The sequence below is a fragment of the Sphingobium xenophagum genome, from assembly GCF_002288285.1.
GTDB classification, from domain to species: Bacteria; Pseudomonadota; Alphaproteobacteria; order Sphingomonadales; family Sphingomonadaceae; genus Sphingobium; species Sphingobium xenophagum.
The window spans coordinates 2625655-2851161 of sequence record NZ_CP022745.1; the positions used below are offsets into that span (position 1 = coordinate 2625655).

226 protein-coding genes, 6 tRNA genes, 1 other RNA gene and 3 pseudogenes (2 of these 236 cut by a window edge) are annotated in these 225507 nt (G+C 62.9%); 144 read left to right on the top strand and 92 right to left on the bottom strand.

Annotated elements, in window-relative coordinates:
- A protein-coding gene (gene dnaE / locus CJD35_RS12785; protein WP_017184473.1) for a DNA polymerase III subunit alpha crosses the window boundary here: on the top strand, window positions 1–3503 show its 3' portion. It extends 31 nt beyond the left edge of the window; only the last 3503 of its 3534 coding nucleotides appear in the window; its start codon lies beyond the left edge, outside the window; the stop codon is at window positions 3501–3503.
- A gap of 3 nt (window positions 3504–3506) precedes the next feature.
- On the opposite strand, the gene CJD35_RS12790 is transcribed toward dnaE, so the two are convergent.
- From CJD35_RS12790 to CJD35_RS12805, 4 genes are all read right to left on the bottom strand, one after another.
- Window positions 3507–4568: a PA0069 family radical SAM protein gene (locus CJD35_RS12790; RefSeq protein ID WP_017184472.1), complete on the bottom strand. Its 1062-nt coding sequence runs from the start codon at window positions 4566–4568 to the stop codon at window positions 3507–3509.
- Between the two features lie 87 nt (window positions 4569–4655).
- Complete coding sequence (gene moaB, locus CJD35_RS12795; RefSeq protein ID WP_017184471.1) at window positions 4656–5183, bottom strand: molybdenum cofactor biosynthesis protein B; 528 nt, start codon at window positions 5181–5183, stop codon at window positions 4656–4658.
- Entirely contained in the window at window positions 5183–6976 is a 1794-nt protein-coding gene (locus tag CJD35_RS12800; protein ID WP_017184470.1) for a lytic transglycosylase domain-containing protein, read from the bottom strand. The genes moaB and CJD35_RS12800 overlap by 1 nt, the downstream gene beginning before the upstream one ends.
- Window positions 6973–7704, bottom strand: a complete 732-nt coding sequence (locus CJD35_RS12805; RefSeq protein ID WP_026002638.1) for a uracil-DNA glycosylase family protein — start codon at window positions 7702–7704, stop codon at window positions 6973–6975. The genes CJD35_RS12800 and CJD35_RS12805 overlap by 4 nt, the downstream gene beginning before the upstream one ends.
- A gap of 129 nt (window positions 7705–7833) precedes the next feature.
- On the opposite strand from CJD35_RS12805, the gene CJD35_RS12810 reads away from it, so the two are divergent.
- Genes CJD35_RS12810 through CJD35_RS12840 form a run of 7 tightly spaced genes read left to right on the top strand, consistent with a single transcriptional unit; the run spans window position 7834 to window position 15652 of the window.
- Window positions 7834–9486, top strand: a complete 1653-nt coding sequence (locus CJD35_RS12810) for an electron transfer flavoprotein-ubiquinone oxidoreductase (RefSeq protein WP_017184468.1) — start codon at window positions 7834–7836, stop codon at window positions 9484–9486.
- Between the two features lie 19 nt (window positions 9487–9505).
- A complete protein-coding gene (locus CJD35_RS12815) occupies window positions 9506–11125 on the top strand; it encodes a tetratricopeptide repeat protein (protein WP_017184467.1) in 1620 nt (539 codons plus the stop codon).
- Window positions 11112–11987, top strand: a complete 876-nt coding sequence (locus CJD35_RS12820) for a 4-(cytidine 5'-diphospho)-2-C-methyl-D-erythritol kinase (protein WP_017184466.1) — start codon at window positions 11112–11114, stop codon at window positions 11985–11987. Before CJD35_RS12815 ends, CJD35_RS12820 begins: the two co-directional genes overlap by 14 nt.
- The gene (locus CJD35_RS12825) at window positions 11984–12700 is read left to right on the top strand and encodes an N-formylglutamate amidohydrolase (protein WP_017184465.1); all 717 of its coding nucleotides are present in this window, start codon (window positions 11984–11986) and stop codon (window positions 12698–12700) included. Before CJD35_RS12820 ends, CJD35_RS12825 begins: the two co-directional genes overlap by 4 nt.
- Window positions 12697–13068, top strand: coding sequence for a hypothetical protein (locus tag CJD35_RS12830; protein ID WP_017184464.1), 372 nt, complete (start codon window positions 12697–12699; stop codon window positions 13066–13068). The genes CJD35_RS12825 and CJD35_RS12830 overlap by 4 nt, the downstream gene beginning before the upstream one ends.
- Window positions 13065–14450, top strand: a complete 1386-nt coding sequence (locus CJD35_RS12835; RefSeq protein WP_017184463.1) for a bifunctional ADP-dependent NAD(P)H-hydrate dehydratase/NAD(P)H-hydrate epimerase — start codon at window positions 13065–13067, stop codon at window positions 14448–14450. Before CJD35_RS12830 ends, CJD35_RS12835 begins: the two co-directional genes overlap by 4 nt.
- Window positions 14447–15652: a class I SAM-dependent RNA methyltransferase gene (locus CJD35_RS12840; protein ID WP_017184462.1), complete on the top strand. Its 1206-nt coding sequence runs from the start codon at window positions 14447–14449 to the stop codon at window positions 15650–15652. Before CJD35_RS12835 ends, CJD35_RS12840 begins: the two co-directional genes overlap by 4 nt.
- A gap of 68 nt (window positions 15653–15720) precedes the next feature.
- Here the strand turns inward: CJD35_RS12840 and CJD35_RS12845 are convergent, their stop codons facing one another.
- The 3 genes from CJD35_RS12845 to CJD35_RS12855 form a co-directional block, all read right to left on the bottom strand.
- Window positions 15721–16911: a type III PLP-dependent enzyme gene (locus CJD35_RS12845; protein WP_017184461.1), complete on the bottom strand. Its 1191-nt coding sequence runs from the start codon at window positions 16909–16911 to the stop codon at window positions 15721–15723.
- Window positions 16912–17061: 150 nt separating this feature from the next.
- Window positions 17062–18234, bottom strand: a complete 1173-nt coding sequence (locus tag CJD35_RS12850; protein WP_017184460.1) for a carboxynorspermidine decarboxylase — start codon at window positions 18232–18234, stop codon at window positions 17062–17064.
- A gap of 98 nt (window positions 18235–18332) precedes the next feature.
- Entirely contained in the window at window positions 18333–19538 is a 1206-nt protein-coding gene (locus CJD35_RS12855) for a saccharopine dehydrogenase family protein (RefSeq protein WP_017184459.1), read from the bottom strand.
- 202 nt (window positions 19539–19740) lie between these two features.
- Between CJD35_RS12855 and CJD35_RS12860 the strand changes: the two genes are divergently transcribed.
- The gene (locus CJD35_RS12860) at window positions 19741–20304 is read left to right on the top strand and encodes a fasciclin domain-containing protein (RefSeq protein WP_026002637.1); all 564 of its coding nucleotides are present in this window, start codon (window positions 19741–19743) and stop codon (window positions 20302–20304) included.
- A gap of 74 nt (window positions 20305–20378) precedes the next feature.
- On the opposite strand, the gene CJD35_RS12865 is transcribed toward CJD35_RS12860, so the two are convergent.
- Both CJD35_RS12865 and CJD35_RS12870 read right to left on the bottom strand, forming a co-directional pair.
- On the bottom strand, window positions 20379–21962 hold the full coding sequence (locus tag CJD35_RS12865) for a cisplatin damage response ATP-dependent DNA ligase (RefSeq protein WP_017184456.1): 1584 nt from the start codon (window positions 21960–21962) through the stop codon (window positions 20379–20381).
- Between the two features lie 94 nt (window positions 21963–22056).
- Window positions 22057–23052 carry a ligase-associated DNA damage response exonuclease gene (locus CJD35_RS12870; protein ID WP_017184455.1) on the bottom strand — a complete coding sequence of 332 codons (996 nt, stop codon included), beginning with the start codon at window positions 23050–23052 and terminating at the stop codon, window positions 22057–22059.
- 134 nt (window positions 23053–23186) lie between these two features.
- On the opposite strand from CJD35_RS12870, the gene CJD35_RS12875 reads away from it, so the two are divergent.
- Together CJD35_RS12875 and CJD35_RS12880 are read left to right on the top strand one after the other, a co-directional pair.
- Window positions 23187–24416 carry a BtaA family protein gene (locus CJD35_RS12875; RefSeq protein WP_017184454.1) on the top strand — a complete coding sequence of 410 codons (1230 nt, stop codon included), beginning with the start codon at window positions 23187–23189 and terminating at the stop codon, window positions 24414–24416.
- Window positions 24416–25060: a class I SAM-dependent methyltransferase gene (locus tag CJD35_RS12880; protein ID WP_086485950.1), complete on the top strand. Its 645-nt coding sequence runs from the start codon at window positions 24416–24418 to the stop codon at window positions 25058–25060. The genes CJD35_RS12875 and CJD35_RS12880 overlap by 1 nt, the downstream gene beginning before the upstream one ends.
- A 31-nt stretch (window positions 25061–25091) precedes the next feature.
- On the opposite strand, the gene hemA is transcribed toward CJD35_RS12880, so the two are convergent.
- The 3 genes from hemA to CJD35_RS12895 form a co-directional block, all read right to left on the bottom strand.
- Window positions 25092–26318 (bottom strand): 5-aminolevulinate synthase, encoded by a 1227-nt coding sequence (hemA, locus tag CJD35_RS12885; RefSeq protein WP_017184452.1) that lies wholly within the window; start codon window positions 26316–26318, stop codon window positions 25092–25094.
- 143 nt (window positions 26319–26461) lie between these two features.
- Complete coding sequence (gene murI, locus CJD35_RS12890; RefSeq protein WP_017184451.1) at window positions 26462–27265, bottom strand: glutamate racemase; 804 nt, start codon at window positions 27263–27265, stop codon at window positions 26462–26464.
- Between the two features lie 51 nt (window positions 27266–27316).
- Window positions 27317–27766, bottom strand: coding sequence for a hypothetical protein (locus tag CJD35_RS12895; RefSeq protein WP_017184450.1), 450 nt, complete (start codon window positions 27764–27766; stop codon window positions 27317–27319).
- Between the two features lie 154 nt (window positions 27767–27920).
- Here CJD35_RS12895 and plsY point away from each other — a divergent pair, with 154 nt between their 5' ends.
- From plsY to topA, 3 genes and pseudogenes are all read left to right on the top strand, one after another.
- Window positions 27921–28520 (top strand): glycerol-3-phosphate 1-O-acyltransferase PlsY, encoded by a 600-nt coding sequence (gene plsY, locus CJD35_RS12900; protein ID WP_026002636.1) that lies wholly within the window; start codon window positions 27921–27923, stop codon window positions 28518–28520.
- Window positions 28517–29604, top strand: a pseudogene (dprA, locus tag CJD35_RS12905) (DNA-processing protein DprA). Before plsY ends, dprA begins: the two are co-directional and overlap by 4 nt.
- Window positions 29605–29805: 201 nt before the next feature.
- Window positions 29806–32379 carry a type I DNA topoisomerase gene (gene topA / locus CJD35_RS12910; RefSeq protein ID WP_017184447.1) on the top strand — a complete coding sequence of 858 codons (2574 nt, stop codon included), beginning with the start codon at window positions 29806–29808 and terminating at the stop codon, window positions 32377–32379.
- 3 nt (window positions 32380–32382) lie between these two features.
- Here the strand turns inward: topA and CJD35_RS12915 are convergent, their stop codons facing one another.
- The 4 genes from CJD35_RS12915 to lepB form a co-directional block, all read right to left on the bottom strand.
- Window positions 32383–33120 carry a GGDEF domain-containing protein gene (locus CJD35_RS12915; protein ID WP_244917188.1) on the bottom strand — a complete coding sequence of 246 codons (738 nt, stop codon included), beginning with the start codon at window positions 33118–33120 and terminating at the stop codon, window positions 32383–32385.
- 52 nt (window positions 33121–33172) lie between these two features.
- Window positions 33173–34087: a GTPase Era gene (gene era / locus CJD35_RS12920; protein ID WP_017184445.1), complete on the bottom strand. Its 915-nt coding sequence runs from the start codon at window positions 34085–34087 to the stop codon at window positions 33173–33175.
- A gap of 125 nt (window positions 34088–34212) precedes the next feature.
- Complete coding sequence (gene rnc, locus CJD35_RS12925; protein WP_017184444.1) at window positions 34213–34896, bottom strand: ribonuclease III; 684 nt, start codon at window positions 34894–34896, stop codon at window positions 34213–34215.
- A complete protein-coding gene (lepB, locus tag CJD35_RS12930; protein WP_017184443.1) occupies window positions 34893–35732 on the bottom strand; it encodes a signal peptidase I in 840 nt (279 codons plus the stop codon). Before lepB ends, rnc begins: the two co-directional genes overlap by 4 nt.
- A gap of 178 nt (window positions 35733–35910) precedes the next feature.
- Here lepB and pgi point away from each other — a divergent pair, with 178 nt between their 5' ends.
- Both pgi and gor read left to right on the top strand, forming a co-directional pair.
- Window positions 35911–37416 carry a glucose-6-phosphate isomerase gene (pgi, locus tag CJD35_RS12935; RefSeq protein ID WP_026002634.1) on the top strand — a complete coding sequence of 502 codons (1506 nt, stop codon included), beginning with the start codon at window positions 35911–35913 and terminating at the stop codon, window positions 37414–37416.
- Window positions 37417–37586: 170 nt separating this feature from the next.
- Window positions 37587–38933 carry a glutathione-disulfide reductase gene (gor, locus tag CJD35_RS12940; RefSeq protein WP_017184441.1) on the top strand — a complete coding sequence of 449 codons (1347 nt, stop codon included), beginning with the start codon at window positions 37587–37589 and terminating at the stop codon, window positions 38931–38933.
- A gap of 31 nt (window positions 38934–38964) precedes the next feature.
- Here gor and CJD35_RS12945 read toward each other — a convergent pair whose 3' ends face one another.
- Both CJD35_RS12945 and CJD35_RS12950 read right to left on the bottom strand, forming a co-directional pair.
- Window positions 38965–39681, bottom strand: a complete 717-nt coding sequence (locus CJD35_RS12945) for a 2OG-Fe dioxygenase family protein (RefSeq protein WP_026002633.1) — start codon at window positions 39679–39681, stop codon at window positions 38965–38967.
- 58 nt (window positions 39682–39739) lie between these two features.
- Entirely contained in the window at window positions 39740–41155 is a 1416-nt protein-coding gene (locus CJD35_RS12950) for a helix-turn-helix domain-containing protein (protein WP_026002632.1), read from the bottom strand.
- A gap of 155 nt (window positions 41156–41310) precedes the next feature.
- Between CJD35_RS12950 and CJD35_RS12955 the strand changes: the two genes are divergently transcribed.
- The 9 genes from CJD35_RS12955 (at window position 41311) to CJD35_RS12990 (ending at window position 52232) form a co-directional block, all read left to right on the top strand.
- Window positions 41311–42843, top strand: coding sequence for an acyl-CoA carboxylase subunit beta (locus tag CJD35_RS12955; RefSeq protein WP_017184438.1), 1533 nt, complete (start codon window positions 41311–41313; stop codon window positions 42841–42843).
- Window positions 42840–43109 (top strand): hypothetical protein, encoded by a 270-nt coding sequence (locus CJD35_RS22435; protein ID WP_167383153.1) that lies wholly within the window; start codon window positions 42840–42842, stop codon window positions 43107–43109. The genes CJD35_RS12955 and CJD35_RS22435 overlap by 4 nt, the downstream gene beginning before the upstream one ends.
- Window positions 43110–43118: 9 nt before the next feature.
- Window positions 43119–43556, top strand: coding sequence for a methylmalonyl-CoA epimerase (gene mce / locus CJD35_RS12960; RefSeq protein ID WP_017184437.1), 438 nt, complete (start codon window positions 43119–43121; stop codon window positions 43554–43556).
- Between the two features lie 185 nt (window positions 43557–43741).
- Window positions 43742–45895, top strand: a complete 2154-nt coding sequence (gene scpA / locus CJD35_RS12965) for a methylmalonyl-CoA mutase (RefSeq protein ID WP_017184436.1) — start codon at window positions 43742–43744, stop codon at window positions 45893–45895.
- A gap of 121 nt (window positions 45896–46016) precedes the next feature.
- Window positions 46017–47021: a biotin synthase BioB gene (gene bioB / locus CJD35_RS12970; RefSeq protein WP_017184435.1), complete on the top strand. Its 1005-nt coding sequence runs from the start codon at window positions 46017–46019 to the stop codon at window positions 47019–47021.
- Between the two features lie 194 nt (window positions 47022–47215).
- Complete coding sequence (locus CJD35_RS12975; protein WP_095687102.1) at window positions 47216–49216, top strand: acetyl-CoA carboxylase biotin carboxylase subunit; 2001 nt, start codon at window positions 47216–47218, stop codon at window positions 49214–49216.
- A 400-nt stretch (window positions 49217–49616) separates the two neighbouring features.
- The gene (locus CJD35_RS12980; protein WP_017184432.1) at window positions 49617–50306 is read left to right on the top strand and encodes a DUF2490 domain-containing protein; all 690 of its coding nucleotides are present in this window, start codon (window positions 49617–49619) and stop codon (window positions 50304–50306) included.
- Window positions 50307–50474: 168 nt separating this feature from the next.
- Complete coding sequence (locus tag CJD35_RS12985) at window positions 50475–52064, top strand: MFS transporter (RefSeq protein ID WP_095687103.1); 1590 nt, start codon at window positions 50475–50477, stop codon at window positions 52062–52064.
- Between the two features lie 18 nt (window positions 52065–52082).
- Window positions 52083–52232 (top strand): DUF2256 domain-containing protein, encoded by a 150-nt coding sequence (locus CJD35_RS12990; protein WP_081490961.1) that lies wholly within the window; start codon window positions 52083–52085, stop codon window positions 52230–52232.
- 60 nt (window positions 52233–52292) lie between these two features.
- Here the strand turns inward: CJD35_RS12990 and CJD35_RS12995 are convergent, their stop codons facing one another.
- Together CJD35_RS12995 and CJD35_RS13000 are read right to left on the bottom strand one after the other, a co-directional pair.
- A complete protein-coding gene (locus CJD35_RS12995; protein ID WP_017184430.1) occupies window positions 52293–53465 on the bottom strand; it encodes an acetyl-CoA C-acetyltransferase in 1173 nt (390 codons plus the stop codon).
- 49 nt (window positions 53466–53514) lie between these two features.
- Window positions 53515–54603 (bottom strand): alpha/beta hydrolase, encoded by a 1089-nt coding sequence (locus CJD35_RS13000; protein ID WP_241763692.1) that lies wholly within the window; start codon window positions 54601–54603, stop codon window positions 53515–53517.
- On the opposite strand from CJD35_RS13000, the gene phaR reads away from it, so the two are divergent.
- The 3 genes from phaR to proS all read left to right on the top strand — a co-directional run bounded on the left by phaR (window position 54602) and on the right by proS (window position 57145).
- Window positions 54602–55180: a polyhydroxyalkanoate synthesis repressor PhaR gene (gene phaR / locus CJD35_RS13005; protein ID WP_017184428.1), complete on the top strand. Its 579-nt coding sequence runs from the start codon at window positions 54602–54604 to the stop codon at window positions 55178–55180. The two genes, CJD35_RS13000 and phaR, sit on opposite strands and share 2 nt — an antisense overlap.
- A gap of 6 nt (window positions 55181–55186) precedes the next feature.
- A complete protein-coding gene (locus CJD35_RS13010; RefSeq protein ID WP_017184427.1) occupies window positions 55187–55531 on the top strand; it encodes a hypothetical protein in 345 nt (114 codons plus the stop codon).
- An 87-nt stretch (window positions 55532–55618) separates the two neighbouring features.
- A complete protein-coding gene (proS, locus tag CJD35_RS13015; protein WP_017184426.1) occupies window positions 55619–57145 on the top strand; it encodes a proline--tRNA ligase in 1527 nt (508 codons plus the stop codon).
- A gap of 225 nt (window positions 57146–57370) precedes the next feature.
- On the opposite strand, the gene hslU is transcribed toward proS, so the two are convergent.
- Window positions 57371–58672 (bottom strand): ATP-dependent protease ATPase subunit HslU, encoded by a 1302-nt coding sequence (gene hslU, locus CJD35_RS13020; protein WP_017184424.1) that lies wholly within the window; start codon window positions 58670–58672, stop codon window positions 57371–57373.
- Between the two features lie 104 nt (window positions 58673–58776).
- Window positions 58777–59343, bottom strand: a complete 567-nt coding sequence (hslV, locus tag CJD35_RS13025; RefSeq protein WP_017184423.1) for an ATP-dependent protease subunit HslV — start codon at window positions 59341–59343, stop codon at window positions 58777–58779.
- A gap of 173 nt (window positions 59344–59516) precedes the next feature.
- On the opposite strand from hslV, the gene CJD35_RS13030 reads away from it, so the two are divergent.
- Window positions 59517–59705: a hypothetical protein gene (locus CJD35_RS13030; protein ID WP_017184422.1), complete on the top strand. Its 189-nt coding sequence runs from the start codon at window positions 59517–59519 to the stop codon at window positions 59703–59705.
- A gap of 15 nt (window positions 59706–59720) precedes the next feature.
- Here the strand turns inward: CJD35_RS13030 and CJD35_RS13035 are convergent, their stop codons facing one another.
- The gene (locus CJD35_RS13035) at window positions 59721–59837 is read right to left on the bottom strand and encodes an entericidin A/B family lipoprotein (protein WP_026002628.1); all 117 of its coding nucleotides are present in this window, start codon (window positions 59835–59837) and stop codon (window positions 59721–59723) included.
- 140 nt (window positions 59838–59977) lie between these two features.
- On the opposite strand from CJD35_RS13035, the gene CJD35_RS13040 reads away from it, so the two are divergent.
- The 7 genes from CJD35_RS13040 (at window position 59978) to CJD35_RS13070 (ending at window position 68146) form a co-directional block, all read left to right on the top strand.
- Window positions 59978–60052 (top strand) — tRNA-Val (locus tag CJD35_RS13040).
- Window positions 60053–60171: 119 nt separating this feature from the next.
- Entirely contained in the window at window positions 60172–62400 is a 2229-nt protein-coding gene (locus CJD35_RS13045) for a S9 family peptidase (protein ID WP_095687213.1), read from the top strand.
- 153 nt (window positions 62401–62553) lie between these two features.
- Entirely contained in the window at window positions 62554–63579 is a 1026-nt protein-coding gene (locus CJD35_RS13050) for an aspartate-semialdehyde dehydrogenase (RefSeq protein ID WP_017184420.1), read from the top strand.
- A 7-nt stretch (window positions 63580–63586) separates the two neighbouring features.
- Complete coding sequence (locus CJD35_RS13055) at window positions 63587–64258, top strand: DUF2238 domain-containing protein (protein ID WP_017184419.1); 672 nt, start codon at window positions 63587–63589, stop codon at window positions 64256–64258.
- A gap of 10 nt (window positions 64259–64268) precedes the next feature.
- A complete protein-coding gene (locus CJD35_RS13060) occupies window positions 64269–65030 on the top strand; it encodes an alpha/beta fold hydrolase (protein ID WP_017184418.1) in 762 nt (253 codons plus the stop codon).
- Window positions 65031–65085: 55 nt separating this feature from the next.
- Window positions 65086–66963 (top strand): M2 family metallopeptidase, encoded by a 1878-nt coding sequence (locus CJD35_RS13065; RefSeq protein WP_017184417.1) that lies wholly within the window; start codon window positions 65086–65088, stop codon window positions 66961–66963.
- A gap of 31 nt (window positions 66964–66994) precedes the next feature.
- Window positions 66995–68146, top strand: coding sequence for a GGDEF domain-containing protein (locus tag CJD35_RS13070; RefSeq protein WP_095687104.1), 1152 nt, complete (start codon window positions 66995–66997; stop codon window positions 68144–68146).
- A gap of 8 nt (window positions 68147–68154) precedes the next feature.
- Here CJD35_RS13070 and CJD35_RS13075 read toward each other — a convergent pair whose 3' ends face one another.
- Window positions 68155–69609, bottom strand: coding sequence for an AMP nucleosidase (locus tag CJD35_RS13075; protein WP_017184415.1), 1455 nt, complete (start codon window positions 69607–69609; stop codon window positions 68155–68157).
- 73 nt (window positions 69610–69682) lie between these two features.
- Window positions 69683–70165, bottom strand: a complete 483-nt coding sequence (locus CJD35_RS13080) for a peroxiredoxin (RefSeq protein ID WP_026002626.1) — start codon at window positions 70163–70165, stop codon at window positions 69683–69685.
- Window positions 70166–70264: 99 nt separating this feature from the next.
- Here CJD35_RS13080 and CJD35_RS13085 point away from each other — a divergent pair, with 99 nt between their 5' ends.
- From CJD35_RS13085 to trxA, 9 genes are all read left to right on the top strand, one after another.
- Complete coding sequence (locus CJD35_RS13085) at window positions 70265–70846, top strand: YqgE/AlgH family protein (RefSeq protein ID WP_017184413.1); 582 nt, start codon at window positions 70265–70267, stop codon at window positions 70844–70846.
- A gap of 155 nt (window positions 70847–71001) precedes the next feature.
- Entirely contained in the window at window positions 71002–72420 is a 1419-nt protein-coding gene (ahcY, locus tag CJD35_RS13090) for an adenosylhomocysteinase (RefSeq protein ID WP_017184412.1), read from the top strand.
- Between the two features lie 266 nt (window positions 72421–72686).
- Window positions 72687–75032 carry a PAS domain-containing sensor histidine kinase gene (locus CJD35_RS13095; RefSeq protein ID WP_017184411.1) on the top strand — a complete coding sequence of 782 codons (2346 nt, stop codon included), beginning with the start codon at window positions 72687–72689 and terminating at the stop codon, window positions 75030–75032.
- A gap of 31 nt (window positions 75033–75063) precedes the next feature.
- Window positions 75064–75483: a tRNA (adenosine(37)-N6)-threonylcarbamoyltransferase complex ATPase subunit type 1 TsaE gene (tsaE, locus tag CJD35_RS13100; RefSeq protein WP_420876374.1), complete on the top strand. Its 420-nt coding sequence runs from the start codon at window positions 75064–75066 to the stop codon at window positions 75481–75483.
- Window positions 75480–76466, top strand: coding sequence for an aminoglycoside phosphotransferase family protein (locus CJD35_RS13105; RefSeq protein ID WP_017184409.1), 987 nt, complete (start codon window positions 75480–75482; stop codon window positions 76464–76466). The genes tsaE and CJD35_RS13105 overlap by 4 nt, the downstream gene beginning before the upstream one ends.
- Window positions 76463–77173, top strand: coding sequence for a nucleotidyltransferase family protein (locus CJD35_RS13110; protein WP_017184408.1), 711 nt, complete (start codon window positions 76463–76465; stop codon window positions 77171–77173). The genes CJD35_RS13105 and CJD35_RS13110 overlap by 4 nt, the downstream gene beginning before the upstream one ends.
- A complete protein-coding gene (addB, locus tag CJD35_RS13115; RefSeq protein WP_017184407.1) occupies window positions 77166–80135 on the top strand; it encodes a double-strand break repair protein AddB in 2970 nt (989 codons plus the stop codon). The genes CJD35_RS13110 and addB overlap by 8 nt, the downstream gene beginning before the upstream one ends.
- A complete protein-coding gene (addA, locus tag CJD35_RS13120) occupies window positions 80116–83517 on the top strand; it encodes a double-strand break repair helicase AddA (RefSeq protein ID WP_017184406.1) in 3402 nt (1133 codons plus the stop codon). Before addB ends, addA begins: the two co-directional genes overlap by 20 nt.
- A gap of 60 nt (window positions 83518–83577) precedes the next feature.
- Window positions 83578–83898 (top strand): thioredoxin TrxA, encoded by a 321-nt coding sequence (trxA, locus tag CJD35_RS13125; RefSeq protein WP_017184405.1) that lies wholly within the window; start codon window positions 83578–83580, stop codon window positions 83896–83898.
- Window positions 83899–83940: 42 nt separating this feature from the next.
- Here the strand turns inward: trxA and CJD35_RS13130 are convergent, their stop codons facing one another.
- Together CJD35_RS13130 and argJ are read right to left on the bottom strand one after the other, a co-directional pair.
- On the bottom strand, window positions 83941–84741 hold the full coding sequence (locus CJD35_RS13130; RefSeq protein ID WP_167383154.1) for an inositol monophosphatase family protein: 801 nt from the start codon (window positions 84739–84741) through the stop codon (window positions 83941–83943).
- Window positions 84738–85964 (bottom strand): bifunctional glutamate N-acetyltransferase/amino-acid acetyltransferase ArgJ, encoded by a 1227-nt coding sequence (gene argJ / locus CJD35_RS13135; protein WP_017184403.1) that lies wholly within the window; start codon window positions 85962–85964, stop codon window positions 84738–84740. The genes CJD35_RS13130 and argJ overlap by 4 nt, the downstream gene beginning before the upstream one ends.
- 160 nt (window positions 85965–86124) lie before the next feature.
- Here argJ and CJD35_RS22440 point away from each other — a divergent pair, with 160 nt between their 5' ends.
- The 3 genes from CJD35_RS22440 (at window position 86125) to CJD35_RS13145 (ending at window position 90155) form a co-directional block, all read left to right on the top strand.
- Window positions 86125–86796, top strand: a complete 672-nt coding sequence (locus tag CJD35_RS22440; RefSeq protein WP_157742315.1) for a hypothetical protein — start codon at window positions 86125–86127, stop codon at window positions 86794–86796.
- 142 nt (window positions 86797–86938) lie between these two features.
- Window positions 86939–89665, top strand: a complete 2727-nt coding sequence (gene secA, locus CJD35_RS13140) for a preprotein translocase subunit SecA (RefSeq protein WP_017184402.1) — start codon at window positions 86939–86941, stop codon at window positions 89663–89665.
- Window positions 89666–89789: 124 nt separating this feature from the next.
- A complete protein-coding gene (locus tag CJD35_RS13145) occupies window positions 89790–90155 on the top strand; it encodes a PilZ domain-containing protein (protein ID WP_017184401.1) in 366 nt (121 codons plus the stop codon).
- Window positions 90156–90208: 53 nt separating this feature from the next.
- Here the strand turns inward: CJD35_RS13145 and CJD35_RS13150 are convergent.
- Window positions 90209–90296: transfer RNA gene (locus CJD35_RS13150), tRNA-Ser, on the bottom strand.
- A 135-nt stretch (window positions 90297–90431) separates the two neighbouring features.
- Between CJD35_RS13150 and CJD35_RS13155 the strand changes: the two genes are divergently transcribed.
- The 13 genes from CJD35_RS13155 to CJD35_RS13215 all read left to right on the top strand — a co-directional run bounded on the left by CJD35_RS13155 (window position 90432) and on the right by CJD35_RS13215 (window position 102451).
- Window positions 90432–91478, top strand: a complete 1047-nt coding sequence (locus CJD35_RS13155) for a lytic murein transglycosylase (protein WP_037514318.1) — start codon at window positions 90432–90434, stop codon at window positions 91476–91478.
- Window positions 91465–92496 (top strand): septal ring lytic transglycosylase RlpA family protein, encoded by a 1032-nt coding sequence (locus CJD35_RS13160; RefSeq protein WP_026002254.1) that lies wholly within the window; start codon window positions 91465–91467, stop codon window positions 92494–92496. Before CJD35_RS13155 ends, CJD35_RS13160 begins: the two co-directional genes overlap by 14 nt.
- Window positions 92497–92543: 47 nt before the next feature.
- The gene (locus tag CJD35_RS13165; protein WP_095687105.1) at window positions 92544–93707 is read left to right on the top strand and encodes a D-alanyl-D-alanine carboxypeptidase family protein; all 1164 of its coding nucleotides are present in this window, start codon (window positions 92544–92546) and stop codon (window positions 93705–93707) included.
- Window positions 93704–94330 carry a dTMP kinase gene (gene tmk / locus CJD35_RS13170; protein WP_017182364.1) on the top strand — a complete coding sequence of 209 codons (627 nt, stop codon included), beginning with the start codon at window positions 93704–93706 and terminating at the stop codon, window positions 94328–94330. Before CJD35_RS13165 ends, tmk begins: the two co-directional genes overlap by 4 nt.
- The gene (locus tag CJD35_RS13175; protein WP_017182365.1) at window positions 94327–95298 is read left to right on the top strand and encodes an AAA family ATPase; all 972 of its coding nucleotides are present in this window, start codon (window positions 94327–94329) and stop codon (window positions 95296–95298) included. The genes tmk and CJD35_RS13175 overlap by 4 nt, the downstream gene beginning before the upstream one ends.
- Window positions 95299–95341: 43 nt before the next feature.
- Window positions 95342–96910 (top strand): methionine--tRNA ligase, encoded by a 1569-nt coding sequence (gene metG, locus CJD35_RS13180; RefSeq protein ID WP_017182366.1) that lies wholly within the window; start codon window positions 95342–95344, stop codon window positions 96908–96910.
- A gap of 4 nt (window positions 96911–96914) precedes the next feature.
- On the top strand, window positions 96915–97688 hold the full coding sequence (locus tag CJD35_RS13185; RefSeq protein WP_017182367.1) for a TatD family hydrolase: 774 nt from the start codon (window positions 96915–96917) through the stop codon (window positions 97686–97688).
- Window positions 97685–98476: an MBL fold metallo-hydrolase gene (locus CJD35_RS13190; protein WP_017182368.1), complete on the top strand. Its 792-nt coding sequence runs from the start codon at window positions 97685–97687 to the stop codon at window positions 98474–98476. The genes CJD35_RS13185 and CJD35_RS13190 overlap by 4 nt, the downstream gene beginning before the upstream one ends.
- On the top strand, window positions 98476–99099 hold the full coding sequence (locus CJD35_RS13195) for a retropepsin-like aspartic protease family protein (protein ID WP_017182369.1): 624 nt from the start codon (window positions 98476–98478) through the stop codon (window positions 99097–99099). The genes CJD35_RS13190 and CJD35_RS13195 overlap by 1 nt, the downstream gene beginning before the upstream one ends.
- Window positions 99096–100397, top strand: a complete 1302-nt coding sequence (locus tag CJD35_RS13200; protein WP_017182370.1) for an MFS transporter — start codon at window positions 99096–99098, stop codon at window positions 100395–100397. Before CJD35_RS13195 ends, CJD35_RS13200 begins: the two co-directional genes overlap by 4 nt.
- Window positions 100398–100544: 147 nt before the next feature.
- The gene (gene mazG, locus CJD35_RS13205; RefSeq protein WP_017182371.1) at window positions 100545–101324 is read left to right on the top strand and encodes a nucleoside triphosphate pyrophosphohydrolase; all 780 of its coding nucleotides are present in this window, start codon (window positions 100545–100547) and stop codon (window positions 101322–101324) included.
- Window positions 101288–101800, top strand: coding sequence for a GNAT family N-acetyltransferase (locus CJD35_RS13210; RefSeq protein ID WP_017182372.1), 513 nt, complete (start codon window positions 101288–101290; stop codon window positions 101798–101800). Before mazG ends, CJD35_RS13210 begins: the two co-directional genes overlap by 37 nt.
- 96 nt (window positions 101801–101896) lie before the next feature.
- Window positions 101897–102451 carry a tetratricopeptide repeat protein gene (locus tag CJD35_RS13215; RefSeq protein WP_017182373.1) on the top strand — a complete coding sequence of 185 codons (555 nt, stop codon included), beginning with the start codon at window positions 101897–101899 and terminating at the stop codon, window positions 102449–102451.
- 8 nt (window positions 102452–102459) lie between these two features.
- Here CJD35_RS13215 and hflX read toward each other — a convergent pair whose 3' ends face one another.
- The 8 genes from hflX to tkt all read right to left on the bottom strand — a co-directional run bounded on the left by hflX (window position 102460) and on the right by tkt (window position 113228).
- Window positions 102460–103794, bottom strand: coding sequence for a GTPase HflX (gene hflX / locus CJD35_RS13220; RefSeq protein ID WP_017182374.1), 1335 nt, complete (start codon window positions 103792–103794; stop codon window positions 102460–102462).
- 4 nt (window positions 103795–103798) lie between these two features.
- Window positions 103799–106456: an alanine--tRNA ligase gene (gene alaS / locus CJD35_RS13225; RefSeq protein WP_017182375.1), complete on the bottom strand. Its 2658-nt coding sequence runs from the start codon at window positions 106454–106456 to the stop codon at window positions 103799–103801.
- A 124-nt stretch (window positions 106457–106580) separates the two neighbouring features.
- Window positions 106581–107201, bottom strand: a complete 621-nt coding sequence (locus CJD35_RS13230) for a glutathione S-transferase family protein (RefSeq protein WP_017182376.1) — start codon at window positions 107199–107201, stop codon at window positions 106581–106583.
- A complete protein-coding gene (gene thiE, locus CJD35_RS13235) occupies window positions 107198–107914 on the bottom strand; it encodes a thiamine phosphate synthase (protein ID WP_017182377.1) in 717 nt (238 codons plus the stop codon). The genes CJD35_RS13230 and thiE overlap by 4 nt, the downstream gene beginning before the upstream one ends.
- Before the next feature lie 73 nt (window positions 107915–107987).
- On the bottom strand, window positions 107988–108893 hold the full coding sequence (locus CJD35_RS13240) for a fructose bisphosphate aldolase (protein ID WP_017182378.1): 906 nt from the start codon (window positions 108891–108893) through the stop codon (window positions 107988–107990).
- A gap of 69 nt (window positions 108894–108962) precedes the next feature.
- Entirely contained in the window at window positions 108963–110165 is a 1203-nt protein-coding gene (locus CJD35_RS13245) for a phosphoglycerate kinase (protein WP_017182379.1), read from the bottom strand.
- 58 nt (window positions 110166–110223) lie between these two features.
- The gene (gap, locus tag CJD35_RS13250) at window positions 110224–111231 is read right to left on the bottom strand and encodes a type I glyceraldehyde-3-phosphate dehydrogenase (RefSeq protein WP_026002255.1); all 1008 of its coding nucleotides are present in this window, start codon (window positions 111229–111231) and stop codon (window positions 110224–110226) included.
- A gap of 29 nt (window positions 111232–111260) precedes the next feature.
- Window positions 111261–113228 carry a transketolase gene (gene tkt / locus CJD35_RS13255; RefSeq protein ID WP_017182381.1) on the bottom strand — a complete coding sequence of 656 codons (1968 nt, stop codon included), beginning with the start codon at window positions 113226–113228 and terminating at the stop codon, window positions 111261–111263.
- Window positions 113229–113422: 194 nt separating this feature from the next.
- Here tkt and CJD35_RS13260 point away from each other — a divergent pair, with 194 nt between their 5' ends.
- The 5 genes from CJD35_RS13260 to CJD35_RS13275 all read left to right on the top strand — a co-directional run bounded on the left by CJD35_RS13260 (window position 113423) and on the right by CJD35_RS13275 (window position 115062).
- Window positions 113423–113614, top strand: a complete 192-nt coding sequence (locus CJD35_RS13260; RefSeq protein WP_026002256.1) for a hypothetical protein — start codon at window positions 113423–113425, stop codon at window positions 113612–113614.
- Complete coding sequence (locus CJD35_RS13265) at window positions 113607–113942, top strand: cell division protein ZapA (protein ID WP_017182383.1); 336 nt, start codon at window positions 113607–113609, stop codon at window positions 113940–113942. The genes CJD35_RS13260 and CJD35_RS13265 overlap by 8 nt, the downstream gene beginning before the upstream one ends.
- 11 nt (window positions 113943–113953) lie before the next feature.
- Window positions 113954–114110, top strand: a non-coding RNA gene (ssrS, locus tag CJD35_RS23660) — 6S RNA.
- A gap of 122 nt (window positions 114111–114232) precedes the next feature.
- Window positions 114233–114829: a 5-formyltetrahydrofolate cyclo-ligase gene (locus CJD35_RS13270; protein WP_017182384.1), complete on the top strand. Its 597-nt coding sequence runs from the start codon at window positions 114233–114235 to the stop codon at window positions 114827–114829.
- Window positions 114826–115062 (top strand): DUF2842 domain-containing protein, encoded by a 237-nt coding sequence (locus CJD35_RS13275; RefSeq protein WP_017182385.1) that lies wholly within the window; start codon window positions 114826–114828, stop codon window positions 115060–115062. The genes CJD35_RS13270 and CJD35_RS13275 overlap by 4 nt, the downstream gene beginning before the upstream one ends.
- Window positions 115063–115105: 43 nt before the next feature.
- On the opposite strand, the gene CJD35_RS13280 is transcribed toward CJD35_RS13275, so the two are convergent.
- From CJD35_RS13280 to CJD35_RS13290, 3 genes are all read right to left on the bottom strand, one after another.
- A tRNA-Asp gene (locus tag CJD35_RS13280) sits at window positions 115106–115182 on the bottom strand.
- 82 nt (window positions 115183–115264) lie between these two features.
- Window positions 115265–115341, bottom strand: a tRNA-Asp gene (locus CJD35_RS13285).
- A gap of 42 nt (window positions 115342–115383) precedes the next feature.
- Window positions 115384–116538, bottom strand: a complete 1155-nt coding sequence (locus CJD35_RS13290) for an AI-2E family transporter (protein WP_026002257.1) — start codon at window positions 116536–116538, stop codon at window positions 115384–115386.
- 170 nt (window positions 116539–116708) lie between these two features.
- Between CJD35_RS13290 and CJD35_RS13295 the strand changes: the two genes are divergently transcribed.
- Window positions 116709–117182, top strand: a complete 474-nt coding sequence (locus tag CJD35_RS13295) for a hypothetical protein (protein WP_017182387.1) — start codon at window positions 116709–116711, stop codon at window positions 117180–117182.
- 3 nt (window positions 117183–117185) lie between these two features.
- Here CJD35_RS13295 and CJD35_RS13300 read toward each other — a convergent pair whose 3' ends face one another.
- The 4 genes from CJD35_RS13300 to thyA form a co-directional block, all read right to left on the bottom strand.
- A complete protein-coding gene (locus tag CJD35_RS13300) occupies window positions 117186–118514 on the bottom strand; it encodes a dihydrolipoamide acetyltransferase family protein (protein WP_017182388.1) in 1329 nt (442 codons plus the stop codon).
- A 5-nt stretch (window positions 118515–118519) separates the two neighbouring features.
- A complete protein-coding gene (locus tag CJD35_RS13305) occupies window positions 118520–119524 on the bottom strand; it encodes an alpha-ketoacid dehydrogenase subunit beta (protein ID WP_017182389.1) in 1005 nt (334 codons plus the stop codon).
- 213 nt (window positions 119525–119737) lie between these two features.
- Window positions 119738–121033: a 3-methyl-2-oxobutanoate dehydrogenase (2-methylpropanoyl-transferring) subunit alpha gene (locus CJD35_RS13310; RefSeq protein WP_017182390.1), complete on the bottom strand. Its 1296-nt coding sequence runs from the start codon at window positions 121031–121033 to the stop codon at window positions 119738–119740.
- 120 nt (window positions 121034–121153) lie between these two features.
- Window positions 121154–122077 carry a thymidylate synthase gene (gene thyA, locus CJD35_RS13315; RefSeq protein WP_037514323.1) on the bottom strand — a complete coding sequence of 308 codons (924 nt, stop codon included), beginning with the start codon at window positions 122075–122077 and terminating at the stop codon, window positions 121154–121156.
- Between the two features lie 174 nt (window positions 122078–122251).
- On the opposite strand from thyA, the gene CJD35_RS13320 reads away from it, so the two are divergent.
- From CJD35_RS13320 to CJD35_RS13365, 10 genes are all read left to right on the top strand, one after another.
- Window positions 122252–122542 carry a JAB domain-containing protein gene (locus tag CJD35_RS13320; protein WP_037514321.1) on the top strand — a complete coding sequence of 97 codons (291 nt, stop codon included), beginning with the start codon at window positions 122252–122254 and terminating at the stop codon, window positions 122540–122542.
- Window positions 122543–122644: 102 nt separating this feature from the next.
- A tRNA-Pro gene (locus CJD35_RS13325) sits at window positions 122645–122721 on the top strand.
- A gap of 285 nt (window positions 122722–123006) precedes the next feature.
- The gene (locus CJD35_RS13330) at window positions 123007–124641 is read left to right on the top strand and encodes a TldD/PmbA family protein (RefSeq protein ID WP_095687106.1); all 1635 of its coding nucleotides are present in this window, start codon (window positions 123007–123009) and stop codon (window positions 124639–124641) included.
- A gap of 20 nt (window positions 124642–124661) precedes the next feature.
- The gene (locus CJD35_RS13335; protein WP_019053550.1) at window positions 124662–125996 is read left to right on the top strand and encodes a TldD/PmbA family protein; all 1335 of its coding nucleotides are present in this window, start codon (window positions 124662–124664) and stop codon (window positions 125994–125996) included.
- A 16-nt stretch (window positions 125997–126012) separates the two neighbouring features.
- On the top strand, window positions 126013–126708 hold the full coding sequence (locus CJD35_RS13340) for a DUF4159 domain-containing protein (RefSeq protein WP_043145735.1): 696 nt from the start codon (window positions 126013–126015) through the stop codon (window positions 126706–126708).
- A gap of 138 nt (window positions 126709–126846) precedes the next feature.
- Window positions 126847–127836: an AAA family ATPase gene (locus tag CJD35_RS13345; RefSeq protein ID WP_086485654.1), complete on the top strand. Its 990-nt coding sequence runs from the start codon at window positions 126847–126849 to the stop codon at window positions 127834–127836.
- Window positions 127837–127843: 7 nt separating this feature from the next.
- On the top strand, window positions 127844–128737 hold the full coding sequence (locus CJD35_RS13350; protein WP_017182212.1) for a DUF58 domain-containing protein: 894 nt from the start codon (window positions 127844–127846) through the stop codon (window positions 128735–128737).
- Window positions 128734–129882: a BatA domain-containing protein gene (locus CJD35_RS13355; RefSeq protein WP_095687107.1), complete on the top strand. Its 1149-nt coding sequence runs from the start codon at window positions 128734–128736 to the stop codon at window positions 129880–129882. The genes CJD35_RS13350 and CJD35_RS13355 overlap by 4 nt, the downstream gene beginning before the upstream one ends.
- Window positions 129879–132086, top strand: a complete 2208-nt coding sequence (locus CJD35_RS23415) for a DUF4175 family protein (protein WP_017182214.1) — start codon at window positions 129879–129881, stop codon at window positions 132084–132086. Before CJD35_RS13355 ends, CJD35_RS23415 begins: the two co-directional genes overlap by 4 nt.
- Window positions 132083–133867: a carboxypeptidase-like regulatory domain-containing protein gene (locus CJD35_RS13365; RefSeq protein ID WP_095687108.1), complete on the top strand. Its 1785-nt coding sequence runs from the start codon at window positions 132083–132085 to the stop codon at window positions 133865–133867. Before CJD35_RS23415 ends, CJD35_RS13365 begins: the two co-directional genes overlap by 4 nt.
- On the opposite strand, the gene CJD35_RS13370 is transcribed toward CJD35_RS13365, so the two are convergent.
- Window positions 133852–134301, bottom strand: coding sequence for a hypothetical protein (locus CJD35_RS13370; protein WP_017182216.1), 450 nt, complete (start codon window positions 134299–134301; stop codon window positions 133852–133854). The two genes, CJD35_RS13365 and CJD35_RS13370, sit on opposite strands and share 16 nt — an antisense overlap.
- A gap of 134 nt (window positions 134302–134435) precedes the next feature.
- On the opposite strand from CJD35_RS13370, the gene CJD35_RS13375 reads away from it, so the two are divergent.
- Window positions 134436–135107 (top strand): spermidine synthase, encoded by a 672-nt coding sequence (locus CJD35_RS13375; protein WP_026002232.1) that lies wholly within the window; start codon window positions 134436–134438, stop codon window positions 135105–135107.
- Between the two features lie 3 nt (window positions 135108–135110).
- Here the strand turns inward: CJD35_RS13375 and CJD35_RS13380 are convergent, their stop codons facing one another.
- The gene (locus tag CJD35_RS13380; RefSeq protein ID WP_017182218.1) at window positions 135111–135872 is read right to left on the bottom strand and encodes a competence/damage-inducible protein A; all 762 of its coding nucleotides are present in this window, start codon (window positions 135870–135872) and stop codon (window positions 135111–135113) included.
- A 203-nt stretch (window positions 135873–136075) separates the two neighbouring features.
- Here CJD35_RS13380 and map point away from each other — a divergent pair, with 203 nt between their 5' ends.
- The 4 genes from map (at window position 136076) to CJD35_RS13400 (ending at window position 140640) form a co-directional block, all read left to right on the top strand.
- Window positions 136076–136903 (top strand): type I methionyl aminopeptidase, encoded by an 828-nt coding sequence (map, locus tag CJD35_RS13385; RefSeq protein WP_017182219.1) that lies wholly within the window; start codon window positions 136076–136078, stop codon window positions 136901–136903.
- 247 nt (window positions 136904–137150) lie between these two features.
- Window positions 137151–137489 carry a P-II family nitrogen regulator gene (locus tag CJD35_RS13390; RefSeq protein WP_017182220.1) on the top strand — a complete coding sequence of 113 codons (339 nt, stop codon included), beginning with the start codon at window positions 137151–137153 and terminating at the stop codon, window positions 137487–137489.
- A 97-nt stretch (window positions 137490–137586) separates the two neighbouring features.
- Entirely contained in the window at window positions 137587–138999 is a 1413-nt protein-coding gene (gene glnA, locus CJD35_RS13395; RefSeq protein ID WP_017182221.1) for a type I glutamate--ammonia ligase, read from the top strand.
- Window positions 139000–139161: 162 nt separating this feature from the next.
- Complete coding sequence (locus CJD35_RS13400; protein ID WP_017182222.1) at window positions 139162–140640, top strand: DUF2142 domain-containing protein; 1479 nt, start codon at window positions 139162–139164, stop codon at window positions 140638–140640.
- Here CJD35_RS13400 and CJD35_RS13405 read toward each other — a convergent pair.
- Genes CJD35_RS13405 through CJD35_RS13420 form a run of 4 tightly spaced genes read right to left on the bottom strand, consistent with a single transcriptional unit; the run spans window position 140620 to window position 144371 of the window.
- Entirely contained in the window at window positions 140620–141252 is a 633-nt protein-coding gene (locus CJD35_RS13405; RefSeq protein ID WP_017182223.1) for a phosphatase PAP2 family protein, read from the bottom strand. The genes CJD35_RS13400 and CJD35_RS13405 overlap by 21 nt on opposite strands.
- On the bottom strand, window positions 141230–142645 hold the full coding sequence (gene lpdA / locus CJD35_RS13410; RefSeq protein ID WP_017182224.1) for a dihydrolipoyl dehydrogenase: 1416 nt from the start codon (window positions 142643–142645) through the stop codon (window positions 141230–141232). Before lpdA ends, CJD35_RS13405 begins: the two co-directional genes overlap by 23 nt.
- Window positions 142646–142668: 23 nt before the next feature.
- Window positions 142669–143070, bottom strand: coding sequence for an acyl-CoA thioesterase (locus tag CJD35_RS13415; RefSeq protein ID WP_017182225.1), 402 nt, complete (start codon window positions 143068–143070; stop codon window positions 142669–142671).
- Window positions 143070–144371: a pyruvate dehydrogenase complex dihydrolipoamide acetyltransferase gene (locus CJD35_RS13420; protein ID WP_017182226.1), complete on the bottom strand. Its 1302-nt coding sequence runs from the start codon at window positions 144369–144371 to the stop codon at window positions 143070–143072. Before CJD35_RS13420 ends, CJD35_RS13415 begins: the two co-directional genes overlap by 1 nt.
- 186 nt (window positions 144372–144557) lie before the next feature.
- On the opposite strand from CJD35_RS13420, the gene CJD35_RS13425 reads away from it, so the two are divergent.
- The gene (locus CJD35_RS13425) at window positions 144558–145013 is read left to right on the top strand and encodes a universal stress protein (protein ID WP_026002234.1); all 456 of its coding nucleotides are present in this window, start codon (window positions 144558–144560) and stop codon (window positions 145011–145013) included.
- An 83-nt stretch (window positions 145014–145096) separates the two neighbouring features.
- Here the strand turns inward: CJD35_RS13425 and rnr are convergent.
- Window positions 145097–147419, bottom strand: a pseudogene (rnr, locus tag CJD35_RS13430) (ribonuclease R).
- Between the two features lie 40 nt (window positions 147420–147459).
- Between rnr and CJD35_RS13435 the strand changes: the two are divergent.
- Window positions 147460–147891: a cupin domain-containing protein gene (locus CJD35_RS13435; RefSeq protein ID WP_095687109.1), complete on the top strand. Its 432-nt coding sequence runs from the start codon at window positions 147460–147462 to the stop codon at window positions 147889–147891.
- A gap of 25 nt (window positions 147892–147916) precedes the next feature.
- Here CJD35_RS13435 and CJD35_RS13440 read toward each other — a convergent pair whose 3' ends face one another.
- The gene (locus tag CJD35_RS13440) at window positions 147917–148570 is read right to left on the bottom strand and encodes an MOSC domain-containing protein (RefSeq protein WP_017182230.1); all 654 of its coding nucleotides are present in this window, start codon (window positions 148568–148570) and stop codon (window positions 147917–147919) included.
- Between the two features lie 58 nt (window positions 148571–148628).
- Window positions 148629–148847 (bottom strand): hypervirulence associated TUDOR domain-containing protein, encoded by a 219-nt coding sequence (locus CJD35_RS13445; protein WP_026002237.1) that lies wholly within the window; start codon window positions 148845–148847, stop codon window positions 148629–148631.
- A 126-nt stretch (window positions 148848–148973) separates the two neighbouring features.
- Here CJD35_RS13445 and CJD35_RS13450 point away from each other — a divergent pair, with 126 nt between their 5' ends.
- The 4 genes from CJD35_RS13450 to CJD35_RS13465 all read left to right on the top strand — a co-directional run bounded on the left by CJD35_RS13450 (window position 148974) and on the right by CJD35_RS13465 (window position 152460).
- Window positions 148974–150152 (top strand): glycosyltransferase family 4 protein, encoded by a 1179-nt coding sequence (locus CJD35_RS13450; protein WP_017182232.1) that lies wholly within the window; start codon window positions 148974–148976, stop codon window positions 150150–150152.
- Window positions 150153–150180: 28 nt separating this feature from the next.
- Window positions 150181–151503: a replication-associated recombination protein A gene (locus CJD35_RS13455; protein WP_017182233.1), complete on the top strand. Its 1323-nt coding sequence runs from the start codon at window positions 150181–150183 to the stop codon at window positions 151501–151503.
- Complete coding sequence (locus tag CJD35_RS13460; RefSeq protein WP_026002238.1) at window positions 151500–152357, top strand: hypothetical protein; 858 nt, start codon at window positions 151500–151502, stop codon at window positions 152355–152357. Before CJD35_RS13455 ends, CJD35_RS13460 begins: the two co-directional genes overlap by 4 nt.
- A gap of 28 nt (window positions 152358–152385) precedes the next feature.
- Window positions 152386–152460 (top strand) — tRNA-Thr (locus CJD35_RS13465).
- Window positions 152461–152516: 56 nt separating this feature from the next.
- Here the strand turns inward: CJD35_RS13465 and CJD35_RS13470 are convergent.
- The 20 genes from CJD35_RS13470 to CJD35_RS13565 form a co-directional block, all read right to left on the bottom strand.
- Window positions 152517–153326, bottom strand: coding sequence for a tyrosine-type recombinase/integrase (locus tag CJD35_RS13470; protein ID WP_244917189.1), 810 nt, complete (start codon window positions 153324–153326; stop codon window positions 152517–152519).
- Between the two features lie 17 nt (window positions 153327–153343).
- Window positions 153344–153643 carry a helix-turn-helix domain-containing protein gene (locus CJD35_RS13475; protein WP_095687110.1) on the bottom strand — a complete coding sequence of 100 codons (300 nt, stop codon included), beginning with the start codon at window positions 153641–153643 and terminating at the stop codon, window positions 153344–153346.
- On the bottom strand, window positions 153643–153966 hold the full coding sequence (locus CJD35_RS13480; RefSeq protein ID WP_095687111.1) for a hypothetical protein: 324 nt from the start codon (window positions 153964–153966) through the stop codon (window positions 153643–153645). The genes CJD35_RS13475 and CJD35_RS13480 overlap by 1 nt, the downstream gene beginning before the upstream one ends.
- Window positions 153950–154162 (bottom strand): hypothetical protein, encoded by a 213-nt coding sequence (locus CJD35_RS13485; protein ID WP_095687112.1) that lies wholly within the window; start codon window positions 154160–154162, stop codon window positions 153950–153952. Before CJD35_RS13485 ends, CJD35_RS13480 begins: the two co-directional genes overlap by 17 nt.
- The gene (locus CJD35_RS13490) at window positions 154159–154548 is read right to left on the bottom strand and encodes a hypothetical protein (protein WP_157742316.1); all 390 of its coding nucleotides are present in this window, start codon (window positions 154546–154548) and stop codon (window positions 154159–154161) included. Before CJD35_RS13490 ends, CJD35_RS13485 begins: the two co-directional genes overlap by 4 nt.
- 366 nt (window positions 154549–154914) lie before the next feature.
- Entirely contained in the window at window positions 154915–155367 is a 453-nt protein-coding gene (locus CJD35_RS22445; RefSeq protein WP_157742317.1) for a hypothetical protein, read from the bottom strand.
- A gap of 70 nt (window positions 155368–155437) precedes the next feature.
- A complete protein-coding gene (locus tag CJD35_RS13505; protein ID WP_157742318.1) occupies window positions 155438–155635 on the bottom strand; it encodes a hypothetical protein in 198 nt (65 codons plus the stop codon).
- 12 nt (window positions 155636–155647) lie between these two features.
- The gene (locus CJD35_RS13510) at window positions 155648–155857 is read right to left on the bottom strand and encodes an HTH domain-containing protein (protein ID WP_095687117.1); all 210 of its coding nucleotides are present in this window, start codon (window positions 155855–155857) and stop codon (window positions 155648–155650) included.
- Entirely contained in the window at window positions 155854–156513 is a 660-nt protein-coding gene (locus CJD35_RS13515) for a hypothetical protein (protein ID WP_095687118.1), read from the bottom strand. Before CJD35_RS13515 ends, CJD35_RS13510 begins: the two co-directional genes overlap by 4 nt.
- Window positions 156510–157190: a YqaJ viral recombinase family protein gene (locus tag CJD35_RS13520; RefSeq protein WP_095687119.1), complete on the bottom strand. Its 681-nt coding sequence runs from the start codon at window positions 157188–157190 to the stop codon at window positions 156510–156512. The genes CJD35_RS13515 and CJD35_RS13520 overlap by 4 nt, the downstream gene beginning before the upstream one ends.
- Entirely contained in the window at window positions 157187–157771 is a 585-nt protein-coding gene (locus CJD35_RS13525; protein ID WP_167383155.1) for an NUMOD4 motif-containing HNH endonuclease, read from the bottom strand. Before CJD35_RS13525 ends, CJD35_RS13520 begins: the two co-directional genes overlap by 4 nt.
- Window positions 157768–158037 carry a hypothetical protein gene (locus tag CJD35_RS13530; protein ID WP_095687121.1) on the bottom strand — a complete coding sequence of 90 codons (270 nt, stop codon included), beginning with the start codon at window positions 158035–158037 and terminating at the stop codon, window positions 157768–157770. The genes CJD35_RS13525 and CJD35_RS13530 overlap by 4 nt, the downstream gene beginning before the upstream one ends.
- A complete protein-coding gene (locus tag CJD35_RS13535; RefSeq protein WP_095687122.1) occupies window positions 158034–158429 on the bottom strand; it encodes a hypothetical protein in 396 nt (131 codons plus the stop codon). The genes CJD35_RS13530 and CJD35_RS13535 overlap by 4 nt, the downstream gene beginning before the upstream one ends.
- A gap of 1 nt (window position 158430) precedes the next feature.
- Window positions 158431–158577 carry a hypothetical protein gene (locus tag CJD35_RS22450; protein ID WP_157742319.1) on the bottom strand — a complete coding sequence of 49 codons (147 nt, stop codon included), beginning with the start codon at window positions 158575–158577 and terminating at the stop codon, window positions 158431–158433.
- Window positions 158574–159335 carry an adenine nucleotide alpha hydrolase family protein gene (locus CJD35_RS13540; RefSeq protein ID WP_095687123.1) on the bottom strand — a complete coding sequence of 254 codons (762 nt, stop codon included), beginning with the start codon at window positions 159333–159335 and terminating at the stop codon, window positions 158574–158576. The genes CJD35_RS22450 and CJD35_RS13540 overlap by 4 nt, the downstream gene beginning before the upstream one ends.
- On the bottom strand, window positions 159335–159685 hold the full coding sequence (locus CJD35_RS13545) for a hypothetical protein (protein WP_095687124.1): 351 nt from the start codon (window positions 159683–159685) through the stop codon (window positions 159335–159337). Before CJD35_RS13545 ends, CJD35_RS13540 begins: the two co-directional genes overlap by 1 nt.
- The gene (locus CJD35_RS22455; RefSeq protein WP_157742320.1) at window positions 159682–160665 is read right to left on the bottom strand and encodes a DUF7666 domain-containing protein; all 984 of its coding nucleotides are present in this window, start codon (window positions 160663–160665) and stop codon (window positions 159682–159684) included. Before CJD35_RS22455 ends, CJD35_RS13545 begins: the two co-directional genes overlap by 4 nt.
- 89 nt (window positions 160666–160754) lie before the next feature.
- Window positions 160755–160925, bottom strand: coding sequence for a hypothetical protein (locus tag CJD35_RS13555; RefSeq protein ID WP_157742321.1), 171 nt, complete (start codon window positions 160923–160925; stop codon window positions 160755–160757).
- A gap of 244 nt (window positions 160926–161169) precedes the next feature.
- Window positions 161170–161424 carry a hypothetical protein gene (locus CJD35_RS13560; protein ID WP_095687126.1) on the bottom strand — a complete coding sequence of 85 codons (255 nt, stop codon included), beginning with the start codon at window positions 161422–161424 and terminating at the stop codon, window positions 161170–161172.
- Window positions 161425–161706 carry a helix-turn-helix domain-containing protein gene (locus CJD35_RS13565; RefSeq protein WP_095687127.1) on the bottom strand — a complete coding sequence of 94 codons (282 nt, stop codon included), beginning with the start codon at window positions 161704–161706 and terminating at the stop codon, window positions 161425–161427. It abuts the gene before it with no gap.
- An 84-nt stretch (window positions 161707–161790) separates the two neighbouring features.
- Between CJD35_RS13565 and CJD35_RS13570 the strand changes: the two genes are divergently transcribed.
- The 39 genes from CJD35_RS13570 (at window position 161791) to CJD35_RS13745 (ending at window position 192680) form a co-directional block, all read left to right on the top strand.
- Window positions 161791–162006: a hypothetical protein gene (locus tag CJD35_RS13570; RefSeq protein WP_095687128.1), complete on the top strand. Its 216-nt coding sequence runs from the start codon at window positions 161791–161793 to the stop codon at window positions 162004–162006.
- Window positions 162003–162257 (top strand): ClpX C4-type zinc finger protein, encoded by a 255-nt coding sequence (locus CJD35_RS13575; protein ID WP_095687129.1) that lies wholly within the window; start codon window positions 162003–162005, stop codon window positions 162255–162257. Before CJD35_RS13570 ends, CJD35_RS13575 begins: the two co-directional genes overlap by 4 nt.
- 8 nt (window positions 162258–162265) lie before the next feature.
- Window positions 162266–162520, top strand: a complete 255-nt coding sequence (locus CJD35_RS13580; RefSeq protein WP_157742322.1) for a hypothetical protein — start codon at window positions 162266–162268, stop codon at window positions 162518–162520.
- Entirely contained in the window at window positions 162517–162927 is a 411-nt protein-coding gene (locus CJD35_RS13585; RefSeq protein ID WP_095687131.1) for a hypothetical protein, read from the top strand. Before CJD35_RS13580 ends, CJD35_RS13585 begins: the two co-directional genes overlap by 4 nt.
- An 86-nt stretch (window positions 162928–163013) precedes the next feature.
- Window positions 163014–163160, top strand: coding sequence for a hypothetical protein (locus CJD35_RS22460; protein ID WP_157742323.1), 147 nt, complete (start codon window positions 163014–163016; stop codon window positions 163158–163160).
- Window positions 163153–163581 carry a hypothetical protein gene (locus CJD35_RS13590; RefSeq protein WP_095687215.1) on the top strand — a complete coding sequence of 143 codons (429 nt, stop codon included), beginning with the start codon at window positions 163153–163155 and terminating at the stop codon, window positions 163579–163581. Before CJD35_RS22460 ends, CJD35_RS13590 begins: the two co-directional genes overlap by 8 nt.
- Complete coding sequence (locus CJD35_RS13595; protein ID WP_216628943.1) at window positions 163578–164957, top strand: DEAD/DEAH box helicase; 1380 nt, start codon at window positions 163578–163580, stop codon at window positions 164955–164957. The genes CJD35_RS13590 and CJD35_RS13595 overlap by 4 nt, the downstream gene beginning before the upstream one ends.
- Window positions 164954–165904, top strand: coding sequence for a DNA-methyltransferase (locus CJD35_RS13600; RefSeq protein ID WP_095687132.1), 951 nt, complete (start codon window positions 164954–164956; stop codon window positions 165902–165904). Before CJD35_RS13595 ends, CJD35_RS13600 begins: the two co-directional genes overlap by 4 nt.
- A complete protein-coding gene (locus CJD35_RS13605) occupies window positions 165901–166113 on the top strand; it encodes a hypothetical protein (protein WP_095687133.1) in 213 nt (70 codons plus the stop codon). Before CJD35_RS13600 ends, CJD35_RS13605 begins: the two co-directional genes overlap by 4 nt.
- On the top strand, window positions 166110–166259 hold the full coding sequence (locus CJD35_RS22465) for a hypothetical protein (RefSeq protein WP_157742324.1): 150 nt from the start codon (window positions 166110–166112) through the stop codon (window positions 166257–166259). The genes CJD35_RS13605 and CJD35_RS22465 overlap by 4 nt, the downstream gene beginning before the upstream one ends.
- Entirely contained in the window at window positions 166256–166597 is a 342-nt protein-coding gene (locus tag CJD35_RS13610; protein WP_095687134.1) for a hypothetical protein, read from the top strand. Before CJD35_RS22465 ends, CJD35_RS13610 begins: the two co-directional genes overlap by 4 nt.
- Entirely contained in the window at window positions 166597–166794 is a 198-nt protein-coding gene (locus CJD35_RS22470) for a hypothetical protein (protein ID WP_157742325.1), read from the top strand. Before CJD35_RS13610 ends, CJD35_RS22470 begins: the two co-directional genes overlap by 1 nt.
- Complete coding sequence (locus tag CJD35_RS22475; RefSeq protein ID WP_157742326.1) at window positions 166791–167156, top strand: HNH endonuclease; 366 nt, start codon at window positions 166791–166793, stop codon at window positions 167154–167156. The genes CJD35_RS22470 and CJD35_RS22475 overlap by 4 nt, the downstream gene beginning before the upstream one ends.
- Window positions 167153–167872, top strand: coding sequence for a DUF1376 domain-containing protein (locus CJD35_RS13620; RefSeq protein WP_095687136.1), 720 nt, complete (start codon window positions 167153–167155; stop codon window positions 167870–167872). Before CJD35_RS22475 ends, CJD35_RS13620 begins: the two co-directional genes overlap by 4 nt.
- 96 nt (window positions 167873–167968) lie before the next feature.
- Window positions 167969–169432 carry a toprim domain-containing protein gene (locus CJD35_RS13625; protein ID WP_095687137.1) on the top strand — a complete coding sequence of 488 codons (1464 nt, stop codon included), beginning with the start codon at window positions 167969–167971 and terminating at the stop codon, window positions 169430–169432.
- A 266-nt stretch (window positions 169433–169698) separates the two neighbouring features.
- Window positions 169699–170040: a hypothetical protein gene (locus tag CJD35_RS13630; RefSeq protein WP_095687138.1), complete on the top strand. Its 342-nt coding sequence runs from the start codon at window positions 169699–169701 to the stop codon at window positions 170038–170040.
- Window positions 170037–170300: a hypothetical protein gene (locus CJD35_RS13635; protein ID WP_095687139.1), complete on the top strand. Its 264-nt coding sequence runs from the start codon at window positions 170037–170039 to the stop codon at window positions 170298–170300. Before CJD35_RS13630 ends, CJD35_RS13635 begins: the two co-directional genes overlap by 4 nt.
- A complete protein-coding gene (locus CJD35_RS13640; RefSeq protein ID WP_095687140.1) occupies window positions 170284–171525 on the top strand; it encodes a PBSX family phage terminase large subunit in 1242 nt (413 codons plus the stop codon). Before CJD35_RS13635 ends, CJD35_RS13640 begins: the two co-directional genes overlap by 17 nt.
- Window positions 171526–171572: 47 nt before the next feature.
- Window positions 171573–173741, top strand: a complete 2169-nt coding sequence (locus tag CJD35_RS13645; RefSeq protein ID WP_095687141.1) for a portal protein — start codon at window positions 171573–171575, stop codon at window positions 173739–173741.
- A gap of 90 nt (window positions 173742–173831) precedes the next feature.
- Window positions 173832–174668 (top strand): hypothetical protein, encoded by an 837-nt coding sequence (locus CJD35_RS13650; RefSeq protein WP_095687142.1) that lies wholly within the window; start codon window positions 173832–173834, stop codon window positions 174666–174668.
- 54 nt (window positions 174669–174722) lie between these two features.
- Window positions 174723–175985: a P22 phage major capsid protein family protein gene (locus tag CJD35_RS13655; RefSeq protein ID WP_095687143.1), complete on the top strand. Its 1263-nt coding sequence runs from the start codon at window positions 174723–174725 to the stop codon at window positions 175983–175985.
- Window positions 175986–176046: 61 nt separating this feature from the next.
- Entirely contained in the window at window positions 176047–176469 is a 423-nt protein-coding gene (locus CJD35_RS13660; protein ID WP_095687144.1) for a hypothetical protein, read from the top strand.
- Window positions 176469–176687 carry a hypothetical protein gene (locus CJD35_RS13665; protein ID WP_095687145.1) on the top strand — a complete coding sequence of 73 codons (219 nt, stop codon included), beginning with the start codon at window positions 176469–176471 and terminating at the stop codon, window positions 176685–176687. Before CJD35_RS13660 ends, CJD35_RS13665 begins: the two co-directional genes overlap by 1 nt.
- Window positions 176684–177019 carry a hypothetical protein gene (locus CJD35_RS13670; RefSeq protein WP_095687146.1) on the top strand — a complete coding sequence of 112 codons (336 nt, stop codon included), beginning with the start codon at window positions 176684–176686 and terminating at the stop codon, window positions 177017–177019. Before CJD35_RS13665 ends, CJD35_RS13670 begins: the two co-directional genes overlap by 4 nt.
- 64 nt (window positions 177020–177083) lie before the next feature.
- Window positions 177084–179024 (top strand): hypothetical protein, encoded by a 1941-nt coding sequence (locus tag CJD35_RS13675; protein ID WP_095687147.1) that lies wholly within the window; start codon window positions 177084–177086, stop codon window positions 179022–179024.
- Entirely contained in the window at window positions 179021–179518 is a 498-nt protein-coding gene (locus CJD35_RS13680) for a packaged DNA stabilization gp4 family protein (RefSeq protein WP_095687148.1), read from the top strand. The genes CJD35_RS13675 and CJD35_RS13680 overlap by 4 nt, the downstream gene beginning before the upstream one ends.
- Entirely contained in the window at window positions 179515–180912 is a 1398-nt protein-coding gene (locus tag CJD35_RS13685; protein WP_157742327.1) for a packaged DNA stabilization protein, read from the top strand. Before CJD35_RS13680 ends, CJD35_RS13685 begins: the two co-directional genes overlap by 4 nt.
- Window positions 180912–181553, top strand: coding sequence for a hypothetical protein (locus tag CJD35_RS13690; protein ID WP_095687150.1), 642 nt, complete (start codon window positions 180912–180914; stop codon window positions 181551–181553). Before CJD35_RS13685 ends, CJD35_RS13690 begins: the two co-directional genes overlap by 1 nt.
- Window positions 181554–181616: 63 nt before the next feature.
- Window positions 181617–182462, top strand: coding sequence for a hypothetical protein (locus tag CJD35_RS13695; protein WP_095687151.1), 846 nt, complete (start codon window positions 181617–181619; stop codon window positions 182460–182462).
- Entirely contained in the window at window positions 182462–184201 is a 1740-nt protein-coding gene (locus tag CJD35_RS13700; protein ID WP_095687152.1) for a hypothetical protein, read from the top strand. Before CJD35_RS13695 ends, CJD35_RS13700 begins: the two co-directional genes overlap by 1 nt.
- Window positions 184201–186525, top strand: coding sequence for a hypothetical protein (locus CJD35_RS13705; protein ID WP_095687153.1), 2325 nt, complete (start codon window positions 184201–184203; stop codon window positions 186523–186525). The genes CJD35_RS13700 and CJD35_RS13705 overlap by 1 nt, the downstream gene beginning before the upstream one ends.
- A gap of 158 nt (window positions 186526–186683) precedes the next feature.
- A complete protein-coding gene (locus tag CJD35_RS13710; RefSeq protein WP_095687154.1) occupies window positions 186684–187988 on the top strand; it encodes a hypothetical protein in 1305 nt (434 codons plus the stop codon).
- Between the two features lie 155 nt (window positions 187989–188143).
- Window positions 188144–188266 carry a hypothetical protein gene (locus CJD35_RS23420; RefSeq protein WP_276327781.1) on the top strand — a complete coding sequence of 41 codons (123 nt, stop codon included), beginning with the start codon at window positions 188144–188146 and terminating at the stop codon, window positions 188264–188266.
- A gap of 682 nt (window positions 188267–188948) precedes the next feature.
- Complete coding sequence (locus tag CJD35_RS13720; RefSeq protein ID WP_095687156.1) at window positions 188949–189269, top strand: hypothetical protein; 321 nt, start codon at window positions 188949–188951, stop codon at window positions 189267–189269.
- Window positions 189269–189730 carry a glycoside hydrolase family 19 protein gene (locus CJD35_RS13725; protein ID WP_244917190.1) on the top strand — a complete coding sequence of 154 codons (462 nt, stop codon included), beginning with the start codon at window positions 189269–189271 and terminating at the stop codon, window positions 189728–189730. The genes CJD35_RS13720 and CJD35_RS13725 overlap by 1 nt, the downstream gene beginning before the upstream one ends.
- Window positions 189731–189842: 112 nt before the next feature.
- On the top strand, window positions 189843–190115 hold the full coding sequence (locus CJD35_RS13730) for a hypothetical protein (RefSeq protein ID WP_095687157.1): 273 nt from the start codon (window positions 189843–189845) through the stop codon (window positions 190113–190115).
- Window positions 190112–190621: a hypothetical protein gene (locus CJD35_RS13735; protein WP_095687158.1), complete on the top strand. Its 510-nt coding sequence runs from the start codon at window positions 190112–190114 to the stop codon at window positions 190619–190621. The genes CJD35_RS13730 and CJD35_RS13735 overlap by 4 nt, the downstream gene beginning before the upstream one ends.
- Entirely contained in the window at window positions 190618–191907 is a 1290-nt protein-coding gene (locus tag CJD35_RS13740; protein ID WP_095687159.1) for a hypothetical protein, read from the top strand. Before CJD35_RS13735 ends, CJD35_RS13740 begins: the two co-directional genes overlap by 4 nt.
- Window positions 191904–192680 (top strand): right-handed parallel beta-helix repeat-containing protein, encoded by a 777-nt coding sequence (locus CJD35_RS13745; protein WP_095687160.1) that lies wholly within the window; start codon window positions 191904–191906, stop codon window positions 192678–192680. The genes CJD35_RS13740 and CJD35_RS13745 overlap by 4 nt, the downstream gene beginning before the upstream one ends.
- A gap of 592 nt (window positions 192681–193272) precedes the next feature.
- Here CJD35_RS13745 and CJD35_RS13760 read toward each other — a convergent pair.
- The 4 genes from CJD35_RS13760 to CJD35_RS13775 form a co-directional block, all read right to left on the bottom strand.
- Entirely contained in the window at window positions 193273–193524 is a 252-nt protein-coding gene (locus CJD35_RS13760; protein ID WP_095687163.1) for a hypothetical protein, read from the bottom strand.
- Window positions 193521–193784: a hypothetical protein gene (locus CJD35_RS13765; protein WP_095687164.1), complete on the bottom strand. Its 264-nt coding sequence runs from the start codon at window positions 193782–193784 to the stop codon at window positions 193521–193523. Before CJD35_RS13765 ends, CJD35_RS13760 begins: the two co-directional genes overlap by 4 nt.
- Window positions 193781–194362: a hypothetical protein gene (locus CJD35_RS13770; protein ID WP_095687165.1), complete on the bottom strand. Its 582-nt coding sequence runs from the start codon at window positions 194360–194362 to the stop codon at window positions 193781–193783. The genes CJD35_RS13765 and CJD35_RS13770 overlap by 4 nt, the downstream gene beginning before the upstream one ends.
- Window positions 194363–194503: 141 nt before the next feature.
- Complete coding sequence (locus CJD35_RS13775; RefSeq protein ID WP_095687166.1) at window positions 194504–195370, bottom strand: GIY-YIG nuclease family protein; 867 nt, start codon at window positions 195368–195370, stop codon at window positions 194504–194506.
- A 947-nt stretch (window positions 195371–196317) separates the two neighbouring features.
- On the opposite strand from CJD35_RS13775, the gene CJD35_RS13780 reads away from it, so the two are divergent.
- Complete coding sequence (locus CJD35_RS13780; protein ID WP_017182305.1) at window positions 196318–196620, top strand: glycine zipper 2TM domain-containing protein; 303 nt, start codon at window positions 196318–196320, stop codon at window positions 196618–196620.
- Window positions 196621–196689: 69 nt separating this feature from the next.
- Here CJD35_RS13780 and CJD35_RS13785 read toward each other — a convergent pair whose 3' ends face one another.
- Both CJD35_RS13785 and CJD35_RS13790 read right to left on the bottom strand, forming a co-directional pair.
- The gene (locus CJD35_RS13785) at window positions 196690–196971 is read right to left on the bottom strand and encodes a hypothetical protein (protein WP_017182306.1); all 282 of its coding nucleotides are present in this window, start codon (window positions 196969–196971) and stop codon (window positions 196690–196692) included.
- 151 nt (window positions 196972–197122) lie between these two features.
- Entirely contained in the window at window positions 197123–197530 is a 408-nt protein-coding gene (locus tag CJD35_RS13790; protein ID WP_017182307.1) for an EVE domain-containing protein, read from the bottom strand.
- A 116-nt stretch (window positions 197531–197646) separates the two neighbouring features.
- Between CJD35_RS13790 and CJD35_RS13795 the strand changes: the two genes are divergently transcribed.
- On the top strand, window positions 197647–198594 hold the full coding sequence (locus tag CJD35_RS13795; protein WP_017182308.1) for an isopenicillin N synthase family dioxygenase: 948 nt from the start codon (window positions 197647–197649) through the stop codon (window positions 198592–198594).
- A 78-nt stretch (window positions 198595–198672) separates the two neighbouring features.
- Here the strand turns inward: CJD35_RS13795 and CJD35_RS13800 are convergent, their stop codons facing one another.
- On the bottom strand, window positions 198673–199056 hold the full coding sequence (locus CJD35_RS13800; RefSeq protein WP_017182309.1) for a dihydroneopterin aldolase: 384 nt from the start codon (window positions 199054–199056) through the stop codon (window positions 198673–198675).
- A 134-nt stretch (window positions 199057–199190) separates the two neighbouring features.
- Here CJD35_RS13800 and CJD35_RS13805 point away from each other — a divergent pair, with 134 nt between their 5' ends.
- From CJD35_RS13805 to CJD35_RS13820, 4 genes and pseudogenes are all read left to right on the top strand, one after another.
- Window positions 199191–199703, top strand: coding sequence for a GNAT family N-acetyltransferase (locus CJD35_RS13805; protein ID WP_017182310.1), 513 nt, complete (start codon window positions 199191–199193; stop codon window positions 199701–199703).
- A 167-nt stretch (window positions 199704–199870) separates the two neighbouring features.
- Window positions 199871–200313, top strand: a pseudogene (locus tag CJD35_RS13810) (DUF1285 domain-containing protein).
- Complete coding sequence (locus CJD35_RS13815; RefSeq protein ID WP_017182312.1) at window positions 200310–200909, top strand: CoA pyrophosphatase; 600 nt, start codon at window positions 200310–200312, stop codon at window positions 200907–200909. The pseudogene CJD35_RS13810 and the gene CJD35_RS13815 overlap by 4 nt, the downstream one beginning before the upstream one ends.
- Window positions 200906–202117 (top strand): CCA tRNA nucleotidyltransferase, encoded by a 1212-nt coding sequence (locus CJD35_RS13820; protein ID WP_017182313.1) that lies wholly within the window; start codon window positions 200906–200908, stop codon window positions 202115–202117. Before CJD35_RS13815 ends, CJD35_RS13820 begins: the two co-directional genes overlap by 4 nt.
- Here the strand turns inward: CJD35_RS13820 and CJD35_RS13825 are convergent.
- The 5 genes from CJD35_RS13825 to CJD35_RS13845 all read right to left on the bottom strand — a co-directional run bounded on the left by CJD35_RS13825 (window position 202081) and on the right by CJD35_RS13845 (window position 207802).
- Complete coding sequence (locus tag CJD35_RS13825; protein WP_017182314.1) at window positions 202081–203835, bottom strand: putative bifunctional diguanylate cyclase/phosphodiesterase; 1755 nt, start codon at window positions 203833–203835, stop codon at window positions 202081–202083. The genes CJD35_RS13820 and CJD35_RS13825 overlap by 37 nt on opposite strands.
- 68 nt (window positions 203836–203903) lie before the next feature.
- Window positions 203904–206231, bottom strand: a complete 2328-nt coding sequence (gene parC / locus CJD35_RS13830) for a DNA topoisomerase IV subunit A (RefSeq protein ID WP_017182315.1) — start codon at window positions 206229–206231, stop codon at window positions 203904–203906.
- 66 nt (window positions 206232–206297) lie between these two features.
- Complete coding sequence (locus tag CJD35_RS13835) at window positions 206298–206531, bottom strand: CcdB family protein (RefSeq protein WP_244917191.1); 234 nt, start codon at window positions 206529–206531, stop codon at window positions 206298–206300.
- Window positions 206532–206593: 62 nt separating this feature from the next.
- Window positions 206594–206851 carry a type II toxin-antitoxin system CcdA family antitoxin gene (locus CJD35_RS13840; protein WP_017182317.1) on the bottom strand — a complete coding sequence of 86 codons (258 nt, stop codon included), beginning with the start codon at window positions 206849–206851 and terminating at the stop codon, window positions 206594–206596.
- 24 nt (window positions 206852–206875) lie between these two features.
- Window positions 206876–207802, bottom strand: a complete 927-nt coding sequence (locus CJD35_RS13845; protein WP_017182318.1) for a LysR substrate-binding domain-containing protein — start codon at window positions 207800–207802, stop codon at window positions 206876–206878.
- Between the two features lie 117 nt (window positions 207803–207919).
- Between CJD35_RS13845 and CJD35_RS22745 the strand changes: the two genes are divergently transcribed.
- The 6 genes from CJD35_RS22745 to purC all read left to right on the top strand — a co-directional run bounded on the left by CJD35_RS22745 (window position 207920) and on the right by purC (window position 213212).
- The gene (locus CJD35_RS22745; protein ID WP_017182319.1) at window positions 207920–208078 is read left to right on the top strand and encodes a hypothetical protein; all 159 of its coding nucleotides are present in this window, start codon (window positions 207920–207922) and stop codon (window positions 208076–208078) included.
- Window positions 208079–208174: 96 nt separating this feature from the next.
- Window positions 208175–208885 carry a trehalose-phosphatase gene (gene otsB / locus CJD35_RS13855; protein WP_017182320.1) on the top strand — a complete coding sequence of 237 codons (711 nt, stop codon included), beginning with the start codon at window positions 208175–208177 and terminating at the stop codon, window positions 208883–208885.
- A gap of 148 nt (window positions 208886–209033) precedes the next feature.
- The gene (locus CJD35_RS13860; RefSeq protein ID WP_026002247.1) at window positions 209034–210758 is read left to right on the top strand and encodes a glycoside hydrolase family 15 protein; all 1725 of its coding nucleotides are present in this window, start codon (window positions 209034–209036) and stop codon (window positions 210756–210758) included.
- The gene (gene otsA / locus CJD35_RS13865) at window positions 210755–212161 is read left to right on the top strand and encodes an alpha,alpha-trehalose-phosphate synthase (UDP-forming) (protein ID WP_017182322.1); all 1407 of its coding nucleotides are present in this window, start codon (window positions 210755–210757) and stop codon (window positions 212159–212161) included. Before CJD35_RS13860 ends, otsA begins: the two co-directional genes overlap by 4 nt.
- A gap of 9 nt (window positions 212162–212170) precedes the next feature.
- Complete coding sequence (locus tag CJD35_RS23425) at window positions 212171–212302, top strand: hypothetical protein (protein WP_017182323.1); 132 nt, start codon at window positions 212171–212173, stop codon at window positions 212300–212302.
- Window positions 212303–212429: 127 nt separating this feature from the next.
- Window positions 212430–213212 (top strand): phosphoribosylaminoimidazolesuccinocarboxamide synthase, encoded by a 783-nt coding sequence (gene purC / locus CJD35_RS13870; protein WP_017182324.1) that lies wholly within the window; start codon window positions 212430–212432, stop codon window positions 213210–213212.
- Between the two features lie 97 nt (window positions 213213–213309).
- On the opposite strand, the gene CJD35_RS13875 is transcribed toward purC, so the two are convergent.
- Both CJD35_RS13875 and CJD35_RS13880 read right to left on the bottom strand, forming a co-directional pair.
- Complete coding sequence (locus tag CJD35_RS13875) at window positions 213310–214062, bottom strand: sulfite exporter TauE/SafE family protein (RefSeq protein ID WP_017182325.1); 753 nt, start codon at window positions 214060–214062, stop codon at window positions 213310–213312.
- A 48-nt stretch (window positions 214063–214110) separates the two neighbouring features.
- Window positions 214111–214260, bottom strand: a complete 150-nt coding sequence (locus CJD35_RS13880) for a hypothetical protein (RefSeq protein ID WP_167383157.1) — start codon at window positions 214258–214260, stop codon at window positions 214111–214113.
- A 162-nt stretch (window positions 214261–214422) separates the two neighbouring features.
- Here CJD35_RS13880 and purS point away from each other — a divergent pair, with 162 nt between their 5' ends.
- Both purS and purQ read left to right on the top strand, forming a co-directional pair.
- Window positions 214423–214656 carry a phosphoribosylformylglycinamidine synthase subunit PurS gene (gene purS, locus CJD35_RS13885; RefSeq protein WP_017182327.1) on the top strand — a complete coding sequence of 78 codons (234 nt, stop codon included), beginning with the start codon at window positions 214423–214425 and terminating at the stop codon, window positions 214654–214656.
- Window positions 214657–214659: 3 nt separating this feature from the next.
- On the top strand, window positions 214660–215334 hold the full coding sequence (gene purQ / locus CJD35_RS13890; protein WP_017182328.1) for a phosphoribosylformylglycinamidine synthase subunit PurQ: 675 nt from the start codon (window positions 214660–214662) through the stop codon (window positions 215332–215334).
- Window positions 215335–215385: 51 nt separating this feature from the next.
- Here purQ and CJD35_RS13895 read toward each other — a convergent pair whose 3' ends face one another.
- The 4 genes from CJD35_RS13895 to wecB form a co-directional block, all read right to left on the bottom strand.
- A complete protein-coding gene (locus tag CJD35_RS13895; RefSeq protein ID WP_026002248.1) occupies window positions 215386–217491 on the bottom strand; it encodes a GumC family protein in 2106 nt (701 codons plus the stop codon).
- Window positions 217491–218186 carry a polysaccharide biosynthesis/export family protein gene (locus CJD35_RS13900; protein ID WP_086485657.1) on the bottom strand — a complete coding sequence of 232 codons (696 nt, stop codon included), beginning with the start codon at window positions 218184–218186 and terminating at the stop codon, window positions 217491–217493. Before CJD35_RS13900 ends, CJD35_RS13895 begins: the two co-directional genes overlap by 1 nt.
- Before the next feature lie 101 nt (window positions 218187–218287).
- The gene (gene wecC, locus CJD35_RS13905; RefSeq protein ID WP_017182331.1) at window positions 218288–219583 is read right to left on the bottom strand and encodes a UDP-N-acetyl-D-mannosamine dehydrogenase; all 1296 of its coding nucleotides are present in this window, start codon (window positions 219581–219583) and stop codon (window positions 218288–218290) included.
- Between the two features lie 266 nt (window positions 219584–219849).
- Complete coding sequence (gene wecB, locus CJD35_RS13915; RefSeq protein ID WP_026002249.1) at window positions 219850–220959, bottom strand: non-hydrolyzing UDP-N-acetylglucosamine 2-epimerase; 1110 nt, start codon at window positions 220957–220959, stop codon at window positions 219850–219852.
- A 210-nt stretch (window positions 220960–221169) separates the two neighbouring features.
- Between wecB and CJD35_RS23430 the strand changes: the two genes are divergently transcribed.
- Window positions 221170–221292, top strand: a complete 123-nt coding sequence (locus CJD35_RS23430; RefSeq protein WP_017182334.1) for a hypothetical protein — start codon at window positions 221170–221172, stop codon at window positions 221290–221292.
- Window positions 221293–221295: 3 nt separating this feature from the next.
- On the opposite strand, the gene CJD35_RS13920 is transcribed toward CJD35_RS23430, so the two are convergent.
- Entirely contained in the window at window positions 221296–222156 is an 861-nt protein-coding gene (locus tag CJD35_RS13920) for an ABC transporter permease (protein ID WP_017182335.1), read from the bottom strand.
- A 115-nt stretch (window positions 222157–222271) separates the two neighbouring features.
- On the opposite strand from CJD35_RS13920, the gene CJD35_RS13925 reads away from it, so the two are divergent.
- Window positions 222272–222973 carry a GcrA family cell cycle regulator gene (locus tag CJD35_RS13925; protein ID WP_017182336.1) on the top strand — a complete coding sequence of 234 codons (702 nt, stop codon included), beginning with the start codon at window positions 222272–222274 and terminating at the stop codon, window positions 222971–222973.
- Between the two features lie 69 nt (window positions 222974–223042).
- Here the strand turns inward: CJD35_RS13925 and CJD35_RS13930 are convergent, their stop codons facing one another.
- The gene (locus CJD35_RS13930) at window positions 223043–223885 is read right to left on the bottom strand and encodes an outer membrane protein (RefSeq protein ID WP_017182337.1); all 843 of its coding nucleotides are present in this window, start codon (window positions 223883–223885) and stop codon (window positions 223043–223045) included.
- Window positions 223886–224045: 160 nt separating this feature from the next.
- Here CJD35_RS13930 and parE point away from each other — a divergent pair, with 160 nt between their 5' ends.
- On the top strand, window positions 224046–225507 hold the 5' portion of the coding sequence (gene parE / locus CJD35_RS13935; RefSeq protein WP_017182338.1) for a DNA topoisomerase IV subunit B. 515 nt of this gene lie beyond the right edge of the window; the window shows 1462 of its 1977 coding nt (coding positions 1–1462); the start codon lies at window positions 224046–224048; the stop codon falls past the right edge of the window.

Here is a 225507-nt window from a genome sequence, read left to right on the forward strand (position 1 = left end):
TATTCTCCTCCTACACCATGCTGGAAGGGGCGATCGATCCCAAGAAGATCGCCAAGCAGGCGCGGGCGCTCGGCTTCCCCGCCGCCGCCATCACGGATCGCAACGGCCTTTATGGCTCGATGGCCTTTTCCGACGCATGCAAGAGCGAGGGCGTCCAGCCGCTGATCGGCGCGATGCTGGGCGTGTTGCGGCCGGGGCGTCCCGCCAATGCGTCGCCGGTCCATGACTGGCTGGCGCTCTATGCGCAGGATGAGACGGGCTATGACAATCTGTGCGCGCTGGTCTCCATGGCGCATCTCGACCGGCCGCTGGAGGAAGTGCCGCATGTCGACCTGAACGTGCTGGAGGGGCGGACCGACGGCCTGATCGCGCTGACCGCGGGCGGCGAAGGCGCGCTGGCCCGCCTGTTTGCGGAGGATCAGCCCGAAGCCGCGCTTGCCTATGCAGAGCGGCTGGAAACACTCTTTCCCGACCGTCTCTATATCGAAATCTGTCGTCGGCTCGATCCCATAGAGGGAAAGGCGGAGCCTGACCTGCTGGATCTCGCCTATGCCCGCAACCTGCCGCTGGTAGCAACCAACCCGACCTGCTTTACCGAACCGCATTTCCATGCCGCGCACGACGTCATGCTCTGCATCGCCGACAGCGCCTATGTCGACATGCCCGACCGGCGGACCAGTTCGCCTGACGCCTGGATGAAACCGGCCGCCGAAATGCGCCGCCTGTTCGACGATCTGCCTGAAGCGCTGGCCAACACGCTGGTCATCGCCCAGCGCTGCGCCGTCGCCGCGCCCAAGCGCAAGCCGATCCTGCCGAGCCTGGCCGGTGATATCGAGGGCGAGGCGCGGATGCTGCGCGATCTGGCCAGTGCTGGCCTTGACGCCCGGCTTGCGAAGCTCGGCATCATCGACGATGCCGCACGTCAGCCCTATCTCGACCGGCTGAAGTTCGAAACCGACATCATCATCCAGATGGGCTTCCCCGGCTATTTCCTGATCGTTGCCGACTTTATCAAATGGGCCAAGGATCATGACATTCCGGTGGGGCCGGGACGTGGTTCGGGCGCAGGGTCGGTGGTTGCCTGGGCGCTGCTGATCACCGATCTTGATCCGCTGCAACTTGGCCTGCTGTTCGAACGCTTCCTGAACCCCGAACGTGTGTCGATGCCCGACTTCGACATTGATTTTTGCGAAACGCGGCGCGGTGAAGTCATCCGCTACGTCCAACAGAAATATGGCGTCGATCATGTCGCGCAGATCATCACCTTCGGAAAGCTCAAGGCCCGCGCGGTCCTCAAGGATACCGGGCGCGTTCTTCAGATGAGCTATGGTCAGGTCGACCGGCTTGCCAAGCTGGTGCCCAATCATCCGACAGACCCCTGGACGCTGGAACGTTCGCTCAACGGCGTGGCGGAGTTTCGCGCGGAATATGACAATGATGGCCAGGTCAAACGGCTGATCGACTATGCAATGAAGCTGGAGGGCTTTCCGCGCCATAGCTCCACCCATGCCGCAGGCGTGGTGATCGGCGACCGGCCGTTGCAGCAGTTGGTGCCGCTCTACCGTGATCCCCGATCCGACATGCCTGTCACCCAGTTCGACATGAAATATGTCGAAGGGGCCGGCCTTGTGAAGTTCGACTTTCTGGGCCTCAAGACCCTGTCGGTGCTGCAAAAGGCGGTGCAGTTGCTGGCGGCACGCGGCGTTACGGTGGAGCTTGATACGCTCAGCTGGGATGACAGCGCCGTTTATGATCTGCTCCAGCGGGGCGACACGGTGGGCGTGTTCCAGCTGGAATCGGAAGGGATGCGCAAGACGCTGGCCGCCGTGCGTCCTACCAATTTCGGCGACATCATCGCGCTCGTGTCGCTCTATCGGCCCGGTCCGATGGACAATATCCCCATGTTCGGGCGCCGCAAGAACGGGCAGGAGGAGATTGAATATCCCCATATCCTGCTGAAACCGATCCTCGAAGAGACCTATGGCATCTTCGTCTATCAGGAACAGGTGATGCAGGCCGCGCAGATATTGGCCGGTTACAGTCTGGGCGACGCAGACTTGCTGCGCCGCGCGATGGGCAAGAAGGTGAAGGCGGAGATGGACGCGCAGCGTTCGCGCTTCGTCGAGGGCTGCGCCGCCAGCGACATCAAGCCGGCCAAGGCGAACGAACTGTTCGATTTGATCGACAAATTCGCGGGCTATGGCTTCAACAAGTCGCACGCTGCCGCCTATGCCTTGCTCGCCTATCAGACGGCGTGGCTGAAGGCGCATTATCCGGCGGAATTTTATGCCGGGTCGATGGCGTTCGATATTCATCTGACCGACAAGCTGACCATATTCGTGGACGATATGCGGCGCATGGGGCTGACCTGTCTGCCGCCTGACATCAACCGCAGTCAGGCGGACTTTTCGGTCGAGCCGATCGCGCATGAGGGCGATGATCCGCGGCTGGGCTATGCCGTGCGCTATGCGCTGGGTGGCCTGAAGGGTGTGGGCGAGAAGGCGATGGACCAGCTGGTTGCGGAACGCGACGCTGGCGGTCCGTTCAAGAGCCTGGACGATATTGCCGATCGGATCGAACCGCGATTGCTCAACCGGCGGCAGTTGGAAAGCCTGGCGGCGGCGGGAGCGTTTGACGCGATCCATGCCGACCGGGCCGGCGTCCATGCGGCGGCGGAAACGATATTGAGCGTCGCGTCGAGCGCGGCGCAGGCGCGCGAAAGCGGGCAGGGCGGGTTGTTCGGCGATGTCGAAACGCCCCATGCCGATGTCCGCATCCCGCCGCATCAGGCCTGGTCGGTGGCTGATCGCATGGCGCAGGAGAAGGAGGCGTTCGGCTTTTATTTTTCCGCCCACCCTGTCGATCGTTTCCGCCATCTGGCCGATGCCCGCGGTGCCAAAAGCTATGGCGCGATCTGCGCCGAGCCATTGGCGGGGGAAGCGCGCGCTACTGGCGTCATGGCGGCAATGGTCGAGGATGTACGCTGGCGCGAGACCAAGCGTGGGGCGCGTTATGCCAATGCGACCTTCTCCGACAGTAGTGGGCAGTTTCAGGCCAGCTGTTTCGAGGAGGACGCCTGCAAGGCGATCGAGGAACTGGCGCGCGATGGCGATTGCGCGCTGCTATATGTCGAACTGGACCGTTTGCCGGGTGAGGAAACGCCGCGTGTAACGGTGCGCAAGATCGAGCCATTCAAGCTGATCGCCAGCGCGTCGCGCATGGAACTGGTGGTGGATACGACCGATCCGGTAGCGGTCGAGGCTCTGGCGGCGCTGATGGCGCAGAGCCGGGGTGGGCGGAGCGAATTGTTCCTGCGAACATCGGCCGGGAACGGGCAGGCTGTGCGCCTGTTTCTGGGCGATGATTTTCTGCTGGGTGCCGATCAGGTCGACGCCATGTCGGTGATCCCCAATCTGACGATCCACCGCTTCGAGCGGATGGAGCCGACCCAGGACGGCTACCGGACCCGCAACCGGCGGGCGGGAATGCGGCTGGTCGGCTGAGCATCACAGCAGCCGCATCTGCGCGCCTTCGGGCGGGCGGAACAGGTCGGTGCGCAGGGTCAGACGTTCGGCCCCCAGCCCGGCGCGCTTGCGGGCCTTGACGAAGCGGGTGCGGATGAGGTCGGCCCATACGCCTTGCCCCCGCATCCGACTGCCAAACTTGGGGTCATTGTCCCGCCCGCCCCGCAATTCGCGAATGATCGTCATGACCCGCGCCGCGCGATCGGGATAATGGGCGTCGAGCCAGGCGCGGAACAAAGGCGCGACTTCATGGGGCAGGCGAACGGGAATATAGGTGACTTCGCGCGCGCCCGCTGCGGAGACGCGGGCGACGATCGTCTCGATCTCATGATCGGTGATAGCCGGGATGATCGGCGATAGGCTGGCGTATACCGGCACGCCAGCATCCGCCAGTTGCCGGATTGCCTCCACCCGGCGCAGGGGATGGGGCGCGCGCGGTTCGAGCGTGCGGGCGATCACTGGGTCGAGCGTCGTCACCGATATGGCGACCGACACGAGCCTGTCGCGCGCCATGGCGGCGAGCAGATCGATATCGCGCAGGATGCGGTCGGACTTGGTCGTGATGAATATGGGGTGGCGGCATTCCGCCAGCAATTTCAGGATCGATCGGGTGATCCGCCAATCCTTTTCGATCGGCTGATAGGGATCGGTATTGGTGCCCAAAGCGATGGGCATGACGGTGTAATTTTTCTTCGACAGTTCGGCGCGGAGCAAGTCTGCTGCGTCCGGCTTGGCGAATAGCCGGGTTTCAAAATCCAGTCCCGGCGACAGGTCATGGTAGGCGTGGGTCGGGCGCGCGAAGCAATAGATGCATCCATGCTCACAGCCGCGATAGGCGTTGATCGACTGGTCGAAGCCAATATCGGGCGAATTGTTGCGGGTGATGATCGTGCGGGGATGTTCGACCGTGACCTGCGTTCGGGTTCGGGTGACGGGCCCGTCTATATCCTCCACCGCATCGAGCCAGTCGCCATCGGTTTCACGTTGGGGCAGGGAAAAACGCGCACTTTGCGTGTTGAATGTTGCGCCTCTTCCTTTCTCCATTCCCATGACCGAACGAGAACATAAAAGGAACAAAATGTCAATCGGAAGTTCGTAAAGCCAGCCCATACACCATATGGCAAGTCCGGGTCAGCGCTCGGTCAGGCGGGGCATCAGTTCGACAAAGTTGCAGGGGCGAAAGCGGCTGTCCAGTTGGGTTACCAATATGCCGTCCCATGCATCGCGCACCGCGCCGGTCGAACCGGGGAGCGCGAAAATATAGGTGCCGCGCGCGACGCAGGCGGTGGCGCGGGACTGGATCGTGGAGGTGCCGATCGTCTGGTAGCTGAGCCAGCGGAACAGTTCGCCAAAGCCCGGAATTTCCTTGTCCTGCACCTGGGCCAGTGCTTCGGGCGTGACATCGCGCCCGGTGACGCCGGTGCCGCCGGTGGTCAGGATGACGTCTATGTCGGGATCATCGATCCAGGCGTGAAGTCTGGCGACGATGGCGGACTTGTCGTCCCGCTCGATATAGCGGGCGGCCAAGACATGCCCCGCGCCTTCCAATCGTTCGACCAGCGTGTCGCCGGAGCGGTCGTCCGCCGCGCTGCGGGTGTCGGATATGGTCAACACGGCAATGCGGACGGGGATGAAGTCCCGGCTTTCGTCAATCGGCATCAGTCGGACCCGCCACCCATCGACGCGGCCGGACGGGTGCGGCCATCGGCATGGCTCAGGCGGACAAGTTTCACGCCCTTGGCGTTGGGGAAGGTCGGCCACATGCCCTGCGCCATCCCGGTCAGGCAATCGGCGGTACCCTTGGCCTGGATCTGGTACATCCAATAGTTGCGCATGACGATGTTCACATAGGCGCGGGTTTCATAATAGGGCAGCGATTCCATGAACAGCAATGGATCGCCCTTGTCATTGACCTGCGAGTTCCAGCGCTCCACCGGCAGCGGCCCGGCATTATAGGCGGCCATGACCTTGGGCAGCAGCCCGCCCGTCGCGCTCATGTCGCGCAATGCTTCCAGATAGCGCTGGCCAAACTCCATGTTGGTCGACGGGACGAACAGTTGCGCGGCGGAAGAAAGGCCCATGTCGCTGCCCGTGCCGGGGCGCACCTGCATGAGGCCGCGCGCGCCAGCGCTGCTGACGACGTCGGACCGGAAGCCCGATTCCTGCAATGTGTGCGCGTAGATCAGCGAGGGATCGACGCGCCAGCCGCCATCGGGGCGCCAGTCGGGCGCGGGGAAACGGGCAAAGCTGGCCGGTTGCTTGCCCGCCGGGCCATTATGGGCGAGCCACAATTGGGTCGCGGGCAGATTGAGCGCGTTGGCGAGGCGGAGCAGCGCATCATATTGGCCAGTGCCGCCAATCTTTGCCTGAAAGCGCAGCAATTCGTCGGCGCGGGCGCTATCGCCGATCGCGGCGAGCGCAATGGCCGCGCGGGCGTTGGGGCTGTCCTTCAGCGCCAGCCATTCGGCCTGACCGAAGCGGGTTGCGACCGGCGGAGCGCCCAGCGGCATCCCCAATGATTCACGCGCCAGCAGGCCGTAGAAGGTTTCATCCGACCGGGCGGCGAGCTTCAGATAGTTCGCGACCTTTTCCGCTTCGCCGCAGACCATATAGGCGCGCGATGCCCAATAGGCACCAGCCGCGCGCATGTCGTCATTGGTCGCGAAGGCGGCGACATTGGCAAAGGCCGGGGCAGCGGCGCGGCAGTCATTCTGACGCCATGCGGCAAGGCCGGCGGTCCAGTGCGCCTGCACCGTCCAGTCGCCCCCAGTGCGGGTTTCGAGCGCGCGGGCGGCCATGCGGCGGGCATTGGCATCGTCATTTTCGATATAATAGGCCCAGGCGACGCGCTGGCGCACTTCCGTCAGCCCTTCTGGCGTCAGACCCGCTTCGCCGGTGGTCAGCAGCGCTTCGGCCCCGGCCGGATCGTCGACCTTGATGAAGGACTGTATCTGGCCGGAAAGCGCGACCGCCAGTGCATCCGTCTTGGTCGACACCACATATTCGCGGCGGGGCGCGGAACCCAGCCACACCATTTTCTGCACCTGTGGCAGGGTGGGCAGGATGGTTGCGCCGCGCTTTTCGGCGAGGCGGGAAAGCTGTTCAGCCTTGGGCAGCCAGGCCGCCTTGTTGATGAGGTCGAGCAGGTCGAACAGTTCGACCCGTGGCGATCCCTTGGCCAGATAGAGTTCGGACAGGGCGAGCGGGCGGACGGCGTCCTGCGCATCGAGCGCGTTGATCAGCGTCCGGGCTTCGTTCCACTGCTGCGCCTGCAACGCTGTAAAGATGGCGCGGTAGCTGGCTTTGGCGCCATCGCCAATCTGGAGCGGGGAGGCGGGCGTGACGGCGATCGCGGGCGAGATCGGGGCAGTTTCGGCGCGGGCGGGCAGCGTTGCAGCCAGGCCCAGCGCGATCAGGGCAAGGCTGGATATTTGGGTCGCGGCACGAATCACGGGTGAACTTCCTCGATCAGGCTTTGCAGGGCGCGCCAACATTGCGCTTTCGCCGCAGGCTGGGTCAGCAGCAGGCGGGGATGAAATGTGGCGATGGCAGGCACAATGCCGCCTTCATGGTTAAAGTCGCGTAAACCATCCGGGGCCGCGGCGGCATCCGTCGGAAGCAGCGCACGGATCGTCCGATCGCCCAGCAGCAGCAGGCGGCGGGGGCGGGCGAGGGCGACATGGGCGCGCATCCGGTCGGCCACGGCGGCAAGATCGGCCGCCTCCACCATGCCGCCGGGCGGACGGGCGGTGAAGAGCGAGGCGAGATGGATGGCGGAGCGGTCCAGCCCGATGGCGCGCAGCATCGCGTCGAACAACATGCCCGCGCGATCGGCCAGCAACTGACCCGCCGCCATGTCCGCCGGATCGGGCAAATCAGTCACGACCATCAGCGGGGCGGCTTCGCCCCCCGTCGGCAAAATGGGCGCGCCGGGCCAGCGTCGTTCGGGCTGGGCCGGATCATTTGCCAGCCAATCACGGAACGAATCGAGGTTTTGGGGTTTCTGTTCAGGAGGCGCAGACGCAGGAACCGCGCGAATCGCGCCCTTCGCATCGGGCGCGGTGACGGGACGCAGCCAGTTAACCGGCGATTCGCCGACTGCGCCATCCACGCCCGCGAGCGTCCACCACGCCATATAGGCGTTAGCTGCCGCCGCTTCATCCTGCAATAAACCCCGCATCAAGAACATCTTGGGCCAGAGGTTGACGAGGGGGTCAAGATTCTTCATCGCCTTGGATGGTAAAGTGTTGGAGTAATAAGGCGACCGGATGGACGGGGTGCAGCCCGCCGGTGGCTCAATGGAGGGTTTATGAGCGAACGGGAATCGATGCCCTATGATGTGGTCATCGTCGGTGGGGGACCGGCGGGGCTGTCAGCCGCGATCCGGCTGAAGCAACTGGCCAATGACGCGGGGCAGGAACTGGGCGTATGCGTGCTGGAAAAGGGGTCGGAAATCGGCGCCCATATCCTGTCGGGCGCGGTAATCGACCCCAGGGCGCTGGACGAATTGCTGCCGCAATGGCGCGAGATGGGCTGTTCGCTTGCTGAAACGCCGGTCACCGACAATCAGCACTGGTTCCTGACCAAGACCGGCAAGATGGCGATGCCGCACATCATGACGCCGGGGTGGATGCACAACAAGGGCACCTATACCGGGTCGTTGGGCAATCTGTGCCGCTGGCTGGCGGAGCAGGCCGAGGGGCTGGGCGTCGAGATTTTCCCCGGCTTTGCCGCGGCCGAGATCCTATACCATGAGGATGGCAGCGTAAAGGGCGTGGCCACAGGCGACATGGGTGTTGACCGGGAAGGCAATCATAAGGGCGACTATCAGCCCGGTCTGGAGCTGCACGCGAAATATACCTTCTTTGCCGAAGGCGCGCGCGGGCACCTGACCAAGATATTGAAGCGGCAATTCGCGCTGGACGCGGAATGCGAGCCGCAGGTCTATGGCATCGGCATGAAGGAATTGTGGGATATTGATCCCGCCATGCATCAGCCGGGCCTGGTGATCCATTCGCAGGGCTGGCCGCTGACCGACGCCTATGGTGGTGGCTTCCTCTATCATCAGGCCAATGGCCAGGTGGCGCTGGGCTTCGTGGTCGGGCTGGGCTACCGCAACCCGCACCTCTACCCGTTCGAGGAGTTCCAGCGCTGGAAGCAGCACCCGGAAATCCGCAAATATCTGGAAGGCGGACGGCGCGTTTCCTATGGCGCGCGGGCGATCAACGAAGGCGGCTGGCAGTCGGTCCCCAAGCTCGTATTCCCCGGCGGCGCGCTGATCGGCTGTTCGGCGGGCTTTGTGAACGTGCCGCGCATCAAGGGCACGCACACAGCGATGAAATCGGGCATGCTGGCGGCCGAGGCTGCCTTTGCCGCGGTGCAGAGCCAGCGCGGCAGCGACGTTCTGACCGACTATGAGGATGTGCTGCGCTCCAGCTGGATCGCGGACGAGCTGAAGCTGGTCAAGAATGCCGAACCGCTGCTGAGCAAATTTGGCGGCACGATCGGCACGATGCTGGCGGGCATCGACATGTGGATGCGTACGCTCAAGATCGGCCTGCCCTTCACGATGAAGCATAAGCCGGACAATGAGAAAATCTGGCCCAAGGATGCCTGCGCCAAGATCGATTATCCCAAGCCCGACGGCGTGATCAGCTTCGATCGCCTGTCTTCGGTGTTCCTGAGCAACACCAATCATGAAGAGGACCAGCCGGTTCATTTGCAGCTGAAGGATCCAGCGATCCCCATCAGCTACAATCTGCCCCTTTATGACGAGCCGGCGCAGCGTTATTGTCCCGCAGGCGTATATGAAGTGGTTGGCGAGGAAGAGGGCAATCCCCGGTTCCAGATCAACGCGCAGAATTGCGTGCATTGCAAGACGTGCGACATCAAAGACCCGACCCAGAATATCAACTGGGTCGTCCCCGAAGGTGGTGGAGGACCAAACTATCCCAATATGTAAGCGCCTGATCCCGTTCCTGATGCTGACGATTCCGGTGGCTGCACCCGCCGGAGCCTCGGTTGATCCGCAAGCTGCGCTGCACGCCTATGCGCGCGCGCGGCTGGCGGACGGGGATGGGGCGATGGCGCTGGCGGTGGACAATTACCGCATGGCCCTGACGCTCGACCCGGACAGCGTGGATGTGGCGCGGCGGTCCTATGTCCAGGCGCTGGAGAGCGGCGACCGGGCGCTGGCGCTTCGGTCCGCCGCGTTGCTGGAGGAGCAGGGCGCGCTGCCGCGTGACGGCACGCTGCTGCTGATCGGCGAGGCGCTGGGGCGCAAGGATTGGGCAGGCGCGCGCGCGCTGACGGCGCGGATGGTGGAGGAAGGCAATTTCTCCTTCCTTGCCCCCATCATCACCAGCTGGATCACGCTGGGCGAGGGCCATTATGCCGCGCCGGTCGTCGCGGGTCAGGACCGTTTTGCGGCGCTGGCGCAGCGTTATATCGATGAACATCTGGCCTTGCAGACGCTGGATCGCGGCGATGTAGCGGCAGCGGTGCCCGCGATCCGGCGCGCGATCGCGCTACGCGGCGGCGAAAGCGCGGCGTTGCGCCTGACGCTGGCGGCGCAACTGGCGGCGCGCGGGGCGAAGGCGGAGGCGCTGATGCTGGTCCCGGCGGGCGAGGCGACGTTTGCGCGCGCGCGGGCGGATCTGACACGCGGCAAAGTGAAGGCGGCGGCGGTCACGCCGGTCCAGGGCTATGCGCGCTTGCTGTCGCGGCTGGCTTCCGACATCGCGTCGGACAATAGCGGCATGGCGCTGAGCGTCCGGCTTGCGCGGATCGCGACCTTTGCCGATCCGGGCGGGACGGAGGTGCAGTTGGTCGCCGCGCGTCTGCTAAGCGCGGGCGGGCTGGCGCAGGGCGGCGTGGCGGAGGCGCGCAAGATCCCGGTCGATGGCTGGTATGGCGCGCTGGGCCAGGCAGAGCTGGTCGATGCGCTGGCGGCGGCGGGCGACAGGCAGGCGGCGCTGGCACTGGCGCGATCGCTGGCTGCGGAACCGGGCGCGGGCAGCGAACGGCAGGTGCGGTTGGGTCGGTTGCTGGCCGACATGCATGATTTTGACGGTGCCGCCGCGGCGTTCCGGGCAGCGCAGGCAGACTATGGTGACGGGCAAGTGCCCTGGGCGCTGTTGCTGTTCGAGGGCAGCGCATTGGAACAGGGCGAACGCTGGGATGAAGCGCGGGTGGTGCTGGAGCGGGCCATGGCGCTGGCCCCCAACGAACCTGTGGTGCTCAATTATCTGGGCTATGCGCAGATCGAGCGGCGGCAGAATGTCGCGGAGGCTCTGGACCTTATCAAGAAAGCGAGCGCGCTGAAGCCGCAGGATGCCTCTATTGCCGATTCTCTCGGCTGGGCGCGCTATGTGACGGGCGATGTTGCTGGCGCGGTTCCGGTGCTGGAGCGGGCGGCGGCGGGCGCGCCGGCGGATGCGACGATCAACGAGCATCTGGGCGATGCGCTGTGGAGTGCCGGACGGCGGTATGAGGCGCGCTATGCCTGGTCGGCGGCCTCCCTCTTTGCGCAAGGAGACGGCGCGGAGCGGATCGCGGCCAAGGTAGAGCAGGGATTGAAGCCAGAATATGCCGCACCCTGATCTGGACGCGGGCCTGATGATCGAGACCGCCTATGCCAAGGTGAATGTCGCGCTGCACGTGCGGGCGCGGCGGGACGATGGCTATCATGCGCTGGAAAGCCTGTTCGTCTTTGCCGAGCATGGCGACCGGCTGAGCGCGGTGGCGAGTGATGACGGGGCGATCGACCTGGTCATCGACGGGCCGTTCGGCGGCGCGCTGGAGGCGGGGCCGGACAATCTGGTCATGAAGGCGGCGCGCGCGTTGCAGGCCTATCTGGGGGATCAGCGCGGCGCGGCGATCCGCCTGACCAAGATTTTGCCGGTAGCGTCGGGCATTGGCGGCGGTTCGGCGGATGCTGCGGCGACGCTGCGTCTGCTGGCGCGATTGTGGGACGTGCGTATTGAAGCTGAGGAACTGGCGGGGCTGGCGCTCGATCTGGGATCGGACGTCCCTGCCTGCGTCGCCAGCGTGACGCAGATGGTGACAGGACGCGGCGAAAGGCTGCGACCGCACCCTGTTGAGGGGCTGGACGGCATGGCGATGCTGCTCGTCAATCCGGGGGTCGGTGTATCGACGGCGCAGGTTTTCAAAGGTTGGGACCGGGTGGATCGCGGACCGCTGGATGCCACGAGCCTGGAAACATTGGTGGCGCAGGGGCGCAATGACCTGGAGGCGCCGGCGATCGCCGCTGCGCCTGTGATTGCGCAACTGCTCGGCGCGCTGGAGGGGCATGACGGGCTGGTGCTGGCGCGCATGTCCGGCTCTGGCGCGACCTGCTTTGCGCTGTTCGACAGCGATGCGGCGATGGCCGACGCGGCCATGGCGGTGCAGGCGGCGCACCGCGACTGGTGGATCATGGAAACGCGGATCAGAACGGCATGAGCGAGGCATTCACGCAGATTGACGGCGGCGGGCTGGACGTTCTGATCATCGCCGATCATGCGTCGGCGCGGGTGCCCGATGACATCGACCTGGGCATCGATCCGGCGTTGCTGGACAATCATATCGCGATCGACATCGGCGTGGCGGAGGTCAGCGCGCTGCTGGTGGCGCAACTGGGCTGTACCGCGATATTGGGCGGAGCGTCGCGACTGGTGATCGACCTCAATCGCGAACCGGACGCGCCGGGCCTGTTGCCGGTGATGAGCGACGGCCATGCCATTCCCGGCAATCGCGACGCCGATCTGGCCCAGCGGATGATGCGGTTCCACCATCCCTATCATCATCAGGTCGAACGGCAGCTGGAGAGGATGACCGCGCCGTTCATCCTGTCGCTGCACAGCTTCACGCCCCATCTGGCCAGCGATCCGGGGCAGAAGCGCCCTTGGGAGATTGGCATATTATATAATGCGGACGATCGCGCCGCGCGCATCGCAATCCCCATGCTGGAGGCGGCGGGGCTGATCGTCGGGGACCAGTTGCCCTATTCTGGCAAGCAGTTGAACGCGACGATGAACCGCCATGCGGAGGCCAATGGTATTCCCTATCTGGGGATCGAGATGCGGCAGGATATGGTGCGTGACGCGGCGGGGCAGCGGCGCTTTGCCGATTTGATCGGCCCGGTCGTGCTGGCGTGCAGGAGCGCACTGACATGAGGATTTTGATCGCCGGATGCCTGTTGCTGACGGCCTGTGGCGGCGAGCCAGGCAAGCCGGGCAATGAGGCGGGGCCGCAGCAGGAGACGGCTACGCCGGTCGATGACGGCAAGGCCGATTGTGCGATCGGCGCGGACGCTGGCTGGGCGCGCGATTGCCAGATCGAACGGACAGGCGAGATATTGACGATCCGTCATCCTGATGGCGGTTTCCGCCGCTTCCGCGTATTGGCGGACGGTCGTGGGCTGGAAGCGGCGGACGGCGCGGAGATGGCGCGGTTGCAGATCGTCGATACCGGACTGGTCGAAATCCGTATCGGCGGCGACCGCTATCGCCTGCCGGTGAAGGTCGCCGGATCGGCGCCGTGAACGCCGGAACGCCGATCCTGACCGCAGCGCAGATGCGCAGCGCGGAACAGGCTTTGTTCGGTGCTGGCGTCGATGATTATGGCCTGATGGAAGAAGCTGGCGCGGCGGCGGCGGCGATTATCTGGCGCGCGGGAGGATTGCGCGACACGCTGGTCCTGTGCGGGCCGGGCAATAATGGCGGCGACGGCTTTGTCATCGCCCGGCTGCTGCGCGCGCGGGGCGTTGCGGTACGGGTCGCCGTGCTGGGGGAAAGCGGCACGCCATCGAGCCGCCGGGCGCAGGCGGGATGGGATGGGCCGGTCGAGCAACTCGCGACCGCTGCCCCGGCCACGCAACTGGTCGACGCGCTGTTCGGCACCGGGCTGTCGCGCGGGCTTGATCCGGCCGTGGCGGCGCGGCTGTGCGACCTGAGCGCGTCGGCCAGCCACAGCTATGCCATCGACCTGCCCAGCGGCGTGGATAGCGACAGCGGCGCGCTACTTTCCGCCGTGCCGCATTTCAGCATCTGTATCGCGCTGGGGGCATTGAAGCCCGCCCACCTGATCTATCCGGCGGCGGGGCATGTCCGACGGCTGATCTGCGCCGACATCGGTATTCCGGCGTCGGACTTGGTGCATCGGCTGATGCCGCCACGCCTGGCAGCGCCTGGCCCGGACGATCATAAATATCGGCGCGGTCTGGTGACCGTCGTCGGCGGGACGATGGCCGGCGCTAGCATTCTGGCGGCGCAGGCAGCCGCGCGATCCGGCGCGGGCATGGTGCGGCGGCTGGCAGCCGATGGCCTGCGCCACGGAGCCGACGCCATCGTCACGCAGGACGCGCAGACTGTCGATGCGCTCCATGATTGGCTGGATGACGCGCGGCTTGTGGCCGTGCTGGTCGGGCCGGGCCTGGGGCGCGACGCCACGGCGCGGGCGCGGCTCGAGGCGGTGTTGACCCATGGCCATCCGCTGGTGCTGGACGCCGACGCGCTGACGCTGATCGACGTCGACCAGATACCCGATGGCGCGATCCTGACCCCGCATGAGGGCGAATTCGCGCGGCTGTTCGGCGATCTGCCGGGCAGCAAGATCGACCGGGCGCGGGCGGCGGCGGAGCGGAGCGGTGCGATCGTGATATATAAGGGCGCGGACAGCGTGATCGCCGCGCCAGACGGGCGCGTTGCGGTGGCGTCGGGTTCGTCGCACTGGCTGTCCACCGCCGGGACGGGCGACGTTCTGGCGGGGCTGGTCGCCGGGCGGCTGGCGGTAACGCGCGATGCTTTTCGCGCGGCGGGCGAGGCGGTGTGGCTGCATGGCGATGCTGCGCGACGGGTGGGCGCGGCTTTTATCGCCGATGATTTGCTTGCAGCGCTGCCAGCGGCTATCGCCGCGCGATTGTGACCGACACTGATCCAGACATCATCATCCGCATCGCTGCCAAGGGCGATGGCATCACCGCCGATGGACGCCACGCTGCGCTGACCGCACCGGGCGACCGGCTGCTGACCGATGGCACGACCATCGCCGGGCCGCATCGTGTGGAACCACCCTGCGTCCATTTCCCGACCTGTGGCGGCTGCGAATTGCAGCATGTCGATGAGCCGAGCCTGGCGGACTTTGTGACCGGGCGTGTGGTCGGCGCGCTGGCGGGGCAGGGCATTGTCGCGCAAACGGTGCTGCCGCCGCATCTTTCGCCACCCATGACGCGGCGACGCGCCTCGTTGCGCGCGGTGCGGGCGGGCAAGACGGTGACGATCGGTTTTGCCGAATCCGGCAGCCATAAGCTCATCGACCTGAGCATGTGCGCGGTGCTGGACCCGCGCCTGTTTGCGCTGCTGGCGCCGCTGCGCGGCCTGTTGCGGCTGATCCTGCCCGACAAGCGGGCGGCGCATGTCCGCATGTCGCTGATCGACCAGGGCGTCGACCTGCTGCTGGAAGGGGTGAAGGTCGAAGGGCTGGCGGCGGACGAGGGGCTGGGCGATTTTGCGCGGACGCTGGGCCTGGCGCGCCTGACGATCGATGAAGGCGATGGCCCGCAGACCCGCTGGGAACCCGAAGCGGCCACGGTGACATTCGGTGGCGTGCCGGTGGCGTTTCCGCCGTTTTCCTTCCTGCAAGCGACGCCCGATGGCGAAGCGGCGCTGGTGGGCGCGGTGCGTGAGGCCATGCCGGACACGGGCGCGGTGGCGGACCTGTTTTGTGGTCTTGGCACTTTCGCGCTGGCGCTGGGGGCTGCGCGCCCGGTCTATGCGGCGGAAGGCGCGCGGGATGTCGTGCTGGCGCTGAAACTGGCGGGGCAAAGGGCGCAGCGGCGGATGGTGGCGGACCATCGCGACCTGTTCCGCCGGCCATTGACGCCAGAAGAACTGAACCGCTTTGCCGCCGTGGTCATCGACCCGCCACGCGCGGGCGCGCGGGAGCAGGTCATGCAACTGGCCGCGTCCAGTGTGCCGGTAATCGCCTATGTGTCCTGCAATCCGGCAAGCTTTGCGCGCGATGCCGTGCATCTGGTGGGCGGCGGATACCGGCTGGATCAGGTCCGCCCGGTCGGCCAGTTCCGCTGGTCCACCCATGTCGAGATGGTGGGAATATTCCGCCGATAAAAACTGTCCCTCGCTGCGGGGGAAGCAGCGAGGGACAGGCACCCTCTCCAAAGGGGAGCTTGAGCCTTTTAGCCCAGCTTGATGACAGTCGCGCGACGGCGGGCAGGGACCGGTTCGGCGTAGAGGCTAGCCATCGGCTCGTCCGCTACTTCGACCACGGTTTCCGCCGTGAAGCCGTTGAAACCTGTACGCATGGCGCAGCCATAGGCACCCAGCATGCCGATTTCGATGTAATCGCCAGCAGCGACATCGTCAGGCAGCATGAACGGGCCGACCATATGGTCCATATCGTCGCAGGTCGGACCATAGAAGGAGAAGCCGGTCATCGCCGCGTCGCTTTCCTCGTCACGCAGCAGCGCGACCGGGAAACGCCAGCCAATATGTGCGGCATCGAACAAGGCGCCATAGGCACCGTCGTTGATGTAGAGCTCCGTACCGCGACGGCGCTCCACCCGCACGATGATCGAGCTATATTCCGCCGACAGCGCGCGGCCAGGCTCGCACCAGAGTTCCGACGAATAGCTGACCGGCAGGCTTTCAAAGCCACGGTGGATCGCGTCGAAATAATTTTCCAGCGCAACCGGCTCCATGCCCGGATAGACCGACGGGAAGCCGCCGCCGACATCGATGATGTCGACCGTGACCGCCGCATCGACGATCGCCGCGCGGACGCGCTCGATCGCGTCGCTATAGGCCTGCGGGCTCATCGCCTGGCTACCGACATGGAAGCAGATGCCAAGCGCGTCGGCGGCCTGACGGGTGGCCATCAGCAATTCGCGGGTTTCGCCGAGTTCCGCGCCGAATTTCGACGCCAGCGACAATTCGCTATGTTCCGACGACACCCGCAGGCGGACGCACAATTCCAGATCGGTCGCGCCATTGGTCGCGCGCATGATCTTTTCCAGCTCGTCGATCGTGTCGAGCGAGAAGGTGCGTACGCCATGGACGGCATAGGCTTCGGCGATGGCTTCTTCAGCCTTGACCGGATGCATGAAGCACAGCTTCGCGTCCGGCAGCGTTTCCGCGACAAGGCGCACTTCCGCGATGGAAGCGACGTCAAAGTGCGAAATACCATTGTCCCACAACGTCCGAAGCAAATCGGGCGAGGGATTGGCCTTTACGGCATAGAGCGAGCGCCCCGGAAACTTCTCGACGAAGAATCGGGCGGCGCGGGCCGCAGCCTGCGGGCGAATCAGCGTTACCGGTGCTGCCGGTGTGAGGGTGGTCGCTACCCCCAGCGCGCTAGGATGCTTGTGCAATTCAAGGGACCTCCAGTGTCGTTCGTGGGCATAAAAAGCTGCCTTGCGGTGGAAGTCCCATGGGGCAGCGGACGGTCGCTATATGCGTAGGGGGTCCCCCTGTAAAGCGTATGTGCAAATTTTGTTGCACGCGGCTCCACGAAACGTGCCTCAGGAGAGGCGAGCCTTGAAATCCGAATAGGAAAAAGCGCGAATTTCCGTGAGTTTGTCGGTGGTTGAATCCCAGAGCCAGATGGCAGGCAGGGGAACGCCATTGAACGTATTGGTCTTGACCATGGAATAATGGGCCTGATCGAGGAAGGCGATCCGCGCGCCCGGCTCTGCACCGCCGGGGACTCGATAGTCGCCGATAATGTCACCCGCCAGGCAGGATGGCCCGCCAAGGCGCGTGACGGGACCGTCCGATGGCTCGTGCAGCATGGCGGGGCGATAAGGCGCCTCGATCACGTCGGGCATGTGGCAGGTGGCGCTAATGTCGGTGATGCCGACGGCCATGCCATTATCGATGACGTCGAGGATTTCGCCCACCAGTATGCCCGCGTCGAGCGCCATGGCCTCTCCCGGTTCCAGATAGAGGGTGAGGCCGGTCTGCGCCTTGATCCGTTGCAGGAAGGCGACCAGATCGTCGCGCTGATAATCGGCGCGCGTGATATGGTGGCCTCCGCCGAAATTGAGCCATTTGAGGCTGGCGATGTGCGGCAGGATATGCGGTTCGACCGCCGCCCAGGTGCGCTCCAGCGGCGCCAGATCCTGTTCGCACAGATTATGGAAATGGATGCCGTCCACCCCGGCCAGATGATCGGGCGTCAACTGGCTGACGGGGAAGCCCAGGCGGCTGTGCGGCTGCGAAGGGTCGTATTTTGCGACTTCGCCTTCCGGGTTTTGCGGATTGATGCGCAGCCCGATGTCGAAACTGTGTCCGGCGGCGCGGGCCGCGTCGATCTGCGGCTTGAAGCGCGCAATCTGGCCGGGGCTGTTGAAGATCACATGGTCGGAAATCTTGAGGATTTCGGCCAGATCGGCAGGCTTGTAGGCGGCGCAATAGGTCGCGACCTCGCCCTGATATTCCTCGCGGCCAAGGCGCGCTTCATAGAGGCCGGACGCGCAGACGCCGTCGAGATATTCGCCCATGACGCTGCCGAGCGACCACATCGAAAACGCCTTGAGCGCGCCCAATATCTTGATGCCTGCGCGGTCGCGAACATCGGCCAGGATGGCAAGGTTGCGCCGGATCGCGGCCTCATCCACCACGAAGGCGGGCGAGGGAACGCGATACAGATCGAAATGGGCGAAGGCGGCGGGATCGCCGGCTTTGGTTTCCATGATTTCTATCCCAATGTGCTCCTGCGTAGGCAGGAGCCCAGGGCGGCAAGCACTGCGCCCCGGACTCTGGGCTCCTGCCTTCGCAGGAGCACGGCGGCTTAAAACGCCAGCGGCGCGTCCAGTTCCTTCACCTGCCAGGGCAGGCCATGCTTGTTGAGCATGTCCATGAACGGGTCGGGATCGAACTGTTCGATGTTGAACACGCCTTCGCCGCGCCATGCGCCGGTCAGCATCATGGCCGCGCCAATCATGGCGGGGACGCCGGTGGTGTAGCTGACCGCCTGATTGCCGGTTTCGGCATAGGCATCCTCATGATCGCAGATGTTGAGGACATAGACGGTTTTCTGCACGCCATCCTTGGTGCCGGTGGCAATGTCGCCGATGTTGGTCTTGCCCTTGGTCGTGGAACCCAGGCTGGACGGTTCGGGCAGCACGGCCTTGAGGAACTGGAGCGGGATGATCTCCTTGCCCTCGTAGATGACCGGATCGATCCGGGTCATGCCGACATTCTGGAGCACTTCCAGATGCTTCAAATAGGCGTCGCCAAAGGTCATCCAGAAACGGATGCGTTTGATTTCGGGATAGAATTTGGCCAGGCTTTCCAGTTCCTCATGATACATGAGGTACATATTCTTGGGGCCGACCTGATCGAAATCGAATGTCTGCTTGTGGCTGAGCGCCGGACCTTCGACCCACTGCCCGTTTTCCCAGTGACGCGACGGGGCGGTCACTTCGCGGATGTTGATTTCCGGATTGAAATTGGTGGCGAAATGCTGGCCATGGTCGCCGCCATTGCAATCGAGAATGTCGAGCGTGTCGATCGTGTCGAGCAGATGCTTCTTGATGTAGGAGGCAAATACGCTGGTGACGCCGGGGTCGAAACCGGAGCCGAGCAGCGCCATGATGCCCGCTTCCTTGAAGCGTTCCTGATAGGCCCATTGCCAGCCATATTCGAATTTCGGCGTGTCGCGCGGTTCGTAATTGGCGGTGTCGAGATAATCCACCTTGGTCGCGAGGCACGCGTCCATGATGTTGAGATCCTGATAGGGCAGGGCCAGATTGACGACCAGCCTGGGCTGTACCTTTTCGATCAGCGCGATGGTGGCGGCGACATCGTCCGCATCCACCTGCGCCACGTCGATGGTGACGCCGGTGCGGGCCAGGACCGATTCGGCGACCTTCTCACAGCTGACGATGCGGCGGCTGGCGAGCGTGATGTGCGAGAATATATCGCTGTTCATCGCCATCTTGTGCACCGCGACCGACCCGACGCCGCCCGCGCCGATGACCAGAACCTTGCTCAATCTCGTCTCCATATGCTGTGCGCGGTCACCCCGCGAAAGCGCCCATATAGGGGCTTGGGATGACAGCGCAAAGACGCAGTGCAATTGCGCTGCCTGCCCTGATGTCCTTTAGGTCATGCCTTGCACCCATTCGCTGCTCTCAAACGTATCAACCGCGCATCCCGACACCTTTGGGATGCCAGGATAGCGGAAGGATGCCCCCATGAAATTTTCACCCATGACGATCGCGCTTGCCAGCGTGATATTGACCGCCAGCGGCGGCGGGATCGCGCAGGCGCAAATGGCCAAGAACCCGATGGTCGGCGGCGCGGCGATGTATCCGACCAAGGATATTGTCGACAATGCAGTCAATTCAAAGGACCACACGACGCTGGTAGCCGCAGTGAAGGCCGCCGGTCTGGTCGACACGCTCAAGAGCGCCGGGCCGTTTACCGTGTTCGCGCCGACCAATGCCGCTTTCGCGAAGCTGCCCGCAGGCACGGTCGATACGCTGCTGAAGCCGGAGAATAAGGCGACGCTGACCGGCATACTGACCTATCATGTCGTGCCCGGCAAAATGAACGCGAAGGACATTGCGGCCAAGGCTGCGGCCAATGGCGGCAAGGCTGTGCTGACGACCGCGCAGGGCGAACCGCTGACCGTCTGGCAGAAGGGCAAGGACTGGTATGTCACCGACGCCAAGGGCGGATCGGCCAAGATCACCATCGCCGACGTCAATCAGTCGAACGGTGTCATCCACGTCATCGACACGGTTTTGATGCCTTGATCGCTGTCGAAATGATGTGATGGCCGACGGGCCGATGGCTCCACCCCCTTGCCATCGGCCCGTTTGTTTTTGGGTTAGCGCACCAGTTTCTTCAGCCCCTCCACCGTGTCCGCCTCCGCCGCTGGCTTGTCCCGCCTGATGCGGGCGATGCGGGGGAAGCGCATGGCGAGGCCGGATTTGTGGCGCTTGCTGTCATGGATGCTGTCGAAAGCGACTTCCAGCACCAGCGTCTTTTCCACTTCACGCACCGGGCCGAAGCGGGCGACCGTGTTCTGGCGGACGAAGCGGTCCAGCCATTTCAATTCCTCATCGGTGAAGCCGCTATAGGCCTTGCCCACCGGATGCAGTTCACCCTCCGGCGTCCAGCAACCGAAGGTGTAATCGGAATAGAAGGAGGAGCGTTTGCCATGGCCGCGCTGGGCGTACATCATGACGCAATCGGCGGTCAGCGGATCGCGTTTCCATTTATACCATAAAGCAGCCTTGCGCCCGGCGACATAAGGGCTGTCGCGGCGTTTGAGCATTACGCCTTCGATCGCGGCGTCGCGCGCGCCTGCCCGAATGTCGGCGAGGGCGTCGAAATCGGCAGCGTCGATGGTGGCGGACAGGTCGAACCGCGTTGCGTCGAGATGGGGCATATAGGCTTCGAGCCGGGCACGGCGCTGTTCCCAGGGCAGGGCGCGCAAATCCTCGTCGCCCTCCAGCAGCAGATCGTACAGGCGCACGAAAGCGGGATAGTCCGCCTGCATTTTGGCGCTGACGAGCTTGCGGCCAAGGCGCTGTTGCAGGGCGTTGAAGCTGGCCGCCTCGCCGCCCTGAAACTCGCCGCGCACCAGCAATTCGCCATCCAGCACGGCATGGCCGGTGAAGGCGGCGGCTATTTCGGGGAAGCTGGCGGAAATGTCGTCGCCCGCGCGGCTGTAGAGGCGCGTTTCGCTCCCCGTGCCGACGATCTGGATGCGGATACCGTCCCATTTCCACTCGGCGGCATAGTCCGCCAAGTCCACGCTGTCGGCTTCGAGCGGGTGGGCGAGCATGAAGGGGCGGAAGAAGGGCGTGCCCGCTGGGTCGGGGCGTGGCGCGCGGCCTTCGGCCCAGTCGAACAGGGCGGTGTAGGGGGGCGGCAAGGCGTGCCAGACCTGCTCGACATCATCGACGTCGAGCCCGAATGCCTGCGCGAAGCCCGTTTTGGCGAGGCGGGCGGAGATGCCGACGCGCAGGCCGCCGGTGGCGAGCTTGAGCAGGGCGAAGCGGCCTGATGCGTCGAGATGGTCCATCATCTGCGCCAGGGCGTCGGGCGCTGCGGCGCGGCTGGTGGCGTGGAGACGATCGACCACGGTAGCAAGTGTCAGCGTGCCGTCGTCCAGGTCCGGCGGTTCGCCCGGCGGCGTCGGCCAGAGCAGGGCGACGGTTTCGGCCAGATCGCCCACATAGTCGCGGCTCATTTCATACAGGACGGGATCGACACGGGCGCGGATCATTTCGCCAATGGCCGAGGATTTGACCGCCTTGAGATCGAGATTGCCGGTGAGAGCAGCCAGCGCCCAGCCGCGATCCGGGTCCGGCGCGGACCGCAGATAGGCAGCGATCAGCGCCAGCTTGCCATTGCGCGATCGGGTGTAGACGAGGGCGTCGAGCAGTTGGGAGAAGGGTCTCATTGGCCAACGTCCGTTCGGTTCGAGCTTGTCGAGAACGCGCGCGATACAGTTCTCGACAAGCTCGAACCGAACGGGTGGGGGTCGCTCAGGGCCATCACCCTTCCTCCTCCTCATCGTCCCGCCCGACCAGCGCTAGCGCCCGCGCCCTGATCTGATGGGTCATGCACCAGTGGAGCAAAGCTTCCTCCCGCCCATGGGTGATCCAGGTTTCGGTCGGGGCAACCTCGCGGATCGTGTCTGTCAGTTCGTCCCAGTCGGCATGGTCGGACAGGATCAGCGGCAGTTCGACATTCTTCTGCCGGGCACGCTGGCGCACGCGCATCCAGCCGGATGCCATGGCAGTGATCGGGTCGGGCAGGCGGCGGCTCCAGCGGTCGTTGAGGGCGGATGGCGGTGCGACGATGATCGCGCCGCGCATCTCCTTTGCCGCGACGCCAGTGGCGGGGCGCAGGTCGCCCATCTCGACACCGAGTTCGACATAGAGATTGCACATGCGTTCCATTGCCCCGTGGAGGTAGATCGGGTCGTGATGGCCGCGCGCGCGCAATTCGCAGATGACCCGTTGCGCCTTGCCCAGCGCATAGGCGCCGACCAGCACGGAGCGATCGGGGTTGGCGTGAAGGGCGGCGAGTAACCGGTCGATCTCGCTGCCGGTATCGGGATGGCGGAACACGGGCAGGCCAAAGGTCGCTTCGGTCACGAAAATGTCGCACGGCACCGGCTCGAACGGCGGGCATGTGGGGTCGGGCCGGCGCTTGTAATCGCCCGTGACGACGACCCGCTCGCCCGCATGGGTCAGGACGATCTGCGCCGATCCCAGGACATGGCCTGCGGGCACATAGCGGATGGTGACGCCGCCCAGCCGGATTTCCTCGCCATAGCCGACCGGCGTGCCCGATGCCGTGCCGTAGCGCAGGCCCATGATCGCCAGCGTTTCGCGCGTGGCCCAGACATGGCCATGGCCGCCGCGCGCATGATCGGCATGGCCGTGGGTCACCAATGCGCGCTCGCGCGGGGCGGACGGGTCGATCCACGCATCGGCAGGGCGGACATAGATGCCGGTGGGGTGGGGTTCGATCCAATGGGCCATAGATGACCAGAAGATGTGAGAGCGCCGCCGGTTCCGCAAGCTGGTAACAGGGACGTAACGCTATCGTCACGGTGCCGACGCGCAGTTGCCCTATGGGCCACGCCACGACCCGATAGCGAGGAGGCTTGAACAGCATGGCGGCACCGGCCCATAAAAAGATCACGCGCGCGGTGCATCGCCACCGGCATCTGTCCAAGCAGGGGCTGCTGGAGCGTGCCTTCACCTTCGCGTTCCGGGGGCTGGTCTATGCCCAGATCTGGGAAGATCCGGCGGTGGATATGGAGGCGCTGGCGATCACGCCCGATTGCCATGTGGTGACGATCGCGTCGGGGGGCTGCAACGTCCTGTCCTACCTGACTGCCGATCCCGCGAAGATCACGGCCGTGGACCTGAACACCGCGCATATCGCGCTCAACCGGCTGAAGCTGATGGCGGCGCGGACCTTGCCGGACCACGCCGCCTTCCACCGTTTTTTCGCGCAGGCGGACAGCCGCGAGAATATCGCGGCCTATCGGGAAATGGTCGCGCCGCATCTGGATGAAGCGACGCGGCGCTACTGGGAAGGGCGCGACCTGATCGGGCGGCGGCGGATCGGCGGCTTTGCGCGGGGCATCTACAAACATGGCCTGCTGGGGCGCTTCATCGGCGCGGCGCATCTGCTGGCGCGGTTGCATGGCGTCAATCCGCGGCGGATGCTGGACGCCACGACACTGGCGGAGCAGCGGGCGATTTTCGACGCGGAACTGGCCCCGATTTTCGACAAGGCGTTTGTGCGCTGGCTGACCAGCCAGCCCGCCTCGCTATTCGGGCTGGGCATTCCGCCCGCGCAGTTCGAGGCGCTGGCCGGGGACGACCGGATGGACGCGGTGCTCAAAGCCCGGCTGAAGAAACTGGCCTGCGACTTTGACCTGAAGGATAATTATTTCGCGGTGCAGGCCTTCGGGCGCGGCTATGCCGCCAATGACCCGGCGGGCGCGGGGCCATTGCCGCCCTATTTGCAGGCGGCCAATCATGACGCGGTGCGCACGCGGGCGGACCGGGTCGATGTGCGCCATGTCAATTTCACCGATTTCCTGCGCGATCAGCCTGCCGCTTCGGCGGATCGCTACATTTTGCTCGATGCGCAGGACTGGATGGATGACGATCAGTTGAACGCGCTGTGGGCGCAGATCACGCGGACGGCGAAGCCGGGCGCGCGGGTGCTGTTCCGCACGGCGGGCGAACCGAGCATCCTGCCCGGACGGGTTGTCGACGCGGTGATGGACCAGTGGGCGTATCAGGCGCAGGCGTCGCTTGATTACACGGCGAGCGACCGATCGGCCATTTATGGCGGGGTGCATCTCTATGTGCTGAAGGAGGCATGATGAGCGACCATGGACGGTTGATGGACGGCACCTATCGCTGGCAACGGCATATCTATGACATAACGCGCAAATATTATCTGCTGGGGCGCGACGGACTGATCGCCGACCTTGCTCCGCCTTCGGGCGGCAGCGTGCTGGAAATCGGTTGTGGCACCGGACGCAACCTGATCGCGGTTGGCAAGGCATGGCCCCATGCGCGGCTCTATGGCGTCGATATTTCGCAGGCGATGCTTGATACTGCGCAGATTTCGGTTGAGCGGGTGGGCATGGCCTGCCGCGTCAGGCTGGCACGGGGGGATGCGGTGGATTTCGATCCCCAGGCGCTGTTCGGCCGGGCGACCTTCGATCGCGTGTTCATCAGCTATGCGCTGTCGATGATCCCCGACTGGGAAGCGGCATTGCAACAGGCCGCGCTATGCGTCGCGCCGGGGGGCAGGCTGGAGGTTGTGGATTTCGGCCAGCAGGAAGGCCTGCCCGGAGCGTGGCGCGCGGTCCTGTTTGGATGGCTGGCGCGGTTCCACGTAACGCCGCGCCCGGTGCTGGGTGACGCCATCGAAGCCGTCGCCCGCAATGTCGGTGGCGAACCGAGCCTGAGGACGCTGTATCGCGGCTATGCCGTTCGCGGTGGCGTGGCGAAGGCCTGACCGCCCATTTCCAGCGAAACGGCGATGGGGTTTAAGCTGCCTTGCGTTCCAGCAACTCAAGGTCCAGCCGGTCCCAGATTTCCACCAGCGCCGCGACCAGATCGCGCATCATCGCTTCGGTGTGGGCCGGGCCGGGGGTGAAACGCAGGCGCTCTGTCCCGCGCGGGACGGTGGGATAGTTGATCGGCTGTACATAGGCGCCATATTCGGCGAGCAGAATGTCGCTGATCCGTTTGGCCTTGACCGGATCGCCCACCATCAGCGGCACGATATGGGTGACCGTGTCCATGACGGGGAGGCCCGCATCAGCCATGAACTGCTTGAGCAGGGCGGCGGACGCCTGTTGCCCGTCCCGTTCCTCGCTGGAGCCTTTCAGATGGCGCACGCTGGCCAGCACGCCCGCAACCAGCACGGGGGAGAGCGAAGTGGTGAAGATGAAGCCGGGCGCATAGCTGCGGATCACATCGACGATCATCTGGTCGGCCGCGATATAGCCGCCCATCACGCCGAACGCCTTGCCCAGCGTGCCTTCTATGATGGTCAGCCGGTCAGCTACGGCATCCCGTTCCGAAATGCCGCCACCACGCGCGCCATACATGCCCACGGCATGGACTTCGTCCAGATAGGTCAGCGCGTTGAACTCGTCGGCCAGGTCGCAGATCGCGGCGATCGGCGCGACGTCGCCGTCCATCGAATAGACGCTTTCGAACGCGATCAGCTTGGGCGCTTCGGGATCTTCGGCCGCCAGCAATTCGCGCAGATGGTCGACGTCGTTGTGGCGGAACACCCGCTTTTCGCAGCCCGAATTGCGGATGCCAGCGATCATGCTGGCATGGTTGAGTTCATCGGAAAAGACGATGCAGCCCGGCAGCAGCTTGGCCAGGGTAGAGAGCGTCGCTTCGTTCGAGACATAGCCCGACGTGAACAGCAGGGCCGCTTCCTTGCCATGCAGATCGGCCAGTTCGCCTTCCAGATCGACATGATAATGGGTGTTGCCGCCGATATTGCGGGTGCCGCCGGACCCGGCGCCGACATCGTGCAGCGCCTCTTCCATTGCGGCCACGACCTTGGGATGCTGGCCCATGGCCAGATAGTCGTTGGAACACCAGACGGTGATGGGCTTGGGACCATTATGGCCGTGAAAGCAGCGCGCATTGGGGTAGGCGCCCCGGTTGCGCAGGATATCGATGAACACCCGATACCGGCCTTCTTCATGGAGACGATCGATCGCCTGCGCAAAGATATGCTTGTAGTTCACGCTCGCCCTAACCCTAGACTGCCCACATTCTACTTATAGCGGGCGTTTACCGATTGATGCTGCGCTTTACCAGCGCTAACCGTTCGCAGACATAAGGGGAAATACCGATCAATCATATCGGACCTTTTGTCCAAGAGACAGAATCAGAGCTGTTCGATCCGGTCGAGGCCATAGCGGGCAAGCGCCGGGGCGAGCGCGCGGACATGGTCATCCACCCGCGTGAATACGGCGATGCCGTTTGCCGGAACGTCAGGCCAGGGCTGGCCCTGCGTCAGAAACGCAATGCGCCGGGCGATCCCCTCGCCGCCATGAACGAAGGTCAGCGGACGCGATGCAGCGGCGGCCAGTTCTTCCTCGACCAGCGGAAAATGGGTGCAGGCCAGCGCGACTATGTCCATGCGGTCCCCGCCCGGCTGGTCGGTCAGGCCCGCGAGCGCGGCACGGGCGATCGCCGGGTCGAGCGGTTCGCCGCGCAGCTTCGCTTCGGCCAGTTGCACCAATGCCGCGCAGCCATGGCGCAGCATGATGCAGTCCGCACCATGTTCGGCGGCCAGCCGGTCGACATAGGGCTGGCGCACGGTGGCGTCGGTGCCCAATACCCCGAACACGCGGGTTTTGGAGGCAAGCGCGGCGGGTTTGATGGCGGGTACGGTGCCGACGACGGGAATGTCGAGCGCTGCGCGCACATGGCTCAATGCGATGGTCGATGCTGTGTTGCAGGCGATGACGGCGAGGCGCGGGCGGTATCGCTCCACCAGCCGCCCCAGCAGCGCCGGAACGCGCGCGGCAATTTCCGTCTCGCTCTTGGTGCCATAGGGGAATCCGGCGCTGTCGGCGGCATAGACGACCGGCGCGGTCGGTATCAGTGCGCGGGCGGGGGCGAGGATGGATAGCCCGCCCACGCCGGAATCGAAAAAGAGGATGGGAGCTTCTGGCGCGACCGTCATTATGGAGGGACATGTCGCGGGAACAGGCGGGGGTGTCAACGCCCGTTCGGTTCAATCCCCTGTTTCGGGCAGTTCCGCCAGCAGCTTGCGCAGGGCCGCGACGCTGGCATCATATTGGTCGGCCGGGCCGGCGGCGCGCAGCAGTTCCAGATCGCCGCGCAACTGGTCGATCCGCCGCTGCGCCATGGCCAGCTTCACGCCGTCGACCCTGATCTTCAGGTCGATGGCGGCCTTTAGCTGCTCCGTGTCCGGCCAGTCCGGCTGCCGCCTGGCGAGCGTATCGACCGCGTCGAGCAACTTGCCGATCTGCCGCCCATAGCTTTCCTGCGCGACGATCGCCTGTTCGGTCTGCGGCGCGCTCGAATTATTTTCGTTGACGATGATGTTGCCGAACGACCAGCCGCTGTTGATCGACTGCCACAATTTCTGCGGCGCCAGCGCCATCATGCTCCAGTTGTGGACGAGGTTGCTCAGGGGATCGAACGAAGCATTGTCGGTCATGGCAAGTCCGTCGCTGGGAGGTCGCCAGAATGACGGGCGCGCAGGCATAAATCAAGCGAAGGCGGTGAGCGGTTGCGGTTGACCATTGCCCGCGCCGCCCGTCACGCTATGGTCGCCTGACCATCCTGTCTGCCCTATCATCATCGGCGAGAATATGAACTTTCCCTGGCTGCTTCCCCTGTGCGTTCTGCTGCTTGGCTATGGGCTGGGTTCCATCCCCTTTGGCCTGTTGCTGACCCGCCTTACCGGGGCGGGCGACCTGCGGCAGATCGGTTCCGGCAATATCGGGGCGACCAATGTGCTGCGCACGGGGCGCAAGGGGCTGGCGGCGGCGACGCTGCTGCTGGACCTGCTCAAGGGCGCGGCGGCGGTGCTGATCGGCGCGGCGCTGATCGACGGAGGAGGGCCGATGGCGGGGGCCGTGGCCTTTATCGGCCATTGCTATCCGGTCTGGCTGCGCTTTGCCGGGGGCAAGGGCGTGGCGACGATGATGGGCGTGGTGACGGCGCTGCACTGGCCCGCTGGCTGCATCTTTGCCGCAGTGTGGCTCGGCGCGCTGTTCGGGACCAGATGGTCGTCGGTCGGCGGCATGGCGGCGGCGGTTAGCGCGCCGATCGCGCTATGGTTCATGGGGCGGATCGAACTGGTGCCCGTGGCGCTGGCGATGGCGCTGATCCTGTTGTGGCGGCATCGCGCCAATATCGCGCGGCTGATGCAGGGAACGGAACCCAAGATCGGGTCCGGCAAAGGGTGAGCGAGCAGGAACGGTTCGACCGGCTGCGGCTCATCCGCTCACCCCGGATCGGCCCGGTCAGCTATCGGCAATTGCTGGCGCGCTTTGGCACGGCGGGGGCTGCATTGCGCGCCATTCCCGATCTGGCGGCACGCGGCGGCGGCAAGGCAAGCGTTGCCGATGCAGGCGCGGTCGAGCGGGAGATTGCCGCATCACGGGCCTTGGGCGCGCGTTACCTGTTGATGGGGACGCAGACTATCCCGCCCTGCTCGACCAGTTTGAGGGCGCGCCACCCGCGCTGATCGTGCGCGGGGATGCGGCGCTGGCGGCGGGGCAGTGCATCGCCATGGTTGGCGCGCGCAATGCGTCGGCTGCGGCAATACGCTTCGCGCGGACGCTGGCGCAGGATCTGGGGCAGCGCGGCGCGGTGGTCGTATCGGGGCTGGCGCGGGGGATCGACACGGCGGCGCATCAGGGATCGGTGGGCAGCGGGACGATCGGCGTCATCGCCTGCGGGCTGGACGTGGTGTTTCCGCCGGAAAATCGCGATTTGCAGGCGCAGATCGCCGATGTCGGCCTGCTGGTGACCGAACATCCGCCCGGCGTGCAGCCACTGGCGCGCCATTTTCCCGCGCGCAACCGGATCATCGCGGGTTTGGCGGTGGGGACCGTGGTGGTCGAAGCCGCGCCCAAATCGGGTTCGCTCATCACCGCGCGGCTGGCGGGCGAAGCAGGGCGGGAGGTGATGGCGGTTCCCGGATCGCCGCTAGACCCGCGCGCGCAAGGCTGCAACCAGCTGATCCGCGAGGGCGCGACCCTGATCCAGAATGCCGACGATGTGCTGGAGGCAGTGGGCAGCATCGACATTCGCATGGTGCGGCAGGGCAGCTTCGATTTCGCCGGTGAGCCGGTATCGAGCGATGTCGCGGCGGGCGAACGCAGCGCCGTCATCGCGCTGCTGGGCCATGCGCCGGTGCCGGTGGACGAACTGATCCGCCTGAGCGGCCTTAGCCCGGCGGTGGTGCAAACGGTGCTGCTGGAACTGGAACTGGCCGAGCGGCTGGACCGGCTGGCGGGGGACGGGTGCGTTTGCGGTGAGGAATGACGCCCAGTCGAAACGAACGGAGCCAATAGTTCCGCCAACTCTTTTATCACCAGAGATGCCGACCTTCGCAGGCATGACGGCAGAGCCAAGGGGCTAGCGCTCCCCCGCCTTCTCCCCTAATCACACGCACCGCTTGACGCCCGCCGTCATCGCCTTCCAGACTCGCGCGTACGTGTGAGGCATCAAATTCCGGGGCCGTAAATGCAGCTTGTCATCGTCGAATCGCCTGCCAAGGCCAAGACTATCGAGAAATATCTGGGCGGGGATTTTCATGTTCTGGCCAGTTACGGTCATATCCGCGATCTGCCGGCCAAGGACGGATCGGTGGACCCGGATGACGGCTTTGCGATGCAGTGGGAAAATTATGGTGACAAGGGCAAGCAGCTCAAGGCCATAAGCGACGCAGCCAAGGGCGCGTCACGATTGATCCTGGCGACTGACCCTGATCGCGAAGGGGAAGCGATCAGCTGGCATGTGCAGGAGGTGCTGCGCGCCAAGAAGGCGCTGCCGGCGCAGGTGGACCGCGTGACCTTCAACGCGATCACGAAGGCCGCCGTGCTGGACGCGATGGCCAAGCCACGCGCGCTGGACGAGGATCTGATCGACGCCTATCGCGCGCGCCGGGCGCTCGATTATCTGGTCGGCTTCACCCTCTCGCCCGTGCTGTGGCGCAAGCTGCCCGGCGCCAAGTCGGCGGGCCGGGTGCAATCGGTCGCGCTGCGGCTGGTGGTCGAGCGGGAGCGGGAGATCGAGTCCTTCACCCCGCAGGAATATTGGTCGGTCGCGGCGGATATGGAGCAGGACGGCACCGCCTTTACCGCGCGCCTCGTCCGCTGGAAGGGCGAGAAGATCGAGCGGCTGACGATCGGTCGCGAGGGCGACGCGATGGCGGCCAAGGCCGATGTCGAGGCCGGGCGCTTCACGGTGGAGAAGGTCGAGACCAAGCCGCTCACCCGCAATCCCCCGCCGCCCTTCACGACGTCGACCCTGCAACAGGAAGCCGCCCGCAAGCTGGGCTTTTCCGCCAGCCACACGATGCGGATCGCGCAGCAACTTTATGAGGATGGCGCGATCACCTATATGCGAACCGACGGCGTGCAGATGGACGGCAGCGCCATTTCCGCCGCGCGCGCCGCGATCGCGCAGCGCTATGATGGCGGCTATGTGCCGGACAAGCCGCGCATCTACCAGACCAAGGCGAAAAATGCGCAGGAAGCGCATGAAGCCATCCGTCCGACCGATTTTTCGCGCGACAAGGTGGGCAGCGGCGATCACGCACGCCTCTATGACCTGGTGTTTAAGCGGGCGCTGGCCAGCCAGATGGCGTCGGCGCGGCTGGAGCGCACCACGATCGACATGAGCGACGCCACCGGATCGCATACGCTGCGCGCGACCGGGCAGGTCGTGATCTTTCCCGGCTTCCTGGCCCTGTATGAGGAAGGCCGCGACGATAGCGACGATGAAGATGGCAAGCTGCTGCCGCGCATGAGCGAGGGCGATGCGCCCGCCAGGAAGAAGGTCAGCGCCGAGCAGCATTTCACCCAGCCGCCGCCGCGTTACTCCGAAGCATCGCTGGTGAAGCGGCTGGAGGAGTTGGGGATCGGGCGACCGTCCACCTATGCATCGACATTGCAGGTGCTGAAAGACCGCGACTATGTTCGGGTCGAAAAGAACCGCTTTTTTGCCGAGGAGAGCGGGCGGCTGGTGACGGCCTTTCTGGAGCGCTTCTTCGAGCGTTATGTCTCCTATGATTTCACCGCGGGCCTTGAGGACGAGCTGGACGACATTTCCGGCGGCCGGGCGCAGTGGCAGGCGGTGCTGGAAGCCTTTTGGAAGGATTTCAAGCCCAAGACCGCCGAGGTGATGGAGCAGAAGCCGAGCGACATCACCGCCGCGCTCGACAAGTTTCTGGAGCCGATGCTGTTCCCGCCCAGGGCGGACGGCAGCAATCCGCGCGCCTGCCCGCTGTGCGCGGACGGGCAATTGTCGCTGCGCGGCGGCCGCTTTGGCGCATTCATTGCCTGCTCCAACTATCCCGAATGCAAATATACCCGCAAATTCGGCCAGCCCGGCGGCAAGGATGGCGAGGATACTGGCCCCGAAATATTGGGCAAGCACCCGGAGACCGGGCAGGACATCGTCAAGAAATCCGGCCGCTTTGGCCCCTATATCGAAATGGGTGAAGGCAAGGAGGCCAAGCGCGGGTCGATCCCAAGAGACTTGCCCGATGGCGAGTTGACGCTCGACTGGGCGGTCAGGCTGCTGAGCCTGCCGCGCGAGATTGGCCTGCACCCCGAAACCGGCAAGCCGATCGTGGCGAATATCGGGCGTTTTGGTCCCTATCTGCTGCATGACGGCAAATATGGGCGGCTGGCATCGACGTCGGAGATTTTCGAGGTCGGGATGAACAGCGCGGTGGTCAAGCTTGCCGAAGCCGCCAATCGCGGCCCGCGCAGCGCCGGGCGGGAGCCTTTGAAGATATTGGGCGCGCATCCGCGCACGGAAGCCGAGATCAAGCTGATGGAAGGACGCTACGGCGTCTATGTGACTGACGGTACGACCAATGCGACCCTGCCCAAGACGGTGGACAAGGACCAGTTGACGCTGGAGGAAGCTGCGCAACTGATCGACGCGCGGGCCGCCGCGGCTCCGGCCAAGAAGGGCGGGAAAAAGAAAGCCGCGCCCAAGAAGGCGGCGGCCAAGAAGGAGGGGGCGGCGAAGAAACCCGCTGCAAAGAAAGCCCCGGCCAAGAAGAAGGCGGCGGCGGCGGAATGATGGTCAGGCCGCGAGCCTGACCTGATTGCGGCCATTCGCCTTTGCGGCATACATGGCCATGTCCGCGCGCTGGAGCAGTTGATCGGCACTCGCACCGGCACTGGCGCTGGGACCGGCACTGGCGCTGCCATCCGCATGTGCAGCGCCTACGCTGATCGTCGGGCGAATATGGGTGCCGTCCGCCGCTGCTATGTCCAGCATTTCGATCGCCTGGCGGACGCGCTCCGCCATGGCGGTTGCCTGGGTCGATGGCATGTTGCGCAGGTAGATGGCAAATTCCTCGCCACCCAGCCGCCCGCACAGATCATCGCTGCGAATGGTGGCGCGCAGGCTGTCCGCGATCGCCTTGAGCACGCGATCGCCCATGGCATGGCCATAGCCGTCATTGATCGCCTTGAAATGATCGACATCGATCAGCAGGCAGGTGCCGGGCTGGCGGTCCTGCTCCTCCTGCAGACGGCGCAGAAAGGTCGCCCGGTTGAGCAGGCCGGTCATCTGGTCCACTTCCGCCAGTTGCTGCAATTCCACCAGCGCGGCGCGCAGCTTGTCATTGAGACGGCGCTTCTGCTCCGCCTGCCTGCTCATGATGATACAGACGGGCGTGGAAATGCATAGCGGCGTGCAGAAGCCGAAAATCCAGTAGGGGAAGGGGATTTCCATGCCCGGAAAGCGCGAGGCGACGAACATCGCGGCCATGGTCGTGCTGACCGAAAAGCTTATGCCCGCCAGGATCCTGTGCATGCCCCGCATCGCCTTTGGGTAGCACAGGATAGTAAACAATGAATTTCAGCGGCTACTCGACCCAGTCCAGGCCGATGTCGCGATAGATGCCGCGGTCATTTTCCCAGTCTTCCTTGACCTTGACATGCAGATAGAGGTGCACCTTCACCCCCAACAGCTTGGCCAGTTCCTCGCGCGCCTTTGACCCGATTTCCTTCAACCGCTGCCCGCCCTTGCCCAGCACGATAGCGCGCTGCGTCGGGCGTGCGACCAGGATTTGCTGGTGGATTTCGACCGATCCGTCCTGCCGTTCCTTATATTGTTCGGTATCGACAGCGGCGGCATAGGGCAGTTCGGCGTGAAGCTGGTGATAGAGCTGCTCGCGGGTGATTTCCGCCGCCAGCATCCGGTCGGTGGCGTCGGACACCTGATCTTCGGGGAAATGCCATGGCCCTTGCGGCATGGCGGCGGCAAAGGCGGCCTTGAGTTCGGGCAGGCCATCGCCGGTTGCGGCGGATACGAAGAAGATTTCGTCAAAACCCAGCGTGTCGTTCAGCACCTGCGTATGGGTCAGCAGCTTTTCCTTGATGGCAATGTCCACCTTATTGAGGATCAGCCATTTGCGTTCGGTGCGATGCTTGAGCGCTTCGATGATGGGTTCAAGCTTCGGGCCACGCCCCGCCTTGCCATCCACGACCATCGCGATCAGATCCGCGCCCTGCGCGCCGCCCCAGGCCGCCTGCACCATGGCGCGGTCCAGCCGCCGCCTGGGCGCGAAAATGCCGGGCGTATCGACCAGCACCAGTTGCGCGTCGCCCTCGATCGCGACGCCCATGACACGGGTGCGCGTCGTCTGCGCCTTGGCACTGGTGATCGCCACCTTCTGCCCCACCAGCGCGTTGACCAGCGTGGACTTGCCCGCATTGGGCGCGCCGACAATGGCAATGACGCCGCAGCGCTGCGTTGACTGAATTTCTGGACTTTCCAAACTAAACTCCGTTCGCCCTAAACAAGCCGTGCTTCTGCGAAGGCAGGAGCCCAGGGCGTTAGCACGCGCCAGTGCGCCCTGGGCTCCTGCCTTCGCAGGAGCACATCATAACATATAAATTCGGTTTAGCCCGTCAGCTTCTCCAGCAACGCTGCTGCCGCCGCTGTCTCCGCTTCCTGCTTCGATCCGCCGGTCGCGCTGGCCTCGCCTGCGCCCTTGATCGTCACGGCGACGACGAAGCGCAGGGCATGTTGCGGGCCGGATCGGTCCTTGATTTCATATTCAGGCGGCTTGCGCTTGTTGGCGGCGGCCCATTCCTGAAGCGCGGATTTGGGGTGGCGCGGCGCGGCGGTCTGGGTATCGACGCGGTCGGCCCACAGGCGGCGCACCAGCGTGCGGGCTTCGTCCAGCCCAGCCTCCAGATAGAGCGCGCCGATCAGCGCCTCCATGACGTCGCCCAGCACATTGTCGCTATTGGCCGCGCCATCGTCGCGCGCTTGCTTGCCCAGTATCAGATGGGCCGGCACGCCCGCGTCGCGCGCCACCTCGGCACAGGTTTCGCCCGACACCAGCGCGTTGAAGCGGCGCGACAATTTGCCTTCCGGTTCACCGGCAAAGCGATCAAACACCCATTCGGATACCAGCAGCCCCAAGACCCGGTCGCCCAGAAATTCCAGCCGCTCATAATTGACCGGGTTGGCGCTGCCATGGGTGAGCGCCTGGCTGAACCGCGCAGGGTCGCGCGGGGGGCGCCCGATCAGCGCCGCCAGCCAGCCCGCCGTGTCAGGTTGGGGCGCCTTATGGTTCAAAAACCTTCCCCGATGCGGTTCCACCGCGCAGCCGACACCCAAGTCCAGGGCAGCAGCCAGTTGGCGCTGCCATCGGTCGAAAATACCGAAATCATGGCTTTGCCGACCAGATTTTCTTCAGGGACCAGCCCGATGCCGCCGCCTTCCACCGCCGGGAAGCGGCTGTCGGCGCTGCGGTCGCGATTGTCGCCCATCATGAACAAATGGCCCTGCGGCACCAGCACCGTGTCGCGATCATCCGCCGCGCCGTCCGGCACCAGGTCCAGCACATTATAGCTTTTCGCCGGCGTATCCTTGGTCGCTGGCAGCGTTTCGCGATATTGGGGATAACGGCACTGCTTGCCGCCGCCGGGGGCGGCTTCCTCGAAATCGGGGCGATAGCAGGGGGACTCTGCGCCCTCTTTGGCTGCAGCCTGCGTCATGTTGGGGGTCACGGGAATGACGAGGTCGGCGACCTTCTGCTTGGGGATGGCAGCGCCGTTGAGGTAAACGGTGCCACCACGCACGGCGATCATGTCGCCGGGCAGGCCGATCACCCGCTTGATATAGTCATTCTTCTGGTTCGGCGGCGCCTTGAACACCACCACGTCGCCGCGGTGCGGGGTGGACGGGAAGATGCGGCCGGGGATCAGGGGGATGCTGAAGGGCAGCGAATAGCGCGAATAGCCATAGGGCCATTTGGCGACCAGCAGATAATCGCCGATCAGCAGGCGCGGCTGCATGGATTCCGACGGGATATTGAACGGCGAGATAATGAAACTACGCAGGACAAAGACGAACAGGCCCAGCTTGGCGAGGAACCAGAGAAAGTCCCGCGTTTCCGATTTTGCAGTCATGGGTGATCGTTCAATCCCTGTGAAACAGCCGATAAAGCGGCCGTTGGGGCTTTTGAGGCTTGCGGCCTGACACGTCAAGCGCGTCCTGACCTATGCAATTGGTCGAAACATTGGCTAAAGAAGGCCGGGAATCGGCATGTGCAGCGCCGGTTTCGGTTTCATCGAAGAGGATATTTTCATGCCGACTCCTGCACTGGCGGCCATCGCCGCCCTGCCGCAAGCCGACCTCAAGTCGATTTTCACGACCGATCCCGATCGCTTGTCCAAACTGGTGCATCAACTGGGGCCGATCCGCTTCGACTGGTCCAAGACCCATCTGACCGATGACCTTGTCGCCGGATTTCTGGCGCTGGCGGATGAGCAGGGCTTTGCCCAGCGGCGCGACGCGCTGTTTGCCGGAGAGGCGGTGAACAATACCGAAGGCCGTGCGGCCGAGCATCCCGCCGAGCGGGGCGAGGGACATCCCGACAGCGTCGCCAGCGCAAAGGCGCTGCATAACCGCATGCGCGCGCTGGTCGATGCGATAGAGGCGGGCGCGCTGGGCGACATTCGCCACATCCTGCATATCGGCATTGGCGGGTCCGCGCTTGGCCCCGACCTGATCGTCGATGCGCTGGACGGCGACGGCGTGCGGTATGACGTGGCGATTGTGTCCAATGTCGACGGCACCGCGCTGGAGCGCGCGATCGAGGGGTTCGATCCCCATGCGACGCTGATCGCGATCGCCTCCAAGACCTTCACCACCAGCGAAACCATGCTGAACGCCGCCAGCGCGATCAACTGGATGATCGAAGGCGGCGTGGAAGACCCCTATGGCCGCGTTGTCGCGCTGACCGCCGCGCCCGAACGGGCGATGGACTGGGGCGTCGATGAAACCCGCATCCTGCCCTTCGCCGAATCCGTAGGCGGGCGCTATTCGCTCTGGTCCTCGATCGGCTTTCCCGCCGCGCTGGCGCTTGGCTGGGATGCGTTTGAAAGCCTGCTGGAGGGGGCGGCCGAAATGGACCGCCATTTCCGCCTGTCCGACCCGGCGCAGAATATTCCGCTGATCGCGGCCTTTGCCGACCAATATTATACGCGGGTGCTGGGGTGCCAGACCCGCGCCGTGTTCGCCTATGACGAGCGGCTGGCGCTGCTGCCATCCTATCTCCAGCAACTGGAGATGGAGAGCAATGGCAAGGCGGTAAAGCTGGATGGATCGCCGGTGGACGGCCCGACTGCGCCAATCACCTGGGGCGGGGTAGGGACGGACGCGCAACATGCCGTGTTCCAGCTGTTGCATCAGGGCACGATCATCACGCCCGTCGAATTCATCGCCGCGATCGAGCCGGGCCATGCGCTCAACCCGGCGCATCACCGCGCATTGCTGGTCAACTGCTTCGCGCAGGGAGCCGCGCTGATGCGCGGCAAGGATAATGCCGCCGACCCGGCACGCGCCTATCCCGGCAACCGCCCGTCGACCACCATCCTGATGGACGATGTGACGCCGCATGCGCTGGGCGCGCTGATCGCCTTTTACGAGCATCGCACCTTTGCCAATGCGGTGCTGATGGGCATCAACCCGTTCGATCAGTTCGGCGTCGAACTGGGCAAGGAAATCGCCAAATCGATCGAGGCGGACGGGGCCACAGGTTTTGATCCGTCGACCATGGCGCTGATCGAGATTGCGCTGGGGGCGGAGTAAACCACAACAGCCGTTCGTTTCGAGCGAAGTCGAGAAACGCGGAAGCGGCGCTGCACGCTTCTCGACACGCTCGAAGCGAACGGAGGTGGTTTGGCTACCAGCAACAAGATTCCCGTTTGTAACTCCCGCCCTCAACCGCCATATCCCCCGCACCCAATCGGAGGCCAGGCATGAGCGAGTTTGATTTCGACCTTTTCGTCATCGGTGCAGGATCGGGCGGCGTGCGCGCGTCGCGTGTCGCCGCAGCGCATGGGGCGAAGGTCGCGGTGGCCGAGGAGTTTCGCGTCGGCGGCACCTGCGTCATTCGCGGCTGCGTGCCCAAGAAGCTGCTGATCTATGGCGCGCATTTCGCCGAGGATCTGAAGGATGCGCGCCGCTTTGGCTGGAACGTCCCCGACTGCGGCTTTGAATGGACGACGCTGCGCGACAATGTGCTGGGCGAAGTCGACCGGCTGGAGGGGCTCTACCGGAATACACTCAACAGCCACAAGGTTGAGATGATCCCCGAACGCGCGGTCGTGACCGGCCCGCACAGCGTGAAGCTGGCCAGCGGGCGCGAAGTGACGGCGAAATATATATTGGTCGCGACTGGCGCCTGGCCGGTCATGCCCGACATCGAAGGCGCGGAACATGGCATCACCTCGAACGAGGTGTTTCATCTCGACCAATGCCCAAAGCGGATCGTCATCGTCGGCGCTGGCTATATCGCCAATGAATTTGCCGGCATCTTTCACCAGTTCGGCAGCCATGTGACGATCGTCAATCGCTCCTCCACCCTGCTGCGCGGCTATGACGAACAGATACGCGACCGGCTGCTTCAGATTTCGATGACGAAGGGCATCAATTTCCGTTTCAACGCGCATATGGAACGGATCGAAAAGACGGATGACGGTGCGCTGTGCGTCCACTTCAAGGATGGCGATCCGGTATCCGCCGATGTCGTCCTGTTCGCGACCGGGCGAAAGCCCAATGTCGACGGGCTGGGGCTGGACAGCGCAGGCGTCGAACTGGACGACAAGGGCGCGATCAAGGTCGACGACTATAGCCGGACCAGTTGCGAGAGCATCTATGCCGTGGGCGACGTGACCGACCGTCTGCAACTGACCCCGGTGGCGATCCGCGAGGGTCATGCCTTTGCCGATACGGTCTTTGGCGGCAATCCGCGCACGGTCGATTATGACTGCGTGCCATCCGCCGTGTTCAGTCACCCGCCGCTGGCCGGTGTCGGCATGACCGAAGCGCAGGCGAAGAACAAGCTGGGGACGGTGAAGGTCTATACGTCCGACTTCCGCCCGATGAAATATGTGCTGGCCGGGCGCGAGGAGCGGGCGCTCTACAAGATGATCGTGGACGCCACGACCGAGCGGGTGGTGGGGCTGCACATGATCGGTCCCGACGCGCCGGAAATCTTGCAAGCCGCGGCCATCGCGGTGAAGGCGGGGCTGACCAAGCAGGACTTTGACGACACGGTCGCGCTGCACCCCAGCATGGCGGAAGAACTGGTGCTGCTGAAATGAAATAGGCGTGTTCCCGCGCAGGCGGGAACATTCAGGCCTGGACGAACGTCACCACCAGCGCATCGCGCCAGGCCGGTTGGTTGTCATCGACCGCATGGATTTCCGTAACGCCATGCAATATCCGCCGGTCGTCGATCAGCATGGCGTCGCCCGCATCGGCCAGCATGAACTCGCCCAGCGGCGTGCCGTCTGGCGCGCCGATCCGGGTCACGCCTTCCCGCACGTTGCGCCGTTCGACCAGCATCACCAGGACATGATCCACCCCGTCGCGATGCAATCCTTCGGGCGTGGGGCGGCCGACTTCTCCGGGCCGCGCCTCGATACGGAACTGGTGCATTTCGACATGGGCGGTGCCGTTCATCGGGAATTGCGCCGCGCAGAAGGCGAAGATGGCGCGGCAGACGGGACTGTCGATCGTGGCCTGTTCGACCGGATCGAACCAGCGCTGCACATCGCCATTGAGCGGATTATAGTCCCGGCTCTGATAATGGGGCTGGTGCGGCTGGCGGATGAAATCGCCCGCTTCGTAGCGGAAGGTCGCGTGGCGACGGCGGCGGTAGCGCCCGCCATCGGCCATATAGAGATCCGGCCCCAGATCGTTCCAGCTGGCGGCAAACGCATGCCATTCGGCCACGCCCACGCCCAGTTGCGCGAAGGTTTCGGCCCCCGACAGGCGCGCATAGCCTTGTCTTGCCATCATAGTCTGAATGGCGTTGGTCGCCGGGTCGATCAGTGCGCCGTGAGTCATCATGCCTCTCTAATGCCTTGCCCAGACGATCGACAGGGCCGCTTTCCGCAGGCTGGCTTCACCCGATCCAATAGGGGACGATCTGGCGATTGTCCGGGTCGACATGGATCGGCCGGTCGGCGGGCGGAAAGGCGCGCTGGTCGCAACTCTGGCGCGAACAGAGGCGGCAGGTGATGCCGATGGGCGTCGCCGCGCCCTCATCCTCCAGTCGCAGTCCGTCGGCATAGACGAAATTCGCCGCATGGGCGGTCTCGCACCCAAGCACCACGGCAAAGCGGCGCGGCGTGCGGCTGTAGCTGCCCGATGGCTTTACCAGCCCCTTCGCCATCGACACATAGCGCACCCCATCGGGCGTTTCACCCAGTTGCACGTTGATCCGGTCGGGGATGGCGACCGCTTCATGCACGTTCCACAACGGACAGGCGCCGCCGAAACGGGCGAATTGCAGCCGGGTGGCGCTGTGGCGCTTGGTGATGTTGCCCGCCATGTCCACGCGGCAGAAGAAGAAGGGGATGCCGCGCAGGCCGGGGCGTTGCAGCGTGGACAGGCGGTGGCACGCCTGCTCGAAACTCACGCCAAAGGTGCGGGCCAGACGGTCGATGTCGTGGCGCATCACCCGCGCCGCCTCCCGAAACGGCGCATAGGGCAACAGCAGCGCGCCAGCGGCATAATTGCCAAGGCCGATCGCCAGCAACCGATCAGCCCCGGCCACCGGCAGCGCGGCCTTTGCCACGACATCGGCGATGACGGCCTGCCCCTCCAGCATCATCAGCTGGTGCGCGAGCATGAATTTGCGGCTCTCGGTCGGCAGCGCGGCGTTGATGAACAGGCGTCGGTCCGGCGCGCTATAGGATCGCAACGCGCTGTCGGGCGTATCGGCGATCAGCGTCTCGATGCCGTGCCGCCGAGCCAGCGCTTCGACCAGCATGCCCTCGTCCAGCGCCTGCCCGGCGGTAAAGCTGGCGGCCATATCCTCGGCCAGACAGTCGAGAGAGTGGACATAATTGCCCGCTTCATGAAACCAGTCGCGCGCCGCCTCCCATGGCAGCCGCGCCTGCACCGTGCTGTCGTTGGCGATCGCTTCCTCGATCATGTTGATGCGTTCATTGGCGCGGATATGGGCGTTGTAGAGATCGAGGTAACGCGCCGCGAATTCGGGAAATTGCAGGTGCAATTTCTCGATCCGCTCCGGCTCCAGCGCGACGCCGGGCAGTTCGGGATGGCTGAGCGCGAAGGTGAATGCGCCCAGCATCTGCTCATCCTCGCGCGCGTCGAAACTCGCCCAGTCGGTCGGGAAGGCATTGGCGAGCGCCGCCTTGACCTTGGCGGTCAGGGGGCGATCGTCATTTTCCATCTGGGACAGATAGGACACGGATATGCCCAGCGCCTGCGCCATCGTCGCCTGGTCCATGCGATGGTCAAGGCGCAACTGACGCAGCTTTGGTCCTGCAAAGATACGGTTGCCGCGTGCCACTATACACCCCCTGCACAAACCCATAGACTGGATTTGCCCATCCCTAATTTGCGAAGTCGTGATTTGCAAATTAGCAAATTTACATTTGCGAAAAATCGCAATCGCGGGAAAAGGGCGTCACAACAGGTCCGCACCCTGACCGGAGAGATATGCCTATGTCGAAGCTCGCCATTATCGAACAGCTTGAAGCCAAGCGCGAAGGCGCGCGCATGGGCGGCGGCCAGCGCCGCATCGACGCGCAGCATGGCAAGGGCAAGCTGACGGCGCGCGAGCGGATAGAGGTGTTGCTGGACGAAGGCAGCTTTGAAGAGCTCGACATGTATGTCGAACATAATTGCACCGATTTCGGCATGGATGAGGCGCATATCCCCGGCGACGGCGTGGTCACCGGGTCCGGCACCATCAATGGCCGTCTGGTGTTCCTGTTCAGCCAGGATTTCACGGTTTACGGCGGCGCGGTGTCCGAACGGCACGCGATGAAGATCTGCAAGATCATGGACATGGCGCTGAAGGTCGGCGCGCCGGTCATTGGCCTGAATGACAGCGGCGGCGCGCGGATTCAGGAAGGCGTGGCGTCGCTGGCGGGCTATGCGGAGATTTTCCAGCGCAATGTGCTGGCGTCGGGCGTGGTGCCGCAGATCAGCGTCATCATGGGGCCGTGCGCGGGCGGGGCTGTCTATTCGCCTGCCATGACCGACTTCATCTTCATGGTGAAGGATTCAAGCTTCATGTTCGTGACCGGCCCCGACGTGGTCAAGACGGTGACGAACGAGGTGGTGACGCAGGAAGAACTGGGCGGCGCGGTGACGCACACGACCAAGTCGGGCGTTGCGGACGTGGCGTTTGAAAATGACCTCGAAGCGCTGCTGGCGGTGCGCGATTTCGTGGACTTCCTGCCTGCGTCGAACAAGGAGCCGGTGCCGGAGCGGCCGAGCGCGGACCCGTGGGACCGGATCGAACCGAGCCTCGACACGCTGATCCCCGCCAATGCGAACCAGCCCTATGACATGCACGAACTCATCCGCAAGATCGTGGATGAAGGCGACTTCTTCGAAGTGCAGCCAGCGCACGCAGGCAATATCATCTGCGGCTTTGGTCGTGTCGAAGGACGCACGATCGGCATCGTCGCCAACCAGCCCTTCGTGCTGGCGGGCGTGCTGGACATCAATTCGTCGAAGAAGGCGGGGCGCTTCGTGCGCTTCTGCGATGCGTTCGACATTCCGATCGTGACCTTGGTGGACGTGCCGGGCTTCCTGCCGGGCACGGCGCAGGAACATAATGGCATCATCAAGCATGGCGCCAAACTGCTGTTCGCCTATGCCGAAGCGACGGTGCCCAAGATCACCATCATCACCCGCAAGGCCTATGGCGGCGCTTATGACGTCATGGCGTCCAAGCATCTGCGCGGCGACCTGAACTATGCCTGGCCGACCGCCGAAATCGCGGTGATGGGGGCCAAGGGCGCGGTCGAGATCATCTTCCGCGGCAAGACGGCGGACGAGATCGCCGAGCGCACCGCGGAATATGAAGCGCGCTTCGCCAACCCGTTCGTGGCCGCATCAAAGGGCTTCATCGACGAGGTGATCCAGCCGCACTCGACCCGCAAGCGGATCGCGCTGGGCCTGCGGAAACTGCGCAACAAGGCGCTGGAGAATCCGTGGAAGAAGCATGACAATATTCCGCTGTGAGTAGGGCGTTGGAAAGCCGTGATGAAAAATTTGAAGCTTGGGCTGACAAGCGCAGGGCGGAGTATCGAAAAGCCCAACCTGCAACTCAAGTGAATCCTGTAAGACCGAATATCATTTCTCGTTTTTTTCATGGCGTCGGCAACATCATTGGTGCGGCATTCGGGATGGTGTGGATTGCTTCGATCGGAATCGGAATCCTAATTGCAATCCTTTCTCCCGGCAGTTGTTCTTCAGTTAACTATCCTACGGAATTTCGCGCGCGATAAGGTGAAAATATGAAACTCGGCCGTCTCAACCATATCGGCGTCGCCACGCCCAGCCTGGAAAAGAGCATCGCTTATTATCGCGATGTGATGGGCGCGACGAAGATCCATGAACCGTTCGACCTGCCCGCGCAGGGGGTGAAGGTGTGTTTTGTCGATACGCCGGGCGAGAATGGGACGGCGGGGACGCAGATCGAGTTGATCGAGCCGTTCGATGAAAGTTCGCCGATCACCGCCTTCATCGCCAAGAACCCGACCGGGGGGCAGCATCATATGTGCTACGAGGTGCCCGACATTCTCGAAGCCAAGGCCTGGTTCGAGGCGAAGGGTGCGCGGGTGCTCGGCGAACCGCGCATCGGGGCGCATGGCACGCTGATCTTCTTCGTGCATCCCAAGGATATGAACGGGGTGCTGACCGAGATCATGGAGACGCCGAAGGAGGCACATTGACGGTTTAAGCCTCCCCCGGCGGGGGAGGCAGCGAGACTTGGGGGCTGCGCAGCAGACCCTTAGTCGCAGCGGAGAGGGGGCGCGACGCCCGATGGGTCGAACCCCCTCTCCAACTTCGGCTAGCCAGACAAGCTGGCAAGCCTGCGTATCCTCTCCCCTCCGGGGCGAGGAAAGGGATGGATTAGATGACCGACAAGCCGACACTGGACCAATGGGCCGCCGCTGCCGCGAAGGAAGTGAAGGGCAAGGATTTGACCTGGCAGACCCCGGAAGGGATCGCCGTCAAGCCGCTCTATACCGCCGACGATGTGACCGCCGATCCCGGCCTGCCCGGCTTTGCGCCCTTCACCCGTGGCGTGAAGGCCAGCATGTATGCGGGCCGCCCCTGGACCATCCGCCAATATGCGGGCTTTTCGACGGCGGAGGAATCCAACGCCTTCTACCGCCGCAATCTGGCCGCCGGGCAGAAGGGGCTGTCGGTCGCGTTCGACCTGGCCACCCATCGCGGCTATGACAGCGATCATCCGCGCGTCACGGGCGACGTTGGCAAGGCGGGTGTGGCGATCGACACGATCGAGGATATGAAGATCCTGTTCGACGGCATCCCGCTCGACAAGATGTCGGTCAGCATGACGATGAACGGCGCGGTCATCCCGATCCTGGCCTTCTTCATCGTTGCGGGCGAAGAACAGGGCGTCGAGCGCAAATTGCTCGACGGGACCATTCAGAACGACATCCTCAAGGAGTTCATGGTCCGCAACACCTATATCTACCCGCCCGAACCATCGATGCGGATTATCAGCGACATTTTCGGCTATACCAGCCGCGAGATGCCCAAGTTCAACAGCATCTCCATTTCCGGCTATCATATGCAGGAAGCCGGCGCGACGCAGGTGCAGGAACTGGCCTTCACCATCGCCGACGGCATGGAATATGTGAAATATGGCGTCGCGTCGGGTCTCGACATCGACAAGTTTGCCGGTCGCCTGAGCTTCTTCTTCGCCATCGGCATGAACTTCTTCATGGAGATCGCGAAGCTGCGCGCCGCGCGCGTGCTGTGGCATCGCGCCATGACGCAGCTGGGCGCGAAGGACGAGCGCTCCAAGATGCTGCGTACCCACTGCCAGACGTCGGGCGTCTCGCTGACCGAGCAAGACCCCTACAACAACGTCATGCGCACCACGATCGAGGCGATGGCCGCGATGCTGGGCGGCACGCAGTCGCTCCACACCAACGCGCTGGACGAAGCGATCGCACTGCCCACCGACTTTTCCGCCCGGATCGCGCGCAACACGCAGATCGTGATCCAGGAAGAAACCGGCATGACCAGGGTGGTCGATCCGCTGGGCGGCTCCTACTATGTCGAGGCGCTGACCCAGCAACTGGTCGACGAAGCCTGGGCGATCATCGAAAAGGTGCAGGCCGAAGGCGGCATGGCGAAGGCCGTTGCGGCTGGCTGGCCCAAGGCGATGATCGAAACCGCAGCGGCAGCGCGTCAGGCGCGGGTCGATCGCGGCGACGACGTGATCGTGGGCGTCAACAAATATCGGCTGGCGAACGAGGATCTGCTCGAAACGCTGGAAGTCGACAACGCCAAGGTGCGCGAAGGGCAGATCGCCCGGATCAACCGGGTGAAGGCGGAACGCGACAGCGCCAAATGCGAAGCCGCATTGCAGGCGTTGCGCGATGGCGCAGCCAGGCCGTCCAGTCTTGACAACAACCTCCTTGCCCTCGCCGTGGAGGCCGCCCGCGCCCGCGCGACGCTGGGCGAAATCTCTTCGGCGATGGAAGAAAGCTTCGATCGCTACGGAACCCAGCCGACGCCGGTGAAGGGCGTCTATAGCGCGCCTTATGAAGGCGACAGCCGCTGGCAACAGGTACTCGACGGCGTGCAGGCCGTCGAGCGGCGCCTCGGTCGCAAACCCAAACTCCTCATAGCCAAGATGGGGCAGGATGGACATGACCGGGGCGCCAACGTCATCGCGTCCGCGTTCGGCGACATGGGGTTCGACGTCGTGTCGGGACCGCTATTCCAGACGCCCGACGAAACCGTGGTGCTGGCGCTCGACAGCGGCGTCGATGTCGTCGGCGCATCCTCGCTTGCGGCGGGCCACAAGACCTTGATCCCGGACCTCATCGCCAAGCTGCGCGAAGCGGGTCGCAACGACATCAAGGTGATCGCTGGCGGCGTCATCCCGCCGCAGGATTATGACTTCCTCCGTGACGCGGGCGTCCAGGGCATTTATGGACCGGGCTCCAATGTCGTGGAATGCGCCGCCGACGTGCTGCGCCTCCTCGGCCACAACATGCCCCCTGCCGGGCTGGAGGACGCTGCTTGAACAATCTCTTCATCCTGATCCGCACCCAACAGCCGTTCGTTTCGAGCGTAGTCGAGAAACATTGGCACGCGGCTTCCGGCTTCTCGACTTCGCTCGAAGCGAACGGAGGCGGGGAGTGACCATGACGGCTATCACCGCCCGCACCGACTGGACCCGCGCCGAAATCGCCGCGCTGTTCGATCTGCCCTTCAACGACCTCATGTTCGAGGCGCAGTCGATCCATCGCGCGAATTTCCCGCGCAACGAAGTGCAGCTTTCCACCCTGCTGTCGATCAAGACCGGCGGCTGTCCGGAAGATTGCGGCTATTGCAACCAGTCGGCGTCGGCGGAGAGCGGCCTGAAGGCCGAGAAGCTGATGAGCGTGCAGGCGGTCATGCAGGCCGCGGCGCAGGCAAAGGATGCGGGCAGTTCCCGCTTCTGCATGGGCGCGGCATGGCGCAATCCCAAGGAGCGGGACATGCCCGCCATCGTCGAGATGGTGAAGGGCGTGCGCCAGATGGGCATGGAAACCTGCATGACGCTGGGCATGCTGAGCGAAAGCCAGGCCAAGGTGCTGGCCGACGCTGGCCTCGATTATTACAACCATAATATCGACACCTCGCCCGAACATTATGAGAAGGTGATTACCACCCGGACCTTCGACGATCGCCTCGAAACGCTCGAAAATGTCCGCAATTCGGGGATCAACGTCTGTTCGGGCGGAATCGTGGGCATGGGCGAAACGCGCGAGGACCGCGTCGGCTTCCTGCACGCCCTGGCCGTGCTGCCCACCCATCCGCAAAGCGTACCGATCAACGCGCTGGTGCCGGTCAAGGGCACCGTGCTGGGCAATATGCTGGCCGACACGCCGCTCGCCAAGATCGACGAGATCGAGTTTGTGCGGACGGTTGCCGTCGCCCGGATCGTGATGCCGGAAAGCATGGTGCGCCTGTCTGCGGGGCGCGAGAGCATGTCGGATGCATGTCAGGCGCTCTGCTTCATGGCGGGCGCCAACAGCATCTTTACTGGCGACAAGCTGCTGACGACTGCGAATGCGGGCGACAATGCCGACGCGGCACTGTTCGCGAAGCTGGGCGTCGTGCCGATGCAAGCCGAGGTAAAGGTTGAGCTGGAGGCGGCTGAATAGGAGTGATCCGCTATTTGGGATGCTTGGCGGTCGCCATCGCAGTTCTGGCAGCGGTTTTTTGGATGATGGTCGATCTGGGCATGTTCATGCACGGAGACTGAAATCATCCGTTCGGTTCGAGCGAGGTCGGGAAGCGGTTCTCGACACGCTCGAACCGAACGGAGTTTAGAGCAAGGACTGGGACAGGAAATAGAATGGCAATCACCAAGATCCTGATCGCGAACCGTGGCGAAATTGCGTGTCGTGTCATGCGCACGGCCAAGAAAATGGGCATCAAGACCGTGGCGGTCTATTCCGATGCCGATGCGCGCGCGCCGCATGTGTTGATGGCCGACGAAGCCGTGCATATCGGCCCGTCGCCCGCCGCCCAATCCTATCTGATCGCCGACAAGATCATCGCGGCCTGCAAGCAGACGGGCGCCGACGCGGTCCATCCCGGCTATGGCTTCCTGTCCGAACGCGAAAGCTTCCGCAACGCGCTGGACGCGGAGGGCATCATCTTCGTTGGCCCGCCCGCCAATGCCATCGCGGCGATGGGCGACAAGATCGAGTCCAAGAAGCTGGCGCTCGAAGCAGGCGTCAATGTCGTTCCCGGCTTCGTCGGCGTCATTGACGACACCGAACATGCCGTCAAAATCTCCAACGAGATCGGCTATCCGGTGATGATGAAGGCGTCCGCTGGCGGCGGGGGCAAGGGGATGCGCCTCGCTTATTCCGAACAGGATGTTCGCGAAGGCTTTGAAGCGACCAAGCGCGAAGGGCTTGCCAGCTTCGGCGACGATCGCGTGTTCATCGAAAAGTTCATTGAAAGCCCGCGCCATATCGAAATTCAGGTGCTGGGCGACCAGCATGGCAATATCGTTTATTTGAACGAACGCGAATGTTCGATCCAGCGCCGCCACCAGAAGGTGGTCGAGGAAGCGCCGTCGCCGTTCGTCAGCCCCGAAATGCGCCGCAAGATGGGCGAGCAGTGCGTCGCTCTGGCCCGCGCGGTCGGCTATTTCAGCGCAGGCACGGTCGAACTGATCGTGTCGGGCGAGGACAAGACCGGGGACGGTTTCTACTTCCTGGAAATGAACACCCGGCTTCAGGTCGAGCATCCGGTGACGGAGGAAATCACCGGCGTCGACCTGGTCGAACAGATGATCCGTGTCGCCAATGGCGAGAAGCTGGCCTTCACGCAGGACGATGTGAAGATCAACGGCTGGGCGGTCGAAAACCGCGTCTATGCCGAAGATCCCTATCGCGGCTTCCTGCCGTCCACGGGGCGCCTGATCCGCTACAATCCGCCCGAAACCGGCGCGGATGAAAGTGGCGCGCTGATCCGCGTCGATGACGGCGTGGAGGAGGGGGGCGAGGTCTCCATGTTCTACGATCCCATGATCGCCAAGCTGATCACCTGGGCGCCCACGCGCCTGGAAGCGATCGACAAGCAGATCGAGGCGCTCGACAAGTTCGAGATTGAGGGGCCGGGGCATAATATCGATTTCGTGTCCGCGCTGATGCAGCATGAACGGTTCCGGTCGGGCAACATCACCACCGGCTTCATTGCGGAGGAATATCCTGACGGGTTCCAGGGCGCGCCTGCGTCGCCCGAACTGCTGGTGCGTCTGTCCGCCATCGGTGCCTTCGCGGCGATGGCGCAGGCCGACCGGGCGCGTCGGATCGACGGACAGTTGGGCAAGCGCCTTAGCCCCCCGACCGGCTGGCAGGTCAAGATCGGCGACGCGACCCATGACGTCGAAATTGACGGCGACGAAGTGACCGTCGATGGCGTCAGCATCGACATGGCGCTGGAATATACGCCGGGCGATCGCCTGATCGAGGCGGAGTTTGGCGACGAGCAACTGGCCGTCCGCATTGCGCCGGTCCGCGCCGGCTTTGTGCTGACCTGCCATGGGGCCAGCCACAAGCTGCGCATCCTGCCCGCCCATGCTGCACGCTATGCTGCGCACATGATCGAGAAGATCCCGCCGGACCTGTCGCGTTACCTGATCTGCCCGATGCCCGGCCTGCTGGTCGCACTGCATGTCGGCGAAGGCGACAAGGTCGAGGCAGGGCAGCCGCTGGCCGTGATCGAGGCAATGAAGATGGAAAATATCCTGCGCGCGCAGAAAGCGGGCGTGGTCAAGAGCGTGTCGGCGGCGCAGGGCGACAGCCTGGCCGTCGATGCCATCATCCTCGAAATGGAATAGGCGCACGCCGCATCGCTGCAATAGAGGGCCGCTCCGCTCAGGCTGGGCGGCCCTTTGTCATGGTTTGCAAACCGGAATTGGCGTGTTGAGCAAGGTTCCTCGTTCCCCGCGGGGTAGGGCTATCGCAGATAAAACGCGCCTCATTTTCCTTCGTCATGCTGAACTTGTTTCAGCATCCATTTCTCGTCACGAGCGGCAGCTTTTGGGGCGCGATGGATCCTGAAACAAGTTCAGGATGACGTTGTAGGGATGGCGAAAGCTCATATGCGATTCCTCTACGGTTGCGGGAGCAGGATTTCGGCAGCGGGCGTGCAAGGACCATGATCGCCCTTTGTTATTTTATGTTTCGCCGCGCTGTCACGCCTTGCCCCGGCCCCGATCCTTCGCCTAGCAGCCCCGGATGAGCAGCCTGCGACAGACGATCTTCGGCCTTTTCGCCCTGTGCGCCGCCATGGCCGCGCTGCCGGCCCACGCCGCCGAGGATGAGCAAATCTGGCTCCAGGCTATCGCGCAGGGGCCGGTTTCGGGCGACATCGTCTATTTTGCCGAAATCCAGTCCCGCTTTGGCAGGGATATGGGCGGGCTGGACCAGATGCTGCTGCGTCCGGCGATCGGCGTCAAACTGTCCGATCGGCTGACCGTCTTTCAGGGCTATGCCTATGTCCGCACGCCGCAATCGGGTGGCGGCGAAACGCGCGAGCATCGCAGCTTCCAGCAGATCAACTGGTCGCTTGGCAAGGTTGCGCGCGGGCCGCTCTCTTCCCGCACGCGGCTGGAACAGCGCTGGGTGTCGAGTGGCGACGATATGGGGTGGCGGCTGCGGCAGATGATCCGGCTGGCAGTGCCGTTGACGGAGAGGTCGGGGGGCGTGTCGGCGCTGGCCTATGCGGAAGGATTCGTTGCCCTTAACGATACCGATTGGGGCGCGCGCGACGGCTTTGACCGGCTGCGCAGCTTTGCCGGGCTGGAACTGCCGCTGGCGGGCAAGTCGACGATGGAGGTCGGCTATCTCAATCAATATGTCAAAAATCGCGGTCGCGCCGATGATGTCGACCATGTCCTGCTGGTGACGCTGCAACTGCGACGCTGACACAGGTTTTTGCCTGTCCTATTGCCCCTGCTTCATGCCATATCGACCCTGTGTTGCGCAGGGTCGATGCAGGCGGTCGCGTCGCGCGATGTTGGAAATTTAGTTGCCGGATCGGGTAACACAATATCACGATTGCCGGGAAAAGTGCGAAGTTAAGGGGGGCAGGGGATGAACGGAGCGGTCGGCAGTGACTATGTGATGGACGTCAGGCGCGACCGGCTGGTCATCACCGCCTCGGCGCTCGGCACCGTGTTCGAATGGTATGATTTCTACATCTATGGCGTCCTTGCGCCGATCATCGGGCGCACCTTTTTTCCCACCGACAATCCCACCGTCGAACTGCTCTATACGCTGGCGGGCTTTGCGATCGGCTTCGCCTTCCGTCCGATCGGCGCGGCATTGTTCGGCTATCTGGGTGACAGGCTTGGCCGCAAATATACGTTCCTTGCCACGATCATCCTGATGGGCGTCGCGACCGCCGGGGTCGGCCTGACGCCGTCAGCCGCCAGCATCGGCATCGCCGCGCCCATCATCCTGATAGTGCTGCGCATCGCCCAGGGACTGGCGCTTGGCGGCGAATATGGCGGGGCGGCCATCTATGTCGCTGAACATGCGCCTCCCGGCCGACGCGGCTTTTACACCAGCTTCATTCAGGCGGGAGTGATCGGCGGCTTCATCCTGTCGCTGATCGTCGTGGTCGGTACGCAGGCAATCGTCGGGCCGGACATCTGGGCGGACTGGGGCTGGCGATTGCCCTTCATCTTCTCGCTCGCGCTGCTCGGCATATCGCTGTGGATGCGGCTGATGCTGCGCGAAAGCCCGGTATTTACGGCCATGAAGAAGGCAGGCGCCCAATCGAAAAACCCGATCAAGGAGGCTTTCACCTATCCCGGCAACCGAAAGCGGATGCTGGTCGCAATGATCGGCATCGCGGCGGGCTTTACCGTCATTGCCTATACGGTGATGTTCCAGGCGCTCTATTTCCTGCAAAATGGCCTGCATGTCTCCCCCGGCATCGCGCAATTGCTGGTGGGGGGTAGCGCCTTTGCGGGCATGGCGGCTTTCGTCTATTTCGGCCATCTGTCCGACCGGGTGGGGCGCAAGAAACCGATCGTCATCGGCTATGCGCTGGTGTTGCTGCTGTTGATGCCGCTCTACCAATTCATGGGCGCGACCGCGAACCCCGCGCTGGTGGAGGCAGGCGCGCGCTCGCCTGTCGTGGTGCGCGGCCCGGATTGCGTGTTCGATCCCTTCGCCAAGGTACAGCCGACCGCCTGCGGCAAATTGCTCGACCATTTTTCCAAGCGCGGCATCCCCTATGACAAGCAGGTCGCGCCCGCGCCTGCGGTGCAGATCGGCGATTTGCAGGTCACGGACCTTAGTAGCGACGGCCTTGATGCGGCGTTGAAGGCCGGGGGCTACCCCAGCGGCGCCGTAACCCCGGACTGGCCGCGCGCGATGCTGCTGTTCGGCGCGCTGCTGCTGCTCTGGACGCTATCGGGTGCGACCTATGGCCCAGTGGCGGCGCTCTTGTCGGAATATTTCCCGGCGCGCATCCGCTATTCTTCGCTGTCGATCCCCTATCATATCGGGACTGGCTATTTCGGCGGCTTCCTGCCGCTCGTCAGCCAGTATATCGTGGCGCGCACGGGTGATCCCTATGCCGGGCTTTGGTACACATTGGCTGTCGTGGCGCTGGCGCTTATCACCTGTCTCGTCGCGCTGCCGGAAACGAAGGACCGCCCGCTCGACGCCTGAAACAGCCGGGGATTGCCCATGCCACGCGGCGTAGCGAAGCGCGATCTGCCGACCAGGACCTGCCCGGTCTGCCAGCGCCCCTTTGCCTGGCGCAAGAAGTGGGCGCGGGACTGGGACAATGTCGTCTATTGTTCCGACCGCTGTCGTAGCGCGCCGCGCAAAGCCTGACACGAAAAAGGCCGCCGCTCCCTTTGCTGGAGCGACGGCCATTTTCAATGTCTCAGGCGGTCAGCGTTCGATGCACATCGCCACGCCCATGCCACCGCCGATGCATAGCGTCGCCAGACCCTTCTTCGCGTCGCGCTTGGCCATTTCATACAACAGGGTGGTCAGCACCCGCGCGCCCGACGCACCGATCGGATGACCGATGGCGATCGCGCCGCCATTGACGTTCACCTTGGACGCATCCCAGCCCAGTTCCTGCCCGACCGACAGCGCCTGCGCCGCGAAGGCTTCATTGGCTTCGATCAGGTCGACATCGGCCAGTGCCCAGCCCGCCTTTTCCAGCGCCTTGCGGCTGGCAGGCGCGGGGCCGATGCCCATGATCGAAGGGTCGACGCCGCAGGTCGCAAAACCCGCGATCCGGCCCAGGATCGTCGCGCCGCGCTTGGCGGCGGCATCGGCAGTCATCAGCACCAGCGCGGCGGCGCCGTCATTCAGGCCGCTGGCGTTGGCGGCAGTGACGCTGCCGTCCTTCTTGAATGCAGGCTTCAGCTTTTCCATCGCTTCGATGGTCGCGCCAGCGCGGATATATTCGTCCTGATCGACAATCGTGTCGCCCTTGCGGCCCTTGATCGTGACCGGCACGATCTCGTCGGCAAAGCGCCCCGCTGCACGCGCGGCTTCGGCCTTGTTCTGGCTGGCCACCGCGAAAGCGTCCTGCGCTTCACGGCTGATCTGATATTTCTCCGCCAGATTTTCCGCGGTGATGCCCATATGATAATTGTTGAAGGCGTCGGTCAGGCCGTCATGGATCATCGTGTCGACCAGGCTGACATTGCCCATCTTGCTGCCCGCGCGCAGATATTGCGCATGGGGGGCCAGCGACATGTTTTCCTGCCCGCCGGCCACCATGATGCTGGCATCGCCCGCACGGATCGCCTGCGCCGCCAGTGCGACGGCGCGCAGGCCCGATCCGCAGAGCTGGTTGATGCCAATCGCCGTGCGCTCGACCGGGATGCCGGCATTGATGGCGGCCTGACGCGCCGGATTCTGCCCCTGACCGGCGCTCAGCACCTGGCCCAATATCACTTCGTCCACTTCGTCGGGCGCGACCCCGGCCTGCGCCAGCGCGGCGATGATTGCCTGACGGCCCAGTTCATGCGCCGGAGTCGATCCGAACGCGCCCATGAAGCTGCCGACGGCCGTGCGCTTGGCGGCGGTAATGACGATATCTGACAAAGGCTCGATCCTCTATTATTGGGGTCTCTTTTCGCAGGCGCACATAGCATCATCCGCCATGGCTGGAAAGCCATTGGGACAGGGGAAGCCACAGAGTTTCGCGCGCCTGCCCACCCACGACCATGCCGACATGCCCCAGTTTCAATTGCCAGTCTGTAGCCAATTCGGCCGAGGCGGCGGCGGGGACGATCCGGTCGGTCGTGGAACGGATCGACAGGGTGGGGCAGGTCAGCGCCTGCGGATCGACCGTCTGTCCACCAACGGTCCAGCGTCCTTGTCCGCTGGCGTTACCGGCATAGAGATCGTCGAACAGGTCGCGCCCCGCAGCAAAGGTCAGCGGGGGGCCACCATTGGCCCAATCCTCCACCGCCATGAACGCCCGCTCCCCGTCGGAACCCGGCGCGGCATCGGCAAAGACGGCGAATTTGCGGATCGTGCGCGCCGGGTCCATCGCCCAGAAGCCCGATTGCAGCACCTCCATCGGAACATAGCCCAGTCGATCGCACATCGGTTTCGCGCCGCGCCACAAAGCACTGATCTCCTGCCGGTCGGCATCGGCAAAGCCATCGAATCGCCAGGGCGAGGCAATGGTTGCGACTGCCTGAACGGGGCGCAGCATCGCCGCACCCATCGCCAGCGTTCCTCCCAGGCAATAGCCCACGATGATGGGCGGTCGCGGCAGCGCCGCGATCAGCGGCAAGAGCCGGTCGGTGACATGCCCTTCAAGCCCCATTGCTCTGTCACCGGCCAATGGAGCGCCCCAGTCGACCAGCCATGCATCATGTCCTGCTGCGGCCATGTGGCGCAGCAAAGATCGGCGCTCCGACAGGTCCAGCACTTGCGGCGGATTGATGAGCGAGGGCACGAAAACCACCGGAGCGCGGCCATTTTCAACGCCATAACGCAGCAACCGGGCGCTGCCGACCTGCACCATGCTGGCCGGGGCAGGCGGCGGGGCGGGGCGCTTTGCCTGCTGATAGCGGCGCAAACCGACGAACGCGCGCTTGCGCAGTTCGGGATCGTCCTCTGTTTCGCGCCATAAAATATTGAGAAAAAGGGGTAAAGGCCTCGGGCCATGTTGCGGTGCGGCAACGCCCTGTGCTAATAAGGATTGTGCAGGTGCGGGAGAGGTGTCCATGGCCAAATCTAAAGCGGCTAATGAATCAGAGCCGGTCGTTATCAAGAAATACGCTAACCGGCGGCTTTATAACACCGAAACCTCCAGTTACATCACCCTTGATCTCCTGTCGCAAATGACGCGCGAGGGCCGCGAGTTCGTGGTCGTCGATGCCAAGAGCGGCGAGGACATCACGCACAATGTCCTGACGCAGATCATCATGGAAGAAGAACAGCGCGGCGAAAATATGCTGCCCGTCAACTTCCTGCGCCAGTTGATCTCCATGTATGGCGATTCGATGCAGTCGATGGTGCCGCAATATCTCGAAGCGTCGATGGACGCTTTCCGCAAGAACCAGTTGCAGTTTCAGGAAGCGATGCAGGGTGCGTTCGGCGGCGGCCCGCTGGCCGAGATCGCCAAGCGCAACATGCAGATGTTCGAGGCCGCGACCAGCGCCTTCAAGGGGGCAGGCGGGCTGATGCCCGGTGTTCCGGGCGTTCCGGGCACGACTCCCGCGGAAGCCGACAAGGATGACGAGATCGCCGAGTTGAAGGCGCAACTCGCCGCGCTCAACGCGAAGATCGACAAGCTGGGCTGATACCCCATGGCGAAGGCTGACCGGCTCGAACGGCTGGACGTAAGGCGGGCCGAGCTGGAAGCCGACTATGAAGCCGCGTTGATCGCAGCACTTCAAACGGCCGCTGGCGGGGTTTGGGGCCTGTTCGACCATAAGCCTGACCGACAGGCCCGCGCCAGAACTGCGCCTGTCATCGCGGCACTGGATGAACTTGCCGCCGACATCGACGCCCTGCGCGATCAGTTGGGGCTGGAGCCGTTTGCGCTGCACCAGTCCTTTCTTGCCGCCCGCGGCCCGGTGGCATCGGATGCGCCGGGCGAGCCAAAGCAAGCCCGCGCATGGCTTGAAAAAATGGGCGTCGCCATCGGCTGAACATCAATGCGCGTCGGGGCTGGACGGGGATAGCGCGCATGGCCTATTGCGCGCCGATCCATTCCCTACAGCAGGCAAGCCATCTCTGTGAAACACGCCCTTTCCGTCACCCGCGAACAGGATTTCTCCGCCTGGTATCAGGCCGTCATTACCGAAGCGGACCTTGCCGAAGAAAGCGGCGTGCGCGGCTGCATGGTCATCCGGCCATGGGGCTATGGCATCTGGGAACGCATCCAGACATTGCTTGACGCACAGATCAAGGCGACGGGCCATGAGAACTGCTATTTCCCGCTGTTCATCCCCTTGAGCTATTTCGAAAAGGAAGCCGAGCATGTCGACGGCTTCGCCAAGGAAATGGCGGTCGTCACCCATCACCGGCTGATCCAGAAGGACGGCAAGCTGATTCCCGATCCGCAAGCCAAGCTGGAGGAGCCGCTGGTCGTGCGCCCGACGTCGGAAACGGTGATCGGCGCGGCGTTCAGCCGTTGGGTCCAGTCCTGGCGTGACCTGCCCGTCTTGATCAACCAGTGGGCCAATGTCGTCCGCTGGGAAATGCGCACCCGCATGTTCCTGCGCACCACCGAATTTCTCTGGCAAGAGGGCCATACCGCCCACGCCACCGTCGAAGAGGCGATGGAAGAGACGATGAAGATGCTGGAAGTCTATCGCAGCTTTGCGGAAGACTGCGTCGCCATGCCCGTCGTGGCGGGCGAAAAGCCGGAGAATGAGCGCTTCCCCGGCGCGGTCGCGACATATTCGATCGAAGCGATCATGCAGGACGGCAAGGCGTTGCAGGCCGGCACCTCGCACTTCCTGGGCACCACCTTCAGCCAAGCGCAGAATATCAAGTTCCAGAATGCCGAAGGGCAGCAGGAACTGGCGCAGACGACCAGCTGGGGCATGTCCACCCGGATGATCGGCGGGCTGATCATGGTCCATGGTGACGATGACGGACTGCGCGTGCCGCCGCGCGTTGCGCCCTATCAGGTGGTCGTGGTGCCGATGCTGCGCGACACGGACGAGGATGCCGCGATCGTGGATTATTGCGCCGATCTGGTCGGTCAGCTCAATGCGCTGGACGTGTTCCGCGAACCCGTGCGCGCGCTGCTTGACCGTCGTGCGGCCAAGGCAGCGACCAAGCGCTGGGGCTGGGTCAAGAAAGGCGCACCCATCGTGATCGAAGTCGGTGGCCGCGACGTGGCGGGCGGTAATGTGTCGGTGATCCGGCGCGACCGGCTCTATCGCGCCGACGGAAAGCTCGACAGCCAGATTGTCGCCAGGGACGATTTCGTCGCCGGCGCCACCGGCATGCTGACCGAAATTCAGGCGTCCTTGTTCGCGGATGCCAAGTCCAGGCTGGATGGCAGCATCGACCGGTCGATCACCGACATTGAAGCGCTAAAGGCCTATTTCGCCGCCAGCGCCAAGCCCGGCTGGGCGTTGGTGCAATGGGCCAAGCCGACCGGCGAGGCGCTGGAGAAGGTGGTGCAGTGGCTCAAGGGCGAGAAGCTGACACTGCGCAATGTGCCCAATGATGCCGACCCCGCCGACGGGACATGCATATTCACCGGGGAGAAGGCGGTCGAACGCGTACTGGTCGGGCGGAGTTATTGAGCTTCGGCAGACAAAATACCTCCGTTCGCTTCGAGCGTAGTCGAGAAGCCGCCAGCGCTGTGCTATATTTCTCGACTACGCTCGAAACGAACGGATGTGGGTTATGACGATTCAGAACCCTATTTCGGCAATGGCTACCATTTTTCAGTTCGCGGTGCACTGACGCTGCAAGCCATGGCTGAGCGCGGCGAATTTCTCCCAGTCGCGCTAATCCCCGGCAATGTATCATAAGACATATTTGCTCAGATCCGTGTCGTGCGCGATGGCATTGAGCTGCTTTTCGACATAGGCAGCGTCGATCACCAGCGTTTCGCCGCGACGATCTTCCGCCTCGAAACTGACATCCTCCAGCAGCTTTTCCATCACGGTCTGAAGGCGGCGGGCGCCGATATTTTCGACCTCGCTATTTACTTCGGCAGCGATGCGCGCAACGGCGTGGATGCCTTCGGGCGTCAGGTCGATCGTCACCTCCTCGGTCGCCAACAGTGCGCGATATTGCGCCACCAGGCTCGCCTTGGTGTCCGACAGGATCGCCACGAAATCCTCCTCGGTCAACGCCTTGAGTTCGACGCGGATCGGCAGGCGGCCTTGAAGTTCGGGGAGCAGGTCGCTGGGCTTGGCGACGTGGAAGGCGCCGGACGCGATGAACAGGATATGGTCGGTCTTGAGCGGACCATATTTGGTCGAAACGGTCGTGCCTTCGATCAGCGGGAGCAGGTCGCGCTGCACGCCCTCGCGACTGACCGAGCCGCCGCGCACGTCGCTGACTGCAATCTTGTCGATCTCGTCAAGGAACACGATGCCATTTTGTTCCGCACTCGTGATGGCGACGCGGGCGACATCATCCTGATCCAGGCGCTTGTCCTGCTCCTCCTCGACCAGCTTGTCCCACGCATCGGCGACCCGCATCTTGCGGCGCTTCTTCTGCTGCTGGCCAAAGGCTTTGGACATCATGTCGGACAGGTTGATCATGCCGACCTGACCACCCATGCCGGGGATTTCCATCGGCATGGAAGGGCTGTCGGCGACTTCCACCTCAACCTCGACATCGTTCATCTGATGCTGTTCGATCTTCTGGCGGAAGGACAGGCGCGTGGCTTCGCTGGCTTCCTTGCCCGTCAGTGCGTCGAGCAGGCGGCCCATCGCGGCTTCCGACGCGGCTTCGCGCACGGCCTCGCGACGTCGGTCCTTTTCCAGGCGCACCGCTTCCTCGACCAGATCGCGGACGATCTGTTCGACATCGCGGCCGACATAGCCGACTTCGGTGAATTTGGTGGCCTCCACCTTGACGAAGGGCGCATCCGCCAGTTTGGCAAGGCGACGGCTGATCTCCGTCTTGCCGCAGCCGGTCGGCCCGATCATCAGGATATTCTTGGGCGTTACCTCATCGCGCAAGTCGTCGGGCAGATGTTGCCGCCGCCAGCGATTGCGCAGGGCGACCGCCACAGCGCGCTTGGCGTCATGCTGGCCGATGATATGCGCGTCGAGCGCGGCGACGATGGCTTTAGGTGTCAGATTGTCGTTCATTTCAGTCCTTTTCCCCGCCCTTCAGGGAGGGGTTAGGGGAGGGCATGTCGGGGATGGCTGATTACGCGCCCTCCCCAAAATTCCTCCCGCAAACGGGAGGGAGGTTAAGCGGCGCTGTCCAGCGTCTCGATTGTGAGCTGATCGTTGGTATAGACGCAAATGTCGGCCGCCACGGCCATGGCCTTGCGCGCCAGCGTTTCCGCATCTGCCTCATAATCGACCAGCGCGCGGGCGGCGGCGAGGGCGAAGTTGCCGCCGGAGCCGATCGCGGCCACGCCATTCACGGGTTCCAGCACGTCGCCATTGCCGGTCAGGATCAGCGTCACATCCTTGTCCGCGACGATCATCATCGCTTCCAGATTGCGCAGATATTTGTCGGTGCGCCAATCCTTGGCCAGTTCGACCGCCGATCGCATCAATTGGCCATTATGGCGCTCCAGCTTCGCTTCCAGCCGCTCGAACAGCGTGAAGGCGTCGGCGGTGGCGCCGGCAAAGCCGCCAATGACGCTGCCGTCATGCAGTCGGCGAACCTTGCGGGCATTAGGTTTCATCACCGTCTGGCCCATCGAAACCTGACCGTCGCCAGCGACGACGACCTTCCCATTCTTGCGGACCGACATGATGGTGGTGCCATGCCAGACCGGCATGCTGTTGCTGTTATGGTCATTCATGAAGCGGCATATGGGACGCTGTGCTTTGTGGTGCAAGTCGCCTGAACAGCGACGACGAAGCGTGGCATTTTGGCGACAATATTCTTACAAACCGTTCAGGAACAAATGTCGATCAATTGACATTGTGCATTGCACCATCAATTATTGGCGTCCGCATTCATGGGAGAACGCGCATGACTCTCAAGGCCAGAGCTCAGGAAAAGGTCGAGCGCGCGGGCATTTCCAACTATAGTTTCGATCACGACATTTTGGTCATGTGTGGCGTGCGCTATACGATCGAAGCATGCAACTGTGGCGAACCGGAATGTGATGGCGTCCGGCTGCGCAAAAACGCGACAGCCATCGGCCGCGTCCTGCAATAATATCCTGTCGATCGGTCAGTGCATCACTTCTTTGCCGGCCCGACCAACAGATTCGATATCGCGTCCTACGCCCTGCACAGTGTTGCAGGCGGCCAACGTAGCCAGAATGGCCAGAAACAGCGCCTTACGCATTAATTCATCACTCCATATTTGCGGCATAATCATTTTAAGCGCTTGGGCGATGCCGTGCAAAGGCGCAATTTGCACGCGCCCATACTGCCGCGCTTGACAGGGCGCGCCAGCGATGCCAATGGCCGCCTCCTCCCGAAAGGGGGCGCGTAGCTCAGTGGTAGAGCACACCCTTCACACGGGTGGGGTCGTAGGTTCAATCCCTACCGCGCCCACCATGGCTTGGCTGCCATGGACGGGACAGATTATTTCCCTGCATTGATCTTTTCAGTCTCATGGGGCTAATCATTGCCCTTGATCCGGTGGCCTGCACGGTCGCCGACGTGAAAGGATGTCGATGCCGCCCTATCTGAAATCCGGCGCAGCGCTTGGCGTGCTGCTGATGCTGTCCACCGCGCCTGTCATCGCGCAGGAAAAGCTGACGCTCGAGAGAGTTTTTGCCAGCCCCGACCTGGCAGGACCGCAGCCGCGGGCGCTAAAATTGTCGCCGGACGGTACGCTCGTTACCTTGCTCAAACCGCGCGCCGACGAAAAGGAGCGGCTGGACCTGTGGGCGATCGACACGCGCACCGGCAAGCAGCGGATGCTGGTCGATTCGCGCAAGACCGGCAGCGGCGCGGCGCTATCCGAAGCGGAAAAGATGCAGCGCGAACGCGACCGCTCCGTCGCTGGGAGCACCGGAATCACCAGCTATGACTGGTCGCCGGATGGCAAGAGCATCCTGGTGCCGGTCGATGGCGACCTTTATCTTGCTGCGCTGGATGGCAAGGTGCAGCGGCTGACCGATACGCCTGACGGCGAATTGAATGGCGTTGTCAGCCCCAAAGGCGGTTTCGTGTCTTTCGTGCGCGGCGGCAACCTCTTCGTACAGCCGATCGGCGGTGCGGAACGGCAGGTAACGCAAGGGGCCAGCGATACGGTCAGCTGGGGCGTTGCCGAATTTGTCGCGCAGGAAGAAATGGACCGGCGCACCGGCTATTGGTGGTCGCCCGACGACAGCCTGATTGCGGTTGCGCGGGTCGATGAAAGCCCGGTCGGCATCGTCACCCGTACCGCAATTGGCGGGGAGGGCACGACGGTCTATCAGCAGCGTTACCCCGCCGCCGGGACGCCCAATGCGATCGTCGACCTCTATGTCATGAAGCCGGACGGATCGGGCCAGGTGAAGGTCGATCTGGGATCGGATCGGGACATTTATCTGGCGCGGGTCGACTGGGCGAAGGATGGCCGCACCCTCTATATCCAGCGCGAAGCGCGCGACCAGAAGCGGCTCGACCTGCTGGCGGTCGATCCGGCGACCGGCAAGGCCAAGGTCATTCTGAGCGAAACGGCCAAAAGCTGGATCAACCTGAGCGACAATTTCCATCCCCTGTCGGGTGGCGATTTCCTGTGGTGGTCCGAAAAGAGCGGCCATGGCCATCTCTACCGCGTCCATGACGGCAAATGGACGGCGCTGACCAGTGGCGACTGGGAGGTCAAGACGCTGGTGGCGGTCGACGAAAAAGCGGGGCTGGCCTATTTCACCGGCAATCGCGAAACACCGCTGGAACAGCAGCTTTACAGTGCCCCCATCACGCGACCGGCTGCCGCGCGCCAGATTACGGCCAGCGGTTGGTGGAATGACGCGGTGATGGACGCCGCCGCCAGCCGCGCCGTCATCACGCGCCAGAATAGCGATCAGCCCAAGCAGGTCTATCTGGCCGACAATAGCGGCAAGCAATTGCAGTGGCTGTCCGAAAATGCGCTGAAGGGCGACCATCCCTATGCGCCCTATCTGGCGAGCCATGTCAAAACCCGGTTCGGCACGATCAAGGCGGCGGACGGAACGACGCTGTATACCAAGATCATGACCCCGCCGATCGAGCCGGGAAAGCGCTATCCGGTGTTCATGATCCATTATGGCGGGCCGGGCGGCGGGCGGCAGGTGACGAACACATGGTCCGGCGCGCTGAACCAGTATCTGGTCGACCGCGGCTGGATCGTCTTTGCGGTCGACAATCGTGGCACGCCCGATCGCGGCAAGGCGTTCGAGGATCATCTCTATCGCGCGATGGGGACGGTCGAGGTGACGGATCAACTGGCGGGCGTGGATTGGCTAAAGGCCCAGTCGTTCGTCGATCCCAAGCGGATCGCGACCTATGGCTGGTCCTATGGCGGCTATATGTCGCTGAAGCTGCTGGAAAAGGCACCGGGCGTTTTCGCGGCGGCCGTGGCGGGTGCGCCAGTCACGAAGTGGGAGTTGTACGACACCCATTACACCGAACGCTATCTGGGGATGCCGCAGGACAAGCCCAGCGCCTATCCGGCATCAGGCGCGATCGACGAGGCGGTGAAGATCAGTGATCCGTTGATGCTGATCCACGGCATGTCGGACGACAATGTGGTGTTCGACAATGCCACTGCCCTGATGGCCAAGATGCAGGGCGCGGCGGTGCCGTTCGAGATGATGGTCTATCCCGGCCAGACCCACCGCGTCGGCGGGCCGGGGATCAGCGTACATCTGTGGCGCACGATCGAGGATTTTCTGGCCCGGCGCGGGATAGCGCCCGACGCCGCCAAACCATAGGAGACAGGCGGCAAAGGGCGTTGCGGCATCGCGGCAACGTCCAGCGGGAAAAGCTGACCTTTCGCGCAACAAAGGGCTTGCCACTGGACAAATGACGCAACGCCGCTATGCCGCCCACTCCGCAATATCTGCATCGGAGTGGAGTGTTCAGTCATGGGTTACAGGGTCGTCGTCGTAGGTGCCACCGGGAATGTGGGCCGCGAAATGCTGACCATTCTCGCCGAGCGCGAGTTCCCGATTGACGAGATCGCCGCGGTCGCATCGTCGCGGTCGCAGGGTCTGGCCGTCGATTTCGGTGAAACCGGCAAGACGATCAAATGCCAGAATATCGAACATTTCGACTTTAACGGCTGGGACATCGCCCTGTTCGCGGCGGGCAGCGGCCCTACCGCCGAATATGCGCCCAAGGCGGCGGCAGCCGGCTGCGTCGTGATCGACAATAGTTCGCTGTACCGCATGGACCCGGACGTGCCGCTGATCGTGCCCGAAGTGAACCCGGACGCGATCGACGGCTATACCAAGCGGAACATCATCGCCAACCCCAACTGCTCGACCGCGCAGATGGTGGTGGCCCTGAAGCCGCTGCATGACGCCGCGACCATCAAGCGCGTGGTCGTATCCACCTATCAGTCGGTGTCCGGCGCGGGCAAGGCGGGCATGGACGAACTGTTCGAGCAGTCGCGCAACATCTTCGTCGGTGATCCGGCGGAGCCGAAGAAGTTCACCAAGCAGATCGCCTTCAACGTCATTCCCCATATCGACGTTTTCCTGGACGATGGTTCGACCAAGGAAGAATGGAAGATGGTCGCGGAAACCAAGAAGATCCTCGATCCCAAGATCAAGCTGACCGCCACCTGCGTGCGCGTGCCGGTGTTCGTGGGTCATTCCGAAGCGATCAACATCGAGTTCGAGAATGAAATTTCCGCCAAGGAAGCGCAGGACATATTGCGCGAAGCGCCCGGCATCATGCTGGTCGATAAGCGCGAGGATGGCGGCTATATCACGCCGATCGAATGTGTCGGCGACTTCGCGACCTTCATCAGCCGCGTGCGTGAGGATTCGACCGTGGACAATGGCCTGACGCTCTGGTGCGTGAGTGACAATCTGCGCAAGGGTGCGGCGCTGAACGCGGTGCAGATCGCCGAACTGCTGGGCCGCCGTCACCTCAAGAAGGGGTGACGACCCCATGATCTCCGGCGCTGCCGCTCTCTGGAACGCTGTTCCTGTTGCGCAGCGCCGGATGATCCTCTCGCTGATCATGGCGATCGGCCTCGCCAACATCGCCCAGCCCTATCCTGAACTTGCGCCACTACAACATGGGCCAACCATTGCGCTGATCGCTACCGCGCCCTGGCTGCTTCGACGCTGGCCGTTATCCAACGGCGCTGTTGCGTGCATCTGGCTCTTTCTTCTACTCCATACACTCGGCGCGCGCTGGATCTATTCCTATGTGCCCTATGATGATTGGGCGCGGGCGTTGGCAGGGCACGACTTGTCATCCTTGTTCGGGACGTCGCGCAACGGCTATGACAGGTTGGTTCATTTTGCGTTCGGCGCGCTGCTTACGATGCCTCTGGCGCAAAGCGCGCATCGCTTCGGTGGCTTGCGCCACGGATGGAGCCTGACCTTCGCCTTCGCCGCTATCGGTTTGGGCAGCGCGCTCTACGAAATATTCGAATGGCTGCTTACGGTCGTCGCGGCTGGCGAGACGGCTGACTATTATAATGGCCAGCAAGGCGATGTCTGGGACGCGCAGAAAGATATGGCGGCGGCCCAACTGGGCAGTGCGCTGACGCTGATCGCGCTCTTGCGCCCCCGCGCCGGACGCCATATCGGCAAGCCGCCCACCGCTGCGTAAGGATTACTCCATGACCGACCTGACCATCGAACGCCATGACATCAAGGGCTTTGATGGCCTGCCAATCGCCGTGCATGTGGCGGGGGAGGGCCGGGACCTGGTGCTGATCCATGGCTATTTTTCCAACGCCTTCACCAACTGGATTCGCTACGGTCATGCCGCCAAGCTGGTTGAGGCGGGCTTCCGCCTGATCATGCCCGACCTGCGCGGCCATGGAGAAAGCGGGAAGCCACATGATATTGCCGCCTATCCGCCCGACGCCCTGACCGAAGACGGGCTGGCACTGGTCGAGCAACTGGGGCTGACCGACTATGATCTGGGCGGCTATTCGCTGGGCGCGCGCACGACCGTTCGGATGCTGGCGCGCGGAGCGACGCCGCGGCGGGTGATCCTGGCGGGGATGGGCCTGCGCGGACTGGTCCAGACGCTCGACAATGGCGGCTATTACAGGAATGTCCTGACGAACCTTGGCACGTTCGAGCGCGGCACGTCGGAATGGATGACGGAAGCCTTCCTCAAGACCACCAAGGGCGATCCGGTGGCGATGCTCCATATCCTGAACACCTTTGTCGATACGCCGCGCGAGACAATCGCTGCCATTCAGCAGCCGACCGAAATCATCTGCGGCGCGGACGACCGCGATAATGGCGTGGCGCAGGAACTGGCGGATGTGCTGCCCGATGGGCGCTATGTCGAAATACCGGGCAATCACATGAACGCCGTCACCCGCAAGGAGATGGGGCAGGCAATGGCCGATTTCCTGACCGCTTGACTGTATCGTCCGGGCAAGTCACCTTCCCCTTCATAAGCCTATGAGGGGAACTCCCGTGAAAATCGCCATCTCGCTTGCCGCGCTTGCGGCCGCGCTTACTGTATCGCCCGTCCTTGCCCAGCAGACGCCCGCACCGACGGCTGCCGAGGCCGAAGCTTTCCTTGCGAAGGCGGAAAAGGCGATGTTCGAACATTCGCTGATCTCCAACCGTGCCGACTGGGTCAATTCCACCTATCTGAATGACGACAGCGACGCCGTGGCCGCCTATTTCGGCGCCATCCGCACGTCCATGAATGTCGATTATGCACTTGAGGCCGCGAAATATGCCACCGCGGCTGGCCTGTCGGCCGAAACGAAGCGCCGCCTGGACCTGCTGCGCACCGCGCTGACCCTGCCTGCGCCGACCACGCCGGGCGCGGCGCAGCAACTCAATGATCTCGCGACACGGCTCCAGTCCACCTATGGCAAGGGGAAGGGAACGCTCAAGGGCCAGCCGATCAATGGCAGCGACATTGAGGAGCAGATGGGGAACAACCGCAACCCCGAAGAACTGAAAGAGATGTGGGTCAGTTGGCACGACAATGTTGGCGCGCCGATGCGGGACGATTACGCCAAGCTGGTCGATATCGCCAATGCGGGCGCCAGGGAGTTGGGCTTTGCCGATACCGGGGCGATGTGGCGGTCCAAATATGACATGCCAGCCGATGATTTTGCCAAGCTGACCGACAAGATCTGGGCGGAGGTGAAGCCGCTCTATGACCAGTTGCATTGCTATACCCGCGCCAAGCTCAACGAGAAATATGGCGATGCGGTGCAGCCGGCGACGGGACCGATCCGCGCCGACCTGCTGGGCAATATGTGGGCGCAATCCTGGGGCAATATCTATGATGTCGTCGCGCCCAAGGGCGCAGGCGACCTGGGCTATGACGTCGGGGCGTTGCTGAAGGCCAAGGGTTATGTCGAAACCCGACCCGCTCAGGTCGACACCCCCGACACGCCGGAAAAGCAGCAGCGCGGCTATTGGGAAAAGCAGATGTTCAAAATCGGCGAGGGCTTTTATTCCTCGCTGGGCTTTGCGCCGCTGCCGGAGACGTTCTGGGAACGCACCCAGTTCATCAAGCCGCTGGACCGCGAAGTCGTCTGCCATGCATCTGCATGGGATATCGACAACAAGGACGACATACGCGTCAAGATGTGCACGAAGGTCAACAGCGACGACTTCGTGACCATCCATCATGAGCTGGGCCATAATTATTACCAGCGTGCCTATCAGAATCAGAAGCCGCTTTATCTGGATGGGGCGAATGATGGCTTCCATGAAGCGATCGGCGATTTCGTCGCTTTGTCGATCACGCCCGACTATCTGGTGAAGATCGGCCTGCTGGACGCAGGCAAAGTGCCCGGACCGGACAAGGATATTGGCCTGTTGCTGCGTCAGGCGATGGACAAGGTTGCGTTTCTGCCCTTTGGCCTGCTGGTCGACAAATGGCGCTGGGGCGTATTCAGCGGCGCGATACCGCAGAGCCAGTATGAAAAGGGCTGGACCGACCTGCGCCGCCAATATCAGGGTATCGTCCCGCCGGTGACCCGCGATGAAACCAAGTTCGACGCGGGGGCGAAATTCCATATTCCGGGGAATACCCCCTACACCCGCTATTTCCTGGCAGGGATTTTGCAGCAGCAATTTTACGAAGCGGCGTGCAAACAGGCGGGCTGGAAGGGGCCACTCCATCGCTGTTCCTTCTACGGAAACAAGGCTGTTGGCGCCAAGCTGAACGCGATGCTGGAAATGGGCGCGTCCAAGCCATGGCCCGATGCATTGCAGGCTTTCACTGGAACGCGCGAGATTTCGGGCAGGGCGATGACCGCTTATTTCGCACCGTTGCAAAAATGGCTCGTCCAGCAGAACAAAGGCAAGTCTTGCGGCTGGTAATCGCCAAGTAAAGCCAGTAAAGGCCAGGCCCGTGGACCCGGCGATCATCATCATTGCTTTGCTCTTCTTCACCAGCGTCGTCATGGCGCTGGCGATGGGGGTGGCGTGGTTACATTTTGGACGCCAGGTCCATGTGTTAAGCTGGACGCTCTCCTATAGCGCCGCAACGGTCCAGTGGATCGCCAACGCGGCGGGCATTTTGTTGAAAAGTGCCCCGCTGATGGCGCTGGCGGCATGCTGCATCGTCGTCAGCGGTACGCTGGTGGTGGCGGGCGTGCGCCAGCGGTCGGGACAGCCCGTACCCTGGCGATTGATGCTGGGCGCGGGATCAATCGTGGCGGTCGGCGGCATCTATGCGGCGATGATCCATGATCGCGCGCTTCAGGGCATGATCGTGCCGGGCTATGTCGGCATATTGATGCTGTGTTCGGCTGCCTCTCTCTGGCCCCGTGACCGGCGGTTCAATGCACCGGAAATCGCCTTTTTCACCATGTTCCTGCTGTTCGCGCTGTTTCAGACGGCCCTGGCCGTCAGCGCCGCCGCCAATCTCGGCCAGGCGCCGGGCGCGGGCTTGGTCACCTATCGCGCGATATTGGGCCTTGGCCTGCCGTCAATCTATGTCGGCACGGGCGTGGCCGCCGTCATGGTGGTCGCGGGCGATCTGGCGCACCAGTTGCGGCGGCAGATGCGGCATGATCCGTTAACGGACGTGCTCAACCGGCGCGGGTTGGATGAGGCCGCCGTGCGCGCCATCGCCAATGCCCGGCGTTATGGCCGCCCGCTGGCGCTGGTCGTGTGTGATCTTGACGGGTTCAAGGCTTTGAATGACGGGCATGGCCATATCGCCGGGGACGCTGCCCTGCGCGGCTTTGCCCAGTTGCTGGGCAGCGCCGTCCGCCGCGGCGATATCGTCGCGCGGATGGGCGGCGATGAATTCGGGCTGCTGCTGGTCGAGACGGACGCCGCCGCCGCCGCCGACGTCATGGAGCGGGTGCGCGCGGAGATTGGTTGCCTGATCCTGCCCAACGCCCCGCACGCCCGGTTGCGCGCCAGCTTTGGCGTTGCGCAATTGCAGGCGGGCGACCAGCAACTGGACGACATGGTCGCCCGTGCTGACGCTGCCCTTTACGACGCCAAGCGTGACGGCAAGGACCGCGTCGCCATCTGGCGCGCGGCTGCCTGATCAACACCTTATCTGAATGGCGGCTCGTTGAACGCGCGCAGCTTGCGGCTGTGCAGCTTTGCGCCGCCTTCTCGCAGCAGTTCGCAGGTCATTAGCCCCACGCGCAAATGGCTGGCAATCGCTTCCTCATAGAAGCGGTTGGCCTGGCCCGGCAGTTTGAGTTCGCCGTGGATCGGCTTGTCGGAAACGCATAGCAACGTGCCATAGGGTACCCTGAAGCGGTAGCCCTGTGCCGCGATGGTGGCGGATTCCATGTCGATGCCGACCGCGCGCGACAGGCTGAAGCGCAGGGCGGAACTGGAATAGCGCAGTTCCCAGTTGCGATCATCGGTCGTGACGACCGTGCCGGTGCGCAGGCGGCGCTTGAAATCTTCCGGGTCACGCCCCCCAAGCACGGCTTCTGCCGCCTGGGCCATCGCCACCTGCACCTCCGCAATGGCCGGGATCGGAATTTCCGGCGGCAGCATGGCGTCAAGCACCTTGTCATCGCGCAGATAGGCGTGGGCCAGCACATAGTCGCCGATCCGCTGGCTGGGGCGCAGCCCGCCGCAATGGCCGATCATCAGCCAGGCTTCCGGGCGCAGCACCGCCAGATGATCGCAGATCGTCTTGGCATTGGACGGACCGACACCGATATTGACAAGCGTGATGCCGCTGCCGTCTGGCGCGATCAGGTGATAGGCCGGCATCTGATGCTTGCGCCAGGCGCTGTCGGCGATCATCTGCGCCGGATCGGCGGTTTCGGGGGTGACATAGACGCCACCAGCCCCCGACAAAGCGGTAAAGCGGTTGCCGTCCCGCTGCAATTCCGCGCAGGCCCAGCTGACGAACTCATCGACATAGCGATGATAGTTGGTGAACAGAATGTAGCGCTGCATGTGTTCGGCAGGCGTGCCGGTATAATGTTTCAGACGCGCCAGCGAAAAGTCGGTGCGCAGACCGTCGAACAGCGCCAGCGGCCGATCACCGTCCGCATCCGGCATGAACAGGCCATCGGCAATCTCGTCGCCAATCTCGGCCAGTTCGGTCGTGGGGAAATAGCGCGCCAGTTCGGTCGGGGGCGTACCGTCGAGCGCCCCCATGTCCAGCCCGTCCAGAACATAGGGAAAGGGGATTTGCTGGTGGCTGAGGCCGGTTTCGACCTCCACCCCATAGTCGCGGACGAGCAAGTCGATCTGTTCGGCCAGATAATCGGCGAACATCGCGGGACGGGTAATGGTGGTGACATAGCGGCCCGGTTTGGACAGGCGGGCGAAGGACCGGCCGGGCGGCGGTGCGTCGCTGTCACCATGATAGGTGATGCGCAATTCGGGATAGCAGAAACGCTGGTCGTGCCGCGCTTGCGGCGGAGGGACGCTGCCGTCGCGACCGTAAGCGCGCATGGCGTCGCGCAATGTTTCGATGGATGTCTGATAGAGACGGTCAAGTTGCGCGACCGTTGCGCTGCCGATGCTTTGTGTCATCGCCCCTTGCTAACGCAGTTGCATGACGGAAGGAAGTCGGCGCGCGATCGAAAATGCACGCCGACTTCTGGAATTAGAGCTGACCCAGCATATGGTCGGCCGATGACAGTTTGAAATCGCCGGGGGCTTCGACATTGAGTTCGGCCACGACGCCGTCCTTCACGATCATGGAGAAGCGCTGGCCCCGCTGGCCAAGGCCGAATTTGCTGCCATCCATGGTCAGGCCAACGGCCTTGGCGAAATCGCCATTGCCATCGGCGAGCATCGTCACCTTGCCATCGGCACCGGCAGACTTGCCCCAAGCGCCCATCACGAAAGCGTCGTTGACGGCGGTGCAGGCGATTTCATCGACGCCCTTTTCCTTCAGCGCACCGGCCTTGTCGATGAAGCCGGGCAGATGCTTGGCAGAGCAGGTGGGCGTAAATGCGCCGGGAACGGAAAAGACCGCGACCGTGCGGCCCGCGAAATATTCGTCCGACGTCACGGGCTCCGGACCATCCTCGGTCATTTTCGTGAATGTCGTGCTGGGAAGGCGGTCGCCCTTGGCAATGGTCATGGTCATTCTCCTGAAACTGACGAGGGCGCAGGTCGTTGCTGCCGGGCGGACTGTCAAGGGCGGGGACGGAATATGCCGCGAGATCCTTGGCATCATCCCATGTTGGTCTATATTCCGGTGATGGACCAGACCAGTTTCTTTGGCGGGCATTTCCTGCTCGCATTGCCCGGCATGGCTGATGCGCGGTTCGATCATAGCGTGGTCGCGCTGTGCGTTCATGACGCCGAAGGGGCAATGGGCATAGCGGTCGGGGAGGAAATGGAAGGCGTCAGCCTGCATGGCCTGCTCGACAGTTTCGACATTGACGGCAGCGCGATCCCCGACAGACCCGTCCTGCGCGGCGGTCCGGTCGAACCGCGGCGCGGCTTTGTCCTCCATTCGCTCGACTGGTCGGGGCAGGACATGGTGCAGGTCGGCACGCAATGGGGCTTGTCCGGATCACTCGACATATTGAAGGCGATTGCGCAGGGGCGCGGACCCAGCCGCTATCTCGTCGCGCTTGGCTATGCCGGGTGGGGCGCCGGGCAATTGGAACGCGAGATGACGAGCGACAGCTGGTTTCTGGCACCGGGCAATGCCGACCTGTTGTTCGACGTGCCCACCCATCGCAAATGGGCCGCTTCCTATGCGGCGGCCGGTGTCGATTCGTCGCATCTGGTGCGCGGTGCCGGTTCGGCCTGACGCAGGTTTCGGTCGACCGGCAGGGTCATCACATAAAGAAATCTTTATATCGAGTTGCCACGGGCGGCGGCGGTTGGTAAAGCGCTTGCCATCGCCGCCGCCCGGACCTTTTTCCAGCGGTACAGGCATCATTTCAAGTTTACGGAGACACGATCGTGGCCACCGCTTCCGCCACCCAGGCGCAGGATTATGTGATCGCCGATATCGCCCTGGCCGATTTTGGCCGCAAGGAAATGGATATCGCCGAAACCGAAATGCCGGGCCTGATGGCCCTGCGCGCGGAATTCGGCCCGTCGCAGCCGTTGAAGGGCGCGCGCATCACCGGATCGCTGCACATGACGATCCAGACCGCCGTGCTGATCGAAACGCTGACCGCGCTGGGCGCTCAGGTTCGCTGGGCGACCTGCAACATCTATTCCACGCAGGACCATGCCGCCGCCGCGATCGCCGCGTCGGGCGTGCCCGTATTTGCCATCAAGGGCGAAACGCTGCAGGAATATTGGGACTATGTCGAACGCATTTTCGACTGGCACACCGATCCGTCGGGCGTTGCCAACATGATCCTGGACGATGGCGGCGACGCCACCATGTTCGCCCTGTGGGGCGCGCGGGTCGAAGCGGGCGAGGAATTGTTCACCCCGTCGAACGAGGAAGAGGAAATCTTCTGCGCTGTGCTGAAGCGCGTGCTGAAGGAACGCCCCGGTTTCCTGACCAAAACCGTTCAGTCGATCAAGGGCGTGTCGGAAGAAACCACCACTGGCGTCCATCGCCTCTATGAACTGGCCAAGAAGGGCAAGCTGCCTTTCCCCGCGATCAACGTGAACGACAGCGTCACCAAGTCGAAGTTCGACAATCTTTACGGCTGCAAGGAATCGCTGGTCGACGCGATCCGTCGCGGCACCGACGTCATGCTGGCCGGCAAGGTCGCCTGCGTCGCCGGCTTCGGCGATGTCGGCAAGGGTTCGGCTGCCTCGCTCCGCAATGGTGGCGCGCGCGTGCTCGTGACCGAAGTCGATCCGATCTGCGCGCTGCAGGCGGCGATGGAAGGCTATGAAGTCGTGACGATGGAAGAGGCCGCCCCGCGCGCCGACATTTTCGTCACCGCGACCGGCAATGAAGGCGTGCTGACCGTCGATCACATGCGCGCGATGAAGAATATGGCGATCGTGTCCAACATCGGCCATTTCGACAGCGAGATCGAGATTGCGGGCCTGAACAACATGAAATGGACCGAGATCAAGCCGCAGGTGGACGAAGTCGAGTTCCCCGACGGCAAGAAGATCATCGTCCTGTCGAAGGGGCGCCTGGTCAATCTAGGCAATGCCACCGGCCACCCCAGCTTCGTGATGTCGGCCAGCTTCACCAACCAGACGCTGGCGCAGATCGAACTGTGGACCAAGAGCGATCAGTATCGCAACGAAGTCTATGTCCTGCCCAAGCATCTGGACGAAAAGGTCGCCGAACTGCATCTGGAAAAGCTGGGCGTGAAGCTCACCAAGCTGAGCCAGCGTCAGGCCGATTATATCGGCGTGCCGGTCGAAGGGCCGTTCAAGCCCGACCACTACCGCTACTGATCAGTGACCATCCTCCCCTTTAGGGGGAGGTGTCGGGCCGCAGGCCAGACGGAGGGGTGTCCTGCTTTAGATAGGGCGACACCCCTCCATCAGCACGTCGTGCTGCCACCTCCCCTGCAAGGGGGAGGATTTGTTTTGGTCTGCTTTTACGCGCTGGCCTCAATTCTTTGCATCGCCTTCTTCCCGCTGCGCCCGACTTGCGTTAGTCCGGGCATGATTATGAACAGCGACAGGCAGTTTCGGCGGAAATGGGAGCAGAGGGCGCAATGACGCTGACCCCCATGGCCGCCATCATATTGGGCATCGTGCTGGCCCTGTGGCTGGGCGCCGCCGTGTGGGCGCTGGCCAGCGGACAGCGGATGCGCCGCGAGGGGATGCAGGCGCAGGGCAAGCTCGATCGCCTTGCCATGCTGCTCGCTTCCGCACCGGCCGCCCCGGTGGTCATTCATCCCGATGGCAAGCTGGAAGCGGCTGATCGTCTCGCCAAATGGCTGGGCAAGCCCCGTGTCCCGACCTTTGCATCTGAACTGATCGCTGCCGACGGGGGATTGGAACCCGACGATGCCGCAGCGCTGGCGCGCGAAATCGCGTCTGCGCAAAAGGCGGGCAAGAGCTTTGCCCTGCCGGTGCGCGGTGTCGGGTCGTCACGCCTGCTTCTGGTCCGCGGCGCGCCTGCATCGCCCAGCCTGGCGTCAAACGGTGGCGTCGTGCTGTGGATATTCGACGCGACCGACAGCCAGTCCGAAATCCAGGCGCTCAAAGGCCAGGTCGACCAGTTGCGCGATGCGCTGGAAGCGCTGGCGGGACTGGTCGAGGCTGCACCCTTCCCGATGTGGCACCGCACCCCGGACCTGCGCCTGAGCCTGGTCAACAGCGCCTATGTCCGCGCGGTCGATGGTGCCGATGCCCGCGAAGTGATCGGCAGCGGCGTCGAACTGGTCGAGGCGGTGGGCGGCCTGACGCCGCAGGCCGCCGCCGCCGACGCATTGGCGCGCGGTGAGCCAATCGAACGCATGGTCCCCGCGACGATCGACGGCGAGCGGCGCACCATGCGCGTGGTTGACGTGCCGCTGGGCGAGGCGGGCGTCGCGGGCTATGCCGTCGACCAGCATCAACTGGAACAGGCACGGGTCGAACATCGCCGCCTGGAAGCAGCGCAGCGCGACTTGCTCGATCGCCTGTCCGCAGGCGTTGCCAGATTTGGCCCGGACCGGGCGCTACGCTTCTGGAACCAGCCCTTCATCAGCCTGTTCGGCCTGCATCAGGAGCAACTGGCCGATGCCCCCCTGTTCGAGCGGGTGCTGGACCAGATGCGCGACGCACGCCGCCTGCCGGAACATCGCGACTTTCCGGCATGGCGCGGCGAACGGCGCGACTGGTTCCTGTCCCCCGATCCGGTCGAGGAAAACTGGCTGCTGCAGGATGGCACCCATTTGCGTGTCTATGCCCAGCCTCTTCCCGATGGCGGCCTGCTGCTGATCTTCGAGGACCGGACCGAGCAGGTGCAGCTTTCGAGCGCGCGCGATACGCTACTGCGGGTGCGGACGGCGACGTTCGACAATCTGTTCGAATCGATCGGCGTCTTTTCGTCCGACGGTCGCCTCCAGATGTGGAACAGCCGGTTCCGCACGGTGTGGGGCGCAGATGAGGAAATGCTGGCGACCCATCCGCGCATAGATGACCTGATGCGCGCGGTGCAGGAACGGCTGGCCAAGCCGCAACAGTCCAATCTGGTGCGCGAACTTGTCCGCGCGGCGACGGTCGAACGCAAGCAGCGGATCGGCCATGTCGGCTTTGCTGACGGGCGGACCTTCGAATTTGCCGCCATCCCGTTGCCCGATGGCAATGCGCTTTTCACCATGCTGGACGTGACCGACAGCCGCCGCGTCGAACAGGTACTGCGCGACCGCAATGTGGCGCTGGAACAGGCCGATGAAGTCAAGACCGCCTTCGTTACCAATATGAGCTACGAACTGCGTACGCCGCTGACCACCATTGCCGGCTTTGCCGAGATGATGAGCGCGGGCTATGCCGGGGAACTCAGCGCATCGGCCAAGGACTATGTCGATGGCATACTGCAAAGCACGGGCCGCCTGTCCATGCTGATCGACAATGTGCTGGACCTGACGCAGGGCGAGGCGGGGACGTTGCCGATCGATCGTGCGCCCGTCGATCTGGCGGCGGTTGCCCGTGCGAGCGCCGATCGTGTCCGCGCCGACGCCAACGCCAAGGGGATAGACCTGGCCGTCACGATCGACCCCAGCCTGGGCCAGGTGGAGGGGGACGCCCGCCGGATCGGGCAGGCGATCGATCATCTGCTCGAAAATGCCATATGCTATGGCGGCAGGAGCGCCCGCGTGCTGCTGCATGGCGATGGTGGTGCTGATCGTGCCAGGATCGTCATTTCCGACAATGGACCCGGCATCCCGGCGGCGCAGCAGAAATTGCTGTTCGATCCGGCAGCCCGCGCCCGACAGGCACGTAGCGGAGGCAAGGCCGGGATCGGCTTGCCGCTCGCCCGCCAGCTGGCGCAGGCCCACGGCGGGACGCTGGAACTGGTGTCGCAGCCGGGTCAGGGGACGATGGTGGTGATCGAGTTGCCCCGTGGCTGACGTGGCGCTGTATCTGGCCGATGAAGCTGCGATGCTGGACCTTGGCCATCGCATCGCCACCCATGTGCGAATCGGCGATGTCATTGCGCTTGAAGGTGGGCTTGGGGCGGGCAAGACGACGCTGGCGCGCGGTATATTGGAAGCGTTGGGGTTGGCGGGCGAAGCGCCCAGTCCCAGCTTTGCGATCGTGCAGCCCTATGACGTGCCGGAAGTGCGATTGCCGGTCGCCCATGTCGATCTCTATCGGCTCGACACGCCGGAGGATACGGAGGAACTGGCGCTGGGCGACTATCTGATGGACAGTCTGCTGATCGTTGAATGGCCCGACCGGCTGGGTGCGCGGCTATGGCCGCATGCGCTGCGTTTGAGCATTGCGATTGAAGGGGATGGCGCTCGGCGCTTGACAGCGGACGTGCCCGACGCTTGGACGGAGCGATGGTCACAGATATGATCCCCCCGGCCGCCGCACCCGCTTTCCTTGGCCAAGCCGGATGGGGCGACGCCGCCATCGTGCCGCTGGCAGGCGATGCATCCTTCCGTCGCTATTTCCGCGTCGTCGACGGCGGACGCCGCGCGGTGCTGATGGATGCGCCACCGCCGCATGAAGATCCGCGCCCGTTCATCGCCATCGCAGAACATCTGCTGGCGGACGGCTTTGCCGCGCCACGGATATTGGCCCGCGATCTGGAAGAGGGGCTGGTGCTGATCGAGGACTTCGGCGATCTGCGGGTCAAGGAACATCTGGACGATCAGCCGGACGCGGAACTTGCGGTCTATGGCCGCGCGATCGATTTGCTGACGGACCTCCACCGTTTGCCCGCAGCGCCGGTGCCGCCCTATGACCGCGCGGTCTATCAGCGCGAAGTCGATTTGCTGACGCAATGGTATTGCCCGGCGATCGGCCTGACGGTCGATCAGGACGCCTATGTCGCGGCATGGGATGCGGTGCTGCCGATCGTCGAACAGTCCGCCAGCCCGACCGTCACGGTGCTGCGCGATTATCATGCAGAAAATATCATGCTGATCGACCGGGCGACGTCGCATGGCCTGGGCCTGCTCGATTTTCAGGACGCGCTTGCCGGGCATCCCGCCTATGATCTGGTGTCGCTGTTGCAGGATGCGCGGCGCGATGTGCCGCCGCAGGTCGAGGCAGCGATGCTGGCGCGCTACAAGGCGATCGCCGCGCCGCCGCCCGATTTCGACGCTGCCTATGCGGTGCTGGGCGCGCAGCGGAACGCCAAGATTATCGGCATCTTCACCCGCCTTTGGCAGCGCGATGGCAAGCCGCGTTATCTCAGCTTCCTGCCGCGCATGTGGGATTTGCTGGAGCGCGATCTGGCGCACCCGGCGCTGGAACCGGTGGCGCAATGGTTCGCCGCCAACATACCGGCCGATCAACGCCATGAGGCGCTGGTGGAGTTCGCCCCGGCATGATCGACACAGCGATGTTGATGGCGGCGGGGCTTGGCAAGCGGATGCGTCCACTCACCGCCACCCGGCCAAAGCCGCTGGTCAAGGTGGCGGGCAAACCGCTGATGGACCATGCGCTCGACCGGCTGGAGGCTGGCGGCATCCGCAAGGTGATCGTCAATGTCCATTATCTCGCCGACACGGTCGAGGCGCATTTGCGCACGCGCAAGGGCGGCATGGCGTTTGCCGTCTCCAATGAGCGCGCCAAATTGCTGGAAACCGGCGGCGGCCTGATCCATGCCGCGCCGCTGCTGGGCGACAAACCCTTTTTCTGCGCCAATAGCGACAATCTGTGGATCGACGGGCCACAGGAAACGCTGGGAATGATGCAGCGCATCTGGAACCCGGACAGGATGGATGCGCTGCTGCTGCTGGTACCGCTCGCGCGCGCGCACTGCCATACTGGCCAGGGCGATTTTCATATGGACGCCAGCGGTCGGCTGACGCGGCGCAAGACGGCCCATGTCGCGCCATTCGTCTTTACCGGCGTACAGATCATGTCGCCCGCGCTGCTGCGCGATCCGCCCGGTGACGTATTTTCGACCAATATTTTCTGGGACAGGGCGATCGAGGCGGGACGGCTCTATGGCGTTTCGCATCAGGGCCTCTGGTTCGACGTCGGTACGCCCAAAGCCATCCCTGTCGTGGAATCCATGATCACCCATGGGTGATCGCACGCGCCCCGCGCTATTTTCCATCCCGGCGCACCGCGCCTTTTCCGATGCGCTGGTTGCGGGCCTGTTGGCGCGCCATGGCGGCGATCCGATGGCGTTGACGCAGGGCATGATCCTGCTGCCCAGCAATCGCGCGGTCCGCGCGGTCAGCGATGCGTTCGTGCGCGCGTCGGGCGGGGGGCTGTTGCTGCCGCGTCTGGCGGCCATCGGCGACCCGGATATTGGCGAGCAGGTCGGCAGCGCACTCGATCCGTTGGGGGAGGGGGACGCGCTGCCCCCGGCGATTGCACCGATGCGCCGCCAGATGATCCTGGCGCGGATGGTGCAGCAGGTGAAGGGCGATATTGACGCGGGGCAAGCGCTGCAACTGGGGCAGGCTCTGGGCGCGGTGCTGGATCAGATGCAGGTGGAGCGGGTGCCAGTCACGGCGCTGCGCGACCTCAGCCTGTCCGACGAATTGTCGCGGCACTGGCAAACGTCGCTGCATCTGTTCGAGATCGTGATCGCCCGCTGGCCCGATGAACTGGCGCGGCTGGGCTGCATGGATCTGACCGAGCGGCGCAACCAGCTGTTCGACCGGCTGGCGGCGCGCTGGCGGGATCATCCGCCGTCGGGCTTTGTCGTGGCGGCGGGCATTGCGTCGACGGCTCCGGCGGTCGCAGGGCTGTTGCGCCGGATAGGCGAAATGCCGGGCGGCATGGTCGTGTTCGCCGGGCTGGACCAGCATATGGACGACGAAGCGTGGCAGGCGATCGGCCCCTTCGATCCCGATCCCGTCACCGGCCTGGCCCCCGCCGGGCATGAAAGCCATCCGCAATATGCGCTGAAACGGCTGCTCCACGCCATGAGCGCGACCCGTGACGATGTGGCGCAGTGGCGCTGGGGCAGCGAGCATGATGCGCGGGCGGTGCGCGGGCGCAATATCTCCAACGCAATGCTGCCGCCCCGGCTCACCAGTCGCTGGCGTGACCTGAAGACCGCAGACCGTTCGCTGGCGGGGGTCGCTGCGCTGGAAGTGGCGACACCGGGCGAGGAAGCACAGGCCATCGCCATCGCCCTGCGCGAGGCGCTGGAGACGGAGAAGCGCACCGCCGCACTGGTGACGCCCGACCGGCAACTGGCGACGCGGGTATCTGCGCATCTCAAGCGCTGGGGCATAGAGGCGGACGATTCGGCGGGCTTGCCGCTTTCACGGCTTCCGCCCGGCACTTTGCTGATCGCGATAGCGCAGGCGGTGGCGGAACGGTTCGCGCCGGTCCCGCTGCTGACATTGCTCAAACATCCATTGGTCATGCGGGGCGAAGGGCGGCTGGCATGGCTGGAGGGTGTGCGCGCGCTCGACCTGCTGTTGCGCGGGCCAAGGCCGCAGGCGGGGCTGGCAGGGATCGACCTGCTGCTGATGCCGCGCGATGATGATCGCCAGCGGACCATACGCGGACAGGTGCGCGACTGGTGGCCTGCCGCGCGCGCCTTGCTGGAACCGCTGGAACGGGCCTTTGCCGTCGCAACTGATCTTGCCACGCAATTGGCGGCGATCCGCGAGCAGGCGGGCGCGCTGACGGGGGACGCCGTCTGGACGGGGCATCAGGGGCATGCCGCCGCCGATCTGTTCGCCGAGATGGAGGGTGCCGCCGATGAAGGCCCGCGCCAGGCGGACATGCGCGCGCTGCCGATGCTGCTCGATCATGTGCTGGGCGGCGTGTCGGTGCGTCCGCCGCAGGGTGGCCACCCGCGCATTGCGATATTGGGGCTGATCGAGGCGCAACTGGTACAGCCGGACCTGATGATATTGGGCGGCCTGAACGAAGGCACATGGCCCGGCCTGCCCGCGCCTGATCCGTGGCTGGCGCCGCGTATCCGGCGGGAACTGGGCTTGCCGGGGGTGGAGACGCGCATTGGCCTGGCGGCCCATGATTTCGCCAGTGCGCTGGGTGCGCCCCATGTTCTGATCACGCGCGCGAAACGCGGGAGTGGTGGCCCGGCGGTGGCGTCGCGGCTCTGGTTACGACTGAAGGCTATGGCGGGGCCGCAATGGAAAGTGGCGGATAGCTATGCCGTGCTGGCGCGTACCCTCGATACGCCCGCTATCCATAACCCTGAAGGCCGCCCCGCACCCGCGCCGCCTGCATCGGTTCGCCCAACCGTCATCCCCGTCACCGATGTGGACCGGTTGAAGGCCGATCCTTTCGCATTCTACGCCCGGCGCATACTGCGGCTCGCACGGCTTGACCCGGTCGATGCCGATGCCGGACCGGCCTGGCGCGGAACGGCGGTGCATGACATCCTGCAGCAGTGGGCGGAAGCCGGGATACTGGACCCCGCCGATCTGGAAGCGCGCGCCCGCGCCATGTTCGACCGGCCAGAGGTCCATCCGCTGCTGCGCGCGCTGTGGCAGCCGCGCCTGATCGAGGCGATCCGCTGGATCGCGGCGGAAGTGGTGCGCGACAAGGCGGAAGGGCGCACCATCCTTGCCGTCGAAAAGGAAGGGCGCGCAGACATTGCCGAGGTGACGCTGATGGGCAAGGCGGACAGGATCGACCGCCTGCCCGACGGCACGCTAGGCATTATCGACTACAAGACCGGCAAGCCGCCCAGCGCAGCGCAGGTGAAGGCGGGCTTTGCGCTGCAATTGGGGCTGCTGGGCGTGATCGCGGAAAATGGCGGGTTTGACTGCATTACGGGGAAGAGGACCGCAGGCGGCTTTGAGTATTGGTCGCTCGCCAAGAAGGGCGATCAGTTCGGCTATCGCGAAAGTCCGGTCGATCCGATGGGCGCGCGCAACAAGATCGTCACGGACCAGTTTACCGCCAGGGTCCATCAACAGTTTGAAGAGCTGGCGCAGGCCTTCCTGCTGGGGACGGCGCCCTTCCGTGCGGAAATCAACCCCGAAGTCGCCAATTATGGCGATTATGACCAGCTGATGCGGCTGGAGGAATGGTATGGCCGCGACGATGGCTAAGGCGCTGCAACCCTTGCAGGGCAACCAGGCCCGCGCCGCCGCACCGGACGCGCATGTCTGGCTGTCCGCGTCGGCAGGGACCGGCAAGACCCATGTGCTGACCGCACGCGTGTTCCGCCTGCTGCTGCAAGGGGTGCGGCCGGAAAATATATTGTGCCTGACCTTTACCAAGGCTGGCGCGGCAGAAATGGCCGATCGCATCCATGACCGGCTCGCCGCCTGGGTGCAGATGGACGACAAGAGGCTGTTCGCCGATCTGGAGGCGCTGGGCGAGGAGTCCGGGCCGGATGCGCGCGATTTTGCGCGGCGGTTGTTCGCCGAAGTGCTGGAGTCGACCGGCGGCGGGCTGCGTATCCAGACAATCCATGGCTTTTGCCAGCAATTGCTGACCGCCTTTCCGCTGGAGGCAAACCTGACGCCCGGCTTCAGGCCGCTCGACCAGCGCGAACAGACCAATCTCGCCCGGCAGACGCTGGCCGACATGGTGGTGCGCGCGCATGAGACGCGCGACGATGCACTGTTCGCGGCGTTGCAGGCGATCAGTCTGCGGCTGGGCGAGGGTGGGGCGGAAAACTATCTTCTGCGGTGCGCGGCGAAGGGCGATGCACTGGAATATCTGCCCGATGCGATCACGCCCTGGGTCATGGCCGAACTTGGCCTGCCGGAGGGCGACATCGACCAATGGCTGGCCGACCAATGCGCGGACGCAAGCTTCGATATGCGCACGCTCGACCAGATCGTGCAGGTGAATGTGCAATGGGGCAAGAGCCGCGGGCTGGAACGGTGCGACCGGATTGCCGCGTGGCGCGCGCTTGACCCGGCAGGCCGGGCCGCCACCCTGTCCGACCTGCATCGCGCTTGGGCCAAGGCGGATGGCGAGATCATGCTGACGAAGGGGTGGGTGCCGCCGGTCGATGGCTATGCCGAAATGGCGACCCGGCTCTACGACCGCTGCGCCGAGCTGATCGCGATGAAGCTGCGCGCCGATTATGCGGCGCTGCTGGGGCAGGCGCTCCATGCCGGGCGGGCCTATGCGCGGGCCTATGCGCAGGCCAAGCAACTGGCCGGTGCTGTAGATTTCGACGACCTGATCGCCCGCGCCGCCGCGCTGCTGGAGCAGGACGGGATTGCGGAATGGATCCGGTACAAGCTGGACCAGCGGATCGACCATATATTGGTGGACGAGGCGCAGGATACCAACGCCGCCCAATGGCGCATCGTGAGGACGCTGGCGGAGGAATTTTTCGCAAGCGAGTGGCAGCCGGGCGACAAGGTGCGGACAATCTTCACCGTCGGCGATTTCAAGCAGGCCATCTTCGGCTTTCAAGGGACCAGCCCGGCCAATTTCGCTGCGGCGCAAATCCTGTTCCAGCGGGATGCCGACAATAGCGGTCACGATTTTCACAACCTGTCTCTCGACCAGAGCTTCCGTTCGACCCCGGCGGTGTTGGACGTGGTGGACCGCACCATTTCGACCCTGCGCGCCGATCGGCTGGGGCTGGAGGCGGGCGACGTCCATCATATCAGCGCCAACCGGCATCCGGGCGAAGTGCTGCTGTGGAAGCCGGTCGTCGCCAACCTGTCCGGCGAGGCCGAGGGCGAGGAGGATTGGGCCGCCGATCAGGAGCGGGTGCTGGCGCAGAAGATCGCGCAACAGATCAGGCAATGGATCGACGACGGGGTGATGCTCGAAAGCCGGGGGCGTCCAGTGCGGGCAGGGGACATCATGATCCTGGTCCGTCGCCGCAGCGAACTGGCCCGGCTGATCGTGGCGCGGCTTTATGAGGAGAAGGTGGCGGTTGCCGGGATCGACCGGCTACGGCTCAATGCGCCGCTGGCGGTGCGCGATCTGCTGGCCGCACTGCGCTTTGCGGTGCAACCCGACGACGAGCTGAACATGGCGTCGCTATTAGTTTCGCCGCTGATCGGCTGGACCCAGGACGAATTGATGCACCGGCTGATCGGGCGCAAGACCGGACTGTGGCGGCACCTGCTCCAGACGCAGGACGAAGAAACGCTCAAGCCCTTACGCGATTTGCTGGCGGTTGCGGACCTGACGACGCCCTATCGCTATCTGGAGGGGATATTGTCGGGGCCGATGGATGGCCGCCGTCGCCTGATCGAACGACTGGGAGCCGAAGCGGTCGATCCGATCGAGGAACTGCTCAACGCGGCGCTGGCGTTCGAGAGTGACGACCATCCCTCGCTCCAGCGCTTCATCGACTGGTTCGACCGGGGCGAAGTCGACATCGTGCGCGATGCGGCGGCGCAGGGCGACATGCTGCGCCTGCTGACGGTGCACGGCGCCAAGGGGTTGCAGGCGCCCGTCGTCATATTGGCGGATGCCTGCCTTGATCCCGATGCGGGCAATCGCGCGGATGCGCTGCTTTGGAACGGCCTGCCCATCCTTGCCCCGCGCAAGCCGGAGCGGCAGGGGCCGATCGGCGAGGTGGCCGAGCAGGCCGCCTCCGTCGAGCGGGAGGAGCATTGGCGGCTGCTCTATGTCGCCCTGACCCGCGCGGAGGAAAAACTGATCGTCGCCGGATCGCTGGGACCAAGGGCGAAGGGCGAAGTGAAGCCTGAAAGCTGGTTCGCGGCGGTCGAAGGCGCGATGGCTTCGCTGGGCGCGGAGTGGGAGGCGGACCCATTATGGGGCGCGAGGCGGCGCTGGCTGGGGACGGAGGATTTGCCATCGCGGAAGGCAGAGCCGGAAGCCCCGCAGGAGCAAGTCGCCGCCGACATACCCGACTGGCTGCGTCGGCCCGCGCCAGTGGAAGCGCGCCCGCCGCGTCCGCTCGCCCCGTCCGCGCCGGTCGAGGACGACGTGCCTTATCCGCCGCCCACGCCCGCGATGCGCGCGGCTGCGGAGCGAGGGCGATGGCTCCATGCCCTGTTCGAACGGTTGCCAGGTGTCGAGCCTGAACGTCGCCGGGACGCCGCCGACCGCTGGCTGCTCCAGCAGGGGGCGGACGATGCGGCGGTTCGGCAGGATATTGTCGCGCAGGCGCTACAGGTGATCGAAGCACCCGATTTTGCCGACCTGTTCAGCCCCGATGCGCTCGCCGAAGCGCCTATAGCGGCGGTGGTTGGCGAAGCGGTAATCGCCGGAACCGTGGACCGGCTATGTGTTGGCCCGGATCGCATCCAGTTGGTGGACTTCAAGACCGGACGGATCGCGCCGATCGGCGTGGACGAGGTGCCCACGGCACATGTCCGTCAGATGGCCGCCTATGCCGCCGCGCTGGCTGTCATCTTCCCCGACCGGACGATCGAAGCGGGACTGCTTTACACCAGTGCCGCGCGGCTCATCACCCTGCCGCCCGCCCTGCTGGCAACGCACAAGCCGGGCTTTGTCCCTGCGCAGGAGAATTTGCCGCTCTGACCCGTTGAGCCGGATGCGTGCACGCCCTAGATACCGCTTCAAGACAAGGAGATTATAGTCATGGCCACCAAGGCAGTTACCGACAGCAGCTTCAAGGCTGACGTGATCGATTCCGACAAGCCCGTGCTTGTCGATTTCTGGGCCGAATGGTGCGGCCCGTGCAAGATGATCGGCCCGGCTCTGGAGGAAATCTCCGACGAGCTGGGTGACAAGCTGACGATCGCCAAGGTCAATATCGACGAAAATCCCGATGCGCCGGGTCAATATGGCGTGCGCGGCATCCCGACGATGATCCTGTTCAAAAATGGCGAACCGGCGGCGACCAAGGTTGGCGCAGCGCCCAAGAGCGCGCTCAAGAGCTGGATCGAAGGCGCCCTCTGATCAGGTGGTCCGGGCGTCGTAACGGATACGACGTCCGGATGATCAGCGAAACAGCAGTTCCGCCGCCATGTCCCACAGCCTTGGCGAGGATGCACCGAGCAGACCCCGGCGCATGTCGCCCACGACATAGGCGGTACCATCGAGCCGCTGACAGCAACCGCCCGCTTCATTCAGGAACAATGTGCCCGCCGCATGGTCCCATGGCAGGGTGCGGGCGAACACCGACACATCATTCTGTCCCAGCACCAGCCGGGGATATTGTTCGGCCGCACAGCGGGGAATATCGACCAGCGCGAACCTGTCCTGCGACCGTAGGGCGATGTCGGCGCGCTCGTCCGGCGTCATGAAATAGACCGCCAGCGCTGCGATCGGCAAAGCACCGCCACTTTCACGCGCCTGCACCCGTTCATCATCGATATGACTGCCACCGCCCAGCATCGCATGGCACAGCCGTCCGCTGATCGGATCGAGAATCCAGCCGGCCAGCGTCGTCCCGGCATCCGCCAGCGCGATCATGATGCCGAAGGGCGGCTTGCCGGCAGCGAAATTGCCGGTGCCGTCGATCGGGTCGATGATCCAGTTGAGACCATCGCCCGCCCGGTCGAGTATCGAAGGGTCGGCAGCGCAGGCTTCCTCCCCGATAATGCCTGCTTCGGGCAGGATCGCGGCCAGCCCCTCGGCCAGCCGGATTTCGCTTTCCTTGTCCGCGATGGTGACCAGATCGTCGGCATCCGCCTTTTCACTGATCTCGCTGCTCGCCAGATTCTGGTAGCGGGGCATCACGACATTGCGGGCCACATCGCGCATCAGCGCGACGACCGGGGCGTGCAGTTCCAGCATCAACTGCGATAGTCCGCATTGATCGAAATATAGCCATGGGTGAGGTCACAGGTCCACACCGTCGCGCGGCCCTCGCCCAGCCCCAGGTCGACGCCGATGACGATGTCCTGCCCCTTCAGATGCGCGGCAACCGGCGCTTCGTCATAGCCCTCCACCGCCAGGCCGCCGGTCGCCACCTGAGTCGCGCCGAAACGGATGGAGAGCAGGTCGCGATCAGCCGGTTCGCCAGCCTTGCCGATCGCCATGACGACACGGCCCCAATTGGCGTCCTCACCTGCAATCGCCGTCTTGACCAGCGGCGAGTTGGCGATCGACAGGGCAATCCTGTGCGCGCTGTCGTCGCTGGTTGCGCCCTCGACACTGATCTCGACAAATTTGGTCGCGCCTTCGCCATCGCGCACGACGAGATGGGCAAGTTGGCGGCACAGATCGGCCAGCGCGGCGGCAAAGGCATCGGCGCCTGTATCGTCCATGCTGGTGAGCGGCGCGTTGCCTGCCTTGCCGGTGGCAAAGGCCAGTACCGTATCGCTGGTCGACGTATCGCTATCGACCGTGATGCAGGAAAAGCTGCGAGTGTTGGCGGCCGAGAGCATGGATTGCAGCAGCGCCGGGTCGATCGTGGCATTGGTGAAGATATAGCCGAGCATCGTCGCCATATCCGGCGCGATCATGCCCGACCCCTTGATGATGCCGACCAGATCGACCCGCGTTCCCCCGATCATGGCGGAGACATGGGCGCCCTTGGCGAAAGTGTCGGTCGTGCCGATGCTGTTGGCGGCATCTTCCCAGCCGCAGGGGGCGGCGGCAAAGGCCGCTTCAAGACCGGCCTCTGCCTTGTCGATGGGCAAGGGCACGCCGATCACCCCGGTCGAGGAGACGAATATGTCCGAGGGCTTGCAGGAAAGGTGATTGGCGACCTTGGCCGCGATCGCCTCCACCGCCGCGCGACCGCGATGGCCAGTGAAAGCATTGGCATTGCCCGCATTGACGACGAGCGCGCGCGCCGACCCCAGCGGAATGGCGTCCCGACACCATTCGACTTCGGGGGAGGGGCATTTGCTCTGCGTCGTCACGCCAGCGACCGCCGTGCCTGCGTCGAGTTCGACATAGGTGAGGTCGCACCGCTCCCACGCCTTGTATCCGGCACGGGCGCGACGCAGCGTCACACCTGCGATCGGAGGCAGGGCCGGAAAGGCGGCGGGGGCGAGGGGGGAGGGCTTGCTCATGGCAACCCGATACGAGATACGAAGCAAATAATACAGGGCAACTTTCCATCAAAAAAACAATATAAATCAGATACTTGGTCGTTTAGCAACTTTCACTTGCCTTACCTTCCCGTTTAGCAATGATTAGGTGATACCGTGTAGCCGAGGGAGTGCAGGAGTTATGACCATTGAAATCAAGCGTGGCGATAATTCATCAATAGACCAAGCACTGTCCGCAATCGCTCCAAATATACTACAATCATCCGGGTCAGTATTCTATTCCGGTAGATCAGCTTTTTCAAAAAAGAGCGACCTGTATATTCTCGGCCTGAATCCTGGTGGAAATCCTGTTGATCAGGTTTCTGAAACTGTCGCTGCCGATATTGACCAATTTTGGACGCAGCCTGCTTCATGGTCGGCCTATGCTGATGAGTCGTGGCAAGGCGCTGCCCTAGGAACATGGGGTATGCAGCCTCGGATATTGCATATGTTGGCACGGCTCAAACTGGCGCCAAGAGAAGTCCCAGCGAGCAACCTTATATTTGTCCGAACCTCTTCCGAAGCTGCGTTACGGCAACAGAAAGCGCAATTGATCCGGGATTGTTGGCCGGTGCATCAGGCCGTAATCGACAGCCTGAACGTCACGGCTTTACTCTGTTTCGGCGGGACAGCCGGACGCGGGTTCGAGAGCGTCTCGGCGCGAGTCAACTCATCGATAGTTATCGCGAAACCAACGATCGGGGATGGGCTAGCGAATGCCATCAAGCATTGGATGGCCGAAGGGTCGTTACGGTCTCTCATCCCGGTCGAGCGGACTGGCGGAATCCGCTTGCGGACCCGACCGGGTTGGTAGCCAGAGCATTGGCGCTTTGATGGCCTGCCGGAGTGTGTCACTTGAGCGAATTGACTATCCAACGCCCACACCCTAAATCGCGGCGCATATTTGCGTGCGGGGCGTTTTCGCCCCGCACATCCCCGTAAAGTCAGGAATTTGCATGTTCGGCGCCCTCGCCAAGTCCATCTTCGGATCGTCCAACGAACGCTATGTGAAGTCGCTGGGCAAGATCGTCGACAAGATCGCCTCGTTCGAGCCATCGGTTCAGGCGCTGAACGACGCGGATCTGGCAGCGCAGACGGTGCGTTTTCGTGAACGGCTGGCCGCTGGCGAGACGCTGGACGACCTGCTGCCGGAAGCCTTTGCAACGGTACGCGAAGCTGCCGTCCGGGTGCTGGGCATGCGGCATTTCGATGTGCAGATGGTGGGCGGTATCGTCCTGCATCGCGGCGAAATCGCCGAAATGCGGACGGGTGAGGGCAAGACGCTGGTGGCGACGCTGGCCACCTATCTCAACGCGCTGGAGGGCAAGGGCGTCCATGTCGTTACCGTAAACGACTATCTGGCCAGCCGCGACTGCGAATGGATGGGGCAGGTCTATCGCTTCCTGGGGCTGACGACCGGCGTGATCGTGCCGAACATCAGCGAGGATCAGCGCCGCGCCGCCTATGCCGCCGACATTACCTATGCGACGAATAACGAGCTGGGCTTCGACTATCTGCGCGACAATATGAAATATGACCGCGCGTCGATGGTCCAGCGCCCCTTCAATTTCGCCATCGTCGACGAAGTGGACTCGATCCTGATCGACGAGGCGCGCACGCCGCTGATCATTTCCGGGCCGACCGACGACAAGTCGGAACTCTATGTCGCGGTCGATGCGATCGTGAAGCAGATCGACGAATCCGATTATGAAAAGGACGAGAAACAGCGTTCCGTCACCCTGACTGAAGAGGGGACCGAAAAGATCGAGCGGCTGCTGGAGGCGGCGGGGTTGCTGCAGGGCAGCAACCTCTATGATTTCGAGAATACGCAGGTCGTCCATCATGTGAACCAGGCGCTGCGCGCGGTCGTGATGTTCCGCCGCGACATCGATTATATCGTCAAGGACGGCAAGGTCGTCATCATCGACGAATTTACCGGTCGCATGATGGACGGACGCCGCTGGTCCGACGGGCTGCATCAGGCTGTGGAAGCCAAGGAAGGCGTCCAGATCGAGCCGGAGAACCAGACGCTGGCGTCGGTCACCTTCCAGAATTATTTCCGCATGTATCCCAAGATTTCGGGCATGACCGGCACCGCTTCCACCGAAGCGACCGAATTCTACGAAATCTACAAGATGAACGTCGTCACCATCCCCACCAACAAGCCGGTGCAGCGGATCGACGAGCAGGACAGTTTCTACAAGAATATCGAGGACAAGTTCCGCGGCATTGCCCGCACGATCAAGGAACATTCGGAAAAGGGCCAGCCAGTGCTGGTCGGGACCGTGTCGATCGAAAAGTCCGAAATGCTGTCCGAATTCCTCAACCAGGAAGGCGTGCCGCACGCGGTGCTGAACGCGCGCTTCCATGAGAGCGAAGCGCATATCGTGGCGCAGGCCGGGCGCAAGGGCGTGGTGACGATCGCCACCAACATGGCCGGGCGCGGGACCGACATCCAGCTGGGCGGCAATCTGGAACTACGGGTCGAGGATGAATTGCGCGACATGCCCGAAGGGCCGGAGCGCGACGCCGCGATCGAAGCGATCAGGGCGGAAATTGCGGCGGAGAAAGCCGAAGTGCTGGCGGCCGGCGGTCTGTTCGTGCTGGCGACCGAGCGGCATGAAAGCCGCCGTATCGACAACCAGCTGCGCGGCCGTTCGGGGCGTCAGGGCGATCCTGGCCTGTCGCGCTTCTACCTCAGCCTGGACGACGACCTGATGCGCATCTTTGGCCCGGACACAATGTTCGCCAAGATGATCCGGTCCAACCTGGAAGATGGCGAAGCGCTGCCCCCGTCCAAATGGCTGAGCAAGGCGATCGAGACCGCGCAGAAGAAGGTCGAGGCGCGCAACTACGACATTCGCAAGCAGGTCGTCGAATATGACGACGTCATGAACGACCAGCGCAAGGTGATTTACGAGCAGCGGTCCGACATCATGGATGCAGAGACGGTCGACGATGTCGTCACCGACATGCGCCATGAAACGGTCAACGACATTGTCGGCAGCAGCTGCCCGCCCGGCACCTATCCCGAACAATGGGACATCGCCAAGCTGAAGGCGCGAACGCTGGAAATTCTGGGCCTTGAGCCGGATTTCGACGCCTGGCTGGCCGAAGATGCGGTCGACCCTGAAATGATCGAGGAGCGGCTCTCCGCCCTGGCCGACGAAACCGTCGCGGACAAGGTGCGGGAGGTCGATCCTGCGGACTGGCACATGATCGAAAAGTCGATCCTGCTCCAGAGCCTCGATCATCACTGGAAAGAGCATCTCTCGACGCTTGATGCGCTGCGTCAGGTCGTGCATCTGCGCGCCTATGCGCAAAAGACGCCGATCAACGAATATAAGCAGGAAGCCTTTGCCCTGTTCGAGCGGATGCTGGAAAATATCCGGGAGGATGTGACGGGATCGATCGCGCGGGTGCAGTTCCGCATGGACGCGCCGCTGCCCGAATTCGACCTGCCCGTGCTACCTGATTTTATCACGACCCATATCGATCCTTTCTCCGGCGAAGATAACAGCGCCGATTTCGATGCAGGGACATTTGGCGGGATCACGACGACGATCCCGCGCGCGCCTGCGGTCCCGGCCGGCGAATTCGCCAATCTGGACATCAGTCGCAATGCGCCGTGCCCCTGTGGTTCGGGCCAGAAATACAAGCATTGCCACGGCGCGCTGGCCTGATTTCCAATCGGGGGGGCAGAGACCCGTTCATAGCTGCCCCCCTGTTAACCAGCCCGCTTATCGCTTCTGCAAGATTGCTGCGACAGATTCACATCTGATCCTGGGGGGAAACCGGGAGACAGCGATGAACAGCATCCATTACAGGCCGCAGGTCCAACGTCGCCGCGAAAGCCGCTTCATAGCCAATGCCCGCGCGACGCTTTTATGGGACGGTGTTACCGAACCCGTCACCATCCTGAATATCTCCTCCTACGGCGCGCTCGTCACCGGCCTGTATCTACCGCCGATCGGCGCGCGCGTTACGGTGATTGCCGACTATCTGGAAGTATGCGGCACGGTGATCTGGTGCGGCGTGGAGCGTTGCGGCCTGTTGCTGAGCCGAGAGATAGACCCATTGGCGGTGATCGCCGAGCCATCGGTCAGCACGGTGGACCCAACCCCGCAACGCGAAATCAGCCTGAAACGGATTGCGCCCGGAACCTACGCCTGAGCACCGCGAGGCCGGATAGGCCGCGCGTCAAAACCTCTAGCGAGATGCGATATTGGCGGAAGGGGTGGGATTCGAACCCACGGATGCTTGCACATCGGCGGTTTTCAAGACCGCTGCAATCGACCACTCTGCCACCCTTCCGTCGCCTCGCTTCCTAGCGCGCTGTGCTGGCTTGCCAAGCGCAAAAATCGCCTGGGGCTCGGTTCGTCGTCTAAACGGGCCATAGTTGCCATTAAGGGGATTCACCTGCCGTCCGGCCTGTGCAACAACGGGGGGATGAGAGATTCTCTGCGTTCGTCTGTATTTTCGCTGTTGCTGGGGCTGGCTGGCGTAACGGCTGGCACTGTTGTGCCGGGGGTTGCGCAGGCACAGGATGTGATGGATTTTCGCGCCTATCTGGAAAGCCTGCGACCCAAGGCGCGGGCGATGGGGATCAGTGACGCGACGCTGGACAGCGTGTTTGCGACGCTGACGCCCAATCCACGGGTCATCGCGCTGGACCAGACGCAGCCCGGCGGTGGCGCTTATTCGCCCATCCCCAATTTCGAACCCTATCGCCGCCAGCATGTCGATGCCGCGCGGATCAGGCGCGGCCAGACCGCCTATCAGGCCAATCGCGCGCGTCTGGCCCGGATAGAGGCGGAAACCGGCGTGCCGGAGGAGATCATGGTCGCCATTTATGGCCATGAAACCAATTATGGCAGCTATGTCGGCGATTTCGACCTGATCCGGTCGCTGGCAACGCTGGCGCATGAGGGGCGTCGGCGCACCCTGTTCGAGCCGGAACTGCTGGCGACGTTGAAGATGCTGGACAATGGTGTGCCGCGCAGCCGCCTGGTCGGCAGTTGGGCCGGGGCGACAGGCTATCCCCAGTTTCTGCCGTCGGTCTATCTGCGGCTGGCCAAGGATGGCGATGGCGACGGGCGGGCGGACATCTGGACCAGTGAGGCGGATGCACTGGCGTCGATCGCCAATTATTTCGTGCAGGCCGGATGGCGACGCGGGCAACCCTGGGGTGTGGCGGTCTCCGTGCCGTCCAGCTTGAACCGCGCCAGCGTGGCGGCAAAGACCAATCCGGCGCGCTGCCCGCGCGTATTCAACCGGCATAGCCGATGGCTGACCATGGCCGAATGGCGCAAGCTGGGCCTTACCCCGCAAAGCGGCGCCTGGCCCGCCGATACGGTGATGGCGACGCTGCTGGAGCCGGACGGGCCGGGCAAGACCGCCTATCTGCTGACCGGCAATTACCGGGCAATTCTGGATTATAACTGTTCCAATTTCTATGCTCTGTCTGTGGGGTTGCTGGCCGATGCGGTCAAATAAGGGGGGGAGGCTGCCTCTGGCGGCCGGGCTTATACTATTGCTGGCATCGTGCAGCGGCGGGGAGCAGCCGCCCGTGCCACCGCCGCCCGCATCATCGCCGCGCCCGCTGGCGCAGGGCGCGATGGTATCCGATGACCCCCTGATGATTGGCGCGCCCTACAGCGTCGGCAAGGTCACCTATACGCCCGAAGACGCGCCTAACTATGATGCGGTCGGTTATGCCGGCTGGTATGGCGAGGAGTTGCAGGGCAACAAGACGGCCAATGGCGAAACCTTCGTGCCGGAGGCGATTACCGCCGCGCACCAGACATTGCCGCTGCCCAGCTATGTCGAGGTGACGGCGCTCGATACCGGACGGACCATCCTGGTCCGGGTCAATGATCGCGGACCTTTCGCCAATGACCGGATCATCGACCTGTCGCGCGGCGCGGCGGAGCAGTTGGGCGTGATCGACGACGGCGCGGCGGCGGTGCGGGTGCGGCGCGTCAGCCCGCCCGATCAGGAACGGGTTGCGCTGCGCAGCCATGGCCGGGTGGCAGAGCGGCTGGAAACCCCGCCCGCCTTGCTGACCGCGCTGCGGGCCAAGCTGCCCGCCCGTCCCGCAGCAACGCCCGCAAAGGCAAAGGTCGTAGCAAGGCCAAGCGCCAAGACGCCGCCCAGGGCGGTCCGCGGCCCAGAGAAGCGCGGAATTGCGCCAACGCCCGCAAGGCAGGATGGCTTCGTGGTGGAAAAGGCGGGCGCGCCATCGGCGCCAACGCCTGTTGCGCCAGTTGCTCCTGCCTCTGCCGCCGCGCCAGCCGCCGCCCGGACTTATGTGGTGCAGGTCGCTGCCTTCTCATCCCGCGCCCGCGCCGAAACGCTGGCGAAGCGCATCGGCGCCAGGGCAGTGGAGGGCGACGGCGTGTGGCGGGTGCGCTTTGGCCCCTATCCCACGCAGGACGCCGCACAGGCTGGTGTGCGCGCCGCCGCAGCCAAGGGGTTTGAGAATGGCCGCATCATGGCTAATGACGCGCGATAGACATCGCGCACCACCCAAGCGATTCCATCCCATTTGAAGGCAGCCCCATGAACAAGTCCGTCGCAGTCCTCCTCTTCACCGGGCTGTTGGCCCAGCCGCTGACCGCAGCGGCGCCGCCCTACACCAGCGAAGCGCCGATCGCTTATATGAAGGATCTGTCGTCGGGCGCGGTACTGTATGACAAGGGCGGCGAAACGAAGATGCCACCGGCATCCATGGCCAAGATGATGACCGCCCATGTCGCCTTCCGCCTGATCCAGAAGGGCGAATTGAAGCTGGACACCATGTTCACCGTACGCCCGGAAACCTGGAAGCAGTGGCATGGCCCGGCTGCCGGTTCGACCATGTTCCTGTCGGCGGGCGAGCAGGTATCGGTGGAAAATCTGCTGCACGGCATAGTCACCCTGTCCGGCAATGACGCCTGCGTCGTTCTGGCCGAAGGGATTGCCGGGACCGAGCAGGCTTTCGTCGCGCTGATGAATGAGGAGGCCAAGCGCATGGGCCTCAAAAACAGTCATTTCGGCACCAGCAATGGCTGGCCGGACGAAGGCGTGACCTATGTGACCGCCGAGGATCTGGCCAAGCTGGCGCAAGGAACGATCGAGGAAACGCCCGATCTCTATAAGCGTTTCTACGCCACCCGTTCCTTCACCTGGGGCAAGACGATGGGCGGCGCGGACATTGCGCAGGGCAATCGCAACCCGATTTTGGGCAAGATCGCGGGGGCCGATGGCCTCAAGACCGGCCATACCGAAGAAGCGGGCTATGGCTTTACCGGATCGGCGGAACAGGATGGCCGCCGCCTGGTGATGGTGGTGGCGGGGCTGGGCAGCTTTAACGGGCGCATCCAGGAATCGGTCCGCTTCATGGACTGGGGTTTCAAGGCGTGGAAGGCGCAGCCCCTGTTCAAGAAGGGCGCGACTGTCGAAACCGCTGACGTCCAGCTGGGCAGCGCGACCAGCGTGCCGCTGGTCGCGCCGCAAAATCTGGCGGTCACGCTGCCGCGCACCGCATCGACGAATATCTCCGTCAAAGTGGTCTATACCGGCCCGATCAAGGCGCCGATCGCCAAAGGGCAGAAGATTGCCGACCTGATCGTATCCACGCCCGACACGCCGCCGCAGGTTATGCCGCTGGTTGCTGGCGCGGATGTCGCTGAAGCGGGCATGTTCGGCCGGTTGTGGAATGGCCTGAAATCGCTGTTCGGGTGATAGAAGGGCGGTTCATCACGCTGGAAGGCGGAGAGGGCGCTGGCAAATCGACCCAGTTACGCGCCCTTGCCGCCGCTCTGCGCGCGCGCGGGCTGGAGGTCGTGGAAACGCGCGAACCGGGCGGCAGCGAAGGCGCGGAAGCGATCCGTTCGCTGTTGCTGACGGGCGGCGCGGATCGCTGGAGCGCGCGGGCGGAGGCTTTGCTGTTTGCTGCGGCGCGGGCCGATCATATCGAAAAGACGATCCGCCCGGCGCTGGCGCGGGGAGCGTGGGTGCTGTCCGACCGCTTTCTCGATTCAAGCCGGGCCTATCAGGGGCAGGGGGCGCTGTCCGACGCGGACATTGTGACGCTGCACCGGATCGGCAGTGAGGGCTTTCTGCCTGACCGGACCCTGTTCCTGACCTTGCCAGCGGGTGAGGCCGAAGCGCGGGCACGCGTGCGGGATGGTGGCGCATCGGACCGGATTGGCGGCCGCGACCAAAGCTTTCATCGCGCCGTGGCGGATGCCTTCGCTCGTTTCGCGACGGACGAGGCGGCGCGGTTCCGCGCGATCGATGCGTCCGGCGAACCCGGCGCGGTCACGGCCCGCCTGATCGATGCGCTGGCGGATCTGCTGCCATGACGTCCCTTCTGGGCCATGACGCGCAGGCCAGCACGCTGATCGACGCGGCGGCCAGCGCGCGGATGCATCATGGCTGGATATTGAGCGGGCCAAAGGGCATCGGCAAGGGCAGCTTCGCGCGCGCGATGGCGCTGCGTCTGCTGGCGGACGCCGCTGGCCCGCCGGTGGTGGGGTCGGGACTTGACGTGCCGGAAAGCCACCCGGTTCGCCGCCTGATCGAAGCGAGCGCCCATCCCGATTATGCCGAACTGTTCCCGCTGGAAAAGGATGGCGTCACCGCGCGCAACATCAGCGTGGATCAGGTGCGCGGACTGCAACGGTTGCTTCAGTCCGCGCCGTCGCTTTCGACCCGGCGGATCGTGGTGATCGACAGTGCCGACGATCTGGAGCGAGGCGCGGCCAATGCGTTGCTCAAAAATCTGGAAGAGCCGCCCGCCGACATGATCTTCCTGCTGGTCAGCCACGCGCCGGGCCGGTTGCTGCCGACGATCCGTTCGCGTTGCCGCACGCTGCGTTTCGATCCGCTGAGCGACGGGGCGATGCGCGCCATCCTGCGCGGCAAGGATGAAAGCCTGTCCCCGACAGAGATTGACGCCCTGATCCGCGCGGGCGAGGGGTCGCCGGGCAAGGCGCTGCGTTATCTGGGCCTGAACCTGGCGGACATAGAAAGCGCGATGGCGCGGATCGCGCAGGATGGCGACCGGGACAATCGGCAGCGACTGGCGCTGGCCAAAGCGCTGGCGATCAAATCGGCCAAGCCGCGCTATGAGGCGTTTCTGGAACGCGCGCCCGCCTTCATCGCGCAGGCCGCGCGGCATCGCAGCGGGTCCGCGCTCGGCGTGGCGCTCGACCATTGGGAAAAAGCGCGGCATCTGGCGAGCGGGGCGGTGATCCTGTCGCTCGATCCGGCGGCGGTGGTTTTTGAACTGGCCGGCCATGTCGCGGCGCTTGCGCCACCATCGGCCTGAAAAGCGGCTTCCCGCCCGACGCAACAGCCGCTAGGGACATCGCATGTCCCAGCCCTATACCATCACCACCGCCATCTCCTATCCCAATGGCCGCCCCCATATCGGCCACGCCTATGAGGTGATCGCGACCGACGCGATCGCCCGTTTCCAGCGCATGATGGGCCGCGACGTCTTCTTTCAGACCGGCACGGACGAACATGGCCTGAAAATGGCGCAGACGGCGCGGAACCGGGGGATCGAACCCGTCGCGCTGGCCGATGAAATGTCGGGCTATTTCCGTGATATGAACGATCGGCTTAACATCAGTCATGATCGTTTCATCCGCACCAGCGAAGCGGCGCACCATCGCGCCAGCCAGGCCATCTGGCAGGCGATGGAGGCCAATGGCGACCTGTATCTGGATCGGTATGAGGGCTGGTATTCGGTCCGCGACGAAGCCTTTTACGACGAAAAGGAACTGACCGACGGGGAAGGGGGCGCCAAGCTTTCGCCACAGGGCACGCCGGTTGAATGGACGGTCGAGGAAAGCTGGTTCTTCCGCCTGTCCAACTATCAGGACAAATTGCTGGCGCTCTACGAAAGCCAGCCCGATTTCATCCGTCCGGACAGCCGCCGCAACGAGATTTTACGTTTCGTCGAAGGCGGCCTTTCGGACCTGAGCATTTCGCGCACCAGCTTCGACTGGGGGGTCAAGGTGCCCGGCAGCGATGGTCATGTCATGTATGTGTGGGTTGACGCGCTCACCAACTATCTGACCGGCTGCGGCTATCCCGATGATGCCGACCGCATGGCAAGATATTGGGCGGAAGGCGGCGACATCACGCATATTATCGGCAAGGATATTGTGCGTTTTCATGCGGTTTACTGGCCAGCCTTTCTGATGAGCGCGAAGCTGCCCTTGCCCAAGCAGATTTTTGGTCATGGCTTCCTGCTCAACCGGGGCGAGAAAATGTCCAAATCGGTCGGCAATGTCGCCGACCCGATCGAACTGGCCGATCGGTTCGGTGTGGATCAGTTGCGCTATTTCCTGTTGTCGGAGGTCACTTTCGGCAATGACGGCAGCTATAGCGCGGAGGCGATCGTCCAGCGCTCCAACAGCGATCTGGGCAATGCGTTCGGCAATCTGGCGCAGCGGACGTTGAGCTTCATCGCCAAGAATCTGGACGGCAGACTGCCGGCCATCCACGGACATGATCCGGCGGACAGCGAGTTGTTCGATCTGATCGACCGGGTCGTGCGTACCGACATGCCTGCCGCCATGGCCGATCTCGCGCCGTCCGTCGCGATCGACGCATGGCTGCGCGCCGCCTTTGCCTGTAACCAATATATCGACGCCCAGGCGCCATGGTCATTGCGCAAGACCGACCCGCAGCGGATGGAGACGGTGCTGGCGACGCTCTACATCGCGATCGCGCAACTGGCCGTCGCGGTCCTGCCGGTCATCCCCGCCAGCGCGACCGCGCTGCTCGATCATATGGGCATCCCCGCCGACAAGCGCAGCTACAACGCGATCGGCGATCACTGGTATTCGCCACTGGCCGAGAGCGACTTCACCCTCGCCGCGCCCAAGCCGCTCTTTCCCAGGCTCGAACTGACCGAAGCGGACGGGTGAACCCATGCTGATCGACAGCCATTGTCACCTGAATTACAAGGGGTTGATCGAGGATCAGCAGAATGTGCTGGAACGCGCGCGCGCGTCCGGCATCGACCTTATGCTCAACATCGCCACGCGCGAAAGCGAGTGGGACGCGGTGCTGGACACTGCGATCCGCGCGCCGGACGTGTGGGCGACGGTTGGCATCCATCCGCATGAGGCGGACGAGCATCCCCATATCGACACCGCCAAACTGGTCGCCCGCGCAGCGCACCCCCGCGTCGTGGGCATCGGCGAGACGGGCCTGGATTATTATTATGACCATAGCGACCGTGACCGGCAGCGCAGCAGCTTCCGCTCGCACATCGTCGCCGCCCGCGAAACGGGCCTGCCGCTGATCGTCCATACCCGCGATGCGGAGGAAGATACGCTGGCGGTGATGCGTGACGAGATGGGGAAGGGAGCCTATACCGGCGTCATCCACTGTTTCACCGCCAGCGGCGCCTTTGCCGACGCCGCGCTGGAACTGGGCTTCTACATCAGCATATCGGGCATCGTGACCTTCAAGAGCGCGAAGGATTTGCAGGAAACCGCCGCGCGCCTGCCGATCGACCGGTTGCTGGTGGAAACGGACTCACCCTTTCTGGCGCCGGTGCCGCATCGCGGGCGTCCCTGTGAGCCGGCCTTCGTCGCCGACACGGCCAAATTCCTCGCCAATCTGCGCGGCGAAAGCCTGGAGGATCTGGCCGCGGCTACCTCCACCAATTTCCGCACCTTGTTCAAGAAGGTGGCATGAGCCTGAAACTCACCATCCTGGGCAGCGGCACATCGTCGGGGGTTCCGCGCATCGGTAATGATTGGGGGGCGTGCGATCCCACCGAACCGAAAAACCGCCGTACCCGCGTGTCCATTCTGGTCGAAAGCGCGACGACGCGAATATTGGTGGATACATCGCCCGACATGCGCGCCCAGTTGCTCGCGGCCGATGTGATTGCGATCGACGCGATCTTGTGGACCCATGACCATGCCGATCACAGCCATGGCATCGACGATGTCCGGCAGCTGTTTCACCATCGCCGCGTGCCGCTGCCCGGCTATGCCCGATCGCAAACGCTCAACCTGCTGCGGCAGCGCTTCGGCTATGCCTTTGAAGGGCGCAACGGTTATCACCCGACCGTCGACGGGCGGATCTTGCCCGATGGCCTGCGGATCGGCGACATCGACATTGCCTGCGTCGATCAGCCGCATGGCGAAATCTATTCGACCGGCTTTCGCTTCAGCCATGGCGGCAGGTCCGTCGCCTATGCCACGGATTTTCATGACCTGACGCCCGATATGCTGGCGCTGTACGACAGGGTGGATGTGTGGGTGGTGGACGCGCTGCGGGAAAAGCCGCACCCCACCCATCCCCATCTGGCGCTGACGCTGGATGGCATCGCCGCCGCCCGGCCCGGTCGCGCGATCCTGACCCATATGGACCAGAGCATGGATTATGCGACATTGCGCCGCACCCTCCCCAGCGGGGTCGAGCCAGGCTATGACGGCATGGTGATAATGTTGGAAGCGGTGGAGCAGGGGGATTGATGGACAGCGGCGATCAGGCGGCATCAACCATCTGGTATGTGCTGGCACTGGTGCTGGTCGGCTCCGCGCTTATCGGTCGGCGGCTGGCCTGGGGCGGCGTGCTCCGCATGGCGTTGTTATGGGTCGCCATCTTTGCCGGGCTGCTCGGCCTGTTCAAACTGGCGCAGGACGAAGGCTATCTGACCGGCCGTTGGGCAGAGCAAGGCGATCTTGTCGATGAAAGCCCGGCGTCGCTGCCGCCAGCCAAGGCGCAAGGCCAGTCGATCCGCATTCCCGTAGCGCCCGATGGCCATTATTGGGTCGAAGCGACGATCAATGGCACGCCTGCCCGTTTCCTGATAGACAGCGGCGCGACCATCACCGCGCTGTCGGAAAATACCGCGCGCGCGTCTGGCCTCAACTATGACGTCGGCGCGCCCGGCGTCGTCATGACCACCGCCAATGGCAAGGTGGAAGCGCGGCGATCCAGCATCGCCAGCCTGGTCGTCGGTCCGATTGTAACGACCGATCTGCCCGTCGTGGTGTCATCCAGCTTTGGCGAGGTCAATGTGATCGGCATGAACATGCTGTCCCGCCTGAAAAGCTGGGGCGTGCAGAATGGCGAAATGGTGCTGACGCCATGACCGCCCCACTAGAAACTGGCGCCCCGACCCAGCGCGAGCGGCTGAAAGCCATTATCGGCGGTTCGACGGGCAATCTGGTCGAATGGTATGACTGGTATGCCTATGCCGCCTTCACCCTCTATTTCGCACCGCATTTCTTTCCCAGCCAGGACCGTACAGCCCAGTTGCTGAGCGCGGCGGGCATCTTCGCCGTCGGTTTCCTGATGCGACCGATCGGCGCATGGCTGATGGGCGTTTATGCCGACCGGCACGGGCGCAAGAGCGGGTTGACGCTGTCGGTCGCGCTAATGTGTGCGGGATCGCTGTTGATCGCGGTGACGCCAGGCTATGAGACGATCGGCGTCGCAGCGCCCTTGCTGCTGGTGCTGGCCCGGTTGATGCAGGGGCTGTCGATCGGCGGGGAATATGGCGCGAGTGCGACCTATCTCTCCGAAATGGCAGGCAAGAACCGGCGCGGCTTTTTTTCCAGCTTTCAATATGTGACGCTCATCGCCGGGCAACTGGTCGCGATCTGCGTGCTGCTGGTGTTGCAGGCCGTACTGAGCGAGGCGCAACTGGATGCATGGGGCTGGCGGATACCCTTTTTCATTGGCGGGGGGCTGGCGGTCATTGTGTTCTGGCTGCGGCGCGGGCTGGCGGAAACGCAGAGCTTTGCCGTGGCGAAGGCCGAGGGCGCGCCGAAATCGGGCTTCGTCGAATTGTTGACGAAGCACCCGCGTGAAACCGCGACGGTGATGTTGTTGACCGCTGGCGGCACGATCGCTTTCTATGCCTATTCCATCTACATGCAGAAATTCCTGGTCAATACGAGCGGGTTGAGCCGGGAGGCGGCATCGCAGATCAATGCAGCGACGCTCTTTGTTTTCATGCTGTTACAGCCCGTTGCTGGCGCGCTGTCGGATCGGATCGGGCGCAAGCCGCTAATGATCGGCTTCGGCGTCATGGGCGTGCTTTGCACCTATCCGATCTTTGCGACGCTGGCGGTGACCAAGAACCCGCTGGTCGCAGGGCTGCTGGTGATGGTGGGACTGGTGATCGTCACCGGATATACATCGATCAACGCCGTGGTGAAGGCCGAGCTGTTTCCCGCGCATATCCGCGCGCTGGGCGTCGCGCTGCCTTATGCGCTGGCCAACACCATGTTCGGCGGGACGGCGGAACTGGTCGCCTTATGGTTCAAGCAAGCCGGTATGGAGCAGGCATTCTACATCTATGTCAGCGTGATGATCGCCATCTCGCTGGTGGTCTATGTGCGGATGAAGGACACGGCGAAAACCAGCCTGATCCGGGAGGATTGAGGCAAAGCCGACACTGAGCCGAACATAGGCGCAGATGATATGTGATTTAACATAATATATATTATCGGACTAAGATCACGCCTGTCTGGTCATCCCCCGGCAGAGCCACTATCGCCATTTTGACTCCATCATCATCGCAGGTTCCCCATGTCCAAAGCCAGCCCCGCCGACATCATGCCGCTCGCCAATGTCATGGCGCAGTTGCGCGATCCCGATACGGGCTGTCCGTGGGACATCGAGCAGGATTTCGCCTCGATCGCGCCCTACACGATCGAGGAAGCCTATGAAGTTGCCGACGCGATCGAGCGTAGCGACATGGTGGCGTTGCGCGACGAATTGGGCGATCTGCTGCTGCAAGTGGCATTTCACAGCCGGATGGCCGAACAGGCCGGGCATTTCAGCTTGCAGGACGTGATCGACGGCATCACGCAAAAGATGATCCGGCGGCATCCGCACGTCTTTGGCGACGGCCTGGCGCGGGAGGACGGCCATGCCCAGTGGGAAGCGATCAAGGCGGCTGAGCGGGCCGAAAAGGAGCCTGATCCCAGCGCGCTGGCCGGGGTAGCGATCGCCCTGCCCGCATTGTTGCGCGCGGAAAAATTGCAGAAGCGCGCGGCCCGGACTGGGTTCGACTGGCCCGATAGCGATGGCGCGATCGCCAAGATCGTCGAGGAACTGGACGAGGTGCAGGGCGCGACGACACAGGCCGAGCGCGAAGAGGAGGTGGGCGATCTGCTGTTTGCCGTCGTCAACCTCGCACGGCATTTGAAGGTTGACCCGGAAGTTGCTCTGCGCGCGGGCAATGCCAAGTTCGACCGGCGGTTCCGGATCATGGAAACGCTAGCTGGAGAGGCCTTTACCGCTCTGCCGCTCACTGAAAAGGAAGCGCTGTGGCAGCAGGCCAAGCGCGCGGGGATGCCAGCGTGATCCGCGCGATTTCGCCTGCCGATCATGACGCAATCTGGGCGATATTGGAGCCAGTGATTCGCGCGGGCGAAACGCTGGCCATCCCGCGCGATATGACGCGGCAAGCCGCCCTCTCCCTCTGGCTCTCGTCCGATCGCACCGTGCGCGTCCTGGAGGAAGACGGCGCCGTTCTGGGCATATTCTATGTGCGCGCCAATCAGATGGGCGGCGGCGCACACGTCGCCAATGCCGGCTATGTCGTGGCGCAGCACGCAACCGGACGCGGCGTCGCGCGCCGCATGTGCGCCGCTTCGCTCGATCTTGCACGGGCGTTGGGTTTTCGCGCGATGCAGTTCAACTTCGTGGTGTCGTCCAATGTACGTGCGGTGGCTCTGTGGCAGGATATGGGCTTTGCCGTGGTCGGGCGGTTGCCGGAAGTGTTTGATCATCCTGCCCTTGGCTATGTCGACGCGCTGGTGATGTTCCGAGCGTGGTAAAGGGCGCATCGGTGCCAGACATAGTCCAGAAAAGGTTTGGAATTAAAACTCATATTTGACAGCTGCTTGACAATGGCATAGCCTAAACCTCCAGATATGTTGGAGGAATTTGCGATGCGCCTGACGATCCTTTTCCCACTCCTGTGTGCCGTGGCAGTCCCTGCCTATGCCCAGCAAAATGGCACCGGCATTTCGGGCATTCATTTCGACGCCGGCAGTCCGATGGGCGTGGTGCCTATCACAGGCTTTGGCCCGGACAATTTTAAGGGCGGCAATCGCTCGACGTCGTTGGATCAGGCGCGGCAGTTGATCGCATCGGGTGATCTGATGCAGGCCGACAAGCTGCTTGCAACCGTGATTGGCGAAACGCCCAGCCGCGAGGCGCGATTCCTGAAAGGCGTGACCAAGCTGGGCCTGGGTGATGCCGCTTCTGCCCGTCGCTATTTCGAACAGAGCCTCTATCGCGGTCGCAACGGCCATCCCGGCGCGATGTCGGGGCTGGCCATCGCCGAAATTAAGCTCGGCAATGTCGATGCCGCGCGGGATATTTTGCACAAGTTGCAATATCAGCAGGAAAAATGCGGTCATAGCTGCGACCGCGCGGGATCGCTGAAACAGGCAGTCGGCGTAGTCGAGAAGGCGCTGGCGTAACGCCAGCCCTACCCCTGCCCACGCTTTCCGAACCGTGCGAAGGCGGCGTCCGATAGCCGCACTTCGACACGGGTTTCCTCGCCCTGCGCGTCGCTCGACAGCACTTCGCCATGCTCATGGAGCCAGGCCAGCGCCGCGCCGTCAGCTGCCGCGATGCGCAGGCCATAGACTTTGGCACCGGCGGTCATCTTGGTGCTGATGGCACGTTGCAGGTCGGCGACACCTTCCCCTGTCAGCGCCGAAAGGATCACGACATCGTCGCGGCGCGATGCGGTTTCCCGCGCCAGCGCTTCGGCTTCCGCGTCGAGCAGGTCCAGCTTGTTCCACGCCTCGATAATCGGCGGCGCGGCAGGCTCGTCTTGGGCGCGGTCTAGCGCGCCCTCCCCGGCCACGCCCAACTCGCTCAGCACGTCCAGCACATCGTCGCGCTGGGCATCGCTGTCGGGGTGGGCAATGTCGCGCACATGGACGATCAGGTCGGCGGACAGCACTTCCTCCAGCGTCGCGCGGAAGGCGGCGATAAGCTGGGTCGGCAGGTCGGAAACGAAACCCACCGTGTCAGACAGGATCGCCTTGTCGAGGCCGGGAAGCGCGATCTGGCGCATGGTCGGATCGAGCGTTGCAAAGAGCAGATCCTCCGCCATGACGTCAGCCCCGGTCAGGCGATTGAAAAGCGTGGATTTTCCAGCGTTGGTATAGCCGACCAGCGCGATCACTGGCCAGGGTGCGCGCTGCCGCCGGGCGCGGTGGAGGCCGCGGGTGCGGGTGACCTGATCCAGTTCCTTGCGGATCTTCGCCATCCGGTCGCGGATCATCCGCCTGTCCGCCTCGATCTGGGTTTCGCCGGGGCCACCAAGGAAGCCGAATCCGCCGCGCTGCCGCTCCAAATGGGTCCAGCTGCGCACCAGGCGCCCTGCCTGATAGTCGAGATGGGCAAGCTCCACCTGCAACCGGCCTTCATTGGTGGCGGCCCGTTCGCCGAAAATTTCGAGGATCAGGCCGGTCCGGTCGATGACCTTGGCGCCGACCGCCTTTTCCAGATTGCTCTGCTGAACCGGCGACAGGGCGTTATCGACGATGACCAGCTCCGCCTCTTCCTGGTTCACCAGCGTGGCGATCTGCTCCACCTGACCGCTGCCGAACAGTGTCGCAGGCTTGCGATCGCGCACGCGGAAAGCCTGCGCCGCGCGCACGTCTATGCCGATGGCAAGCGCCAGACCGCCCGCTTCCTCCAGCCTTGCGTCGCTGTCCCGGCGTTCCGGTCCGTGGGTTTCGGCATGGACGACCACGGCGCGAGCGCCGCGGGCGACTTCATCATCGGAATCGCGGTTGAATATGGCCATGAGGTTAGCCGGGAACCCCCGCAAGCCTGGCCTTGACCGCGTCGATCGCCGCCGCCGCCTGGTCGCCGTCCGGGCCACCGCCCTGCGCCATGTCGGGACGGCCACCACCGCCCTTCCCGCCCAGCGCCTCGACGCCGATGCGCACCAGATCGACCGCGCTGATCGTGCCGGTGAGATCATCGGTCACGCCCACGGCAATGGTCGCGCGGCCATCGACCACCGCTACGATCGCAGACACGCCGCTACCCAGCGTCTTTTTATTGCCGTCAACGATGCCGCGCAATTCCTTGGGGTCCAGCCCTTCGATGACCTGCGCCATGAAGCTGACAGTGCCGACCTGTTCGGGACCTGCCGGGGCCGCGCCCGATGCGCCGCCGCCCAAAGCCAGCGCCTTCTTCGCTTCGGCCAGTTCACGCTCCAGCTTGCGGCTCTGTTCCACCAGCGCGGCGATGCGGGCCGGCACATCTTCCGGCGCGGTCTTGAGCGTGGCAGCGGACTGGCGCAGCTTGTCCTCACGATCGACCAGCCAGAGGCGCGCGGCCTCCCCGGTCAATGCCTCGATCCGGCGGACGCCGCTGGAAACGGCGCTTTCCGATACGATCTTGAGCAGGGCGATGTCGCCGGTCGCGCGGACATGGGTGCCGCCGCACAGTTCGACCGAATAATGATTGTCGTCCCCCCTACCCATCGAAAGGACGCGGACCTCATCGCCATATTTTTCGCCAAACAGCGCCATCGCGCCCGCCGCGATGGCGTCGTCGGGCGTCATGAGGCGGGTCGTGACCTCTTCATTATGGCGAATCTGCGCGTTCACATCCGCCTCTATCCGCGCGATCTGCGTATGGGTCAGGGCGTCAGGATGCGAGAAATCGAAGCGCAGCCGATCGGCAGCGACCAGACTGCCCTTTTGCGTCACATGCGCGCCCAATTCCCTGCGCAGCGCAGCATGGAGCAAGTGGGTAGCGCTATGGTTGGCGCGGATGCGGTCACGGCGATCGACATCGACGCTCAACTGCACCGTGTCGCCGACCTTGACGCTCCCCGCCTCGATCATGGCGCGGTGGGCGTGGAGGCGACCGAGCGGCTTGGCGGTATCCTCCACCTTTGCCGACAGGCCGCCAAGCGAGGCGATGAGGCCCGCATCGCCCATCTGGCCGCCGCTTTCGCCATAGAAGGGCGTCTGGTTGGTGATGATGGTGACCGTGTCACCCACGCCAGCGCTATCGACGCGCGCGCCGTCCTTGACGATGGCCTGCACTTCGCCCTCACCCTTGGTGGAGGCGTAGCCGACAAATTCGGTGCTGCCGAGCGTTTCGGCAATGTCGTACCAGATGTCGTCCGAGGCTTTCTCGCCCGATCCTTTCCACGCGGCGCGGGCGGCGGCTTTCTGTTCCGCCATGGCGGCGTCAAAACCCGCGCGGTCGACGCCCAGCCCCTGCGTGCGCAGCGCATCTTCGGTCAGGTCGTAGGGGAAGCCATAGGTGTCGTAGAGCTTGAACGCGGTTTCGCCAGGCAGCGTGCCGCCTTCGCCCAGGCCCGCGGTAGCTTCGTCCAGCAGGCGCAGGCCGTTTTCCAGCGTGCGGCGGAAACGGGTTTCCTCGCGCAGCAGCGTTTCCTCGATCAGCGGCTGGGCACGGACCAGTTCGGGATAGGCGCCGCCCATTTCGGACACGAGGCTGCCGACCAGGCGATACATCAACGGGTCTTTGGCGCCGATGATGTGCGCGTGGCGCATGGCGCGGCGCATGATCCGGCGCAGCACATAGCCGCGACCTTCATTGGCGGGCAGCACGCCGTCTGCGATCAGGAAGCTGGTGGAGCGCAGATGATCGGCGATGACGCGGTGGCTGGCCTGGAGGTCACCATCGGTCGCGGTTTTGGTGATCGCGCCGCTTTCGGCAATCAGCGCCTTGAACGTGTCGGTGTCATAATTGTTATGAACGCCCTGCATGACGGCGGCGATCCGCTCCAGACCCATGCCGGTGTCGATCGACGGCCTGGGCAATTCGCTGACGATCTCATTGGCTTCCTGCTCATATTGCATGAACACCAGGTTCCAGATCTCGACGAAGCGGTCGCCATCTTCCTCCGGACTGCCGGGAGGGCCGCCCCAGATATGGTCGCCATGATCGTAGAAGATTTCCGAACAGGGGCCGCAGGGGCCACTGTCGCCCATTGCCCAGAAATTATCCTTCGTCGGGATGCGGATGATCTTGTGATCGGGCAGGCCGGCGATCTTCTTCCACAGGTCGAACGCCTCGTCATCGGTGTGATAGACGGTGGCGGTCAACTTTTCGGCCGGAAGCCCCCATTCCTTGGTCAGCAGGGTCCAGGCATGGGTGATCGCCTGTTCCTTGAAATAGTCGCCAAAGCTGAAATTGCCCAGCATTTCAAAGAAGGTATGATGGCGCGCGGTATAGCCGACATTGTCGAGGTCGTTATGCTTGCCGCCCGCGCGGACCGACTTCTGGCTCGACGTCGCGGTCTTGTAGGGGCGGGTTTCAAGGCCGGTAAAGACATTCTTGAACGGCACCATCCCGGCGTTGACGAACATCAGCGTCGGGTCGTTGTGCGGCACCAGCGGCGCGGAGGGAACGATGGTGTGGCCGTTGGCCCCGAAATAGTCGAGGAAGGAACGGCGAATGTCGTTGGTCGATGTCATGGGGGCGATTTAGTGGGAAGCGGCCCGCCGCACAAGCGGGGCTTTTTGTCGTGGAGGACATTCGCACGTCACGCGGCAGCAACTGTCGATAGCCGGATGGATATAGGCAGGGACACAACGCCGATCAGGCGTAGGCATAGGGGCCGCCCGCCGCCAGCGCCGCCTGATAGGCGGGGCGTGCCTGCATCTCGGCCAGCCAGCGCATGATCGCGGGCCGCGAACCGTTCAGGCCGCCGCGCGCGCGGGACGCTTCGATCGGGAAGCTCATCATCATGTCCGCGGCGGTGAAACTGTCACCGGCGAAATAGGGACGCGACGCCAGTTCGCTTTCCAGCCAGTCGAGATGATCATCGAGCATGCGTTGCACCGTGGGCCGCGCGGGGCGACCAAGCAGGCCGAGCTTGCCTATGATGAGCAGCGCGAGCAGCGGCGGCATCATCGATCCTTCGGCATAATGCATATATTGGCGGTAGCGGATCGCCCCCGGCGCGTCTGCCGGTGGGCCGAATCGGCCTGCGCGGGCGACCAGATAGTCCATGATCGCGCCGGTTTCGATCAGCGCATGGCCATCCACCTGCACCGCCGGAGAGCGCCCCAGCGGATGGATGGCCCGCAACGTGGCTGGCGCACGCATCGTCTTGCGGTCGCGTTCGTAGCGGATGACCTGATAGGGTTCGCCCAGTTCCTCCAGCAGCCAGAGAATGCGTTGCGACCGGCTGTTGTTGAGGTGATGGACGATGATCATTTGGGTTCCGACGCTCCGTTACGGACCTGTTGCAGCACATCGGCAAAGGCTGCAACGCCAGCGCCCGGCCCCCCCGGATGGTTCCACACCGCGCTGCTGACCGCCAGAAAATCCGCCCCCGCCGCGACCAGCGGCGCTGCGTTTTCCGCCGTCACCCCGCCGATTGCGACGCAGGGCAGTTCGAACAGCGTGGTCCACCACCCCAGGATGGACGGTTCGGCATGGTGCAACACTGCCTTCGTCTTGGTGGGATAGAAGGCACCGAACGCGACATAGTCGGCCCCCGCCTCCCCCGCTTCCATCGCCAGATGGCGGCTGTCATGGCAGGTGACGCCAATCTGCACCTTGGGGCCAAGGATTTTGCGGGCCTCCCGCGGGTCGCCATCGCCCTGCCCCAGATGCACGCCGTCCGCGCCCAGGCGCTGCGCCAAAGCGACGCTATCGTTGATGATGAACGCTACATCACGCTGCTCGCAAAGCGCCTGCAACGGCGTGGCGAGCGCGGCAATCGCGTCCTCTTCCAGCCCTTTGAGCCGCAACTGGAACGCGGCCACATCCCCGCCGTCCAGCGCCGTGGCCAGCGTGTCGACGAAACTGGCGTCGATGGTGGGCGGGGAGATCAGATAAAGCTGGCAGGCCGGGCGGAAACCCTGTTCGAACTGGTCGGCGAAATGCGGGTCGAGCGCCAGCTCTTCATCTGTAAAATCGGTCATGCTTCGCGCTTAACCCATAGCGGAGGAGCGCGAAAGGGGGGGCCGGGCGGGCCTGCGCCCGCCCGACCGGCAATCAGGCAGCGACAGGCGTTTTCGCGACCGACGCGCCGTGGATTTCGTCAATCGCTTCGCCAAGCGAGGCGTTGAATTCATCATCGCTCATCTGGTGGCGCAGGTCGTTGAGCAGCGCGCGGCTGAAGCTGGCGATGATGCCGCGATTCTTCGCCAGTTCGACGCAGGCTTCCGGACGGGCAAAACCGCCCGACAGGGCCACAACGCGCAGGACGCGGGGGTGATCGACCAGCGGGTCGAACAGGCCCGGCTGGACCGGCAGCGACAGCTTCAGCATCACCTGCTGATCAGCGGGCAGCGCATCGAGCGCCTTGAGCAGTTCGTCGAGCAGGATCGCGTCGGCTTCGGCGCGTTCAGGCGACTTGATGTTCACTTCGGGTTCGATGATCGGCATCAGCCCGGCTGCCAATACCTGCTGACCGATCTCGAACTGCTGCTTGACCACGGCGGCAATGCCTTCGCGGTTGGCGAGGTTGATGACCGAGCGTTCCTTGGTCCCGAACACGCCCAGCGCCTTGGCGCGGTGGAGCAGCACGTCCAGGTCGGGATTGGGCTTCATCACCTGAACGCCGTTCGCCTCATCTTCCAGACCCTTGTCGATCTTGATGAAGGGCACAACGCCGCGCTCGATCAGCGCCTGCGGGGTCGGCTTGCCATCGACGGTGCCGTCCATCGTGCGCTCGAACAGGATCGCGCCCAGCACCTTGTCGCCGGTGAACACGGGCGAAGTGATGATGCGGCTGCGCATCGCGTGGATCAGGCCGAACATTTCCTCGTCATTGGCCCACGCACCTTCTTCGATACCATAGCCCTTGAGCGCCTTGGGCGTCGACCCACCGCTCTGGTCGAGTGCGGCGATAAAGCCTTCGCCTGTCGCAATCTTCTGTTTCTGAACCTGATCCAGCATCTGCACATACTCTCTCTTGAATGGGATAGCGCTGCCCTCTCCAAAACGGCGCTACCGTTGACCGGGTCGTCAGACCATCAAAGCCTTTACGCCCGGTAAATCCTTGCCTTCCATCCATTCCAGGAAAGCGCCGCCGGCCGTCGAGACGAAGGTGAAATCGGCTGCTGCCCCTGCATGGTTAAGCGCCGCCACAGTATCGCCGCCGCCAGCGACCGAGGTCAACTGGCCTTCCTTGGTCAGTGCCGCAGCGGTGCGGGCCAGCGCGACGGTCGCCGTGTCGAACGGCGCAATTTCGAACGCGCCCAACGGCCCGTTCCATACGAGCGTCCGGCAGGTCTTGAGCACATCGGCCAGCGCCTCGACAGCGGCAGGGCCGACGTCGAGGATCATTTCGTCATCCGCAACCTCATGGACGTTGCAGGTGCGGACCGAGGGCGGGTTGGCGGCAAATTCCTTGGCTACCACCACGTCATAGGGAAGATGGATGGTGCAACCGGCCGCTTCCGCCGCGTCGAAAATGGCTTCGGCGGTGTCGGCCAGATCCTTTTCGCACAGCGATTTGCCGACATCGACACCGCGCGCATGGAGGAAGGTGTTGGCCATGCCGCCGCCGATGATCAGATGATCGACCTTGGTGACCAGATGGTTCAGCACGTCAAGCTTGGTCGACACTTTCGCGCCGCCGACGACGGCGGCGACCGGCTTGACCGGCGTGCCCAGCGCGGCTTGCAGCGCATCGAGTTCGCGCTCCATCGCGCGCCCGGCGAAGGACGGCAGCTTGTGCGCCAGCCCTTCGGTCGAGGCATGGGCGCGGTGCGCGGCGGAAAAAGCGTCATTGACGTAGAAATCAGCGATGGCCGCCATCGCATCGACCAAGGCGGGATCATTCTTTTCCTCGCCCGGATGGAAACGGGTATTTTCCAGGATCGCTATGTCACCGGCGCGCATCACGGCAATGCCGTCCGCCGCTGCATCACCCTGGCAATCGGGAATGAACTGGACTTCGCGCCCCAGCACCTGGGTCAGGGGCCGGGTGATCTTCGAGAGCGAATATTCCGGGTTCTTCTGCCCCTTGGGACGGCCGAAATGGGCCAGGATCAGCACCTTGGCACCGCGATCGGCCAGTTCCAGCACGGTCGGCATGGCCGAACGCAGGCGGGTGTCATCGCTGACCGAGCCGTCCTGCATCGGCACGTTCAGATCCTCGCGCACCAGCACGGCCTTGCCGTGAATGTCGCCCATCTCATCGAGTGTCTTGAACGGCTTGGTCATGGATATTCCCTGTTGCTTCTCAACAAAAAGGGGACGGTTTTACCCGCCCCCGCTTCCCTTACAGGAACTTTGCCACCACGCCGCTGGTGTCGATCATGCGGTTGGAGAAGCCCCATTCATTGTCGTACCAGCTGAGCACGCGGACCAGCTTGCCGTCGATGACCGCGGTTTCCAGGCTGTCGACGGTAGAGGATGCCGGGTCGCCATTGAAATCGATCGAAACCAGCGGTTCGTCGGTATAGGCCAGAACGCCCTTCATCGGACCGTCGGCTGCGGCTTTCAGCAGGCCGTTGACTTCCTCGATCGTGGTGGCGCGGCTGGGGATGAACTTCAGGTCCACGACCGACACGTTCGGGGTCGGCACGCGCACCGACGAACCGTCCAGCTTGCCCTTGAGCGCAGGCAGAACTTCACCCACCGCGCGGGCGGCGCCCGTGGTGGTCGGGATCATCGACAGGGCGGCGGCGCGGGCGCGGCGCATATCCTTGTGGATCTGGTCCAGCGTGTTCTGGTCGTTGGTGTAGCTGTGGATCGTCGTCATGAAGCCGCTTTCGATGCCGATGGCATCGTGCAGCACCTTGGCGAGCGGCGCCAGGCAGTTGGTCGTGCAGCTGGCGTTGGAAATGACGATGTCGTCAGCGGTCAGCGCGTCATGGTTGACGCCGAACACGATGGTCTTGTCCACGCCGGTTGCGGGCGCGGAAATGACGACGCGCTTGGCGCCAGCGGTCAGATGGGCGCTGGCCTTGGCCTTGTCTGCGAAGATGCCCGTGCATTCCAGGGCGATTTCCACGCCCTGCGCCGCGTGAGGCAGCTTGGCGGGGTCACGCTCGGCGGTCACGGCGATGCGCTTGCCGTCGATGACCAGGAAATCGCCATCGACGCTGACGTCGCCCTTCCAGTTGCCATGCACCGAATCGCGCTTGAACAGCAAGGCGTTCGCCTTGGCGTCGCCCAGGTCGTTGATGCTGACCAGTTCAAGATCATGGTCGGTGCGCGAAAGAATGGCGCGCGCCACCAGGCGACCGATACGTCCGAAACCGTTAATTGCTACCTTCGTTGCCACTGCACTAGCCTCCGCAAGTTGTTGTTCGGTCAGTTGTTGAGAGCGGCCACGATCTGCGGCGCAATCTTTGCGGCCGTCAGGCCGAAATGGTCGTAAAGCGCTTCGGCAGGCGCGGACGCGCCGAAACTGTCGATGCCAAAGCGCAGGCCAGCGATGCCGGTATGGCGTTCCCAGCCAAAGGTCGTGCCCGCCTCGATCGACACGCGCAGCACATGGTGCGGCAGCAGGTCGTCCTTGTAGCTTTGCGGCTGCGCGTCGAAATGCGTCCAGCTGGGCATGGAAACGACATCGGCGCCAATGCCCTGTTCTTCCAGCGCCCTGGCGGTATCGACTGCGATCTCGACTTCGGAGCCGGTGGCGATCAGCACCACCTTGCGCTCGGCAGTCGCGGCGACCAGGCGATAGGCGCCCTTGGCCGACAGATTTTCGCTCTTTTCCGTGCGCAACTGCGGCAGGTTCTGGCGGGTGAGCGCCAGCACCGACGGGCCGGTCGCATCCTTCAGCGCCAGTTCCCAGCATTCCGCCGTCTCGACAATGTCGGCGGGGCGATAGACGTCCAGATTGGGGATCATCCGCATCGACATGACATGTTCGATCGGCTGATGGGTCGGGCCATCTTCGCCAAGGCCGATGCTGTCATGGGTCAGCACATGGATGACGCGCTGCTGCTGGAGCGCGGCCAGGCGGATGCCAGCACGCATATAGTCCGAAAAGACGAGGAAGGTGCCGCCATAAGGGATGACCCCGCCGTGCAGCGCCATGCCGTTCATCGCGCAGGCCATGCCGAATTCGCGAATGCCATAATAGACATAGCGACCCGCATAATCATCGCGCGTCAGCGGCCCGGTCGACTTGGTCTTGGTATTGTTGGAGCCGGTAAGGTCTGCCGAACCGCCCAGTGTTTCAGGCAACAGGTCGTTGATCGCGCCGAGCGCCAATTCGCTTGCCTTGCGGGTCGCTACCTTTTGCGGCGCGGCGATCAGGCTGTCGATATAGGCTTCCAGCGAGAAATTATCGGGCAGATCGCCAGCCATGCGGCGCGTGAATTCCGCGCCCTTTGCATCGCTTGCAAGGCGCGCTTCCCAGGCGGCGCGAACGTCGCTGCCCTTGGCGCCAATCGCCTGCCATGCCGCGGCAATGTCCGCAGGGATAACGAAGGGCGCTGCGTCCCAGCCCAGAAATTCGCGCGCGGCAGCGACTTCGGCCTCGCCCAGCGCGGACCCATGGACGCCCGACGTGCCCGCCTTGTTGGGCGAACCATAGCCGATCTTGGTGGCGCAGGCGACCAGCGAAGGACGCGAATCAGCGACCGCTTCGGCCAGAGCGCGGCGCACATCGGCAACGTCATGGCCATCGCACGACACGACATGCCAGCCGGTCGCTTCGTAACGGGCGCGGACATCTTCGCTGCTCGACAGGTCGACAGCGCCGTCGATGGTGATCTTGTTATCGTCCCACAGCACGATCAGGCGGCCAAGGTTCAGGTGACCGGCCAGGCCAATCGCTTCATGGTTGATGCCTTCCATCAGGCACCCGTCACCGGCAATCACCCAGGTGCGGTGATCGACCAGCGCGTCGCCGAACTGGGCGTTCAGGTGCCGCTCGGCAATCGCCATGCCGACGGCAGTGGCAAGGCCAGAACCCAGCGGACCCGTGGTCGCTTCCACGCCAGCCAGCTCGAAATTTTCAGGATGCCCTGCGCACGGGCTGTGCAACTGGCGGAAATTGGCGATGTCCTCGATCGTCGGGCGCGCATAGCCGGTCAGGTGCAGCAGGCTGTAGATCAGCATCGAGCCATGGCCAGCCGACAGGACGAAGCGGTCCCGGTCGGCCCATTTGGGCTGGGTCGGATCGAATTTCAGATAATCGCTGAACAGCACCGTCGCGACGTCGGCCATGCCCATGGGCATGCCCGGATGGCCGCTATTGGCGGCCTGCACCGCGTCCATGGAGAGCGCCCGGATGGCGTTGGCGAGCGACTTATCGGAAACGGTCATCGGCAGCGTGTGTCTTTCCTGAGCAGGACGGGCCTCCCCGCAAGCTGTACGGGCGAGTCGAGATCGCGCCTCCTTTGTCGCGTCAAGCCCCATGCGTCAACCGCAGCGGGCCGGAAAGCGGCTTCTTGTCCGCCCAATGATCGCTTTTGTACCGCATCAAGTTTCGCTATGCACAGGCTATGGCAAGCGAGCGCATGATGCAGGCAATTGGCACGCTGGAACGTGCAGTGGGTCGGCTCGAACAGGATGTGGCCCGCCTTGTGGCGGCCCCGCCCCCCTCCTCACCGTCAAGTGGCGAACCGGATATGGATGTGGACGGCGCGCGCGCGGCGCTGCGGTCGCTCGATGAACTGATTGCCGATCTGAAGGGCCGGACCATTGGCTGAAACCACGCTGCACATAGCCGGGCGTCATTATGACATCAGATGCCGCGATGGGGAGGAGGCGCATCTCGCCCATCTCGCCAGCCTGATCGAGGAAAAGGCGAAAGCCGCGCAGCAGGGCGCGCCGGGCATGACGGAGGTGCGCAGCCTGTTGTTCGCCGCGCTGTTCCTGGCCGACGAATTGAACGACATGCGCCGCGACACCGCAGCCCGCCAGCAAAGGCTGGCGCTGGAAGCGGAGGACGAACCGGCAGCGCAGGCGATAGAGGCACTGGCGGCGCGGATAGAAAAGCTGCGCACCGGGCTTGCCGCCCGCGCCACGGACGCCTAGATTGGGGTGGACGGGTACTGCCTGGTACGAGCTTTAGCGAACATCCCTGAGGCGATAATCACATCCTAGGGGGCTGTTCCTGGGCGGGTTCCGGCCCGATCTACATGGTCCCCACCTGACGTTGAGGCGTCAGAGGATTTTCCAGCAAACGGCCAAGGCGGTCCCGTCACCCTTCCAACGCAAGCGATCCAAATATAGACGTGCTCCCGCACAGGCGGGAACATGGTGCATAGGGCAGGACTGGGCTTCAGCCTGTACGGGAACATCATAGCGAACGGGCAGAGATACGAATGAACGGCGACACCATCGACAAGACGAGCTTGCGCCAGATCGCCCGCGATCGCCGCCGCGCGTTCGTATCGACGCTTGACCCGCTGGCGCACCGGCTGGCGTTCAAGGTGCTGCCTTCCCCCCTCGCGCGCCGCATCGCGGACGCGCAGGTGGTAGCGCTCTATATGGGACTGGACGATGAAGCCCCGGCGCAGCGGCTGGCGCAGCAACTGATCGCCATGGGCAAGACCGTGGCGTTGCCGCGCGTGCTGGATCGGCTGGGCAGCATGGATTTCCTGCGCTGGCAGCCTGACGACATATTGCTGCCCGGCCCGTTCCGCACCAGCCACCCCGCGCCCGGCGATGGCCCGGTGACGCCGGACGTCATCATCGCCCCGCTGGTCGGGTTCGACCGGGCGATGAACAGGCTGGGTCAGGGTGGCGGCTACTATGACCGCGCCTTTGCCCGCCTGCCCGACGCGCTGCGCATCGGCATTGCCTGGTCGGTGCAGGAACAGGATATGGTTCCGGCCGACCCGTGGGACTTGCCGCTGCACATGGTACTGACCGAAGTGGAACTGATCGAAGGCCTTTCCGCCGCAGGAGCTGTCGCATGAACATAGACCCGCGCCATTATCATCAGCCCAGCTGGCGCAAGCCGGTCGGGATGCTGGCGATTGTCGGGCTGATCGCATTATGGGCGGTCATGGTGGCCAGCCTGTCCGGCATCATCGGCACGCTGCCGGTATGGGCGCAGACGCCGATCTATGTCGTGCTGGGGATCGTGTGGATATGGGTGCTGCCGCTGCGCCGCCTGCTCGCCTGGATGGAGACGGGGCGCTGGCGCTAAAGCCGACCATGTATCGAAGAAAACACTTTCCGATGAAGGAAAGTGGCGCGAGTGACGGGGCTCGAACCCGCGACCTCCGGCGTGACAGGCCGGCACTCTAACCAACTGAGCTACACCCGCGCAGGGTGACATCCGTTCGGGATTTCACTCCCCAGACGATGCTGTCTGATCCACCTTATTCCCACCTTCCTGTCAAGGAAAGTGGCGCGAGTGACGGGGCTCGAACCCGCGACCTCCGGCGTGACAGGCCGGCACTCTAACCAACTGAGCTACACCCGCGTTCGGTGTGGAAGCGCCGTCTATGTGCGTCCGCCGGGACTGTCAACCGTCCGTTTCTGCTGTTTTCGCATTCTCGTCACTTTCTTTGCGCGGCGCGACCGTCAGCGTCCCCTGCTCGAACAGGAAACCGGCGATATCCGGCGTGCCCGCGGCAGAAACGACGGTCTGGATGATGATCAGCAGCGGCACGCCCAGCAGCGCGCCCGGCGTCCCCCACACCCAGCCCCAGAAAGTGAGCGACACCAGAATCAGCAGCGGGTTCATCGTCAGCCGCCGCCCCAGCACCGTCGGCGTGATGACGTTCGCCTCGACCAGATGGAAACCGACCTGCAAGGCCGCGGGCATCATGGCGACCCACACATCGTCAAATACCATCAGCCCGCCCAGCGCCAGCAGCACCGCCGCCAGCATGGGGCCGAAATAGGGGATGAAGTTGAGCAGCGCGACGATCCCGCCCCACATCAGGGGCGATGGCATCCCGATCAGCCACAGCGCCAGCGCGACCGCCAGCCCCAGGCACAGGTTGATGACGGCGATGGTGATGACATAGGCCGATGTGGCGTCGACCACATTCTGGATCACCCGCGCCACCGCCAGCGCGCCGTCGAAACTGTCCCGGCTGTTGATCGTGCGCCGCCGCAGGCGGGTCCAGCCCGCCAGGAAGAAATAGATGATGAGCAGCGCGAACACCATCTGGATGATCGCCGCCGGGGCCGATGTGGCGGCAAATTGCAGCAGGGAACGCGGCGTGTCGACCGTCGCCGTCTGCGCCGCTGCAACCGGCCCTGTCGCCAGCATCTGCACCGTTTCATCGACGAAGCGCTGGAGATTGGAGTAAAAATCGATCAGCGGGGCCAGGTTCGCCTGTATCTGTGGCAAGCGCTGCGGCAGGATACGGAACCAGTCGGTCGCTGGCACGATGATCAGCACCAGCGCGGTATTGGCCACGATCAGAAAGCCGATTACCGCCAGCAGCGCGGCCAGCCCCGACGGCAACCGGCGCCGCTCCATCCATTCCAGCAGCGGCACCAGCGCGATCGCGATCACCAGCGCGGCGGTCAGCGGCAGGAAAAACTCCGCGCCCGCGCGCAGCGCAAAGGGCAGCGCCAATATCAGCCCGATCCCCGTCGTCAGCGCGATCGACGCGAGCAGCCGGTCGCGCCTGCGGTTGATTTCCAGCTGTTCCGGCGGTTTCACGGTGGATTGATTCTCCGGTCGAAAGACCCGCCAGATGTGCGCTCGCCGCCAGCGGGCGTCAATTTGCAAAGCGTCTCCGATCGCGGGCTGATCGCGGAAAAACAGTCGCTTAACCAAATATTGGCTCAGCCGTTCTAGGATGGGTACGGGGACGCAGAACGGGGACAGGCATGAAAGCCGCCACATTGTCATGGATCATCGCGCTGAGCGGCCTTGCCGTGCCGCACGCCGCATCGGCGCAACCGGGCGTCGAACTGGACACGCAGATGTTTGTCGAACGGGTAACAACCGACGTCAACGGACGGTCCCGCCGCATATTGGCGAGCGCTGACAAGGTCGCGCCCGGCGATCAGCTGATCGTCATCGTCCATTGGCGCAATGCGGGCAACGCGCCGCTGCGCGATCAGGCCGTGGTTCGCTCGCTGCCGCGCGGCATGCAGATCGACCCGACCGATCCGACGATGCAGGTGTCCGTCGATGGCGGCGCGCATTGGGGCCGGATGGATCAGCTATGGCTGCCCACGCCCCTGGGCGGCACGCGCCGCGCCGTGGCGGCAGACGTCACCCATATCCGCTGGTCGCTGCCGCAAGCGGTGCCGCCCGGCCATGCCGGACGGCTAAGCTATCGCGCGACTATGCGCTGATTATCAATCCACGAACAGAAGAGCGGGATTTTCGAGCAGTTTGCGGACAGCCTGGACATAGCTTGCCGCGTCCCAGCCATCGACGACGCGGTGGTCGCAGCTGATCGACAGGTTCATCAGCTTCGCTGCGACAATCTCCTTGCCCCGAAAAACGGGCCGCTCGATCACGCGGTTGGGACCGATGATCGCGACTTCGGGCCGATTGATGACCGGCGTGGTGGCGATCCCGCCCAGCGGACCAAGCGACGTCAGCGTCAGGGTAGAGCCGGACAGTTCCTCCGACTTGGCCTTGCCCGACCGGGCAGCGTCGGCCAGCCGACGGATTTCACTCGCCAACTGCCAGACATTGCGGTCCTGCGCGTCGCGGATCACCGGCACCATCAGCCCCGCATCGGTCTGCGTCGCCAGCCCCAGATGAACCGATCCGTGACGCGTGACCACGCCCGCCTCATCATCATAACGGGCGTTGAGCATCGGAAAGTCGGGCAAAGTCTTGCAGATGGCGACGATCAGCAGCGGCAACATGGTCAGCTTGGGCTTATCGCCCCGGCTGGCGTTGAGCTGTTCGCGCAAGGCTTCCAGCGCGGTGACGTCGATTTCCTCGACATAGGTGAAATGGGGAATGTGCCGTTTGGACGCGGCCATATTCTCCGCAATCCGGCGGCGCATGCCGATGACCTTGACCTGCTCGTCGGGGCGGCGCGCCGATTTTCCCGCCGCGCGATAGCCCTGCCCCTGTCCGTAGAGCAGATAGGCATCGAGGTCGGCATGGCGAATATGATCGCCCGCCGACTTCACCTGCGCGAGATCGATACCCAGATCCTTCGCACGGGCACGGACGGCTGGAGAGGCGAGGATGGGGGATGAAGCCTCATGCCCGCTTCCGTCCGGGCTGAGCGAAGTCGAAGCCTTCGGCTCAGCCGCAGGCGACGCCGCCTCTCCTTCGGTTCGGCTGGGCCGTTCGACAGGCTCAGCGCCTGCACCCGGCTCGATCGCGGGGCGAATGGATGTCGGCTCCTCGATAACCGCCTCACCCGGCACTTCCGCCTCGATCGCCTCCACCGATGGCGGCGGCGCGGCGACATCCTCGCCTTCCACCTCGATCTCGACCAGCATACTGCCGATCGACACCTGATCGCCCTCCTCGCCCGCCAGTCGCACGACGGTCCCCGCGACCGGGCTTTCCATCTCGACCGTCGCCTTGTCGGTCATCATGTCGGCTATCGGCTGGTCCTCTTCGACCCGGTCGCCGACCTTGACGTGCCAACCGACGATTTCGGCCTGCGCAATGCCTTCGCCGATGTCCGGCAGCTTGAATGTGAACAGAGCCATGGCGCTCAATCCTTCATGATCTTGTTGATGGCTTCGCGGATGCGGACGGGGCCGGGGAAATAGGCCCATTCCAGGCTGTGCGGATAGGGCGTGTCGAACCCGGTCACCCGCTCGATCGGCGCTTCGAGATAGTGGAAGCAGCGTTCCTGCACCTGCGCCAGCAGCTCCGCGCCAAAACCGCTGGTACGGGTCGCTTCATGCACGATCAGGCAGCGGCCGGTCTTTTTCACCGACGCTTCGATCGTTTCGATGTCGAGCGGCACGAGGCTGCGCAGGTCGACGATCTCCGCGTCCAGCCCCAGCATCGCAACGGTATGTTCGACGACATGGATCATCGTGCCATAGCACAGGATGGTCAGCGCCCCGCCCGCCCGCGCGATCCGCGCCTTGCCCAGCGGGATGCGGTAATAGCCGGTCGGCACCTGCGCATCGCGATGCCCGGCCCAGCTGGTCGCCGGCGTGTCATATTCGCCATCGAACGGGCCGTTATAGATGCGCTTGGGTTCAAAGAAGATCGTCGGATCATTATCCTCGATCGCCGCGATCAGCAGTCCCTTGGCATCATAGGGGGTGGACGGGATGACCGTCTTTATCCCCGAACAATGGGTGAAAATGCCTTCGGGTGACTGGCTGTGCGTCTGCCCGCCGAAAATGCCGCCGCCAAAGGGCGATCGTACCGTCATGGGCGCGATGAACTCGCCCGCCGAACGATAGCGCAGCCGCCCCGCTTCGGACACAAGCTGGTCGAGCGCGGGATAGATATAGTCGGCAAACTGGATTTCCGGAACGGGCCGCAGGCCATAGGCACCCATGCCGACCGCCACGCCAATGATACCGCATTCGGTGATCGGCGTATCGAACACGCGGTTCTTGCCATATTTCTGTTGCAACCCGGCGGTGGCGCGGAACACGCCGCCGAAAAAGCCGACATCCTCACCCATCACCACGACGGTGGGGTCGCGTTCCATCATCACGTCCATGGCGCTGTTGATCGCCTGGATCATGTTCATCTGTGTCGTGTCAGTCATGGCACATCCTTCCCTCTCCCTTGAGGGAGAGGGTTGCGCAGACTTGGCGGCTTTGCCGCCTAGTCGAAGCTGGGAGAGGGTGAACGGCGGTTGAAAGACGGGACCACGCAGCCCCCTCTCCAACCTTCGCTAAGCAGCAAGCTGCTGAGCTACGGTATCCTCTCCCCGCCGGGGAGAGGAAATGATGATGCGCCATCACAGCCCCGCCGCCTTCCATTCGTCCAGCATCTGCTGCTGCTGTTCCTTCAGGTGCCGGGGCATTTCCTCGAACACATCCTCGAACATGCTTTCCATCGGATGGTGGAGGCCATGGCCAAGGATGCCGTTCTTTTCCGCCTCGCGGGCGGCGTCGCGGACCAGTTCGGCCAATTCCTTGTCCATCGCGGCGTGGCGGTCCTCGTCCCAGATGCCAAGGGCGATGCAGTGCTGCTTCAACCGCGCGATCGGATCGCCCAGCGGCCACAGGCTGCTTTCTTCGGCGGAGCGATAGGCGGACGGATCATCCGATGTGCTGTGCCCCTCCACCCGATAGGTGAAATGTTCGATCAGCGTTGGCCCGGCATTGGCGCGCGCCCGGTCTGCGGCCCAGCGGGTCGCGGCATAGACCGCCAGCACGTCATTGCCATCGACGCGCAGCCCGGCAATGCCATAGCCCACGGCGCGCGCGGCAAAGGTCGTCGCCTCCGCTCCGGCAAAGCCCGAAAAGCTGCTGATCGCCCACTGGTTGTTGACGATGTTCATGATGACGGGCGCGCGATAGACGCTGGCGAAGGTGCAGGCGCTGTGAAAGTCGCCCTCGGCCGTCGATCCTTCGCCGCACCAGGTCGCCGCGATCCGGGTGTCCCCGCGCGCTGCGCTCGCCATCGCCCAGCCGACCGCCTGGGGATATTGGGTGGTCAGATTGCCGGAGATCGAGAAGAATCCGGCATCCCGCGCCGAATACATGATGGGTAGCTGGCGGCCCTTCAGCCGGTCGCCCTTGTTCGAATAAATCTGGTTCATCATGTCGATGATCGGCCAGTCGCGGGCGATCAATATGCCCTGCTGGCGATAGCTGGGAAAACACATGTCGTCGCGGTCCAGCGCCAGCGCCGCGCCGATCGACACGGCTTCCTCACCCGTCGACTTCATGTAGAAACTGGTCTTGCCCTGCCGCTGCGCCCGGAACATGCGCGCGTCGAACGCGCGGGTCAGCGCCATGGTGCGCAGCATCCGCAACAGCGTTTCAGGGGGCAGATTGGGATTCCACTGGCCCACCGCCGCGCCATTTTCATCCAGCACGCGCACCAGCCCATAGGCCATGTCGCGCATCGTCGCGGGCTGCGCCGTCTCGTCTGGCCGTGGTGCCGCGTCGGCAGCGGGAATGTCGAAATGGGTGAAGTCCGCGCTCTCGCCGGGCCGGGCTGGCGGTTCGGGAACGTGTAGGCGCAGCGGGGGCAGATTATGCCCGGCCTTGCCCTGCAATCCTGCCGAATCGTGGGGATCGGTCATCCTGCCTCCTATGCTGCATCGCAATAATGTTGCTTGCCAATAACATTATATTACGTCGCTGCGAAAGGCAAGCCTTCCTTACCCATTTTTCCGTGTCGCTATGTTCGGCTCACTGTCGGCCTAGACAGCAACCGGCGCAGCAATATGGGCCTGCGGCGTATAGTCAGTCACCTCGAAATCCTCGATCGCGTAGCTGAAAATGTCCGAAGGTCGCCGATTGATCCGCAGCTTTGGCGCGCCCGACGGAATTCTCTCCATCTGCTCCTCCACCAATGCAGCGTGGTTAAGGTACAGATGGACGTCGCCACCCTGCCAGACCACCTCGCCAGGCTCCAGACCGCATTGCTGCGCCAGCATCCGGGTGATCATCGACAGGCCGAATATGTTGAACGCAAAGCCCAGCCCCAGGTCGCAACTGCGCTGGAACAGCAAGCCGTTGAGCTTCCCATTCGCGACCTGGAACTGATAGGTCATATGACAGGGCGGCAGCGCCATATTGGCGACTTCCGCCACGTTCCATCCGGTAAACAGCAGGCGGCGAGACCCCGGCGTCGACCGGATCGCCGCGACCAGATCGGCAATCTGGTTATGCCCTTTCTCCGCGCGCCGGTAGAGCCCATCTCCTGCCGCCTCGTAACGCGGCCAGTTGACCCATTGCGCGCCATAGACCGGCCCCAGATCGCCCCATTTCAATGCGAACGCCTCATCCTCGATGATTCGCGCCTCGAACGCATCCCGGTCGATCGCCTCGCCGGTGGCGCGGCGATAGGCATCCAGCGGCCAGTCGGTCCAGATATGGACGCCCTGCCGCACCAGTTCGCGAATATTGGTGTCGCCCGACAGGAACCACAGCATCTCGCGGGCTGCGACCTTCCAGTAAACCCGCTTGGTCGTCAGCAGCGGCACCGCGTCGTCAGCCAGTGAAAAGCGCATCGTCGCACCCAGGATCGACCGGGTGCCAACCCCGGTGCGGTCGATCCGTTCGTCGCCATGACGCCAGATATGGCGCATCAGGTCTATATATTGCTGCTCATAGTGGGGCATCGTGTCGCGCAAGGGCGGGCATCCTGTATGAAGGCTGTGGGTCACCGCCCGCTGTAGCCCAGGCAGTCCCGCCAGCCAATCTCCCCTTCATTCCGGATCAGAATAGGGGCTATTCAACCAGAATGGCGCGGCTTGGGCTGGCGTGGCGAAACCGGCCCGCGTCACATTTCCCGCATGGCCGGACTGGACCTGATCATCCTTGACGCCACCTGGCGCCCGCGCGACCGCGTGCCGCTGGCGGACGACTGGCGCGCCGTCGTCAGCCAGTTGCTGGCGCTGGACGGGCAGTGGCTGGCGCTTCACCAGCGACGGCCCGGCGTTGCTGTCGCCCTGCCCCGTCCGGCCGACATCGCCCTGACCCGCACCCTTGCCCGGCGGCTCCGCCCGCTCGACATGCGGCTGGCCGACCATATGATAGAGGCCGGGGAAAGCCGGTTCAGCTTCCGCGCGGCTGGGCTTTTGTAAGACGCAAAAAAAGCCGCTCTGGCCGCTTGCCAGCCTGAAAAGCCGCCTCTATAGGCTGCGGCCTGCCTTACGGGGTCGCCTCATCGCGGCTTCGGCATCGGTCGGGGAATAGCTCAGCCTGGTAGAGCACTGTCTTCGGGAGGCAGGGGCCGGAGGTTCGAATCCTCTTTCCCCGACCACATTTCTTCACAGCATCCGGATATGATCCACCCCGCCAGGGGAAAAGGCCGTGCGCGGCCCGATTTGTTGCGTCCACGCAACGTGCGGCCTGCCCTGCCATGGCCAGCATCTTTCGACAGATGTCATATGTCGAAAGCGGGCAAGGCAAAGTTGTGCAGTCGTAAAAGATGTTTGACCCAGCCCTGCCCTGCCGCGATGATCCCACCCATCGGTACGGCCAACCGGCCGCATCCCAAGCACAATCCGACCCGCTTGACGCGGGCATTTGCAGGTGGAGACGAACCTTGCACAGAAGAGATTTCCTGGCCTTTGGCACCATGGGCATAGGCGGCCTGATCCTGCCTTCGATGTTCGGCAAGGTGATTGCCGCGGAGGAACTGAACAGCGCCATCGACGTCACCGTGAAGAAGGCACTGGCAGACGCGGCGTTGAATGCCGCCAAGAGCGCTGGCGCAACCTATTGCGATGTGCGCGTTGGCCGTTACCTGCGCCAGTTCGTCATCACCCGCGAACGCAATGTCGAAAATGCCGTCAACACCGAATCGACCGGCGTTGGCATCCGCGTGATCGCAAACGGCGCCTGGGGCTTTGCCGCCACTAACGATATGACAAGGGAAGCCGTGGCCAAGGCAGCGGCCGAGGCCGTCGCCATTGCAAAGGCCAATGCGCCCACCCAGTCCGCCCCGGTCCAGCTTGCCCCGGTCAAGGGCGCGGGTGAAGTCAGCTGGCGCACGCCGATCGTCAAGAACAGCATGACCGTGCCGATCAAGGACAAGGTCGACCTGTTGATGGGCGTGAACGCCGCCGCCATGGACGCAGGCGCGGACTTCATCCGCTCCATCCTGTTCCTGGTCAATGAGCAGAAATATTTCGCCAGCACCGATGGCAGCTATATCGACCAGGATGTGCACCGCATCTGGGCGCCGATGGAAGTCACCGCCGTCGACAAGACGACGGGCAAGTTCCGCGTCCGTGAAGGCCTGTCCGCGCCGATGGGGCTGGGCTTTGAATACTTGGACGGCGCAGCGTCCGGCAAGACCGTGCTGCCCAATGGCGTCACCGTCTATGGCAACAGCTATGACATGAAGGAGGATGCGATCGCCGCCGCCAAGCAGGCGCGCGCGAAGATCAAGGCGCCTTCGGTCAAGCCCGGCAAATATGATCTGGTGCTCGATCCTTCGCACACCTGGCTCACCATCCACGAATCGGTCGGCCATCCGCTCGAACTTGACCGGGTGCTGGGATATGAAGCCAATTATGCGGGCACCAGCTTTGCCACGATGGACAAGATGCAGAGCCATTTCCAATATGGCAGCGACAAGGTGAATATCGTCGCGGACAAGACCCAGCCCGGCAGTCTGGGCGCGGTCGCCTATGACGATGAAGGCGTCAAGACCAAGAAGTGGGACTTGATCCGCGACGGCAAGCTGGTCGGCTATCAGGCGATCCGCGATCAGGCGCATATCGAGGGCAAGAGCGAAAGCGACGGCTGCTGCTATGCCGACAGCTGGTCCAACGTCCAGTTCCAGCGCATGGCGAACGTCAGTCTGGAACCCGGTAAGGCCAAGCAGAGCGTCGCCGACATGATCGCCAATGTCGAAGATGGCGTCTACATCATCGGCGACGGCAGCTTCTCGATCGACCAGCAGCGCTATAATGCGCAATTTGGCGGTCAGCTCTTCTACGAGATCAAGAACGGCAAGATCACCCAGCAGATCGAGGATGTCGCCTACCAGATCCGCACACCGGAATTCTGGAACGCCTGTGCGGGCGTATGCGACGCCAGCGACTATCGCCTGGGCGGCTCCTTCTTCGACGGCAAGGGCCAGCCCGCGCAGGTTTCGGCCGTATCGCACGGCTCCAGCACCGCGCGTTTCAACGGCATCAACGTCATCAACACCGCCCGTTCGCTCGGTTGATCGGTCAGGGAGAGAAAAATATGAGCATCCTTTCCGAAGCACAGGCCAAGGCGATCCTGACCAAGGTCGTGGGCTTTTCCAAGGCGGACGAATGCACCGCGCAGCTGACCGGTTCGACCCGCGGCAATGTGCGCTTTGCCCGCAACGATGTGTCGACCGCCGGCATTACCGACAATATCGATCTGTCTGTGCAGGTCGCCTTTGGCAAACGGGTCGGCATCGCGACCATCAACCAGTTTGACGACGCCGCGCTGGAGCGCGTGGTGCGCCGGGCGGAGGAACTGGCGAAGCTAGCCCCGGAAAACCCGGAATTCATGCCTGCCGTCGACAAGCAGACCTACACGCCGACCCCGACATTCAGCCCCGCGACCGCCGGGATTACCGCCGCCTATCGCGCCAAGGTGGCGAGCGATTCGATCGCGCCATGCCGCGCCGAAAAGCTGGTCGCGGCAGGCTATCTTGAGGATCAGGCCGGGTTCGTCGCCTTCCTCAACAGCAAGGGCAATTACGGGTATCAGACCGGCACAAGCGCCGATTATACCTGCACCGTCCGCACCGAGGATGGGCGCGGCTCCGGTTGGGTCGGGCATAATGTGCAGGACGTCGCCAACTTCAACGCAAGCGAGGATATTCGCATCGCGATGCGCAAGGCCAGCGCGTCAGCCGACGCCAAGGCGCTGGAGCCGGGCAAATATACCGTCATTCTGGAACCGGCGGCTGCCGCTGGTCTCATTCAGTTCATGTTCTTTTTCTTCGACGCTCGCTCCGCCGACGAAGGCCGCAGCTTCCTGTCGAAAAAGGGTGGCGGCAACAAGCTGGGCGAACAGGTGTTCGGGCCGCAGGTCAACTTCTTCGCCGACCCGGCCTATCCGGGCGCCGCCGTCTATCCCTGGGATGAGGAAGGCCTGCCGCGCACGAAAATGCCGATCGTCGAGAATGGCAAGCTCGTGAACATGGAATATTCGCGCTACTGGTCGCAAAAGCAGGGCAAGCCCGCCATGGCGCAGCCCGGCAACCTGATCATGACCGGCGGCACCAAATCGACCGCCGATCTGGTCCGCACGACCGAGCGGGGCATATTGGTGTCGCGCACCTGGTATATCCGCATGGTCGATCCGCAGACGGTGCTGCTGACGGGCCTGACCCGCGACGGCACCTTCTATATCGAAAATGGCCAGATCAAATATCCGATCAAGAATTTCCGCTTCAACGAATCCCCGGTCATCATGCTCAACAATGTCGAAGAGCTGGGCAAACCCGTCCGCGTGAAGGGCGACGAAGCGGACACGCCGATCATCGTGCCGCCGATGAAGCTGCGCGATTTTACCTTCACGTCGCTGTCGGACGCGGTGTGAGGCCAGTTCGCGCGATATGACGCGGAGCGAGTTCCTTCGGTTGATGGCGGGCGGTCTGGCCAGTGCAATGCTGGCCCGACCGCTCGCGGCCGCGGGGGGCTATGATTTCTGGTTCACGCGACTGCGATATGATTCGGGCGACTGGGATGTCGACCAGCGGATGCCGTCCAACCTGATCACGTCGCTGATCGACTATACGACATTGCGGGTGGACCCGAAGGAGCATGTCATCGCCCTGTCCGACCCCAGGATGCTGACCGCGCCCTTCTGTTATCTGGCCGGGCACAAGCTGGTCGAGTTTTCGGCGGCAGAACGGCGCAATTTCGAACGCTATGTCCGCAATGGCGGGTTCGTGCTGGTCGATGATTGCAACCACGATATTGACGGCCTGTTCGCCCGGTCGTTCGAAGCGCAGATGGCCAAGATTTTCGGCAGCAAGGCGCTCAAGCAACTGCCCAATACGCACCCGCTCTATCGGTCCTTCTTCAAATTTGACGGCCCGCCCAATACCGGCTTCGAACTGAATGGCTGGGGCGACGATCTGGTTCATGACTATCTGAAAGGGATAGAGATAGAGGGGCGGCTGGGCGTGCTCTACAGCAACAAGGATTATGGCTGCGAATGGGATTATGACTGGCGCAACAAGCGGTTCCTGGCCGAGGATAACACCCGGTTCGGCGTCAATATCGTGATGTATGCGCTATCGGTGTGATCGATAATTTTTACGCCTCCAATTAAACCCCGTTCGGGCTGTGCCTGTCGAAGCCTTGTTCTTCCCTTCAAGAAGGACGCCCCTTCGACAGGCGCGGGTTGAACGGTAAGCATGAAATTGCCCAGTAAGGGACCGTCTATGACCAGCATCACCGAAGCCGATATTCAGGGCCAGCTTGCCCGCCTGACCGAGTTGCGCGCCGCAATTGGCCAGGCGATCGTTGGGCAGACTGAAGTCGTCGAACAATTGCTGATCGGGCTGCTTGCGGGCGGCCATTGCCTGCTGGAGGGCGTGCCGGGACTGGGCAAGACATTGCTGGTTCGGTCGCTGGGCGAAGCGCTGAAGCTGGATTTTCGCCGCGTCCAGTTCACCCCCGACCTGATGCCCAGCGACATATTGGGCACCGAACTGCTGGAGGAGGATCATGGCACCGGCCATCGCAGCTTCCGTTTCCAGAAGGGGCCGGTGTTCACCAACCTGCTGCTGGCCGACGAACTCAACCGCACCCCGCCCAAAACGCAGGCCGCGCTGCTGGAAGCGATGCAGGAAAAGACCGTCAGCTATGCCGGCGTGACGCACCGGCTGCCTGCGCCCTTCTTCGTGCTGGCGACGCAGAACCCGCTGGAACAGGCGGGCACCTATCCACTGCCCGAAGCGCAGCTGGACCGCTTCCTGCTGCACATCCGCGTCGATTATCCGACCGAGCAGGAAGAACAGGATATTCTGGCCCAGACCACAGGCGCGAAGGCGAACGCCGTTCCCGCCGTGATGCATGGCGATGAAGTGCTGGCCCTCCAGGCCTGGGTGCGTCAGGTGCATTTCAGCGACGATCTGCTCCGCTGGGTCACCCGCATGGTGCGGGCCAGTCGCCCCGGCGATGGCGCGCCCGACGAGATCCGCAAATATGTAAAATGGGGCGCGGGACCGCGCGCTGGCCAGTCGCTGATCCTGACGGCCAAGGCGCGCGCATTGCTCCATGGGCGGCTTGCCGCCACGCGGGAGGATATTATTGCGCTCGCCGCGCCGGTCATGCGCCACCGCCTGCTCCTGTCCTTTGCGGCGGAGGCAGAGGGGCGTAGCGCAGACGATGTCGTGGCCGCCTTGCTGCGTGCCGTACCGCTTAGCTGAACCGCGCATGGTCGATTTCATCCCCCCTGACGTGCGGAACAGGCTGAAAAGCCTGCGCCTCGTCACGCGCCGGGCGGTGGGATCGCATGGCATCGGGCTGCACCAGAGCCACAGCCGGGGCGCGGGCCTCGAATTCGCTCAATATCGTGCCTATGAGCGCGGCGACGAATTGCGCCAGATCGACTGGAAACTCTACGCCCGGTCCGACAAATTCTTCGTGCGCGAAGCGGAGCGCGAAAGCCCGGTCGCGGTGTGGATATTGATGGATGCCAGTGCTTCGATGACGCAGGCCGATGCCGCGCGCCCGGACTATAGCCGCTTCGACGCCGCAAAAGGACTGGCGGCCTGCATTGCCGATCTGGCGATGCGGCAGGGCGATCGTTTTGGCTGGATGGCGCTGAGCGATCAGGGTCTGGCGCTGTTACCGCCCGCCAGTGGCGCACGGCAGCGGGACCGGCTGCTGCTGGAACTGATTGGAGTGAACGCGGTCGGCGGCTTTGCGCCGGAGGACCAGCTTGGCCCGGTGTGGGAGCGGATCGGCGCGCGCGATCTGGTCATTCTGCTCAGCGACTGTTTCGATCCCGGCGCGGTCGAACTGGCGGAAAAGCTGGCGGCGGCGGGTCGCGAGACATTGCTGATCGAAATGCTGACGGTGGCCGAGCGCGATTTTCCTTTCGATGGCGGCTATCGATTCCGCGATCCCGAAACGGGCGAGGAATTGCTGGCGGACGGTCCCGCCCTACGCAGCGAATTTCTTGCCCGTTTCGGGGCGGCGCGCGATGCGCTGCATGATCGGCTGGACGCGGTGGGAATCCGTTACGCCACCCACATGCTCGACCAGCCGATCGACGTGCCGCTGCGCCGCCTGTTCGGCGCGCATGAAGCGGCGGAATATCAATGACGCCAGCCCTGTTGCTGCCCGGCGCGCTGGCCGCGCTGCTGGCGCTCATCGTCCCGCTGGTCATCCATATCGCCCGGCGCAGCGAGCAGGTGCCGACCGACTTCGCCGCCTTGCGCTGGTTGCGGCAAAAGCCCCGGCCTCGATCGCGGCTGCGGTTCGACGAATGGCCGCTGCTGCTGCTGCGCCTCCTCCTCTTGGCGCTGGTCGCGCTGTGGCTTGCCCAGCCCGTGCTGTTCGGGGCCGGAGACCGCAGGCCCGTCGCGGCGTTGGTCCCCGGTGTCGATCCCGCCCGTGCGCCCATTGGCGATGTCCGATCGGTCTGGCTGGCCCCCGGCTTTCCGTCGATCGACCAGCCGTCGCCATCCGGCCCATTCCCCGTCGCCAGCCTGATCCGTCAGCTTGACGCGGAAATGCCTGCCGATGTTCCGCTGACCATCATCACGCCGCAGGTCATCGAAGGGGCGGATGCCGACCGTCTCCGCCTGTCGCGCAAGCCGGAATGGCGGATCGCGCCGGGCGCCATGCCTGCCCCGCGTACCCAGCCTGCCCCAATAGCGCCGCTGGCGATCCGATATGATGCGCAGCATCGCGGCGGCATCCGCTACCTGCGCGCCGCCGCGCTGGCATGGCAACCCGCTGGTCGGGATGCCGCGATCGACACAGGCGCGATCGATGCGCCACTGCCGGACCAGCGCCATGTTCTGATCTGGCTGGGCGGCGGGACAGTGCCGGACGGGCTGAGCCGCTGGATCAAGCAGGGCGGCACGGCGCTGGTCGCGTCAGACATGCTGGTTCCGGCCGACACGCCGCGCGCGCCGCTCTGGCGTGACGCACTCGGCGCACCGCTGGTAGAGGCTATGCCTTTGGGCCAGGGGCGGCTGCTGCGCTTCACCCGTCCATTGACCCCGGCCATGATGCCGGCCCTGCTGGACGCCGATTTCCCCACCCGTCTGCGTGCCGTGCTGACCCCGGCCCCGCCGCCGCCAGCGCGGGTTGCCGCCGCCGACTATGCGCCGCTGACTGGCGGACGCGCCTATGATCAGCCGCCGCAGGATATGCGCCCGTGGCTGGCGATCCTGATTGCGGCGCTGCTGATCGCCGAACGCTGGCTGGCGACCCGCCGCAGCCGGGGTATCAGTCCATGAGTGCGAACGATCTGCTCGCCCGCTGGACGGCTCCCGCAAAATATCGGGTGATGGCCGACAGTCTCGCCCTCGCCGTGCCGCTGGTCGTGGGACTTGCGGCCATTGGCTGGCGCTTGTCGGGCATCATCGCCGCCGTTGCGGCCGCCATGATCGCAGCGGCAATCGCCCTGTTTGCCGCGCGCTATCGTGCCCGGCGCTATGATCAAGCCTGGCTGGTCCATGCGCTGGATCGCGACCGGCCGGACATGGAGGACAGCGCCAACCTGTTGTTCGCCGACCCTGCTCTACTTGGCCCGCTTGAGCGGCTCCAGCAGGCGCGGCTGCTCGGCAGGATCGACCGCGACAGTCCCGACAGCCTGCGTCCCGACTGGTCGCGCCGCCTGATCCTGCTCGCGGGGATCATGGGCTTGATCGCGGTCGGCCTCGCGCTGTTCTGGCCACGCCCCGGTCATGGGCCACCGACGCTGGCCCCCAGCACGGAAGCGCTGCCCGCAACGCCCGGCATCCCGCGTCTGACCGCGCAGAATCTGCGGATCATCCCGCCTGCCTATACCGGGCTGCCGCCGCGCGATTCCGCATCGCTGGACGCGCGCGCGCCGGTTGGATCGCGGATCGAATGGACGCTGCGCTTTGATCCGCAAGCAACTGTCCCGGCGATCCTGCCGGTCGGGGGCGCGCCCATCGCCCTGCGCCGCGACGGCCCGAACTGGATCGCCAGCCGCCTGCTCGACGCCTCCTTCCTCTATCGCGTCGATCCCGCATCGGGCCGTGGCCCGACGCCGCCTCTCCATCGGGTCGACGCCATTGCCGACAGTCCACCACAGGTGCGCGCGATCAGCCCGGCCGCCAGCCTGACGATGGTACAGGCCGGTCAGCGCAACTGGACCCCGGTCTTTGCCGCCACGGACGATTATGGCGTCGCCGCCACCGCGCGGCTCCGCGTCACGCTGGCAATCGGCGAGGGCGAGAATGTGACCTTCAGCGAGCGCGAAATAGCGGTTTCGGGCAGCGGCCCGCCACGCGATCGACGTTTCAGCCCCCGACTGGATTTCGGCGCTCTTGGGTTTAGCGCGGGCGGCGACATGGTGGTGCAACTCATCGTGCGCGACATGCGGCAACCCGCTGCGCAGGAAGTGCGCGGCCCCAGCCTGATCCTGCGCTGGCCATCGTCCAGGCAGCCCGAAAGCAGCGGGCTGGAGGGCATGGTCAACATCACCCTGCCTGCCTATTTCCGCAGTCAGCGACAGATCATCATCGATGCTGAAGCGCTCCTCAAGCAGAAGCGCCGCCTTGCCGCCGATCGCTATCTTGCCCGTTCCGCCAGCATCGGCAGCGACCAACGGATATTGCGCGGCCGTTACAGCCAGTTTCTGGGCGGCGAAGAGGAAGGCGAACCGGAACCGCCCCCCAATCATGGCGAACAGCATAGCGACGATGATGGCCATGACCACGATCAAGGGCACGACCATGATCATGATCACGACCACGATCACGATGAAGGGCACGATCATGGCCATGATCATGGCCATGACCATGGCGGCGCACCGCGGCGACCCGCGCCGGGCTTTGGCGCGCCGGAGGATGTGCTGGCGGACTTTGGCCACGCGCATGATGATTCGCCCGCGTCCAGCCTCGATCCCGAAACCCGCGCCATCCTGAAGAAAGCGGTCGATGAAATGTGGCAGTCCGAGGTGCAGTTGAGGCAAGGCCATCCCGATCTGGCGCTGCCCTTTGCCTATCGCGCGCTGCGTTTCATCAAGGAGGTGCAGCAGGCGACCCGCATCTTCCTGTCGCGGGTAGGGCCGGAACTTTCACCGATCGACCCCAGTCGCCGCATGACCGGCAAGCGGGAGGGGCTGGCCAGCCGCGTTCTGGCGATCAGCCCGGTCGAAGGACGGGACGGTCCCGCTGCGGCGGCCTGGCGCGCGCTGGGCGATGGGCCGGGCGCGATCCGGGGGCCGATCGCGCTGGATGCGCTCGACCGCTGGGCGCGGGGGCAATCCGCCCATTTGCCCGATCCGCTGGCGCTTTCAGGGGCGATCGACGCCGTCCGCCGCGATCCCGCCTGTCTGCCCTGCCGCGCCAAGTTGCGCGCCCTTCTCTGGACCGCCATGGAACGACCGCCGGCCCAGCCTGCCCGCCGCCGTCCCGCCGATGCTGGCGGTGCGCGCTATCTTGGGGCGATAGGAGGGGGCAAGCCATGACCGCCGCATGGATGACCGCCATCCTGTTGGGCGCGGCCATGATTGTGGCGAGCGTTCGTCTGATCCTGTGGCATCGTAGCGCAAGCGCGCCGTCGCCCAGGCGATTGATCGCGCTGCTGCTGCTCCAGCCGGTGTGCGGAATATTGTTGTTTTTGACGCTATTTCCCCCTGCGACGACCATGAGCAGCGACGCGCTGCGGATCGCGACACGCGGCACGTCTCGTCTGGCGGCTGGTCCTATGGTCCTGCTGCCCGAAGCGCCCGACATTCGCCCTGGCGAACATGTGCCCGATCTTGCGACCGCCTTGCGGCGGCACCCCGGCACCAGCGAGATTATCATACTGGGCGACGGCCTGCCGCCGCGCGACATGGAAGCGGCAAAGCGAGTCGCCGTCCGTTTTGAGCCGCGCCCTCTGCGTCAGGGTATCAGCCATGTTGCCCCGCCGACGCTCGTCGCGCCGGGGAGCAGCTTCAGCCTGGGCGGGCAGTTGAGCGCCCTCCCCAGCGCCACCGTCGAATTGCTCGACCCGGCCGGGCAAGTGACGGACAGCGTTCAGGCCGACGCCGATGGGCGCTTTGCGCTGACCGGCACCGCGCGCGCCGCTGGGGCCGTGCTGTTCACCATGCGCGTGCGCGATGGCCGCCGCACCGTCGAACAGGCCAGCGTCCCGCTACTGGTCGCTGACAGCCCAGCCCCGCGCCTGCTAATCCTGTCGGCAGCGCCCAATGCCGAAGTCAAATATCTGCGCCGCTGGGCTGCCGATGCTGGCTTTGCCGTGACAACGCAAATGAGCGCGGGGGGCGGCATTGCGCTGGGCGACGCGCCGATCGCGATGGACGGCGCAACGCTCCGCAAGTTCGACGCAGCGATCGTCGATGACCGCAGCTGGGCAGCGCGGCGCGGCGTGCTGATGGACGCGGCGCGCAACGGGCTGGGGCTGATCCTGCACCCCAGCGGGCCGATCGACGCGACGACGCGCGGACAATGGCAGGCGTTGGGCTTTGGCCTGACGGGCAAGGGTGGCTTGGTTCCCCTCGCCCTGCCCAAGCCCCTTGCTCCCACCATCGCGCGCACCCGGCAGGGTATCGGCAGCGACGACAGGCCAGCGGACCTGGCCCTGCCCGACGAAATGCTGCCGGAGATCAGCCGTCTTGGCCTGACGCCGGAGGGTGAGAACGCCGTGCCCTTGCTGCGCGATGCGGGTGGCGTGACGCTGGCGGCCTGGCGGGCGGTTGATAGCGGGCGAGTTGCGCTGTTCACTGGTATCGACAGCTATGCGCTGACGCTGACGGGCCATCGGGGGCTGCATGGCGACTGGTGGAGCGCGATGCTGGCGACCGTTGCACGCCCCGCCCCCGGCATGACGCCCATCACGACACCGGGATGGGCGGGCGAGCGGATGATCCTGTGCGGCCTGACCACCCCTGCTGAGGTCGAAGGCCCGGATGGACGGATGGCAAACCTGTTGCCGGTAGCGGGATGCGGCGCCTTCTGGCCCGACAAGGCTGGCTGGCATCAGCTGCGCCGGGCGGGCGATGGCCAGGCCACGCCCTTCTACGTCCAGCCTGCCAATGCCCTGCCGGTGATGCGGGCCGCGCGGGATCGGGACGCCATGTTGATGCTGCGCCCGCCAGCATCGGGCGAAAAGGCCGCCATGGGCAAGTCAGTCCCAGGATCGCCCTGGCCGTTCGCGATCGGCTGGTTGCTGGCAAGCGCGCTGCTGTGGTGGCTGGAGCGGGCGCGGGTCGGCCGCGCCGCTGCGCCTCAATCGGCGAGGTAGAAATCCCGCAGCGCCCGCGCGTCGTGCAGGGCGTTGTGCGGCACCCGGCTGTTGGCGGCCGCGCTAAAGCCCGCGGCATTGATCAGTTCCAGCCGCAGACCGAAATCGACCCCCGCCATCAGGCCCGGCCCCTTCACCAGCAAAGCGCAGAAATGGGCCAGATCCTCCGGCCAGTCGGCGATGATCAGCGGATCATCATCCCCTTCCAGATAGGCGGCGACATGATCGGCCGCATCCGCCCGGTTGAGTTCCAGATATATGCCCGGCGGCACATGGCGCAGATAGGGGACGACATGCTGCGCCACCCATGGCTCGACATCGTCCGGCAGCGGCAGCGCGACGTAAAATTCCTGGTCGCCATGTTCGGGAACCAGCGCGACGCTGATCAGCCCACCGCCAAAACCGTTAAATTCAGTGTCGAGAAAATAGCGCATGAAAAAAGGAACTGCCTGCCGTTCGATAGGTCTGGCCATCGCAAGACGGCATCTGCGAATGCCTGTAGCATTTGCGCGGGGCTTGCCAAGCTGCCATGCGCGCCAGCGACATATCATCCAGGAAAGACACCAGCATGATCCCGCGCGAATATCTTGGCTCCGCCGCCATTCCGGGCGGGGAGGAATTGAAGCTCTACCGCCGGGGCGGCGACTTCATGATCGTGCTGGATCGCAACGAATTGATGAGCAGCCGTATGAGCGGGTCGGAAAAGGCGCTGGCGGTCATGACGATCGAGCGGCTGGCGGGCCGCAAGGCGCCTCATCTGCTCATCGGCGGATATGGCATGGGCTTTACCCTGCGCGCAGCGCTGGCGATCCTGCCCGCCGACGCGCGGATCACGCTGGTAGAACTGGTGCCGGAAATCATCGCATGGGCGCGTGGCCCGATGGTCGATCTGGCTGCCGGATGCCTGGATGATCCGCGCGTCGAACTCGTCATGGGCGACGTGGCGAGCGTGATCGCGGACGGCAGGAGCAGCTATGATGCGATCCTGCTGGATGTGGATAATGGGCCTGACGGGCTGACCATGGTGGCGAATGACCGGCTCTATTCCGCTCAGGGACTCGCGATTGCGCGCGATGCGCTACGCCCCGGCGGCATTCTGGCCGTCTGGTCGGCCGGGTCGGACGATGCCTTCACCCGCCGCCTGCGCAATGCCAAATTTGCCGTCGACGAAGTGGCGGTGAAGGCGCGCGACAATGGCAAGGGGCCGCGCCATGTCATCTGGTTTGCGGCGAAGCGCTGACCTTTAGATCCCGTTCGGGATGACGGGCCATCCGCCCTGTTCGAGCGCCGTGCTGAGCGCCGTGAGGCACTGGTTGAGCGCGCTCGCGTCGGTCGAACGCACGACGAAGTTCGCGCCCGTGCGCCCTTCGCGGAAAAAGGGATAGCTGCCAATCTGGCATCCCTCATGCGCCTGCTCCGCCGCGCCCAGCAGGTCGGCAATCTCGCTCTCTGCAACCCAGCAGCCGATCGTGGCGGACAGCAGCGGCAGCCCGCCCTCCAGCGTGCCGGTCAGGCTGTCCAGCATCCCGGCGGTGATGTGCGGCACGCCCGCCATGATGAAGATATTGCCATGGCGGATACCCGGCGCGCCCGACATGCGGTTTTCGATCAGGCTGGCCCCGGCGGGAACCCGCGCCATGCGCAGCCGCGCTTCGGTCAGCCCACCGCGCGTTTCATAATAGCCCGCCAGCATCGCCCGCGCCTGAGGATGCACTTCCACCGGCACGCCCAGCGCCGCCGCGATCGCATCGACGGTTATATCGTCATGGGTCGGGCCGATGCCGCCGGTGGTGAACAGATAATCGTTGCGCGCGCGCAGGATGTTGACTGATTCGACGATGGCGTCGCTATCGTCCGCCACCACCCGCACTTCGCGCAGGCGGATGCCCTGAACATTGAGCCAGGTCGCGATCTGGCTGATATTCTTGTCCTGCGTGCGGCCAGACAGGATTTCGTCGCCGATCACGATCAGCGCTGCGGTCCAGATGCGGGTAGGATCGGCCATGGCGCGTCCATAGCCTGCGCATGGCGCCCTGCCTAGTGGATTGATTTTGACATCGTAAAGCCCGCTGGAAATCAAATATTTCTGATGGTCCGCTGCGTATCGGGCATGCGCGTGTGACATCCCCTCACGCTCAATCGAATATCGGGATCGGACCACTGGCCGCCCCTCTCGCATTATGGCGCGGGTGCCCCTATAGTCATGTCATGACCGAATATATGACGATGACGGCCGATGCGCCGATTTCCCGTTCGGCCGCGATCAAATTATATGACGCGGCGGGTTTTGAAGGCATGCGCCGCGCCGGACGGCTGGCGGCCGAGATACTCGATGCGTTGGTGCCCCATGTCGTACCGGGCGTGACGACCGGCGAACTGGACGACATCGTGCGCCAGATGACGCTGGACGGTGGCGGCGTGCCCGCGACGCTTGGCTATCGCGGCTATACCCATAGTTGCTGCACATCGATCAACAACGTCATCTGCCACGGCATCCCCGGCGATTATCGGCTGAAGGACGGCGATATCGTCAATATCGACGTTACCCCGCTGGTCGATGGGTGGCATGGCGACACCAGCCGCATGTTCATCGCGGGTGATGCGCCGATCAAGGCGCGGCGGCTGGTCGAGGTGACCTATGAATGTCTGATGCTGGGCATCGAGCAGGCAAAGCCCGGCAACCATCTGGGCGACATTGGCCATGTGATCCAGCGGCACGCCGAAAAGCACCGCTATGGCGTGGTCCGTGATTTTTGCGGCCATGGCCTGGGCCGGGTGTTTCATGACAGCCCGGAGGTCGTGCATATCGGCCGCCCCGGTACGGGCCCGGAACTCAAGCCCGGCATGTTCTTCACGATCGAACCGATGATCAATATCGGCAAGCCCGGCGTCAGGATGATGGAAGATGGCTGGACGGCGGTAACGCGCGACCGCACCCTGTCCGCCCAGTTCGAACATAGTATCGGCATTACCGAAACCGGATGCGAGATTTTCACGAAGAGCCCTGCCGGACTGGATGCGCCGCCCTATAGCTGAGCGCGCGCCAACGACTGCTTAAAAAACGGGCAGCCTGGCAGGGAAATGCCCTGAATCCGGGCAATATGGACAAAGATTGCTGCATCGCCGAAAGCATGTTCTAGCGATTCGCCATTTGGCACGGTAATTGGATATCAAGAGGGACGGCGCCTGGCCTTTTGGGGGGCATGACGAACGTCACTTGAGGAGAGAGGAATGCGGGTCGCACCCGCATTCTGTCGTGCGTTATGGGTTGGGAATACTAGTGATGAAAAAAGTCGAAGCCATCATCAAGCCGTTCAAGCTGGACGAGGTGAAGGAAGCACTCCACGAAGTGGGCGTGTCGGGCATTACCGTGACCGAAGCCAAGGGCTTTGGCCGCCAGAAAGGTCATACCGAACTTTATCGCGGCGCTGAATATGTCGTCGATTTCCTGCCCAAGGTGAAGCTGGAAGTCGTCGTCGACGATGCGCTGGCCGACCGGGTGGTGGAGGCGATTTGCGCCGCAGCGCAGACCGGACGCATCGGCGACGGCAAGATTTTCATTTCCAACGTCGAGGGCGCCGTGCGGATCCGCACCGGCGAGCGGGACAGCGACGCGATCTGATTTCACGCAAATTCTGGTCATCCCGGCATCGGGGCGACGGAACAACGGGCATCCATCTACCCCTTCGGGGGGTAATAAACGAGAAGGGCAAGCGCACATGGCCAATACGCCAAAAGACATTCTCAAGATGATCGAGGAAAAGGAGATCGAGTGGGTCGATGTCCGTTTTACCGATCCCAAGGGCACCTGGCACCACCTGACGATGTGCGCGAACGTCATTGGCGAAGATGAGCTGACTGACGGCCTGATGTTCGACGGCTCCTCGATCGAGGGCTGGAAGGAAATCAACGAATCGGACATGATCCTGAAGCCCGATCTGGACGCGGTATTCTTCGATCCGTTCAGCGCGACGCCGATGATGATCCTGGTGTGCGACATCGTCGAACCCGAAGATGGTTCGCTCTATTCGCGCGATCCGCGTTCGACCGCCAAGCGCGCGGAAATGTTCCTCCAGTCGACGGGCCTTGGTGACACCGTCTATATCGGCCCGGAACCTGAATTCTTCATGTTCGACAGCGTCGAATTCGACAACACCTACAATTCCAGCTTCTACAAGCTGGACGATATCGAACTGCCCACCAACAGCGGCACGAAATATGACGGCGGCAATATGGGTCACCGTCCCCGCGCCAAGGGCGGCTATTTCCCGGTCGGCCCGGTCGACGTGACCACCGACATTCGCGCCGAAATGGTGACCACGCTGATGGAAATGGGCCTGCCCATGGACAAGCATCACCATGAAGTCGCCGGCAGCCAGCACGAACTGGGCCTGACCTTCGGCAAGCTGGTCGAAACCTGCGACCGCATCCAGATCTACAAATATGTCGTGAAGATGGTTGCCCAGGCCTATGGCAAGACCGCAACCTTCATGCCCAAGCCGATCAAGGCCGACAATGGTTCGGGTATGCACACGCATATTTCGATCTGGAACAAGGGCCAGAACACCTTTGCCGGTGACGGCTATGCCGGCCTGTCCGATACCTGCCTGTTCTTCATCGGCGGCGTGATCAAGCATGCCAAGGCGCTCAACGCCTTCACCAACCCGACCACCAACAGCTACAAGCGCCTGGTGCCCGGCTTTGAAGCCCCCGTGCTGCTCGCCTATTCGGCGCGCAACCGTTCCGCTTCGTGCCGTATCCCCTATGGTGCGGGCACCAAGGCGAAGCGCGTCGAATTCCGCTTCCCCGATCCGCTTGCCAACTCCTACCTCGCCACCGCCGCGTTGCTGATGGCCGGTATCGACGGGATCGAAAACAAGATTCACCCCGGCGAAGCCATGGACAAGAATCTGTACGACCTGCCGCCGGTGGAACTGGCCAAGGTGCCGACCGTGTGCGGCTCGCTGCGCGAAGCGCTCGAAAGCCTGGAAAAGGATCAGGACTTCCTGCTGAAGGGCGGCGTGTTCACCAAGGACCAGATCGACGCCTATATGGAACTGAAATGGCCTGAAGTGTATCGCTGGGAAATGGCGCCTTCGCCGGTCGAATTCGACATGTATTATAGCGGCTGATCTTTTTCAGCGCTGCGAAAAAGGACAAGGCCCGGTTGCTTCCAAAGCGGCCGGGCCTTTCCCGTTCCGGTCATGATCCGGCAAAATTCATTTACCGGCGCGAAATGTTAAGGGCTGGCGGCCTATTGCCTGTCGGAGACAAGGCAAAGGCATAGGGCTGTCATGCGGAACGAACGGATCGGGATGGCGCAGGGAGTGCGCGGCGACATGCTGTTCGCCGCGCCATGGTCTGCGCTCGAACATTTTTTGCTGGTTGCGATCTGCCTTGCAACCTTGTTCTTCACGCTGGCAACCCCGCCGTTTCAGGCGCCGGACGAAAATCAGCATTATATGAAGGCGCTGCTTCTGTCCGAAGGCGGCGTGCTGACAACCCAACATGGTGAGGCGATCGGCGCGGCGCTGCCCCGCGCGGCCATCGACCTCCACGCCGTCGATTTTCCCACCGACGTGCCAGCCTCTGTACGCAGGTTCGATGCGACAAAGCTGGGAAATAGCTGGAATGCGGATGCGTCGCGGCCTGGCACCGTCTTTGCCGAATTTCCCAATGTCGCGAGCTATGCGCCGACACTCTATGCACCGGGCGCTGCGGGCCTACTGATCGGCGACGCGCTGGGACTGCCAAGACTGGGCCGTTTCTATGCCGGGCGGATCGTCAACGCGCTGGTCGCGCTGGCGCTGCTGATCGCCGCGCTACGGCTGCTGCCCTTTGGCCGGATGGCAATGCTGGGCACGGCGCTGCTGCCCACCTTTGCCTATCAGATCGGATCGATGTCGCCCGATGCCGTGATCAACGGCATGGGTTTCCTGGGACTCGCGCTGGCGCTGCGCGTCGGCTTCATGGGTCGGGGATCGGCGGGACTGCTACTGGGGGCGCCGTTGCTGGCGCTGGCCAAGGGCGTCTATCTGCCGTTGATGGCGGCAGGCTTGCGCTGGCCCCAATATCGGCGGGACATGCGGATGTGGCTGATCCTGGGTGCGATGGCGCTGGGCGCGGCCGCCTTCATCGGCTGGATGAAATATTCTGGCGGCAGTCAGGCGCTCTATCATATCATGTCGCGCAAGACGGGTGAGAGCGTGCTGACCGCGCCACTGGCCGACCAGTTGGCGGTGATCCTGAACGATCCCGTCGCTTATGTCCGCATCCTGACGTCGAGCGTGATCGAGCGCGCGCCGGTCTATGCGCTCCAGATCGTCGGACGCTTCGGCTGGAACGCCATCCTGCTGCCGCTGATCGCCTACCCGCTGGCGGCGGTCATGCTGGCGGCGGCGATATTCAGCGGCGCGGAGGCCCGCTTTGGCGGGGTGCAACGCCTGTGGTGGCTGGCGGTCGCCGGCGGCGTCGCGGTGCTGATCGAAACCGCCATGTACTTGACCGGCACGCCGCCGGGCGCGGACTTCATTCAGGGAACGCAGGGGCGCTATTTCCTGCCGATCCTGCCGCTGGTGCTGCTGGCGCTCTCCCCCGACCGGGCCGTGCGCGGCGCGCGCACTCTGTTTGCCGCCTCGGCCTGCCTGCTGCTGCTCATTGCGGCGGCCAGTGCCTATGACAGTTTCTGGGTCCATGGTTTCGTCACCAGCGACGGCATGCCGCCACATGACAGCGTAACGCGGGCGTTGTTGCTACCCTCGCCGCGCTGGTAGCCAGACGCGGCACAGCGCGAGCCAGCCCAGCCCCTCGATCCATCCGGCGGTGACGTCGCTTGGCCAATGCACGCCGAGCCAGACCCGGCTGGCTCCGATCAACGCGATCATCATGCCCGCCGCCCAATAGCCGCCCCGCCGCCGCGCCAGCATGGCCAGCGCGCCGAACATCATCATGTTGCCCGCCGCATGGCCGCTGGGAAAACTATAGCTATGGACGATGTCGAGATGGGGCAGCAGGTCCGGGCGCGGTGCGGCGAAAATCTGTTTGAGTATCAGGTTGAGCGCCGTCCCGCCCGCCATCATCAGGGCAAGCCACAGCGCATCGCCGCGGCGACGCAACCAGAGCAGCGCAGGCAGAACCAGCGCCAATATCGCAAGCCTGCCGATCGTATCGCCGATCGCAGTCGCCAACCGCATGAGCGGCGTCAGATGGCGACCAATATCGCCGTCCCGCGCCGTCCCCGCCCAGCCCATCAGCCCGACATTCAGCCAGTCGAGCCATCCCGCCCGCTGCATCAACGCAACGCCCAGGACGCAAAAAAGCGCGAGAGCCAAAGCCCCCGCGCCTTTTACCGCTGTCCAGCGATCAGATATGGAGCGCACGGCCATAGGCCGCCAGCACGCTTTCATGCATCGATTCCGAAATGGTCGGATGCGGGAATACCGTGTGCATCAGTTCCGCCTCGGTCGTTTCCAGCGTCTTGCCGATCGTATAGCCCTGGATCATCTCCGTGACTTCCGCGCCGATCATGTGCGCGCCCAGCAACTCGCCGGTCTTGGCGTCGAACACGGTCTTGGTGAAGCCTTCCGCTTCGCCAAGCGCGATTGCCTTGCCATTACCGATGAACGGGAACATGCCGACCTTGACCTCGTAACCCGCTTCCTTGGCCTTTGCTTCGGTCAGGCCGACGCTGGCGATCTGCGGATGGCAATAGGTGCAGCCGGGGATGTTGCGCACATCCATCGCATGGGGGTGGACATCCTTGTTGCCCAGCGCCTGCGCGATGGCTTCGGCCACGATCACGCCCTCATGGCTCGCCTTGTGCGCAAGCCATGGCGGAGCGGTCACATCGCCGATCGCCCAGAAACCCTCGACATTGGTGCGGCCATAGGCATCGGTCTTGATATGATAGCGCTGGTCGGGTTCGACGCCGACATCTTCCAGACCCAGATTTTCGACATTGGGGACGATGCCGATGGCGACGATGACATGGCTATATTCGGCCTCTATCGCCTTGCCAGCCTTGTCCTTGATCGTCGCGGTCACGCCCTTGTCGCTGGTCGCGATCTTCTCGATCTTCGCGCCGGTCAGCACGGTCATACCCTGCTTCTTGACTGCCTTTTCAAGGAAGGCGGAAACGTCGGCATCCTCGACAGGGACGATCCGGTCCATCATCTCCACGACGGTCACGTCAGCGCCCATGTCGTTATAGAAGCTGGCAAATTCGATGCCGATCGCGCCGGAACCGATGACGAGCAGCTTGGTCGGCATTTCCGGTGGCGTCATGGCGTGGCGATAGGTCCACACGCGCTTGCCGTCGGCCTTGAGCTGCGGCAGGTCGCGGGCGCGGGCGCCCGTCGCGATGATGATATGCTTGGCGGTCAGTTCTTCGGACTTGCCGTCCTTGGTGACGGTCAGCTTGCCCTTTCCGGTCAGCTTGCCATCGCCCATATGCACGGCGATCTTGTTCTTCTTCATCAGGTGCGTCACGCCCTGATTAAGCTGCTTGGCGACACCGCGCGAGCGCTTCACCACCGCTTCGATGTCGGCGCTGATCTTTTCCGCCGCCAGGCCATAATCCTTGGCGTGCTGCATATAATGGAAAATCTCGGCCGACCGCAGCAGCGCCTTGGTGGGAATACAGCCCCAGTTGAGGCAGATGCCGCCCAGATTTTCACGCTCGACAATGGCGGTTTTCAGGCCAAGCTGCGCGGCGCGGATCGCGGCGACATAGCCGCCGGGGCCGGAGCCAAGGACGATGAGATCGTAGGTATCAGCCATGGGTCACACTCGCTTCTGGTATATTAGGCTTCCGCAATCGGCGGAACGGAACGGGGCTGGCGATCCTCGCCAATCGCCACGAAGGTGAAGGTCGCGCGGGTAACGCGATAACTGCGATCGTCGTGGCGCGTACGACGCCATGCTTCGACGTCGATCTTCATCGACGTGCGCCCGACCGACTTGAGGGACGCGAACACCGAAACTTCATCGCCCACGACGACCGGGCGCAGGAAGGTCATGCCTTCCACCGCGATGGTGACGGCGCGGCCATGACTGTGGCGCGCCGCGACCGATCCCGCGGCCGAATCCATCAGGCTCATCAACCAGCCGCCGAATATGTCCCCATAGGGATTGGTATCGGCGGGCATGGCGATGACGCGCACCGCCGGACTGGCTTCCGGCGGTTGTTCGTCCATATGCCCCATCAGGCCAGCATGCCGATCGGATTCTCGATCAGTTCCTTGAACGCCTTCATCAGGCGCGCCCCATCGGCGCCGTCAATGGCACGATGGTCGAAACTGCCGGTGGCCGACATGACCGTCGCAATCTGAAGGCTGTCGTCGACAACATAGGGCCGCTTATCGCCTGCGCCGATCGCCATGATCATGCCCTGGGGCGGGTTGATGACGGCTTCAAACTGCTTGATGCCGAACATGCCCATGTTGGAGAGCGATGCAGTGCCGCCCTGATATTCGTTGGGCGACAATTTGCCTGCCTTGGCGCGATCGGCCAGATCCTTCATCTCGGTCGAGATCGCGGCAACGCCCTTGCCATCCGCGCCGGTCACGATCGGGGTGATGAGACCGCCGGGGATAGACACGGCGACGCTGATGTCGGCGCGCTTGAATTGCAGCATCTGGTCGCCCGCAAACTGCACGTTGCATTCGGGAACTTCCATCAGCGCGACGCCCAGCGCCTTGATCAGCAGGTCGTTGACGGACAGCTTGACCTTGCGGCTGGCCAGGCCCGCATTGAGCTCGCTGCGCAGCTTGAGCAGCTTGTCGAGCTGAATGTCGACGGTCAGATAGATGTGCGGCACCTGCTGCTTGGACTCGGTCAGGCGGCGCGCGATCGTCTTGCGCATGCCGCTGAGTTTGACCACTTCGTGCGGGATGCCGAAATCCTGCGCGCCGCTGGCAGCGGCGGGCGCCGGGGCTGCCGCCTCTGCCTTGGCGGCGGGAGCCGACGCGGGCGCGGCAGCCGGTGCGGCGACGCCTTCCTTTGCGCCGTCCAGATCGCTCTTGACGATACGGCCATTGGTGCCAGTCCCCGAAACCACAGCCAGATCGATCCCCTTGCTCTGCGCCAGGCGGCGCGCCAGCGGGCTGGCCTTGACGCGCTTGTCGCTGGAGGCTGGCGCAGCGGGCACGGCGTCAGCCTTCGGCGCGGCAGCGGCGGGTGCCGCAGCCTCTGCCTTGGCGGGGACAGGATCGGCCTTTGGCGCGGGCTTGCCGCCGCCGGCAGCCGCCGCCTCCACATCCTCGCCCTCTTCAGCGATAATGGCGATGACGGTGCCAACCTTGACGCCTTCGGAACCTTCGGAAACGAGGATCTTGGCGATGACGCCTTCATCCACCGCTTCAAATTCCATCGTCGCCTTGTCGGTTTCGATTTCCGCCAGCAGATCGCCGGACGATACCGTATCCCCTTCCTTTACCAGCCATTTGGCCAGAGTCCCTTCCTCCATGGTCGGGGACAAAGCGGGCATCTGGATCGTCTTGCTCATGCGTTCGGGGCCTCTTCTTATCTCTACGGCGCGCGCCAATGGCTGCCCGTTTTCACCCATTCGCCGGATCGGTCAAGCGAGCGCTTGCGGAAGGGGCAAATATGGCCCACATTTCACCGCACTGGTTCGTTGGACCGAAAATGACCCCCTGCCGGGGCCATCAAAGCGACATGGGGGGCGATGGAAGTGCGGACATATCTGGTTGTCGTGGACGAATCGCCCGAAGCGGAAACGGCCCTGCGTTTTGCCGCGCGACGCGCTGCGCAAACGGGTGGCGCGGTCCGTATCCTTGCCCTCATTCCCCCGGCCGAGTTCGTTCAGTGGGGCGGCGTGCAGGCGACGATGGAGGATGAGGCGCTGCAACGCGCCGAAGCGCTGGTGACGAGCGCGGCAGGCACGCTGACCGACGAGTCCGGCATCCGCCCCAGCATTACCGTGCGGCAGGGGGATGCGGTGGCCGTCGTACGCAAAACGCTGGACGAGATGGAGGATGTCGCCGCCCTGGTGCTGGGCGCGGCAGCCAGCGGCCCGCCCGGCACGCTGGTATCGCATTTTGCCGGGGCCGACGCGGGACGCATGCCCTGCCCCATCATGATCATTCCGGGCGGGCTCGACGCCGAAGCGATCGACCGGCTGAGCTGATCCTGCCGATCAATCCTCCCTGGCAAGGCGGTGACGAGCGCGCTCCACCGCTTCATCGTCCCGCGTACCCGTAAGGATGACGGCTACCGCTTATGCTTGCCCCGCTTCGAGCCGATATGCCGGATATTGACCGGCCGCCCGCGATGAGTGCGGCTGCCCGGACGGGTACGATCGCGCTTGACCGGGCCGCCCCGTGAAGGCGGCGTATCGGGCAGTTCGAAGCGGAGCGAACCGTTGATCGGGTCGGCCTCCGCCAGTCGCAGTTCCAGCCGCTGGCCTACCGTATAACGATCGCCGCTTTCCACGCCTTCCAGCGCCTTGCCTGCCTCATCATAGAAAAAGCGTTCGCTGCCCATGGTCGATACAGGCACCAGCCCGTCGCCGCCCAATTCCTCGACCGTCGCGAAAAATCCGAAATTCTGGACGCCGGTGATCCGCGCCTTAACCGTTTCACCAACATGGGCCGCCAGAAAAGCCGCGACGTAGCGATCGACCGTGTCGCGCTCCGCCTCCATCGCGCGGCGCTCGAACTGGCTGATCATCTCGCCGACGCGCCCCATATTCTCGTAATCCTCGACACTCAGCGCGGTTTTGGCGGGGATGCTGCTGCCCTTGGGCGCGGGCAGTTCCAGACCATAGGCGCCCACCAGCGCGCGATGGACCAGCAAGTCGGCATAGCGGCGAATGGGCGAGGTAAAATGCCCGTAGGAACCGAGCGCCAGGCCGAAATGGCCCATATTGACCGGGCTGTAATAGGCCTGGGTCTGGCTACGCAGGATCTGCTCCATGATGAGCGGCTTTTCCTCCGCCTCCCCGACCCGCTTGATCAACTGGTTGAAAGTGGCGGGGCGGATCACCTGTCCAAGCGCGAATTCGATGTCGAACGTCGCCAGATAATCCTTGAGCGCGACCAGCTTGTCGCGGCTGGGCGGCTCGTGGACGCGGTACATGACCGGCGCTTTCTTCTGCTCCAGCGCCTTGGCCGCGGCGACGTTGGCCGCGATCATATAATCTTCGATCAGCATATGGGCATCGAGCCGTTCGCGGACAGCGACGCTGACGATCTTGCCCCATTCGTCCAGCACGACGCGCCGTTCGGGCAGGTCAAGCGCCAACGGTTCGCGCTTCTCGCGCGCCCTGTGCAGCAGCGCCCAGCAGGCCCAAAGCGGCCTGAGCGCGATGTCGAGCATTGGATGATCGGCCTTGCCGTCGATCGCGGCCTGCGCATCCTCATAGGCGAGCACAGCGGCAACGCGGATGATCGCGCGAGAGAAGCGCCATGACGTCACCTTGCCAGCGGCGTTGATGACCAGATGGCAGGCCATGGCGGCACGATCCTGACCCGCGCGGAGCGAACACATGTCCGACGAAAGCTGGTGCGGCAGCATCGGTACGACCAGATCGGGGAAATACACACTGTTGCCGCGCTTGCGCGCTTCCTTGTCGAGCGCGCTGCCAGGCCGGACATAATAGCTGACATCGGCGATGGCGACGATCGCGCGGAAGCCGCCGGGATTGGCTTCATCCTCGTCCGGGGTGGCCCAGACCGCATCGTCATGGTCGCGCGCGTCGGACGGATCAATGGCGACGATCGGCAAATGCCGCAGATCCTCCCGCTTCTCCGCGTGAAGCGGAAGGGCGGAGGCCGTGACGGCTTCTTCCTCTACCGCGTCGGGAAAAACATGGGGGATACCATGCTTGTGAATGGCGATCATGCTGAAGCTGCGCGGCGCGAAGGGGTCGCCCAGAATGTCGGTGACGCGCGCGCTGATCCGGGGCGGACGGCCGGTTGGTTCGGCCAGCACCAGATCGCCGCGCTTGGCGGTGCCGACATCGCTGATCGGCATGTCCTTGCGGATGCGTTTGTCGACCGGGCGCAGCCACAGCTTGCCGTCGGCCATTTCCTCGACCACGCCCAGCAGCATCTCGGTCGCCTTGGGCAGCTTCTTCATCGGATGGGCAATCCAGCCCTTCCCGGCTTCTTCGGTGCGGGCAAGGATGCGGTCGCCAATGGTCAGCGCACCGCGCTTGCCCCGCTCCACCACGCGCAGGCGGGGGCCGGCTGGCCTTCGGCTTCCCACCGTTCGGGCGTCGCGATCAGGGTGGTGTCGTCGACATCGATGATGCGCAGCACAGTAACCTTGGGCACGCCGCCCAGCTTGTGGAACGCGCGCGCCGGGCCGACGTCAATCAAGCCTTCATCGGCCATATCCTTCAGCAAGGCTTTGAGGGCGATCTTTTCCTGGCCCTTAAGGCCGAAAGCCTTGGCGATCTCGCGCTTGCCCGCTGGCTGGTCGGACGTGGTGATGAAATCCATCACCTCATTGCGGGTGGGGAAACCGGCGGGACGCACCTTGTCGCGAGCCGGGCGCTTGGGGACGAAACCTTCTTATCGTTTGATGTCATGGGATAGCTATAGGGTGGCCGCTGGCCCTGCGCCAGTGGCATGGCGGACCTGCCTGAATGGTTCGTTCAAGGCGCCATGCACATCCTCATCACCCTTGCTGCCGCCGCCGCCGCGCCTCATCCCGTCCCCATCGACCGATCTAGCGCCGACCATTATGTCTGGGGCGAGGTGAATGACGGATGGCATCTGGTCAAGCGCGACGACATGTCGGTGATTACCGAACGGATTGCGCCCGGATCGAGCGAGATGCGCCATTATCATGTCCGCGCGCGCCAGTTCTTCTATGTCCTGTCAGGCGAACTGACGATGGAGGTAGACGGCGTCACCCATTTGCTGCGTACGGGCCAAGGCATCGAAATTCCGCCCGGCGTACCGCATCAGGCGCAGAACCGCAGCGCAGCGTCGGTGGACATCCTCGTCAATTCGACCCCGAAAAGCCATGGCGACCGGGTGGAAGCGCCGCTTCCCTAATGTGGTCGACTTCAGATTTCGGTCACTAGGCCGCCAGCTTGCGCGCCCGCTCGCGCCAGGCTTCGGCAAGGACGGGGGTGTTGGCAAGGGTAAGAACCGCTGACGGGTCTTTCTTGTGACCACCGCCGATCAACAGTTCAAAGACGCGGGCAATGCTCCAATCCGGCAGCGGGCGCTCGATCAGGGTCATCACGCCGCCAGCCTGCGCCTCCCCCTGCTCGATAACGCGAAAATAGAGGCCGCAACGGGCCGTTTTCACAATGGTCGCCATCACGTCGCGCGCGGCGAATCGGTGATCGAGCTTCCAGCAGGGCTGGCGACCATGACTGACCTCGACGATGGCGCTGCCCAGCGTGAAGCGGTCGCCCAGGCAAATCTGATGCTCTGTCATCCCGCGCGATGCGATATTTTCGCCAAAGGCGCCAGGCGCGTCGAGCAATGGCTGGCCGGGCTTGCGGTCGCGCCACCAGGCATAATGATCCTGCGGATAGAGATGGACAGCCTTGTCCCAGCCGCCATGATGGATCGGGTCGGCAACCTGATTACCCACGAAGCCGTCCCATGTAATCTGCACCGGGCCTGCGACCGGCGTTTTGGCAATCGCGCTATAGTCGCCGTCGCGAAAGGGAACGGGCGTGCCGACGAGCAGCGCGTCGATGGTCATGAAGGGTGTGTCCATGCCCTTTCATGCCATGGCCGTACCGCTCATGCGAGATGCCGGCTGCAACATATTGGCGTCAGGCGGTCTGGATTTCCGAACTAAGCTTGAGCACCTGCGCGCCATTGTCGGCATGGATCAGATAGGCGGGGTTCGCAGGCGACCCGTTGCGACGGACGGGTACGCCTTCGATATGGCGCTCCACCGGACGGTCGAACCGCTCCGTTATATGTCCCCGGCCGACGCCCTGTCCCCAATTCCATCTGACTCGCGCACCTTTACGGAATGTCTGCGACATAGGAGCATCCTCTTACCCATGGGCGCAACCGCGTCAGCCGGTGTCCCAAACCTAACGAAGGGCATAATTCCCAAGGGGTTACCCGGTTCCCTTGGGTTTTCACTTTTCTTCGGCTAAGGGGGCGCGATGGATGCTAGCGGCCTTCGCATTGCCCTGTTCAGCGGCAATTATAATTATGTGCGCGATGGGGCCAATCAGGCGCTCAATCGCTTCGTGGGCTATCTGCTGCGGCAGGGTGCGGCCGTGCGGGTCTATTCGCCCACCACCGATACGCCCGCCTTTGCCCCCGCTGGCGATCTGATCAGCACGCCGTCCGTGCCGGTGCCGGGACGCAAGGAATATCGGATTCCCTACGCCATGTCCTCCAGGGTGCGCCGCGATCTCAAGGCGTTCGCCCCCAATCTGGTCCATTTGTCCAGTCCCGACCCACTGGGCCACCGCGCGCTCAGCTGGGCGCGGCAGCATGGTTTGCCGACGGTCGCATCGGTGCATACAAGGTTCGAAACCTACCCGCGCTATTATGGCCTGGCCTTTCTGGAGCCGGTCATCGAAGGGATATTGCGCCGCTTCTATCGTCGCTGCGACGCGATCGTCGCGCCATCCGAATCGATGGCGCAACTGCTGCGCGAACAGCGGATGAGCTATGATGTCGGCATATGGACGCGCGGCATCGACCGGGAGATTTTCAACCCGGGTCGGCGCGATCTGGGCTGGCGGCGTTCGATCGGCATATATGACGACATACCCGCCATTGGCTTCATCGGCCGTCTGGTGATGGAAAAGGGGCTGGACGTGTTTTCCGACACGATCGATCAGCTTGCGGCGCGCCAAGTGGCGCACAAGGTGCTGGTGGTCGGCGAAGGCCCGGCGCGCGAATGGTTCCAGAACCGCCTGCCCGGTGCCATCTTCACCGGCTTCCAGCAAGGCGCTGACCTGGGCCGCGCGGTCGCCAGCATGGATATGCTGTTCAATCCGTCCGTGACCGAAACCTTCGGCAATGTCACGCTGGAGGCGATGGCGTGCGGCGTGCCTACCGTGGCGGCGCGGGCGACGGGCAGCGAAAGCCTGCTGAGCGACCGGGTGACCGGACGGTTGATCCGTCCCGGCGCGATCGGCGCCTTTGCCGACGCCCTGCAGGATTATTGCCTGAATGGCGACGCGCGCGGGCAGGCAGGTGCTGCGGCGCAGACACGGGCGGAGCGTAACGGGTGGGATCAGGTCAATCAGGCGCTGGTCGACACTTATTTGCGCATCATCCGCCAGCGCGAGCAGGGCATGATGCCGCGATCCAGCCCGGTTCCCTGAACGGGCTTTCGTCCCTATATCAACCGGCATGGCCGATCTTTTCGCTTCCGATGACATGCTGACCGGCGCTGAGCCTGTCAGCGATGCCGCGCCGCTTGCCGACCGCTTGCGACCGCGCACCCTGGCGGAGGTGGTGGGACAGGAGCATTTGACCGGGCCTGATGGCGCGATCGGTCGGATGGTGGCGGCGGGACGTTTGTCATCCATCATCCTTTGGGGACCGCCGGGCACTGGCAAGACCACGACGGCGCGGCTGCTCGCCGATGCGGTGGGCATGCGGTTCGAACCCATTTCGGCGGTGTTTTCGGGCGTGGCCGACCTCAAGAAGGTTTTTGCCGCCGCCAAAGAACATGGCCGTCGCGGCGACAAGACCCTCTTGTTCGTGGACGAAATCCACCGCTTCAACCGGGCGCAGCAGGACGGATTCCTGCCCTTCGTCGAAAATGGCACGGTGACTTTGGTGGGCGCGACCACCGAAAATCCAAGCTTCGAACTGAACGCAGCCCTTCTGTCGCGGGCGCAGGTGTTGATCCTGCGGCGGCTGGATGCCGCGGCGCTGGAACAATTGCTGGACCGGGCAGAAGCGGTGACGGGGCGTCCCCTGCCGCTGGACGCCGATGCGCGCGAGGCTTTGGTCGCCAGCGCCGATGGCGACGGGCGCTTTTTGCTCAATCAGGTCGAAACGCTTTATGCGATCGACATAGCAGAGCCGCTCGATCCGGCAGGACTGTCCGCCCTGCTCCACCGCAGGGTCGCCGTATATGACAAGGATCGGGAGGGGCATTACAACCTCATCTCCGCCCTGCATAAGTCGCTGCGCGGATCGGATCCGCAGGCCGCGCTCTACTATATGGCGCGGATGCTGGTTGCCGGGGAGCAGCCGCTCTACGTCCTGCGCCGACTGGTGCGCTTTGCGGCGGAGGATATTGGCCTTGCCGACCCGCAGGCGCTGGTCCAGTGCCTGGCAGCCAAGGAAGCCTATGATTTTCTGGGCAGTCCCGAAGGCGAAGTGGCCATCGTCCAGGCCTGCCTCTATTGCGCGACCGCGCCCAAATCCAACGCCGCCTACATGGCGATGAAGGCGTCGTTCAAATCAGCGCGCGATACCGGATCGCTGATGCCGCCGCAGAATATATTGAACGCGCCAACCAAGCTGATGAAGGATGTCGGCTATGGCAAGGGCTATCAATATGATCATGACGCGGCGGACGGATTTTCCGGGGCGAATTACTGGCCGGACGACATGACCCCGCAACGCTTCTATGCGCCGACGGACCGGGGCTATGAGGCACGGATTGCCGAGCGGATCGCCTATTGGGAGCGGTTGCGGGCGGAGCGCGGCGCGGGGTGACGCCTGACTTTACGCGCTTTGCCGCGATCGACTGGTCCGGGGCCAAGGGCGCGCGGCACAAGGGGATTGCGGTCGCGCTGTGCGACACGGGGCGGGAAGCGCCCCGACTGGTGCCCGCGCCCGGCGGGGTCTGGTCGCGAACCGATGTGGTGGACTGGCTGATCGCAACAGCTGGTGAGGCCCCTACCCTGTTCGGGTTCGATTTCAGCTTTGCGCCGCCCTTCGTTGCGCGCGGCGGCTATCTGCCGGGCGACACTGTGCCCGACAATGGGCCGGACTTCTGGGCCTATGTCGATCGGCTCTGCCCGGACGAGGATCTGGGCGCGGCGAGCCTGCTGGAGGTCGCGCACCGGCGGCATTTCTATTTCGGCAAGGCGGACGGGGTAAAGGCCGACTATATGCATAATCGCGCGTGCGAGGCGCTGTATCTGGCCGGCGGCGGCGGCAAACCCTCGACCGTCTATGACGCGATCGGCGCGGCGCAGGTGGCCAAGGCAAGCTTTGCCGGCATGCGATTGCTGCACCGGGTGCGGGGCACGGTGCCCATATGGCCGTTCGATCCCTTGCCCATGCACGGATCGCTGGTCGTGGAAATCTATACCAGCCTTGCCGCGTCGGCCGCCGGGCGAGCCAAGGGTCGAGCCAAGATGCGCGATCTGCCAGCGCTGAACGACGCGCTGGAGACGATCGGGTCGAAACGGCATGAGGGCGCGATGCCGGACGACCATGGCGCAGACGCCATATTGACCGCGGCGTGGATGCGGGCGGTGGCGGGACAGGCTGGGCTATGGGCGCCAGCCGCGCTCGATCCAAAAATTGCTGCAACGGAGGGCTGGACGTTCGGCGTCATCTGATAGTAAGGGCGTGTCGCCTGACTGAGGCGCCGGATTAGCACAGTGGTAGTGCAGCGGTTTTGTAAACCGAAGGTCGCGGGTTCAAATCCTGCATCCGGCACCAGTAACGGCGGGCTTTCTTGCCTTCTTGCAACGCTGCACGAAGGTGCATGTGAACCTTCACCATGTCAATGCCTCGGCTGCGTTGGACAGAAAAGAAGGTGAAAAACGAGCGTAAACCCGTTCAGTGATTCGGCTGTCAGTGTGGCCAAGAAACTGCGCGATCTGCGAAAATGGCACATTCTCCATGGCCATCCACACCGCAGCGCTATGCCGGAGCATGTGCGGCGTCGCTGTCAGGCCTGCCCTACGCGCTGCAGCCTTGAAGCCGTTTTTGATCGACGCAACCCTATCCCTACCATGCTCAACAACATAGTCGGATAACGCGCCCTCTTTTGCTTCCTGCAGGGCGGTGCGAAGCTGCGCGTTCATCGGGACAGTGGCCCTATACTTGCTGGTCTGCACACGATCCTGGGGGTTCAGGGTGATCACCCCGCGCTCGAAGTCCACGCGATCCCATGTCAGGTCCAGCAGCGCATTGGTGCGCGCGCCGGTGCCTACCGCAAGCTGCAGGAATATCCTGATATGCGGAGCCTGCGCATGATCCAGCAGGCGGCGAAACTCAGCCTTGGACAGGTGGCCCACGTTCGACGCGGGAATGGGCGGCATCTGGATAAACGGGGCCTTCTTGATCAGCTTTTGCTTCTCTGCCCAATTGAGGGCGGCGCGGATCACGGCCAGTTCGTTGCGGACGGTGATGGCCTTGCAATGCGCCCGGCGCTGGCGATAGTCCTCTGCCGACTTAATATCGACGCGCGCGATCGGCATGTCCTGCCAGAAAGGTGCCGCAGCTTTCCATGCCACCGTGGCGCGCTTGATCGACGCCATGCCCTCCTTGGCCGACAGATAGGCAAGGACAGCTTCGCCCACGGTGTGCGCCTCCCCTCCTATTGCCCGGCGTTGCCAGAAGTGACGAGCTGCGGCCTCTGCCGACGCTCGATCAGACGTTCCAAGCGAATGTCGGTGGCGTCGTCCGCCCTCGTTCCAGACGATGGCAAGGCACTTTCGGTATCGCTGCAGGCTGTATTCTGGCACTCGAAACGCTCCACTTCATCGCCTCTGATTCGCAGCAACTTGCCCCCCAGTTTGAAGGCACGCAATTCCCCGCCACGAATGAGGGAATAGATCGTATCGGTTCCGCAGCCCCAATATTCGGCCAAGCTGGCGACGCTATGCACCTTCCCCATCACCGCCCCCCATCATCAGCAGCGGCGATCATGGCGCGGTAGACGGTCGCGGCTTCCTCATCCTTGAGCCATTCGCAAGCCGCTTGGCCTGCTGCGATCATCGCGGGCGTTGGCTCCCGCAACCTCTTAACCTCCTCCCGAAGCCGGGCGATCTCGTCGGCTTGGTCGCGGACAGCTTGGATTCGGTGACGCGCAAATGCTTGCAGGCCGGTCACTTTATCCCATAAGCCAGCGCGCACATCTGCCGCGTCGAACTCTGGCAGCATATTCATGGCGAGATAGGCCTCGCGATCCGCTTGCGTCACATCAACCTGCACGATCATCCTCCATCGTTGAGGCGATGGCGCGGAGGGCGGATACAACGCTGCGAATATCGGTGACGGTCAGGCAGATTTCGACGCCGGCCCCATTGCCAATACAGTGGATTTCATCGCCATTATGGCGACCGCGCTCCCACTGGTCGCAAAACGCAGATAGCCGATCAGCAGACGCCAACTCCAAAATCTCAGCCTTGTTCATGGTCGCCTCCTAGCGGCTTCACGCTTGCGCGATTCTTCCATGCGCCATTCCCAAAGGCGCTTTTGTTCGTCGTCATACTCTCGGATGCGTTCGGCTGTGATGTTCTTGCGGGCGGCAACGATTGGGAACTCAGCGAGGAGCCACTTCCAATCGTCCGGTTCTATTTCTGACAACGCATACCATTCATCAAAGCCGCTCGTGACCAGCATGTTAAGGGCAAGTTCTGCCTGCCTGCATTCAAGGTGGTGGCTGAACGACCCGAAGTCGCCATTAAACCTGCCGGAATAGGTCAGTGCCTGTTCGCCTTTCGCCAGCATAGTGCCGCATCCGTCACAATGCCGTGGCTTCCTGACCTTGACCACCCTTTCGGAGTAAAAGTCGCTCACTTCACTTTCCTCCCAACCGGCCCAACGGCCTTACAATCGCCACACCCGCACTCATCCCCCATGCTGGCCTGCACGGTCGGCGATGGCGCGAACATTGCCATGATCCTGTCATCCTGCGCGCGGTGATAGGCGCACATAAGCCCGTGATCCGCTGGCAGCGATTTGCAGCAGTCCGACATGGCGCAGACGTTGGTGCGGGTTGGCCGGGTCATGGTCTCGCCCTCCGTTCAGCCAACGGCACCATCCAAGACCGATGCCCGCGCAGTTTTTCGGCTACCGGCTGAGGCGGGTTCATCATCAGGGCGAGCGTCTTTTCGCGGATCGCTTGCGCAAGGGCTGGATCGCGTTGGGAGGCTAGGGCGCGGGTCATGATGCGGGTTCCTCGGCAAGCTTCCAGTCCTTGTCCCGATTTTCGAATTTCAGGCCCGGCGTCCCATCTTTTTTGAGTAGGCGTACGATCACGTCGCCAATCTCCGGTGTGCTGTAATGCGAGAGATTTTCAGCAAATCGCGTGCCGATGCGGACGGTTTCAACGATACCTTCAACGCGGCTAGGAGATAGCCGTTGGAATGAGTAGCCGCGCGATACCATGCGAAAAACCTTGAGCCCTTCCCATTCATGATCTGGCACAGCGTTCTTGACCTGAGTTACAGCCATTCGCGCCGCCGCCGCTGCCTCACGTAGAGGATTGATCTGGCCTGCGAATTTCTCTCGCACAGCATTTCTTGCCGCGCCCGCCGCCCTGTCGCGCTCTCGTTCTGCTTCGCAAAGAGCCGTTTCAGCCTCTCTCAGCGCCGCTTTTGCTTCATCCAAAGTCATGATAATTCCTTTCCCTCCCCAACCCCGCTTGTCGCGGCCCGCGTCGGGGAGGATTGCTTGCGGGGAGCGGTTAGGCGATCTTCCGGAACTGCTTGAGGTTCCGCGTCTGCTGGTCGCGCTTGGCTTTCAGGGCGGCGAGTTCGGCAGCGAGATTGTTCGCGCGCATCGTCTCGTTGTCGCGCTGGTCACGGGCCTCGACGCACCGCAAATCCCATTCGCGAACCACCGCCTCATGCGCCCGCACCGTCATCAGTCCTAAAAACGACATGGCAATTCCTCCTTATGCTGCTGTGCGGCGGGCAAGCCGGTAGCCGCGCACGTTGTGCCCTTCGATCTCGAAGCCGCGATCACGAAGCCGAGTGACGTAGTTAAATATGATCGTAGGCAGCACGCCCACATCATCGGCCAGCGCACGTCCCTTGACCCAATCGCCATGACCGAGGCGGTCAAGGATCGCCTTCTGTCGGCGGCCTAGGCGTTGGCGTGTCATGCGGGAAAGTCCGCATCATCGGTAAACCCCTCGCCCGTTTCGCTTTCCGGCTTGCCTTCGAGCGGCGTCAGCATGTCGCGGCGAATTTCATAGGCTTCCATGACCTTGGTGTGCAGGTCAGGCCGCGTTGCCTCCAGCTTGGCGACCGACTTTGCGCCAGCCTCGATATGGGCTGCCAGCGCTTCGGGCGTGTCGATCTGGCCAAGGCGGGCGATGTGCTCGTTTGCCCAATTTGCGGCACCATCGGCGGCGGGTTTAGCTTGCTCGATCACAAGCGGCTTGATGGTCGCCATGACCTTCTTGCCCTTGGTCGCGGTCAGGGCAATCACCATGTCCCGCTCGATATGGCTCATATGCGAAATTCTTATTCCTCCGACCTTCATCCCGCCCCATGTGACGTTGGGATCGCAAAACAGGCGGACAGAGCGGCCAAGATATTGACGTGCGTCCGGCCCCCATGCCGACACGAGAACGCGCGACATGCTCTTACACGGACGCCAGACCCGCTTTTCGCCGTCCAGCTTGATCGACACCGGCTGTTCAGTGCCTGGGCTGATTGAAACGTCTGCAATGGCGAAAACCTGCGGCCCCGCGAGAAAATCTTCCGCGTTGATCTGATCGCTTTTCGGCACGATCACGGCGCTCATATCGTTCATATGTGCATCTCCTGCTCAATCTTGCGCTCTGTCGATATCAGGACCGGCATTGCTGCTATGGTGGCGTGATATTGGCGCGCGCGTTCTTCCACGCGCTGCTCAAAGTCGGTGGCGGCGTCGATGATCGCGGCCTGAATTGTCGGGTCTGGATAGACGCGTTTGACGAACATCGGCAGGCCACCACTGTAGCTCACAAAGTCTATCCACTTGCGTTGCGAAACCAGCAGGCCGGTTTGCAACTGGAGGATGAATTCCTCCGGCACTTCGTTCTCAGCGATCGTCTGCACCTGATATTTGGCGCGACGGCTCTTGCACTCGATCAGGCCATCATCGCCAACCAAGCCATCGGGGCTGTAGCCAATGGTAAAACCCCAAACATCGTTGGTGATGAAGCCGACTTCCTGCACCGGCGCGAAATGCTTGGCATATTGCGCGCGCGCCTCGATCTCATCATCGTGCCCGCGAATCTGGTCATCCCCGACATATCGCGGCTCGACATAATCAGTCAGGCGCTGGGCAAGGATTTCAAACGTGTGGGCGCGCTCCTTGTCATTGCGAGCTATCTTCAAGGTCGGCGTGAGGATGAGGCGCATTTCTGATGCAGTGAGCAATCCCAACCGCATAGATAGCCATTCGTCTCCGCCTTGGATGACATCAGGATGGTAGGTTATTGTCATGCGACATGCCCCCAAGTCTTACCCGCCTTCACCATCCAGATAACCCGCTGGGTTACGCCGAATGAGGCGGCAATTTCTCGCTGCTTGCGCCCGTCCAGCCTGATGCGCCTGACATCTTCCGCAGTCAGTTTGGCTCGCCCATGACCTTCGCCGCGCGCTCGTTTTTCGGGTTGGCTTTTGGACCAGTGCCGATCGCCTATTCCGGCGGTTCCATGCTCGCGCTTGTCCTGCTCATTTTCGACAGCGGTGGCCCAACGGAGATTGCCCTCACTATTGTTGGACCGGTCACCATCGTTGTGAGCTGCGTGATGCTTTGGGCTTGGTGCTGGGCCGTGGAACGCCTCGCATACAATGCGATTGACCCTAACAGATGACCGAACACCTGCATTTGTAAGCGTTAAGCCATGATAGCCGGATTTGTTCGGCGACGATTTCAACGGTGCGCCAGACAGCGAATGGCCGCGAATGTCCTTCCGAATCCTGACAATATCGCCATTGCTGCTGACAATATAATCTGGGAAACCGGGGATTGGCCGCCAGTTCAGCCCCTCCCCCGCCACGATCTGAGCCAGCGCGTTCATGCCGGTGCCCCCGCCCGCGCAGCATCCCGCGCGGCATCGCAGCTTGCGTGCCATGCGTCATATTGCTGCTGGAACCGCGCCTGTTCCGCATCGACTTCGCGGCGGAAATACAGGTCAGTCCGGTAGCGGTGGGCGATCGTGCCAAACGCCGGGTCACTGCTTGGCAGGTTGAGCGCGTCCAGATGGCGGCGGGCCGCTGCCTCGGTCATGCCGGTGGCATTGGACACGCGCCAAACCTGATAATCGGTTACGGGGGGTTGGGTCATATCAACTCCTCAGCGTTCGGCATGTCGGCGCGGGTGAAATCCACCAGGCGCGCGCCGCACTTTTCGAGAATGTCATAGTGCGCGGGGTGAAGCTGGCCGTCTGGCAGGCCAAGGCTATGGGCATAGGTGCCAGCCCAAGGCGCGCAGAAGGCGATGACGCTTGATTTCAGGTCAGCGTTTTCTGCCTCCAAGCGCGCTTGCTCAGCCTCCGCTGCTTGGCGACCACGCTCGGCACAATCAATCCGCGCCTGAATGTTGTATTGCGCGTTATCGACCAGATATTCTTGGGCCGAACAGAGGATTTCCTCATAGACCCGCTCGACATGATCGCGGGCCAAGCTCTTTATCCGGTCGATCGCTCCATCAAGGGCGCTATCAGGAAATGCGCTCATTTTAGCCTCCAACATTCGGCGTCGCCGTCAACAGCAGCGAAAACAGCGCCAGGATCACAGCCGCGACGGCCAGCTTCTGAAACGGCGTATCGGGGATGCAGATGCCCGGTTCTTCGCGGTCGCGGGGTGGGAGGGTGATGCGGGTCATAGCGAACACACCCGGCAGCTTCCGGCTGCCATGCGTTCGCGGGCCATTCGGTTGAGGCTGATGTTAGGCTTATCGCCCGCCTCGAATCGCTCGCCCATTTCCTTTAAGCTGGTCGGCCAGCTATCTCTGCCCGGCGTCCTAAATGTATGTCCGGTCTCTTCTTCAAGGCTCACAGCCTCATAGAATACAGGACGATGAAACGCCCAACACTCCCACCATTCACCGATCCGTTGGTGGTAGCATTTAAGACAATCGGTGCGGTTCGGACATGTAATGCCAACGGCCACAAGCTTGGCCTGCACCTCATCTTCACCCCAACCCCATTCGCGGAGAGGGCATCGCGTCTCAATATCGCCTAACTGTCCATACACCCCGCCGATGCGGAGCGGCTCGTCCGCGCGCAGGCCAACATAGGCAACGACCGGCCCATGCTTGAGCTGTTCAATCAGCCACGCTATGAATGGCTCGATCTTGAGTTTCCGAGTGCACCAGCGCTGCCGAAAGTTTGGCAGTGCCTTTTGCTGGCGGATCAGATTATCAAGCGTCCCCGCCATGATCGGCAGTATTCTTGATCCTAAACGTTCACCCAAGTTCCGCCAATGGGTGAACATCTCGGGGCTTTCATCGCCGGTCGGTGTGCAGACATAGGTGTAAGGACGCGGCTCACGCGCCATCAACTCCATGGCCAGCGCTGAACTGTCGTGTCCGCCTGACAATGCGACCACATGAAGAACGCCATTTTCGTCGCGCTGCAACATCACCCATCCCCATTCAAAGATTGGTCCAGCTTGACCGCGATCCGGCTTGCATCGACCAGCGCGTCCAGCATCTGGTCCACAGTGATGCACAGAGCCGCAGCCTTGGCATGTGGACCGCCCAGCGCTTCGGCTTCGAGAAACGCCTGATTGTGCAGAATATCCAGCGCCTCGACCCGCTTGTCGTCGCGGTCGAACGCGGTGTATTCGTCGGTCGTCATCGCATAGACATTGCTGATGCGCTTACGCAGCGGCGGGCTGGCGATGCAGCTTGCGAAGATCACCCGGGCCTGAGTGCGTTCGTGCCAGGGTGCCGTGTCTGCGCTGGCGAAATTGTGGTGCGCGGCGGTCATGCCGCTGCGACCAGCTTGCCATTGCGGGCGATCAGCCAAGTGTCGGCGGGCACACCATCGCGGCCAGCAATGCCAGCGGCGACAGACACGATTTCGTATTTGTTGTTTCGCTCGACGGCGAAGAGGGCGTTTCCTTCTGCGCCCTTGACCTTACCTTCAAAGCCAGAGGCCATCGCCGCGCCATAGTCTCCGGTGCTGGACGCCGCGCCTTGGTATCCGGTGCTGGACGCCGCGCCATAGTCTCCGGTGCTGGACGCCGCGCCACGGGCTCCGGTGCTGGACGCCGCGCCTTGGTCTCCGGTGCTGGACGCCGCGCCATAGTCTCCGGTGCTGGACGCCGCGCCATAGTCTCCGGTGCTGGACGCCGCGCCTTGGTCTCCGGTGCTGGACGCCGCGCCTTGGGCTCCGGTGCTGGACGCCGCGCCTTGGTATCCGGTGCTGGACGCCGCGCCTTGGTATCCGGTGCTGGACGCCGCGCCTTGGTCTCCGGTGCTGGACGCCGCGCCATAGTCTCCGGTGCTGGACGCCGCGCCTTGGTATCCGGTGCTGGACGCCGCGCCATAGTCTCCGGTGCTGGACGCCGCGCCATTCTCGACCGTCACATGACTTTCGTCGGATTTGACAGATCGCGACCAAACATAATCCCAAGCGCGCTTGATCAGGTCATGGATGCTGATTTCGACGCCAATTGTGATGACAGCGGAGGCGAGTTTGATGTTGTCATCGGTGTGAGTTGCGCCGGATTGCTGGACCTCAAAATAGCGCGAACCAGCGGGTGGGTAGTAGCTGAAAACCTCGAAAGGATGCGCTTCGGTCGTGCAGGCGTGGAAGCCGTTCTCGCAGGCGCGGATCGTGCCTTCATGCGCGTAAGTTTCACCCGGCGCGAACTGATAGCCACGGCATTGCAGGTTCTGATCGAAGCCTTTGATGCTGTGGACGACCGCAACCTCTGTCGCAGCTTCGGCTTTCTTCTTCGCCATCTTCATCATCCCTCTGGAGGCGGTGCCTCGGTGTCACTGAAATCATGGCCAGCCCGGCGCGAACCGGGATGGAGCAGATGTCAGGGGTGTTAGAAATTCCAGGGGGTCGCGCCCAAATCGCGGGCGACTGCGCGGGCTTCGCGCTTGTTGATGACAAGGATCGTCTCAACATGGTCGCGCTGGCCATTGCCGATGCGCACGATGTCCAGCACCGGGGCCTTTGCGCGGGTGCCTGCATAAAATTCAGCGGCTAGGGTCATCACGGTCATCTCCACGTTAGAGGCGGTGCCTCGGTGTGGGATGATGTATGGGACAATCTGTCCCCTTCGTCAAGGACAAAATGTCCCTTTAATTTTCAGCGCAAAAAGGGCGAATTGTCCCCGCCGCGAATCATCGCAGCCTCGCAAGGCGCGAACCTATCCCGGCGTGTCAGATGTAGGAAAGCACAAAAATGCCCGCCGGTTTAAGGGCGGGCTGGCGTAGGTCGCAGGATGTCAGCTTCGGCTATTTTGTCACGCCTAGTTTTCTCGCCATCAATTCGATTGTAGCGACAGCGCGAGTCTCAGCGTCAAGGGTGCGAAGTTCATCATTTCCTGCGGCTATCTCTTTCAGGATACCCCTTTGGCTTTCGGATAAGGATATGAGCGTATCCAACTTGTTGATCAAAGCGCGATGGCGGCGCTCTGTCCGCGCCTGAATATCGCGCGACAGCAGCCATACAAAGCCAACTATGATGACAGATGACACTGCGTCCAACATCTACCCGTCCGTCCCAGTGCGGACTAGCCTGCGCGGACCTCTAGCAGCGTTTTCCTCTTTGCCTGTCAGGATATAGCCAACAGAGCGGTCCACCACCTGGGCAAAGCGCGGGATAAGATATGGCGGCAGCGGGGAGCGGCTCTCATATTTCTTGTAGCGCTCAAATGGCACGCCGATCGCGGTTGCCATCTGCTGCTGCGTCCAATCCCGCTCAATGCGCAAACGCTGAGTGCGCGCGCATAGTTGATCGTTGAACTGTCCTTCGTCGAGCCATCCAGTCATGGGACGATTATGCCCAATCGACATAGCTAAATCGTGCGACACGTTGTCCTTGACACAGGGGACAATTTGTCCCATCAAAGCGCTATGCAAAAAGAGACCATCACATGGGCCGTGGTTGACCGGGAGGCGGAAACGCTCGGCGCAACCGCTTCCGCTCGCCTGAAATGGCGGCAGGTAAATCGTGGTGTCCCGCCGATCTGGCGCATCCGAATTGCTGAAAGCCTTTCTGCTCGCGGCGTCCGGGTATCGCTCGCCGATTTCGACGCCCTGCCAGTCAATCCGGGGAGGGTCGCGGCATGAGCGCGCAATGCAGCTTCTGCGGCAAGGGTGAGGGTGACGTGCTTTGCCTGACCCACGCCCGCGGAGCCTATATCTGCGACAAGTGCACCGATATGTGTGCCGCTATCGTCGCTGAAAGCCGGGTTAAGAGCGCGGTCGATAAGGCTGTCGCTGCTGCGCTTGCCGATCATGAGCCCGCCAAACCCACATCGTTCTGGGCGAAGGTTTTTCGCACCCCCTCCGCCCGCACACCCAAGCAGGTGTCGGCGTGAGCGAGAAAATGACCCGCATCGGCCTGCCGGGGGCTAACCCATCGATAGCGCTGATGGATTATGGCGAGATGTCCTGCGCCGACATGATCGCACAGCTTCGCACTTACGCCGACCATCTGCGCGCCAAGGTCAACTTGATCGACGCCGCCGCAGACGGGGATTTCCAGATTGATGTCATTCGCGGTCCATATGTTCAGCATCACGTCCGCGAACTCCAGAAATCAGCAATCTCCGCCCGCGCTGCCAAGGGGGCGGTGGGATGAGCAAGTCCGCACCATCCTCCCAGGATCAACTGGCAGCCCGCGATCGCATGATGCTGGCAATCATGACCGATCATGTCGGCGCGGTGCTGCCAAGCGCCCGCAACATGGCTGCCATGATGGGCTGCACCAAGGCGCAGTCCGACCATGCGATGCGTCGGTTGCGCAGGACTGGCGCAGTCGAGTTGTTCGGCAATGGTCCAGGCCGCGTCTATCACATTGTCGGCGTCGGCAGCACCCTGCCTGAATATCCCGGCAAAGAGGTCGCCGCTTACACCGAGCGCGCGCCTGAGCCTGAGCCGGTGCGGGTGTTCAATTTTGCGTGCCCACGGTGCGGCACCAGAAATTGCGCGCGTCACAGTCCGGTCCCGCTGATCACACGCGCCGCTGCTGCAATGGTGCTGGCATGACCCTCCTCACCCTCTGGACCCTCCTCAGCATCCCTGTCGGCGTGATCGTCGGCTTGTGGCTGCGCGCTTGTTGGGAGGGGTGAGTGATGTTCGCTTTCTACAACGAAATTTCCCCCTTCGCCGCGCCCGGCGAACACGGGCGCGCTGATCCCCTCTCCAGTGCGCCCGTGACTTTTGATGATCGTGTTCATGCTGCAACAGCTAACGGAAAGGCCATTCAGGATCATGCCTGACTACGACAAGATCGTGCGCGATCGGCAAGCGCTGATCCGACGCCAGATGGACGAACGCCGCATCACGGTAAAGCAAGTGCAGTATGATGGCGGATGGGATTCGCCTTCGACGGTGCTTTCCTATTTCCCGGCCGATCCCGACAAGCAGCCCGCAACGATGTCAGTCGCGTCGCTGTTCCGACTGCTGGAAACCGGCGCGCTTCCGTCCGAATTGATCTCGCTGCTGATGCCTGATGGCTTCCAGATCGTTCGCGTTCCCGAAGGCATCGACCATGATGAGGTCGAGAAGGCTGCACGCGATTTTCTCGCGGCTAAGGGCGAGGCGCACCATCCCGATAGCGAGGCAGGCCGCGAGATCGGGCCGAAGGAACATGCGCGTCTGACTGGCAAGGCTGTTGAGCTTGTGGCGGTGGCAGCGTGAAGCGCGATTATTCCGATTTTCTCGCCAGCAAGGCGATTGATGATCCATGCACTGGTATGCAGGCCATCGCCGAACTGCCGGGGTGCCTATTTCCGCACCAGCGGGACATAGTTCAGTGGGCGTTGCGTCGTGGCCGTTCTGCGCTGTTCGCTGGCACAGGGCTGGGTAAGAGCCTGATGGAGTTGGCATGGGCGCAGGCTGTGACCCGCCATACTGGCAAGCCGGTCCTTCACCTCGCACCGCTCGCGGTGTCGGCTCAAATGGTCCGTGAAGCTGAGAAGTTTGGCATCCCGGCGCACATGGGTGATGGCGAAGGTATTTGCATCACTAACTATCAGAAGTTGGATCATTTCGACCTGTCAAAATTCGGCGCGATCATCCTTGATGAGAGCAGCATCCTTAAATCGACCGATGGCCATTATCGTAATCGGCTGATTTCTGCGTCGCAGTCTATCCCATTTCGTCTAGCCGCGACAGCAACACCCGCGCCAAACGACTTCATGGAATTAGGCAATCATGCCGAGTTTTTGGGCGTCATGTCTTACACAGACATGCTTGCTACCTTCTTTGTTCATGACGGGGGATCGACGCAAAACTGGCGATTGAAGGGCCATGCCGAAAACGAATTCTGGCGCTGGATGGCATCGTGGGCAGTCATGCTACGCAAACCGTCTGACCTGGGATACCCGAACGCGGGATATGATCTGCCGCCGCTGCATTACCATCAGCACATCGTGGGCGTCGAATACGCACCGTCGATGGAAACAGGGATGCTCTTTCCAATGCAGGCCGCGACCCTGGCCGAAAGGATCGCCGCGCGCCGGGATACGGTTAAGCAGCGTGTCGCCATGGCGGTCGAAGTTACGCCGCGCGATCGTCCCTTTGTATGGTGGTGCAATCTCAACAGCGAAAGCGAAGCAATCGCCAAAACTATACCCGATGCAGTTGAAGTGCGTGGATCGGACAGCCCGGAAGAAAAAGAGCGCAAACTGATTGCCTTTTCAGAGGGTGACATTCGCGTCCTTGTTACCAAGCCATCGATCTGTGGGTTTGGTATGAACTGGCAGCATTGTGCCGACACCGGATTTGTCGGCCTCAATGACAGTTTTGAGCAGTTTTATCAGGCCATCCGACGCTTTTGGCGTTTCGGTCAGGCCAAGCCGGTAAATTGCCACATCATCGCAGCAGAGACTGAGGGCGCAACCGTCGCCAATATCCGCCGCAAGGAAATGGATGCTGACCGCATGGCCGCCGCGATGGTCATGCACATGGCCGACCTTTCGAGCAAGGCAATCAAAGGCAGTGTTCGCGAAAAGCCGAATTACGACCCGCAACAGCCGGTCATCCTCCCATCTTTCCTGGAGTGCGCCGCATGACGATCAATGCCGTCGATCAGGTCATAACCAAAGATTATGCCATCTACCAAGGGGATAGTTGCGAGATCATACGCGCCATACCCGGTGACAGTATCGATTTCGGTATCCATTCGCCGCCGTTCGAGGGGCTGTATAAATTCAGCAATTCTGACCGCGACATATCCAACAATGATGGCCCGGCGTTTTGGGAGCATTATACCTTCCTGATTTCGGAACTGCATCGCGTCACCAAGCCGGGCCGCTTGCACAGCGTTCATGTGATGCAACTTCCCATGTCGAAAATTCGGCACGGCAATATCGGTATGCGTGATTTCCGGGGCGAGGTGATCCGCGCATATGAGGATGCCGGTTGGATTTTCCATAGCGAAGTCTGTATTTGGAAAGACCCGGTTGTCGCTCAACAGCGCACTAAATCCATCCGCCTCTTGCATAAGCAGATCGTCAAGGACAGCACTATCAGCGGCCAAGGGTTGGCTGACTACATCGTTACATTCCGCAAGCCGGGCGAAAATGCAAAGCCTATTTCGGGATGCTTCGATCGCTATTCCGGCACTGATGAGCCTGACCGTTCGAAGTTCACAACGCCTACCGATGGCCGGAACTGGTATTCGATCGAGGTATGGCAGCGCTATGCTTCGCCGGTTTGGATGGACATCAACCAAACTCGCACATTGCAATATCGCGGCGGTCGCGATGAGAAAGACGAACAGCATATATCGCCGCTGCAACTCGACGTGATCGAGCGGTGCATCGATCTTTGGAGCAACCCAGGTGATACAGTTCTGACGCCGTTTCTCGGAATCGGTAGCGAGGTATATTGCGCCGCAAAGATGGGGCGCAAAGGCATCGGCATCGAATTGAAGCCTTCCTATTTCGCGCAGGCTGTCCGCAATTTGGAAGCGATGGACCGTGATGCTCCTGGGTTATTCGCAGGCATCGTCGCATGACGCCCTCCCCCACCACGCAATCAGCGGTGGACGAGGCCGGGCGGAAGGCGCGGCGCTCGTGCCTGCCGCCCTCGATCCTGTTCCTGCGCGCCAAGATCGAGTTCGACCAGTTCGACGCCCTGTCGCGCACCCGCGCGCTAACCGATGCGGAAAGCCGCGCCATGGAGCGGGCTATGCGCCGGATGCAGGATTGGGAGGCGGCGTTGTGAATGGCGAACTCACCCTGCGCCGCCACCAAGCGCTCAACCCGCACTGGTTCGACCTGATGCACCGCCGTTGGGCTGCGCCGTTGCGGGAGGCTGCCAAGGCGCGGTTTCCGGTGGCGCGGGATGAGGGTGGGAGGTTCGCGCGATGATCGAGCTTCCTTTCCCTGCGTCAATCTTGGCTGGCCATGCCAAGGGGAATGGCAATTGGGCCAAGATCAAGGCGACCAAGGAGCATCGGGAGTGGGCGTGGAAGGCTACTCTAGCCGCCGCTCCCTCCGTGCCTGATGAAGGTGATATTCGCATCCATGTCCGCCTCATCCCCGCCAATAAGCGCGGCGATCGGGTCAATTTCCCGAACCGGCTCAAGCCCTATTTCGACGGGGTAGCTGATGCCCTGGGCGTAAATGATAGCCGGTTTCTACCTAGCTATGAGTTTTGCGCGCCAGAGAAATTGGGCCGCGTCATCATCGAAGTGGAGCCAATCTGATGGCCCGCCCGATCGCAGATTACTTCCCCGGCATACTCGAACGAGCCGCTCAAATGGCGTCGTTCCAGAACCTCATCAACGATTGTGGCACCGCCGCACGTCGCAAGGAAATGATCATGACCGCTCGCATGGGCGACCTGATAACCCGCGACGAATGCCGCCTGCTGATCGAAGCTTATGGATTGGAGACGGCATGAGCCAGTGGTTCCGCATGTATGCCGAAGTTTTGGACGACCCGAAGGTCCAGAGGCTTGCCGGTGAAGAATTCAAGGCCGCACTTTTGGCTGCGATGGCTGGCGAGGAAACGGCATTTTCACCTTTCGTTGCCGGGCCTTTCCACCGCCCGCTTGCGCACGAATGGGCGGTCATACGCGCGGAAGTGTTCGCTCGCGACGATTATACTTGCACCTATTGCGGCGCGCACGGCGTCCAGTTGGAATGCGATCATGTCGTGCCTGTGGCCCGTGGTGGCAGCAGCGACCTAGGCAATCTGACAACATCGTGCCGCCCTTGTAACCGTTCCAAAAGGGACAAGCTGGTAGAGGAGTGGATGGCATGACCGCGCCCCTTACGCCGTCCGATTGCGACCTTCGCGACTTCGCCTTCATGCCCCTCGACGCGACCCGTTTGCTCGATAGCGATCTGTTTGCGCTCGCGACCGGCGATGAATTCAAAGCGGCGATGGCATTGTGGTGCAAGTCGTGGCTGCAAATTCCTGCTGGCAGCCTGCCAGACGATGACCGCGTTCTGGCCCATCTGTCAGGCGCGGGCAGCAAGTGGAAGAAGGTCCGCGCCATGGCTCTGCGCGGCTTCGTGAAGTGTGATGACGGGCGGCTATATCATTCAGTTGTTTGCGAAAAAGCCAATGAGGCATGGACCAAGAAGCAGTCCTACCGCGCTCGCTCTAAGAAGGGCAATGCAAAGCGTTGGGGATCGCAAGAGGATGAGCAAGAGCAGTCCCTAAAGGATGCTCCAGCGGTCCCTAAAGGAGTCCTTGAGCCTCCCAAGGGACAGGGACAGGGACAGAGAGATACTTCCGTTTCTAACGAAACGGCTGCGGTTGATCCTGACAAGCTGTTTTGGGACAGCGCCAAATCCTACTTGGGTCCGTCCAAGGCGAGCCTGATTGGCAAGTGGGTAGCCCAACACAAAAAGCCTGCCGTCATTGCAGCGATCAGTGCGGCGCAGGCTGAGCGCGCGGTCGATCCGGTGGCGTTCATCGAAGGCATATTCCGCAAGAGCGCGGGCAATCCCCAACCGAGAATCCCGATATGAGCTGGCAACCGCAAAAAGCCGGGAAGCAGCTTTGCCCAGAATGCTCCCACACCCGCCGCAACAAAAAAGACCCATGCCTTTCAGTGAGTTTGACCGATGACGGATATGTCTGGAACTGCTTCAACTGCGGATTCAAGGGCGGCACCGGCCCTGCACGAACGGCACAAGGAATGGCTCGCGAAACGCGGCATCCAATCCGATACGGCGGAAGCGGCAGGCCTGACGACGCGCAAGGACGATCGCGGCAATTGGCTTGTGTTCCCGTATCGGCTCGACGGGCGGCTGGTGAACCGCAAGTATCGGCTGACTTCCGAAAAACAGCACCAGATGGACAAGGGCGGCACGCTCTGCCTGTGGAACGCCGAATGCCTGCGCTCCCCGCAAGTGGTGAAGGGCGCATCGGTTATCATCACCGAGGGCGAATTTGACGCGCTGATTGCAATGGAATGCGGCTATCATTCCGTTGTTTCTGTGCCGAACGGCGCACCGGCAGAGCGGATCGACGACCCGGTGAACAGCAACCGTTATCGGTTCCTGTGGGAAAGCAAGGCTGATCTGGAGGGTGTCAAGGAGTTCATCCTGGCGACCGATGGCGACGGGCCAGGGCAAGTTCTGGCGCACGATCTGGCCGCGATCCTTGGCCCCGAGCGCTGCCGCTTTCTCGAATATCCAGAAGGCTCGAAGGACTTGAATGAGGTCTTTCTGGCGCATGGGTGGCAGGCTGTCGTCAAGCTGATCGAGGCAGCGAAACCGTTCCCCGTTCAAGGACTGCATGATTTTTTCGACTTCCCCGATCAGCCGCCGGTCAAGGGCATGGAGACGGGCATCGACGCGCTGACAGGCAAGCTGGAGATTGTGCTTGGCACGCTCACCGTTTTCACCGGCTACAGCAACATGGGCAAATCCACGGTCCTGAACACGATGATCGCCCATTGCGCCGCCCATGACGTGCCAGTCTGCATTGCCAGCTTCGAGACGCAGACGCGGCCTATCTTGCTGGATGGTATTACCAAGGCGCTGATCGGATGCGCTCCGGCTGAGTTCTACAATCACCCGCAGCGACGCGAGGCCTATGCCCACGTCAACCGCATGGTGAAGGTCATATCGAATTCACTCGATGAGGATCTGGAATTTTCGATCGACAGCTTCCTCGACACGGCCCGCATCGCGGTCATTCGCGACGGCTGCAAGGTTGTGATCCTCGATCCGTGGAATGAGATTGAGCATAAGCGCGGGCGTGATGAGACGGTCACCGAGTATATCGGGCGCGCCCTGCGTCGGATCAAAGCATTCATCCGACAGTATAATGTTTCGTTCTGGATCGTGGCGCATCCCACGAAGCCTATCAAGGGCACGAATGCACTGCCGAGCCTCTACGACATTTCGGACAGCGCACATTGGGCAAACAAGGCTGATTACGGGCTGGTCTATCATCGCCCTGACCGGGAAGTGAACGAGGCCGATCTGGCCGTCGTCAAGGTCCGCATGGGCCTGCCCGGCGAAGTCTCATCAGTGCGGGTCCAGTTCGACTATCGCACCTGCCGCATAGGCTCGCTGTAATGCTTACCGACTACATCATCTACCTCCTCACCACCCGCCCCACCCGCGCACAGGCTGGGGTCAAGGCGCGGGAGTTGGGGTGAGGCTGGATTGGGGACTGGGGTATTTTGAAACGGTTGGGAGGTGGTGATGGACATGCCGAATTTGGCAGCAGGGAGCCCACTGAGCGCGATTTTGGGCGTGAGCGGCATAGGACAGCCATTAGTCCATAGATTTCGCTCTACGAGGCTTAAATCGCCAACCACACACCAGCAGGGGGATTGAGGATGGACGCAACCTCCATCATCAAGCGCTATCAGGAGATAGGACGGCAACGCGCCCTGACCGATGACGAAAGCGCCGAGTTGGAGAAGGCGATCCGTCGTGAGGGTCCGTGTGGCGTTTACAAGCGCTGGACGATGGACGATCGCCGGGAATTGCTGATCGCGGCCCGCAAGCGCGGTGGCCTCAAAGAATATGCGGACCGGACAGGCCGTCCCTATTCGTCATGTCAGACGATGCTTCGGGACATCAAGCGGCAGAGGCGCAGGCGTGGAATAGCTTTTGTGGGTAGGTTTTTTTATGATGGGGAGATTGGCGATCCATCTGAAGTAGAAGGATGTAGATGATGGCAGCCGGCCATAAGACAGGCGGTCGCAAGAAGGGAACGCCGAACAAATTGACGGGGCAAGTCAAGGAGATGATCCTTGAAGCGCTTGATCGCAAGGGCGGCGCTGATTACCTAGAAAGGCAGGCGGAAGAAAACCCCGTCGCCTTTATGGGTCTTGTTGGCAAGGTACTTCCCATGACTGTTGCTGGCCCCGGAGAGAATGGCGAGCATGTCATCACGACTATAACCCGGCGAGTGGTCAATGCTAGCGAAGGGTGAGCTTACGATCGAGACGCCGCGCTGGTTCGTTCCTCTACTGCCTGCCGCGCGTTACAAGGGTGTGCATGGTGGGCGTGGCAGCGGTAAGTCGCATGCAATGGCCGAATATGTCGTAGAACGCTGCCTCCTTGAAAAGACCAACGTGGTCTGCATTCGCGAGGTGCAAAAGTCCTTGGCGCAGTCGGTCAAAAAGCTGATCGAAAACAAGATTGAAGCCTTGGGCGTTGGGCATATGTTCGAAGTGCAACAGGCTTTGATCAAGGCCCCCCATGGAGGGTTGATCATATTCACTGGCATGGCGAACCATACCGCTGATACGATCAAGTCGCTGGAGGGGTTTGACATCGCATGGTTCGAGGAGGCGCAGTCATGTTCGCAGCGCTCGCTCGACCTGTTGCGTCCGACAATCCGAAAGCCCGGTAGCGAATTGCTATTCACATGGAATCCTTCGCTGCCTACTGACCCGATCGACGTGCTGCTGCGAGGCGAACAGCCCCCGCCAAATGCGATTGTGGTCCAAGCCAACTATCGCGACAATCCATGGCTGCCTGATGTGCTGCGTGAAGAACTGGAATATGACCGCAGTCGCGATCCCGATAAGTTCGCGCATATCTGGCTGGGCGAGTATCAGCGCAACAGTGAGGCGCGTGTATTCCGCAACTGGCGCGTGGAGGAATGCGAGCCGCCCAATGGCGTGATATTCAGGGGCGGTGCTGACTTCGGCTTCAGCGTCGATCCTTCCTGCGCGCTGCGTTGCTGGATCGAAGGCCGGAACCTTTATGTCGATTACGAGGCGTACCGCATCGGCTGCGAGATAGACCAGCTGCCCGACCTGTTTATGGCGATACCCGAAGCAGAGCGCTGGCCCATGGTTGCGGACACGTCGCGACCTGAGACGATTAGCTATCTTCGCCGCCATGGCTTTCCGAAGATACAGCCCGCCATCAAGGGGGCGCGATCGGTCGAGGAGGGTATTGCGTTTCTCCAGTCCTTCGACATCATCGTGCATCCGCGCTGTGTGCATCTTGCGGACGAACTGACCCTCTATAGCTACGAGGTAGACGACCTGACCGGGGCCGTTCTACCAAAGCTGGCGGACAAGGATAATCACCTGATCGACTCGCTTAGATATGCGTGCGAGGGCGTCAGGCGGGCGGCCGCAATGAAACCCCCGCCAAAGCCAACCACAACCCCGGTCAAGCGCACGGCGTTCAACCGTCGCTAGAAAAGCCTTAATCGCCTCCCCCTCCCCGCTGTGCCTACCGTCCGCGCATGGAACACGACACCGCGCTTGAACAGGACAAGGCCGCCGAGAATAGCGAACGGCTGCGCAAGGTGCATGAACGCGCCCTCAAGCGCTTTGACGCAACCGCTGTTCCGCAGATGGAAATGCGGGCCGAATCCCTGCTGTCCCGTCGCTTCATCGCCATTCCCGGCGCTATGTGGGAAGGGCCATGGGGGGAGCAGTTCGAGAACAGCATCAAGGTTGAGATCGACAAGGTATCGCGCGGCGTTGACAAGATCGTCATCGACTATCGCGAGAACCGCATCGTCCCCGACTTCCGCCCTGCTGGCGGTGAAAGCGATCAGGACACCGCCGATACGCTCGATGGCATCCACCGGGCCGATGATCATTTCTTCAAGGCCCAGGAAGCGCGCGACAATGCGTTCGAAGAGGCTGTTGTCGGCGGGTTCGGTGCGTACCGCCTGACAAACGAGTATGAGGACCCGTACGACAAGGACAGCGATGCCCAGCGCATCAACCCGGCGATGCTCATTGCTGATGCTGACCAGCGGGTATTCTTCGACATCAACGCCAAGCGCTACGACAAGCGCGATGCCCGTTTCGGCTTCGTCCTGACCGCCTACAGCCGTGAAGCGTTCGAGGAGGAGTATGGCGAAGGCTGCGCGACGGATTGGCCTGAAAACCGCCTGACCCTGCAATATTGCTGGTTTCAGCCCGATATGGTCATCGTGGCGGAATATTACGAAAAGCAGGACAAGGACGAGACGCTGTACGTCCTGACGCATCCCCTACTGGATGATGAAGAGCGCTTCTGGTCGAGCGAGATTGACGACGACGAACTGGCCGATCGCAAGGCGCAAGGGTGGACGGTAAAGAGCCGCCGCCGCAAGCGCTGCCGGATCATGAAATACACCCTGTCGGGCGCGGAGGTGCTGGTAGAGCATGGCCCGATCGCGGGGGATCGTATCCCGGTCGTGCCGGTCTATGGCAAGCGGTCGTTTGTGGACAATATGGAGCGGTTTCGCGGCCATGTGTCCAAGCGTATGGATGCCCAGCGCATTTACAACGCCAAGGTTTCCAAGCTGGCGGAGACGGACAGCCTCAGTCCGAACGAAACGCCCATTTTCACGCCCGACCAGATCGCGGGCCATGAAACAATGTGGGAAGAGGCAAACATCAATCGCTCGCCCTATTTGCTGGTCAACCCGCTGATCGACGAGTCCACGGGGCAGGTTATCCAGACCGGCGCGGTCGATCGCGTCAATCCGCCCACTTTGGCCCCTGTGACGGCGGCGCTGCTCCAGATCGCGTCTGGCGACCTGACCGAAGATGATCAGGATGTTGATCAGGTCAAGGCGAACACCAGTGCCGAAGCCATGGACATCGCCGCCACGCGGATCGATGCGAAGTCGGGTATCTATATCGACAATATGCGCCGGTCAGTCGAATGCGAGGCTGAAATCTATCTCGGCATGGCGCGCGAGGTCTATTACGAGCCGGGCCGCGAAGTCGAGACGATGGACGAGGAAGGCGGCGATGGCGTTGCCATCCTGCATGAACAGTTTACCGACAAGAATGGCGTTTTCCGCATCAGGAACGACATCGCGCGCGGCAAATACAAGGTTGTCGGTTCCGTCACTGAGGCAACGGCCACGCGCCGCGACAAGACGGTCAAATCCTGCCTGAACACTGCGACTGTGGCGCAGGCCGCTGGTGACGCGGAGCTTGCCACTGTCGCGACCCTGACCGCTGTGATGAACCAGGATGGCGAGGGCATGACATCGATGCAGCGCTATGCTCGCAAGCGCCTGGTCGCCATGGGCGTCGAGGAACCGAACGAGGAAGAACAGCGCCAGATGGAAGAGGCTGCGCAGAACCAGCAGCCCGACGCCACGCAAGCCGCGCTTATGGCGCAGGCGCAAGAGTTTGAAGCATCGGCTGCATTGAAGGGCGCGCAGGCACAGAAGGCCATGGCCGACACCAAGCTTTCAGGGGCCAAGGCTGTCGAGACGCTGGCCAGTGCGGCGCAGAAAGCCGCGCAAACGGGGCAGACGGTGCGAGAGACCCAACTGGTGGGCATGGAGGCGGCAAATGCGAATGACGCTGAACCGAGGGGAGGTGATCTAGCTTCTCGCAGTGCGGGAGATCGCCCCCGGATCGCATTGGGCCGCGATCTCCCCGCTGACGCCGCCTGAAAGCCTTAATAGCGCCTCATGCCCGCGCGCCCGTAATTTCGCACCCATCGGCAACCGCCTGGCCGCAACAGGTGAGTGAATGGGTGGTAAATGGCAGACTTGGACGACGACACGCTCGACCTGACCGAAGAACTCGAAACCGAACAGGGGGACGAGGAGGAACAGGAAAGGCAGGCCGAAACGGAAGGCGATGAAGCGCCGGAAGATGAGGATGAGTTTGTTTCGTTCGAGGGTGAGGCAGCGCCAGCCTCTGGAGAAGCCGAAACCGGGTTGGTGAAGCATCTCCGCGCACAACTGCGAGAGAAGGCGAAGGAGGTTGAAACCCTCCGCAAGTCGGCCCCCGTCCCGCAGCCAATCGAGGTAGGCGAAAAGCCGACGCTTGCTGGCTGCGATTATGACGAGGAGGCTTACGAAGCCAATCTCGATCAGTGGAAAGCTCGCAAGGCTCAGGCCGAAGAGCAGGCGCGGACTGCCGAACAAGCCCAGAAACAGGCAGCGGAAGCATGGTCCGCCGAACTGCAAGGCCATCACGAAAAGAAGGCCGCGCTCAAGTTCAAGGACGTGCAGGAAGCCGAGGAAGTCGCCCTAGCCTCACTATCACAGGTGCAGCAGGCGGTGATTGTCAAGGCAGCCTCGAACTCCGCGATGGTCGTCTATGCGCTGGGCAAGCACCCGGCGAAGTTGGCCGAAATCTCCAAGATTACTGACCCGATCAAGCTGGCCGTCGCCGTTTCGAAGCTGGAAGGAAAATTGTCTGTGACGAAACGCGGTGGACCGCCTGAACCTGAACGCATCGCACGCGGTGGCGCGCCTGTGGCTCAGGGCAAGGACAAGGAACTTGAGCGGCTTGAGAAGAAGGCGGACCAGACAGGGGATCGGAGCGAACTGATCCGCTACAAGGCGAAGCTGAAAGCTCAGGCGAAGTAATCAAACTGCCTTCCCCGTCGCGATGACGGCACGGCCCATAGATGGATTTTACCCATGGCGACCAATTTTTCGCGTGAAGAAAAGATCATTTTCGATGAGATGATCGAGGGTTTCGAGGACAGCCTTGTGATCGCCAAGGAGGTGACGAAATTCACCCCGCCCGGCGCGCAGGACATGATGCGTTATGGCGATAAGGTCTGGCTGCCGGTCCCCATGATCGGATCGAGCTATGACGGTTTCGACCAGACCAGCAACTTCGACGGGCTGACCGAGACGAGTGTGCCGGTGACTGTGGGCTTCCACAAGTCCAGCCCGAAAACGCTGTCGTCCAAGAACCTGCGTAACGAATGGGCGCTTCGCCAGTATGCTGACGCAGCCAAGCAGAAGCTGTCGTCGGACATCAACAGCGCCCTGTTCGATACGGCGGCGCTGGGTTCGGTGTTCATCAAGCGCACCACGGCACCGACCGGCTTTGACGATGTGGCCGTTGCCGACACCACTTTCTCGCGCATCGGTGTCACGAACAACGATCGTTCGCTCTTCCTGGCAGCTTCGGCCTATAACTCGATGGCGTCCGCCCTCGCCAAGCCTCAGACGTCCGGCCTGACCAAGACGTCCACCGCCTACGAAAAGGGCTATGTCGGCCCGATCAGCGGCTTCGACACGTTCAAGAACGACACGGCCAAGACGCTGGCGGCGGCGACGGGCGGCTCTACCACGGTGAACGGCGCTGGCCAGTATTGGGAGCCGAAAGCGACCAGCACCGGCGCGACGGGCGAGACCGAGAATGTGGACAACCGTTCGCAGAATCTCACCATCTCGGCAACGACCTATGCGAACGTCAAGGTGGGCGACGCCTTCACGATCGCAGGCGTCAACAGCGTCAACATGATCACCAAGCAGGATACCGGCCAGCTTCAGACGTTCCGCGTCATCGGCAAGCCCTCTGCTGGCGTGGTCACCCTCTGGCCCCCGATCATCTCGAACGGCGGATCGACCATCGCCGGCAAGGAATTGCAGAACGTCACCGCCACCCCTGCGAACGGCGCTGCGATCACATGGCTCAACACCACCACGGCAGAACAGAACCCGTTCTTCGTGCGCGGCGCGATCCTGCTGATCCCCGGCTCCTTCGCGGTCGATCCTGAAGATGGCTGGAACGTCATGCGTGCCACCACGTCGCTGGGCATCGGCATCACCTATGCGCGGCAGGGCAACATCAACGACCTGTCGGTCAAGATGCGCTGGGACATCGACTTTGGCACGGCGAACATTCAGCCGCAGATGACGGGCAACATCATGTTCGGCCAGGCCTGATCTGAACTTGGGGGATTTCCGGGCGGTTCGGGGGAGCCGCCCACCTTCAAGGAGAGACGATATGGTTACGAAGAAGCAGGACGATCAGGTTCCATCGACTGAAGAAATTCAGGATGCCCGCAAGGAGGGCGTCCTTGATCGTGTCCGTGAAAGCGCAAACACGCAGGACATCGACATGCTTAAGGGTGATGAGCCTGAGCATGGCCGGTTTAGTCACGTCAATGTCGATGGCACCAATCAGGTCGAGCATCTGACTGACCTGGGGCTGGACGGGCTGAAGTCAGCGATCGATCCGAAGAAGGACGAACCACTAGCCGAGGAGGTCATTGCCAAGCTTCTCATTCTGGAGCGCAACGGCAAGAATCGGACGGATTTCGTCAAGCTGATGATGGACCGGCTGAAGATCAAGGACGTCCGCAAGGAACTGCCGCAAGCAGGTGGCCCTGATTATACCAATGACGTGTCAGCGGTGAGCAAGCTCTGATGCGCTATCCGCTCATGCTCTATCGGGACGGCCAGCAGTGCCGGGTCTGGGACGCGCATGATGTGGATACCCTTATCGTGGCCGACGCGATGGAAGAAGCGGACGCCAAGGCGGAGGGGTGGCGCGAAAGCCCTGCCCCTCCGCATCCTTTAGACCATGACATGGACGGCAGACCGGGCGGCTCGTTGCCGCGTCGCCGCAGGGAGAAAACAGCATGATCCGTCCGTTCCAGGCCGCGACCAAAGCGACCATCGCCATCGCCAACGCCACTTCCGCAAGCGCGGCGGCTGACCTGCCGCAGGAAAGCGATACGGTTGTCCTCTACAACAGCAGCACGAGCGCAACGGCCTTTTTCCGCTGCGACACTGTCACCGCATCCGGGGCAGGCGGTAGCGCGGCTGTCGTCCCGGTTCCCGGCACGCTGGGCGGCTTCCCTGTACCTCCAGGCGCGCAAATCCGCGTAGGCGTGGGCATGGGATACAAGCGGTTCAGCGTCATCGCCAGCGCGGCGGACGGCACGCTCTACATCACGCCCGGAACTGGCAACTAACCGGGCTGCCCTGCGCAAAAAGCCTTAATCGCTTGCCGCCAAGAGCCATGGCTAACGTCGCGTCATGGCACTTGCTCCGAAAATAGACACGATCCTTTACAACGCGGTCCAGTCTGGTGGACGCATAGCCTATGCTGGCGTCCGCGTGCAGGCCTATGTGGGCGATACGGAGCAACAGCTTTACGACGCGAACGGCGATACGGTCTCAGTCGTCACGACCGATGTAAACGGGCGCTATGAGTTCTGGATCGAGGAGGGGCGCTATACCCTCAAGTTCAGCTTTGAAGGCACGGAACTCAGCGCGCAGACGGAAGATATTTATAATTCGGCCACATGGTCGTTCGGCTATCCGACGCGGGCGGCTTTCGTGGCGGCTCTCTCGCTCATGTCGTCGGTCAACGCGAACGGCCAGACCGTCAAGGCGGCGGGCCTCAATTACATCCGCCAGAGCGGCGCGACAGCGATCCCCGACCTTCCGGGCTGGGTGCCAGCGTTTCCTATCTATGCGGGGCATTTCGGCTTTGTTGGCAACGGGACGCTGGCGGATACGGCGCTTATCAACACCGCGATTGCCTATGTGGGCGGCGCAGGCGGCGGGACGGTCCATCTGCCGGGTGGCACGTTGGACATCACCAACACGAACCCCGCTGCGGCTTCATGGGATAACTACCGCGCCATCTATTTTGGCGTCGATGATGTCATGCTCAAGGGGGCAGGTAAGACCGCCACCAAGTTGCGCCTGGTTGATGGTGCCGACTGCCATGTCATCCAGTTCGGGCAGCGCGTCACGAGCGTAGTGACCGTTTCCGATTGTGGCGTGAGCGATCTGGAAATTGACGGCAACCGGGCAAACCAGACCCTGCCCTCCGATCCAGATGATCATTGGGCGGCTCTGGCGGTTTCGTCCAACTGCGAACGCATCACTGGCCGCGATCTCTACATCCATGACATCCAATATTATGGTATTGGGGGTCAGCGCACCGGCATCAAGAACTGCCATTTCGAACGCATACTCATCGAGAATACCGGCGCGGATGGCATCGACTGGAAGAACGATGACAGCGACGGCTATGGCAACGTGTTTTCAGGCATCACGGCGCGCAATCCGGGGCTTGCAACGGTCCTGTCGCTTGCTGAAACAGCCTTCGATTTCCGTTCGGGCGTCTTTTTCGAGAACCTGACCGCCGATAGCTTCGCCGCCGAAGGTGATCTGGTCGGCCTGCGCATCCAGGTCGATGGCAACAGCACGGACGCGATTGCTCCGCCCTATCCGACCAGCGGGCGCGGCGTTAAACTCGTGGGATCGAACGGCGCGAGCGGCTACGGCCTCAGAATATCCGCACGCAATACCATTGTCACTGAGGTAAACGCGCGCGGCTTTAGCCAAATGTGCCGGGTTTCCGCGCCGGACTGCAAGGTCAGCAATTTCAATTTCATCTCTGACAAGGACGGTATTGTTCTGACCAATGGGACGGCAGCCGGGGCCAGCACTTGCTGCTTCACGACCGGCACCATTCGTTCAGGCACTGGCGACGGCATCCGCATCGAGGGCGTGAACACCAACGAAAACGAGTTCATCGCCGTGGACGTGCGGTCCAATACGACCGGCTATGACATCATGGCCGGGGCAGCGGACACTCGATTCATTGGCGGGTCCAACACCGGCAACACGACTGCCCTTAGTGACGCTGGCACCGGGACACTTATCACCGATGTGAGCGGGCTGCGCACTTCCGGGGAGTTTGAGCAGACGGTTGCGATCGACAGCACCGGGGTAAAAAATATCATCTTCCCGCACGGCATGGTTTTTACGCCCAATGTGAAATCGGTTGCGCTGACCCTGTCGCGTGACACGAATGTTGGCGATTGGTCATCGGGTTTCCTCTGGGTGTCGGGGACCGATGCGACCAACGTCTATGCGCAGCTTCGCGTGCTGACCGCTTCCGCGGCTGTTGGGGCGACGGTCAAGGTCATCGCCAAAATCAAAGCAAAGGCTGCGCAATGACGATCACCCTGCCCCCTGTCACGCCGACGCCATCTGACGACACGCTGCCATCGACCAGCACGAAGCGCCAGATTGTCGAGATGGCGTATGAAGAGTGCTCTCTGGCGGGCTACGAGTACAACGTCACGCCGGAAGAGCTATTCTCTGGCCTGCGCAAGCTCGACGCCCTGATGGCGCGGTGGAAGGTCTCATCCAGGGATTTGAGCTACAACGCACCGCTCCAGTTCGGTGATGGCGATCTGGACGATGTTTCCGGCATCCCCGACGCGGCGGTTGAAGGCACGGCGATCAGTCTGGCCATGGCGATTGCTCCAGCGATGGGGAAGCAGATGAGCGGCGAATCCCGCGCGCGCCTCAATAAGGCCATGTCCGCCATATCCGCCCTGTGCGCCAAGCGACCCGAACAGGGATGGAGCCGCAGCACCATCGCCGGGGCAGGAAACCGCCGCTGGGCTTATGGTTCGCCCTTCATGCCGGTTGGCAAGACTTCATGAAGATTGCGATCCTCAAGGGCATCTACGCGAGTAATGTGGCTGACTTCGTGCAAAGTCCGCCCGTCAATCGCGAGCCCGTCATCATGGAAACGGGGCTGTCGTCTGGCTATCTGCGGCCAGCACCCGGCATTGTGGGTATGGCGACGCTGGAAGGGCCGGATCGCGGCGGCATCAACTGGAACGGCACATGCTATCGCGTTGTCGGCACCAAGCTCGTCACGGTCGGACTTGGCGGTGGGACAGCGGTGCTTGGCGATGTTGGCTCAGGCGGGCAATGCTGGTTCGACTATTCCTTTGACCGTCTCGCGATCGGCTCAGGCGGGCGGCTCTATTACTGGGACGGGTCCACCCTTTCGCAAGTGACTGACCCTGACCTCGGCGTTGCGCTGGATGGGATATGGATCGACGGTTATTTCATGATGACCGATGGCGAATATCTGATCGTGACGGAGCTTAATAACCCGTCTGCCATCGATCCGCTGAAATATGGCTCATCGGAAGAAGACCCTGACCCTGTCCTTGGCCTGATCAAGGTGCGTGGTGAGGTCTATGCGCTCAACCGATATACGATCGAGAACTTCGCCAACGCAGGTTCTACCGGATTCCCGTTCGTTCGCAATTCCGGTGCCTTGATCCCCTATGGAGCAGTAGGAACCCATGCAAAGGCTGCGTTTCTTCAAACCTTCGCCTTCGTGGGTAGCGCCAGGGGCGAGGCCTTGGGCGTCTATCTCGCGGGCAGCGGCGACGCGTCCAAAATCTCCGACCGTTTTGTGGATGACGAACTCGCCAGGCTGACGAGCGCGCAGGCGGCGGCGATCATATGCGAGGCGCGCGTGGACGCGGACGAGCAACGGTTCATGGTCCATCTTCCCGACAAGACGCTGGTCTATTACGCGACAGCTTCGCAAAAGACGCAGGACCGCGTGTGGGCTATCTTTGCATCTGGTGAGGCGGCTGATGAGGCCTATCGCGGGCGCAATGGCGTCTATGCCTATGGCAAGTTCATCGTGGGCGATGCTGACGGCAATATCGGGTATATCGACCGTTCCGTAAGCCGCCACTTCGGTGACATAGCGGGCAGGCGCATTGATACCGCCCTGATCTACAATGAAGCCGGTCGCGGGATCATCAACGCGATTGAACTGACCGGACTGCCGGGACGCGCGCCGATTGGCTCCGAGCCTCGCATCTTCATGTCATGGACGATCGACGGCGTAAGCTGGTCGCAGGAGCGCGTGATTTCAGCCGGGCGGGCGGGCGATAAGGCCATCCGAATGCAATGGCGGCCCAATGTGCGTTTCAACCAGTGGATCGGCCTGCGCTTTCGGGAAGCCGACGATGGGCAGCAGGTTTTCGCGCGCCTTGACGCGGCGATACAGCCGCTTGGTGCTTGATGGTCGATACACGACCCGTCTCGCTCAATCGCAAGCTGCTTGGCGAGTTCCTGAAGAACCCGGAATCTATCCGCGCCTTCGAAAATCTGGGGCTGAACAGCGCTGACCTGGCCGATGTCGTTACCGCGATCGAGAATGTGAGCGTCCTGACGCTGGGCCTGTCCGATAGCTTTGGCAATGAGCGCGTTGTCACGTCCGATGGCGAGGTGCAGCTTACCGATGGCGGCGCAGGCGGCAATCTGACATTCGGGCTGTCGGATACCGGGGTGACCGCAGCCAACTATGGCGACGCCTCGCATCTAGTGCGCCTGGCAGTGAACGAAAAGGGGCGTATTACCCTTGCCCAGGCTTATGCGCTCAACAGCAGCAATGTGACAGAAGGCTCCAAACTGTTCTTCACGACAGCAAGGGCACGCAATGCCCTGGCCGATGGCGCGGGAATCACGTACGACAACAGCACCGGCATCATATCAGCAACGCCCGCTGGCGCTGCCCCGTCATTCACCCCCTACACCGCGCCGACAATCAGCAACCCGCCGACGCAGGCGGAAGTGCAGGCATTGGCCGATGCTGTGGATGATATGGGCGCGGCTCTGTCGTCTCTCCTCACCCTCCTCCAGGCTAACGGCAACCTGACGTAAAGCCTTAATGGCGGCGTGGAGCCGCTTTCGCCCACTGTTCCGTAAACGCGCGGGATAGAATATATGGGTTTGTTCGGGTCAATCATCGGCAGCGTTACGTCGATCATCGGCGGGAATGCGCAGAAAAAGGCCGCCTCCAAGGCGGCGGACGCGCAGGTCAAGGCCGCGCAGATGGCCATTGATGAGCAGCGCCGCCAGTTCGACACCACGCAGCAGAATTTCGCGCCTTATCTTGGGGCCGGAACCAGCGCGCTGGACCAGATCAATTCCCTGCTGGGCATCTCGACGCCGGTCAACACGACGACCGATTGGGGCGCTTACGCCGCGTCCGATCCGCAGATGCTTGCGGACTATAACAGCGGCAAGGTGGACAAGACCCGGTTCCCGACGCTGGATGACTATGCCCAATGGCACTACCAGAATTATGGACAGGCAGAGGGTCGCAACCTTAGCCCGTTCAACAGCACGACAGGCGGTGCGGTCGATCAGCAAGGCGCGATCGATGCCCTCAAGGCCAGCCCGCTCTACTCCTCACTGTACCGCAACGGGGAACAGGCCATCCTTGCCAATGGCGCGGCGACTGGTGGCTTGCGCGGCGGCAATATGCAGAACTCGCTGGCCAACTTCGGCGCTGATACGCTTTCGACCGTGATCCAGAACCAGCTCGCCAATCTTGGCGGTATTGCGAACATGGGTATGGGTTCGGCGGGTCAGCTTGGGCAGTTCGGGGCAAACATGGCCGGTCAGGTGGGCAATGCGCTTACGCAGCAAGGGCAGGCGCGCGCCGGGGCTGCGCTGACGACCGGGGGCATCAACGCAGGTATGGCTAGTTCGCTTGGCGCGCTGGGTGGCGACATATTCAGCAAGATATTCCCCAACGGACTGAACATGGGCGGGATCAAGTTCTAATGGCCGAGCCTTACAACTATGCAGGCGTTCTAGGTCAGGCGCAGCAGCTTGTCCCGAACCTGCTGGATCAGGAAATCCAGCGTTCGCTTGGCCGCGCGCAGGTCGATCAGGCGCAGGCGCAAACGGCGATGTTCCGGCAGAAGATGCAAAACGATCTGGTCGCGACGCGCCAAGAGCAGGAATATTCAGACGAGGTGCAGGCTGCTCTTGAAAGCGGTGACCAGCGGCGCATTTCTGCGCTCATTGCCCGGTTCCCGCAATACAAGGACGCGCTCAAGGCAAGTTGGGACCAGATGGACGACTTGCAGCAACGTTCGGAAATGCGACAGGCTGCGGGCATCTGGTCGGCCCTGAACGCGGGCGATACGACATCCGCTATCAAGCAGCTTGAAGGCCGAATCACGGCAGACCGACAGGCGGGGCAGGATACAGCGGATGATGAGGAGCAGCTTGCTCTTTTGAAGTCTGGCGACCCGAAGGCGGTCAATAGCGTTAAGGGCAAGCTGGGCCTGTTTATGGCTTCGGTTGTACCCGACAAGTTCGCGTCGGTGGTCGAGCAACTTGGGACGGGCAATGAGGGCGCGCGTAAGGGCCAGGTTGTGGGCCGCGCAATCGGCCACTATGACGAAAATGGCAATTGGGTCACGGACTATCGCGATCCTGAGCCGGGCTTTACGCTTTCGGAAGGCCAGACTCGTTTCGAGCCGGGAACGGTCGGCGGGGGTTCTTCTGGTGGCAGTTCCCGTGGCGAGCGCAACGGCAATCCCGGCAACATCAAGGACGGCCCATGGGCGCAGGCCCAGCCCGGTTATATCGGCAGCGATGGCACGTTTGCCAAGTTCGCTCCCGGCGCGGGTGCCGCTGCGCAAGAGCGGTTGCTGGCGGAAAACTACGTCGCCAAAGGCTTCGACACGCCTGCCAAGATCGTAAACCGCTACGCCCCTGCTGGCGAGAATAGCGGTGCGTCCATGTCAAATTACATCGGCTATATCTCGCGCAAGCTCGGCATCGGCGCTAATGACCAGATCACTCAGGCGCAGGTTCCGGCGCTGGCTCAGGCTATGCGCGAGTTCGAGACGGGCAACACGGGCGGTGGCGGCGCTGTAGCCGTTGCCAGCGTTCCGAAAGGGCCGGGCAATCAGGCGCGCCAGATGACGCAGCAGGAGGTTCAGGCTGCTGGCCTCGATCCCGCTCAGTCATGGTATATGCAGGCGAACGGCATCCCGACCGCGATCAAGGGAGGTGGGCAGCAGGCGAATGGCGCTTATTCGCAATCCGCGCTCGATGCCTTCGACCGGGCGATTGATACGGCCACGCGGCTGAAAACGCATCCCGGCCTTTCCGCTGCTGTCGGCGTCAAGGGTTTGACGGGCGGGTTCCTTGGCGGTTGGGTTGTTCCGGGGACCGATGCCGCCGACTTCGGCGCAGAGCTTGACGCCATGAAGGCGCAGGTATTCTTGCCCATGGTCCAGTCCATGAAAGGCATGGGCGCGCTGTCCAATGCGGAAGGCGAGAAGCTGACGGCGGCGATCGGTGCGCTTTCTACGAAACAGAGCGAAAAGCAGTTTGGACTGTCGCTGGATCGCATCATCAAAGACCTTCGCACCTACAAGCAAAGAGGAATGGGCGGTGCGCAGTCGAGCGGCGCTCCGGTCAAGGTGCGCTCTATACAGGAGGCCCGCAAACTGGCTCCCGGCACCGTATTCATTGACCCGAACGGCGTTCGGAGGGTTCGCTAATGGCCCGCAATCCGTGGGATGAGTTCCAGACTGTTGACGAAGCGCCGCGCGCGTTCGAGCGGACAGGCGCGACGACAACCGCGCCGGTCACTCCTGCACAGACGCAACCGCCTGCTGACGATTTCAGCCAGTTTCAGGAATTGCAGGACGTTGACCGCACCACCCCGCTATCGGCCTATGCCGCTGGCGACCCACAATTGCCCGATGCGCAGCTTGACCCGACTGGCGCGCAGGAATGGGCGCGACCGGAGGATTATGCCTTTGCGGCCAAAGCGCAGCAGCTTGTGGACACCCCCGGTTCCACGCGGGCGGACTTCGATGCGCTTTCGAAGCAATACGGATACCCCGCCTATGGGCCTGAACTGGATCAGGCGCTTGCTTCACGCGATAGCGGCGGTGCGCCGTTCCGCGTGTCGGTTCCCCTTGGTGGCCAGCGTGATCCGGTGCCTGTTCTGTCATCGATTGCCAATTCCTCCCCCGGCGCTCTGGTCGGCGCGGCGGCTGATGTCGGTGCTTTCGGCCTGTCCGACGAGATGGCGGGCCTTGCAGGCGGTGACAGTGTGGGCGACGTGCTTTCCGGCACAGGTGAAGCCCAGCGGCGCGCACAACTGCTGAAGGACGCTGCTGGCGAGGCGTATCCCGGCGAAACGCTGGCAGGCAGTCTGGCGGGCGGCATGACGTCCATGGCCGGGATCGGCAAGGTCGCTGGGCCGGGGCGCACCTTGGCCGCTGACATGGGTTTCGGTGCAGCCTATGGCGCAGGCAGCGAGAATGAAAATCGCCTGGTGGGTGCCGGCACTGGTGCTACGGCGGCGGGGACCGGCTCCTATTTCGGCGGCAAGCTACTCGACAAGATAGCCAATCGCGCGCCGTCTGTTGCCGCAAAGGCGGTCGAGAAGGCTCAAGGGTACGGGATCGATCTCCCCTTGGAGGCGATGGGGCGTGGCAAGGCGATCGTCGGCAACACGCTGTCGAACATGCCCGGATCGGCGCAGGTCATGCAGGGTAGCCGTGACGTCCTTTCCGATCAGGTCAGCAATGCGGTCGAGGATGTAGCGGGCAGCTTTGGTCCGACGACCAGCTTCACGGGCATGGGTGAGGCGCTACAGAGCGGCGCAAAGAAGTGGATCGACAAGTTCGAGCGCACGGCGGGGAAGGTCTATGATGCTATCCCGATTAGTCCTGATGCCTCATCATCCCTTGGCAACACTATCGCCAAACTGACAGATCTGAACACACAGTTTGCGAGCAATCAAAAGCTTGCCGCGCTGATGAAGAACACCCGCCTGTCTGGCTATCTCGATGCCTTGGCGGGCAAGATCAAGAATGTCGATACAGGATTGCTGGATGCGAACGGGAACGCCATCACGCGCCAAGTGAAGGAAGGTGGGCAGCTTTCATGGACCGACCTGAAGGATTTGCGCTCCCGCATCGGCGAGGAGATTGGCGACCAGCGGTTTAGTGACGGCACCTTGAAATCCGAATTGCGCGGCCTTTACGGCGCATTATCCGAGGACATGAAGGCAACGGCAGCAGCCCAAGGTCCTGCCGCTCTGCGCGCGTTCGAGCGTGCCAACACCCTCTACAAGCAGGGGCAAGACCGGATCGACGGCGCTCTGGCGAAAATACTTGGCGACGATGGCAAGAAGTCGGCAGAGTCCGCCGCTGCAAAACTACAGGCGATAGCGAAGGAGGGACGTTCATCCTCAGACCTTTCTCTGCTCGCCAGCATCCGTAAGTCCCTCCCTGCTGAAGAATGGGGCCAAGTGCAAAACGCCCTTGTCCGCCTCGCCGGTCAGCCTCTCAACAAATCTGGTCGCGATTTTGACCCCGGCGTGTTCGCGCGCACGTTCAAGGATATGGACCCGGCTGCGAAGAACCTTATCTTCGGCAAGGGGGAATTGCGCCAGAACCTCGACGAGTTCACTGGTGTGCTGGAATCGCTGGGGAAGGTCAGCGCGTTGCGGAACACCTCGAACACAGCGGGGCAAGTCCTGACAGGCCTTGGCTTCTCAACGATCGGCGGCGTCCCCGCTCTGGCCGGGCAAATGGCGACCACCTACTCCCTCGCCAAACTCTGGACAAACCCGCGCTTTGTGAAGTGGGCCAGCGGCTATACCCGCATGGCGAAGGCGGCTGCGGCCTCCGGTGGCCAGCCCAATGTCGGCAAGCAGATGGAGCTTTTGAAGAAAGTTGCCGTTGCCGAACCTGTGATCGCGCAGGACGTGCTTGGGTTGCAGCGCTATCTCGCGCAGCAGTTCAGCGGTTCGCCGGGCAAATTGGCGGCGGACGATAATTCACAGCCCATTGAGAGTGCCCCCTGACAGAATGAGCCAGACGGTCGGCCAGAACCACCAAAGGAGAGGCGCGCCTATGGCCCAGCGCCGGAATGTCCGCATCGCGCGACGATAGCGCAAAGCCTTAATGGCAGCAATACCGTCGCAAATGCAACGCTTCGCGCAGCCTTTCGCGGGGATGCTGCATGTCGTCATATTCCATCCAAAGCCAGTATCCGATCTTTCTCGACCAGTCGGGTAAGGCGCTCAATTTAGGCAAGCTCTATATCGGCTTGCCCAATGAAGACCCGCAAACCAGCCCCAAGGACGTATTCTGGGACAAGAATGGCACTGATCCTGTCGATCAGACGGATGGCGTCCCGATCATCGGCGGCTATATCATCCGTTCAGGCACCCCTGCGACCATCTACATAGACGGCGATTATTCGATACGCCTGCGAGATCGTTTCGGCGCGCAGGTCTATGCCATCGCCAACGCGGGCGGCGACCTGGCGGAAGTGGCTGCGTCCGTCAAATATCTGGACGCAAACAATTATCCCTACCCCATTAACGTCTATACCGAGAGCGACGACCCGACAGGCGGCGGGCCTGTAGGGTCAACGGCCCTTGTCGTCCGTTCGCTCGGCACGCACACGGACCCGCGCTACGGCCATCATATCCATGTCGTATCTGACGGATCGGGCGAAGCGGCGGCACCGTCTCGCGCAGACTTCTCCTTTGGCGTGACAGCGATCCGAACGGAATGGCAAACCAACGACACGCCCGGTGAAATTGACGGTATCGGCGTTGTCGCGATCAATGGCGTGGGTGATGTCGCTGGCGTACTGGTCGATGTAGGATCGCGCGAGGGGTTCAGCGCGGTACTGGAGGGCGCGTCGCGGCAATATCTGCCCGATGGATCGGCCACCCATAAGCTGCGCGTGCAATTGGGCGTGGTGGACAGCCTGACAGACACTCAACTCGGCATCGCTATCGTCGCGGATACCGGCGTCAACGATGTGGCGGTCTATGCTGCCAGCGGGGGCGGTTCCTTCTCCAAGATGCTGCAATTCATCGAGGCAGGCATAACCACATTCCAGATCGACCCCGATGGCTCCTATTGGTCCACCGGCAACGCGGTCATTGGCCTCAATGTCGGAACGGACGATGTTGGCACGACCGTTGGCCTTGGTCGCACGGCGGACGGCAACAGTTATCACGACCTTGTGACGGACACGACCTACACCGACTTTGGCGCGCGCTTTGGTCGCAATGCGGGCGCGAATGGGACGACCATCATCGGCCATCGCGGCACCGGAGCCTTGCAGATGAAGCTGTACGAGGCTGGCAACTTCCTGATCGAAATTAATGGAAACACCTTCTTTGGCGTCGAATCTGATGGGGCGATCGTGATGGGCGCTCATACGCCCGCCGCCGACGCGCCGTCCAACGGATACATCGAGATCAAGGATCGGCTCGGCAACGTCCACAAACTTTCAACCCGCGCATAAGGATTGCCATGTCCAAACCTGTCCCCTCAACGGCTCCGATAGCTGCAAGGCCACGCGCAGACCTTGCTGGTGAAGCTGGCGGTAGTCCTGTGGCGAACCTGCAAGAGCGGGTCGTCCAGGCGGCATTTGCTGAATTGCAGGCGCAAAACAAACTTATGAGCGCGCGAGCCGCCAATCTGGCGCAGGAGGTCGCGACCCTGACCATAAGGCTGGAACTGGCGCAAGCAGAGCTTACCGACGCGCGGACAGCGCTGGAACAGGCGCAGTCCGATGGATGACTTCCGCGCGATCCTGCAATTCGCACTGTGGGTGAAACGTCATGCCTGACGATCAATCAATGACGCTAGCAGTGGGGCGCATGGAAGGCGGGGCCTTAGATATGATCCCAAACCCTCCGTTTGCGGATATTGTTCACATGGGAAGGACTGATCCCAAATCTTTTGGCGACAGCGACGCATCCACCTTCTGCGGAACGGATCAATCTAACCGTCTCTGCGGTAAGCTTGGTTCGCCAGTTGTCGCCGCCACGTTGAACGACCCAGCGCCCGCGTCTCATCGCGTCAGCTATATTGTCGGCCTGCGTGCCCCAACGAAGATGGCTGGGGTTGCAGCACGGCGGATTGTCGCAGCTATGGAGCGCATTATGTTCCAGTGCCGGGCGATCTCTGCCCGATGCGAACAAGGCGACGTGCGTCGCAGGAGCGGAAATGCCTGCAATCTTAATAAGCCCGTATTGGCGCTTATTACGGTATGCACCCCACTCCCAACATTCGTCTGGCCCAAGTTTATTCACCTTGCTCCAAAATCGCGCTTCATCGCGGGGGGAAATGTCTTTAAGTTGAAGGGTAGCCATAGCGTGGTTCCTCACGTTGTTGGTCAGGGCCGGGCACTGTTAGCGCAGTGTTTCCGGCCCGTTTTTTCTAGCAGAATGATGATTTGTTCGCAAGCGGAGGTGGCGTGATGGCGACCGACGATCTTTCCACACCGTTGATGTTAGGCGAAATGCGCGGGCAACTTAGAGAGCTGGTCCACACCGTCAACAATCTTGCGCAGAAGTTCGAGGACGTGGCCCGCGCGGTGGACAAGACATCGCATATTCCCGGCGCGGTCGCTGAGAGCAAGGCCGCGATAGCTGCCCTCGATCTGCGCGTCACGTCGCTGGAGGCATCCGAAAATCGGCGCGCTGGGGCGATCGGGATCAGCGCTTGGCTGGTCAGGACAGTCCCGTTCGCGGCGCTTGGGTCGGGCTTTGCATTGGCATGGAAGGTGATGGGACTGTGATGGACATAGTACACCTACAGAAGGCGCTTGGCGTAGTAGCGGACGGGGTGGCGGGGCAAAACACGTTCCGCGCTCTATTCTCCCGCTTCGGTGCCGATACCGCCAAGGCCCGCGCTCTGGCCATCGCCGCCAATGTCCATTTCCCCGCGTTCGGGATCATGGACAACCCCCTGCGCCTGGCGCATTTCATGGCGCAGCTTGTCCATGAAAGCGGATCATTCCGCTACATGGAGGAGATTGCCAGCGGCTCTGCCTATGAGGGGCGCAAGGATTTGGGCAATGTCGTCGCTGGCGATGGCGTCCGCTTCAAAGGCCGTGGCCCTATCCAGCTAACCGGGCGGGCGAATTACGCGCGGTTCGGCAAGATGGCGGGCATCGACTTTGAGGAATACCCTCGATCGTCGCCAATCCATCCATCGGCCTGCATGTCGCCCTGCTGTTCTGGCGCGACAAGAACCTGAACGCACTGGCCGACAATGACGATATTGTTGGCATCACCAAGCGGATCAACGGCGGGACAAATGGCCTGGCGGATCGCAAGGCGCATTACGCCAAGGCCAAGGCGCTGCTGGCATGACCGCCCGCATCCCGCACCTTCGCCTTGTCGTCCTATTCTGCGGCGTCGCGATCATTGCCTATGCGGGCTTCTCGATCTGGGTTGTCGCGGTTTCCAAGGATGCGGCCATGATCGGCGATGTCATCGGCACATGGAAGTCCTTTGCGGTGGCGGCTTTCTCGTTCTGGGTTGGCTCATCCAGCGGCGGGAAAGCCGCGCCGGAATCGCCAATGCCCGTCAAGGTCGATCAGCCGGCCAATGACCCTATCCCGGTGGAGCAGAAGCTGTGAACCTCCTCCCCTTCGCCCTATCCGCCATCCGCCAACACTGGCGCATAGGCCTTATAGCCATCGCCCTGCTTGCCCTGGCCATCCAGACATTCCGCCTGTCCGCCACACAGGGCGCGCTACAGGCTGAAAAGTCCGGTCGCCGTGCCGATGCTGCCAGTTACGCCCAAGCGCAGGCTGAGGCGGCTGCAATCGCCCTGTCCGCCAAAATGAAGAAGGAAGCTGAATATGCGGCCAAAGCTGAACAAGCCGACGCACGCGCTGATGATCTTGGCCAGCGCTATCATGCTGCCGTCCTGCGCTACCAAGCCGCTCAACGTTCGGGCCGCGCAACCGATATGCCCGGCACCGCCCAAAGCGCCGAAAGCTCTGACGGACCCGGTGGAAGTCCCGTCATTCCTCTCGGCAATATCCTGATCCCCGAAGCGGACGCCTTTGTGTGTGCGACGAATACGGGGCGGTTGCAGGCGGCGCGGGAATGGGCGCTATCTCTGGAGGTGCAGCAATGATCGGCATTGGACTGAGCCTTGGCCTTGGTGCGCGCTCTGGCGGCGGCGGTGCGCCTGCGCCGGTCAAGTCGTGGCAGATCATCGGCCAGTATAACGACACCGGATTTGCCGCGCAGGGATCGAACGCCAGCAGCGTTCAGGTTGTCACCCGCAAGCGCGACATCCCGAACATTGATCTTGAAGCGGTCCGTTCGCTGGAGCAGACTTTCTTTGTCGGGGCGAGCAGCGGCGGCGTGGACACCACCATCACGAACGTGGTCAATATCGAGCATAAGCTGTCAAACGCCTCGACGCAGCTTGCCATATCCCCGTCGCCGGTCGCCGTCCCCGCCTTCGAGGGCGCTTATCCGGTGCTTGAATATACCGGCGCAATCCCCGCAGGCTCGACGCTTTATCTGGACAAGAAGGCGACCGTCCCAACCTCTGGCCAGAACACCGGTCCACAAACGCTGATCTATTCCAATCAGGGTGCGGCATCGGCAGTCGGGCGCAAAGCTGGCTCGACGGTGACGTTCGATACAACGGGCCTGTCAACCGGCACCGGATCATTGCTCTGCCCGATCACGATTGGCTATGGCGTCCACCTGTATCCGACATTTGGGGCCATCGGTGACAGCATCATATCGTCAAACGGCGAAACGTCCGATGGCGATGGCGGCGCGGTCGGCGTCGAGGGCCGGACTGTGCAGGGTGGCGCATGGATGCGGCGGGCAAACTATCTCGCACAGGTAGTTGCTGGCCGCACTGTCCCGCTGCGCCTGCTCAGTCGCCCGTCCGCGCAAATGACTGGTATGCGTTCGTCGTCGGGGGCCGGTGGTGCCAAGCGCCGCGCGAGTTACCCATATTTCAACCACCTCATCATACAGATGGGGACCAACGATCTAGGCAATAGCCGCACCGCTGCGCAGCTTAAGGCAGACATTGAGGCGGAGATCGTCGCCTATCGCGCCGCATGGGCAGCAGCCAATCCTACGCTGCCCTGCTATGTCATTGTCTGCACCGTCACCCCGCGCGGATCGACTGCCTACAATGTCCCCGTTGGCTTCGCCGCTCAAATCGTTGAGCATAATTACAATGTTCGTCACGGACTCATCGTCGGCAGCAATGGTTATCTTGACCCCAATATCGCCGTAGCTGACTCCGTTGATGAAACGATATGGGCCAGCGCCAGCTATTGCGGTGCGAGTGACTTCCTGCACCCTGTTTCGCTTGGTTACAACCTGATCGCGGTCAGTGAGGCCCCCTATCTCGCGCTGAACAGTTCCCCCTGGCGAACCTTCCTGTGAAGGACATCAACCGCGCCCTAGCGGCCCTGAAACCCGGCGACACTTACACCCTCCCCGATGGCGACATCATCGGCAACATCGTCCTGCCGCGTGGACTGTCGGGCTCCAAGGGCAAGTTCATCACGATCAGGGGCGGCGAAGACACCCGGATCAAGGCGAAGGACGACCGGAAAGCTGCAATCGGGGGTGGCGGGTGCAAGTGGCTGCGTCTTGTCGGTTTCAGCACTGTGGGCGGGTTGAACGGCGTCCAGGTCAGCCAAAACGGCGCGGACTATGATCCAGCAAAGATGATCGCGCATATCTACATCGTGCGCGTGACGGCCATCGACCCGGTGGATGACGGCATCAAGGCCAATGGCGGGACGGACGTGCATGTCCATAGCTGCATCGTGCGTGGTGGCCGTGATCAGGCTATCGACTTCTTAGGCATCGACGGCGGCAGTATCCGGCGATGCGACATATCCGGCAATCCGATCGCCATCACCACCAAGGGCGGGTGCCGTCGCATAGACATTCTGCGCAACACCATTCGCGACTGCCGCGATGGCCTGCACATCGGGGAGCGGACAGCGCCGCAATGGCAGGCACCATGGACCGATTACAGCGCTGAGGGCGTCGATGTGCGCGGCAATGACATATCCGTCACCGGCAATCCGATTGTCGCGTCCCAGGCGCTTGGGATCGACCCTGCGCAGGTTATGCGGGACAATGCGCTGACCACCACCAAGCGGGCGCGGGGGCAGATGGCTCCGTTGGTCGAGGTTAATGGGTAGCCAATGATAACGCCCACTGGCAGGCGGGTGAATTTTGTTTCCGGCCAGACCTATTCCAGCCTTCCCCGCAATTCTTGTGGCCCTACTTGATCGCGGGCGGTTATTGCCGATCCAGTCGGTAATCTCTGCACTCACCCTACCCCATCCGCGCCGGGTTGTGAATCGCCTATTTCACCCCTCCCCCGCGCCAAAGTCGCCGCGCTCGATTGCGTCGGCTACATCGCTTGGATACCACTCGTCTTTTGGCAGTCCGCGCAACCATGCCACAATAGTAGCATCCCTCTCACCCACCAACCCCGCAATAGCCCTGACAGTCTCCCCCGTAACCCGGCCACCGCATATCGGGTCGGCGGATAGGAGGGCGGTGATTTTGTCGGTTAGGGTCATGGGTGGGCTTTCAGATAGTCGCGGACTTGGAGGCCGAGAGGGGTGAATCTATCGGCATATAGTCCTTCGGTTATACCCTTGCGCTTAAGGGCGTGAAGCGTAGCCGGAGACGCTATCACATGGATTACGCCAAAAGATTGGCGCGCATCGTTGACGGCCTTAAGCTGCGCCTCGGTCAACCCCTTCGCCACCCTCTCAATCTCGCTCATGATGTTTGGCCTTTCAGGTTGCGGATGGCTGTCGGGACTTCTTCTTCATCCATCTGCCAGCCTTTCGTCTCATACCATTCCGCGCACCGCTCGATCGTGGCGGCTTCGATCTCGGCTTCAAAACGGGCGAAGGTTTGGACCAATTCATCCCGACCAGCGAGGTCTCTGTTCCATAGAAAGATGAAAGCAGCCGCCGCCTCTCTCGCCCGCTGCGACACGATAGCATCCTGCTTCGGTTGGGTGGTCATGGCTCTTCCCCGTTGAAAGGCAAAATCTTAACGCGATCTCCCACGATTAGATGGGACTGCTGTTCCACAAAAAAACCGCACTTCATGCAGTGGATATCGACTTGCGAAACATATGTTGTTTGACCGCTTTTGAGATAGACACCCGCGCCATTCTTGCCGATTGCCACGTTCTTGATCATGCCGTTATTACCGACAAGCCAAGCAGCTACGTGTAATCTAAGATCGATAATGGCTTGTCTTATACGAATGAATTTTGTCATGCGGCTGGTCCTTTGAGGGCTGCGAGTTTGTCATAGGCAATCTTGGCCCGCCGCAGATCTCCGACCTCCAACCCGCTTGCCCAATTTGGGTAATAAAGAACGTAATCGTCGTCGGCCCTTCGTTCTTCGATAGGCGTGCAATCCGGGTCTTGTTCCTCCGCCACATCGGCAAATGGGCGTAGGGCTTCCAACGCCTCCCGCAAAGCCTCCCCCGCCACATGATCGACGGGGTGGGCCGGTGGGTGAGCGTAGAGGGGTGTTTCGGTCCAGCCTTCTGCCACTTGCTGAGGCGAGGTGTAGCGGGTCTTATAAAGCCGCCACACCCCTGACCCGGCTATCTCATAAAGCCAAGCAACCGCCACAACGTCGCTGGCTGGGGTGGCGAGGGCTGCGGTGATGTTGTCCACATAGGCGTCGGCAAAGCTTTCCGCATAGTCGCCCGCATATTCGTCGAAGTCGGGTTCGCGACCGTTCGTCCCGTCAACCCATGAATGGTGGGTGATAGTGGCGGCGTCTATAAACACGCCTCGCGCCAAGTCTTTTAACGCCTCCCGCAGCGCCTCAGTGTCTTTGGTCATGTCAGTGGCCCTTTGGGGGTGTGAGGATAGCGCGCGCGTAGGGATGCAACGGCGTCAACCATGTCGCGCTTGAACGTGCAGTCGGGCGTCACTTTGAGCCAAAGCCACCAAGCGGCTACTGACAAGCGCCAACGAATAGCCTCACCCATGACGAACGCCTCCTTCATCGTGCGCGGCTGTCGGGCGTGGGGTGGATTGGTTGAGCCGTTCGATCTCGGCCAGAATGTCGGGGTGGCGGGAGAACCATTCGCCCCGCAAATGCGCGCTCTTGAACCGCTGGTGATATTCCAACTCACCAGCCCGCCCGCCTGCAGCGGTAGCGAGAAGGTAAAGGGTTTCATGGTGGCCAGTCTGCAGCCCGTTCAATCTGTCTCGCGGCTTGGCAGCGATGCCAATCTTTATCGGCCCTTCTGCTCCGCATCCGATGAAATAGATTATCTGCTCAGCAACGGCCTGCTCTATTGCCGGATATATCTTGCCGAGCGCGCACACCTCTTCGGTGTCAACAAGGCCATTCCCAAGCGCGAACTGACTGATCTTTCTGCCGAGATAGGTATAGAACGCGTCGTTATATTGACGCTCGCCATACAGCTTTTCGCCCAAGTCACCCAAAGCCCGCAGAAAATCATTATGCCTGTTACGATAGGCAATCATGGTTCGGTTGTTGGGCAGGCCTTCCTCTAGATAGTCGATAGCGGCAAAGACGACGCCAACCGCGACCTCAGGCAAGCCCGCGCTTTTGCCATTGCGCCCCGCCTTGCGCACAAACGCAGAATGAAGGCAGCGATACAACAGGTGGGCCAGATACTCAGCCTGCTCTTGGGTTACTCCACTTTCCCCGGCGATCTGGTCCGTAATGGCGGCGGAGACTCTTTGCTCTGCCTCGAGATTGCCAACACATACCAGTTTGGCGATGGCGTCCTGCATACGCCCGCTCATTATTTTATCGTTGTAGCTGGCAGGCCCTTTGTAGCCCAAGCCCCAATGCTCTATACTGAGTTCACTCATGCGATGCTTCCTTCATCGTGTGCCAGGCCCCGGCGCGGCAGCAACCGCGTTTGGGGCCGTCTTTTTGCGAAGAAGAAAGCAACCACCGCCCTAAGGTGCGAACTGCACCTGATAGCCGATTCGCGAACCCAAGAGCGGGCGCTAGACCGGAATGGCGATATAGAAAAACCGGCGAAAACTGGGGTAATCGGATATAGACCAGCGGTTTTGTAAACCGAAGGTCGCGGGTTCAAATCCTGCATCCGGCACCAGTCAGGCCATCCCCCTTGCGTTGAAAGCGAAGCCCCAAACGCAAAATGGGGGCCGACATTGCTGTCGGTCCCCACTGCCGTCGGGTCATGCGATCCGCTTCTCTGGCGAGAGGCGATCATCGGCCCGGCGTTGTCCTGGCACTGGCCCGAAAGCCTGTTTGCCAAGGACTGCTCCAGCTTGGGCCAAGGGCAGCCAGGCTGGCTCTGGTCCGCAATATCCGAAGCCCGACGTTCACTTTCGCGCGTACCCGGCTACGGTCTTTTGGACCGATCCGTCGGTTGATGTCGCCCTCGCGAAAGACATCTTCCAGCGGACCTTCGGTACAGCGTTAAATTCCTGTTTTACCAAGGATTCTCGGAAACGGATCGCTCCGTTCCCAACTGTTCCGATACAAGGAAGGTCTCACCAAAACCGAGTCGTGCAAAGCAGAATCGGCAACGGTCCGTAGCCAAAGCGTCATAAAGCTGTGGATAACTTTTTCGCTCTCTTCAAATTGAAGGCCGCCAGCCCGACCGGGCGTTGGATAACCATACCAAATGATGGCTGAACCGCCGGTTCGTCCCTGCGCCGCTTCCGTTCGCCTCAAAATTTAGCGATGGATAAACAGTGGCTTATCTCGTTGTGCCCTGTTCATGCAACCTGCGTCAAGGTGCAGGGGTTCAAGCGGCAAATCCACGCATTCGGAGGAGAAACTTATGCGTAAAGCCCTACTCGCCCTGGCCGCTGTATCGCTGGCCATCCCCATGTCCATGGCCGTCCCGACCGACGGTGCGCAGGCACGCAAACATTATCGGTACAAGGAATGGCGCGGACGCGATGGCCGGACCTATTGCCGTAAATCGGACGGCACGACTGGCCTGATCATTGGCGCTGCTGGCGGCGCATTGCTGGGCCGGGCGATCGACACGCGCGGTGAGCGCACGACCGGCACTATATTGGGCGCGGTGGGCGGTGGCCTGCTGGGCAAGGAAGTCGACAGCAAGCGTCGCTGCCGTTAACTCCAGCCTATGAAAAAGGGCCGCCTCCCGTCGGAAGCGGCCCTTTCATTCGCTTAAGCCTTGTAGAGCTTAGTTCGACGCAGCGCCGCGGGCTTCATCCACCGAAAACCTGACCTGCTGGCCACCCGACATGCCCCAAACCTTTCCGTCCTTGACAGAGAGATTGAAGGCAACTGCGTCGGGGAAACGACGGCCGGAAATGACGCGGCCCGACTTGGTTTCCTTGACGTCATAGACGTAAGTATAACCTTCGTGGGAAAAGCGCTGCTTGGCAGCGTCTTCAGCCTGAGCGGGGGCAGCGATGGCAACAAAAGCGCCGAGGGCGCTGGCGGCAACAAATTTGGACAGCATTCGCATGGGTAAACTCCTTGTGAATGCCGATCAAACACCTCTTGAATGTTCTTTTCTGTTGGGACGGTTTTATGTCGCAGCGCAGCAAAGCGGCAATCGCAAAAAGCGCCCCTGCAATTGCGTGTAACGCAACCGGAACGTTTTTTGAGTATCAAGCCTTTGATAAGGCGACGATATGATCAAATTCGGCCTTTGACACGGGCGAGACTGACAGGCGCGATTGCCGCAACATAACCATGCCGGCCAGCGCGGGATCGGCCTTCATCGTCTTGAGCGTGACGGGCTTGGCCAGCTTTTCGCGGGCGTGAACATGGACCGCAATCCATTTGCCGCTATCGTCGGTGCTGTCGGGGGCCGCTTCCTCGACAATCTCCATGATGCCCACGGCCTCTACCCCGATATTACTGTGGTAGAACAGCGCGAGATCGCCCCGGCGCATCGCCTTCATGTTGAGTTGGGCTGCGTGATTGCGCACGCCGTCCCATTCCGCTTTCCCCTTGGCGACCAGGTCGTCATAGGAAAAAACATCGGGTTCCGATTTCATCAGCCAATAGTTCATTTTGCCTCCTTGCATCACCGCTCCGCCGCGATCAAGGATGGGAATATCGCTTAACCATCCTTATGTTGCGCGCCCCGTCCCCATAGTTTCAGACCCCTAATTTCGGAGAGAATAAAGTGTCGCAATCGGTGCTGGATCAGGTGCCCGTCCTGTCTATGGCGGAATTGAGCAAGGCGGATTTCGCGCAAGGGTTCGGCGATTCCTTCCAGCGATTCGGCTTTGCGATGGTGCGCGATCATGGCATGGACCCGGCGCTGATCGACGCGGGATGGATGCTGGCGCGCGACTTTTTCGCCCTGCCTGAAGCGACCAAGCGCGCCTATGACGCCAAATATAATGGCGGTCAGCGCGGCTATACCGCGTTCGGCACGGAAATCGCCAAGGGCGCGAGCGAGAATGACCTGAAGGAATTCTGGCATGTCGGGCGCGATCTTCCCCCCGGCGATCCACTGGCAGAAACGATGCCGCCCAATGTCTGGCCTGATGAACTGCCCGCATTCCACCCCGTCTTTACCAAACTCTATGCCGAATTCGACCGGGTGGGGGCGGAATTGCTGTCGGCCATCGCGATCTATCTGGGGCTGGAGGAACGCTGGTTCGACGGGCCGATCGACCGCGGCAATTCAATCCTGCGGCTGCTCCATTATCCACCTGTCTCGCCCGAAGCACCCGGCATCCGCGCGGGCGCGCATGAGGACATCAACCTGATCACCCTGCTACTGGGGGCGGAGGAAGGCGGGCTGGAGCTCAAGGACCGCAACGGCAACTGGCTGCCGGTGGTGCCCCCGCCCGGCGCGCTGGCGATCAATGTCGGCGACATGCTCCAGCGACTGACCAACCATATGCTGCCATCGACCAGCCATCGCGTGGTCAATCCGCCGCCGGAACGGCGCGGCCATTCGCGCTATTCGATGCCCTTCTTCCTGCACCTGCGCCCCGACGTGATGATCGACGCGCTGCCGCAATGCGTGAGCGAGGCCAATCCGCGCCGCGATCCGCCGATCAGCGCACATGACTATCTGACCGAACGGCTGATCGAGATCGGCCTGATCAAGAAGGGGTAAACGGCGTACTCCCGCGCCGGCGGGAGGCCAGTTGTGGCGTTTCGACTGGGCTCCCGCCTGCGCGGGAGCACGCCGCGTCTATTTCCGGCTGCGCCCCAAGGTGATGCCGATTTCCTCGCCCCGTTCGGACAGGGCCAGCTTGACGATCTTCACTTCCACATGGGTCACATTGTCGCCCTGAAGGAAGATGGTGTCGATGATATGGTCGGCCACGGCTTCGATCAGGGTAAAATGCACACCGTCCGGCAAGGCGGTCGAGGCGGCATGCTTGAGGTCCATATAGTTTTTGGACTGCGTCAGCGGGGTCGCCGGATCATAATGATCGGCGATCGCCAGCCGCGCGCGGATGGAGATACGCAGCGGCTGGGGGAGATGCGTCTCCTCCGAATAAATGCCGGTCAGTACGTCGACATGAAGGTTATTGACCTCCAGCGTCAGAAAATCGTCAAATCCAGTCTGCATGGCCTGCCATATCCGGCCCTTCCCTGCTGTCAGACGGGGCCAGTTTAGTCTTTCATTTTGCGATGCGGGCGGTAAAGCCCGCCGCTCCCGGCGCGGTCCATGCGCCATTGATCGCGGATCGGCAAGACGTGTCTATGATTGTCCCTCTCGAAAGCCAGCGGCCAGACGCGATCGAGCGTCTGCTCGACGAAGCGTTCGGCGTCGATCGGCATGCACGGACGGCCTATCTGATTCGCGGGACGGTCGCCTGGATTCCCGCTCTTTCCTTCGCGATGGTGGATGGACAAGGCGCGCTGATCGGATCGCTGCAAAGCTGGCCGGTCGTGCTGACGCAGGATGACGGCACGCAATGCCCCTATATCATGGTCGGGCCGGTAGCGGTCGCCCCCGCGCATCAGGGCGGCGGCCATGGCCGGGCGATGATGGACGCTGTCGTGGCGGCTGCAAAGGCGCAGGGAACAGCGCCGCTGATGATGATTGGCGACCCGGAATATTATGGCCGCTTCTGGGGCTTTAGTGCCCAGGACACGAGCGGATGGCGTGCGCCCGGCCCGGTCGAGCAACGGCGTCTGCTGGCGCTGTCGGTCGATGGCCGCGCTGTGGGCGGCGTGGGGATGCTTGGTCCCGATATTAGCGTCATCGCCTGATTCCCCTTTGCCATCGGGGCGCTGCGATCCTATCTGCATAGCCTATGCCGATGGACCCGCTACCCGACCTTGCCGACCTGTCGCTCAGCGACATTGCGCGCCTGCTTGCCGAAAAAAAACTCCCGCCGGTGGAGAAATGGAATCCCGACCATTGCGGCGACAGCGACATGCGGATCGCGCGCGACGGAACCTGGTTTCACCAGGGATCGCCAATCGGGCGCGAGGCAATGGTCCGCCTGTTTTCCACCATATTGCGGCGAGAAGCGGACGGCAGCTATGTGCTGGTCACCCCGGTCGAAAAGCTGAGCATCGAAGTCGAGGATGCCCCCTTTGTCGCGGTGGAACTCAAGAGCGAAGGCGAAGGACGCGAACGGGCGCTGGCGTTCCGGCTGAACACCGGCGATCTGGTCGCGGCGGGGCCGGACAATGCGCTGCTGCTCCGTGAGACGGCGGACGGGCCACACCCCTATCTTCATGTCCGCGCGGGCTGGAGGCGCTGGTCGTGCGCAGCGTCTATTATGAACTGATGAACATGGCGCTGGATGAGGGCGCCGAGCGGATCGGCCTGTGGAGCAACGGCGCTTTCTTTCCGCTGGACGGCGGGGCATGACCCTGGCCGAGCGGCTGCGCGCCGCGTTGGCCGAAGGTCATGGCCGCGATGGCACCATCCTGTCATCCGACATGCGCGATCCCCGCATCGACGGGCACATCGCGCTCGCCCCCGCCGCCGTACTGGTCGCCATCACCGACCGGCCCGAACCGGGGTTGATCCTGACCCAGCGGTCGGAACGCCTGCGCAAGCATGCGGGACAGGTCGCCTTTCCCGGCGGCCGCGTCGATCCCGGCGATGCCGATGAGATTGCCGGGGCGCTGCGCGAGGCGGAGGAGGAAATCGGCCTGCCGCCGCATCTGGCGCAGGTCATCGGCACGTCCGACCGCTATCATACCTTTACCGGGTTCGACATCATCCCGGTACTGGCGGTCATTCCGCCCGACCTGCCCTTGCAGCCGCAGGAAAGCGAAGTGGCCGACTGGTTCGAACTGCCCCTCGCCTATGCGCTGGCCCCGGCGAACCGGACCCGGCATGCCGTCGAATTTGAAGGGGCGGTGCGGCATTATTATGAGATATTGTGGCAGGAACGGCGGATATGGGGCGTGACCGCCGCCATCCTGGCAAACCTGTCACACCGGCTGGGCGCATTATGAGCGTGGTGCTGCCCGATGCGCCATGGCGGCATCGTCCCGGTCTCGATAATTTGCTGACGGCGCTGGATGCGGCGGGCGGCAAGGCCCGCTACGTCGGCGGCGCGGTGCGCGACGGCTTGTTGGGGCTTGCGGTCAATGATCTGGATATTGCCACCACGCTTGCCCCCCAGGACGTGCTCGACCGGCTGAAGGCGGCAGAGATAAAGGCGGTACCGACCGGTATCGACCATGGCACGATCACCGCCGTCATCGCCGGCTGGCCGGTGGAGATTACGACACTGCGCCGCGACGTCAGCACCGACGGGCGGCGCGCGACCATCGCCTATACGGATGACTGGCGCGAGGATGCGGCGCGGCGGGACTTCACGATCAACGCCCTTTATGCCGATCCGCTGAGCGGGGAGATCACCGACTATTTTGGCGGGGTTGCCGATCTGGAAGCGCGGCGATTGCGTTTCATAGGCGATGCCGACGCACGCATTGCCGAAGATCATCTGCGCATCCTGCGCTATTTCCGCTTTCTGGCGCGCTATGGCGACGATGAGCTGGACAATATGGCCTATGCCGCCTGCGTCGCTGCGGCCAACAGCCTGATGGCGCTGTCGCGGGAGCGGATTGCCGATGAATTGCTCAAATTGCTGGGGGTCGCCGCGCCGATCCATGCGTTGCGGCTGATGGTCGATGGCGGGATATTGACGCCGGTTTTGCCTGAAGTCGACCGCGCCGGGATCTACCGGCTGGAGCGGTTGATAGCGCGGGAGGCCGCGGCTGGCATTGCACCATCGGCGCTGCGGCGGCTCGCGGCCTTGCTGCCGCCCGATGCGGCGCGGGCCGATCTGGTCGGCGCGCGGCTCAAACTGTCGAACAAGGCGCGCAAACGACTGACGACGGCGCTGGAGGCTGGCTTGGGCGATATGCCGATTCGGGCGCTCGCGTGGCATATCGGGGTCGAAGGTGCGATCGACAGGTTGCTGCTGGATGCCGATGCTGATCTGTCGCCTCTCTCCGCCCTGGACGACTGGACGCCGCCCAAACTGCCGATCGGCGGTGGCGCGTTGATCGCGCGCGGACTGCCCCCCGGCCCCGATGTCGCCAGGGCATTGAATGTCGTGCAGGATATGTGGGTCGCGGAAGGTTTCCCGGACGGCGCGCGGGTTGACGCTATTGCCGATCAGACCGTTTCGAAATTCCAGCGTGCGCGCCAATAGTCGAAGGCGTCCTGTTCGGCCATCGGCTTGGCGAAATAATAGCCCTGCCCCTGCCAGCATCCCAATTGCTGAAGCGCATGGGCAAGTTCCTGCGTCTCGATCCCTTCGGCCGTGACCTTGAGATTGAGCGACTCCGCCAGCGAGAGGATCGTGCGGACGATGACCGTCTTGTCGCGATCCTCCAGCATGTTCGACACGAAACTGCGGTCGATCTTCAATATGTCGATCGGCAGGCTGTGCAGGCTGGCCAGGTTGGAAAAGCCGGTGCCGAAATCGTCCATCGCGATCGGCATCTGCAAATCCTTGAGCGCGAACAGCAATTTGCGGGCCTTGTCGGGATCGGCGATGATTGCGCTTTCAGTGACTTCGGCGGTCAGGCGATGCCCGGCAATGCCGGAATAGCGCAGCGCTTCTTCAAACATCGACGCGACATCGTCCCGCGCCATCTGGATCGGCGAGAGGTTGACGTTGACGCCGACCGGCATGGGCTGGCCGAACCTTGCGTCCCAGCGCGACAATGCCTGCGCCGCTTCATAGGCGGCCCATCGGCCCAACGGCGTGATGAGGCCGCTTTCTTCGGCCACGGCGATGAATTCGACCGGGGACACATGCCCCAATTCCGCATCGTCCCAGCGGGCGAGCGCCTCGAACCCCGTAATCTCTCCGGTATGGAGATGGATCAGCGGCTGATAGGCCAGCGACAGGCCACCCTGCGCCAATGCGTCGCGCAGACGGCTCTCGATCGAAAAGCGGCGCTGCGCTTCCTTGAGAACACCGTTGCGATATATTTCGACCTTGCCGCTGCATTTGGCGATCTTGACCGCTGCCTGCGCCTTGCGAACGATGTCATCGGGGTCATCGCTCAGGCTGGTGGAAAGGGCACAGCCGATCGCGCAATCCACCCGGATTTGCAGGTCGCTCAGCCGGATCGGCGAACTCAGCGCTTCCTTGATCCGCTGGACGATGTGAAGAGCATCCGACAGGCCATTGTTCAGACGGGCGAATATCGCAAAATCATTGCCGCCGATCCGCGCCAGCACATCGCCCTGCCGCAGGCTGGATTTCAGTCGCTTGGCGACCGTGATCAGCAATTCGTCGCCAGCCATCGGGCCAAGCGATTCATTGACCCGGCTGAACCGGCTAAGGTCGATCGCGATGATGCCGAATTGGGCATTTTCGGGCCAGACCGAATTGGCGATCCGGTCGTCAATCTCTTCGCCAAAGCCGGTGCGATTGGGCAGCGCGGTCAACCCGTCGGACAGAAGTTCGCGGCGCAGATTCTTCTCGACCGTCCTTTCGCTGGTACGATCGGTCGCGGTGAACAGGTAAAGTTCGGGATGGTCCGCATCGGCAGGCAAGCGGCCGATGGTGCACATGAAATATTCCGGCCCCAATTTGCCATCGCGGCGAATTTCAAAACTGTCTGCAACGTGATTCGTCTGAATGAATTTCAGGATGCGATCGCGCCACACGGTCGCGGCCTGGCTGATGGCCCCGTCCTTTTCCTGATGCTGGCGAAACGCCTGCAAGAAACGGTCATTGGCTTCGACCACCGACAACAGATTGTCATCATGGGATAAAATCGCTGCCGCCTGCGACATGGCGGCCAGCCATTGGCTCGGCGCTATGACGAAGGATGGATATGCCTCCGCGTCCCCCGCAACAGGGGCGTTGCTGGTCCTTCCGACTGGCCAGTTGCGCACAGAAATGGATTCCATGCCTTGGCCATATCGGGAAGCGGTAAATTTTCAGGAAACGATGCGCCGATCATTGTAAAAAATGGTCATTAAAAGCGATTGTCGCGCGGAAACCCGGTGGGTGGCATGCGGCCAGCCGCACCGCGCGCCACTTTCCACGGCGTCATGTCCGATTCGGTTCGCATCCGCCCGGTCTCGCCCCCCATCGCCCAGCTAAGTCCGTCGGCCAGGCGGAAAGTGATGGCGTCCGACAGACCACCATCGCGATAGCGCTGCATCTGCACGCCCTGCCCACGCGCCATGCGGGGCATTTCGTCGAGCGAGAAAACGAGCAATTTGCGGTTTTCGCCAATCACGGCCACGCTGTCCGACCCCGGCGCGACCGGGCGGATGACAGCCAGCCTGGCGCCGGTGCGGACATTGACGACCTGACGCCCTTTGCGCGTTTCCGCCATGATCTCCGCCACCGCCGCAATGAAACCACGCCCGTCGGAAGACGCCAGCAACAATTCCGTGCCAGCCCGTGCGGGCATGAAGGCGACGATCGCGCCTTCATTGTCCATATCGACCAGCGATCGCACCGGATCGCCAAAGCCGCGACCGCCCGGCAGCTTGTCCGACCCCAGCGTATAGACGCGCCCGGTGGACGTCGCGAGCAGCAGCTTGTCGGTGGTGTAGGCATGGAACGCGAATTGGGGACCGTCGCCCTCCTTGAACTTGAGCGTATCGGCGGCAGCCAGATCGCGATGGCCGCTCATCGCCCTGATCCAGCCGCGTTCGGACAGAATGACGGTGATCGGTTCGCGCTCGATCATCGCCTCCAGCGGGATGTCCCGTGCGGGCCCGGCTTCCTCCACCAATGTACGGCGGTGGCCCAGGGCCGTGTCGGGGCCGTAGCGCTTGCGCAGCGCGGCAATGTCGCGCTTCAGCTTGGTCCGCTGGCGCTGCGGGCTTTCGACCAGCTTTTGCAGATCCTCCTGCTCCGCCACCAGATCGGCATGTTCGCGGCGCAATTCCATCTCTTCCAGCTTGCGCAAGGACCGCAGGCGCATGTTGAGAATGGCTTCGGCCTGCCGGTCGGTCAGGGCAAATTCGTCCATCATCACCAGCTTCGGCTCATCCTCCGTACGGATGATCTCGATCACCCGGTCAAGGTTGAGATAGGCGATGATATAGCCATCAAGCAGTTCGAGCCGATCGGCGATCTTGGCAAGGCGATGCTGCGCGCGCCGGACCAGCACGTCGATCTGGTGCTTGAGCCATTCGATCAGCACCGCACGCAACCCCAGGACGCGCGGCGTATGGGTGGCGTCCAGCACGTTCAGGTTGAGCGGAAAGCGGTTTTCCAGATCGGTCAGCCGGTAGAGACTGTCCTTGAGCACCTGCGGATCGACATTGCGGTTCCTGGGCGTGATGACGATGCGGATCGTCTCATCGCTTTCATCGCGCACATCTTCCAGGATCGGCAGCTTCTTGTCGTTGATCAGGGCCGCGATCTGCTCGATCAGCTTGCCCTTCTGCACCTGATAGGGAATTTCGCTGACGATCAACTGCCAGGTGCCGCCGCTCAATTTCTCTATGCCGGTCGGTTCCCAGACGCCCTGATCATCCTTGCCGGTCGAAAAGCGCGCACGGGTACGGAACGCGCCACGTCCCGTGGCATAGGCTTCGGCAATGATTGCGGGACTATCCACCAGCACGCCGCCAGTGGGGAAGTCCGGCCCCTTCACCACTGCCATCAACGCCGCATGATCCGTATCGGGATTGTCGATCAGCAAGCTGGCGGCATCGAGTATTTCGGTCACATTATGCGGCGGAATGCTGGTGGCCATGCCCACCGCAATGCCGCTGGCACCATTGGCAAGCAGGTTGGGGAAAAGGCCGGGGAACACCTCCGGCTCTTCATCCTCGCCATTATAGGTCGGGCGGAAATCGACCGTACCTTCGTCCAGCCCCGCCATCAGGTCGGCGGCAGGCTGGGTCAGGCGCGCTTCGGTATAGCGCATCGCGGCGGCATTATCGCCGTCGATATTGCCAAAATTGCCCTGCCCGTCGACCAATGGCGTGCGCAGGACGAAATCCTGCGCCAACCGCACCATGGCATCATAAACGCTGCTGTCGCCATGGGGGTGATATTTGCCGATGACGTCGCCCACGACGCGGGCGCATTTCTTGTAGCTTGTGCCGTTGCGGGCAGGGTTGGCGACCAGCACGTCGGCCGACGCGCCGGACGGCTCCATCCTGAGCAGCCGCATCGCCCAGAGCAGGCGGCGATGCACCGGCTTCAACCCGTCGCGCAAATCCGGCAAGGACCGCGCGGTAATGGTGGACAGGGCATAGACGAGATAACGCTGCGACAGCGCCGCGTCGAACGGATGGTCCTTGATATTGTCGAAAGGATCGCGAAAATCGGTCATTACGCGCGGGATAGCAGCACGGGGACGAAACGGAAACGGAGATTTGGCCGGGATCGAACCGCAGCGTTAAAATCCCACCAGCAGCATATCCAGCGCGGCGGCTATCACGTCCTGATGATCGTGCAGCGACAAGGCCGGCTGCCCAAGCGACCGGGCCGGAACCGCCCCCGCAAACTGGGTCATCATGACCAGCGTTTCGCCTTCAATCTGAAAATACGGATTAAGGCGCGCCATGGGTGTGCCAACGTCGGCAATAGGGATGAGCGGTACAACGAATCGGGTCGTCAGATGATCGAGCAAATCGGCCTGGCAATCCAGAACCCAACTACCGTCGGACAGGCGATGCGCGCTAAATCTTGCCATTAGAACATGCGATATTTTTCGAGCGGCAGGCCATGTTTTTCGACATAGGCGTTGGAAGCAGCAATGCCCTGGGCATTCTCCTCTTGCCAGCGGCGTCCGCGTTCGGCGGCGATTTGCTTGGCCAGCGCGTCTTCACAGGTGCGGGACAAGTTGATTCCCAACGCCCGCGCCTCTGCGACAAGCGCCATATCCAGCGACAGGTTGGTCGCCTTGCGCGTCCCGATCCGTTCATGCCTGGTCACAACCAACTCCTTCATAAAACATGCGCATGAACATACGCATCATTCGTCACGGGGCAAGTAGCGTCCCTGCGGGTCATCGGCGATGGCGGCGACGAATTCGGCGCTGATCCAGTCGCGAAACGCCTTCACCTTGGGCGTATTGCGAGCATGGGGCGGATAGACGATCCAGTAGCTCGCGATCTCGCGGACATAGGATGGCATGGCTTCGACCAGCAGGCCCGCCTCTACCTCCGCCTTCCACAAAAACAGGTTCAGGATGGCGATCCCCTGCCCCCCGATCGCGGCACGACCTTCCATCACCTGGCTGTCGAGCGCGATGCCCGGCGGCCCGCCTGCCGGATCGGCCTCCACCCCCATGGCCGCGAACCATTCATGCCACCACATGTCGTCGGGCGACAGGCGCGGCAGGGCATGAAGCGCCTGCGCATCGGCGACCGGACCATGGCGCGCCAGCCAGTCCGGGCTGCACATCGGCGCCAGGCGGTTGTGCGTCAACAGCCGCGCCTCCAGCCCCGGCCAATTGCCCTTCCCCCCGCGAATCGCCAGATCCACGCCGGTGCGGGCAAGATCGACCACCGCATCCTCGGCCTGGATGCGCACCGCCAGCCCCGGATGACGCATCTGGAACGCGCCGATCCGGGGGGCGAGCCAGAGATGGGCGAAACTATTGGTGCAACTGATGGTAAGGACCATCGAATGATCCTGCGCCAGAGCGGCAAAGCCCTGTCGCATCTGGTCGAAAGCGCGGATGATGACCGGCGCGATTTCCCGTCCCTTGTCGGTAAGAAGCACCCGGCGGCCGGCGCGCTGGAACAGGCTCAGCCCCAGCCGGTCCTCCAGCAACTTGACCTGATAGCTGACCGCCGCCTGGGTCATGCCCAGTTCCTGCGCGGCGGCTGTAAAGTTTTCGAGCCGGGCAGCGGCTTCGAACACCCGAACGGCGGAAAGCGGAGGCAAGGCGGACATGGCTTTCCATAAGGGGAGCTTATTATCACTGTCCATGCTTTTGTTGGATGTCGTTACGGAACAGGCGCATTGGTCGCTTCGCACACATGCACCATTTCAATCGAAAGGATCGCGACCATGCGCGACCAGTATGACGCCCGGTTGTGGACGGACCATCATCGCGCAGCCAGCGCCGGGATCGACCGGCTGATTGCACGGATCATGCAGGCATTTCGCGTGCTGCATTCGATCCATTGGTCGGCCCCCTGGTCCGATGACAGCCGGTGCGGCGCGTAAAAACGACAAGGGGCTGCACAACAGGGGTTGCGAATTGGCGGTAAAGCGCCACTTTGCGCCCGTGTCAGATCATCCCCTCCCCCGCCCCCGCCCGCCTTGTTGACCGACGCGGCGCTGTTCCTGGATTTTGACGGGACGCTCACGCCCATTACCGACACCCCCGACGGGGTGATTGTGGATGATGGACTGGTGCAGTTGCTCCTGGCGCTGCGGGAAAGGCTGGACGGGCGACTGGCGATCGTGAGCGGGCGGTCGATCGAAACGCTGCGCACCCTTGGCTTTGCTGACTTCCTGCTGGCGGGCACCCATGGGCTGGAATTTGCCCGTCCCGGCGGCGCCATCGCCGCGCCAACGCGCCTCGCGGCAATCGATGATGCCGAAGCCGCCTTCAACGCCTTTGCCGCCGACAAGCCCGGCGTGCTGGTCGAACGCAAATCGATCAGCGTCGGGCTGCACTATCGCGGCGCTCCTGCCTGGCAGGATGCCGCGCATGCGCTGGCCCGCCAATGGGCCGATCAGGACGGTCTGGCGCTTCAGCAGGGCAAGATGCTTTATGAATTGCGGCCCGGTGGCGCGGACAAGGGCAGCGCGGTCCATGCGCTGATGGCGCAAGGGCCGATGGCGGGCGGTGTGCCGGTCTTTATCGGCGACGACGTGACCGACGAGGAAGGCTTTGCCGCGGCCGCCGAACTGGGCGGGGTTGGCATATTGGTCGGACCTGTGCGACAAACGCGAGCGGCATATAATTTGGAACAGGTTGCCGCCGTCAGGCATTATCTGCGAGAGGGGGTTGCACGGCTCGCATGATCCGTGCCCCCTCAATTTGCCAAAAAGCATGAGGGGCAGTGCGATAAACAGCAATACTCACCCAATATTGGGCGGCAACGCCCGCAATTTGGACCTCTGGCCGATTGGCAATTGCCAGGCATCGGCGCTGATCGATCGGGCCGGTCGGATGGTGTGGGCCTGCGTTCCCAGGGTCGATGGCGATCCGGTCTTTTCCGCGCTGCTCGACGATGCTGATTGGGATGATGACGCCGCGATCGGTTTCTGGGCGATCGAACTGGAAAATTGCGTTGCGGTAGAGCAATATTATCTGCGCAACACCCCCGTTCTGGTCACGCGGCAGAGCGACACGCAGGGCAACGTCATCGAAATTTTCGATTTCTGCCCCCGCCACAAGCATAAGGGCCGCATGTATCGCCCGGTCGCCTTCGCCCGGATCGCGCGCCCGGTGGCCGGATCGCCGCGCATAAGAGTGCGCCTGCGCCCGACGACGGCCTGGAATGCGGAAAAGGTACCGATCAATTACGGCTCCAACCATATCCGCATGGTCCTGTCCTACATGGCGATGCGGGTGTCGACCGACGCGCCGATCGGCCTGATCGCGCAGGAAAGCTGGTTCCGGCTGGAGCAGGACGCCCATTTCTTCATGGGGCCTGACGAAGGATTTTCGGACGCCCTGCGCCCGGCGCTCCAGCGGATGCTGGACGACACGGTGGAGGAATGGCGCCTGTGGGTGCGCGGCCTCGCCATCCCGGCGGAATGGCAGGAAGCGGTCATCCGGTCCGCGATCACGCTCAAACTGTGCCAGCATGAAGAAACCGGCGCGATCGTCGCGGCGCTGACGACCAGCATCCCCGAACATGCCGATTCGGGTCGCAACTGGGACTATCGCTACTGCTGGGTGCGCGACGCCTATTATACCGTCGAAGCACTCAACCGGCTGGGCGCTCTGGATGTGCTGGAAACCTATCTGGTCTATCTGCGCAACATCGTCGATGGCGCAAAGGGCGGGCATATCCAGCCGCTTTACGACGTGCGCGGCAACGCCACGCTGACCGAGTGGGAGGCGGACGAACTGCCCGGCTATCGTGGCATGGGCCCGGTGCGGGTCGGCAACGCCGCCTACAGCCAGATCCAGCATGACGCCTATGGCCAGATCGTCCTGTCGTCGGTGCAGGGCTTTATCGACTGGCGACTGCTGCGCATGGCGGGCCATGCCGATTTCGAGGCGTTGGAGGCCGTGGGCGAGCGGGCCTGGAGCGTCTATGACAAGCCGGATGCGGGTTTGTGGGAACTGCGCAATCGCACCCATGTCCACAGCTATAGTGCGGTGATGTGCTGGGCGGCGTGCGATCGGCTGGCCCATGCCGCGCTGGCGCTGGACCTGCCCCTGCGCGCGGCGCACTGGCAGAACCGCGCCGACACGATGAAGGCGCGCATCATCGATGCGGCGTGGCGAGAGGACAGCCAGGCCATATCGGCGAATTTCGAGGATGATTCGCGCGACGCATCGCTGCTGCAACTGCTCGATCTGCGTTTCCTGAGCGCGGATGATCCCATGTTCACCGGCACATTGGCCGCGCTGGAGGCGGATTTGCGGCGTGGCAACGACATGCTGCGCTACAGCGCGCCCGATGATTTCGGCGAGCCGGTGACTGCGTTCAACGTCTGCACCTTCTGGCTGATCGAAGCGCTGCATCGCACCGGTCGTACGGAAGAAGCCCGCACCCTTTTCGAAGAGATGCTGAGCCGACGCACCGCCGCAGGATTATTGTCCGAGGATATTGATCCTGTGACCGGGGAATTGTGGGGCAATTATCCTCAAACCTATTCGCTCGTCGGCATCATCAACTGCGCCGTCTTGTTGAGCAAACCCTGGAGCGTGATGCGATGAGTCGCCTGATTGTCATTTCCAACCGCGTGTCCCGACCCAACAAGTCGGGCAATCAGGGCGGACTTGCGGTCGCGCTGGCGCAGGCGTTGCGGGAAAGCCGGGGGACATGGATCGGTTGGTCGGGCGAAATCACCGATAATTTCACCGGCCATATCGGCTTTTACGAGGATGACGGGGTCAAGACTGCGACGATCGACCTGGAAGAACAGGATGTCGACGAATATTATAACGGGTACGCCAACAAGACGCTGTGGCCGCTCTTTCACTTCCGCATCGATCTGGCCGAATATGCCCGCGATTTCGAGGGCGGCTATAACCGGGTCAACCAGCGCTTTGCCGATACCACAGCGCCGCTGATCGAGCCGGAGGACGTCATCTGGGTTCATGATTATCACATGATCCCGCTGGGCCAGATGCTGCGTGACCGCGGCCACCGCAACAAGATGGGCTTTTTCCTGCACATCCCCTGGCCACCCACGCGACTGCTCGTGTCGCTGCCCCATCACAGCAAGCTGGTCAGCACCTTGTTCGCCTATGATGTCGTGGGGTTCCATACCGAAGAATGGCTCGAATCCTTCCGTCATTATGCCGAGCGGGAGATGGGTGGTACGGTGAACGGCGATTTCATCACCGTTGGCGACCGGACGATCCAGGCGGTCGCTTGCCCGATCGGGATCAACGCGAAGGAATTTGCCGAAGCAGCCGAAAGCGAGGTTGCGCAGAACATGCTCCGGCAGATACGCGCATCGCTTCAGGACCGCTCGATGATCGTCGGCGTCGATCGGCTGGACTACAGCAAGGGGCTGGAGGAGCGCTTCAACGGCTATGCCCGCTTTCTGAAGGACCATCCCGACCAGCATCGCAAGGTTTTGCTGACCCAGATCGCGCCGCCTTCGCGCGGCGAAGTCGAAAGCTACCAGCAGATACGCGCCGCGCTCGATTCCCTCGCCGGGCGGATCAATGGCGAATATAGCGATGTGGACTGGACGCCCATCCGCTACGTCAATCAGGGCTACCCGCGCGACAAGCTCGCCGGCATATATCGCAGCGCCAAGATCGGGCTGGTCACGCCGCTGCGCGATGGCATGAATCTGGTCGCCAAGGAATATGTCGCGGCGCAAGACCCGGAGGATCCGGGCGTTCTGATCCTGTCGCGCTTTGCCGGGGCCGCAATGCAGCTCAAGGACGCGCTGCTGATCAATCCCTACAGCCCGGAGGAAATGTCCGACGCTATCCTGCGCGCGCTCGCCATGCCGCTGGATGAACGCAAGCGTCGCTGGCGCGCCATGATGGATAGCGTTGAAAAGCAGGACATCAGCTGGTGGCGGCAATGCTTTACCGGGCGGCTGATGGCGGTGGATCGCGATACGGCGCGGGTTGAGCCGGAGACCGCGGACGGCTAACAACGGCGCATGATCGATGATGATGATGAGCCGCGCGGTTTGGCCGCAACCCTGCGCGCCCGATCAGGCGTCATCATCGGCGCGATCGGCATGGTGGCGTGGATGGCGTTGCTATGGGCGATGTTCGGCGACGTGCTGTAAGGGCCGCACCAATTGCACCCCCGCCCGCTTTGTTCTATGGGCGAGGCCCAAGCAGCCCCGGCACCCGCTGATCCTTCTCGATTCGCGATTGTCGGGGCGCAGTATTTTTGACCAGACAGGAACGCGCATGGCCCGTCGCCGCCAGATTTACGAAGGCAAGGCAAAGATCCTTTATGAAGGCCCGGAACCGGGCACGATCATCCAATATTTCAAGGATGACGCAACCGCCTTCAACGCGCAGAAGAAGGGCACGATTTCCGGCAAGGGCGTGCTCAACAACCGGATTTCCGAGCATATCTTCACGCTGCTCGGCCAGATCGGCGTACCGACCCACTTCATCCGCCGCCTCAACATGCGTGAGCAGCTGGTGCGTCAGGTGGAGATCGTGCCGATCGAAGTCGTCGTGCGCAACGTCGCCGCCGGATCGCTCAGCAAGAAGCTGGGGATCGAGGAAGGCACACAGCTGCCCCGCACGCTGATCGAATATTGCTACAAGGATGACGCGCTGGGCGACCCGCTCATTTCCGAAGAGCATATCGCCTGCTTTGGCTGGGCGACGCAGGAAGAGATGCACGACATTGCCGACATGGCGATCCGCATCAACGACTTCATGTGCGGTCTGTTCGCCGGGATCGGCATTCGCCTCATCGACTTCAAGCTGGAGTTCGGTCGCCTCTATGACGGCGATTACAGCCGCATCATTCTGGCCGACGAGATCAGCCCCGATGGCTGCCGCCTGTGGGACGCTGCGACCAACGAGAAGCTGGACAAGGACCGTTTCCGCCGCGATCTGGGCGGCGAAGTGGAAGCCTATCAGGAAGTGGCGCGCCGCCTGGGCCTGCTGCCCGAAGGGCTGGACACCACGGTGCTCGACCTCGACACGCATCGCAAGAAGCGCGAGAAGGAATAAGTCCTTCGATCCGCCGTCATCCTGACGCAAGTCAGGATCCAGAGTTGGCGCAAAGCCGCCCTGGATGCCGGATCAAGTCCGGCATGACGGTTATGGGTTACGCCATCAGCGCATCAGCGACCAGCTTGATGCCCAGCAGCACCATCAGCACATAGATCAGCGTGTAGAAGCGGGCGGCATCCACCCGCCGCACCAGCGCGACGCCCGCCAGCGTCGCAACGATCGCGACCGGCAGCAGCATGGCGGTCGCCGTCAGATTGCCGCGCGTGAATTGGCCCAGCGCGGCATAGGCGGGCACCTTCATCCAGTTCATGACTGCGAAGGCGACCGCCGTAGTCCCGACCAGCATGTCGCGCGGCAGGCGCCTGGGCAGCACCCACATCTGGAACGGGGGCGAACCGGCATGGGCGATCTGGCTGGAAAAGCCGCTGGCGACGCCGAGCAGCATGCCCACCCAATCGGGCGATGTGGACGGCAGCACAATCGCCCCGCCCCGCTCGACCCATAGCCGTTGCAGCCCGAACACTATCGAAATCACGCCCAATGCGCCCAGCACTGTGGTTTCATGCACTTGCGCGGCAAACAGATAGCCAAGCGTCACGCCGACCGCCGCGCCGGGCAGCATCACCCGCAAGATATGGCCGTCCCAGCTTTTCCGGAATGCCCAGACGCTGACGGCGTCCTGCACGATCAGGATGGGCAGCATTATGGCTGCGCCGCGTACCGGGTCCACGCCCAGCGCCATGATCGGCATGGCCAGTGCGCCGACCCCGGCAAAGCCGCCCTTGGCGAGGCCCGATATGGCCACGGCGATGAAGGCGCAGGCGTAATAGAGATATTCGGGGTCCATAGCGATCGCCTAGCGCAAGGGACAGGCAATTGGCATTGAAAAAGACGCTCAGCGACTGGCGCGATAGCCGATCGTCAGGCCTAGGCTGAAGGTCGCGAGCAGGGCAAGCTGCACCTTTCCCTGCGGGTCGTCATAGCCCACAATCTGTTGCCCCCAAGCGAACAGCCCGACAAACATCGCCAGCGCCACCCCGGACATCCCCATGCTCCCCCCGGATTTCTGCGCCATGACAGTATCGGATGAGATGCTAACAAAAGCATAATGGCTTGCCACCCCGCCACACCGGGACTAGGGGAGCGGCAAAGTCGATCCCCCGGACCGCACGGTTCGGCCCTGTCCGTCTCAAGGAGTTCGCCGCTCATGAAAGCCCGCATTTTCGTCACCCTCAAGGGCGGTGTCCTCGATCCGCAGGGCCGGGCGATCCACCATGCGCTGGAAGGCCTGGGCTTTGACGGCGTCAATGACGTGCGCGCGGGCAAGTTGATCGAACTGGACCTGGCCGATGGCACCAGTGACGAGGATATTGACGGCATGTGCCGCAAGCTGCTTGCCAATACAGTGATCGAAAATTATCGCATCGAAAAGGTCGCCTGAGCCATGAAGAGCGCCGTCATCGTCTTTCCGGGCAGCAATTGCGACCGCGACCTGGCAGTGGCGTTCGAGGCTGCGACCGGCGCGAAGCCAGCCATGGTGTGGCACCGCGATACCGAACTGCCCGACGACATCGACCTGATCGGCGTACCGGGAGGCTTTTCCTATGGCGACTATCTGCGGTCCGGCGCCATGGCGGCGCGGTCGCCGGTGATGCAGGCGGTGGCGCAGGCGGCCGATCGCGGCGTGTTCGTGCTGGGCATCTGCAACGGCTTTCAGGTGCTGACCGAAAGCGGCCTGCTGCCCGGCGCGCTGCTGCGCAATGCCGGTGGGCATTTCGTGTGTCGCGACGTCGCGCTGACCGTGGACAATGCGCAGAGTGCCTTCACCAGCCGCTACGCAGCGGGCGAAACGATTTCCTATCCGGTCGCGCATCATGACGGCAATTATTTCGCCGACGACGCGACGCTCGACCGGCTGGAAGGCGAAGGCCGGGTCGCGTTGCGCTATGCGGAGAATGTCAACGGTTCGGCGCGCAACATTGCGGGGATATTGAACGACAGGGGCAATGTGCTGGGCATGATGCCGCACCCCGAACGGGTGATCGAGGCTGCCCATGGCGCGACCGATGGCAAGCGCCTGTTCGACGGCTTGGTCGAAGGGCTGATGGCGCGGGCCTGATGGCGATTTAACACAGCCTCCGTTCGTTTCGAACGGATATTTGCATTTCCCTCACCCGCCGCGGTGATAATCATATTCCATTGCCCGCCCCTGCTGCTTGGTCAGGATCGCGCCGATGATCGTGCCGCCTGCCCGGCGCAGGCGGTCCACGGCGGCGCGCAGGCCACCATGATGGTTGCGCCCCCATTCGACGACGAGCAGGCTGGCCTGCACCCTGCCCGCCAGCAGCAGCGTATCGGTCCCGCCCAGGATCGGCGGGGCGTCTATCAGCACCGTGTCATAACTGTCGCGCACGGCCAGTAGCAGCGCTTCGAATGCCGGGGTCGCCAGCAGTTCGGCCGGATTGGGCGGCACCGCGCCACAGGGGAGCAGCGCCACGCCAGACGTGCCGGTTTCCACGATAACCTCTTCGGCGCTGGCCTGCCCGGTCAGCAACGCGCTGATGCCGCGACCGGCTGGCAGGCGGAACAGGCTGTGCTGGACCGGGCGGCGCATGTCGCCATCCACCACCAGCACCCGTTTGCCCAGGCCCGCCAAGGCGAGAGCCAGCGCATGCAGGGTCAGTGACTTGCCCTCCCCCTCCTGCGCGCTGGTGACGAGGATCGAGCGCGGCAGGCCGTCCGCCGACGCCAGCAGCAGCGATGACGCAAGCGGCGTGAAAATATCGACCGGCTGCGGGGCGTCGCCTGTCACTGGCACCGACCCCAGCAGCGGCAGACCGACCCGTTCGGTCAGCGTATCGGCGGACGTTACAGCATCATCGAACATGTGCCGCGCCGCGACCAGCAGCAGGCCCAATGCCATCCCGCCCAGCGACGCCAGCAGCAATGTCATGCCGATGCGGGGCGAAAACGGCCGGGTCGGCACGGCTGCGCGATCGAGCGGCTGGATGCGACCGGCCTGAAATCCCGCCTGCGACGCCATGTCGCGATAGCGCTGGAGCAGGCTGTCGTGCAGCATCCGGTAGGTATCGACAGACCGCTCCAATATGCCCGTCTGCACGTCGCGCCCGCGTTCGGCCTGCGCCTGCCGCTCCAGATCAGCGATTTCCGCCGCAATCTGGGTTTCGCCATGCACCGCAACCTCATATTGTTCGCGCAGCGACGCGCGAATGGTGTTGGCCATCGCCTCCGCCTGATCGTCCAGCGCCGCCAGACGGGCGCGCGCCTCGCGCATGTCGGGATGGGCATCCTTGCGGAACTGCCGTTCCTCGACAATGGCGGCGCGCGCTTCGGCGCGGCTCGTCATCAGGCTCTGCATCGCGCCATTGCCCAGCACTTCGGGCAGCGTTTCAGGACTGGCGCGACGTGCGCCCTCCCACCGCTTCTGCGCCGCGATCCGATCCGCCAGCGCCTGCGCGCGATAGGCGTTCAACTGGGCGAGACGCGCGGCGATCGTGCCTTGCGGCGGGCGCTGCGTATCATCGCCATCGTCCGTCGCCCCGCTGGTGCGTGCGGCATAGACCGCCAGATCGCGCTCGGCCCGCGCCAGATCCTTGCGCGCCCCGTCCAGTTCGCCCAGCAGGAAGCGGCGCGCCTGCACGCCCGATTCAAAGCCGCGCTTCAGGTCCGCGCGGATCAGGCTGTCGGCATAGCTGTTGGCGACGCGCGCGGACAGGACCGGGTCCGCACTGACGAAGCTGATGCGCAGAACGCGCGACTTGCCGGGAAGATCGACCTCCAGATTATCGCGCAGCAGGCGCACGACCATATCCTGTTCGACCTGCCGCTGGGTCAGGCTGCCTGCCCCTTCGGTCGGGCGCTTGCGGTCCATGCCCGCAAAAAATGTAGGGGTGCCGACCAGCGCCAGATCGCGCGCGACCTCTTCGGCCAGCGCGCGACTGCGCAGCACTTCCAGTTCGGTCTGCATCAGCGATTCGATGTCGCCCGGCGCGCCATGGGTCGCGGCCTGCGCATTTGACCCGGCGGCCCCCGCTGGCACGTCCTGCACCTCAACGGATGCCGTGGCACGATAGTCCGGGGTGGACATCAGGATGATCAGCGCGCCCGCCAGCAGGCACAATGCCATGGTGACGAACAGGATGACGCGATGGCGGCGCAGCACGGCCCAGCCGTGGCGGGTGGCGGCCGCGAAACGGGCGGCGCGGCCCTCGCCCAGCCCGATTCCGTCAGACGCCATGGTGTCCGGTCCGCTCATCAATTCTTCCCGTCCAGGGCAATGAACCCGGCGGCCAGCGCCGGCGCGGCCAGCAAGGTGCCGCCCAATATCGCCTTCGCCCGCGACAGGCCGACAATGATCATGTCGCCGGGCAGGATTTCGGGATCGGCCGCCTTGCCCCGGCGAATAGCGGCAAGATCGAACATCGCGGCCTGCCGTTCCCCGTCAATCTGCCGCACGACAATGATTTGCGAGAGGCTGGCGAGCCGGGTCGGCCCTTTGGCCAGCGTCACCGCCTGGCTAAGCGTCAGGCGCCCGTCGACCGGGAACAGGCCCGGTTCCCGCACTTCCCCGTCCACGGTGATGCGGCGGCCAACCGCCTTCTTCACGAATATGGTGACTTGCGGCGACACCAGATAGCGCTGACCCAGCCGATCGGCGATCCGGTCGGCCGCGTCGCCAGATGACAGGCCGGCAACCGGCACATCCCCGATCAGCGGCATCCGCACCATGCCAGCCGCGCTCACCTGCGCATCCTCCAGCGACAGGTCCGGCTCATGATAGACCTGAATGCGCAGCACATCGTCGGGGGACAGGCGGTAATCCGCGCCGATGGCGGGCGCTGGCGGAATGATCGCATAGGCCTCGTCACCGCGCGGTGCCTGCTCGACGCTCGCGCAGGCAGACAGCAACGCACAACCGCTCATCGCGGCATAGATCTGCCTGATGGTCATCTGCACTTCTGCCCCCTTATGGCCCGATTGAGGCCGGGGGTAGCGGTGCGGCACGACGAAGGCAACCACAGGCGCGACGGGTCGCGCCCGATGGCCGGTCGTCAGACGGCGATGCGCCCCGGTGCCGGTTCGGCGAAGCGGCGCGGCTGATCGGGCCAGATGCCGCGGGTGTCATAAACGGCCTTGCCGACACGTTCATCGACGGGGACAGATTTGAACATGTCATGATCGACAAGAATGACGAACACGCCACATTGTTCCAGAGCCGTATCGAGATCGATCAGTTCCGCGCCCGTCCCGGCAAATTCCATCGGCAGGGCTTGGGCGTAGGGTTCGACCAGCTTGATCCGGCGACCATAGCGACGGGCCAGCCGCGCGGCGACCTTGACCGCCGGGCTTTCGCGGAAATCGTCGATATTCGCCTTGAACGCCAGGCCCAGACAGGCAACATCCTCGCCAGCAAAGGCATCGATCATGTCAGACGCCTTGGCCACAACATAGTCGGTCTTGCCGTCATTCACTTCACGTGCGGTGCGGATGATGCGGGCATTTTCCGGGTCGCCATGGACGATGAACCAGGGATCGACCGCGATGCAATGGCCGCCGACGCCGGGACCGGGGGAAAGGATATTGACGCGCGGATGGCGGTTGGCCAGCCGGATCACTTCCCATACGTCGATGTCCATATTCTCCGCGATCACCGACAATTCATTGGCAAAGGCGATGTTGACGTCCCGAAAGCTGTTTTCGACCAGCTTGACCATCTCCGCCGCGCGGGCCGTCGTGGTGATGCACGCGCCGCGCACGAACTGGCGATAGAAGCCCAGCGCCTTGCGCGCACAACGCGGCGTGATGCCGCCAATGCAGCGATCATTGTCGATCAGCTCGACCAGAATACGGCCGGGCAGAACGCGCTCCGGGCAATAGGCGATGGCGATGTCGCCCTGCACGCCCTTGCCGGGCATTTTGAGGTCGGGGCGCATCGTGCCGATGACGTCGCGCATCGCTTCGGTCGTGCCGACAGGCGAAGTGGATTCCAGGATCACCGTGTCGCCCGCCTTCAGCACCGGGGCGATCGTGCGTGCGGCTTTCAGAACATAGCTGATGTCGGGCGCGCGATCTTCCGCCACCGGGGTCGGCACGGCGATGATGAACACGTCGCTTTCCTCGACCTCCAGGCTGGCGCGCAGATTGCCGCGCGCGACGACGCCCTGCACCAGTCCGTCAAGATCGACTTCCTCGATATGCACACGGCCCGAATTGACGGTTTCCACGACATGGGCGGACACGTCCACGCCAACCACCTGCGCGCCGCCACGGGCGATCAGGGCTGCGGTCGGCAGGCCGATATAGCCAAGGCCGATGACGGAAACCTTCTGCTTGGTGTCGACGGGCATGAACAGGCAGTCCTTATGAGGCTAAGATTTGCCGCAGTTTCTGCCTGGAAATGCTGAAGATTTCGGTAACGGTGGCACCAAGATCGACCTTCTCCCCCTGGGGGAGAAGGATATGGAGCCTTACCGCATCCGGAGGATCGGTTAGGCGCAGTTGGATGAGGGGGCTGTGCGCCAACGTCAGGGCGGACGCCCTCACCACTGCGACTAAGGCAGCAAGCTGCCAAGTCTCGTTGCCTCTCCCCTTCGGGAGAGGAGATTATGACGCTCTATCCCGCGATAACGCCGGCAATCCGCTCCGCCGCATGGCCGTCACCGAACGGATTATGCGCCCGCGCCATGGCGTCATAGACGTCCTTGTCGTCCAGCAACTCCAGCACTTCACGCACGATCAGCGCGCGGTCGGTTCCGACCAGCTTCGCCGTCCCGGCTTCCACCCCTTCTGGCCGTTCGGTCGTTTCCCGCATCACCAGCACCGGCTTGCCGAGCGAGGGCGCTTCTTCCTGCACACCGCCGCTATCGGTCAGGACGAGGGTGCAGAGATCAAGCAGCCGCACGAAATGCGGATAATCAAGCGGCTCGATCATCGCGACATTGGGCAGGCCGCCCAGCACTGCGTCCATGATCGGGCGGACATTGGGGTTGGGATGGACCGGGAAGATCACCGCGACGTCAGGCCGCGCCGCGATGTCGGCAATGGAGCGGGCGATCGCCTCCATGCCGCCGCCGAAATTTTCGCGCCTGTGGCTGGTGACGGCGATGATCCGCTTGCCAGCGAAACGCGCGGCAAGATCATCGAGACCGCTGGCAAGCGACGGATCGGCCAGCACCCGGTCGCGCGTCGCGAGCAGCGCGTCGATCACGGTATTGCCGGTAATGTGGATGCCCGCCGCGTCCCGGCTTTCGCGCAACAACGCATCGGCAGCCGCCTGCGTCGGTGCGAAATTCATGTCCGCGATGCAGGCGACGACGCGGCGGTTCACCTCTTCGGGCCATGGGTGGTGGATGTCGCCGCTGCGCAATCCCGCCTCGACATGGGCAACCGGGATCTTGCGATAATAGGCCGCCAGACTCGCGACCATGGTAGTCAGCGTGTCGCCATGAACGACGATGCGATCTGGCTTTTCGGCGTCGAACGCCTTGCCCAGTTCGACGATCAGCTTGGCGGTCAGTCCGTCGAGCGTCTGGTTCGGGACCATGACGTCAAGGTCGACGTCCGGCACGATCCCGGCAATCTCCAGCACCTGATCCAGCAGGCCGCGATGCTGGGCCGTCACGATGACGCGGGTTTCCACGCCGGGCCGCGCGCGCAGGGCGTGGATCACCGGGAACATCTTGATCGCTTCGGGGCGGGTGCCGAACACTATGGCGATCTTCATCATCAATCTTTCTTGCTGCAAAGCGGTATCGCAGCCGCTGTGGCAGAGAAATGTAACCATCGCCTGAACGCAGGCGGCTCCGCAGATGCTTTTGCAACGCCCCGGCGCATGCTAGGGCGTCGGTCTTGCCGCGGGTGATGATGATTTTATGCAGATTGCGATGATCGAGACTGGCCAGGCGGTCACCCGGACCGGCGGATCGAACCGCTGATGTGGCCCTGGGACGAAGACCATCGCGATGACGCCCTGCCCCGCTGGCATCACTGGCTGCTGGCGATCGTGATGCTCATCGTCCTCAGCGCGCTTATGCCGATCTTCGCCGCCTTTTCCTGACGGTTACGCCTTGATCTTCCAGCCGCGCTTCAACAGCGTGTAGCAGAGCGTCCCAAGCCCGATATTGAGCGCCAGCAATACGCTGCTGCCCACCACGATGTTGGTATCGGCCGCCGCGACGAAGCCATAGCGGAAGCCCGAAATGATATAGAAGAACGGGTTGGCGTGGCTGATCCCCTGAAAAAAGGGCGGCAGCCGGTCGATCGAGTAGAAAGTACCCGACAGCAGCGCCAGCGGACCGATGACGAAGTTGGTGACCGCGGCGTTATGATCGAACTTGTCGGCCCAAATGGACGTCAGCACGCCCAGAAAGGCGATGAAGCTGGTGCCGATCAGGGCGAACCACAGCACCGCCCACAGATGCGCGGGGGTGACATGGACACCGGGCCACAGCGCCATGGCCGCCCACAGCGCGGACCCCACGAACAGCGCGCGCGTGACCGATGACGCCACCAGTGCGCCCAGCAATTCACCCACGGAAATAGGCGGCATCAGATAATCGACCAGCGTTCCCTGCACCTTGCCCACCATCAGCGGAAAGCTCGCATTGGCGAAGCAGGCGTTGATCATGCCCATGATGATCAGGCCGGGTGCGACGAAATCGGCGAACGGCACCGCCTGCCCGCGCAGCATCACGGTGCGGCCGCTGCCGCCCAGCGCGACGATGAAGATGACCAGGAACAGCAGGGTGGTGATGGCCGGTCCCCACACCGTCTGAAGCTGCACCTTCATGAAGCGGCGCACTTCCTTCAGATACAGCGCCCAACTGCCCGCCCAGTTGATGTTGCGAATCACCGGCACCCCCGGTTCGGGGAATGGCGGCGTGGCGGGCGCGGTCGGGCTAATTTTGGGCTGGTCGTTCATGGATGGATCGACTATCGGCTGAGAGGATTTGCTGCAAGGGCGCTGTTCACGGATTTGAACCTGCGCACCGGCTCCCCATATAGGGGCGCAGCCAGATATTTTGAGGAGTGTTTCATTGTCCTGGACCGACGAGCGTATCGACCAGCTCAAGGGTATGTGGGAACGCGGCCTGACCGCCAGCCAGATTGCCGAGGAATTGGGCGGCGTCAGCCGTAATGCGGTGATCGGCAAGGCCCACCGCCTGGGCCTGCAATCGCGTCCTTCGCCGGTCAAGGCCAATGACGCGCCCAAAAAGGCACCCGCACCGCCGCGCAAGCCAGCCAGCCCCGCTCCGGCGGTCGAGGCAGAGGCCGCGCCGCGCCCGGTTGCGCCCGCGCCGGTGGCCGAAGCTCCTGCCCCCGTCCGCGCCTTCACGCCCGCCGCAGCGCCTGCCGCGCCTGCGCCAGCGCCCGTTGCTGAAGATGCTGCCGCCAAACCGCAGCCGCGCATCGTGTCGGTCGGGCCGGGCGGTTTCCTGCGTCAGGGTCCGGGCGATCAGCAGGCGCCGATCCCGCCCGCGCCGCCCCGTCGCCTGGTCCCGGCCAAGCCCAGCGCGGAAATCGCGGGCAAGACGTCGTTGCTCGACCTCACTGAGCGGATCTGCAAATGGCCGATGGGGCATCCGGGCGAGCCCGACTTCCATTTCTGTGGCGAGCCGGTGAACCCCGGCTTTCCCTATTGCGTCGAACATTGCGGCCGCGCCTATCAGGCGCAACTGCCGCGCGGCACCCGCCGCCCGCCCCCGCCGCTGCCTTTCGGCGGCCCAAGGGTGCGTTGACCATCTGATCCGGATATAAAAAAGGGGCCGGTTCCTGCGTAGGAACCGGCCCCTTTTTCATGCCATCTATCAGAAGCGGAAGCTGGTGGTCACCATCACGCTCTGCGTGTCGAACTTGTCGCCACGGTTCATGCTCGTGCCGCCCGACGGGGTGATCAGGAACGGGTTGGTGGCGGGCGCAGTCCCCGCACCGACATCGACGCGATAATCGTCGACATTATAGCGGGTCCACAGATAGCGCGCGCCGATCGAGAAATTGTCGGACACTTTCGCTTCAAGGCCGCCACCCATGGTCCAGCCCCATGCGTCTTCCTTGGCATTGACCGAGGTAAAGCTGTTCGCGCCATTGCTGGTGCTAAAGCTGTTCTTGACCTTGGCATAGGCAAGACCGCCGGTGATGTAGGGCATGATGCCGCTGGGCGTGGTGTAGCCCAGGCGCGCGCGCAGATTGCCGTTCCAGTCGATCCGCCGCGTCATGGTGTAGAAGGCCGGGGTGGTCGAATATTCGGTCACGCTGTCGCTGATATAGGCCTTGCCCGCTTCGGCGACGACACCGGCGACGATGCCGCCGAACTGCATGTCATAACCGACATGGCCCATCCAGCCGATCGCATCCTTGTCATCGTCGCAACCCGACGCCGGGGTGGGGCCGCGCGCTGCGCCGCCGCAAGTGCCGGGCGAAAAGGCATTGGCGCCGGTGATGGTGGTCACCGTGTCATTGTAGCTGCCGTCGGCATTGGTATCGAAGCGCAGATGCTCTGCGCCGTCGCTCTTCTGGAAATTATAGCCGAACGACCCACCCACATAAGGGCCAGTCCAATCGACCGGGCCGCTATCCTGTGCGAAGGCGGGGGCCGCCGCCAGAGCGAGCGCCAGGGTGGCGCCAAGCGGCGCGATACGGTTGAAAAACATTGAAAAAATCTCCTCGCCTGATCGGGTATCGAAACCCAACTGCGCTCCGCTAACGGATCGAACGGCGCTTTTGTTTCACATCGCAATGCAACATTTTGTTGCTGTTGCCATTTCAGCACAGTGCTTGCGCGGATCGCCCGCCTGCCTATAGCTTGCAATCATGTCCGATGACCTGTTCGCAGCCCAGCCCACATCCTCCTCCGGCTATGATGCCTCCGCCATTGAAGTGCTCGAAGGACTGGAACCAGTCCGTCGTCGCCCTGGCATGTATATCGGCGGCACGGACGAGCGCGCGCTGCACCATCTGGCGTCCGAAGTGCTGGACAACAGCATGGACGAAGCGGTGGCGGGTCATGCCACGCGGATTGAGGTGACGCTGGAGGCGGGCAACCGCCTGACCATCATCGACAATGGCCGCGGCATGCCGATCGACGAGCATCCGAAATTTCCCGGCAAGTCGGCGCTGGAAGTCATCATGACGACGCTCCATTCGGGCGGCAAGTTTGAGGGCAAGGCCTATGCCACGTCGGGCGGCCTGCATGGCGTGGGGGCCAGCGTCGTCAACGCGCTGTCGACCGAAACAGTGGTGGAGGTCGCCCGCAACAAGGAATTGTTCCGCCAGAGCTTCTCGCAGGGCCTGCCACTCGGCCCGCTGGAAAAGGTGGGCGCTGCGCCCAACCGGCGCGGCACGTCCGTCAGCTTCACGCCGGACACGGCCATTTTCGGCGAGCAGAAGTTCAAACCGGCGCGCCTCTATCGCCTCGCCCGGTCAAAGGCCTATCTGTTCGCGGGTGTCGAGATACGCTGGAAATGCGATCCTTCGCTCATCAGCGACGATACGCCAGCGGAAGCCGTGTTCCAGTTTCCCGGCGGCCTTGCCGACCATCTGAAGGAACAGGTCGGCAATCGCGAATGCGCGACCAGTGTGTTTTTCACCGGCAACCAGGATTTTCCCGGCATTGCTGGCCGGGTCGAATGGGCCGTCGCCTGGCCGCTCTGGTCGGATGGCAGCTATAGCTGGTACTGTAACACCATCCCGACGCCTGATGGCGGTACGCATGAAGCGGGGCTGCGCACCGCTTTGGTCAAGGGCATCCGCGCCTTTGGCGATCTGGTCGGCCAGAAAAAGGCCAAGGACATCACCGCCGACGACATCATGACGTCATCGGAAATCATGCTGTCGGTATTCATTCGCGAACCGCAATTTCAAAGCCAGACCAAGGACCGCCTGACCAGCCCGGACGCAGCGCGACTGGTGGAAAATGCGGTGCGCGACCATTTCGACCATTTCCTCACCGATCATATGGATCGCGGCAAGGCGCTGCTCGCCTATGTCATCGACCGGATGGATGATCGGCTGCGGCGCAAGCAGGAAAAGGACGTCAAGCGCAAGACCGCGACGAGCGCGCGCAAACTGCGCCTGCCCGGCAAACTGACCGACTGTTCGACCGACAATCCCGACGGCACGGAGATTTTCCTGGTCGAAGGCGATTCGGCGGGCGGCTCGGCCAAGCAGGCGCGCGACCGCAAGACGCAGGCGATCCTGCCCCTGCGTGGCAAGATTTTGAACGTCGCATCCGCCAATACTGCCAAGATCCTGGCCAATCAGGAAATTGCCGACA

What these genes read in the sequence shown, in the direction of transcription:
- CJD35_RS13190 (WP_017182368.1), top strand. Translation starts at nt 97,685, where the DNA reads ATGAGCCTGAAACTCACCATCCTGGGCAGCGGCACATCGTCGGGGGTT.
- lepB (WP_017184443.1), bottom strand. Translation starts at nt 35,732, where the DNA reads ATGACTGCAAAATCGGAAACGCGGGACTTTCTCTGGTTCCTCGCCAAG.
- CJD35_RS13200 (WP_017182370.1), top strand. Translation starts at nt 99,096, where the DNA reads ATGACCGCCCCACTAGAAACTGGCGCCCCGACCCAGCGCGAGCGGCTG.
- CJD35_RS13880 (WP_167383157.1), bottom strand. Translation starts at nt 214,260, where the DNA reads ATGTCCGGGGTGGCGCTGGCGATGTTTGTCGGGCTGTTCGCTTGGGGG.
- argJ (WP_017184403.1), bottom strand. Translation starts at nt 85,964, where the DNA reads ATGAGCAAGCCCTCCCCCCTCGCCCCCGCCGCCTTTCCGGCCCTGCCT.
- CJD35_RS13240 (WP_017182378.1), bottom strand. Translation starts at nt 108,893, where the DNA reads ATGCTGGATCAGGTTCAGAAACAGAAGATTGCGACAGGCGAAGGCTTT.
- topA (WP_017184447.1), top strand. Translation starts at nt 29,806, where the DNA reads ATGCAGCTTGTCATCGTCGAATCGCCTGCCAAGGCCAAGACTATCGAG.
- secA (WP_017184402.1), top strand. Translation starts at nt 86,939, where the DNA reads ATGTTCGGCGCCCTCGCCAAGTCCATCTTCGGATCGTCCAACGAACGC.
- CJD35_RS12860 (WP_026002637.1), top strand. Translation starts at nt 19,741, where the DNA reads ATGAAATTTTCACCCATGACGATCGCGCTTGCCAGCGTGATATTGACC.
- CJD35_RS13705 (WP_095687153.1), top strand. Translation starts at nt 184,201, where the DNA reads ATGGCCCGCAATCCGTGGGATGAGTTCCAGACTGTTGACGAAGCGCCG.
- CJD35_RS22470 (WP_157742325.1), top strand. Translation starts at nt 166,597, where the DNA reads ATGGCCCGCCCGATCGCAGATTACTTCCCCGGCATACTCGAACGAGCC.
- CJD35_RS13650 (WP_095687142.1), top strand. Translation starts at nt 173,832, where the DNA reads ATGGCAGACTTGGACGACGACACGCTCGACCTGACCGAAGAACTCGAA.
- pgi (WP_026002634.1), top strand. Translation starts at nt 35,911, where the DNA reads ATGCCGACTCCTGCACTGGCGGCCATCGCCGCCCTGCCGCAAGCCGAC.
- purQ (WP_017182328.1), top strand. Translation starts at nt 214,660, where the DNA reads ATGAAGAGCGCCGTCATCGTCTTTCCGGGCAGCAATTGCGACCGCGAC.
- addB (WP_017184407.1), top strand. Translation starts at nt 77,166, where the DNA reads ATGGGTGATCGCACGCGCCCCGCGCTATTTTCCATCCCGGCGCACCGC.
- CJD35_RS13740 (WP_095687159.1), top strand. Translation starts at nt 190,618, where the DNA reads ATGATCGGCATTGGACTGAGCCTTGGCCTTGGTGCGCGCTCTGGCGGC.
- CJD35_RS12815 (WP_017184467.1), top strand. Translation starts at nt 9,506, where the DNA reads ATGCTGACGATTCCGGTGGCTGCACCCGCCGGAGCCTCGGTTGATCCG.
- CJD35_RS13320 (WP_037514321.1), top strand. Translation starts at nt 122,252, where the DNA reads ATGGCCGGACTGGACCTGATCATCCTTGACGCCACCTGGCGCCCGCGC.
- hslU (WP_017184424.1), bottom strand. Translation starts at nt 58,672, where the DNA reads ATGAACGACAATCTGACACCTAAAGCCATCGTCGCCGCGCTCGACGCG.
- CJD35_RS13380 (WP_017182218.1), bottom strand. Translation starts at nt 135,872, where the DNA reads ATGGCCGATCCTACCCGCATCTGGACCGCAGCGCTGATCGTGATCGGC.
- CJD35_RS13710 (WP_095687154.1), top strand. Translation starts at nt 186,684, where the DNA reads ATGTCGTCATATTCCATCCAAAGCCAGTATCCGATCTTTCTCGACCAG.
- CJD35_RS13485 (WP_095687112.1), bottom strand. Translation starts at nt 154,162, where the DNA reads ATGAACAAGGCTGAGATTTTGGAGTTGGCGTCTGCTGATCGGCTATCT.
- CJD35_RS13680 (WP_095687148.1), top strand. Translation starts at nt 179,021, where the DNA reads ATGACGATCACCCTGCCCCCTGTCACGCCGACGCCATCTGACGACACG.
- wecB (WP_026002249.1), bottom strand. Translation starts at nt 220,959, where the DNA reads ATGAAGATCGCCATAGTGTTCGGCACCCGCCCCGAAGCGATCAAGATG.
- CJD35_RS22450 (WP_157742319.1), bottom strand. Translation starts at nt 158,577, where the DNA reads ATGACCCGCATCACCCTCCCACCCCGCGACCGCGAAGAACCGGGCATC.
- thiE (WP_017182377.1), bottom strand. Translation starts at nt 107,914, where the DNA reads ATGACCGATTTTACAGATGAAGAGCTGGCGCTCGACCCGCATTTCGCC.
- CJD35_RS13510 (WP_095687117.1), bottom strand. Translation starts at nt 155,857, where the DNA reads ATGACACGCCAACGCCTAGGCCGCCGACAGAAGGCGATCCTTGACCGC.
- CJD35_RS13270 (WP_017182384.1), top strand. Translation starts at nt 114,233, where the DNA reads ATGAACGGCGACACCATCGACAAGACGAGCTTGCGCCAGATCGCCCGC.
- CJD35_RS13435 (WP_095687109.1), top strand. Translation starts at nt 147,460, where the DNA reads ATGGCGGACCTGCCTGAATGGTTCGTTCAAGGCGCCATGCACATCCTC.
- phaR (WP_017184428.1), top strand. Translation starts at nt 54,602, where the DNA reads ATGGCCAAATCTAAAGCGGCTAATGAATCAGAGCCGGTCGTTATCAAG.
- CJD35_RS13230 (WP_017182376.1), bottom strand. Translation starts at nt 107,201, where the DNA reads ATGATCATCGTCCATCACCTCAACAACAGCCGGTCGCAACGCATTCTC.
- alaS (WP_017182375.1), bottom strand. Translation starts at nt 106,456, where the DNA reads ATGACATCGACCAACGACATTCGCCGTTCCTTCCTCGACTATTTCGGG.
- purS (WP_017182327.1), top strand. Translation starts at nt 214,423, where the DNA reads ATGAAAGCCCGCATTTTCGTCACCCTCAAGGGCGGTGTCCTCGATCCG.
- CJD35_RS13780 (WP_017182305.1), top strand. Translation starts at nt 196,318, where the DNA reads ATGCGTAAAGCCCTACTCGCCCTGGCCGCTGTATCGCTGGCCATCCCC.
- CJD35_RS22445 (WP_157742317.1), bottom strand. Translation starts at nt 155,367, where the DNA reads ATGACTTTGGATGAAGCAAAAGCGGCGCTGAGAGAGGCTGAAACGGCT.
- otsA (WP_017182322.1), top strand. Translation starts at nt 210,755, where the DNA reads ATGAGTCGCCTGATTGTCATTTCCAACCGCGTGTCCCGACCCAACAAG.
- CJD35_RS13545 (WP_095687124.1), bottom strand. Translation starts at nt 159,685, where the DNA reads ATGACCGCCGCGCACCACAATTTCGCCAGCGCAGACACGGCACCCTGG.
- CJD35_RS13055 (WP_017184419.1), top strand. Translation starts at nt 63,587, where the DNA reads ATGATCTCCGGCGCTGCCGCTCTCTGGAACGCTGTTCCTGTTGCGCAG.
- CJD35_RS13895 (WP_026002248.1), bottom strand. Translation starts at nt 217,491, where the DNA reads ATGAGCGGACCGGACACCATGGCGTCTGACGGAATCGGGCTGGGCGAG.
- parC (WP_017182315.1), bottom strand. Translation starts at nt 206,231, where the DNA reads ATGACCGATTTTCGCGATCCTTTCGACAATATCAAGGACCATCCGTTC.
- CJD35_RS12865 (WP_017184456.1), bottom strand. Translation starts at nt 21,962, where the DNA reads ATGAGACCCTTCTCCCAACTGCTCGACGCCCTCGTCTACACCCGATCG.
- CJD35_RS13530 (WP_095687121.1), bottom strand. Translation starts at nt 158,037, where the DNA reads ATGACCCAACCCCCCGTAACCGATTATCAGGTTTGGCGCGTGTCCAAT.
- CJD35_RS13845 (WP_017182318.1), bottom strand. Translation starts at nt 207,802, where the DNA reads ATGTCCGCCTTGCCTCCGCTTTCCGCCGTTCGGGTGTTCGAAGCCGCT.
- CJD35_RS12870 (WP_017184455.1), bottom strand. Translation starts at nt 23,052, where the DNA reads ATGGCCCATTGGATCGAACCCCACCCCACCGGCATCTATGTCCGCCCT.
- CJD35_RS13050 (WP_017184420.1), top strand. Translation starts at nt 62,554, where the DNA reads ATGGGTTACAGGGTCGTCGTCGTAGGTGCCACCGGGAATGTGGGCCGC.
- CJD35_RS13400 (WP_017182222.1), top strand. Translation starts at nt 139,162, where the DNA reads ATGCGGAACGAACGGATCGGGATGGCGCAGGGAGTGCGCGGCGACATG.
- CJD35_RS12830 (WP_017184464.1), top strand. Translation starts at nt 12,697, where the DNA reads ATGAGGATTTTGATCGCCGGATGCCTGTTGCTGACGGCCTGTGGCGGC.
- addA (WP_017184406.1), top strand. Translation starts at nt 80,116, where the DNA reads ATGGCCGCGACGATGGCTAAGGCGCTGCAACCCTTGCAGGGCAACCAG.
- CJD35_RS13775 (WP_095687166.1), bottom strand. Translation starts at nt 195,370, where the DNA reads ATGAGTGAACTCAGTATAGAGCATTGGGGCTTGGGCTACAAAGGGCCT.
- CJD35_RS13730 (WP_095687157.1), top strand. Translation starts at nt 189,843, where the DNA reads ATGACCGCCCGCATCCCGCACCTTCGCCTTGTCGTCCTATTCTGCGGC.
- CJD35_RS13930 (WP_017182337.1), bottom strand. Translation starts at nt 223,885, where the DNA reads ATGTTTTTCAACCGTATCGCGCCGCTTGGCGCCACCCTGGCGCTCGCT.
- CJD35_RS13695 (WP_095687151.1), top strand. Translation starts at nt 181,617, where the DNA reads ATGGGTTTGTTCGGGTCAATCATCGGCAGCGTTACGTCGATCATCGGC.
- CJD35_RS13085 (WP_017184413.1), top strand. Translation starts at nt 70,265, where the DNA reads ATGTTGGTCTATATTCCGGTGATGGACCAGACCAGTTTCTTTGGCGGG.
- gor (WP_017184441.1), top strand. Translation starts at nt 37,587, where the DNA reads ATGAGCGAGTTTGATTTCGACCTTTTCGTCATCGGTGCAGGATCGGGC.
- CJD35_RS23425 (WP_017182323.1), top strand. Translation starts at nt 212,171, where the DNA reads ATGATCGATGATGATGATGAGCCGCGCGGTTTGGCCGCAACCCTGCGC.
- trxA (WP_017184405.1), top strand. Translation starts at nt 83,578, where the DNA reads ATGGCCACCAAGGCAGTTACCGACAGCAGCTTCAAGGCTGACGTGATC.
- CJD35_RS23420 (WP_276327781.1), top strand. Translation starts at nt 188,144, where the DNA reads ATGAGCGCGCGAGCCGCCAATCTGGCGCAGGAGGTCGCGACCCTGACC.
- hslV (WP_017184423.1), bottom strand. Translation starts at nt 59,343, where the DNA reads ATGAATGACCATAACAGCAACAGCATGCCGGTCTGGCATGGCACCACC.
- CJD35_RS12895 (WP_017184450.1), bottom strand. Translation starts at nt 27,766, where the DNA reads ATGACCGACAATGCTTCGTTCGATCCCCTGAGCAACCTCGTCCACAAC.
- CJD35_RS13540 (WP_095687123.1), bottom strand. Translation starts at nt 159,335, where the DNA reads ATGTTGCAGCGCGACGAAAATGGCGTTCTTCATGTGGTCGCATTGTCA.
- CJD35_RS13275 (WP_017182385.1), top strand. Translation starts at nt 114,826, where the DNA reads ATGAACATAGACCCGCGCCATTATCATCAGCCCAGCTGGCGCAAGCCG.
- CJD35_RS13195 (WP_017182369.1), top strand. Translation starts at nt 98,476, where the DNA reads ATGGACAGCGGCGATCAGGCGGCATCAACCATCTGGTATGTGCTGGCA.
- CJD35_RS12980 (WP_017184432.1), top strand. Translation starts at nt 49,617, where the DNA reads ATGAGCAGCCTGCGACAGACGATCTTCGGCCTTTTCGCCCTGTGCGCC.
- CJD35_RS13060 (WP_017184418.1), top strand. Translation starts at nt 64,269, where the DNA reads ATGACCGACCTGACCATCGAACGCCATGACATCAAGGGCTTTGATGGC.
- CJD35_RS13690 (WP_095687150.1), top strand. Translation starts at nt 180,912, where the DNA reads ATGGTCGATACACGACCCGTCTCGCTCAATCGCAAGCTGCTTGGCGAG.
- CJD35_RS12805 (WP_026002638.1), bottom strand. Translation starts at nt 7,704, where the DNA reads ATGCGGGGTTTATTGCAGGATGAAGCGGCGGCAGCTAACGCCTATATG.
- CJD35_RS13670 (WP_095687146.1), top strand. Translation starts at nt 176,684, where the DNA reads ATGATCCGTCCGTTCCAGGCCGCGACCAAAGCGACCATCGCCATCGCC.
- glnA (WP_017182221.1), top strand. Translation starts at nt 137,587, where the DNA reads ATGGCCAATACGCCAAAAGACATTCTCAAGATGATCGAGGAAAAGGAG.
- CJD35_RS13010 (WP_017184427.1), top strand. Translation starts at nt 55,187, where the DNA reads ATGGCGAAGGCTGACCGGCTCGAACGGCTGGACGTAAGGCGGGCCGAG.
- CJD35_RS13635 (WP_095687139.1), top strand. Translation starts at nt 170,037, where the DNA reads ATGATGGCAGCCGGCCATAAGACAGGCGGTCGCAAGAAGGGAACGCCG.
- CJD35_RS13560 (WP_095687126.1), bottom strand. Translation starts at nt 161,424, where the DNA reads ATGTTGGACGCAGTGTCATCTGTCATCATAGTTGGCTTTGTATGGCTG.
- CJD35_RS13480 (WP_095687111.1), bottom strand. Translation starts at nt 153,966, where the DNA reads ATGATCGTGCAGGTTGATGTGACGCAAGCGGATCGCGAGGCCTATCTC.
- thyA (WP_037514323.1), bottom strand. Translation starts at nt 122,077, where the DNA reads ATGCCCCACTATGAGCAGCAATATATAGACCTGATGCGCCATATCTGG.
- CJD35_RS13535 (WP_095687122.1), bottom strand. Translation starts at nt 158,429, where the DNA reads ATGAGCGCATTTCCTGATAGCGCCCTTGATGGAGCGATCGACCGGATA.
- CJD35_RS12790 (WP_017184472.1), bottom strand. Translation starts at nt 4,568, where the DNA reads ATGGAGAAAGGAAGAGGCGCAACATTCAACACGCAAAGTGCGCGTTTT.
- CJD35_RS13675 (WP_095687147.1), top strand. Translation starts at nt 177,084, where the DNA reads ATGGCACTTGCTCCGAAAATAGACACGATCCTTTACAACGCGGTCCAG.
- CJD35_RS13095 (WP_017184411.1), top strand. Translation starts at nt 72,687, where the DNA reads ATGACGCTGACCCCCATGGCCGCCATCATATTGGGCATCGTGCTGGCC.
- CJD35_RS12875 (WP_017184454.1), top strand. Translation starts at nt 23,187, where the DNA reads ATGGCGGCACCGGCCCATAAAAAGATCACGCGCGCGGTGCATCGCCAC.
- CJD35_RS13310 (WP_017182390.1), bottom strand. Translation starts at nt 121,033, where the DNA reads ATGACCGATCCCCACGATTCGGCAGGATTGCAGGGCAAGGCCGGGCAT.
- scpA (WP_017184436.1), top strand. Translation starts at nt 43,742, where the DNA reads ATGACCGACAAGCCGACACTGGACCAATGGGCCGCCGCTGCCGCGAAG.
- CJD35_RS13420 (WP_017182226.1), bottom strand. Translation starts at nt 144,371, where the DNA reads ATGAGCAAGACGATCCAGATGCCCGCTTTGTCCCCGACCATGGAGGAA.
- CJD35_RS13365 (WP_095687108.1), top strand. Translation starts at nt 132,083, where the DNA reads ATGACCGCCGCATGGATGACCGCCATCCTGTTGGGCGCGGCCATGATT.
- CJD35_RS22475 (WP_157742326.1), top strand. Translation starts at nt 166,791, where the DNA reads ATGAGCCAGTGGTTCCGCATGTATGCCGAAGTTTTGGACGACCCGAAG.
- CJD35_RS12990 (WP_081490961.1), top strand. Translation starts at nt 52,083, where the DNA reads ATGCCACGCGGCGTAGCGAAGCGCGATCTGCCGACCAGGACCTGCCCG.
- metG (WP_017182366.1), top strand. Translation starts at nt 95,342, where the DNA reads ATGTCCCAGCCCTATACCATCACCACCGCCATCTCCTATCCCAATGGC.
- CJD35_RS13370 (WP_017182216.1), bottom strand. Translation starts at nt 134,301, where the DNA reads ATGCGCTATTTTCTCGACACTGAATTTAACGGTTTTGGCGGTGGGCTG.
- CJD35_RS13300 (WP_017182388.1), bottom strand. Translation starts at nt 118,514, where the DNA reads ATGGCTCTGTTCACATTCAAGCTGCCGGACATCGGCGAAGGCATTGCG.
- CJD35_RS13305 (WP_017182389.1), bottom strand. Translation starts at nt 119,524, where the DNA reads ATGAACATGATCCAGGCGATCAACAGCGCCATGGACGTGATGATGGAA.
- CJD35_RS12945 (WP_026002633.1), bottom strand. Translation starts at nt 39,681, where the DNA reads ATGACTCACGGCGCACTGATCGACCCGGCGACCAACGCCATTCAGACT.
- CJD35_RS13920 (WP_017182335.1), bottom strand. Translation starts at nt 222,156, where the DNA reads ATGAACGACCAGCCCAAAATTAGCCCGACCGCGCCCGCCACGCCGCCA.
- CJD35_RS13790 (WP_017182307.1), bottom strand. Translation starts at nt 197,530, where the DNA reads ATGAACTATTGGCTGATGAAATCGGAACCCGATGTTTTTTCCTATGAC.
- CJD35_RS13245 (WP_017182379.1), bottom strand. Translation starts at nt 110,165, where the DNA reads ATGACCAAGCCGTTCAAGACACTCGATGAGATGGGCGACATTCACGGC.
- bioB (WP_017184435.1), top strand. Translation starts at nt 46,017, where the DNA reads ATGACGGCTATCACCGCCCGCACCGACTGGACCCGCGCCGAAATCGCC.
- CJD35_RS13440 (WP_017182230.1), bottom strand. Translation starts at nt 148,570, where the DNA reads ATGGACACACCCTTCATGACCATCGACGCGCTGCTCGTCGGCACGCCC.
- CJD35_RS13505 (WP_157742318.1), bottom strand. Translation starts at nt 155,635, where the DNA reads ATGTCGTTTTTAGGACTGATGACGGTGCGGGCGCATGAGGCGGTGGTT.
- CJD35_RS13355 (WP_095687107.1), top strand. Translation starts at nt 128,734, where the DNA reads ATGACGCCAGCCCTGTTGCTGCCCGGCGCGCTGGCCGCGCTGCTGGCG.
- CJD35_RS13110 (WP_017184408.1), top strand. Translation starts at nt 76,463, where the DNA reads ATGATCGACACAGCGATGTTGATGGCGGCGGGGCTTGGCAAGCGGATG.
- CJD35_RS22455 (WP_157742320.1), bottom strand. Translation starts at nt 160,665, where the DNA reads ATGGCGAAGAAGAAAGCCGAAGCTGCGACAGAGGTTGCGGTCGTCCAC.
- murI (WP_017184451.1), bottom strand. Translation starts at nt 27,265, where the DNA reads ATGACGGTCGCGCCAGAAGCTCCCATCCTCTTTTTCGATTCCGGCGTG.
- CJD35_RS13145 (WP_017184401.1), top strand. Translation starts at nt 89,790, where the DNA reads ATGAACAGCATCCATTACAGGCCGCAGGTCCAACGTCGCCGCGAAAGC.
- CJD35_RS12880 (WP_086485950.1), top strand. Translation starts at nt 24,416, where the DNA reads ATGAGCGACCATGGACGGTTGATGGACGGCACCTATCGCTGGCAACGG.
- mazG (WP_017182371.1), top strand. Translation starts at nt 100,545, where the DNA reads ATGTCCAAAGCCAGCCCCGCCGACATCATGCCGCTCGCCAATGTCATG.
- CJD35_RS13640 (WP_095687140.1), top strand. Translation starts at nt 170,284, where the DNA reads ATGCTAGCGAAGGGTGAGCTTACGATCGAGACGCCGCGCTGGTTCGTT.
- CJD35_RS13725 (WP_244917190.1), top strand. Translation starts at nt 189,269, where the DNA reads ATGGACATAGTACACCTACAGAAGGCGCTTGGCGTAGTAGCGGACGGG.
- CJD35_RS13625 (WP_095687137.1), top strand. Translation starts at nt 167,969, where the DNA reads ATGACGGATATGTCTGGAACTGCTTCAACTGCGGATTCAAGGGCGGCA.
- hflX (WP_017182374.1), bottom strand. Translation starts at nt 103,794, where the DNA reads ATGGCCATATTCAACCGCGATTCCGATGATGAAGTCGCCCGCGGCGCT.
- CJD35_RS13520 (WP_095687119.1), bottom strand. Translation starts at nt 157,190, where the DNA reads ATGACAATAACCTACCATCCTGATGTCATCCAAGGCGGAGACGAATGG.
- CJD35_RS13345 (WP_086485654.1), top strand. Translation starts at nt 126,847, where the DNA reads ATGACCAGCATCACCGAAGCCGATATTCAGGGCCAGCTTGCCCGCCTG.
- CJD35_RS12985 (WP_095687103.1), top strand. Translation starts at nt 50,475, where the DNA reads ATGAACGGAGCGGTCGGCAGTGACTATGTGATGGACGTCAGGCGCGAC.
- CJD35_RS13605 (WP_095687133.1), top strand. Translation starts at nt 165,901, where the DNA reads ATGACGCCCTCCCCCACCACGCAATCAGCGGTGGACGAGGCCGGGCGG.
- purC (WP_017182324.1), top strand. Translation starts at nt 212,430, where the DNA reads ATGGCCCGTCGCCGCCAGATTTACGAAGGCAAGGCAAAGATCCTTTAT.
- CJD35_RS13295 (WP_017182387.1), top strand. Translation starts at nt 116,709, where the DNA reads ATGAAAGCCGCCACATTGTCATGGATCATCGCGCTGAGCGGCCTTGCC.
- CJD35_RS13575 (WP_095687129.1), top strand. Translation starts at nt 162,003, where the DNA reads ATGAGCGCGCAATGCAGCTTCTGCGGCAAGGGTGAGGGTGACGTGCTT.
- CJD35_RS13655 (WP_095687143.1), top strand. Translation starts at nt 174,723, where the DNA reads ATGGCGACCAATTTTTCGCGTGAAGAAAAGATCATTTTCGATGAGATG.
- CJD35_RS23430 (WP_017182334.1), top strand. Translation starts at nt 221,170, where the DNA reads ATGTGGCCCTGGGACGAAGACCATCGCGATGACGCCCTGCCCCGCTGG.
- map (WP_017182219.1), top strand. Translation starts at nt 136,076, where the DNA reads ATGACCGAATATATGACGATGACGGCCGATGCGCCGATTTCCCGTTCG.
- CJD35_RS13800 (WP_017182309.1), bottom strand. Translation starts at nt 199,056, where the DNA reads ATGCAGACTGGATTTGACGATTTTCTGACGCTGGAGGTCAATAACCTT.
- CJD35_RS13260 (WP_026002256.1), top strand. Translation starts at nt 113,423, where the DNA reads ATGATGCAGGCAATTGGCACGCTGGAACGTGCAGTGGGTCGGCTCGAA.
- CJD35_RS13030 (WP_017184422.1), top strand. Translation starts at nt 59,517, where the DNA reads ATGACTCTCAAGGCCAGAGCTCAGGAAAAGGTCGAGCGCGCGGGCATT.
- mce (WP_017184437.1), top strand. Translation starts at nt 43,119, where the DNA reads ATGAAACTCGGCCGTCTCAACCATATCGGCGTCGCCACGCCCAGCCTG.
- CJD35_RS13445 (WP_026002237.1), bottom strand. Translation starts at nt 148,847, where the DNA reads ATGTCGCAGACATTCCGTAAAGGTGCGCGAGTCAGATGGAATTGGGGA.
- CJD35_RS13815 (WP_017182312.1), top strand. Translation starts at nt 200,310, where the DNA reads ATGACCCTGGCCGAGCGGCTGCGCGCCGCGTTGGCCGAAGGTCATGGC.
- CJD35_RS13580 (WP_157742322.1), top strand. Translation starts at nt 162,266, where the DNA reads ATGACCCGCATCGGCCTGCCGGGGGCTAACCCATCGATAGCGCTGATG.
- CJD35_RS13035 (WP_026002628.1), bottom strand. Translation starts at nt 59,837, where the DNA reads ATGCGTAAGGCGCTGTTTCTGGCCATTCTGGCTACGTTGGCCGCCTGC.
- CJD35_RS13515 (WP_095687118.1), bottom strand. Translation starts at nt 156,513, where the DNA reads ATGAACGATATGAGCGCCGTGATCGTGCCGAAAAGCGATCAGATCAAC.
- CJD35_RS12820 (WP_017184466.1), top strand. Translation starts at nt 11,112, where the DNA reads ATGCCGCACCCTGATCTGGACGCGGGCCTGATGATCGAGACCGCCTAT.
- CJD35_RS13565 (WP_095687127.1), bottom strand. Translation starts at nt 161,706, where the DNA reads ATGACTGGATGGCTCGACGAAGGACAGTTCAACGATCAACTATGCGCG.
- CJD35_RS12975 (WP_095687102.1), top strand. Translation starts at nt 47,216, where the DNA reads ATGGCAATCACCAAGATCCTGATCGCGAACCGTGGCGAAATTGCGTGT.
- CJD35_RS13000 (WP_241763692.1), bottom strand. Translation starts at nt 54,603, where the DNA reads ATGGACACCTCTCCCGCACCTGCACAATCCTTATTAGCACAGGGCGTT.
- CJD35_RS13415 (WP_017182225.1), bottom strand. Translation starts at nt 143,070, where the DNA reads ATGGGGCATATGGACGAACAACCGCCGGAAGCCAGTCCGGCGGTGCGC.
- CJD35_RS12915 (WP_244917188.1), bottom strand. Translation starts at nt 33,120, where the DNA reads ATGCACAGGATCCTGGCGGGCATAAGCTTTTCGGTCAGCACGACCATG.
- tkt (WP_017182381.1), bottom strand. Translation starts at nt 113,228, where the DNA reads ATGACCGTTTCCGATAAGTCGCTCGCCAACGCCATCCGGGCGCTCTCC.
- CJD35_RS13875 (WP_017182325.1), bottom strand. Translation starts at nt 214,062, where the DNA reads ATGGACCCCGAATATCTCTATTACGCCTGCGCCTTCATCGCCGTGGCC.
- CJD35_RS13555 (WP_157742321.1), bottom strand. Translation starts at nt 160,925, where the DNA reads ATGACCCTAGCCGCTGAATTTTATGCAGGCACCCGCGCAAAGGCCCCG.
- lpdA (WP_017182224.1), bottom strand. Translation starts at nt 142,645, where the DNA reads ATGGCTGATACCTACGATCTCATCGTCCTTGGCTCCGGCCCCGGCGGC.
- CJD35_RS13570 (WP_095687128.1), top strand. Translation starts at nt 161,791, where the DNA reads ATGCAAAAAGAGACCATCACATGGGCCGTGGTTGACCGGGAGGCGGAA.
- CJD35_RS13340 (WP_043145735.1), top strand. Translation starts at nt 126,013, where the DNA reads ATGACGCGGAGCGAGTTCCTTCGGTTGATGGCGGGCGGTCTGGCCAGT.
- CJD35_RS13765 (WP_095687164.1), bottom strand. Translation starts at nt 193,784, where the DNA reads ATGACAAAATTCATTCGTATAAGACAAGCCATTATCGATCTTAGATTA.
- CJD35_RS12850 (WP_017184460.1), bottom strand. Translation starts at nt 18,234, where the DNA reads ATGGAAACCAAAGCCGGCGATCCCGCCGCCTTCGCCCATTTCGATCTG.
- CJD35_RS13620 (WP_095687136.1), top strand. Translation starts at nt 167,153, where the DNA reads ATGACCGCGCCCCTTACGCCGTCCGATTGCGACCTTCGCGACTTCGCC.
- tsaE (WP_420876374.1), top strand. Translation starts at nt 75,064, where the DNA reads ATGCTGGACCTTGGCCATCGCATCGCCACCCATGTGCGAATCGGCGAT.
- CJD35_RS13185 (WP_017182367.1), top strand. Translation starts at nt 96,915, where the DNA reads ATGCTGATCGACAGCCATTGTCACCTGAATTACAAGGGGTTGATCGAG.
- CJD35_RS13660 (WP_095687144.1), top strand. Translation starts at nt 176,047, where the DNA reads ATGGTTACGAAGAAGCAGGACGATCAGGTTCCATCGACTGAAGAAATT.
- CJD35_RS13590 (WP_095687215.1), top strand. Translation starts at nt 163,153, where the DNA reads ATGCCTGACTACGACAAGATCGTGCGCGATCGGCAAGCGCTGATCCGA.
- wecC (WP_017182331.1), bottom strand. Translation starts at nt 219,583, where the DNA reads ATGCCCGTCGACACCAAGCAGAAGGTTTCCGTCATCGGCCTTGGCTAT.
- CJD35_RS13700 (WP_095687152.1), top strand. Translation starts at nt 182,462, where the DNA reads ATGGCCGAGCCTTACAACTATGCAGGCGTTCTAGGTCAGGCGCAGCAG.
- CJD35_RS12955 (WP_017184438.1), top strand. Translation starts at nt 41,311, where the DNA reads ATGTCGAAGCTCGCCATTATCGAACAGCTTGAAGCCAAGCGCGAAGGC.
- CJD35_RS13375 (WP_026002232.1), top strand. Translation starts at nt 134,436, where the DNA reads ATGATCCCGCGCGAATATCTTGGCTCCGCCGCCATTCCGGGCGGGGAG.
- CJD35_RS13105 (WP_017184409.1), top strand. Translation starts at nt 75,480, where the DNA reads ATGATCCCCCCGGCCGCCGCACCCGCTTTCCTTGGCCAAGCCGGATGG.
- CJD35_RS13350 (WP_017182212.1), top strand. Translation starts at nt 127,844, where the DNA reads ATGGTCGATTTCATCCCCCCTGACGTGCGGAACAGGCTGAAAAGCCTG.
- CJD35_RS13840 (WP_017182317.1), bottom strand. Translation starts at nt 206,851, where the DNA reads ATGAAGGAGTTGGTTGTGACCAGGCATGAACGGATCGGGACGCGCAAG.
- CJD35_RS13900 (WP_086485657.1), bottom strand. Translation starts at nt 218,186, where the DNA reads ATGACCATCAGGCAGATCTATGCCGCGATGAGCGGTTGTGCGTTGCTG.
- CJD35_RS13860 (WP_026002247.1), top strand. Translation starts at nt 209,034, where the DNA reads ATGGTGTGGGCCTGCGTTCCCAGGGTCGATGGCGATCCGGTCTTTTCC.
- CJD35_RS13390 (WP_017182220.1), top strand. Translation starts at nt 137,151, where the DNA reads ATGAAAAAAGTCGAAGCCATCATCAAGCCGTTCAAGCTGGACGAGGTG.
- CJD35_RS13770 (WP_095687165.1), bottom strand. Translation starts at nt 194,362, where the DNA reads ATGACCAAAGACACTGAGGCGCTGCGGGAGGCGTTAAAAGACTTGGCG.
- CJD35_RS13455 (WP_017182233.1), top strand. Translation starts at nt 150,181, where the DNA reads ATGGCCGATCTTTTCGCTTCCGATGACATGCTGACCGGCGCTGAGCCT.
- CJD35_RS13165 (WP_095687105.1), top strand. Translation starts at nt 92,544, where the DNA reads ATGAACAAGTCCGTCGCAGTCCTCCTCTTCACCGGGCTGTTGGCCCAG.
- CJD35_RS13080 (WP_026002626.1), bottom strand. Translation starts at nt 70,165, where the DNA reads ATGACCATTGCCAAGGGCGACCGCCTTCCCAGCACGACATTCACGAAA.
- CJD35_RS13405 (WP_017182223.1), bottom strand. Translation starts at nt 141,252, where the DNA reads ATGGCCGTGCGCTCCATATCTGATCGCTGGACAGCGGTAAAAGGCGCG.
- CJD35_RS13720 (WP_095687156.1), top strand. Translation starts at nt 188,949, where the DNA reads ATGGCGACCGACGATCTTTCCACACCGTTGATGTTAGGCGAAATGCGC.
- CJD35_RS13160 (WP_026002254.1), top strand. Translation starts at nt 91,465, where the DNA reads ATGCGGTCAAATAAGGGGGGGAGGCTGCCTCTGGCGGCCGGGCTTATA.
- CJD35_RS13045 (WP_095687213.1), top strand. Translation starts at nt 60,172, where the DNA reads ATGCCGCCCTATCTGAAATCCGGCGCAGCGCTTGGCGTGCTGCTGATG.
- CJD35_RS23415 (WP_017182214.1), top strand. Translation starts at nt 129,879, where the DNA reads ATGAGTGCGAACGATCTGCTCGCCCGCTGGACGGCTCCCGCAAAATAT.
- CJD35_RS13665 (WP_095687145.1), top strand. Translation starts at nt 176,469, where the DNA reads ATGCGCTATCCGCTCATGCTCTATCGGGACGGCCAGCAGTGCCGGGTC.
- CJD35_RS13450 (WP_017182232.1), top strand. Translation starts at nt 148,974, where the DNA reads ATGGATGCTAGCGGCCTTCGCATTGCCCTGTTCAGCGGCAATTATAAT.
- CJD35_RS13820 (WP_017182313.1), top strand. Translation starts at nt 200,906, where the DNA reads ATGAGCGTGGTGCTGCCCGATGCGCCATGGCGGCATCGTCCCGGTCTC.
- CJD35_RS22440 (WP_157742315.1), top strand. Translation starts at nt 86,125, where the DNA reads ATGACCATTGAAATCAAGCGTGGCGATAATTCATCAATAGACCAAGCA.
- CJD35_RS13685 (WP_157742327.1), top strand. Translation starts at nt 179,515, where the DNA reads ATGAAGATTGCGATCCTCAAGGGCATCTACGCGAGTAATGTGGCTGAC.
- CJD35_RS13215 (WP_017182373.1), top strand. Translation starts at nt 101,897, where the DNA reads ATGTTGGAGGAATTTGCGATGCGCCTGACGATCCTTTTCCCACTCCTG.
- CJD35_RS22745 (WP_017182319.1), top strand. Translation starts at nt 207,920, where the DNA reads ATGCGCGACCAGTATGACGCCCGGTTGTGGACGGACCATCATCGCGCA.
- CJD35_RS13785 (WP_017182306.1), bottom strand. Translation starts at nt 196,971, where the DNA reads ATGCTGTCCAAATTTGTTGCCGCCAGCGCCCTCGGCGCTTTTGTTGCC.
- CJD35_RS13805 (WP_017182310.1), top strand. Translation starts at nt 199,191, where the DNA reads ATGATTGTCCCTCTCGAAAGCCAGCGGCCAGACGCGATCGAGCGTCTG.
- CJD35_RS13175 (WP_017182365.1), top strand. Translation starts at nt 94,327, where the DNA reads ATGACGTCCCTTCTGGGCCATGACGCGCAGGCCAGCACGCTGATCGAC.
- CJD35_RS13825 (WP_017182314.1), bottom strand. Translation starts at nt 203,835, where the DNA reads ATGGAATCCATTTCTGTGCGCAACTGGCCAGTCGGAAGGACCAGCAAC.
- CJD35_RS13630 (WP_095687138.1), top strand. Translation starts at nt 169,699, where the DNA reads ATGGACGCAACCTCCATCATCAAGCGCTATCAGGAGATAGGACGGCAA.
- CJD35_RS13600 (WP_095687132.1), top strand. Translation starts at nt 164,954, where the DNA reads ATGACGATCAATGCCGTCGATCAGGTCATAACCAAAGATTATGCCATC.
- CJD35_RS13335 (WP_019053550.1), top strand. Translation starts at nt 124,662, where the DNA reads ATGAGCATCCTTTCCGAAGCACAGGCCAAGGCGATCCTGACCAAGGTC.
- CJD35_RS12810 (WP_017184468.1), top strand. Translation starts at nt 7,834, where the DNA reads ATGAGCGAACGGGAATCGATGCCCTATGATGTGGTCATCGTCGGTGGG.
- CJD35_RS22460 (WP_157742323.1), top strand. Translation starts at nt 163,014, where the DNA reads ATGTTCGCTTTCTACAACGAAATTTCCCCCTTCGCCGCGCCCGGCGAA.
- CJD35_RS13585 (WP_095687131.1), top strand. Translation starts at nt 162,517, where the DNA reads ATGAGCAAGTCCGCACCATCCTCCCAGGATCAACTGGCAGCCCGCGAT.
- CJD35_RS13760 (WP_095687163.1), bottom strand. Translation starts at nt 193,524, where the DNA reads ATGACCACCCAACCGAAGCAGGATGCTATCGTGTCGCAGCGGGCGAGA.
- CJD35_RS12825 (WP_017184465.1), top strand. Translation starts at nt 11,984, where the DNA reads ATGAGCGAGGCATTCACGCAGATTGACGGCGGCGGGCTGGACGTTCTG.
- CJD35_RS13645 (WP_095687141.1), top strand. Translation starts at nt 171,573, where the DNA reads ATGGAACACGACACCGCGCTTGAACAGGACAAGGCCGCCGAGAATAGC.
- CJD35_RS13155 (WP_037514318.1), top strand. Translation starts at nt 90,432, where the DNA reads ATGAGAGATTCTCTGCGTTCGTCTGTATTTTCGCTGTTGCTGGGGCTG.
- CJD35_RS13475 (WP_095687110.1), bottom strand. Translation starts at nt 153,643, where the DNA reads ATGGGGAAGGTGCATAGCGTCGCCAGCTTGGCCGAATATTGGGGCTGC.
- CJD35_RS13525 (WP_167383155.1), bottom strand. Translation starts at nt 157,771, where the DNA reads ATGAACGCGCTGGCTCAGATCGTGGCGGGGGAGGGGCTGAACTGGCGG.
- CJD35_RS13610 (WP_095687134.1), top strand. Translation starts at nt 166,256, where the DNA reads ATGATCGAGCTTCCTTTCCCTGCGTCAATCTTGGCTGGCCATGCCAAG.
- moaB (WP_017184471.1), bottom strand. Translation starts at nt 5,183, where the DNA reads ATGCCGATTGACGAAAGCCGGGACTTCATCCCCGTCCGCATTGCCGTG.
- plsY (WP_026002636.1), top strand. Translation starts at nt 27,921, where the DNA reads ATGAACTTTCCCTGGCTGCTTCCCCTGTGCGTTCTGCTGCTTGGCTAT.
- CJD35_RS13075 (WP_017184415.1), bottom strand. Translation starts at nt 69,609, where the DNA reads ATGACACAAAGCATCGGCAGCGCAACGGTCGCGCAACTTGACCGTCTC.